Raw genomic sequence first — 230,686 nt, 5'->3', positions numbered from 1 at the left:
TATCATACAGGTAAAGAGAAAGCAATACTTGGAATCGTTGAAGTATTTAAAGAGTATTATCATGTTAATGATCCCAAGTTCGGATTAGTGAATGTAAAGTTTTTGAAACCTTTAAATAACCAAGTAACGTTAAATAATATAAAACAAAACCCACTTTTGAAAAATATGGCTATATTAAAACAACCACGTTTATCAATTGCCCCAGTTTCGGAAATTGAATGGAATGAAATAATAAGGATTAGTGATGTGTAATACCTGTCATTTCAGTTCCTAAATGATGTCATCTCAGCACGCAACGCACAGCTGTATGAATATTTGTCTCGAAGGCAGTGCATTAAACGTTATAGCCGATTTTGCATCAAACACAAAGGTGTCATTCCAGTGCTTGACACTGGAATCCAGCCTTAATGCAACCACATTAAAGCCATTGTGTTTTAATATAAGATTAGCTACTTTTATATTTACTAACTTGATGTCTAATCAAAATTCCTGGATCCCAGTGTCTAGGCACTGGGATGACATCCTTCTAGTGTACAATATTCGTACAGTTGTGTACATGACACAAGGGTCTATAACTCTTCTTTTTTGGATTCCAGTGTCAGCTATTTGCATGACACCCTTACTGATGTGTCACTCATGTTAGAAGTAAATATTCTTGACAAGAAATGGTGCAGCATTATAGAAAATCCTAAAAATTTTGTATTAGGTGTCATCAATGCTTCTCTAAAAGAATTAAAAATAGACCACTATAAACCAAATATATCAATAGCTCTGGCTGATGATGACTTGCTACATCAACTTAATTTAAAATTTAGAGAAATGGATAAGCCAACTAACGTACTATCATTTCCGTATGAACAATTGTCTAATGAGTGCGATTTAGGAGACATAGCAATTTCAATAGACACAATAAAAAGAGAATCGCATGAGTATTGTATACCCATTCTTGCTCACATTGCACACATGTTAGTGCATGGATTACTGCATTTACTTGGTTATGATCACCAAAAAAAAGATGAAGAAATTATAATGAAAAATCTAGAAAGAGAGATTTTAGCTTCGCTTGGCTACAATATGTGTGCGATTTAAAAGGAATTTAATAAAAATATAGTAGATGATAATAAAATATGTTATCTACAAAGGGTTTTAGCTATAAACAATAAAAGGTAAGTGATATGGTTCAGTTTTCTTTGCCAAAGAATTCTAAAATTAATCAAAAGGGCAAAATTTATCCTATTCCTGCTAGAGCAAAAAACATCAGAAGATTTCAAATTTACCGTTGGTCTGCTGATGACGAGAAAAACCCTAGAATAGACACATTTTTTATTGATATGGATAGTTGTGGCCCTATGGTACTTGATGTATTAATAAAAATAAAGGATGAAATAGATTCGACTTTAACTTTCAGACGTTCTTGTAGAGAAGGCATATGTGGATCTTGTGCCATGAATATTGACGGAACCAATACTCTTGCATGTACTAGATCTATACACGATATAAAAGGTGACGTAAAAATATATCCATTACCTCACATGTATGTGATAAAGGACCTAGTCTCGGACTTGAGCCAATTTTATGAGCAATACAAATCAATTAAACCTTGGTTACAAGCAGATAAGCCTGCCCTACCAAATAAAGAATACTCTCAATCTCCTAAAGATAGAAAAAAATTAGATGGCTTGTCCGACTGTATATTATGTGCTTGCTGTTCAACTGGTTGTCCAAGCTACTGGTGGAATAGTGAAAAATTTTTAGGACCAGCAATACTATTACAAGCCTACAGATGGATTGCTGACAGCCGTGATAATAAGACAGGTGAAAGACTTGATGTTTTAAACGACCCATTCAAGTTGTATCGTTGTCATACAATAATGAATTGCACAAAAACTTGTCCTAAAGGACTTAATCCAGCAAGAGCAATAGCGAAAGTAAAACAGCTCATGGTAGAGAGAGAAGGAGTTTAAGTATCATCTTTTGCATTCTTCGTAAGAGAACAGCAAACCTTCCGAAGCGTAGGGTATTGTTAATACCCTGAACGCTTTTCCGTTTGTGAAGTGCATCGTATCATCGTACGATTCAAATAATTTTTTGAACAACTCATGTCTTTGGTTACTAATAGTTTGAAAATCCTCTTTTTCTAAAAGCTTTTTAGATTCGAAGAGGTAAAGCATAACTTCGTGATAAGTTGGGTAAGATGCCAAAAATTTTGGGTCAAATTGAAAGGTTTTTATAAAAGCATTATTATAAAATTTTAGCTTTTGATTCTTACTATATATTACTATAGCAACCGGTAACCTCTCAAGCAAATTTTTCTGTGTAGCTAAATAACTATTTAATTCAGTATATAATTTCTCTGCATCACTAACATCTTTCCCATACATTACTATGCTACCAGAACCTTGTATTGGAATTTTAACAAAATCGAAAACCTTAGGTTCGTTCTTATAAGTTATGACATGTCTTCCTGGTTTTGTGCTATGAGCGCTACCGGTAATAGCAAATTTCTTAGAACCATCTACATATTTATCATAAAACAAGTTATAAAATTCCACCTTTCTACTCTTGTTATATCTTAGTATTGGAAATGGTAAAGAGTTGAAAACGTTTTTATAGCTCTCCACTTCCTGTGTAAGCTTACTATTTTCTAACTCAAGTCCGTTAGCCTTTATCTTACAGTCTGAGACATTCCTTATCCATAACAGCACACCTATCACATTGTTAGAATCATCTATTATGCTTCTACCGTAACATATGCAATAAACCTCACTATCCTTTGACTTTAAATCTAGAGTAAAAGACTTATTTATTTCCTTTGCCTCAACAAAATTTTTGATTAAGCTTTCTGATTGCTCAAAAAAATTCACAAACTCATTAAATGAGTAAAAAACAGTATTAAGCAAAATTAGTAAATTGGGAGAGAACTTTTCTATACGTTTTTTTGCATCCCAAATATAAAACCCATCATTCACAGTATCAATTAAATTATTTATGATAACATTTTGATGCTGTAAGTTCTTAATCTTATTACTAATTTTTAATTTAGAATAAGAGAGAAAGAATAATATTAGAATCAATATTAAAACCACTTCATACAAAAAAAACATAGCACTTTTAAAACAAATGTAAAAATTTGTAACCGCTCAGAATTATGCTGAAGAGGTATATAAGTAAAGATTGCCTAACATTTGAAAGCCCAATCTCTTATAAAGGTTCACAGAAGATTTCATACAATGTGCTACTATATATTTGCATTCAAGCTGTTTAGCTATCTTTATTCTTTCTAAAACCATTTGGGTACCTATTCCACGATTCCTGTAAATTGGTAAAACTCCATCACTATAAAAACCAGCTACGCTGTCTTGAACATAAAGACCGCATGTCCCAATAATTTCATTATTTAGTGTTACAAGAAAAAATCTTAATCTTGAGTTCTTATCATCATAATTTGATAATCCGCGAAAAAATGTGCTGACAATTCCAACGCCATGATAAAAAATTTTAGAAGTGTGTAGATCTAACTGTTCTAAGAGGTTGCTACCATTCACAGCATTTAACCTCAAGTTTGGAATAACATCAGCAGGTAAAAAGTAATTTTTCATATTAAGTAAAGCTTTTTTTGGTGTGCTAACGTGTTTTATTTCACACTTTTCTAAAATATCTCTTATTTTCATATGTGAATTTATTACCCATGTTGCTTCTATATCTCTTGTTCTGAGATAATCTAGAGTTTTTTGTATAGAAAGCTCGGTACATTGATCTCCACAGAACACAAAATTAAATAATGACTCCCTGGTACCATTTATTGTAAATATGATGTTATCAAATTCATCGTGTACTTCCCACTCAGATAAATTCGCTGTGTACAGTATATAATCCTTTAGATTTTGAACAATTAAGCTTGAATAATAAATTTTTTTATCCTGCATACACCAACAATAAACAATAAAAGGCTCCTATAAGAACACAGGCTAAAATTGCAGCTATAACGTCATCTAGCATAATACCTAAAGGACCTTTGGTATTTTTATCGATTAAATTTATAGGCCACGTTTTTATTATATCAAAAAACCTAAAAGAAAAAAAGCACAACAACAATGAAGAACAATTCATCTCTTGGCTTAACAATATCGAAACTAAAAGTATCGTCAGCAATTGACCAACCACTTCGTCAATTACTACCTCTTTTGGATCACATGAAGTCTTGTAATGTTTTATATAATTACCTGTAGACCATAATCCAATTAAGAATAAAAAAGAAATAATTGCTGCACCTAAAATTTTGTTGCTCAGGATTACAGGAACAAGCGGAAAAGAAGCCAAACTACCCACAGTACCTGGCATTTTTTTTACTGTTCCAGACAGCCACCACGTTGATATTAATTTATATAAAAATTTCACAATATATCCAAATACAAAATTAACTTATAAGAACAGAAATAGTATCCTCTATAGAGGCGCTTTCATACAATAATCTATAGACCGCTTCACATATAGGCATTTTTATCTTTAGCTTTCCTGCTAAATTAAATATGGACTCAGCAGTGCTAAAACCTTCAATCACTGACTTGCCTTCTGACAAAATCTGCTGAACATTAAAGCCATTGTCACTATTACCTATTTTAAACCCAAAAGATAAGTTTCTTGAATTCAAGGATGTGCATGTCATAATTAGGTCACCCAGACATGCTGGCCCAAGTAGTGTATTTATATCCACACTACCGTCACCAATTTTTGCTGAGTATAAAGCCTTAATTTCGCTCATACTTTTCGTAATCAATGCTGCATGAGCATTAAACCCAAGTTTACTACCTAGAACAATCCCACACGCTATAGCAAAAACGTTCTTTAACGCTGCACAAATCTGTACTCCTATAATGTCGTTACTAAACTCCAATTTAACATTTTCTTGTTGCAGCTCTGATACTAGCTTTGAACCTAATGTGTTATTTTGGCATGCAAGAACCATTGAATAGGGTAATTTTCTTGCAACTTCTACAGCAAAGCTAGGACCTGAAAAAATAGCAATAGGATTGTTAGGTAAAATTTCATTTACTATTTCACTAGGCAATTTTAATGTAGACTTTTCTATTCCCTTACAAGCTAAAATTATTGCTACATCTTTTTTCAGATTACAATTATGCAATTGCTGACATACCTTCCTCAGAGACTGAGTAGGAACAGCGAGGATTGTTACTGAAGCATTAATTGTGTCTTCAATAGCCAATTTTACTGACACATTATCAGAAATTCGACAACCGGGTAGCTTGTCACTTTCTCTTTTCCCGTTGATTGATTCAAATGTAGTTTCATTGTGAGTCCACAAAATCACATCTTTCTTACTACCTAATGAAATTGCGATTGCTGTACCCCATGCACCAGCACCTAAAATTGATATTGCCACACAATATTCCTGAAAATATTACTTATACTTTAAAATAGTAGGATAAGTAAATTAAAAATATAACACAGACATATAGAATAGTTAAATATTTATTAACCGAAGTATTCTTTTAATAATAGTAACTTTAATTCAATATTTACTAAAAATATTATTACTATCATGGTATGTCTATTATATTTTAGATCTATTTATATAACTTTGGAACAATATATTTACTATTAATTAATAAGTGTAATTTTGATCATTTGTTAATAAAAATTTGATTTATTACTTTCCTTAGTTATATATATTACTAAAATTATAAATTATTTATGGGGTGTAAAATATGCGTATATTATTAATTGAAGATGATCAAGTAAGTGCAAAGACTGTGGTTAACGCCTTAACTTCTGATGGACACTTCTGTGACGTTGTTACTTCTGCACAAGATTATAACAATAATATGGTTTCCTCAAACGGAGATTACTATGACCTAGTTATTTTAGATATACACTTACCTGGTGATATTGACGGATATGATATATTGTTAAGACTAAGAAGTGCAAAAATCAAAGTTCCTGTCTTAATACTTTCATGTATATCCGCTGTCAATCACAAAGCTAAAGGACTCGGGTATGGTGCCGATGATTACTTAACCAAGCCATTTCATAAAAGCGAGTTATTAGCTCGAATTAAGGCCATAGTGCGTCGTACTAAAGGCCATCCTGAATCGGTGATAAAGATTGGTAATATAAATATCAATTTTGATCACAGGGTTGTTGAGGTGAAAGGTAAAACGGTTCACCTTACTAATAAAGAGTATTCTATGATAGAATTGCTAGCACTGCGTAAAGGAACAGTACTAACAAAAGAAATGTTCTTAAATCATCTTTACAATGGCTTGGATGAACCTTCAGATAACAAGATAGTTGATGTTTTTATGTGCAAATTACGTAAGAAACTTGAAAGTGCAAATGATGGAAAAAGCCACATAGAAACCGTTTGGGGCAGAGGGTATGTTCTGAAAGAGTATATTGATGATGAAGAATATTCTAATGTTAATGTAGGCGAAAGTAGTGATGGCTATCAAGCAGAACAAGTGAAGGACAACGCATGAAATGCCTATACATTTAAATTGTAAAAGACAAGATTTAATCTGACAGAGAAGAATTAACTGACAGAAGAATTGACGTAGTCAAAACTAATATCAGGCTGTTGTTTAATGCTACTAATATTTTTCTGAAAAGCAATATGTTTACTGTCAAAAAACGTTTGCATAGGTGTTTTGCCATAGCAGTATTTGCCTGAGTGAGGCCTTGTCTCATTGTAAGAACGCAACCAATGATCAACATCGATCTGTAGATCCTCCAAAGAATAGTAGATTTTCTTTCTAAAGATAATATTGTAACACTCATCTTGCATAGTTCTATGGAATCTTTCACATATGCCATTAGTTTGTGGAGAGTTGGCTTTGGTTCTAGAATGATCGATATTTTCGATTCCTAAATATAGCTGATAAGCGTGATTTTCGGGCTTGCCACAATACTCCGTACCCCTATCAGTTAGAATGCGTAATAATGGAATTCTCTGCTCATCAAAAAATGGGATAACTCTATCGTTAAGAAGATCTGCAGCTGTAATAGCTGTTCTGTCCGTGTAAAGTTTAACCATTGCAACTCTGGAATAAGTATCAACAAAAGTTTGGGGAATGTTCAAAAAAGTGTGTCAAACCGAAAAAAAAGTAATAAATTGATATAAAAAAATGGAGGTGTGACAATGAGTCAGAAAGTAGTAAACAGAACTAACGGATTGGTAGATTATAAAGAGTTGGAAACAAATATCCTGTCGTCTATACGAGAAGGAAGACCGTTGACAGGAAGGGAGGGAGCATTAACACCATTTATAAAAAAGCTGCTGGAGGCAAGTTTGGAAGGTGAAATAGAAAACCACTTATTAGCTGAAAGTGAAGAGAATAATCGAAGAAATGGGAGAAATGGAAAGACTTTACGGACAAGTGCCGGTTCATTTGAACTTTTGACGCCAAGGGATAGAGAAGGAAGTTTTGAGCCGCAAATAGTCAAAAAAAGGCAAACAAGCTTACATCCAGAGCTTGAAACGAAGATTTTGAGCACATTTGCCAGTGGTATGAGCTATAGAGATATAGCGTCACACGTTGAGGAAATTTATGATCACAAAATATCGGCGGCAGAGATATCAAGTATTACCGACAAATTACTGCCTATAATCAATGAATGGCGTAGTCGTCCACTGCAATCAGTATACCCGATAGTATTTATGGATGGGATGTTCTTTAAGGTCAAAGAGGATGGACATTGCGTAAGTAAATGTATGTACAATATATTGGGCATAGACCAAAATGGCAGAAAAGAAGTCCTGGGCTTTTATTTGGCTGAAAGTGAAGGAGCTAACTTTTGGTTGGGAGTGCTAAATGACCTCAAAGAAAGAGGAGTAGAAGATATTCTGATTGCATGTGTAGATGGGCTAAAAAGCTTTCCTGCAGCTATAAATAGTGCGTTTCCTAAAGCAGAAGTACAGCTATGTATAGTGCATCAGATAAGAAATTCACTAAAATATGTATCCAGCAAAGATGTGAAAGTTTTCATGAATGATTTGAAAAAAATATATCGTGCTACAAGTAAAGAAATTGCTGAAAATTACTTACTTGAGCTGGAAGAAAAATGGGGAGAAAAGTATCCTTTAGTTATAAAATCGTGGCAGAACAATTGGGAAAATTTATCTGGTTATTTCAAGTATTCTAGCCCAGTTAGAAGGCTAATTTACACCACAAATCCAATTGAGGGGCTGCACAGACAGATCAGAAAATTCACTAAAACCAAGGGCTCATTTACCAGCACAAATGCCTTGTATAAACAGGTATATTGTGCTATAAAGAAGGTAGAGCAAAAATGGACTATGGCTCTGCCTAATTGGGCTTTAACTATGTCTCAACTTGATATTTTCTTTCCAGATAGATTGAAAATTGAGTTGAACTAAAAATGCGCTTTGACACACTTTTTTGAACATTCCCAAAGTTTGCTGATAAATGCGCCCTATGCCTTTGATATTGCCCACATAATAGGTATCTTGAGAACCCAAATAACCTGGATGTTGCGTCTCAATTTCACCATGAGCTTCCCTTTGTTCTTTCACTTTTTCTAAAGCTGCAAGTTGTTCTTCAGTTAAAATGATTCCGTCTTGAGCTACTTTTGCCTCCAGTGCTTTAAGTCTCTTTTTCAAAGTTTCAAGGTCATTTCTTAGCCATACAGATCTTACTCCTCCTTGGGAAATTATTATACCTCTTTTTCTCAGCTCATTTGCAGCTCTTTCTTGTCCATATGCAGGAAATTCTGTAGCTATGCCAATTATTGCTCTTTCTATATCTTCCGAAACTCTGTTTGCTAATAGCGGTTTTTTCTTACTTATTTCATGTAATGCTTCTTCTCCCCCATTTTCATATAACTCCTTGAATCGATAAAATGTATCTCTTGAGTATCCCATCACTTTGCACGCTTGAGACACATTTCCTAATTGTTTTGCTAGCTCTAGTAATCCTAGTTTTGGTTTTAGTATTTTTGTTTGTATTGTACTCATTTCTAACACTCCTTATTTTTATTATTCTTAACTTACTTTTTTAAAGTGTCATATCAAGTCCTGTTTAATACATTTAAATATAGCATGGCTTATATCGCACGTATCATGTGAACGCCTAGGTGAAATATAAGCCGAGTTCTGTTTATGTAGCTATTTATCTGGAGTAAATGTTACCATTTACCGCATGCGATTTACCCGAGTAGATATGAGGAAAACATAAAATCTACTTCTATTCAATCTTGCTCCTAGTGTTGGTTACTCGACTACCAATGTTGCCATTGCCATGGTGTGCTCTTACCACACCTTTTCACCCTTACCTAAGAATATTTTAGGCGGTAATTTTCTGTAGCCCTATAACTGGAGTTACCTCCGGCGGGCGTTACCCGTCACTATTTTTCCTTGGAGCCCGGACTTTCCTCTGCTATGTTTATCACACAACAGCAGCTACTTATTTCACCCAGGAATTATATTTTAACATGAAAATCACAAAAGCAAAAGACTATTTCCTAACAGTCTGCATATTAAAAACATTCAGACAAATAGCTAAAGGTGATATTCTGGCACATCATCGCTATCCCAAGATAAGCTTTTTTCACTTTTAGACTCCATTTCAGTTAGTCAAGAGCCGGGTCCACCGCTTGAAGACGATGAGCTACTTCTTGATCGACTACTACTTTCTACTGATATACTATTTAGCACTGTTTCAGATTGATATATAGTTCGCATTCTGTCACCAGTGGTAAAAATTTCTTCATCGCTACTTGAAGATGATCGCCTTCTATAACCCAAATCAGTTAGTTCTAACACAGGAGCAGCATTACGACCCTTAACATATCTATATGCTATGAATCCTATAATTCCAACAATACCTATTGCTCCAACCAAAGATCCCCCTATCATTCCTGCCCTATTAGACCCTATAGCAAGTTGAGTAGGCTGTGGTGAAGAAGTAGTTTGAGGAAGTAAAGTCGTGGTAAATATAGGAGTTGTTGACTCCTTTGTTTCAGCGCTCGGTATAGTGAACACGGTTTGCCCCAAGGTTGTTTGTCCATTAGTTGACATCGTAACTCGTTCAGTAGCTGTTGTTGCTCGCAGAGTAACAGTTGCTTTAGCTGCGGTTGTAGGTTTTACAGTACTTGTTTCAGTTTCCGAAGTTACTATCGGCGCACTAGTTGACGTTGTAGCAACCGTGGTCGCTTGTGAAGTAGTAGTTGTTTTTGCTATTGTTGTTGGCTTCACTGTTACTGTACTTGTTTGAATCGTTGATTCCGTTGAAGGTTTATTCATTGTAGAAGTCGACGCAACAGTCGCTGATGTGGGTTTTACAGTACTTGTCTCAGTCCCTGAAGTTACTATCGGCACACTAGTTGACGTTGTAGCAACCGTGGTCGCTTGTGAAGTAGTAGTTGTTTTTGCTACTGTCGTTGACTCCGTTGAAGGTTTACTTATTGTAGAAGTAGGTGCAACGGCTTCCGTTGTCAATTTAGTAGTCTTCACAGCGTCGGTTTCTGCTGTGCTAGTAATTGCAGCAGTCGGCGTTTTCTTAGAAGTCACAACCGTTTCTGTAATAGTTACAGGAGCTATAGTACTGCTAATAATACCAGGAATCAATCGACCGTTAATGATATCAACAAAATCACTGAGAGTTTTGATACTACTTGCCGGTATTATTGTTACCTTAGAAGGTTTTTCAAATCTCTGATGATTGAAAATTGCGATGTTTTCTTCACTTACTGCAGTTACAATAAAACTGTCTTGACCACTGTCTTTAACGTACAATTGCTCTATAGAATCTGCAAATTCGCAAACAGTAAAGTTCGATTTTGATCCATTTTTAACAAGACTTGTTAAATGTAACATTTGTTTATTGGGCAACCGGCCTCCTGCAAGAAAGGCAACTAGATCATCGCCTTTGATTCGCTTCACATACTGCAAAAAGCTTATTTCATATTCACTAGAAAAAGATGGCACTTTATTTATCTGACAATTTTTCTTACCAAGCAAACATTCATCTTTCTTTCCACTTTTTAGATCCTCAACCACTTTAGCCATATCAAATTTGAAAATATGTGTTTTTCTCACCTCTTGATCCCCAATAATTTTTCTGCTCACTTGCGAATAAAGCATCGTGTTTCCATTTAATGCCAATTGCCCCTGATTATCAAAATTGAACAATTTTCTTTCTGTAACACCTTTTTCTCCAGTCAATACCTTAAATTTTCCGCTCTCGCTTGACTTTAAGTATCAAGAAACTAAAGTTTGATCCTTTAAGTTATAGGCGATTACAATTACATCACCATTATCAACCTTTGCTGCTCTTGGTTGAAAGTAACTATTGCCCACATTTGCAAGACTACCATTATTAATATTCTTTTGTAATTTTCTTTTATCTAAATGTTCAACTGAAGGAGTATTAACTGATTGTTTAATTCCGTAAGTTTTAAAAGATAAGCCTTTAACGCATTTTTCTCCTTCTTCGCTAATTCCTTCTTCAGGAAAGATAACTCCAACTTTATCTATTTCAGCTGAATCTTCTATTAATGTGAGAGATAATTGATCTTTGAATTCATTTGCTACGCTGATATTTGTACTACATTCGTATGTTTTTGATTGATATAATGGACTAATAAGTAATTTTACTTTACTGCTCCCATTACCATTATCTTGATAGCTGAGTCCATAAGCGACTCCATCTCCTTCAATCAACCCTACGTTTGCTGGGTTAAAACCTATCGCTTCTTTAACTTCCGGTGTATTTGAGTTGATCCCGAGCAATTTTCTTAATATAGACATAATTTTATTTAAAATATTAATAAAATGCTATTATGATTACTCCTGTGTGTTAATGTCAATGAAAATTTTAACTAAAATTAAAAAATTAATATAATATTTTATACTAAAAGGTAAATATAAGCTTGAAGAGGGCTAAGAAGCTTTATGCTATTTCTCAAAAAACCAACAATTGCAATCATTGGTTCTACAGGTATAATCTGTTAAAGTTTACACGAGTCTCATGAATGATAGAAAAAGAAGAGCAGTTTAGTTTTACATCAGAAAACCTCAAGAAAGCAGGAAAGTTTATAGAGATGTATCCTAAAGGCAGAGAAGGTAGTGCTGTCATGCCTTTACTATATCTGGTTCAAGAGCAATGCGGATGGGTTTCTGAACCTGCTATGCGTTATGTTGCTGATATGCTGCATATTCCACATATTCGTGTATATGAAGTGGCAAATTTTTACACCATGTATAATTTAAAACCAGTAGGCAAATATCTAATACAAATTTGTAGAACAACTCCTTGCTGGTTGTGCAATAGTGAAGAAGTTTTAAATACCTTTAAAAAGAAACTTGGAATCAATATCGGTGAGACTACTAAAGATAATTTGTTCACTTTAAAAGAAGTTGAATGCCTAGGTGCATGCGTTAACGCTCCCGTTGTGCAGATCAATAATGACTTCTATGAAAATCTTACTCCTGAGAAAGTAGAAAACATCATAACAGAACTTTCAGGCAAATAGATGAAAGAAGAATTTGCATTTAAGATAATCAAACAATCAGGTTCTGCAAGAGTTGGAACAATTAAAACTCCAAATGGAAGCGTAGAAACCCCCGCTTTTATATTCTGCGCAACAAAAGCTGCAATTAAAGCTGCAGATATTGAAAGAATAAGTGAAGCTGGTACCCAAATCATACTTTCCAACACCTATCACCTAATGCTTCAACCAGGAGAGAATACTGTTGCAAAACTTGGTGGTTTGCACAAAATGATGGGATGGAATGGGCCAATGCTAACTGATTCAGGTGGATATCAGATATTTAGCTTAGGCCACGGATCAGTTTCAGAAGAGATAAAAGGAATAAGAAAAAAACAAAAAACTTTGATCAAAATTAATGAGGATGGGGCAATTTTCCGTTCTTACATTAATGGTAAAATTTATTGCTTAACTCCTGAAAAATCTGTACAAATTCAACAGAAATTAGGTGCAGATTTAATCCTAGTTTTAGATGAATGCACTCCATTTCACGTAAGCAAAGAATACACAGCAAAATCAATGCTCATGAGCCACAGATGGGCTGAACGTTCTTTAAATGAATTTGAAAAAAACAATAATGGCAAGCAGGCACTGTATGGAATTAGTCAAGGCGGAGTGTATCAAGATTTACGTAGAGAAAGTTGTGATTTTATCAACGATTTGCCATTTTTTGGTCAAGCAATAGGTGGATCACTTGGTCAAAGTAAAGAGCAGATGCATGATGTAGTTTCTTTCACTATGGACCACCTGAAAAAAGACAGGCCTACTCATTTGCTTGGTATTGGTGGAATTGTGGACATCTTTCGCGGAGTAGAGCTTGGAATTGACACGTTTGATTGCGTGCATCCAACCCGCTTAGCAAGGCATGGTGGCGCACTTGTTAAAGTAAAAAACAGAAATTCTATTTCTTCAAAGTGCAAAGAGCATATTAATTTGCGGAATCAACGATTTGAGCTGGACAACAACCCAATTGAAAGTGACTGTTTATGTTTTACCTGCAGAAAACATTCAAGAGCTTATATACACCATTTACTGAAAGCTAAAGAGCTCCTGGCTTACACGCTCGTTACCATTCACAATGTTTTCTTTATGAATAAGCTGATGGAATCGATAAGGCAGGCAATATTGGATGATAGGCTAGATCAGGAGAAAAATAATTGGATTAGTGAGATACCATTACACTGTGAATTATACACCTAGTTCATATTTTTTCTACGCTTATTTTATATTCCCTAAAACAGAAAAAGCCTTCCTACTCCTTCTTCCTTGACTAATCCATAGTTAGCGTCTTTTGCACATGTGCGTTGCATTTTTTAATCTTCTTTAAAAACTTGACAATACATGACAACACTGGTATGTTAGAAATATAGTTTTTGTGAGATATTTATGGTTAGCAATAAAGAAAAGCATCAAATAGCGTTTTGCATTTCAGCCGTTACATTTTTAGCTGGGTTATCATTAATCACAACTGCAATTGCAGTGGGTACCGTACCTGCTATAGCTGCTTGTCTAGTGATAGGAGGAATTTTGACTGTCTTGTCTGGTGTGCAAGCAGTAGAAAGCTATTTATTTTTACGAAACAGCGAGAAAACTTTGAATAAACTGATGAGTAATATACGCGATGAACCAGAAAGCAAACTTTTTATAGAAAGGATTTTGCAACCGTTCATTGAACTTTTTAGTAAGCCTAAGCAACATAATTAAAGTACACTAAGCTTTAAGCATAGAAACCACTTTATCGTAACTTGGCAATGATTCAATTTCTCCAATTGCAGCTAGAGTGGTTTTTTCATGCTGAGATAACAATTCTTCTGCTGCTTTTTTTACGTTAGCAGTGGTAACTGCACTAATTTTTTCTATTAATTCATTTTTACTGATGTACCTATTATAGTTACCGTAGTAGTGTCCCAATGTTTCAGCACGTGAGCTAACACTTTCGCGTGACATTAAAATTTGGGATTTTACTCGCTCTTTCACTCTATTTACTTCTTCTTCCTTCAGATCATCTGTAGACAACTTCTTCAACTCTGTCGTTATAGATTTTAAAAGCTTATCTAAGTTACTACTGTCTGTACCAGCAAAAATGGAAAACATTCCTGTATTAGTATAGCTGGAATTAAATGAATAAACAGAGTAAGCTAATCCCTGCTTTTCCCTTACTTCCTGGAATAAACGTGATGACATTCCGCTCCCTAATATAGAATCAAGCACTTGAAACGTGTGATATTTATCGTCATGGCGAGAAACACTAGGTAGACCAATTAGCAAGTGTACCTGATCTAATTTACGATGTTCTAAATACTCACCACCAGTACAGCTCGCATTTTGGCTTTTTTTCAGCTTTTTAGAATGAATCTTTGAGAGAAAATCTTTGGTTAATGCAACAACTTCTTCATGTTCAACATTTCCTGCAACGGCAAATAGCATATTCTCACCAAAGTAATGCTCATTTATGTAATTATCTAGATCTCCTCGAGTAAAAGATTTTACAGTATTTTGCGTGCCTAAGATTGACCTACCAAATGGTTGGTCTTTATAAGCTGCCTCAAAATATTTGTCGAAAATAATGTCACTTGGTGAATCATTAGTTTGAAAAATCTCTTGTATTACAACACCCTTCTCACGTTCCAATTCATCTTCTGGAAACGTAGAATTCATCAATATATCTATTAATATATCAATACCAGTTTTTATGTCTTTCTTGAGGACTTTTGCATAATAGGTGGTGCTTTCCCTACCGGTGCTAGCGTTGAAAACTCCACCTATGTCATCAAAAGCTTTTGCAATTTCAAAGGCAGTTCTTGTCTTCGTCCCTTTGAAAGCCATGTGTTCTAAAAAATGGGATATTCCATTTTGCTTTGCACTTTCTGCTCTACTGCCAACACCAACTCGTATGCTTAAAGCTACGGAATCAATATCACGCACCTGCTCAGTTATTATGCGCAGACCATTATCTAATTTTGTTACCCGGGGTATATTCATCTCATATATTCTTCTAAGTTCTCTTCTGCAAAATCCCAATTAATCAAATGATCAAGGAAAACTTTTATGTAGTCAATTCTACGGTTTTGACAATCTAAATAATAGGCGTGCTCCCACACATCCATAGTGAGTAGTGGCACTTGGCCATAAATTATTGGCAAATCTGCATTTGGAGTCTTGGTGATTTTGAGCTTTCCTAACCTACCTTTTTCGAGCACTAACCATACCCATCCACTGCCAAACTGGCTTACTCCATGACTCGAAAATTCTTCATAAAATTTATCAAAGCCACCGATATCGTCTTGAATTTTTTTTGCTAGAAGACTACCATCTTTAGGCTTACCACCACCATTTTTTTTCATTGAATTCCAATAAAAAGTGTGATTCCAAACTTGTGCTGCATTATTAAATATAGGCAAGTTGCCGCTATTACCATGCACTTTTGTTATTAATTCCTCAATTTTTACATGTTGATAATCCGTATTTTCAACTAGCTCGTTGAGTTTATTTAAATATCCTTTATGGTGCTTATCATAATGAAAATCTAAGGTTTTTGCAGATATATAAGGCTCCAAAGCTGTTTTATCGTATGGTAATTCAGGTAAAGTAAAACTCATAAAAACCTCTTTATTTCTAACCTACTTGGATGGTAGGGCAATATATGCTTTTGTGCAACATATAATTAATAGCTAAAACATTTAGGTATCTATTGCATTATTCTAAATTATACTACAATAACGATTATTATATAAGCCATAGAAATGGATTAAATGCAAAAGTTACTTGACACCCTTCGCCAACCCCCTTATCATGAAACTGAAGCTATTTATTTATCTTCTCTGTACAGATAAAATGACAAAAAAACTCAACGTATTTGGCGTCTCATGTTTAATTTTTTGCACTATGTGCACCTTATGTCTTCACAACATTTCTGGGTTTTTACCTATATAAGCTGAAACGCGCTTATAAGTCGTTTAAGACAGTATAGTACGCCGATTTGCAGGATTAGAGAGTGACAACTAGCTAACACGGGGTTTCTTTTGCCTTTTTTTCTGCTTAGTAAATTTCTTAAACATTCAAACTAAGGTGAGTTGCATTTAAAAGCAGCTAAATTGCAGCGTTTAAGACTTAAAAAACGCCAATACTGAAAACAGACAATGACTAGGGCTTCTTTTGCCTTTTTTTTCGTTTGGTAAATTTCTTAATATTTGTAGCTAACATGAACAAACATTTGAGAGTAACTTCTGCTAGTAGGGTGTCATCCCAGTGCTTGACACTGGGATCCAGCTTTCTTTATAAATTCACCAAAAGTGCTTCATTCTATAACGCAAAACCCATACTCACCAAACCCAATGCATTACTTGCAACTAAGTTTCCTGGATCCCAGTGTCAAGCACTGGGATGACATCATAGGGGCGCTGGCCTGACAATCGTCATTCCGCTACGTGTTAGCGGAATCTAGAGATACCGTGACGGTATGACAAGGGAGAACAGTTGTATTCCTGCACAATTTATTCTCATGACAAAAACGTCTTAACTTTCTCTCTACTTTTTCTGGGTAAGGTCAATTTTGTGAAAAAATGGATTGAATTATAGGCAGATTTGGCTATTATTTGTAATACATGGGTATTAGGTAAAATGTTTAAATTTGATCCTTTATTATTAGCTCGAATTCAGTTTGCCTTCACAATAGGCTTTCACATTATATTTCCTGCTTTCACGATCGGGCTTGCAAGTTTTCTAGCCTTTTTGGAATGGTGTTGGCTTAAGACTGGTGATACACGTTTCCGTGATGTTTATAAATTCTGGATCAAGATTTTTGCCGTTGCTTTTGGCATGGGAGTGGTATCTGGAGTTGTAATGTCATATCAACTTGGTACCAATTGGTCGATTTTTTCTGACCGCATAGCCAATGTTCTCGGCCCTCTATTTTCCTTTGAGGTTTTAACAGCCTTTTTTCTGGAGGCATCTTTTTTGAGTATTATGCTATTTGGATGGAATAGAGTAAGTTCTCGTATGCACTTTGCTTCTACTTGTATTGTTGCAGTGGGAACGCTTATTTCAGCTTTTTGGATTATTGCAGCCAACAGTTGGATGCAAACACCCGCTGGATTCACGATTGGTGAGGATGGTCTCCTATATCCAACCAATTGGTTAGAGATTATTTTTAATCCTTCTTTCCCTTATCGCTTTATTCATATGGTAACAGCAGCCTATCTTACAACAGCTTTTGTGGTTGGTGGTGTAGGAGCATTTTATCTTTGGAGAAAACGACATGCTCCTCAAGCAAGAATTATGCTTGGTATGGCAACCATTATGGTAGCTTTAGCTGCACCATTTCAGCTGTTCATGGGAGATAGGCATGGATTAAATACACTAAAGCATCAACCTGCTAAGATTGCTGCAATGGAAGGTATATGGGAAACCGAAAAAGGGGCTGGCTTACTTTTATTTGCTTATCCGGATCAGCAAAATGAAATTAATCACTACGAAATAAAAATTCCTAATCTTGCCAGCTTGATCTTAACACATGATTTTTTAGGAGAAGTAAAAGGATTAAAGGAATGGAAAAAAGAAGATAGACCGCCTGTAGTATGGGTATTTTGGTCCTTCCGTGTAATGGTTGGAATCGGAATTTTAATGATTATGATTGGATTAGTTAGTGTTATACAATACTTTCGTGGCAAGTTATTCCAAAGTTGTTTCTTGCATGGATGGTGGATGTTAATGATGCCGTCTGGGTTCATAGCATTACTTGCAGGTTGGTTTACTACTGAAATTGGCCGTCAACCTTACACTGTATATGGAATTATGCGCACAATTGAATCATTTTCACCTGTGATTACCGGTCCTCAGGTTGCATGGTCTTTGATTGCATTTATCGTTATGTATACCCTTATATTTGGAGCAGGCAGTTACTATATCCTGAAACTTATATACAAAGGAATTCCTGTCATTAAAGAAGAAGAGCAATTTTATAAACACGGTATTGGAGCTTCAGTGATTGATGCTGGTACATCTGGAAAGGACAACAATCATGTTTGATTTTTCTTCCTTAATTAATTTACCCCTAATCTGGGGATTACTAATTGCCATAGCTGTTTTACTGTATATTTTAATGGATGGGTTTGATTTAGGTATTGGTATTTTACTTCCTTTTGCACCGTCAGATAAATGCCGTGATCACATGATAAGCTCAATTGCACCATTTTGGGATGGAAACGAAACATGGTTGGTATTGGGTGGTGGAGGGTTGTTTGCTGCTTTTCCTCTTGCATATTCAATATTAATGCCTGCTTTTTATATTCCAATCATTATTATGCTGCTTGGCCTTATAGTGCGCGGAGTATCCTTTGAGTTTCGTTTTAAGGCAGAAGGAAAATACAGGCAATTATGGGATTATGCCTTTCATTTTGGGTCACTTGGTGCTGCATTTTGCCAAGGCATGATTTTAGGTGCATTTATACATGGTGTAGAAGTAAACGGACGCAACTTTTCTGGTGGCCAATTTGATTGGGCAAGTGCTTTTAGTGTAATGACAGGCATTGCTGTGATATTTGGATATGCACTTTTAGGTTCTACATGGCTCATAATGAAGACAGAAAATATAACACAAGAATGGGCACGCAAGGTTGCTTCTTATACGCTTGGTTTTGTAGGTATTTTCATGGGACTAGTGAGTGTAGTGACACCATTTTTAAATGAACGTATTAAAAACTTTTGGTTTAGCATGGCAAATTTTTATTATTTATTTTCTATTCCATTACTCACATCTTGGCTATTTTTCATGCTGTGGTTTGATCTTCAGAATACTAAACGGGAGTACCGTCCATTCTTTCTCAGTATTGCTATTTTTTTTATGGGATATTTAGGTTTAGGAATTAGTATCTACCCATGGATTATACCTTTTCAATATACCATTCTGGATGCAGCTGCTTCTGGGCCAAGTTTATCTTTAATGCTCATTGTTATAATACCGCTTTTACCAATCATTTTAACTTACACTGGTTATTGCTATTATGTCTTTCGTGGAAAATCAAATTATGAACACACATATTAAGGAGTTAGTGACCTTATGGTTAAAACGTTACCCTTAAATCAAGCAGTCGTTCAGGCAATGGCGTCAACTTAAGAGCCTTCATTAGCAAACCCTCCTATGGATTTTCTGAAAAGTTTTTGAGTATATTGTATTTTTAATTTGTAGAATAAGTTTTTTTCCTTTTTGCATGCTAACCAAAAAGGGTTCTGTCATCCTTCTTGTCATATAAGTAGCTTGACGCGGGCATTCAGTTTTCTTTATAATTTTCTTTGTGAAAGAACAAAAATGCTTATTTGTAACCATAGCTGGCTTACCAAATGCTGGGAAGTCTACATTAATTAACAGCATCATAGGCAAGAAAATTGCAATTGTCACCCCTAAAGTGCAAACAACAAGGACGCAAATAAGGGGTGTTGCAACATGCAACAACACACAAATTGTCTTTACTGACTCCCCAGGAATTTTCTCAGCAGAAACAAAACTTGAAAAAGCTTTAGTCAAATCTGCATGGTCGGCAGTTAAGGATAGTGACATCACTTTGTTGCTTGTTGATGTAAGCAATTATTTGAAAAATATCGAAAGAATTAAGACTATATTTATGCGGCTGCAGCGCACAAAAGGCAGATGCATTTTGGTTATCAATAAAACTGATTTGGTAAAAAGGCCTGAATTAAAGATGGCGCATGAGCATCTGAATTTGCTTTATAAATTTGAAAAGGTTTTTATGATATCAGCATTAAAGAATGATGGACTTTCTGATTTGATGAATTACTTGTCTGAAGTTGCATCGGTGAGCCCCTGGTTTTATGAAGAAGATCAAATAACCGATTCCTCGACAAATTTTTTATCAGCAGAAATTACGAGAGAAAAATTATTCTTGAACTTGCGTGAAGAATTGCCATACTCTACAGCTGTTATAACTGAACAATTTGAGGAAAAAAAAGATAAGAGTTTAGTCATCAAACAGATCATATTTGTGTTGAAAGATAGTCATAAAAAAATAGTGCTAGGAAAAGATGGCAGTAATATTAAAAAAATTAATATCGAAGCGCGTGCTGAACTAGAAAAATTATTTGAGTGCAAGGTACACCTCTTTTTATTTGTGAAAGTGCGACCTTGGATCGACCGTCCGGAGGAGTATATAGGCAATGCTTAATTCTTTATTGGTATTTGATATTGAAACTATACCAGATGTAAATTCCTGCAAAAATTTACTCAATATTAGTGATGATAGTAGTGTAGAAGAGAAGAGGGATGCATTAACAAAATATCATCTTGAAATAACAAACGGGCAAAACTCTTTTCTGCGTCAGCCTTTTCACCTTGTTGTAGTTATTAGTTTTTTACTTTGCAATATAAGCTACCAGAGTGGTTATGAGGTGTTCACACTGCAAGAAATAAGATCTGGAGGCACACTAAATTCCAGTGAAAAGGAGCTAGTGAAAGGATTTTTTAACTACATATCAGAGAAAAAGCCAAGATTAGTTTCGTTCAACGGACGCACTTTTGATATACCAGTGCTGAAGTATCGTGCTATGGTCCATTGCATTCAAGCAGAATATTTTCATAAAGCCGGCGATAAGTGGAATAGTTACAATCAGAGATATAGCAGTGATTGGCATTGTGATTTGCTTGAATCCCTCTCTGATTTTGGAGCTTCTGCGAGAGTAAAAATGAACGAAGTTTGTGCAGCATTTAATCTTCCTGGTAAGATTGGAGTTGATGGGTCACAAGTTATGGACTTATACGATAGCGGCAAGATACAAGAGATTCGAGATTATTGTGAAACAGATGTAATTAACACTTATTTGATTTACTTAAGGTTCATGCATCATCAGGGAAGGATTACTACTGAAAGCTACAACAAAAGTGCGGAAGAGCTGCTTTTAGAGTGCGAAAAAAAAGAATACCTAAAGAAATTTAAAGAAGAATGGGAAAGAACTTGTGGTGGAAAAATTTTACTTCCATAGAATAAATAGTCGAGTTATAATGCACTAACAAGCGAACCTCTGTACTAAATTTTGGTTAATATACACGTTGAGCATATTAAGAAAGTTGCTTTTAAGGTATTGCATTTTACTTTTATTTTCGTTATAAGGTTGCTTTAAGTTGAATTTTCAACATTTTTATACTATTTACATTTAAGATATGATTTCGAAATTTTTTGGGGGCACTTCATGAAAAAGTCTATGTATACTAGAACTGCTCTAGTTTCTTTATTAACTTTATGTTCTTTCAGCAGTTTTGCAGCTGACTTTCCTGATGAGAGCATGAAGGAAATAAAAAAGCAAGAGAGCACAAAAACTTCTGGAAAAACAGAAGTTATGAAAACATCAAATAAAAAACTGAAAGAAAAGATGGACAGAATATGTAATGCTGATCCAAGAAAAAAAGCTGAAGAGCTTAAGAAAAAGGAGGAGATGAGATTAGCAGCCGAGCAGAAGAAAAAAGAGGAGATCAGGCTAGCAAATGAGAAAAAAGCAAAGCTTATAGAGGATTCAAAAGCGAAAGCTCTAAACGCTAAGAATTCTAATATAGAAAAAGGTAAAGTTTCAAAAACTAAGCGTTCTAAAACTAAGAATGCTAAAGTTGAAGCTAAAGATGTAAAGAAGGATGTAAAAGTTGTTAACAAAAATACAGAGGAAAAAGGTAAGGCAAGTCCTGTTGTTTCAGTTGGTGGAGTTGATATTATCGATACCAATCAAGGGCAAAGTAATTTAAGAATAACTTTTGGTGGTGTTGTTGATGCTCAAGGTTATGGTAAAGCAGGGCCAAGTGGCGCAGATTATAAACGCTACGACGTTATGCCTGGCAAATCTATAAATTATTATGAGGATGCTACGGATAAGGTAAAAGGAGCAAATCCAGTGTTCCCTGAGGGAATAGGAAATATCGGTGACTATAGCGATAATATGGGTATGATTGCTGATGCGATATTGCACCTCAGAGCAGAAAATAAGAATGAAGATTTAGGTCTTCTTTATGGTGCTGACGTGCAGTTTCATGTTCCAGTGACCGAAGGTAAGGGAGCTTCACAGGGTGTTTATGCTGCAAAAGGCAGAAGTGCGCATGTGTTTGTTAACTCAAAATATGGTGATGTGAAGCTTGGTTATCAATTTGGTCCTGAGGCTCTGATGAGACTTGATGCAACAAGAATTGCAACTGTTGACGGAGCTGCAGATAGTGACTGGTTCAGAAAAGTGAACTTAGAAGGAAGCGCTGCAAGCTTTCCATTTTATGTAACACCACGTCTTTACACTGAAAGTTTTTCGAGTGAAAGTGAAAAATTCTCTTTCCGCATGGCAGGGAAATATAACAAAGGCGTTATGACTACACTGCCGTTTAGAGTTGCTTACTACTCACCAAATTATATGGGCGCAAGGTTTGGCATCAGTTATGCACCTCGTTATGATAGTAGCTTGTTTACTGTAAAAGAAACAATTCCTTTTGAGGAGGATAAAAATGGTACTAAGGTGCTAAAGCATAAAGAAGAGATAAAGCATGTCGGTCCAGACTATGAGCACATAGTAAGTGCTGGTGCATCATATGAATATGACTTTGATAAACATAACATAAAAGTTAAAACTTCTGCAGTTGGTGAGTATGGCTGGCCAAAACAATCAAATAAAGATAAGCATGTTTATGATGAATATGTAGAGTACAATGACCTGATGGGTGTTAATTTGGGTGTAAGCGCTGATTATAAGATTAATGAAGATCAAGGCGTAAAATTTGCTGCTTCTTTTGCATATTTGGGCAAATCTGGTCAACCGAAGGGTATTAAAAAATTAGTTGGTGATACCTATACGGAAATTGATAGTAAAGATCCTACTGATGGTAAAAGAGTGGAAGGACTGAAAGCTCAATTTGGTAAAGATAGTATAGATACCATGTATTGGACTGTAGGAGCTGGTTATCAACATGAGAATATCTACACAAGTTTGACGTACTTTGGTAGCAGAATGAATGATGGAGATATGCTTCATGATGGTGCACTTGGCGTTCAATATGATCTATCTCCTGCATGCAGTAAGAGCAAATTTGTTCCTTACGCAGCTCTTCATTATTTTATGACTAACGAGAAAGGTAATGATATTAAGCTGAAAGATAAGCCTAATGATGCTGTACCTTCTAACCAAGGAATTCTCCTTCTTACTGGTGTGAAGTTTTCTTTCTAACCAGCCAGTACACACCACAGTTTAATGTGGTGTGTATTTCCAGATGAAAATTTTATATTGAAAAAATTTCCAATATATGGTATAATAGCTTAAAGTAGAAGTAACAATATCATGGATATAACAGTAAATCTTGATGGAGAATTTGAGGAAATAGTACAGTCCCATTCCATGTTACAAAATCGTTCCGTACCACAACAAATCGAGCATTGGGCTAAAATTGGTCAAGTTGTTGAAGATAACCCGGAGCTAAGCTATAACATCATTAAAGAAATCCTTTCAGGTATTGAGGATGCTAAATTAGGCAATATTGAAGAGTATAAGCCTTTGTAGCCATATTCCATAAGTGCTCCTTTTCTATCGTCTCAGTGCCAATTTTTGTCATACCAGTATTTCTCTCCTTGTTATCCCAGCACCCCTTTCCTGTCATTCCAGTGCTTGACACTGGAATCCAGCTTTTGATCGAAAATGTTGTATAATGCACAATCAATTTTTCTGGATCCCAGTGTCTGGGCACTGGGATGACACCTTTGTCTTTGAGGCAAAACCGGCTATAACACTTAACATACTGCCTTTACAAACAAATGTTTGTACAGCTGTATGTCAAGCACTGGAATGACACCCTATGGTCACCGGAATGACGCTTTATGGCTACTTAGATGATGAGAAAAGAACACACTGCCCTTATTCTACTGGCCGTATAGCTACTTTCAAATTTAATCAATTAAGCAGGAGGCCCCTATGCAAACCACACTAAAAAATCATTTAGCTGGAGAATTACTTACCACCGCTACGTGCTGGAAATTAAAGCTCGCAGGTGGAGAAGTAATGGGATTCACTGACTATGATGAAGATTTAAATATTGATAATATACTCTATAAATCTTCAAGTGGATTTACAGCCAGTAGTATAATATTAAACAGCGATTTAAAAACTGATAATCTAGAAATTGAAGGGATATTAAATAGTGCTGATATTAAAGAAGAAGATGTTTTATCAGGAAAGTACGACTTTGCAAATATTGAAATATTTCTTGTGAATTATAAAGACTTGACCCAGGGAACAATGAATCTACATTCAGGAATTTTTGGTAAAGTGACATTAAGTAGTGGAAGATTTATTGTTGAAATTAGAGGGCTTTCAGCAAAGCTTGAGAGAAGCATAGCAGAATTATACTCTCCTGCATGCAGAGCACAATTTTGCGATGATAAATGTAAAGCCGATACTAAAAAATTTAGTAAAATAAGTACAATCACTAAAGTAATAGACGAAAGAAGATTTGAAGACACGAATTTAACTGAGAGTGATGAATATTATAAGCACGGAGTAGTAAAATTCTTTGGCTCAACAGCATTTGAAGGTGTAGTAAAAGAATATAAAAATAAAGTAGTTACATTGTTTACTGCGCCTCCATACCAAATTTTCGCTGGAGATAAATATTCAATACTTGCAGGTTGCGATAAAACATTTCCAACTTGCAGAAGCAAGTTTAACAATACTGTGAATTTTCGTGGTGAACCCTATATACCAGGTTTTTATATTGTTTAGCAGCACAATTTTCAATATCATGAATACATGGAAAGGTGGCTGAGTGGTCTAAAGCACACGCTTGGAAAGCGTGCACATATGAAAATATGTCGGGGGTTCAAATCCCCCCTTTTCCGTATGTTACTTCTCGAATAGTATAAAACCCTCGGTCGCGCACACAACTGCACGAACATTGTAATATGGTACAATGTTACAACTATGCGGTGGTAATTTACGATAAATTCATGTAGCCATTTCAAATTTAGCCATACCAATGTCAGTAAATTGATTAAGCAAATAACACTTGAGTAGCAGTTCCTTCCCACGATTAATTTCAGATTTGTTCCGAAAATTAAACCCGAATGTTTGTTTCAGTCGCGAGAAAAAACTTTCTACATAAGATCTTTTTCCGTAGTTTGTTTGCCTTTTCCACCTCTTCATTCCATCTTCGCTGTATGACTTTATTAGTCTAATTGCAGCATTTCTCTCTGCCATACTTTGGATGCTCTGCTGCATTGTTTTTTTGGAGGAATTTTTGTCTTTATGCCGCATTCATCACACAATTTATAGAGTTTATGTCTGTCATATGCTCTGTCTGCATATAGTGCTTTTATGGCATGCTGAAAATTAACTCCTTTAAGTAAATCGCAAGCTCCATAGTGATCAGACCGTTACTGTATTTTGCAGCTATGGCTTTTTTGCTGTTTATATTCAACATTACATGCAATTTTCTTGTCTGTTCATAGCCACGATATTTTCTGTCAGCGCTATTTTCCTTGCTGTGTGTTGTTATAAATGCTGATGCTTGTGCTATCTATGGCAATTTCGATATCTTCCATATTATTTTTATCAATTCTGCAATCATTGATCTTAATATTAAGTTTTTTTTGAAGTTTGCGAATAGCTGATAACTGCCAAATCTCTTCCTATTTGTTGCAAATATCCTTTTATAAACCCGACTGTTTGTCTTAAGCCAATTCTAAAAAGATTAACGATTATATGCACTAAAATCACAACTTTATCACTATAAATATAGTTGCCGCCCTGCATTTTTGGACTATTTTCATACCAATTTTCGATAGCTTTATCGATGTAACGAAAAATATTTCCTCTTTTTTCTAGAAATTTGTTATATTCATGGCAGTTACTAACTCTCATTTTTTGTGGCATATTTTTTCTTCAACAGTTAAATAGCTATTTATAATGAATTTTGTCAGTAGCCACCAGATTTTTTCAGTTGCTATGCAACAAAGCCATCCCAGTGCCAAGCACTGGGATGACAGGAAAAGAGGCTATTTGGATGACATCTTTCTTCTTGGTATAAATTACTTTTATATCTCAATGTTCATACAGCTATGCACGTTGCTGCATAGTGGATGAGGTGTACTACCTCTAAGAATATACATTATCTCACATAATAATATAATATTTCGTTCATAAATCAACGTTTTTAACATGCAGCAAGAACATTTCCGTTGTAATTAAGGTTCTTAAGATGTATATTAATGAATCTTGTTTTCAATAAATAATGAAAGTAATAATTGTCATGATAATGTTATTGTGTAGCAGTTACATAATGGCAAGCGAGAGAATAAGTCTAGTGGATAAAAAACTATCTCAAGGATATGTAGCTCCAGTGCTTACAGAAAATAGCGTTATTTTATCAGACAAGCACGGCGCTTTATATTCCTTTGATATTGATAACTCAAAGGCTATGAATTGGAAATTACACCTCTCACATAGGAAAAAAATTGGTAACATGAGCCTATCACATTATGAAAAAAATGTTTTCTTTATAGTGGATAACACTTTACACGCAATAGACGCAAAAACTGGCAAGATTGAGTGGGAAAAAGAATTGAGAGCTCCAGTAAGAGGAAAAGCAGCAGTAATAAATAATAAATTGGTAGTATTGACTATTGATAATTATCTGTACGTGTTTGATATAAAAGATGGCAGCTCCGTTTGGACTTATCAAAACGGTATCAATGAGGTTCGAGGTTTGTATTCCATATCACCAGCAATTTCTAACGATAAAATAATAGCGCCATTTTCAAATGGTGAGTTAATAGCTTTTAATGAAGACGGTAAAAAATTGTGGAGCCAAAAATTGGCTACAAACCTTTTGGATACACAGCTCACAGATGTAACTACTACACCGAGAGTGCTTGGCGATACTTTAATAGCTACAAATAATTCTTATATTTATGGTATTGACGTAAAATCAGGAAATATTTTATGGTCAAAGTCACTGCAAGTAAAAAGTGTATCAGACATTGAGTCATATTATAGTCCTCTTATTCCTACAGAGAAACAAAAAGAAGGCAGCAGAATTTTTATAGTTACTAAAGACGATAAAATAATTGGCCTGGATATAAAAAATGGAGAAACAGTCTGGACATCTGATTTAATAGAAAATATGCAACTATTTGCTCCAATTATGCATGCCCATACACTGTGGGTGACAAGCAATAAAGGTTCAATGTTTGCTTTTCCGGGATCTGAAAGTGCAGGAAAGGTAGTCAAAGTACCTGGCAATGTGTTTCACACTCCAGTGTTTACTCGCAATAAGATATATGTAACAACTGAGGGAAAAGGTGTTTATTCTTTAGAAAATAGGTTTGTTCTTTATGATTGATTATGACTTGATTGTTATAGGTGGTGGCCCAGGAGGCTATAAGTGTGCTATCGCTGCTGCAAAACTTGGATTGAAAGTTGCCTGCATAGATAAAAATAGCATTTTTGGTGGTACGTGCCTGCGGGTTGGGTGCATACCCTCCAAAGCATTGCTCCATTCTTCCTATCAGTATGCTCACACGAAAAATGATCTGTCGAAGTTTGGCATAAAAATTAAGGATGCAAGTTTCGATTTAAAAGAAATGCTAGGCTATAAGGACGCCAGAGTTCAGGAACTTGGAAAAGGTATAGAATATCTGTTTAACCTTCACAAAATCACTAAAATCAATGGGCTTGGGAAAATTACTTCTTTTGACCAAGGTAATCTTGAAGTTTCAGTTGAAGGTAAGGTGCTGAAGACAAAAAATATAGTAATTGCAACCGGTTCTGATGTTATTTCTTTGCTAGGAATTAATATCGATGAGAAAGACATTATTTCTTCCACCGGTGCACTATCTTTAACTGAAGTACCAAAAAAACTTGTCGTAATCGGAGCTGGGGCAATAGGGCTTGAAATGTCTTCTGTATGGAGGAGGCTAGGGTCTGAAGTCACTGTAGTAGAATTTTTTGACAGAATCGCTGCAGCAATGGATGGAGAATTAAGTAAGTCTCTACTTTCTAGCCTACAAAAACAAGGAGTAAAATTTTTACTCAGCACTAAAGTTGAGGAGATAAAACAAAATAGTAATTCTTTGAGTGTGAAAGTTTGCTCTGTAAAAGATAATCAAACAAACACTATAGAGGTGGATAAGGTGCTGGTTGCAGTAGGACGCAAACCATGCACTGAGGGTCTTGAAAAAATAGAAAAAGATAATCGTGGTTTCGTTCAAGTTAACAACAGATATGAAACTAATGTGAAAGGAATATTTGCTATTGGTGATGTGATTGGTGGAGCAATGCTTGCTCATAAAGCAGAGGAAGAAGGAGTGGCAGTTGCAGAGATAATAGCAGGACAGTCACCTCACGTTGATTATGAAATTATACCATCTGTCATTTATACTCACCCTGCGGTTTCTTCGATCGGTAAAGCCGAAGAGGAACTCAAAAATGCTGGCTATAAGTACAAAGTTGGTAAATGTCAATTTGCTGCAAACGGCAGAGCAAAAATCACTGATGATGCTGAAGGATTCGTGAAAGTGCTGACTTGTAGCAGAGCAGATACAATACTAGGTGTGCATATCATAGGAGCATACGCTGATACGCTAATCAACGAAGCAGCGGTTGCAATGGCATATGGTGCAGCAGCAGAGGATATATACAGAATTTGTCACTCTCATCCTGATATAAATGAAGCCTTTCGAGATGCGTGCATCGATGCTTTCTTTAAAAAATAATTGTGGACCTCGGTTCAATCATTGAAAAATGGTATGAGTGGCTGAGGTGCAACAGATCTTATTCACCAAACACTTTAGAGTCATACATGAGGGACTTGAAGGATCTTATAAGTTTCCTAAATACTCACATTGGTGGAGAAGTAAATGTTGGCACTCTGAAAAATTTAAGCATACCTGAGTTAAGAAGTTGGCTTACCTCTCGTTACGCAAGAGGTGTAAACGCAAGATCCAACACTCGAGCACTCTCAGTAATCAGAAATTTCTTCAAGTACATAAAAAACAACCACAATATAGACAATGAAGCTGTATTTTCCTTATCAAGGCCAATTCAGAGAAGAACTTTGCCCAAAGCACTTTCAATATCTAATATAAAAACTTTATTGAAAGAAATGAAACTATCCGACCTGGGCGAACCTTGGGTGATAAAAAGAGAAATTGCAATTATCGTCCTGCTATATGGTACAGGCTTAAGAATCAGTGAAGCGTTGAACCTTGGGGTTAGTGATATTAACAATGAAAGTTTAATAGTAACAGGTAAGGGAGATAAACAAAGGCAGGTATTCATTCTTCCGGTAGTAAAAAAATGTATACAGGAATATGTAAAAGCCTGTCCTTATCTTGGCATTAATGATGAAGCACAATATCTTTTTTTGGGAGTAAGAGGAAAAAAATTGGGAAGAACTTATGTGGCTAATCGTTTGCAGAAAATAAGGAGAATATTAAATCTGCCAGAAATTTTATCTCCACATGCATTTCGTCATAGTTTTGCTACTCATTTGCTTCAGGAAGATATTGATATAAGATCAATACAACAACTGCTTGGTCATTCGAGTCTTGAGACCACTCAAGTTTACACTCACCTCAATTATCAAGATGTTTTTAACATGTACAAAAATTTTCAGCAGAGTTTGGAGAAGAAGCCAAAACCTTAACTTCATTCTAGACTGATAACATTACCAAGCTGAGTGCTTCTAACGTCGCTAAGTGCTGTTTTTGTTTTGTATAAACAGTAGCATCCAATTGTAAAGAAGGCAAATGCAGTTACAGCAAGTGGAATACATATTTCCAAATTAGGTGTTGTTAAACATGCACCAACAACCAATGCTACAGACAACACAAAAGAAGCGACAGCATAGCCGTTTTGCTTTCTACTTTGAGCAATTTTTTTAGTAAGTTGAGTAAGTTGACTACTTAGATCATTAACCCCTGCTTGCTGACTTAATTTCTTTTGTTTTAGCTCCTTTTTTTTCTCTGTAAGTTGAGCTTCTTTTCTTTCAAATTCATCTCTAAAGTTTTCGAGCTGCTGCAACTCTCGAGCAATGAATTCGTCGTTTATTTCTGGTTGAACATTATGTGTATTTGCTACAGGTTGCTCTGCACTTACAGGAAATTTTTCATTTAGATAATTTGTAATAGATTCGATTGGATTATTAACACCCCTCAATGCAGCAGTAACAATTGCATGACTCATGAAGCAATTATCTTCTACTAATTTTTTTACATCATCTAAATCTTTTTTATTAATAGTAGCGGTTAATCGCTCTGTAATAGCTTGTTTAATTATTTGCTTCACCCATGGATTTTTCTCCATATCTTGTATTGGCTTTATTTGACTAAAATCTAGGTCTTTATGTTTTAAAAGTTTAGTCAATACTTCTTCGTTATCTTGTGTTATTCCTTGTAAACATGATTTGATAATTAAGCTAAGTGGTGTTTCTATTTCTCCATTTTGGTTTCTTTTCCAGCAATTAGGGTTAGGCTTATCATTGTAATTCAATAACATTTGTGTTACCCACATGCTTGAAGAAGCTAAAAAAGAAAAAGACTCTAAAAATGCTTTTCCTCCTTCGGCTTCCATTATTTCCATTGTAAGATGCGAAAAGTTCCTTTTTTGTATTCGCCCTACTTTTTCAATATATTCTTTAGGAGTATGAAAGAAACGCTCTTTATGAAAATCACGAAGATATTCTTCAGAGAGTTGTTGGTATTCGGGTTTAATAAGTAAATAACTATTTTTAACATATATATCTAAGTTGGGATGTCTAAGTAACATCCGTATAAAATTCCTATTTTCCATGCGAAAGGCTAGATGTAGAGCTGTATTGTGTTCTTTAGTTTCTTGAGCATTAATATTTAAACTTTGATGTTGTAAAAGCAACATCATCATTTTTAAGCATATAGGGCTGTCATCACCATTCATGATAAGAGTCATTAATGGTGTATATCCCTTGTCAAACGCATTAACATCCGCATCTCCTTCCAAAGCTTGTTTAAAAGCTTCTAGGTTTTCATCATCAATAGCTTTAAATAACTTTTGTGTCGGTGCATCTCGAGTTCTCTGATATCTGTAACCATTAGTATTTGTCCTATTCTCTCCATAAAGCATATTAAACCTACCTAATAATTTACTAACATAATTATGTAAAAGAAAAGGAAAATTGCAAGCAATTTATCTAAAATCCTAGAATTAACTACGACTCTAAAAACTTTTCTGCATCAAGTGCAGCCATGCATCCTGTTCCTGCTGCAACTACTGCCTGACGATATACCTTATCTTGAACATCACCTGCAGCAAACACTCCTGCCCTACTAGTTAAAGTTGTTCCAGGTTTTGTAATGATGTAACCCTGCTCATCCATTTCAACAAAGCCTTTAAAAATACCCGTATTTGGTGCGTGTCCGATTGCAATAAACACTCCATCCACTTTTAATTCTTGAGCTTCCGTTGATTTAACTATAATACCAGTAACTTTTTTCGGATTTTCTTCTCCAAGAATCTGCTCTACGGTATGGTTCCACATTACTTTTATTTTATCATTTTTAGAGAGCCTATCTTGCATTACTTTTTCCGCTCTTAATTTATCACGCCTGTGTATTAATATCACTTCTTTGGCAAATCGAGTTAAAAATATCGCCTCTTCAACAGCGGTATTTCCACCACCAATCACAGCTACAACTTTATTCCTAAAAAATGCGCCATCGCAAGTTGCACAAGCTGAAACTCCGTAACCTTGAAATTTCTTTTCACTCTCCAAACCAAGCCATTTTGCTTGCGCACCAGATGCAATTATAATTGCATCTGAATAGTAGTCATTGATATTACCAGAAGATCTAAACCTATACTCATTAGAATCCTCAAGTTGTTCAACGCTTTTTATCTCATCATCTATTATTTTTGCTCCAACCTTTTCTGCATGCAACCTCATTTGCTCCATTAGTTCTGGACCCTGTATTGAAACAAAACCAGGATAGTTTTCAACATCTGTAGTAATTGTAAGCTGACCACCAGGCTGCATTCCCGTTACTACAACTGGCTCTAAGTTTGCACGTGCTGCATATATAGCAGCAGCATAACCCGCTGCCCCGGATCCAATAATAAGAACTTTTGTACTAAATCTATAATTCTTCACTGTATGAGTTTAGATAATCAGCTACTCCTTCATCGCTTGCCTGCATTGCTGGCTTACCTTTCTTCCACCCTGCTGGACATACTTCACCATGCTCCTCATTATGTTTAATTGCATCAACGATTCTAACGAATTCATCGATATTACGCCCTAAAGGCAAATCATTTATCGATTGATGACGTACAATAAATTTATCATCAATAACGAAAGTTGCTCTCAGCGCAATTGAGTCATCATATAAGACCCCATAGTCTCTTGATATAGACTTTTTGATATCAGACACTAAAGTGTAGCTAATCTCTCCAATACCACCATCATTAACTGGAGTGTTTCGCCATTTATAATGTGAAAATTTTGAATCTACACTTATTCCTATCACTTCAACACCACGCTTTGCAAACTCATTTATTCTATTATTGAGGGATATCAATTCAGTTGGGCAAACAAAAGTAAAATCAAGTGGATAGAAAAAAAGGACAGCATACTTATTTTTTATGCGCTTACTCAGACAGAAATCATCAACAATTTCTCCGTCAGAGAGAACAGATGAAGCAGTAAAATCGATAGCAGATTTTGTTACAAGATTCATAATTAACCTATTCTTTTAAAATAACTTCAATTTTACATCTTGATAAACTTATATGCAAGTTTTCTTTGGTTTTAGTCCTATAAAAACTTCCTAAAATAGCTCTTCTTTTTTACCGATAAGATACAATCCAGGTTGGAATACTGAGTTGGTGAGTATAAAATTCTACGTCATGCCACCGCGAACCGTCATACCGCCACGAACCGTCATACCGCGATTCATTCGCGGTATCTCTAGATCCCGCTAACAAGTAGCGGGATGACGGTTGTTGTTTAGCTATAAATGTTAAAAAATTTACCAAACAAAAAAAAGGCAAAAGAAGCCCTAGTCATTGTCTATTTTCAGTATTGGCGTTTTTTAAGTCTTAAACGCTGCAATTTAGCTGCTTTTAAATGCAACTAACCTTAGCTATAAATGTTTAAGAAATTTACTAGGCAGAAAAAAAAGGCAAAGAAAACCCGTGGTAGCTAGTTATTACACTCTCTATTTTAAAATTTGACGTTGGGTGATGTCTTGAACGCTTTGTAAGCGCGTTTCAGCTTATATAGGTAAAAACCTAGAAATTTGATAAAGACATAAGGTACACATAGTGCAAAAAATTAAAAATAAGACGCCAAATACAAGTTTTCTTGTCGTTTTAATCTGCACAGATTGCGAAGTTAAATGAAATAGCTTTAGTTTCATGATAAGGGGGCTGGCGGAGTTTGTCAAGGAAGTTTTTCGTTTCTATAGCTACTTGAATAACGGCTACAATGTTCATACAGCTATGTACATAGCGCTGGAACCCAAAAAAAGAACCAAGTAGCCTTGGCTACTTGGATGACAAAAGGTAATACAAGAAATCTATTGGCTCTCGTATATCTTAGTGAAACTTAACAAGTTTATCTATAGTTTTAGTGATGATTCTTGGAGTATCCGGAGAAACTGCTGAGCTCAGCCTATTTAACCGCTCTATAGCGAACTCGCTATTCTCATTTGCTATGAAATCACATAAAATATTTTCTATATCCTTAGTAACACTTTCATGCTTTCTCAGAGGATGATTATGTGGATACCTACTGATGGTTTTGATACTGGAATACTCAACAAAAGCTTGATCCTTAAAAGCAAGTTGTCTCAATTTCTCTTTGAATTTTCCTTCTTCCTCTTTTGCTAAAAGGCGAGACTTTATCAGTGATTTTATAATCAAATTTATAGCTTGATGTATTTCAGAATGCACTATAACTTTAATGGTATTTTCTTCTACTATACAATCATAAATATTTTTTTCGCTCTGTAACGACTCTATTAATTTCTTGCTACTTTGTGAATTCAATTCCAAATTCTCTTCACTCATAGGAGTTATTATGAAGGTGTTCTTACTCACTCTGATGTTAAATTGTGGAAAGCCTTCAGAAAAGGAAAATGCTACATCCTTAAATTCAAGTGCGTGATTGTATGCAGCAAAAAGGGTGTGTGCTATAACACTGCTGGGCACCTTCATTCCATGTTTACTCAGGTGGTTCAATACATTTTCAACCTCATGATATGTAAAGTCTGTATCTTTTAGCAATTCAACAACTTCTATGCCGTTGTGTTGTTTATACTCTATTCTCACTTCTTCTGTAAAAAGTGTTTTAGCTGCTATATGTTTATCAAGCACTGTGAAAATCTTGATGAAATTCTCTAAATCTTGTTTGTTAACTAATTCGATACTAATTAAGTTTCTGCTAATAATTGAAATATTTTTTGTCATTTTTTCCCACTAAAAAAACTCACTGAATGAATTGTATTTTTAATTCATTAAGAATTGTTTAAAGTGAGCATACTAGTTTTCATTTACGTATTACACGACAAAACAAGATAAAAAGTTACATAAAATCATCATGTGGTATAACACACTCTCCACATTCATCATTGCTGTTTGTGTAGGTTGTGACATCAGTGTGATTGTCATTATTATTTAGCATATCATCCAACTTTCCTTCTTTTTCAAGATCCATCAATTTGTCACACCCCCCAATGTGCTTATCGTTGATAAAAATCTGTGGAACTGTTCTAACGTTATACTTTGATTTTATGTCGTTAAATAGATCTGAGTTTTTGAGCACATCAATTTCTTCATACTTCACACCTTTTTTATCTAGTAAATCCTTTGCCCTTATGCAGTATGGACAGCCCTTCTTTACATATATCACAACATTTTTCACAATTTATCTCCGTAGCTTACTAAAATATAGTTATTATATATAAGAAACATGTAAAAACATCAAATTGTATGAAAATTATTTATAATTGTGAGCAAGGGATAGAAAATAATATAGCACTAACCTTCGGAAATTTCGATGGCATTCATTTAGGACACGAGTTTGCAATTTCTACTCTAAAGAAGGTAGCACAAGAAAGAGGATTACCCTCTGCAGTTTTAACTTTTGAGCCTCACCCATCAACTGTTTTATTTGGTAGAAACAATTTTAGGTTAATAGACCAAGAACAAAAAAAGGAACTAATCAGCAGCTATGGTATAGATTACTTATATATTATTAATTTTAATAGAGGTTTTTCTGAGGTTAGCTGCGATGACTTTATCAGTGAGATTTTAATAGATAAATATGGCGCTAAACACATAATTGTCGGAGAAAATTGCACTTTTGGTCATAAACGATTGGGTAATATATTAACTCTAGAGAAATATTCTGAAATATATGGATACTCTTTGACTAAATTAGAGCCATTAACAATTGACGGCAAAATTTGCTCTTCTTCTTCAATAAGGGAGTATGTACAAAGGGGCGAAATAGAAATTGCTAATAAATTGCTCGGCAGGCCTTATCAAGTTTCTGGTGTTGTGACAAAAGGTGCATGTAGAGGTAGAGAAATAGGATTTCCAACCATAAATATTCCTATAGAAGATTGCATGATAAAACCTAAGTTTGGCACATATTACGCTAGAGTGACTTTTCCTGATAGTAATCCAAATTGGTTATATGGAGTAGTCAATATTGGTATGAGACCTACATTTAAGGATCTGAAAAAGCCTATAATAGAAATGCACATATTCGATTTTGATGAAGACGTATATAGTCATAAAGTCAATATACAACTTTTAAAATTCATAAGGTCAGAAAAAAAATTCCATAGTATTGAGGAGTTAACAAAACAGATAAATTATGATATACTTAAAGTTTATAGGTTAAAGGCAAATTTATGAAAAAGTTATGCTTAGTTGTTATATTAATTATAGTATTGATTGACCAAACGAGCAAATTGTACATAAACTCATTGATTGATGAAGGAGAATCAATTGAGATCGCTAGTTTTATAAAACTAGTTGAAGTTTGGAATTCAGGTATTAGTTTTGGAATGTGTAGCGCTTTACCACATGGCGGTTTCTTTTTTTCAGCATTTTCAATACTAATAATTGGTATACTTGCATATTTGATATACAAGTCTGACGATCACTCAACTTACCTTGGTTTTTCTCTGATGATTGGTGGAGCAATCGGAAACGTAGTTGATAGGATCTATTGGGGAGCTGTATATGATTTCATATATTTTCATATTGATGATTGGTATTGGCCAGCCTTTAATTTAGCAGATTTATCTATAGTTTGTGGAATGTTTACATTGTTATATAAGTGGTATATATACGATATGCTTATTTCTAAACAAAATGAGGAATAAAATAATTGTTTTTATATTAGGTCGAAATAATGCTTCATAAGTTTTTTAGTTTTCTTATACTACCTGTACTTTTTTTTACTTACCCAATTTCTTCGAATGCTTTAAACATAGAGCACAACATAAAATATACTAAACTCAGTAACGGACTAGATGTTTATGTTGTTCCTAATCATCGGATTCCAGCCGTTTTACATGCAGTAATATACAAAGTTGGGGGAATGGATGATCCAATCGGCAAAGCAGGATTAGCTCACTACTTTGAACATTTAATGTTTGAAACTACAGGGAAGTTCACAGATATAGAAGCCACTATGAGTAGCATTGGGGCTAAATTTAACGCGTTTACCACTAAAGAATATACCTGTTATTTTGAGTTGGTCCCCAAAAAAGATTTACCACTTGCAATGGAAGTTGAAGCAGATAGAATGGGCAGCTTTAATGTTACTCAAGACAAAATAGATAGAGAAAAAAACATTGTATTAGAAGAAAGAAAGATGAGATTTGATAATCATCCTCACGCTTTGTTATGGGAAGAAATGGATAGTGCATTTTACCGTACTGGCTATGGCAGGTCTGTTATCGGCTGGGAGAGCGATATCAAAACTTACAATCAGGATGACATAACGAGGTTTCATGATAACTATTATCACCCTGGTAATGCAATATTGCTGATTGTGGGTGATGTGGAGTTTGATGAAGTAGTGAAATTAGCAGAAGAAAAATATGGCGAAATTAAAGCTAAGCCTGTAATGAGACATTACCCAAATCAGGATCCAGTGCATAATGCAGGTTTATCGGTGATTTTAGAGAGCACTGAAGTAAAAGAACCAGTTTTATATTTTCGTTATCGTGTTCCTTTATTTGAGCATATAAATGAAGCTTCTGCTGCTCATTTAGCGGTTGACATTTTAGGTGGCGGCAAATCCAGCAAACTGTATAAAGATTTGGTTTTAGATAAAGATGTGGCAGTATCAGTATCTGCTTATTACAATAGTTTAACTTTTAGTGATGGCTACATTGATATTCAGGTCATTCCAAAAAGCGGGGTTAATTTAGGCACTGTTGAAAGAGAATTAGAAAATGCTATTAATAACTTCATGTCTAAAGGAATAACGGATGAAGAGTTGCAAAGCTCGAAATATAGATACAAAGCAGCACAGTTTGATAATCTATCTGACTTAACTCATATAGCAATTTTTTATGTGCCGCACCTAGCACTTGGCATTCCACTTGATGAAATAGATATTTCATATAGCAAGATTAATGATGTCAATCTAGAGGATGTAAATAATAAAATCCGTGCTATTTTTTCTGCTAATAAGTTAATTGGTCGTTTATTACCAAAAGGAGATGATAATGAGAATAAGTAAATTTGTACTTCTATTTTTTTTCTGCCTAAGCTTTAATTTACAAGCAAGTGGTAACCTAAATATAGAGGAGGTCACCACCCGTAAAGGATTTAAGTTTTTATTTGTAGAAAATCATGATTTGCCAAAAGTTTCACTAAATATATCATTCAAGGATGCAGGTTATGTGTATGAGAATGAGGAAAAACAGGGACTTACCTGGTTTACTTCTCTTATAATTCAAGAAGGGGCAGGAAAAAATGATGCCAAAGATTTTGCGAAAAAGCTTGAAGATAAAGGGATTAGTTTAAATTTTATTGCTGATTTAGAAGCATTTAGGGTTTCATTAAATACTTTGTCTGACAATCTAGAGGAAGCAATTTCATTACTGAGCGATACTATAATGCGTCCTAAAGTTGACCCTGAAGGGTTGAATAGAGTTTTCGAGAAAGCCAAAGTTGATTTTAATAATCTTGAAAAAAATCCTGGCTTTGTTGCTGTAGAAGAATTGAATACGTTGTTGTTTAAAAAACACCCTTACTCAAAAAGTATGTACGGTACTCTTGACACTAGAGTGAGCATTACTAGAGACGATCTTTTAACATACATAAAGCGTAATTTTGCTAAAGATAACATAGTTATCAGTGTTGCTGGTTGTGCAAAAAAAGAAGAAATTATTACGCTATTAGATAAATATTTATCTAAATTGCCGTCAAAAAGATCAAAAGTGAGAAAAATACCTGTGAAAAATGATTTTGGTTCTGCAGAAAGTAAGAATATTTTTATGGATATACCACAGAGTGTGATATTTTTTGCTCAAAAAGGTATAGCTTATGAAGATCCAGACTACTATAATGCTCAAGTCTTGATTAATGCGCTTGGTGGTATGGGGCTGAATTCAGTGCTGATGAAAGAACTAAGGCAAAATCTTGGAATTACTTATGGTATTAGTGCCTCTATGGCCAGTTATACGCATGGAAATATTATAGCTGGGGGTTTAAGTACTGATAGTTCTACTGCTGGCAAAGCTATATCAGCGGTAAAAGATACATTTAGCAGAATAAAAAAGGAGGGAATTGACGAACAATTGTTCAAGGATGCAAAAATTGGCTTGGTAAATAATCTTGTCCTTTTCCTGTCCAATAACATAAATACAGCAATGCTGCTCGATAATATGCAAATAAATGATCGTGATGTTAACCGTATAAATAATTATGCGAATGTCATTAATGACGTTAAATTAGAGGAAGTAAACGAACTGGCAAATTCTTTACTGGAACCAGAAAATTTATTTTTTGTTGAAGTTGGAAAAAACGCTCAAGGTCAATAATTAATACTTTCTGCTATTGACCTTACTGCTTCTACATAACACTTATGCTCCTCAGCTAGAATGCGTTCTGAGAGGCTTTGAATATCATCAGCTGGTAACACTGGCACAGCAGCTTGAGCAATTATGGCTCCAGCATCAACTTCAGGAGTGACATAATGTACAGTACAACCTGTAATTTTTACACCTGCTTTTAAAGCTTGCTCTTGAGCGTTTAGGCCTTTAAAAGATGGAAGTAAAGAGGGATGAATATTTATTACCTTGTTATGCCATTTACTCAGAAAATCAGCTTTGAGAATTCTCATAAACCCTGCAAGGCAAATTAAATCAACCTTATGTTGAACAAGTATTTCGTGAATTTTACCAGCATCAAGCGGTTTATCTTTAACAATAAACGCTGAGATTCCTGCTTGCTCTGCTATTTTCAGACCAGCAGCTTCGCTATTATTTGTGATAACACATGCAACTTCTGCGGGAAAATTCTGATCTTGACATGCTTCTATCAAGGCCTGCATATTCGATCCCCTACCTGAAATTAGTATTCCGAGTTTTATCTTTTTCATTATAGCACAGTTAGTTTAGAATTTAGTTAATACTAACAAAACAGCTCAAAAGGAAAACTTATTTTATAGCAAAGAAGGCAGACTAAACTCTTTATATAAGTGGACCTCTAATTTTGAACCTCACTGGACAACACAAAATAACGAATAGCCCCATGTACCCAGCTTAAACTAGCTTTAATGCTTAGATATTGTGCTGTTTTTGTATAATATACTACTATAAGTATATATTTTTGTAATCGCGTTATTATTTATTTAACAAAGTATTAGTATAATTTATTACACTGGATTAAATGGAGAAAGTTCAATGAGTAAATTACCGAACAATGCAAAAATAGGTAAATCTCAGGTTACTCAGTGGGAGGTAATAAAAAATTGTGAATATGCTGATAATTGCTTGTCAAAAATAGTAACTTTGTACGTTATTAGAATAACTCAGCTATCAGATTTTTATACGAGTGACGAACCTGAAATTAACACTGTTTTAGCAAGAATAAGCATGACAAGTGAAAATGTATTTTTAAACAAGGCTACTACTATTGAAGTTATGGAAGGTATTTTTCCGTATAAATTCAACAGCAAGAAGAGAAATAACATATTAAGGTTAGAAGATTTGTATAATTATTTATGTTCTATTGTTAACAATAGCCTTCCAAAAGAAATGCTTGAAAGTCTTGTAAGGGAATATAAGGATGCTGTTAACTTATTTAAAGCAATTACTTAACTGAACGTAGTATTTTTAAGATTTTATTTTCTATTTCAGAAATGCCGCTTTCAAGATCTTTATCTATCAAATACATGGTAGAGAAATATGTTTTCTGCTTACTTTCAACATTGATAGTTAAAGTTCCGGGAGTGATTGTGACTGAATTGGCAAATAACGCAATGCTTTCATCATTATGCCCTTTGCATTTTCTTAGGATAATGATTGGCTCAAGCTTAGATTTGAGTTGTAGCACCTTTTTTGTTACATAAACACTTGATAAAATGATTTGGTACATTAACCATGGTATATAACTTACTAACTTATAAAATGACAGTCTACTCGTACTATTTAAAATCTGGCTAAGAGCTCTTTCAGCGTTTATCAACCTTCTAAAGATAAACGATGTGAATATAGAGGAAAACACTCCACAAAAAATAAAAAACGGCTCAAAATAACCAGACAATACAGTCCATAGAACAAATAAAATTATAAATGACAGAGAAAAAAACTTGATTTCCTTCCTAAAGTTGAGGTTTTTCATAGTCTGTAATATAACTTAAATGACTCTTTAAGGAAAGATAATAACGAATATTTAGGTTCTTGACTTCTATGTTAAAAGATATAACAACTAAGTTATGTATTTTAAGTGAGGAAGTTATGGAATATGACAAATTTATGGAAATATTAAAAAAAATAAATAACCCTTCAGATTTGAGCAAGGACAATATAGTTGAAAAAATAAAAGCTAAGTTACAAGAAGAAGATCCAGATTTATGTCAAGAGTGGGAAAAGAGTAAACCTGACAACGATAGTAGATCTGGCATAAATTACATATTTACTATATCTTGTGGTCAAAATTCTAAGGAAGTCAAATTGTTACATCTTGCTTCTTATTGGAACTGTGCAAATGTAGCAAAAGCTCTGATTGAAAACGGGGCAGATATTAATGCAGAACATGATAATAAAATTACTCCTTTACATATTGCTGCTCACTATGGCCACGAAGATGTAGTAACCATTCTAACTGGAAAAGGAGCAATTGTTGATGCAAAAAATAGTGATGGGTGGACTCCTTTACATTTTGCTGTTGAAAAGAACCACGAAAATGTAGTAAACACTCTAATTGGAAAAGGAGCAAATGTTAATGCAGAAAATGATAAAGGATGGGCTTCTTTACATCTTGCTATTACAAATGGCCACAAAGAGATAGTACAAGTTCTATCAAAAGCAGAAGGAATCAACGTTGATGCAAAAAGTAGTGATGGGTGGACTCCTTTACATCTTGCTGCTGAAAAGAACCACAAAAAAGATGTAGTAAACACTCTAATTGGAAAAGGAGCAAATGTTAATGCAGAAGATAATTATGGATGTACTCCTTTACATTTTGCTGCTGAAGGGAACCACATAGAGGTAGTAAAAATTCTAGTTGAGAAAGCAGATGTTAATATAAAGGATGCTGATAGATGGACTCCTTTGCATGTTGCTGCTGAAAATGGCCACGAAGATGTAGTAAAAACTCTAATCGCAAAAGGAGCGAAGGTTAAGGCAAAAAATGGTGATAGACGTACTCCTTTACATCTTGCTGCTAAAAATGACCACGAAGGTATAGTAAAAGTTCTGCTAGAAGCTGGAGCAGACCCTTCATTAAAAGATGTTGATGGAAAAACGCCAAGAGACCTCACTAAAGATCAAGGTATAATTCAGCTTTTAGAGGAAGCGGAAAAAAAGCAAACGTTAAAAAATGAGAATAAAAAAACGCCAAAGGATCTTACTGAAAATAAAGATGCAATGCAGCTTCCAGAGAAAAAGGAAGAAAAACAGGTTGGAAAAAATGCAATTATGAAAGAAAAAGAACAGTCTGCAAAAAATGCAATTGTAAAAGGTGTTATTGTGTGTTTTGTAACTGCAGTGATAGTTGGTGTTGCACTTGCATTTGCTACTGCCCTATCTGTACCAGCAATAATTGGACTAGCTGCAGGATCTGCGCTCATAGTTGGTGCTGGTCAATATATAATGTCAAAGCCTAAAACTGAAATGAAAGAAGTAAAGGAACTTGTGCCTAGAGAGACAGAAAAAGCACTTACTTGATTTTTGTTATCCTGTTGCTATCAGACTAGCCTGGCACCTTATATTTATTGGGATAACTGTTTTATTATGAATTAAGTCAAAAACTCTGTAATATATTGAAGCTTAAAGATATCTTTAGATATGGAAGTTATTGCAGAAAATAGGAAAGCAAGGTTTGAATATTTCATCTTAGAAGAATTTGAAGCGGGTATGGTCTTATTAAGCAGTGAAGTTAAATCGCTAAGAGAAAGAAAAGTAAATATTTCCGACGCCTACGTTGTTGAAAAGAATAGCGAAGTATGGCTGCACAATATGCATATTGCAGAATATAAAGCTGCGAACCGAAAAAATCATAAACCAAAAAGGGAACGTAAATTACTCTTGCATAAAAAGGAGATAAATAAACTAATTGGTCAAATCAAGACTGCTGGGATAACTGTTGTGCCGCTTTCGGTCTATTTTAACGATAAAGGATTTGCAAAAACTAAAATTGCCATTGTAAAAGGAAAAAAACTCTACGATAAGAGAGCAACCATAAAACAGAGAGAGTGGGATCGTGAAAAAAGTAGATTGTCTAAGAATAATTTATAGCAAAATATGTCTTTAAATCCAGTAATTTTCAGCATCGGTCCTGTTTCTATATATTGGTATTCCTTAGCCTACGTTTTGGGTATAGTGTTTGCATATTGGTATTTACATAAGCTAGATGACCAAAAAATATTTACTAAGAATTTTTACGATTCGTTATTAACAGCCACTATTGTAGGTATTATCCTTGGAGGCAGACTTGGCTACGTATTGATATATGATCCAGTTCTTTATATAAGCAACCCTATCGAGATATTGAAGACCTGGGAAGGAGGGATGTCATTTCATGGTGGTGCTATAGGAGTTTTGCTTGCAGTAATAATTTCATGTAAAAGACATAACATTCCTATATTTTATGCACTGGACCTAGTTTCTTGCGGAGTTCCCATAGGTTTATTTTTAGGTCGCATAGGCAATTTTATAAACGGAGAGTTATTTGGCAGAGTAACAAATGTGCCGTGGGGTATGGTATTTCCAGAGAGTGGTGATAATTTGCTGCGTCATCCAAGCCAGCTTTATGAGGCACTTTTTGAAGGACTGCTACTTTTTGCAGTTGCAAATTCACTGTTTTTCTTAACTAGAATAAGACTGTATCACGGTGCGTTAACTGGTATTGCAGTTATGTGGTATGGAATAGCACGTTTTTTCGTTGAGTTTTTTCGCGAACCAGACTATCAAATTGGCTATTTGTGGCTTGATTTAACTATGGGGCAGTTGCTTTCTATACCTATGGTTTTGCTAGGAATGCTTGTATATCTAGGCGCATTAAATTTAAAATTTAATACGAAATCTGTCACATAGAGAAAAGGTGAGTTCAATAGAAAAATGTAGCCAGAAGCCCCACATTATGCACAATTGTACGAATTTTCTGCGTTGCAGTAGAATGAATCGGTGGGCTTTGTTGCATCGCTAGCTATGATGGATTAAAGATAAAAAAGGTGGAGAATATCAGTAGCTTATTATTCTGGTATTTACAACAAGAACGGTCAGTGAATACCTAAATTTGAGTAAAAGAAATTTCACTACCACTCACTAATCCGGCTAAAATTCAAGAATTTCAATGCTTTAGCTATTTTCAATAGAATTAAATTTATTAATATAAATAACAAATTACTATTCTTAAATTTGATCAGATTGATTGCAAAAAAACAAGATTTTCAATAAGTTGCTTATAATCCTAATTATAGTTAGCCTTTCATAAGTAGCGATGCAACAAAGCCATCCCAGTGTCAGCTACTTTCATGACACCATTTGCTGTGCAGTTTACCTTCAAAAATGAATGTTCGTACAGCTATAGAATGAATCGCGGTATGACGTAGCTTCGCTATAGGCAACGAAGGAAATATCAACTATACTTCTTTTTACCATTGTTTATATTTCCTATTCACATATATTAATATTTTACTCACTTAAAGTAAGCTAACTACCGTTATTAATATTTTTGTAATAAAAATTGTATATGGTGCATGTAATCAAATTAAGAGGAAGATTGTGGAAATTACGCCATCAATAAAAAAAGAATTGAAGCAAAGTACTCTATATATTTGCCTAGAAAAATGCAAAAGTGCATTTTGGTTTATCTTTTGGTTTAGTGCGGGAATCAATTTATTAATGTTATTCCTACCACTTTATACCTCTCAAGTGCTTGATCGGGTGATATCGAGCGAAAGTGTATCAACACTAACTATGCTGACAATTATCACTTTATCTGCATTTGCATGTTCTGCAATGCTTGAAACTTGTCGATATTTAGCCATGGCGAAAATAGGTGATTGGATTGATAAAACTGCAACACCAGACCTGATAGTAAGGTCAATTAGATTAACATCAGTGCAGAGCTCAACTTCAAGTGGTGAAGCAATACGAGATCTCGGAGTGATAAAAAATTTCATTACAGGAAATGGCATATTCTCACTGTTTGATACTCCATGGTCGTTAATTTACCTTGTTGTGATTTTCATGATACATACCTCCACGGGGTTTATAGCTATTACTGGAATCATCATATTAGTCTCTATGGCAATATGGAATGAACTTGCCACTAAACGAATATTACAAGAAACCAACGAAGAAACTATACGGAATATCAATGCTATAGATGTTGCAACAAGAAATGCAGAAGTGGTTGAAGCTATGGGCATGTCAGAATTCATAGTCTCTGATTGGTGTAAACGAAATGATCAGAACCGAGCAATGCAAATTAAAGCACAAAATCGCTCTAATGTAATTACTGGAATCACTAAATTTTTGCGCTCAACTCTGCAAATATCAGTGATTGGAACAGGTGCATTACTTGCAATCACAGCTCATAAGACTGCCGGTAGCATCATCGCTGCTTCAATTTTAATGGGTAGAGTATTAGCACCATTTGATGCTGCGGTTCATACTTGGAAGTTTTTAAATCAGGCTAGAATGTCATATGGAAGGCTACAAAGACTTATATTAACATCGCCAAAAAGAGAGCAAACGATGGCTCTACCAGAACCTGAAGGAAAATTGGAATTTGATAGAGTATTTTTTACTCCTTATGGAAGCAATAAGCCGACAGTAAAAGGAATATCATTTGTAATAGAACCAGGGGACGTAGTTGGTGTGATTGGTGCAAGTGCTTCTGGTAAATCCACTATCGCAAAATTAACTGTTGGTGTATGGAAGCCAATATCTGGTGTAGTCAGACTAGATGGCGCTGATGTATATACTTGGAATCGAGAAAATTTTGGTAATTATGTTGGCTACTTACCTCAGGATATTGAGTTATTTAACACTAGTGTCAAGGCTAATATTGCTCGCATGAGGCCAGATCCAAATCCTGAAGAAATAATCAAAGCAGCAAAAATTGCAGGGATACATGAACTAATACTAAGTTTACCAAATGGATATGATACAACAATAGGAGGTCCTGGAGGGGTAACGCTCTCTGGCGGCCAAAAACAGCTTCTTGGACTTGCCAGAGCTTTTTACGGTCACACAAAACTTTTAGTACTTGATGAACCAAACGCTAACTTAGATAGCAATGGAGAGGCATGCTTAATTAATGCAATTGGCATTGCAAGAAAACAAAATACTACTACTGTTATCATCACTCACAAGCTACCGTTATTGTCCGTAGTTGATAAGGTGATCCTCATGTCAGATGGTGTCATTTACGCTATGGGACCAAAAGATGAGATTTTGAGCAAATTAGTTGCTCCATCATCAAGTACCACAGAAGATGAGCGCTCTTCAGCAAATGGTTAGTTTACTTACAATAAATTCTGTATCTGAAATAACAACTGTTCCAGAAAAATATATATTTCTTTACCATTAGAAATAATATTACAAGAATAGTAAATAGATTAATAACTCTTATTAATTAAAGTCAATCGGCAGATATAGCTAAAGTGGCTTAAGTTTACCTACAATTTGAAAAACAACAAATTCGTCTTAATGAATTTTCTTAATTTGTTATCTAAATAACTTAATATTAGTGGTAATTTTATAAAAAAAATTATAATATAAATAATGTTGCTGCGAAAATTTATAACAATATTTCCCTCTAACGTTTAATGAATTTCAATAAATTGCCTTTTTAATTCTAGATAAGTATATGCTTTGTTAATATGTTTAGTTCAAAATCCAAAAGTAAGTTTATGCTTTCTATTGGAGAAGAAGGCATAATGTTACTATATTTTAAAAATAATACTTTAAATAAAAGGTATTTTGTTAAGGGCAAAAACGATAAAGCAGTTTCCGATTTAATTTCATGTCTTTCGTCAGATAAAAAAGCACCTTTATACCTGGTGCTTAATCATGCAGATCAAAATTACTCGCTACAGTTTATTACAAGGGCAAACAAGATTAGTGCCTATCTATCAGCAAAAACAAAGATGGAGCATTTTTCTCGTAATAATGACATAAGTTCAGTTTTTTTGGTTGAGAAGCCAAACAAATTCAATCAAAACTGGTGCTATCTTCTTGTTTCATCAAAAGCAAAGCATTTAGTAGAATATTGGTTGAATGTGTTTATTGAGATAGGCTCCAACTTTAAGGGAATATTAATATTTCCTATAGAAATAAGTAATATAACAAAAAAGATTCTACATAAAGATCCTAATAATTGGAAAATTATAGTTGCTGCAACTAAAACGGGAGGCTATAGACAAGTGGTTCTTAAAGAGAATAAAATGGTATTTACGCGTTTAACATCATTTACTAATGATAATTTACCAGGAATTATCGCTGGTGGAATATATCAGGAAGTGCAAGATACTATTCGATCCTTAACTAAGTTTGGGTTTGAAAAAAATAACCCTATCGACCTTTGTATCATAGTGTCAGAAGATATCAAAGCTAGTTTATCAGTCATAAATTTTTCAGAGAACAGTGTGAACATATTAACTCCATATGAGTTAGGCAAACTATTAGGAGCAGAACTAGCTATAAGTGAAAAAGATAACTTTTGCGATACCATAATTTTGTTTCATAGCTTTAAGAATAAATTAGCAGCTATTTTTAATACAAAGGAAACTAAAGAATTTTATCTATTCAATTACCTTTATTTAAACTCTCCTCGAATTTTTCTATACTTCGCCCTGGTTTTAGTTATAACAAACACCCTTTGTTTGCTAAATTTGTATTCAAATTTCAATGTCGCTGATAATTTATCAGCAAAGCAGAACACCTTAAATAACCAATTAACAAAACTTAGCCAAAGCTATAATGTAAAAAAAATAGATGAAATTTATGATTTTATTAATATCAATAATATTTTATCAAAAATAGAATACTCTCCTCTTACACAAGTTAAGTATGTAGAAAAGTTAAAAATACCAGGTATAGAGCTTCGATCATTTGAATGGAATTATAATGAGGCAAAAAGTTATATTACCACAACTTTAAAGTTTAATTTTCAATCCGGTAAAAATATTTCTCATCAATACGAGAAACTACGAAAAAATTTAAACGATAATTTTCGTACCTATGACATTAATATTTCTAGCTTACCTGCTGCTAAAGAGCAAAATCTATCTATTGATGTTGAAATAGGAGAGGCAATGTAGATTAATGACTATCTCTCAATTAAAAAGAAAAGCTACAATTCAGTTTATATCGTATTTGTTATTATCTGTTGGATTAATAGGGTTATTAACATATGTTGTTATCTATAACGAAAAGATTTATAATAAAAACCAAATTGCGATTGATAAAATACGTTCTATTAATTTACAGATTACTGGAATTCAAAAAAAGGAAGTTGTTCTAAATAAAAACCTAGATTTATGGAAAAAAATTTCTTCTTCAAATTTACACAGTAGCAGATACATTGCAAATTTAAATTTCGAGCTTAGCAAGTTATATAAAAAGTACTATATATTAGAACCTGAAATATCAATTTCTATACCCGAAGAAGTTGAGCTCCACAACAAAAGTGAACGCACAAAAGTAATAAAAAGTGAAGTGGTCCTAAATTTAAGCTCAATCAGCGATAAGCATATTTTTTTATTTCTACAGTCTATTCCAAATCTGCCCGGTTATGTTATGATCAAATCTCTTATTTTAAATAAGCAGAGAAATATTGATGCTGCAACTATGAATCAGATTTTGAATGGTAATATGATAGAGATAGTGAGAGCTAATATAGTCTTTGATTGGTATACTATATTAAGTAGATAAGGTGATGAACATAAAGCTGTTTTTTATTTTTACGCTACTCATTTCCAATGTTAATGCATATTGCAGTTGTGAAGATATCATAGAAAGCATAGAAATTTGTAAGGAGTATTCTTGCCGACAATATATTGGCAATGAAGATTTTATTGAGCATAAAATATTAGGATTAAATAGTGGAAATTTATGCGTATATATAGAAAAACAAGGTAATGATGAAATGGTTTGTCATCATTCTCAGTATGGAATGATGATAGAAAAAAGATATTTTGAAAGTATTCTTAAAGTTGGCAATCAAGAAATCGACGATTTTATTGATATAGCAAATTTGCGTGCAAAAGAGTGTTTCTTTATCAACAATCAAAAACTAAGCTATACAGATCGGGACGATATAATAAGAGAAGCAGTGGAAAGTGACTTTGACGTTTTGTCACAATATAGTAACGTAAAAAGCATTTTTTTTGATGAAGAGCCAGTTAATAGAATGGTCAATGAAATGGAAAAGTTCAATTTACGATCTTCAAGAGCTGTAAAAGAGGAGGTATCAGATAATTTCAACTGTAAGGTAGTGAGTTTAGACTCAATTTTATATCTTTCTCCCGATACATGGAAAATATGGGTAAATGGAAAACTGTTTATAAATACTAAGGATTTAAAAGTGCACTCAGTCACTGAAAATTATGTAACTTTTGTATGGACCGTAGATCAAAAAGCAATAAAAAAGCATGCGAATGATTCTCAAAATGTATATTTTGGATATGGGAGTATTATGTTTACGCTTTATCCAAAACAAAAATTTGACTTGGATGGCTTATCTATTAAATAACTTAAATATATATGCGCTTGTAGCTCAGTTGGATAGAGCGTTGCCCTCCGGAGGCAAAGGCCGTGGGTTCGAATCCCTCCAAGCGCACTTTTAATTAAATTTGACAATAGTACTTTCATATAAGATAATAAAGGGATTTATTTAGAACATAATTATGTCTGGTGGTACCATAAACAAAGTCATACTAGTTGGTAATTTAGGAAAAGATCCTGAAATTAGGACTACACAAAATGGAAAAGAAATGGCAAGTTTTTCAATAGCCACATCTGAAAGTTGGACTGACAAATTTTCCGGTATGCGCTCTGAAAAGACAGAGTGGCATAATATCGTAATTTTTAGTGAAGGATTAGTAAAAATCGTCAAAGATTTTGCACGTAAAGGCAGTAAAGTTTATGTTGAAGGTTCTTTGAGAACTAGAAAATGGACTGACCAAAACGGTAGTGAAAGATACACAACAGAGGTGGTTCTATATAATTTTAATAGCGCTCTTACTCTCTTGGATTCACGAAATAGTGCGCCAAATCCTGATTACAAGCCAAGTGAATACAAACAAGGTGAAACAGAACAAAAAGATAAACACGAAAGTTTTGACAACGATATAAAAGATGAACTACTCGACGATGAAATACCATTTTAACAATTTAAATTGAAATCTACATTTTTATGGACTGCTTGTGTTACTCCTTTTAATTGCAATGGGGATAGCATAGATTATAGCAGTTTGCAGCGTTTACTGACAATGCAAGTTAAAGCTGAAAATGGCGTAGTGTTGCTAGGTAGCACAGGTGAGAGCCTATCGCTTACTGATTCTGAAAAGCGTACATTAGTTGAATTCGTATGTAAGCTAAAATTAAATACGAAAATTATAATTGGCGTACCAGGAGTGAATCTATATCAGACTCTTGAATGGCTTGATTTTTGCAAGGGTATGCCTATCCATGGCTATCTAATGACAACTCCCATTTATGCAAAGCCCGGAATTATGGGGCAGACTTTATGGTTTGAAAAGCTACTTGAAAAAGCACATGTGCCGGCTATGTTTTACAATATTCCATCGAGAGCAGGAGTGAGTCTTCACGCTGAAACTGTACGCAACTTATCCAGTCACGAAAAATTTTGGGCTATCAAAGATTCAAGTGGCACTGTTGATACTTTAACTCAGTATAAGAAAGTTGCACCAAATATTGAGGTCTTTTGCGGAAATGATAATATGATATCTGATATGGCCGCTTATGGTGCGGCTGGCCTGGTTTCCGTTGCTGCCAATGTTTGGCCACGCATAGCGCATGAATACGTTAAGCAATGTCTGAACGACGAACTCTCTTCACTGTCATTCCAGCGCGTGACGCTGGAATCCAGAAGGAAACCTGTTCAAATGACAGGAAATGACATGAAAAGTTCAACAGATATCTGGCAACAGGCTTGCGAAGCGTTATTTACTGCCAGCAACCCAATACCTACTAAAGCACTTTTGCATGATATTGGTCTTATAGAACATCAAACTGTCCGCCTACCGCTCAGCACAGAAGACTTGCCGTCTGTTGATGAGATAAAAAAAGCAACCGAAATAATTCTAAATTTGGAGAAAGTTAATCATTGTTGTCATCCTATGGCTTGACCCACAACTGTACGAACACTGCAATATGGTACGATATCACATAGTAAACGACGTCATGAAGGTAGCTGACACTGGTTCCTTTATGACGGCAGTGCTTGACACTGGGATGGCTTTGTTGCATCGCACCTTATGCGATAGTAATTTACGATAAATTCATGTAGCCATTTCGAATTTAGCCATACCAATGTCAGTAAATTGATTGTATCTGTTCAGGCAATGGCGTCAACTTAAGGAAAAATATCAGCGATAGTGTATAAAATTTCTCTCTAAATTTTTTATCATTAAATTATCCAAAGAGTGCAATAAACAGCACTTTTGTTTCTGTTTTATTTCAACAAAGAAGTCTAAAATGTGTCCTTAAGTTGACGCCATTGTCTGTTCAGGGGAGTGGCTAATGTACAAATATTGAAGCAAAGTGCATGACACACAGATGTACGAACATTTGTTTGCAAAGGTAGTTTGTACAACAAATGGTGTCATTCCAGTGTCAAGCACTGGAATGACACCATCATAAAGTGAAATTAGATTCCAGTGTCAGCTACTTGCATGACACCATTTGTTGTAAACTCACTTTTACTCTATGGTCTTGCCGCTATCCTGAACGGATACATCCAAGTATCATTTGAACACTCCCAAACTTATCACTTTATGCCACTGGTCTTCATCTAAAATTTCTACACCTAATTCCACTGCCTTTTTATATTTGGATCCTGGTTTTTCTCCTGCAATTAGGTAGTCAGTTTTAGCAGAAAGATGTGAGCTGACCTTTGCTCCCAGAGTTTTGGCTCTTACTTTTGCCTCTCCTCTACTCATAGCAAGTAGCTTACCAGTAAACACTATAATTTTATTATTTAAAACAGAGTCACTAGAGTTGGAGCTCACAGGAAGAATTTGAAGACAAGCAGTAAGATCATTTAACATTTTGATGTTATGTTCCTTAGAAAAAAATGATTCCAAAGATTCAGCCCCTTTTTTTCCTATGCCGTCTATACCTACTAGCTCAGTATTATCTGATGACAGTTCAATCATCGAATTATACCAATTATCATAAGAAACATAGTAATCTGCAAGCAATTCTGCTGCAACTTGGCCAATAAATCTAATACCTAAAGAAAATATAAATCTATCTAGAGTTATTACCTTTCTGCTTTGTATAGCATTTAATAAATGAGCTATTGATTTCTTGCCCCAACCAGGCTGTTCTTCCAGATTAAATTCATCTAATCTTTCTTCTAAAGTAAAAATATCATGGATTTGTTTTATCAGACCAAGGTCGTAAAAAAACTCTATCTGCTTATCACCAAGGCCAACAATGTCAAATGCATCTTTCGACACAAAATGCTTTAGTTTTTCTATTATTTGAGCTTTACAGGCAAATTCCTCAGGACATCTTACTGCCGCCTCTCCCTCAACCTGACGTACTTTACTACCACATTCAGGGCATACTTCAGGAAATACAAATTCAGGTGTATTTGGAAGACGAGAATCTCTGCTTACTTCAATGATCTGGGGAATTACATCTCCTGCCCTTTTGATTGTTACAATATCTCCCTCTCTTATGTCTTTACGTTTTATCTCATCTTGGTTATGCAGACTTGCTCTACTAACTAGCACCCCACCAATATTGACTGGCGCTAAATCTGCAACTGGAGTTAAAACTCCTGTTCTACCCACCTGTATAAATATCTTATTTAACTTTGTTTTTGCATAAACCGCAGAAAACTTGTATGCAAGTGCTGAGCGCGGTGCTTTGTGAGTATTCCCTAGACGATTTTGTAGTACCAAATCATTTACTTTATAGACTATTCCATCAATATCATAATCCAAGTTATAGCGACAATTATAAATCTCGTTATAGAACTTCAGCATTCCATCCAAACTACTCGTTAAGGACTGATGCTCATTTACGCAAAAACCAAGTGCCTCAAGCTTATTTAGTATTTCACTTTGACTTTTCTCTGCTCCACCAATCAAAGAATAAGCAAAATATCTAAGTGGTCTACTTGCTGTAATGTTTGCATCCAATTGCTTCAGAGAACCAGCGGCTGCATTTCGAGGATTGGCAAATTCATCGTTTTCATTTAACTTTAAAAAGTCGCTGTTACTGATGTATATTTCACCTCTTACTTCTAGTCTTCCTTGCACACCTTGCAAAAACTTAGGAAAGCCTTTTATTGTTGCAACATTGTGAGTGACATCTTCTCCTACAAAACCGTCGCCTCGAGTTGCAGCTTTAACAAATCTTCCATCCTCATAAATTGCAGAAAACGACAACCCATCAATTTTTGGCTCACATAATATCTCTATTTTGTCCTCAATTAAAAACCTCTTTATTTTAGACAAAAATTTCTCTACACCTTGTTCATCATAAGCATTCTCAAGGGAAAGCATAGGTTCTTGATGTTCCACCTTAGAAAACCTCTCATCAGGTGAAGCACCAACACTATCTTGTGTTGCATAAGCTTCTGGAAGTTGTGCCTCTATTTTAGCTAACTTTTTCTTCAGTTCATCATATTCAGCATCACTTATTTCTGGCTTATTTTTTTGGTGATACAAAACATTATGATAATTTATTTGATCTTGCAGTTTTTCTCTCATCTTTTTTAAGTGAGTCATGATACCAATATAATGCTACATTAGCCTTTGTCGTCAAGTTGTGAATTTTCTTGAATTTATCATATGGTCTTAATCCATCAAATATCAAAGGTGCCACAATGCTATAGCCATACTTATTCTTCTCTTGCTCAATTGTATTAGCAGATCTCACTTGCTTTAGCCATATGTTTATATAAAATTAAAATAAATTAGAGTAAACAATATTGCTATTTAAATGCTAACAAGATTCGCTCCAAGCCCAACTGGCTATCTCCACGTAGGAAACGTACGAACTGCTTTGGTTTGTTGGATGTACACACGTAATCAAAATGGAAAATTTTTACTCCGTTTTGATGATACTGACCTTCAGCGTTCAGATGTCAAATATATAAATAATATCATAGAAGACCTAAAATGGATTGGCATAGATTGGGATGCAAGTTTCAAGCAATCAGAGCGCTTTGAGCGTTACAATGAGGTGTTTTTGCAGTTAATAAAAGAAGGGCATATTTATGCATGCTATGAAACAAGAGAAGAGTTAGACATTAAACGAAAATTGCAGTTAAAACAAGGACTTCCCCCGGTATATGACAGAAGCGCGTTACTTCTAACTGAGCAAGAGAAAATTCGTTATGAGCAAGAAGGACGAAGACCTCATTTTAGATTTAAATTGGATAGAAATGAAGTTGTAAAATGGAATGATGAAGTTAAAGGTGAAATAAATATTGCAACCAGTAGCGTCAGCGACCCTGTGGTAAAAAGAGAAGATGGAATTTACACATACATGTTACCTTCTGCTATCGATGATGTTGACTTTAATGTAACTCATATTGTACGCGGGGAAGATCATGTAACTAATACCGCAGTTCAGATCCAAATGATTAAAGCATTAAAAGCGAAAATCCCTACATTTGCTCACCTTTCTCTACTACATTTTGATGATAGCAAGATATCGAAACGGAAAGGCGGGCTGGATATCAAGTCCATAAGAGAAGATGAAATTGAACCAATGGCGCTAACTAGCTATTTAGTGAAGCTCGGAACATCTGATCCGATAGAAGCTTATGTTGACATACAGTCTTTAATTGACTCATTTGACATTAAAAAATTTAGCTCAGCATCTGTACAATTCAGCTTGAGTGAAATATATAAGCTAAATAGCAAAGTTCTGCAACAAATGCCATTTGAAATGGTGCAAGACCGTTTAAATCAAATTGGAGTGGACTCCTCAGAGTTTTGGTATTTTATAAGGAACAATATAGAAAGGTTTTCTGAGGTGGCCAAGTGGTGGAAAATATGCAAATCTGATATAGAGCCTGTGATTCTTGATAAGGAGCTTATAAAAATTGCGTTCAATGCATTGCCCCAAGGTGATTGTAATGAAAACACGTTGTCAGAATGGGTCAAAACTATTCGACAAACAGTGGATATAAAGGCAAAAAACCTATTTACGCAGTTGCGTTCAGCTTTAACAGGAACAGAAACAGGACCAGAGCTCGCTAAACTATTAATTTTTATCGGCAAAGAAAATATCATTGCAAGGTTAAAAGAAAAGTGAAAACTAAAGAATTATAGCTAATGCAATCCCTACGTCATACCGCGATTCATTCGCGGTATCCCTTAGCCGCTAACAAGCAGCGGGATGACGATTGTCAGGGTGTCACTCCAGCGCCCCTATGATGTCATCCGAGTAGCCGACACTGGTTTCCATCCAAGACGGTGTCATTCCAGTGCTTGACACTGGAATCCAGACTTTAATTGTTATACTTGTAAATAATCTGGTGAAAATAAACGTTCATCTCAAAATGCAGTATTTTTGTTGAAATAGCTCAACTGGATCCCAGTGTCTGGGCACTGGGATGACACCATAGGAGGCTACTTGGATGACAAAAAAAGGAGCACTGACCTCTCTTGGGCTCTTTTAACGCTAATTCTGGATTAAGGAAGAAAGTATAGGAAATAGAAGTCTTTTTGGATTTCACGGAATAAGAAATGAGAGTAGAAAAGATGTGAACCAAGAAATTAACAGGAGATCTATGGCGAGTATGTTCAATTTCAAGTATATTTTTGAGGTAGCCAAAAACCGTCTCAATGATGGACCTTTTTCTTAGCAAAATCTTTTCATTTAGTGAAATTAATGTGTTTTTCATCCCCTTTTTCACCTTGGTAACAAGTTTCAAACCGCGGTTAAACAACTCTTGAAAAAGCTCCTTTTTAATATAACCCTTGTCACCAAACAAAAGACCTGTTAATTTTTTTGTCAGATTTGGTACAGGTTTTCTGTCATCAACATTCCCTTTTGTTAGCGTCAGTGGCTGAATTTCTCCTTTATCATTGATAACTAGATGCAATTTGAAACCAAAAAACCAGCCATAAGTACTTTTGCTTAATTCTGCAATGTTAGCAAAAACTTTATTTTTGGAAATTCTTTTTGCATGGCAAACTGCAACAGAGGTTGTATCAATATATGAAATTCCAGTATTTTCTGACTGTCCACAAAGCCACTGTAATAACATTGCTAAATGCCAGAAAACTTTAGGTTTTAGTGCAACAAACCTGGTATATGAAAGCAACTTTGGAAACTCTGATTTGTAGAGCAATGTTAGGTAATGTAGATAGAAAGTTTTAAAATTTTTGCACGGAGATTGCTGATAGAGAAGGATTATTGTCATGATTTCTGAATGCGTAATTTTCGCTATTCTTGTGGGTTTTTTACCACTTGTCAGTAGTTTATCTGCAAAATTTTTCTCTATATCTCTGCAAAAATCATCGACCAAACAAAACAGTCTTGTTATATCTTCCATGGGTAACCTCATCTATTTTTTTATAATTGTTGAGTTTACCCTACTTTCCTGCCTTTTCTATTTTCCTTTAATCCAGAATTCGCGTTTATAGCAATTTAGTCGAAGCACGCTTGTCCCTCTGGGAGCAGACGGTTTTACCAACGCTAGAAAATATTATCTGTCACCTGAATTCTTGGCTGATACCAAGATTTGGTGAAGATCTGTGCTTGTCGTATGACAAAGATGCAATAGAAATTCTCATAGAAAAGAGACAAAAGTTGTGGAAATACGTAGAAAATGCAAGCTTTATGACACTCAATGAAAAAAGGGAAGCATTTGGCTTGCCACCGCTGCCGGGTGGGGATAAGCTGGATTAAAATTTTTATATACAATGTAAGTATAATAATAGACTTCTTGTATAACCATTGTTTATATGAAAAACCGGTAGCCCACTCTTTGGCAGCGTGTAACGCTGGAATCTCATTCCTTAATTTCACAATGTAAAAATTGCACCTATTTGCAAGCAATAATTTGTATCTGTTCAGGATAGCGGCAAGGTAGTATAACCATAGAGTAAAAGTGAGTTTACAACAAATGGTGTCATCCCAGTGCTTGACACTGGGATCCAGCCTTGCCGTAATCTCATCAAGAACGTTGTATAACACTTTTATGCTTACCAACTTAGTGCTCAATCAAAATTCCTAGATCCCAGTGTCAAGCACTGGGATGACAAGAAAGAAGCACTGGCTCTTGGATGGAAACCAGTGTCAGCTACTTTCATGACATCGTTTACTATGTCCATATTGCAATGTTCGTACAGTTGTATGTCACGCTACTTGGATGACAGGAGGTAATGCAAAAAGCCTATTGTTCCCTAAACCGTACACCTAAGTGAATTAACTATTTTTCTTGCCAACCAGAGCGATGAAGATTTGGTCTACATCAAAACTCATCTTAGGACGCCAAATAGGGCCATCCAAATGCATATCGATATAGATTGGATTACTATAATTTGGTGGTATGAAAAAGAACCTGAATATAGAATTTAAAGTGAAGTTAGATAAGGTTAAATTAGAAGAGATTGATCCTGATGCTTGATCAATCCCGAACTGTAAACTAGTTGAACATATACCACTCTTAATACTTGCTTTTCCGCTAATATTTTCAAAAAATGTCTTGCCATTATATATATCAACATAAGCAAGTGTGGAAATTTCAGATTTATTCTTACTGCTTAACAAATTAGTGATAAATGAATTAAAATCCACATTAGTAACTTCTATTCCTTGCGCTTGTAAGTTTACATCTCCTGATAAGTTACTAGCCCAATCATGAAAACTTTTTCCTTGAGTTTTGATTTCACCATTTAAGCTTACCTGACCATTTACATTGTCAATTCCTATAACCTTACCAATCTTTTTAGTGTCCAAATTTACAATAGAAAACCTTGTATTCATTGAGTCTGATCTTAAATAACCCTGAAAAAACACTTGCTCATGTTCTAATACGTAACTTATCTGCCTGATAGTGATAGTGTTGTTTCTCATTACCACATCCAAATTAAAATCTTTCAAAACATTCTGCTCGGTTTTAAATTCTGCAGTATTGATTTGCACATTTGCATCAAAGCCTTCTTTATCATCCAAAAAATCAAGCTGCTTTGTTGACCATTGAATTTGATCTATCTCATTTCTTGAATTTCTTTTCGTCTCTACTAAATTCGGTAATTTAAAGATATTTCCATTAAATTTACTGCCCGTAAGGTTAACATCTAATAAAGGTTTGGCGTATTTTTGATCTGCTAATATTTTTGCATTACCGGTAATATCGAAATCTTCTCCAGATAGTTTTATTTTATCTGCAACTAGCTTACCTTTTTCCATTTTTAGCAAAAAATCCAAATTTTTAATTTTCGTATCATTCAATGTAAGGTTATTAACACGGGCCTTTATATTTGCATCATACTGAAAATTTTTCAGCCATTGCATTTTAGGTAAACTGCTAAATAATGAATGATCATATTTATCTGCATCAAGATTATGCATGCTAAATTCACCATCGATCACACTGCGTTTTTTTGTGTGGCTTACTCTAATTGATCCTTGCAAGGATTCCTTATTATTTAGCAGTCTAATATCTGAGATAGATAATATTCTTGGTGCAAGGTGCAGTTTAGAACTTAGTGTAAATTGATTTTTCTGGTTTTCTTTCATCTTTATAGAAGGGAAAAAACATGAAATGAATGACTCAAAATCATTTCCTTCTACTAACAAATCACCGTTGAATTCAGATAGGACATTATTGTTTGAGATCTCTCCTGATAAGTAAGATATATTATTGATTCCAGGAAATTTAAGAAGCGTATTAACTTTTACTTTGCCATCAGTGGATTTTAGTACAGCACGGAAATTGTCCAATATTTTGTTTTGATATTGAATGTTAGAAGCTTCTATATTAAAATTTAAGCTCAAGTTCTTTGGCACAACTGCTCTAAAGCATTCCAGAAGGTCTTTTATATTTGTTGTTTTTTGTGAATTGTCTTGTATGGAATCTAAGTCAACTTTACTGAAGCTAATATTGAGATTAGTGTGATTGCCTTTTCTATCGTTTTGTATTGTACCACTGGCTTGCATGCTTTTGGAATCAATTTTTAAGTCAGTTGCCGTAAACTCACTTTCATTAAGACTTATATTGGATGATATCTTGATATTTTCGCTAGGAATAACACAAGAGAGAAAGCTAAGATTAATGATTTTTGCTAAATCACTCACAGAACAGGAACTGTTATTAATTGTTAATGTTAAATTACCCTGGAGTTCTTCTTGATTTCTATTACCTGTAAATAGCAAATTTACAAAATTTGATTCAACACTAATGTGTACATTCTTTTTTGTGATATCAAGCTTTCCTGAAAAATCGTAATTATTATCACCTACCTTTACTTTACCGGAGAATTGCCTATTTTTTTTTACAGCAACCTCCTTTATGTTAACAATATCAGCGAAATCACTCTTAAAACTTACTTGGCTGTCTTTTATTACTATATCGACTGTGTTACCACTGGCTTTTGTATTTATAATATTAAGTAAATTTTCTTTGTTGCTTTTCATACCAAACAATGTGATTGACTTTGGTTGCAACGAAAATAAAAACAACGATAGGAGTGACGGTTTTACCTCAATTTTTCTTACACTAATTAAATCTGACAACTTTTGCTCTTTATTTTCGTTGTATTGTATATATACATTATAGATAGTGAGCTTTGGGGTAATCAATGAAACTTTGATTTTTCCTCCAATATGCACTTTAGCATCATACGTCTTCTCCAACTCTTTTATAATATATCCCTTGTAGCCACTCCAATCCTTAAAAGTTGCAGCAACGTGCATAAGAATTAATAGCAGCGAGATTGATAATATAGCATATAAAGAAAGTCTCATAATTTACACATGCTTAAAGTTTCCCTTAAATATTAAATAGAGAATACCAAAATAAACAATAACACTCAAAGCTATTAAAGTCGCTAAATAAACGATACGAGCCAACATTTTATCAAAAAATAATCCTGCCAACAAAGAATTAAAAATATAAAGGGCTATTGACATGACTACCGTTGCTACAAAAATTTTCATGATATTTAACAATAACGCTTGGCTAACCTTATACATTTTATTTATTGTTAAATAACTAATTAATAGAATGGAGTTTATCCAAGTGGAAACGGAAGTAGCAATAGCAATCCCCGTGTGCTGATACTCGTTCATTAACAAAAGGTTTAGCACTACATTAATTCCAAGGCACATTAGCGAAAATATGGTTGGTATTTTCAGATTGCCTTTAGCAAAAAATGTGGGTAGCAATACTTTATTTATAATAAATGCAGGTAAAGAAAGAGAAAATGCTATTAACATGGGAGCAGTTTGCTGCACTGCATAATGATCAAACCGGCCGTAAGAAAAAAGCGTAAGTAAAATTATGTCGGGAATAATGATAAAGGCAGCAGTTGTTGGCATAATTAACATTAATCCTATGTTGAGAGCCTTGCTTTGTATTTTGACTATATTTTCAGTATTATTCACCTGTTTTGAAATTAAAGGAAGAAGCACTGTACCAATTGCAGTACCGATTATTCCCTGCGGTAGTTGATTTAGCCTATCGGCATAATATATATAGGACACCGCATTTGGTATAAAACTCGCCATGATTGTATCAATCCATAAGCTTATTTGAGTTACACAATTGTTGATAATTGCAGGTATCACACGCTTAAAAAATAACCTTACTTCATTGCTTAATTCAAGGCTAAAAGAAAAAGCTGCCTTTAATTTATATGCACTAAATAGCATCAGCAACAACTGAAAAACTCCTCCTATCAGCACAGCTATAGAAAGGTTGTGCGCTGAGGTTTTTACGTAAGGCACAAACAAACTGATGATTAAACAAAGATTCAAAACGATTGGTGCAATAGCTGTTGAAGCAAAATGCTGCTTTACCTGCAGCATTCCACCAATAAGTGATGCAATTGAAACAAAGATTATGTAGGGCATCATAATTCTTGATAAAGTAACAGTAAGGGTAAACTTACTTTGGTCAAATCCAGGAGCAAAAATTTGAATCATATAAGGGGAGAAAGTTTGCATGATAAGGCAAAAAATTACTAAGATGATAAACGTAATGGATATTACACTACTTGCAAAATTAAATGCCTTTTTATTATCATATGATTCTGTTGAGTATAACGGTATGAATGAGGTAGTGAACGCTCCTTCTGCAAAAAATGCTCGAAATAGATTGGCAAAGCGAAACGAAGAAAAAAATATGTCTGCAAGAGAGTTTGCACCAATAACCGTAGCAATTAATACATCTCTTATTAACCCTGAGATCCTTGAAATAGCCGTAAAAAAACTAAATGTGAAAATACTTTTAAACATACCACTACTTCATTAGTGTCAATACGATTAACTATAATAGTAAAAGTATCAATGAAAATATTTATTGGCTAAACTTAAAACCCTCTGCAAAAGGAGAGTTAAATAATCAATTGACTATTTGCGCTCTTATGTTAGAAATTTTATATCTTGGCGGGCGTAGCTCAGTTGGTAGAGCGTCAGTTTGTGGTACTGAATGTCGCCAGTTCGATCCTGGTCGCTCGCCCCACTAAAATTTTCTGCTTTACAGAAATATGAACAAATGGTAATATTTATTTATCAATAAGGAGGTTGTATGGATGAAGGAGATTTAATACTTTTAGGTGCAGTATCGGTAATAGGTGCACTTACAGGTCTGGGATTGAGTTTTACAGCTTTATCACCTTTGGTTATAGGTGGAATTATTGCCGCCATTCCTGTAATATTATTAACTGCATATTTTATATGCGATAGTGTAAAAGAAGGAAAATTCTCCAAAGAAGCTCTTTTCTTCTTTGCTTGTATATGCGTTGCAAGCGTTGCAATTGGAGTTGGCCTTGCTGCAGCCGCAACTGCTATTTTTCCTGGTGCAATGCTTGGTGCAGCTTTAGCAGGTGCAACAATAGGAGTAATAGCGCCGATAGCAGGGTTACTTGCAACCGCGGCTATAATATCTGCTGCTAAAAAAGTGAATGAGCACATTATATCACCTATAGTTGAGCACTTTTCTTCAAAAGAGAAGGGGTACAAACCAGTTTAAGCTAACCAAGTAAGCTTTTCTGTTATTCCAGTGTGCAGCACATAGCTGCACGAACATTTGTTTACAAAGTCAGTATGTTAAGTGTTATAGCCGGTTTTGCCTCAAACACAAAGGGGTGTCATCCCAGTGCCCAGACACTGGGATCCAGTTTTCTATGCAATCTCACCAAAAACGTCTATTTAGTATAAGATCAGCTACTTTTATGCTCACCAGCTCAGTGTGCTTACTTACAATCAAATTCCTGGATGCCAGTGTCAAGCACTGGCATGACATCATTTGTCGTGCGAATTACCTTAGCAAAAACGAATGTGCGTATAGTTGTATGTGCAGTACGGAGTAACAGGAGAGGTATCACTATAAAATTTGACATTAACCGCTAATAGTCGGAATATTAGTAGGGTAAGAATTACTCAAGAAGGCATGCATAAATATGATGTAGTAGTAGTAGGTGGTGGCCATGCAGGGTGCGAAGCGGCTGCTGCGGCAGCTCGCCTTGGTGCAAACACGCTGCTTATAACTCATAAAATTTCAACTATAGGAGAGATGTCCTGCAATCCAGCAATTGGAGGAGTTGCAAAGGGTGGTGTAGTTAGGGAAGTTGACGCTCTTGATGGAATAATGGGAAGAGCAATCGATCAAGCAAGCATACACTCAGTCATTTTAAATAGCAGCAGAGGTGCAGCGGTGTGGGGACCACGTGCACAGGCAGATCGAAAATTATACAAGCAAGCAATACAGGAAATCATTCTAAATTATAACAATTTGACAGTAAAAGAAGAGTCAGTTGACGATTTCCTTATAGAGAGTAATAACAATGGAGAATTGTGCATTAAAGCTGTAATAACAAGCTCAGGGGAGCATATACTGACAAGCAAAGTCGTTTTAACTACAGGAACTTTCCTGCAAGGTGTGATTCATATAGGAGAACAAACAACCCCTTCAGGAAGAATGGGAGATAAGCCTGCCGTAGAACTTGCAAATACGTTGAAGAAATATAATTTCAAATTAGGTAGACTGCGCACCGGAACTCCACCAAGGCTCGATCGTGGCACTATAAATTGGTCAATATTGCAAGAACAAGTGGGTGATAATCCACCTGTGCCGTTTTCTTACTTAACAGAAAAAATTAACCAACCTCAGGTATCATGCTTTATTACCCATACTAATGAAAACACGCATAAAATAATTAGAGAGAATCTGCACAGGTCAGCTTCTTCATATTTAGATGATATTGTTGCACCAAGATACTGCCCATCAATTGAAGTTAAAGTTAAAAAATTTGCAGAAAAAAGTAGTCATCAAATATTTCTAGAGCCAGAAGGGCTTGACGATAACACTATATACCCGAACGGAATTTCAAATTCATTGCCTATTGAAGTGCAGTGTGAAATGATAAAGAGTATCAAGGGACTTGAAAACGCAGAAATACTAAGGCCTGGATATGCAGTTGAGTATGACTATATTGATCCACGAGAACTAAGCCATACTCTTGAAACTAAGAAAATTAAAGGCCTATATTTTGCTGGCCAAATTAATGGCACCACTGGATATGAAGAAGCAGCAGGGCAAGGAATTATTGCCGGGATCAATGCAGCACTTTCTGCATCTGAAAAAAAAGAAAGCTTTGTTCTCCATCGTACAGATTCGTATATTGGCGTAATGATAGATGATTTGGTCACCAAAGGGGTGATTGAACCTTATAGATTATTTACCTCGCGTGCAGAATATAGGCTAGCTATCAGGTCAGACAATGCAGATAGAAGATTAACACAAAAAGGTTATGATATTTCCCTTGTTTCGCATGAGAGATACTCTGTTTTACAGAATAAACTTGAATCCATTAAGCAGCTTGAAGAGAAGTTAGGGAGTTTGACGATTACTCCTGAGCAGCTTAGGTCTTATGGTATCAAAATATCTTATGATGGGATAAGAAAAACGGCACTAGATTTACTTAGCTATCCAAACATCGACTGGAATAAATTACAAGAAATATGGCCGGAGTTAAGCAGCGTCACGCGCTGGAATGACAAAATGGGACACACCAAAGCGGATAATAGAGCTAAGAATGAAATATGCGAAGCGGTTGAAATTGAAGCAAAATACAAACCTTATCTAATAAGACAAGAAGCAGATATGAAGTTTTTACGAGAGGAAATTAACACTCAAATTCCAATTGATTTCAACTATTCACAAGTTAAAGGCCTGTCAAGTGAGGTAATAGAAAAGCTGCAGACGATAAAACCAGCGACGATTGGCATTGCAAAGCAAATACAAGGCATCACTCCCGCAGCAATAGTGAGCATATTAGTGTATTTGAGAAACAGGAAAACGAAAGTAGCTGCTAATTCTGTGTGAGGTATTCCATGTCAAAAATCGAAGAATTTCGTTCTTTTATGCACGAAATAAACATTAATGCATTTATGTTGCACACCAAAGACGAATATTTAAATGAGTATTCAGAGGAGCTAACAAAGCTGTGTGGCTTCACAGGAACAAATGGGCTGCTCATTGTTACAAAAAACAACAAGTGCCCATTTTTTACAGATGGACGCTATATCACACAAGCTCGCAATCAGCTCGATCAGGGCAATTTTCAAGTATATAATATACAAGAAGAGGATCCACGCGAATGGATAAAAGCAAACTTAACATCGACTGCCTCACTAGGTTATTATTTGCAATATTTTACCATAGAAGATATAAGAAAGTATGAGAATATCTGTAAATTAATACCCTGTTTAGCTGGAAAAAAAAGTGACTATCGAAAACAAGCAATGGTTTTACATTCTATTGAATATGCTGGTGAAAGTAGTAAGGACAAATGTGAAAAAATAGCTAGAAGCGTAGATAAAGAAGCTGAAGTAGTGCTTTTAACTGATCCAAATTCAATTTCATGGTTATTAAATTTAAGAAACGAAAATGCTAAATATACTCCATGTATATTGGGCCGTGCTATATTGTATAAAAGCGGTAATGTTGATTTGTTTATTCAAGATAAAGAACATTCAACTATAGAAGCAAATTTAGGCAATCATATAAATATTTTTGATATTAGTGAGCTAGAAAATTCGCTGCACAAGCTAAATTCAATAGTTATAGATCCAAACACAACTCCAATGAGTATCATGGCTGTAATACAAAATAAGCAGATAGTTGAAAGAGAGGATCCTTGTCTAATTTATAAAGCAGTAAAAAATCAAACTGAAATAACCGGAGCAATAAATGCGCACATCAGAGATGGAGTGGCAGTTACAAATTTTCTACATTGGCTTGAGAGTAATGTTGGTACAGAGCTTGAAGCTGAAGAAAAGATTTTAGAATACAGAAAAGAGCAGAATTTGTTTAAGCAACTAAGTTTTCCAACAATTTCAGCATTCAATGAAAATGGAGCAATAATTCACTATCGTGCAAGCAGTAAGACGAATAAGGTAATTCAGAAAGATGGACTATATTTGATTGACTCTGGTGGCCAATACCTTAATGGCACAACTGATGTGACCAGAACTGTAGCAATTGGCAATCCGACCAATGAGCAAATAACCCACTATACAATAGTGTTGAAAGCTCACATTGCTATAGCAAGTGTCATCTTTCCTCCTGGCACTACTGGTGGAGAATTGGATATATTAGCACGTACGCATTTATGGAAATTTGGAATGGACTATATGCATGGTACAGGGCATGGAGTAGGAAGTTACCTATCAGTACACGAAGGACCACAAGCAATATCAAAGGGAAATAAAGTGAAACTCACGCCAGGCATGATACTTTCCAACGAACCTGGTTATTACATTCCGGGAGAGTATGGAATAAGAATTGAAAATCTGATGTATGTTGATAAACATGAAAATGGTTTCTTGGGATTTAAACAACTAACCTCTATTCCATATGATAGAAGGCTAATAGATGTGCAAATGCTTACTAAAGATGAAATTGAATGGATAAATGACTATCATCGATTTGTCTATAAAAACTTAGAAAATAGCGTCAAAGATAAAGATAAGGAGTGGTTAAAGGAAGTATGCGACCCTTTATAAGCAAAGGAGCATTTTTTATTGTTTAAAGAGTATTAATGCAATTGTGATGAGTATTTTGTATTGTTTTTAATTTAAAAACAATATATAATAGAAAATCGATATTTTCAAGTAGGTGTAATTATGACAGGTAAAGTGCAAGAAGATGAATTTATGAAGCAGTATATGGATACTTGCAAAGAGCAAATAGAAAAATTAGCCAAGGATCCTGAATTGCTTAATCAGACTTTAAAACCATTTATGCAAATGTCTCAGCAGCTTATGGCTGGCGGTATGTTAGAAGGCGCTATGCCTAACATGATACCTGATTTGGGTGGTATGGATATCAACAAGATGATTGCTCAGATGAAGGAAATGATTGACTACATAAGAGGTAACTATAAGGAACTAATGAAAGAGCACAGCTCGCAGATTCAAGAGCTTGATGAATCCAGTAAGAAGCTAAGAGGCTTAGTTAAAAAATTGATAGAAAAGATCGAAAGTAAATAAATAATATCTAACGCGAGTCTCTTCTGTCATTCTATGTACAACTTTCTAGTTGGACGGTAAGTCGAGGTCAATTATTGATGTCACGAAAGTAGCTGACACTGGTTCCTTTATGACGGCAGTGCCCAGAGGTGTCATTCCAGCGCTCCTATGATGTCATCCCAGTGCTTGACACTGGGATCCAGGAGTTTTATTAAGTTGGTAAGCATAAAAGTAGCCGTTTTATGTTAAAATACAACGTTTTGATGATTATGAAAAAGCTGGATTCCAGTGTCAAGCACTGGAATCTGCCACGCAAATTGCCTGCAAATTGCAATGTTCATGCAGTTATGAGTTAGTGTACATAATTGCACATTGGTTTTACAAATTTGAAAATTAGTGTTAAATAAAGATATAAATGCAAAAAGAAAAGAGATGATTGAACTTAAAGGTCCAGAAATTTGTGCAGATGGAAATAAGAAAAATTTGATTATTTTTTTACATGGTTGGGGCTCAAGAGGTGATAATTTTGTTCACCTTGCTAAAGTTATGAGCAAGTTTTTACTGGGTTCATATTTTGTAGCACCCAATGCTCCGTTTGAAAGAGAAATAGGTGATGGTTATCAGTGGTTTAGTTTGGAAGATCGTAGTGAGGAAGCGCTATATAATGGAGTAAAAAATGCTACATCAATTGTAAATCATTTCATTGATACAAAATTAAAGGAGCTTAATTTAAAAGATACGCAACTTTCTTTAGTTGGATTTTCTCAAGGAGCAATGCTTGCAATACATACAGCTCTCACCCGCTCTCAATCCTGTGCATCAGTTGTTGCATACTCTGGTAGGTTTCTTTCACCTTCAAAAACTGCACCAGAGATCAAATCAAAACCTAACATATGTGTTATCCATGGTGATGCTGACGACGTAGTACCTTTTTCGTCCCTCGACTTAGCGGTTAAAGCTCTGAAAGAAACAGGGGTAAATGTTGAAGGGCACCCAATTCATGGATTAGGGCATATTATCAATGAAGAGGGAATAAAATTAGGAGTAGAATTTATCAAGAAGAACTTTAAAAATTAATTTTCATGCACTTGTTTTGCTTTGGTTATGGATATGTAGCTAAATTTTTATCGAAAAAACTACTGAACTTAGGTTGGAAAGTTAGTGGCACATCAAGAAGTAAAAATATACAAAATGTAATCCTCTGTAATTATGAGAAAGTTAGCCAAGATCTGCTTAAAAGCGCAACGCACGTTTTAATTTCTATTCCTCCAGATGGCGATGATGTTGTGGAGAGATACGGTAATTGCCTGCAAAATGTTAAATGGCTTGGTTATTTGTCTGCAACTAGCGTCTATGGTGATCACTCTGGTAATTGGGTGGATGAGGAATCTGAAACAAAACCTATAGAAATCAGAGGAGAAAAGCGCCTTAAATCTGAAAGGAAGTGGCTGAATAGCAAACTGCCTGTACATATTTTTCGTTTAGCTGGAATATACGGTCCTGGTAGGAACGTGTTAATTGACTTGCAGCTTGGCAAAGCAAGAAATGTGAAAAAGGAAGGGCATTTTTTTTCTCGTATTCACGTTGAAGATATATCGAATATTTTATTTTCTTCCATGCAAAACATAAAACCTGGTGAAATATACAATTGTGCAGACGATTTACCCACTACACAATCTGAAGTGGTAATATATGCGACCAAACTTCTCAATGTTAGCCCTCCAGAACCAATTGAGGCTTCTTCCCTACCAGATTATGCACAGAGTTTTTATTTAGGATCAAAAAAAGTAAGTAATGTTAAAATTAAAAAAGATCTTAATGTCTCTCTAATTTACCCTAACTACAAGGTGGGATTAGAAAGTTTGCATGTAAAAAAAACTGAAATCACATCAGAATGATAGATAGGCTTATTGTCACTGCCATTAAGTTAAGGAAAGAATGGTTAAAAACTGAACTAAAAAGTCAGAAATAATTAAGGATTTATGACAAATGCTGAAACAGAATAGAGTAAACTTTAAAGCAGATAAACTCTGAAGTGTAAATTACTTAAGAAATAGTTTGTTTAGAAGTCATTTTACAGGAGCTATGGCAATAAGCTACCCAGTTATTATCAGAAGATATGAATACTACCTCTAGTCAAAATATGTGTTTTCTAACCCTTTTTTGGTAATTGAACGAACGAAGATAAGGTACCTTATGACGATCAACTTTCCTTCCCTTTCTTACCGCCAAAGTGTTCATCAAAAATAGCTTTGATAATTGATCCATAATGCAGTCAGTATCTGATTCCGTAGCAAAAATGTCGAAAGCCAAGTTTTTGATCGCGTTAAATGAGACAGATTTGTTAATGCTCCTCTTAAGCTTATCATCGGTTAAGTCCATATTCAACGCTTCTTCTACATCTTCTGTCATAACACTTTCTAGGTTGCCAATAAAGATAGCTGACCAAAAATCCTGTTTAACAGACTCAACACTTTTTCCTGTAAAATTTTCTAGACTTAGTCTTCCTTTGAGTTTTGCAAAAAATGTCTCAACTCCCCAGCGTAAAAAATATAACTCCTTAAATCCTCCAGTTTGAAACTTTTGTTCATCCATTAATGATGTAGCTAACACTTCAATTTCACCAGATGGTAGTACCACTTTGAAGCGTTATTCCACTATTTTCTTGTTTTATCTTACGCTGAGCACATATGGTAACCTCAACACTAGATGGGCTTTTTTCTTCAAACATAGCATTCACTTCATTAAAAGATGATCTGGGACATCGAATGACATAAGCAATTTTTCTTTTTGTAAGGCTAGAAAGAAATTTATAAGATAAATATACAAATCAGTAAGTCATTAGGTGTATTAAACAGGACTTGATATGACACTTTAAAAAAGTAAGTTAAGAATAATAAAAATAAGGAGTGTTAGAAATGAGTACAATACAAACAAAAATACTAAAACCAAAACTAGGATTACTAGAGCTAGCAAAACAATTAGGAAATGTGTCTCAAGCGTGCAAAGTGATGGGATACTCAAGAGATACATTTTATCGATTCAAGGAGTTATATGAAAATGGGGGAGAAGAAGCATTACATGAAATAAGTAAGAAAAAACCGCTATTAGCAAACAGAGTTTCGGAAGATATAGAAAGAGCAATAATTGGCATAGCTACAGAATTTCCTGCATATGGACAAGAAAGAGCTGCAAATGAGCTGAGAAAAAGAGGTATAATAATTTCCCAAGGAGGAGTAAGATCTGTATGGCTAAGAAATGACCTTGAAACTTTGAAAAAGAGACTTAAAGCACTGGAGGCAAAAGTAGCTCAAGACGGAATCATTTTAACTGAAGAACAACTTGCAGCTTTAGAAAAAGTGAAAGAACAAAGGGAAGCTCATGGTGAAATTGAGACGCAACATCCAGGTTATTTGGGTTCTCAAGATACCTATTATGTGGGCAATATCAAAGGCATAGGGCGCATTTATCAGCAAACTTTTGTTGATACTTATTCCAGAGTTGCAATGGTTAAACTTTACACGGACAGAACAGCTATTACAGCTGCAGATCTTCTTAACGATAGAGTTATCCCATTTTTTGATGAGCAGAGAATTCCATTATTACGCATTCTAACTGATAGGGGTACGGAGTATTGTGGCAAGCCCGAAAATCACGCTTATCAGCTATATTTAGGAATCGAAAATATCGATCATTCTAGAACCAAAGCCAACTCTCCACAAACTAATGGCATATGTGAAAGATTCCATAGAACTATGCAAGATGAGTGTTACAATATTATCTTTAGAAAGAAAATCTACTATTCTTTGGAGGATCTACAGATCGATGTTGATCATTGGTTGCGTTCTTACAATGAGACAAGGCCTCACTCAGGCAAATACTGCTATGGCAAAACACCTATGCAAACGTTTTTTGACAGTAAACATATTGCTTTTCAGAAAAATATTAGTAGCATTAAACAACAGCCTGATATTAGTTTTGACTACGTCAATTCTTCTGTCAGTTAATTCTTCTCTGTCAGATTAAATCTTGTCTTTTACATTTTATAAAAATGCAAAAAAGTTCTTGCACTTATGATTTATTTATAATATATAGATTACATAATATTTTTATTGATGGAGGGTATTATGGATAAAAAGTCAAGCTCTAGTTCACAAGGAGATCCTCGTTTTAAAGTAGGCTCTGGTGAATATGATGCTGCTGCCTGGAGGAGAGATAATTATGGAAAAGGTGGAGGAGCAGATATGCACAAGGGTCATAGCAGATTTGATGAATATAGTGGTCCTCCTTATCCAAAGGTGAGTGATGCTAAAGTTGATAAGGCTGGGAGTAAAGGTAAAAGTAAAGAAAATTAATATTTTAGTAGGGGAGGAGTTATGACTATATATAATTTAGATTTGGTTAAGGGGCTGGTTAATGCATTTAACGTTAGTAATTACGGCTCTAAAGTCAACACTAATTTTGTTGTCGAAGGCGATAATATCGTCGTTAAGTTTAATTGTGATCAGGGCTCTGCAAAGAAGTACTTATCACGGATGGCAAGAGACTTAGAACCTGTCTTGAAAGGGAATAAAGAAAAGAGTATGATGAGGTAAGCAAAAAATAGGAGGGTAAATTGTATCCAAGTGATATAAGTGACAAGGAATGGGAAATTTTAGAGCCCTATGTTGCACAAGGAGCGATAGGACGACCAAGAAAACATAACATCAGAACAATTATTAATGCAATAAGGTATATAATGAGGGGTGGTTGCCAGTGGAGAATGCTACCAAAGGATTTTCCCCCATGGAAAACGGTGTATGACTATTTTATCAGGTGGCGTAATAATGGAAAATTGAAAAAAATACATGACATGCTAGTAAAAGAGGTAAGAAAAATGGTTGGTAAAAATGAAACACCTTCAGTAGGTATAATTGACAGTCAATCAGTGAAAACGACTCAAAAAGGGGATCAAGAGGATATGATGCCGGTAAAAAAATAAAGGGTAGAAAACGCCATATTATTGTAGATACACTAGGTCTTGTAATTACTGCAGAGGTACACAGCGCAAGCATTCAGGATCGTGATGGTGCTACCAATCTTTTTATTCAAGCTAAATGCAAAGCTCCAACATTACGTAAGTTTTTTGCTGATCAAGGATACAAAGGTAAATTACAAAATCGATGTTTGTTGGAAACTGGATGTTTGCTAACGATTACCAAGAAATTGGTTGATACAGGATTTCAGGTTATTCCTAAACGTTGGATTGTAGAACGAACCTTTGCTTGGCTTTCCAATTTTAGACGCATGAGCAAGGATTACGAGCATTCTCCTCTTACTTCAAAAAACAATATCTTATTTAATATGATTACTTCTATGCTTACTAAATTAGCTGCTTAACTCCTTTCAAGACAGGTTCTTAGTAAGAGAATATTTTTCTGATGAAGATGCAGCTAGTAATGTTTTTGATCTTGAATCTTTGCCATTTAATTTTGATAAAGGAGAGTGGACGTATAGTGGGGCAGTGACTAAGCTTACAGTTCCTATAGACTCTGGAGTAATCTTTAATCTCAAGGTGCACTTTGCTGAGGAATTCAAAATTGACGTGAAAAACCAAGTGATTAAGGCAATTGATGAAAAATGTCATCTTGGTAAAAAACGCATTGAAGAAGCTCTAAATAAAAGCTTTAAGCAGGTAAAAATGGATCCGTCATCTGGTTATATAAAATGTCTGTTGTTTTATGATACAAATGTGCAGAAGTATTTTGTAAGAGCACTTCAAGAACAAATGAAGAAGCATGGTTGTGATTATTTAGATTTCTATGATATTGATGATAATAAGATATCTTTTAAAGATGCTGAAAATATTGGTTTTGTGAAAAGTGTAACAGAACTTTCTAAAAAGATGGCAGGGTATAATTTTAACTTTCCAAGCAGTAGTGATTTAAAAATTAGAAGCTACAAAAATGCCATGAGTTGGCTAATCTTTTCCTTAACTCGACTACCAATTTGCGGGTATTACTATGATGAGTTTGTTGATAAAGGTAGAATAAGTAGTGGGGATAGATTTGCTTTTATACCTATGGTCAAGGAAGGTAATATTTCAAGGTACCTAACTTATATGGAAGCAGATAAAATTAATACTAAATTTTCTCATGATATTTTAACTGATGTTAAAGGTCAAACTGAAGCGACTAGCAAAGATGAATTCATACGATCAGGTGTTGATCGTATGTATGCTTTTTCCGATAGACAGATTGCTCTTTTAATTTCTGTAATCATAGAAAACTCTGTAATCAACAAAGATGGTCAAATAGAGATTGATCCTGGGCTTCGTTTTCGAGCATTGTCGCGATCACCATCGACTGAACTGTCAGATACGAAATGGGAGTCTCCCGTGCGAAGTCGTGGTGAAGGGTTAGAGAGGCCTCCCAGGCAATGGTCAGAAAGAGAGGAAGAAACAGGGAGGCTGTCTCAGTTGGTGCTGGAGGAAATAGATCCAAGTCAATCCACTTGTGATCAATCACAGCTATCTTTAGGTGCTGGTAAAGGTATGCTAACAGAGGCTAATATTCGGGATCAGAAAATGACCTGTAGATCATCATCGATTCCTTTTCCTATAGCATGGGATAATTCAATATCCTTAAATTTTGGGGTTTCTGAAGATCCTCCAAAAGATACGGAGAACATTTGTAATGAGGAACCTGAAAAACAGCAAGTTACTGATAAAAGTGATCGAAAAAGTAGTGATGAGTGTTCTGAAGCAAAGTCACAAGATAGTAAATCTCCGAAGAAACATAGGGGTGGTTGGTTTTGTAGTGCAAATTCTAATGGTGGAACTTTACTAGAAAAGATATCTGCAACTTTTAGGCGAAATAACAAAGGACGTAATTCGGTGTGTTCGATATCTTCAAGTGTAAGTGCTCCTGGGGGTCCTGTAACTGAAAAACTACCTTTGTCTAAACGACATGCCTCAGAAAGAAGAGCAAAAAGCTCAGGGGAGCTACACTTACCTGTAGAGCATAGAGCACAATTACCTGATAACTCTAGTTCTAAAAAAGTTGATAGAGATAGTGGTTTTTGTTCTATGGGTTCTCCTGCTGTGTCACATAAGGGAAGTGTCCCTTCAAAGGTTAAAGAGTGTAGTACGCAACGCGTAAAGGCACATTCTGTAGAGCATACGTGAGAAGCTTTGAGAAAATAAATTTAGGTTTTTAGATCAACTAAGTTTTTTAAATTTTTTGAATCTAGTCTTATTACAACTCTTATTTATAATTTTGTATTCTTGTTCAATTGAAAAATGTATTTTTGGCAATAAAAACCCTAGTTTATATAGAAAGGAATTTATGTCAAATAGCTACCACTACTTAGGTTTTATGGTTAATGAGTATGTGCTTTAAGTTTGTGTGGGCGCACATATTCATTAACCTACTTTCTATGCAGTTTTTTTTATTTCATATTAATTGCTTCCTTAAGTCTTGCATTTGCAATTACTATGATTTTTCCCATTAGAGCCGTTATAGCTACCATTTTCTTTTTACCTCTACCAATGAGATCAGAGTAAAAAGCACCAAGTGCAGATTTAGATCTTGCAGCAGCCATGGAAGCTGTAAAAAGCTTTTTACGGACACTACTTCTACCACCTGTTATACTTCTGTAACCAATAGATTTTCCACTTTCTTTTGGATGCGGGGCAACTCCAGCAAGACTTGCAACTTCTTTTTTGTTTAGGTAGCCAAGTTCTGGCATAAGGCATATAAAATCTTGAGATAACTTGATACCTATTCCCGGTACCGTTCTAAGTATTTTTTGGCGCTTTTGTAACTCTAGATTTTCATCAATGATTTTTTGTATGGCATTATTGATCTCATTTATCTGACCGTTAAAAAAGTCAATGGTTTTTTGGCAACTTTCCTTTATATGCTCGTTTTCAGGTGTTTTCAGTCTACATTTCTCTTGAACTCTCATTTGTGTAATGTCATCACGTCGTTGACAAAGTGCAACTAAGGCTGTTTGTTCTTTTGACATAGGTACAAATAGAGATAGAGTACTATAGCGTTCATATCCATATTGAGCAAGAGCTCTTGCATCTGATTGATCAGACTTTGCTAAAGTTCCATGAGATATGACAAAGCTTTTTACTTTGCGAGTATTAGCTCGATGTACAGCAACATTCTTATCAACAAGAAAATGTGCTAAGCCAAGCTCATATTTTCCAGTGTTTTCTAAAGTTACTAGAGAATTAGGTAGGATATCTGAAAATTTTTGAAACAACTGTTGCCAACCAGTAGCATCATTGTCAAACTTGATAGTGCTCCTTTGGTTGTGAGCTGCAGCAACATTTTTAAATTTTCCGATATCAATTCCAATGAAATTTTGATAAGATGTAATCATAATAAATAACCTCGATAGTTTAATTAATTTAAGATTGTAAACGGGTGCATACATATGTCCCATGCAACTATTCAAACGTATCGAGAGATAGGGCTAGTGTACCTTGATCTATACGGTTGTAATACCAATATCCACTCGGTCGCACATGCCCGTGATAACTCTATTTCTATAGTGGGTAGAGTTATCTTTCCCTCTTAATTTTATTTATATCATATTTTTAACTTACAATATCCACCCAAGTGTTTTATTAGGGTTGGAGCCAAAATCCCTGACCCTGAAAGCACTGGTGTTAGTTTTTCTCATCCATTGCAGATATTGCACCGTACTAAATGTTTAAAAAGTATTAATATAAAGATATCAATAAAATTATTTACATTTTTATAATATGCACATTACATCATGTGTTATTTAACCTTACAATAATTTTTTTATTCTTGCTGCTTCTTCAAATTCTAAATTTTCAGCATGCTTTATCATTTGCTTTCTCAAATCATCCTTATTAATATTTACTTTCGGTTCTGCTATTGCCCTCTCCTGTAAGGTGTTTGATATAGGTTTTATTATAGTCTTCGGGATAATATTGTGCAATATATTATGTTCTTCTTGTTTTTTTCTTCTTCTTTCGGTCTCTCTTAATGCACGGTCCAGAGAACCAGTGATTTTATCTGCATACAAAATTACTCTACCTTCAGCATTACGCGCAGCACGACCAATCGTTTGAATTAATGAAGTTTCCGATCGCAAAAATCCTTCTTTATCAGCATCCAAAATTGCAACCAACCCACACTCTGGAATATCAAGACCTTCCCTCAGCAAGTTAACACCTACTAAAACATCGATTTCTTTAGATCTTAATTTGTATATAATTTCTATTCTCTCCAGCGCACCAATATCAGAATGCAAATAACTCACTTTCATATTCAATTCACTCATATATTCAGCTAAATTTTCAGCCATTTTTTTCGTCAATGTAGTGATTAAAACACAAAATCCCTTCCCTATTGTCACTTGTGCCTCATGAATTACATCATCAATTTGACTCTCTATTGGTTTTACAATGCAGATTGGGTCCGTAAGCCCTGTTGGACGGATAACTTGCTCTATAAATACATTACTGGTCTTTGCCAACTCATACTTTCCGGGAGTGGCTGAAATGTAAATAGTCTGCGGCCTAACTCCCTCCCACTCTTCAAATTTTAATGGACGATTATCAAAAGCGGAAGGGAGCCTGAAGCCATAGTCGATCAATTTCTTTTTACGCGCCTCATTACCACTGTACATCGCACCAACCTGAGGAACGGTGACATGACTCTCATCAACAAATAAAATTACGTCTTTAGGTAAATATTCAAACAAAGTAGGTGGTGGATCCCCAGCTTCCATTCCATAGAGATAACGCGAATAATTTTCAATACCTTTACATATTCCTGTTGTTCTCATCATTTCGATATCAAAATTAGTGCGTTGCTCGAGGCGCTTTGCTTCAACAATCTTATTTTGCGAGTAGTAATAATCCAAGCGTTCATGCAGCTCTTTTTTGACTAGTTCAATTGCCTGCAACAAAGCCTCACGCGGGGTTATGTAATAGCTATTTGGAAAAATGGTGATTTTATTTACGCCTTTGGTAACATTGCCCGTTATAGCATCAACTTCAGAAATTTCTTCTATTTCATCGCCAAATAACGATAAACGCCAAGCTTTATTTTCATAATGGGAAGGAAATATATCAATAATATCGCCGCGCACTCTGAAATATCCTCTCTCAAACCTGGCATCAGAGCGCTTGTATTGAAGATCAGTTAAGTTGCTCAGGAAATCATTAATACGAATTTTATTTCCAACACTAAGCGGTATGATCATGCTGCGGTAGCTCTCAGGCGAACCAAGACCGTATATGCAGGAAACACTGGCAACTACGATCGTATCCCTGCGCTCCAAAAGGGAGCAGACGGTGGAATAACGCAGCATCTCAATTCTTTCGTTAATTGCAGAATCTTTTTCGATATAAGTATCAGTTTGTGGTAAATAGGCTTCAGGTTGATAATAATCATAATAAGAAATGAAGTATTCAACAGCATTATGGGGAAACAATCCTTTCATTTCCTCATAAAGCTGTGCTGCTAAAGTTTTATTGTGTGCCATAATTAATGCAGGCCTGTTTGTCCTTGCAATAACATTTGCCATAGTAAAAGTTTTCCCAGAACCAGTAACTCCAAGCAAAACCTGATCTCTTTTATTGCTATTTAGCCCTGCAATTAAGCTATCGATTGCCTGTGGTTGATCCCCAGCCGGTTGAAAATGTGTAGCGATTTGAAATTCCATAGACTTTACTTACTATCTTTGATTCATTGTATAGTAAACACTATATTGCTTTTAAGATAAGTTGTATAGCTATCGTAAAGCCATAAAACATTAACCAACAATGTCATGCAAGTAGCTGACACTGGAATCTTGTTTCAATGTTAAACAAGATTCCATAGAATTCAAGAAGACAATTCCTAAAAAATCCCTACATCCAAAAAAAGGCAAAATGCTGCTTGAATAAGCTAAATTTTTTTAGATGCAAAAACAATAAAACATAGTTGATCTAAAGTTATAGTACTCCTATGACAACGTTACAAAAATTAAGGAAATGGATAGCTCTGATCAATTGGAATAGTATTTTCAGGTACCGGTGGTCAATATGACATTTTTAAAATAAAGATTTAGAACCTGTTTAAAATCTTCTCAATAGAAGAGAAATGAAGGAAAGAACGACCATTTGTAGGCTAGTGTTAAGTTTTCGCTCGCAATTTTTCCACAATCGTCTGCATTTTTCTAACCAAGCGAAAGATCGCTCTACAACCCATCTTTGTGGCAATACAGCAAAGGAATGTAATTCACTTCGTTTTATTACTTCTACAGTTGCTCCAATAATCGTTTTTATTTGAGTTGCAAAATTTTCTCCTGTATAACCTGCATCGACCAGTATATTTTTAACTTCCGAGAGGTTTTCTTTTGCGCTTTCAACCATTCTCACAGCACTGCTAACCCCAGTTGTAAATTAGAAAAAATAGAAAAGGTAAGGAAATAGGGTAAACTCCGAGGTATTTGATATTCATTCCTAAAATAGGAGGTTACCAATGAAAGAGAAAGTAACAGAAATCTTTTGTATAGTCGATGATTTTTGCAATACAGTCGATGAAAATTTTGCAGAAAAACTTCTACCAAGTGGCAAAAAACCAACCAGGACGCCAGAGATTACGCATTCAGAGATTTTTACCATAATATTGCTATATCACCAATCCAAGTGCGACAATTTTAAAATTTTCTATGTGCATTATTTGAAATTATTATACGAATCAGCGTTTCCAAAATTGCCATCCTATAGTAGGTTTATCAGGCTAAAATCGCGGGTTTTATGGTATTTAGCGCTCTTAATGCAATGGTTTTGCGAACAGTCAAAAGTGACAGGGATTTCGTACATAGATGCAACATCTATCGCTGTTTGCCATCCAAAAAGGACCTCGAGAAACAAAGTTTTCAAAGGGTTGGCAAAGATTGGAAAGACTACTTATGGGTGGTTTTTCGGTACATCTAGTAATCAATGAAACTGGCGAAATTCAAGGGGTTACGGTGATAAAAGGCAACGTTGATACCTGTGCCAAATTTAACTAAGAAATTGACTGGATTATTGTTTGGAGATAAAGGATATATCAAAAAAGATCTTTTTCACGAATTATTCGATAGAGGGTTAAAGCTTGTAACCAGTATAAAAAAGGGTATGAAAAACTCATTAATGGCGCTAAATGAGAAGATTTTGTTAAGAAAAAGATCGATTATTGAGACAGTTTTTGGCTCTCTGAAAAACAAATTTGAGATTGAGCGTACTCGCCATAGATCACCGATAAATTTTTTGGTACACATTTTTTCTACGCTTGTTTCATATTCCATGCAGCCGAAAAAGCCCTGCATTTCTAAGCTTTACTTCGTTGGCTAATCCGCAACTGGGGTATATAGGGTTGACACCAAGGCAATATTCTTCTGGAGAAGTTGATCGGCATGGCAGCATATCAAAGATGGGACCAGCGGAATGTAGAAGTATGTTATATGAAGCTGCACAAACAATGCTTACAGTTACCAAGAGGACATTTAAATTAAAAAACTGGGGTTGCGAAGAAAAAAGGAATGAAAAAAGCAATTGTAGCAGTAGCAAGAAAATTAGCTGTAATTATGCATAGGATGTTGGTTGATAAAACAGAATTTTATTATCAATAAACATCAAAAGAGCATAGGACAATAATTTTATTGAAAATAAAGATAGCAATGCCGATGGAAGGGACAAGCAAGAACTTAGTTAGACTTCGTGGTAAATATGTTGCCGTCCACTTCCGCCTAACAGGTATAATGCGGCTTGACAAATTTATTGTCATCTCAGACCGCGGAGAGAACCATATGCTACTTTTAACTTATGTAAAATTACCAAGGATTATGGAGAAGATATGCTGTTTTGATTTGTGTGAAAATTATTGTTGACTTATGTGCAATTAGAGAACCTAAGTCACTTTAGCTATATATAAAAGGTTTAAGTGGTTGTATTGATGTATCTTTGTATTAAAAAACACCCAATAAGCAGAGTTGTAAGTGGAATAAACCACAAAATGTAAGTGCTAGATTTTATAGGCGGTACGATTATAATTGAATTGCCGTAAGAATTTTTTAACTCTGAGATTATCTCTTCATCTGTGTATCCATCATTGATTTTTTTACGAATTGCTTCTCGCATATCATACGCGATCTGAGATCCAGATTCAGACAATGATTCGCCAGAACATATTGGACACCTTATTATTTCAAATAAACTTGTTGCTCGTTTTTCCATGCTTTTATCTCTGAGTTTATTATCCAGAGTAAAAGCATTTACGCCTGAGTGGAATATCAATATGAAAAGTAAACTAACTACTGCTCTCATCCTTGGTTAATTGGGTTATGTTACTGAGCTGGTTCATAAAATCAGTGGTGGATAACTTTCCAATAAAGCTTGACCCTACATCATCATCGTACTTTATTGAAAATTGAATGCCATCATCAGTTGTTTTTTCTGATAAGAAAGATACTAATTTTTCAAACGCATCTGAAGTTTTTGAGTCACCAATCATAAACGAGATTAATTCTTTATAATTTGATATAGCCACGTTGATTTTGTCTTTAAATGAAGACGTAACCAAATTATAATTTTGCACTCCACCATCTGCAGCAAGAGAAAAATTATTACTTTGAATTAAAAATTTCTCTATGTTGAAATTAATTCTGGAAGCTGAGATGTGGTTTACAAATTCGTAATCAAATTTAGTGTCGATACTAAGGTAACTTTCAGGACTTACAGTATTTTTATACCGATAAGTATAAAAATCAAATCCTAGTTTAGTATTTCCACTTGGTTCTTTATCGAGGTGAAATTGAATGTAATTGCTTTTATCATTCACTTCAGTTATAACACTTTGCTGATTTTCTGAAACATCACATTTTAATCCATAATCTTCGTAACGAAGTGTATCTATATAGTCTATCACGCTGTTGAATCGCAATGAAGATGGTAAATCGTTTAGTCTAACAACAAAGTGGCTGCTATCGTTTGTGTGGCATTTTATATTCTTTTTCTCATCACCATGAACAGCAATGTTGACTTCATTGCTTGGTATGTAGATATATACTGATTTATCAAACAATCTATTTTTTATCAATAAAGCATCAGATGAGATGGTTAATTGCTCATTGGAAAATTTTGGGTTTGTCACACGGAAAATTAGGTTAGAAGGAAATCCACTAAAATCATGTGAAATATCAAACTTTTCGTCGTTAATGTACAGTATTGTTTCAGCTAAAAGATTTTTTACCTTACATGCAGAAAAATACCAAAAACCACTATACGCTACAGGAATAAATAAAAGTAAAGAGATGATAATATAGATAAAAATCTTACGCATGATTCCCCTGTTTATCCAATGATATATTTCTTGTACCCCTTGGTATGGTTACACACAAGCCGTCGATATCTTTTGTGATTTTTATTTGGCATCCAAGCCTCGACGTCTCTGTTAAGCCGAAAGCTAGGTCTAACATATCATTTTCCTCATCAGATATGGGGTTATGTGTTTCTACAGCATCATAAAATTCTGGATCAACAATCACGTGGCATGTAGAGCAAGCAAGAGAACCTTCACATGCACCTTCAAGCAGATCTGGATCACTTCTGTGGGCTAAATTGAGCAGAGTTTCTCCCTCTGCAGCTTCATAGCTTTTCTTACTCCCATCAGGTAAAATAAAAGTAACAGATGGCATATTATCCCTATTAAAATCCTTACTAATTTCTCTATATCCTACAGGTAATAACTAATATTTGCAAACTCTTTGCAATTCCAGTACCTATATTTCTTGTTATCCAAGTATCTCCTTTAGCATAGATCCCGCTAACAAGCAGCGGGATGACGGTTGTCAGGCTAGTGCCTTCTCCTGTCATCCAAGTAGCTGACACTGGTTCCTTTATGATGGCAGCGCCCCTATGATGTCATCCCAGTGCTTGACACTGGGATCCAGGAAAGTTTGCTTGTAAGCAAGCAAACTAGCACAGAAAGTGGTTACAACATTTTCAATGAGATTATATGGAAAACTGGATTCCAGTGTCAAGCACTGGAATGACATCATAGGAGCACTGGGATGACAAAAAAAGGAGCACTGACCATTTTCGGTCTCTTAAGTTGCTTTAGCTACAAACATTAAGAAATTTACCAAATGAAAAAAAAGGCAAAAGAAACCCTAGTCATTGTCTATTTTCAGTATTGGCGTTTTTTAAGTCTTAAACGCTGCAATTTAGCTGCTTTTAAATGCAACTAACCTTAGCTTTAATATTTAAGAAATTTACCAAGCAGGAAAAAAGGCAAAGAAACCCCGTAGTAGCTAGCATTCAAATTCTCCCTTGTCAATTTGACGTTTTTTGCTGTCTTAAACGCTTTGTAAGCGCGTTTCGGCTTATATAGGTAAAAACCTAAAAATTTTTAAAGACATGCGATGCACGTAGTGCGAAAAATTAAACATGAGACGCCAAATACTCTAAGTTTTTTGTCATTAACCTGCACAGATTGCGAAGATAAATAAATAGCTTCAGTTTCATGATAAGGGGACTGGCGGAGTTTGTCAAGGAAGTTTTTTGTTTCTATTGAATGACAGTTGTAACCTACGAAAGAAGTCTGTTGTAATTTGTACGATATCTTTATAAAATGGTTCGCATAAGTTATCTAGCAGTGCAACTAAACAAATACAAAAATCAAAACGTCGCGGTTTTTGGTCTTGGTAAAACTGGTTTATCCGCCATTAACGCTCTAATAAAGAGTGGTGCAAGAATATATGCATGGGATGATCATAAAGAGCAAATAACAAATGCAAAAATGATGTATAAAAAATGTAATTTTATTCATCCCAAGGAATACAATTGGCATGAGATCAGTGCATTGGTTTTAAGCCCTGGAGTGCCAACAGAGCTACATTGGATAGTAAAACTTGCAAGGAGATTTGATTGCAAAATAAAATCAGACATTGAGCTATTTCTTGAAGCTAAAACTACAAACCAGAAGGTAATAGGCGTCACAGGAACAAATGGTAAATCAACCACTACATCACTAATAGGGCACATATTAAAATCTGCAGGGAAAAAAGTAGCTATTGGTGGAAATTTAGGCGTTCCTGTTTTGGATCTAGAAAGAGATGCAGAAATTTATGTAATTGAACTCTCCTCTTTTCAATTGGAGTTGATGAATAAAATTAACGTGGACATTTCAGCACTGCTCAATATTACACCAGATCACATAGATAGGCATGGAAGTATGGAGAATTACATAGCAGCTAAATTAAAACTGATAAACGGTAGTGAGATTGCTGTGATAGGATGTGACAATGAGATTACCGCTGATATATTCAACAAATTCACTGGGAACAAAATTCCAATCTCAGTAACATATTCCCCGATGTCATTCCAGCGCGTGACGCTGGAATCCAGAAAAGAAAAACCATTGCCAACTACTCAGATGACAGAGGGTGGTGCAAGAGATCTAATATCATTGGCAGGTAACAATTTGCTTGATTATAGTGAACAGATTACTGGTATAGATCGAAATTATCTGGATCCCAGTGTCAGCTACTTGGATGACAAAAGGGGCACTGGGATCCAGAAGATCTCGTTAAAACTAGAGAATCATAGCTTATCAGTAAGCGACGTGAAAATAAACCTAATATCCAACGCAGAAAACATAGCAGCCGCATATGCCGTATGTAAGGTACTTGAAGTAGATAGCAACACTATTATCAATGGAATCAAGTCCTTTTCAGGACTGAGGCATAGGAATGAACCGCTCGGCAAAATAAGAAATGTGTTTTTCGTGAACGATAGCAAAGCAACTAATGCAAAGTCAAGCGAAAAGGCGATCTTATCTTATGAAAACATATATTGGATTGTTGGTGGAAAAAGTAAAGAGGGTGGAATAGAATCATTAAGCAAGCATTTCACAAGGATTAGAAAAGCTTTTCTTATTGGGGAATCAACCGAAGCTTTTGCAAATGTTATGGAGAATAAAGTAGATTATGTTAGATGTTGCAATCTAGAAGATGCATTCAGATTGGCTTTTGAAGAGGCCTTAAATAGCGCAGAAGAAGTAACAATATTACTTTCTCCCGCGTGTGCTTCTTTTGATCAATGGAAAAATTTCGAGGAACGCGGCGAAGCATTTTGTAGAATGTTTGAAAATCTCAGGTACAATCACACATGTTGTTTAGTATAATGCTACTGTGGAACAAAAGTTAATAATAGATAAGCTAATTAGGGTTATTCCATTTGAAGGGATAAGCGATGAAACCCTATTAAAGGTGTGCACTGACCTTAATCTAGCTAATAGCTTTTGCAAATTTCAGAATGGAATATATAGCGCTTTGGAGTACATAGCAGAGGACTTAAATAGCTCAATGGAAGCTGAACTAAAAAATTCTAATTTAGAAGATATGAAAGTGCGAGAGCGAGTAAAGTTAGCTATTCAAATACGCCTTTCAAACTACGCTAAGCTACCGAATTATAGAGAACTTTTAAAAAATGTTTTATTATTTTCTGTATCACCAAAAAATACATATTTTTCTAGTAAACTTTTATACAGAACTGTTAGTGCGATTTGGTATGGCATTTATGACCAATCAACAGATTTTAACTACTATACAAAAAGAGCAATATTAGCTGGAGTGTACTTAAGTACGATACTTTTTTTTATCAATGATTATTCAGAAGATTTTGTGGATACTTTATCGTTTCTTGATAACCGTATCAACAATGTCATGACATTTCAAAAATTCAAAACTCGCTTAAAAGGAATCATAGGAAATTTCTTATAAGCTATTGATTGTTGGTAGAAAAGTACTTGAGCACGATCCTGAAAAGGTTTGTGAAAATAAAAATATTCATGCTGATCATAAAGAACATTTAGTTTATCGTGAGGATAATAATGGTACAACAAAATACACCAGTTACGAAGAAAAAGAAAATAAATTTATTGAAGAAGCACATGAATATTTAATAGACTCTGAATTTAATAAAAATTTTGATCTAGGGCAGTACAGAATAAGTAATTTCTCCGGAAACTTGACGAAAATAGAACTGGAACTCATCAATGAAAAGTATATGCAAGTTCAAGTTAATAGAGAAAGAAAAATTATTCTCGCTATACCGTAGGTGCGTTCCAAGATTATACTAAAGTTTTTATTGCACTCAAAACCTTCGTTTTTCCTAATCTCTAGAATTATCAATGCATCATCACTTAACCAGCCTGAGTGAGCTAATCCATTCAACGTTGATTCAACTAAATTACTATTATAAGGTGGGTCTATAAAAACTATGTTGCACTTTGAAATAGGTTTTGGTAATCCGTTAGCACTGCAACAAATTAGCGTGACATTGTTCGTAATTCCAAAATCTTCTGCTGTTTTTTTAGGCAGTTGCAAATTGTAATAATCTGAATCCACCATGAATGCATGTTTAGCGCCCCGAGAAAGCGCTTCAAATGAAAAAGAGCCACTTCCGCAAAATAAATCAAGTACATTCAAGTTATAAATAGGTTTCCTTGAGGAAAGCATATTAAATATTGCTTCTCGGACAATACTCATAGTTGGCCGTGCAGCTAAATGCTTACCTGTAGTTATTTTTCTTCCGCGATATTTGCCTGCAATGATGCGTAGCATATTAAATAAGCTCCAAAATAATTAATTATTTATACTATATGATTAATGTCAATATGGCTTTAACAGTTTAATAGAGAGAAGCTATCGAGTCGCTTGTAAGAAAAACACAAACACAAGACTCATCAGTTATCTTTTTCTGATTTGCCTGCTGCATTAATTGCTTGACCAATCTCATCTTGTAAATCATCATGATCATTTTTTTCATCATGATTTAGCCCTTCAATTCTGCTTTCTAACTCTAACTTAATTATAGTATTGATTTTATCTATATTATCAAGAAAGCCTCTACATTCTTCTTCACTATACTCTTCACCAGATGCTTTTTTTTCAATAAATAGGTTTTTAAATCCTGCTAGATCAGAATTCTGATCGGTATTTAGTACAACATTTCTCTCTATGAAGCTAAGATCTGACAGCAGTAAGCTAACCTCTAACAGATCTTCACTTTTCACGCTTTTAAGGTCTTCAAGACTTTCTAAAATACTAAACACCTTAATCCTTTCTTGTACAATCTCTTTGTCTTCCTTATCAAATTCAGACAATAAACTATGATTATCTACAAATTTCTCACTCAAAGCTTTATTTAATTTAGTGAGGTCGATATTGTTGTCTGGTGTGTTGTCTAATAGTAGATCTACTCTCGCCCTACGCAGATTTAAAACGTCATCATAATTATTTAATTTTATATTGCCATCATCATCTTGCTGCAATTTATAATAATCAAGGCCTTTGAAATTTTTATTAGTCTTCATCTTCAATCCTCTTCTCATCTCCTTTTGCATCTGGTTTCCTCATTGGTTCCGGTAATTTCCTTTTACTGTCTTCTCGATTTCTTTTTTCCTCTCTTTCAGCACGTTTTTTTATAGCTTCCTGGGTATTCATTTCAAAAAGTGCCTTAACGTACTCTTCTGGATTTTTTGGTTCTTTAAATAAAGGCTTAAGATTATAAACTTCGTCTTTTCGATCTCTTTCTTCTTTTCTTCTAGCTCTTTCAGCACGTTTTTCTACAGCTTCTGGAGTGTTCATTTCAAAAAGTGGTGAGAGGTTGTAAACTTTATTTTGACTTCTTCTGCCTTCTCTTTCAGCACGTTTTTCCATACCTTCAAAAGCAGATCCAAAATCATCAATTTCATCTGGGCCTTTTGGTTCCGTGCCTAAATTTCGTGTCACTTCATTTGATTGATCAGGCTTATCTTCTTCTGTTAGCTGATCATGCTGTAGTTGATTAGGCTTGTCTTCTTGTTCTGTGCTTAGTTCTCGTACTACCTTATCTGGCTGACCTCCCCCTCGTAGTCGAAGAGGGTCGCCTTCTTCTAGTGGCTGATCATGGTTATCTCTTACTAGTTCCGTGCCTAACTCTCGTTCTACCTTATTTGATTGATCAGGATTGTCTTTTTCTGGTTCTCTCTTACGGCCGATAGTGTAATCATGAAGCTTCTCTAAGAAATCTCGCCTATATTCTTTTGCTCTATAGAGTAGGTTATGATCATAGCCATGCTTTCCTATAGAGTCAAGACCATGCTCCCAAGTAAATTTCATAGCATCTTCTATTGTATAGCCCAAATGTGATCCTACATATCCTTTGTAATATTCTAAATATTTACCGATCCTTCTATGCGTAATATCTTCCTTATCAACTCCAAATGCCCTGTAGATTTTTTCCTCAAGTTTATCAACGTCATTTTTAGGTGATGTTGCAAATTTTGTTGCTTCAATAGTAGCACCTACAAATTTACGTGGCACATCAATAGCGTATTTCAGCACTCCTCCAACTCTTGGTATCCTGCCTAATAAATTAGCTGTACCTCCAGCTAATCTATCCGGTAAATGAGTAGCCCAATTACCTAAAGATTCTAGTTTTCCACCAATTGCGTCTTGCCAATAATGCCGTTTTAATCCTTCCATTATGCCAACCAAAGGCGATGCTTCATACATTCTAGATATATTGTAAACGCTGAATCCACCACCAGCTATACTTGAGCCCATCTGTTGTACGAACTCGCGTAAGGAGAACATTAAAAATGAAAGCAAGAATAGTACAAAGATCTCTCCTGCATTGATTAAATAACCTCTCTGTATGTCTTGCACCCTTTGGTAATCGCTATTTTCTTGATAATTTTTGCAATCCTCACAATCTTTACATTTCTGACAGTATTCACTGTTGGGATCCTTATATAAATCATGAAGTTTCAGTATTCTACAACCTTGTTTTTCTACCGCACTCCGCACTAAAGATCTTATTTCATTAATTATTTCCCTATAACTATTGCATTTATTTATATCTTGACAGTAGCGTTTTATTATTTCACTAACATCACCTATCCTTTTCTCTATATTGTTGATCAGTAATATAATGTCAGCCCTCTCTGATGCATGGGATAAACTATTTGTTAAGCGTACTAGATCTTTTGCACTGCAGCCATTACTAACTACCATATCACTTTCTGCAATATAGTGGTCTGCTGGATTATCTTTAATTCCAGGCATTGGATTAAAGAAAGGATAATCTATATAACGAAACCCTTTTATATGTTCACCATTTTTATCTTTAGGGTAATCCGGTGGAAGCGGGATATATCCAGCGCCTCCAGTAAATTTTATTGTACCACCTTCTCTGCTTATCTTTTCTATACCTTCTATACTTTTATCTATGTTAAGAGAAGAAGCTTCTCCAAGAGTGTAAGGTACAAAAATTTGCCCTGGGGTCCAACCAAAGTACTGCTTATCAACGATACAAAAACCGCCAAACACCCATTTTGGAGCACATAACTTTACCTCGAACCATTTATTGTAGCATACAGTAAAACCTAGTTGTCTATAAAAGGTGTTCATTATCATTGAAGCCAACAATGACAAGAGAGTAAATATCATAATCGATTGTAAACAAAAACTGATGCAGAATTTTATCCAACCTTCAAATAGACTTTTCAGCGGTGAAAATAAAATAGAGATCAGGAACAGTGGCATGATAGCTATAAGAAAAGCTATACCCATAAAGCCAGAGAGAAATATTATGTAAGCATACAAGCACAACAAGAAGTATAGCACAATCCCTATGAAAATTGCCGGTATCATAAGAAGGCTTGCCCACATTTGGTAATGTAAAAACGCTGCAAACTTTTTCCAAACAGAATAAGCAAAAAATTTATTGAACATGTCCTCCATGAAGCTAAACAACTTAGCTTCATCTCCTTGAGCAATACTTCCGGTGTTCATGTTGGGAGCAAAGTTAGTAATTACACTTATCAATTGTTCAAGACCTTTAACGAATAAAACAAGAAAATGATCATAGAAAAATCTAAAACTTCCAGGAGATATAAGCACTATTACTAGAGTGATTTTCATCATTCTGATGAGCATATCATGCTTAGTTTCTCGTATCATGCCAAAAAGATAAAGAAGCGATGAAATCATTACAAATAGAACAAGCAAGGAAAGAACAAAATTGTGAAAGCTCGTACTTTTTTCAGCTATATTTTCGAACATAGCTTGTGCAACTGCAGGATCATTGCTATTAAAATGTTCTTTGCAATTTTCGTTAATCAATAATACACATTTTAGATAGTTATAAATGTAATCAAAAAACCCAAAATTACTTGGCTGCTGCACTCCACTTAAGAACTCAAAAGAGTAGCCACCTACATTATCTAAGTAATATCTATCTAATATTTTTACATATATTTTCCATCCCTTTTTTAACTTCAACTCATTACAATTTCTGTCCTTTAATTTAGTGTTATCTCTGTCTAAAGTAAAAAATCCATTGTCGCCCTCTGCTGTGGAGTTATAACCTAGATGTACAGTAGGATATTGAGGATCGCGCATTAACTTTAGATTTTCGTTAGGATCATCTTTCCCCGTTTGAAACAAAAGATAAGCACCATGACCATTGGTAAACCAACATGGAGCACCACGTGATACTGTATTTGCGCTATCATCTTCATTAATGCACTTGCAATTTACAGTGCAACTTGTATCAGACTTACTTGAAAATTTTTGTATTCTAGGTTTATAATCATTACAAACTAAGTGAAAATTAGGTAAACTATTATCACTTTGTTTACCTTCAAATTTAGTTGCATATTTTAACTGCTCCAAGCTTTGTAAGGTATAACTGCCTTTTTTAGATTCCTTCTTGTTATTATTACTCCAAGATGTCCATGCACCATTAACTCGCACTTTTAAACTATCTCCATTGGTTTCGAGTCCGGTATCCTCCCACTTCACCACTTGGTTATGGTGAAAACCATAATTAATTTCGCCAGTTTCAGGATCAATAACTTCTCCATCTCCTGGAATAAACGCATCGTGGTCGCTTGAAAAATGAGCGCTTACTGCAATAGGTTTAGGACCAAAATAGTCAGCAGATATGCACCTTGGAAAAGGCATATCATTCTTACTACAACCTGTGATCAGCATATAAGCTGCAAGAAGTAATACCCTAAACCAACATTTGCCTAAGCGTGATTGCATATCTAAACTTTTTCCAAATATAGAAATAAATTTCTAAAACTTTACTTAAAATATCTTTTTAATTAGTTACTCCATAACATCATTCATATCTTACTTCTCTCCATTTCCTTCCTTGTTTTTAGCTTTATCACTAGGATCACTTCTTATTGTTTCATCAGGATTTTTTTGCTGACCTGATTGTTTTAGTGCTTCAGGTTTAGAGCTCCCCCTCTCCTTTTTATCAGGACCTTCTTGCTTACCTGATTGTTCTGGTATTTCAGATTTAGGGCTCATGGAATTATCCTTCACGTCAACTTCCGTCCGATCTTTACCCACTTGTTGCCTAATGTTCTGTATAATACCTTGGGTCTTATCATCAAGGCCAACGGTGGACAGCATAGCTTGCGATGCGCTCTTAGCAACTTGACCAACACTGCCAGCAACCCCAAAACCAGAGCTGAATAGTACTTGTGCCATAGCTTCCGATATAGAAACAAAAGCTTCCATTGCACCGGCAATAATGAGGTATATAAACGCCTGGATTAGGTCTATAGGTAATGCTGCAAAGTGCCCACCAGCTCTTTCTCCGGTACTTAATGCAACATCAACATTAGTGCCAGGACTGTATCCAAGAGGCAGTATTGATTTCATCAGGCATAGATCATACGATAAGAAATTTACGCTAATTAAACATTGATAGCATGCAGAAAAATTTGTGAGATTGTATAGAACTGAATACATCAACTGATTTAAAAGAGATAAAGATGAAAATAAAATAACTGGTTGTACTGCAACGTGAGCCAGCGTTTTTATCCAGTTATCAAACAAGGGTTTAGTCTGTTGAAATAAAATAAACACGATAAACAAAGGTGTTAATGACAGTAAAAACGCTACTAGAACAGTAGATATTACATATTTAAACGTAGCGCTAATAATGCATTTTAAGAACATAAAAGTAGCGTAGAGTATTGCCAAAAATGCAATAAAGCCAAAAGGACCAGAGAGCATCAACGATAAAAACTTTAACCAAGTTTCTGCTGTGAATAATACTCCTGCTGTTAAGTCTAAGAATGCAAATTTTCTCCCCCCTTCCCCTATATAGCCAGAAAAGCTATCAACTAAATAAGTGCTACCATCTATAAAAAGTCTGGATAAAGTTGTACCAAAAAGTTCCCAACTTCTATCGCTAAAGGCAAAAGCTATAAATGCTATCTTGAACATCCTTACAATGAAATCAAATTTACTTAGCTGTATTGTTCCAAGCATATAGCCAATGACAGTAAATATAACGTATAGAGTAAGCAAAGCTCTTACTCCCTGAAGAAGACCTTTTATATATCCTTTGTATGAATCTTTAACGCTGTCACCAATTACTTCTTCTTTCATAAAATTAAATATATTGTTTATATTTGATGAAATAAAATCATTAATTTTTCTTTTGACAAATAAAGTTACACTATACTTATTGTTTTCATAATATTCGCCATTTTTATCTGTAATGTCATCTCTCTCTACGTTGCTTACATCAATACCAAAATATATCTTCTTAGATTCTTCGTTCTGAAAGTGTTCTCCGCTTATTACATCTAATATGGTGTACTCATCTTTTCCGTCTACTCTTTCTCTCACTCCTACCACTTTGAAATCATTAGTTCCCACACCATGCAAATCTTTAGGTGGGTTATCACCCAAATACACATACAGTTTTTCGCCATTAATATATTCACATGATCTAGTCACTTTAACATGGTACCCACCCCTATTAGCTTCATAGTGACCATAATCTGCGATAGCAAGCATCACGCTACTACCAGGTGTTACACTCTCTATTGGATAGTCATGATTTAACCTCAGAGAAAAATTTCCAAATTCATCTTTAATTTGTGAACACACATTATCCTCTTTTGCACCCTGTTTCTTTGGAAGACATTGAATACCTTTAGCGGTATTTTTATCATCAGGATCACCAATTTTTGCAACAAGAGCCTCAGCCCAAGATTTATCATCTTCAGTAAAACTACCTGCTTTAACATTCCCTTCCATTTTTTCTAGATAAGAATACATATCACATTTATTTCCTTTATCGTACTTCTTATACCTTATAGAGGAGACACAGTTCCGTTCTCCTGCTTGACCTAAACCATAATCCCATATACCCTTTTCGGTATAGCACACATTCTGATAGTAACAGTTAAGCTCATAAGAGCTGTATTTTTTTATCTCGTTAGGATCGCATTTTTTTTCTTTGCATAGTTGATCTAACCCTATTTTAGTAGAGCTGTACTTTTTCACCTCGTTAAAATCGCAGCTTTTTCCATCACATAATTCATTCAATCCTATTTTAGCGCGGCGTAAATCTAATAACGCACCATTCATCCATGGTTCGTCTTTAATATAACCTTTATTAAAATGCACCTTATTATCATATGGAGTGTACCCATTGCCAACCAGAACCTTATACTCTTGGTCACGTCCCCCCCTTTTATCTAGTGGCTTAAGCTCAATTTCATGTTGACCACCTTGAGCATCTCTATAAGAAAATTTACCCCCTTTACATATCTCTTTTGCAGTAGCTTTACTGCCATCACTGTCGTAATAATTGCTATCAAAAATAACTTCTCCTTTAAGAAGGTCTAATTTATCACAATCGATTGTTACCTTTCTGGGAACTAAGCTGAAGCTTAACTTATCACCAGGATTTACTTTAATTCCAGTGTCTACATAACGTCTATTGCTACCAAACCCTTTACCGCCACAAAGTTCTTCTTTATCCACCTTACTTTCATCAGCACCATAATTATTAGGCACATCGTTAATATTTTTAGCTTTACTATAATTTGGTTCTGAGCCATCAGCACAAAAGCTAGCAGGCACAAGTACTTTCCTTGGATTTTTGTCTTCTTTAAAAGGGCAAAAATTTACTGATCCACCGAGGGTGAATTTGATTTCCTCACCCTTACTAATTACCTGACCAGAATCAACCCAATGGATCTTATCGGCTTTATGAACTGGAACATCCACATTAACGCTGGTGTTTCTGCTCTGCAACCCAGGTTCGACACAATCCATGTTACAACCAGTGATTGCAAGACACAGTATCAACAATAGTGATCTTTTACTTATCATTGCTGTCTTCCTTGTGGTATCTGAGGCGTTGACCTTTGAGTCCCTTGTGGTATTTGAGGTCTTGACGTACCTGACTGTTGAGAAGCACCTCCTCTTTCTCTTCTTTGAACGCTTTGTTCATCTAACCCTACTGTTCCCATTAAGCTTTTTTGATACTGTCTTCCAGGTTCGTTTTGCACATAAACACCAAACAACGAGTCAGATATTGTCGAAGAAGCTTCAACTAAAGCTTTCATAGCGTGTCCCAAAATAACAAAAGCCATCATAGCGGTAATATTAGGTGTATATTTGGAAGCATAACCATAAAAAATACAAGGGTTAAAAATCTTTAGGTTAATACTAAGTATACACGTAGAGCAGACTTCAAAATCAAATACTGAATATATGATATAATCCATAACCTGACTTATCAGTGATATAAAAATTAAAAGGACCACTGGATGAATCGCAAATCTTGCTAAATTTTTAACCCAGTTTTGAAACATCTGCCTAGTATACGTAAATAAAAGACAAATAATAAAAATAGGTGCTAAAGAAAGTAATAACGCAACTATTGCTATAGATGTAATAAAAGAAAATAAGGCGTTGAAAATAGATAAGCTCACTGTGATTAAACCCCAGATCACCAAGCAAAAAGATACAAAACCCAAAGGACCAGAAAATATAAGAGATACTATTAACAATACTGAATGCGATGACAAGAACCTATTGAGCGGCAAATCAAGGAATTCAAAAACATTTGATGTCGTACCTCTAAAATTTGCTATTTCTATTAGTTGTTTTGGAGTGTTAATAAGCATAGAGAATGCATTGTTATAAAAAAAGTTCCAGCTATTATCCTGCAACAACTGGACGATGATTCCTATCTTTACGCATATAATTAAAAACTCATATATAGAAATATGAGTTAAACCAAAAAAGTAGTAAAGGGTATATAAGGTTATGTATAATACTAACAGCGATATTATCGTGGATCTAATGGTATTTGTTCTGCTTGATTTTATAAAACTTTCGTAAAGAGACTTTACAGGACTAGTATCAGAGTGAATTGCGTTAGAGTCTTTATAACTAGAGCCGAAAAATGCAGTTTTCACTTTCTCATCAAAAAAATTATATATTGCACTAAAAGTTCTTGTAGGTGGCTCTTTAGTTGTTAGGTTAATGCTAAACTGACCTTCATTTTTGTAATCGCAGCTATGGTCTCTTATTCCGTAATATATGGTGCCTTTTTTTTCTTTTAACTTCTCCTTTAAGCCTTCCATGTACTCAGTATCATGAACTTTGCTGATATCTACAGATATATCCGCTTGGTTTTCACCAGGCTTATGCTCAGGAAGTTTGTCAGAGACGCTTATATACAAGCTATTTTCTAGACTGTGGTTCTTTGTTACTCTTATATTGAAACCACCTTTGTCATTTTGATCGTAGCAGTACTTGTCATTTCTACTACATAAACTAAAAATTAATCTTGGTGTTCGATAGTTATCTCTTATCTTGTGATCACAATTAGTGCATAAACCACCTCCTGGAATGTGTTCAAAATTCTCATTATCCATGTAAGCACGTAATAGTGTAATGTCAGTTTTTACCTGTTTTCCCTTTAATACATTACTAATAATTTCAGCAATAACAGATTTACCACCAGGATTTAAAGCATTGAATATCTCACCTTCTATATTATTATATTCAATATACACGCAATCCTCTCCTCTACGACCAGAAGAAAATTTACATATACGTCTACAGAGTGAATTTAAAATGTGCGTATCTATCTTACTTGCACTGCTCTCTGAAAGCTTGCTGCAATCTATATTTTCTCCTTGTTTTATAGAGTTAATAATATTTTCAATCTCTTCTCTACTATTCTCTTTAACTAATTTTGATGGGTCTGAACTCCAATACTCTTTTCCATTCAACCACTGTGGATTACCTACGATATACTTATTAGGGCATATTGTGTATTGATATTCTCCATTCTGCCATATTGGCTGACATTCATTTTGATTCAAAACCCTTGCAAAATACTCCTCTTCTTGTTCGCTGCACTTTTCATCAATTTTCACATACCTGATTTTTGTCTCACTCTCTTTATCTTTACACACTTTACTTCCAATAACACTAAAGCTTATCGTATCACCAGCTTCAAGTGCAAATGGTAATGTAATGTCATTTCTCCCAGGCCCAATTGCAAAATCTGCATACTGCTTAGGACAAAAATTAACCTTACTAGGCACTATATCAATCTCTGTTACTCTTATTCTACCTGAGATATAGACACCAGAATCAACCCATTTCTGCTCTGTTGACACTATATCTAGTTTTTCACGCAAACCTGATAAATTCTCTGGCTTAATACAGTGATCCTCCCCGCATCCAGACAATAAAAAAAGCACCACAAAACTTATGCATAACTTACCCAAGTTTTGGTTACTTAAACGTTTAAGCATCTGTTACTTACCTTAACTAGCATCACCGCCACCTTAGTTAATCTTTTCGCTGGAACCTTTACCACTATCTCCACCTCCTCCACCAGTACCTCTTGCCTTCTTGACAGCCGCAGCAGCAGCTTGACCAACACCTCCAGCAGCGGCTTTGGCAGCAGATAAAGCTTTGCCCACCATTTGTCCAGGTGTACTATCAGAACCGAGTGCTGCTCTATAGTTACCAGCAAGTTCAGCAGCCATGTTAGGAAGAATGTTTAAAAAGTGGTAAAAGAGGAATAACACTAGACACAACTTTAATAACTCTCCGATGAGAGAGCTGCCAAATTCCATGTATGTAAAATAAAATAGACCAAGTATGTTGGTCTTTTTAAAGCTGTAATTTTGCATCATACATGCTAGAGTAGTTTCATTGTTATCACATTCACCATCTTTCAATTTAAACCATTGTTTTTTGCTACCACCCGAGGCTTTTATTTTCTCCTCATATTCCTTGTCCGACTCAAAGTTCAAATCTTTAAAATAGATTTTATCACATGCTATGAACATAAAGGACAAAAACGCAAAAAGGATAACCGGGTATAAGCTATAGGTGATCAACTCTTTCACCCAGCCGTCAAAATATCCTTTGGTGTGTTGGAATAAAACCATAGGAATGAAAAAAGGTGATAAAATGATGATTACACTTAAAGCAACTAGAGATAAAATAAACACATAGCACAGCCACAAAATAACCATCATCATCAAAATGGCCATAAATATACAAACAAGAGCTACTAAAATCTGTCCACCAGCGAAAATAATACCAATCACCGAACCTGCAACTAACAAGACAGGAGCAGCGCCAAGCAAGACCGCTAACGTTGCAACACCTCCAGTACCAATTTTGCCACCAATTCCATCTAAAGGGGCACCTAAATAAAATAAAATTCTACAATCAAGCCTATCCCAAGGTGCAAGATAACTGTAAGATACCCTCTTTCCTGCACGAGTATATTCATAATCTGTACCTGCTTTATAATTACATATGCCTTTACTTTCAGATGATGCTTTTAGCACTATCTCTGACAAACCATTTGAGAGACGAGTTAATTCTCCATAATAATGAGACATGGTACTGCCTGTTGTGAAGTAAATCACTAAAGCGAATTTTATGATCAACATGTACATTTCTTGAGGCCTCTGAACTCCACCAGACATGGCTTTTATAGAGAACAGTACTAAAGCTAAAACTAAAACAGCAGTTACAGTGTTCTTCAGCCTTTTCTGTGCTACAGATAAGAAACTGCCCTTGTTATGTCCATTTTTATCTTTAAGTGGACTGCCACTTGAATCAATACCTGCAACTAAATTATCTAACGATTCCTTAATGCATTGCACTATCATAGAAGTTACGGGAATAGGAGCTAATGATTTACTCCCTGCCTGATTGTAACAAGCTTCAGAGACATACGAGCTAAAACAGCCTTTATTGTCGTAACCTACAAAAATTTTTCCTTCTTTTTCCCTATTTCTTATATTAGTTTTATAGTCATCATTATTACCAATAGGAACTTTTTCCTCTCCTGTACCATCTTTATTTTTGAATATCATCACAGATTTTTCACACATAGGAGCAAGTGGGTCAGGTGGTAATTCCGTGCACCCCATATCAACCCCTTGCGGCCAAGGAGTCATTTCGATACCAAGCATGCTAACACTGGCTAACTCCACACATAATCTGCCCGTTTTTCTCACTGCTTTGAATGTAGCTCCATGTATGGGTTCGCTCTGTCCTGCTTTGAGAACTCTACATTCCAGACCACCATCAACCTTCGAGGACCATGACCCATCTACGTATCCAGTGTCTTTCTCCCTGACATCAAAGTCTATGTATCCAGGTTTTCCTCTGGAATTAAAGTCTACCTTATTAAAAAGATTACCAAAAGTTAAAGGGTTTCGATGACATACTTCTATATATTCACTGTATTGCACACCATTTTTTGGCCAGTAATAACTCTCTGTACTCTCCTGAACGTTAGAATTTAAGGCTTCTTTTTCTGCTCTTTTCCCGTCATAATCTTTTTTGTTCACGTCTTCCCGAGCTTTATTTTGCAAACAAGAAAAATATTCCTCTTCTGTTTGGTAATTTTCATTGGTGCAGCCACTATAACCTGTGTCTTCTAATTTAAAATTTTTGTATTTTCCATCATGATCACGTGCAACTGGGTGTTTAACAAAACTATGTTCACAAACAACAAGCCCTCCTATCGCTTTCCAGACTCCAACAATTGCAGCTATCATTCCAACAATAACAAGAGCGGTAAACAAACCAGCAGAAGAAACGATCAAAACAATGCCAGTAAATATTGCACCAACAGCAATAGCTATTCCAGCAAGTGCTGCAGCTGTTTTAAACGCTCCACAATCAGGATTAGAGGCACGACTAAAACTGCCAGTGGAATTAAACCTACTAACAAATTCTGTCTTGTCAGTACCACTTACTTCATCTGCAAGTACTGGATATGAGAGTAAAAAGTCTATATTTAGTAAAAATATTGCAATTAATAGCAATGACAGCTTAGTCTTAAACATTTTTTACCTTCTGATAAAATATAGGCAACCATACTTTTGGGTTGTCCCCAACTTCATTTAATATATCGTGTAACAATAGAACACTTTCTGCACGTCCAGATAATACGTTGATTATATCATCTAAGTCTTTTAAGTCTATTCTAGCTACCACAGCATTAACTCCTTGTTTCACCAAAAAGAATCTAGTACTTGGGTCTGTGTGCTTAATTAATATATACTCACGTTCAGTTAACATAAAAACATCCCGATAGACACTAGTAGCTTTCAGATTTGGTAAAAAAATCTGTGTCGCTGTTTGTTGTACAAGCGTATCGCTAATAGTACTTTTACTTGCATCCTCAACACTCTGAGTAGCAAAAATCACAAAAGCATTTAGTTTTCTCAGTACCTTCAACCAGTCTTTTATCTTGGGTGCAAAAACTGGATTATCTATTAACGCCCATGCCTCATCAAGAACGATAATAGATGGAGTGCCATCAAGAGATATACTAATCCTATGAAATAAATAAATCAAGACCGGTCCAAGAGCAACAGGATCTTTGAGCAAGCTAGCCATCTCAAAACCAAATACTCTTGCTCGTGAAAAATCTAGCAAATCTTCTTTATTGTCAAATATTGCAGCATGAGAACCATTATCATGCCACATAGATATTGCCCCAGCTAGAGTATCAGGACCTGCAAGCCCTAAAAACGGTACGAGGTTTCTCAAGAATCTGTCTTCTTTTCTTAATTTAAAATTTCCTTCAATTGCATCATTAATTCGTGCAATATCTTCTGAAGTAAATTTATCATTATACACCGAAATTAAAGACTTTATCCACTCCATTAAAAATGTTCTATTATCAGAGGTGTCATCAAGTTGTAAAGGATTAAAATTTATTTTAGTTCTTGGTTCTATTACAGTATAGATACCACCAAGTGCTCTTAAGAAAATCTCTGCACCGCGATCTTTATCAAAAAAGAATATCCTTGGAGAAAACTTCATCGCTTGGGCACACAAGAAATTCATTAAAACAGTTTTACCAGCACCAGTTGGACCAATTATCATAGTGTGTCCAACATCCCTTATATGAAAGTTGAAAAAAAATGGAGTACCAGATGTCGTGTCAAAAACTGTAACAGCATCTCCCCAGTGGTTATTGAATTTATTACCAGTAGGATAATTATGTTGAGATGCAAATCCAGCCAAATTAAGACTACTTATTGTAGCTTTTCTCACTATATAATCGAAATTACCAGGAATTTGCGCCCAAAATGCTGGTTCAAGGTTAACTCTCTCACGTATAGGGTAAACACCGCAATTAGAAAGCTCTGATTCTACCAACGACAGAGCGTTATCCAATGATTTAGGACTTTTTTCTATACATAAAATAGTCAGGTGATGTTGACCAAAGGCAATCTTACCACTCATTGCGTCATCAAGCGCTTGAGAAATTTCTGCTATTTGAGAAATAGCTTTATCTGCAGACTGTATCATTCGATTTTGCTGTATCTGCATTTTTCCAACCGCCATTTGCCTGTTTATAAATTGAAAAGATTGCGTAATTATAAACTCGTAAGGAAGTTGTAAAAACGAATCAAGCATTCCTGCAGAAGTATGATTTCCATATTCTTTGATACTAACTATTCCAGCATATTTACTCTCATTATGAGTCACAACCTGTATCATCTTACGGCCAAAGAATAACCTATGTACTGGTAAGTACCTTGATATTTCAGTTCTTAGCGGAAAAAGCGTATTTGTAACGAATCCACAATTTACGATTCTAGATAGAAACTCCATTATTTCGCAGAACAAACCATCTGGAGTTTCTTTTACTCCAAGAATTTTAGGCGAATAATTTCTAAGGCTTGTCACTACACGATTTGTCGTTTCCTCTAAATCTTCATACGTGGCACGTATATCACTTTCCCAAGCATGTTTTGAAGTTACATGTCCGAATTTTTTTAGTAGATGTGACAAAAATTCTACTCCTTTTGTGTCCGCTCTACGGATAATCGTAATGTATAGGTCATTAATAAATGATTGCCTTGTTGCGTGTTTTTCTCTCCATTTTAGATTTACGTGATTAGCGAAAAAATTCGACAAACCTTGATTTGCAAATTCATCAGAAAAAATATTTTTCTTACGTCTGATAGTATGAAAATACAAACTAAATGCCGGAGATGAAATGCTTCTTAGCATCTGGTTCCTGATATTATTTTGTATTACTAAATCCTCGTCATCGGCGGTTTCAAATGCAAAGCCACTTAATTTTATAACCTTAACCAACCAATTTTCTTTTGTCATCAAGGTTGTGCTATTCCAATAGCAAGAATAAGGAATAAATTCAGCAGCGTGAACTTCCCTGCTCAGAGTAGATTTATTCTTTGATTGAACAGCCCTAAACCTCAGCATCACACAACGTTAAGCAATATCATAAGAATTGGCTCCATGATAAAAACGATTTAAACATTTCGAGCACTTTCCTAATTTTACCATAAATAATTCAATAAACAACGGTTCTTTTGCAGAAGCTATATAACCAAGTCCATGTATACCTGGTAACATTAAGAGAATCACTCTCAAATCATTTGAATTAATGAAAATTAGCATGCAAATCAGGACGTTTAATATTGCAAACATATAACTCACACCAAAAAGCATTGCAGGTCTTGTAAGACCTTTGAATAATTGATCTGTTTGTATACTACCTGTGGACATATCTTCAACCTTCTAATAATAACTAATACTATATCATTATATTAAAAATCCATTGAAACTAGTAGCACTTTAAGTTAAGGTACATTATTTAACCAAGATAATGACAAGTTGGCCATTTCAAGAAGCAGAAAAAATATTGCAAGAGTTTCCTAATAAAAAAGAAATAATATTTGAAACTGGTTATGGACCCTCTGGTTTACCCCACATAGGAACCTTTGGAGAGGTTTTCCGCACTACAGTTATTGTAAATGCATTAAAAAAAATAGCTCCTGGTATAAAAACCAAAATCATTGCAGTTTCAGATGATATGGATGGTTTACGAAAAATACCAGATAACGTGCCAAATCAAGAGATGCTAAGAGAGCACTTAAATAAGCCACTCACTATAATCCCAGATCCATTTGGGACTCATGAAAGTTATGGTCATCATATGAATTCATTGTTGTGTAAATTTCTTGATTTGTTTGAATTTGAATACGAGTTCAGGAGTGCAACAGAGTGTTATAAATCTGGCGTTTACGATGAAAAACTTTTACTACTGCTGAAAAATTATGATAAAGTGATGGACGTAATGCTTCCATCATTTCGGGAAGAAAGACAGCAGACTTATAGTCCATTCTTGCCGATATGCCCAAAAACTTCCCAAGTTTTACAAGTTCCAGTAATTGAAACAAATACAGATAAAGGAACAATCACGTATGAAGACCCAAACGGGGAAAAAATAGAAGTTCCAGTGACAAAAGGAAAATGTAAACTGCAATGGAAACCTGATTGGGGAATGAGGTGGGCCGCATTTGGAGTAAATTATGAAGCTCACGGAAAAGATTTAACTCCATCTGCTGTGCTTTCAAGTCAAATATGTGAAATACTTGGAGAAAAGCCACCACTTCTGTTTTGCTACGAGCTTTTCCTTGATAAAGAAGGAAAGAAAATATCAAAATCAAAAGGAAATGGCATTTCAATTGAAGAGTGGTTAACTTACGCACCAACAGAGAGTTTAGCATTGTACATTTTTCAGAGTCCTAAAAAAGCTAAACGTTTATATTTTGATGTGATACCAAAATCAACTGATGAATATTTAGAATTTGTAAAGCGTTATCATGAGAACAAAGAAAAGGATATAAATAATCCTGCTTGGCACATTCACCAGGGCAATGTTCCCAGTATAGAAACTTCAGGCATAAATTTCTCACTACTTTTAAACCTAGCAGCAGCTTGTAATGCTGAAAACAAAGAGATCCTATGGGGTTTTATATCCTCTTATGCACCGAACGTTACACCAGAAAATAATAAAATGCTTGATAGACTTTCAGACTTTGCAGTAAAGTATTATCACGATTTTATCAAGCCAACAAAATCATATAAAACTCCAAATGAAAAAGAGAAAGAAGCGTTACTAGATTTGAAGGACACTTTACATTCTCTATCTATAACTGCTACTGCTGAAGAAATTCAATCTCAGGTATTTTCTATTGGAAAAAAATATGATTACACTAACTTACGTGACTGGTTTCAGCTATTATATGAAACGTTACTTGGCCAAAAAACCGGTCCAAGAATGGGATCTTTCATAAAGCTTTATGGAATGGATAATACGATTTCTCTCATAGAAAGCGCTATTAAATGTATACTTTAAAGTTTACCTTCTTTCATTTGAGCTCTTTAGTTTTAATAAGAATTCCTTGACACCCTCCGCCAGCCCTCTTATCATAAAGATGAAGCTATTTATTTATCTTCGCAATCTGCAGATTAAAACGACAAAGGGAACTTTGTATTTGGCGTAAATCATGCTTAATTTTTTGCACTATGTGCACCTCATGTCTTTATAAAACTTTTAGGTTTCTACCTATACAAGCAGAAACGCGCTTATAAAGCGTTCAAGACATCAAAAGACGTCAAATAGAACAAGGGAGAATTTGAATGCTAGCTACCCTAGGGTTTCTTTGCCTTTTTTTCCACTCAGTAAATTTCTTAACGTTTATAATTTAGGTTAGTCGCATTTAAAAGCGGCTGAATCGTAGCGTTTAGAATAAAAAACGCCAATATTTTGAAGTACATATAAATAACTAGTTAACCATGGGGCTTCTTTTGCCTTTTTTTTCGTTTGGTAAATTTCTTAATGTTTGTAGCTAAACGACAATCGTCATCCCGCTGCTTGTTAGCGGCTGAGATACCGCGAATGAATCGCGGTATGACGGTTCGCGGCGGCATAGTAATTCGTCATCCCGCTGCTTGTTAGCGGGATCTCTTGTTAGCGGCTAAGAGATCCCGCGAATGAATCGCGGTATGACGGTGTAGACGATGGTTAAGTATCCCGCTGCTTGTTAGCGCCGCGGCGGTATGACGGTTCGTGGTGGTATGACGTAGAGTGCTTAGAAGCTGTTATTTTGCTATAAATGGCTGTAATGGCATCATCTATTTTATTGCTATCACAGCCTGTTTGTGCAAGTTCAGCATTCCCACCACAGTTTTTTTCAACTGCTATTGATACTAGTTCTTTTGCACTAATTTTATTAGCTAAGTCTTTACTTACTTTAATAATCAAGACTGTTTTATCTTTTTCTGTTGCCGTGAAAGCTATTATCGTTTTTGGTTTTTGTTGCTGCAAAACAAACTCTCTTATTATATTCGCTGGAATATTGGTAAAAGCATGACTTACAAAATTTATTCCATTTATTTCAGTACTTTTTATGCTCTCTGCGCTTATAAGTTTTTTATATAAATTTTTTATTTTAGCTTCAGATTCTTTGCGCTCTTGATTTAAAATATTTAATCGGTTTATTATTTCACTTGCTGGTGCTTTTACGAATTCTGCAACTTTTTTTAAGTTAATTTCATTATCACGTACATAATCGATTGCTTCTTGACCAGTTAAAGCCTCAATTCTTCTCACTCCAAAAGCAACAGAACTTTCTGTTACTATCTTAAATAAACCGATTTCTCCAGTATGTTCAACGTGTGTGCCACCACACAGTTCCCTTGAATCTCCAATCTTCACTACTCTTACTTGGTTGCCATATTTTTCACCGAATAACGCCATAGCTCCTTCGTCTATTGCCTGATTCATGCTCTGAATTTTTGTAGACGTAGAAAGGTTTTCTCTGATTAGAGAGTTTACCATATCTTCTACTAAGAATAGCTGATCCTGAGTAACTTGAGTGTTATGACTAAAGTCAAATCGTAACTTATCCGGTGCAACTAGGGAACCTTTTTGAGTGACATGATCACCCAAGATTTTTCTCAATACAAAGTGCAAAAGGTGTGTAGCTGAATGATTTCTTCTTAAGGCTTGCCTTCTTTCCTTATCTATGCTTGCTGTAACTGTGTCACCTTTACACATTGAGCCAGATTTAACTATGCATCTGTGCAAATATAGGTCATTAACCTTATTGGTATTCTCGACTATAATAATACTTCTACCAGGTTTAATCAGACTGCCAGTATCTCCCACTTGTCCACCTGACTCGCCATAAAAAGGTGTTTTATCAAGTATAATGGTTATCTTTTCTCCCTCCTTTGCAGAATCAATTACTTCATTTTTAGAGGAAACTATAGCTAGTATTTTCGCATCACTTACTTCATTGAACTCATAACCAACAAATTTTGTTTTGCCAAATTTATTGATCAAATCAAACCATACTTGCTCAACAGATTTTTCACCAGATCCAGCCCATTTAGCACGTGCTCTCTCTTTTTGTTCTCCCATTGCATCATCAAAACCCTTCTGGTCAAAATTTATTTTTTTCTCTTTTAAAATATCAAGTGTAATATCCAAAGGAAATCCGTAGGTGTCATATAGCTTAAACGCTGATTCTCCAGGCAAAGTATCGCCCGATTTTAAATCTGTAGTGAATTTCTCCAGGAGATTGATACCTTTCATCAAAGTGTCTTTAAAGTTTTCTTCCTCTGATTTTAACGTCGTTTCTATTAAGCTTTTAGCTCTGACTAATTCAGCTCCCATATAAGCCGAACTCGTGCTATCTATCAACACTGGAAAAATACGATGGAGTAGGGAATCATTATATCCAAGCAGGTGGATATAACGCGCGGCTCTCCTAATTAATCTGCGTAATACGTAATTCCTGCCTTCATTCCCAGGAAGCACTCCTTCTGCGATGAGAAATGCAGCCGCGCGAAGATGATCTGCTATGATCTTATGCGCTATTTTATTTTCCGTTCTTCCACAGTACTCTTGTGATTTACTTATCAGAGCAGAAAATAGATCAATATCATAGTTATCATGGACGTTTTGCATAACAGCCGCTATTCTTTCAAGGCCCATTCCAGTATCGATGCATTTTTTTTGCAATTTGTGTAAATTACCTTCTTCATCTTTGTTAAATTCCATGAATACCAGATTCCAGATTTCAACAATTCTATCGCCCTCTTGTAAATTAGGACTCCCATGGTCATAAAAAATTTCAGAACATGGACCGCACGGACCAGTGCTTCCCATACTCCAAAAGTTATCATCCGTTGTAATTCTTATGATTTTATCACTTGAAAAGCCACTTATCTTACGCCAAATCTCGTACGCCTCATCATCAGTATGGTAGACGGTTATGGATAGTCTGTTTTTATCAAGAGATAACTCTTTAGTGATAAATTCCCACGCAAATTCTATCGCAGTTTCCTTAAAGTAATCACCGAAGCTAAAATTTCCGAGCATTTCAAAAAATGTGTGATGCCGAGTTGTATAGCCAACATTTTCCAGATCATTGTGTTTACCGCCTGCTCTTAGGCACTTTTGACTTGAGACAGCACGTTTCATTTCAGTTTTTTGAGCACCAGTAAAAATATTTTTAAACTGCACCATACCAGCATTTGTGAACATGAGCGTTGGGTCATGTTCTGGAATCAAAGGAGAAGAAGAAACCTGCTTGTGGCCATTACTTACGAAAAATTTTATAAATCTTTCTCTGATTTCGTTTAGCTTCATCGTTTTTATTGAGGTTATCTATAAATAATAAGTTGTAATGGAAATAAAATCAATACCACTCTCTAGATCTCAGAACTTCTAGTGACATGCACCTTGTGGTAAGAAAAAATCAATATATTCACGATAAATTTACCTCATATCTGTGTTTTATATGTGGAAATTGGAATGGAAATTTATGTAGGCAAAGAAAAAAGAATAGCAAATGTGGTGACTCAACACTGGAATGACATAAAAGGATCAGACAGAGATTGGCCAGAAAGGCATGAAATAGACACTGCAGAAATAATGGAATCATGGCAGCATTGTTTTGTCATTGAAGTCAAGGATCAAGGTTATATTTGTGAAAATGCAGGAGAAAAGGCTGTTGAATTCTATGGTTTTGAGAAAAAGACGCGCATTGATAATAAGTATGCAATTGATGCACCATTTTTGCGACTATATAAAATAGATGCAGTTATTGATAAACTTGATACTGTAATAGAGAGTAAATGCCCGATCAATGAAGAGGAAGAAAGTGAAAGTGTTAAAATGAGGCAAGTATTGTTGCCACTTGGGAATAAAGAAGGTATAACACACATATTGGGCGTAATTACTTTTAAACTCCTTTAATATACAATTTTAATTTGATTCTTTAATAAAATTATTTATACTAATGCTTAATTACTATTAAAGAACTCAATAGTAGTGCTTGTAAATTTATTTGGAATATGAAGAAAATAAAATTAAAAACCAAATCTTCTGTTAAAAAGCGCTTTCACCTTACAGCTAAGGGTAAAGTCATTTCTACTCAGTCAGGCAAAAGGCATGGCATGGTAAAGAGAAGTAAATCTAATATTCGTAATCAGCGTGGTACAACGATTCTTGGTAAATCTGACTCGCGTATAGTTAAGCTTTATATGCCTTATGGTATTTAATAAAATGGAGGTAAAATAAAATGGCTCGGGTAAAACGTGGAGTCACTACTCACGCTCGTCATAAAAAAATATTGAAACTAGCAAAGGGTTATAGAGGACGTGCAAAAAGCTGTTATAGAATTGCATTACAGAGAGTTGAAAAAGCACTGCAATATGCTTACAGAGACAGAAGAACTCGTAAACGTGATTTCCGTAGCTTATGGATAATACGTATTAATGCAGCAGCAAGAGAGCATGGGCTTACTTATGGTAGGTTTATGCATGGTCTTACACTTGCCGGCATTGATTTAAATAGAAAAATTCTTGCTGAGATGGCAGTTAATTATAAGGATGATTTTGCCAAATTAGTAGAAACTGTAAGTGGTAAATTAGCGGAGAATTCTTAAAGCAAAAACACCATGAGAATTATTTTCATGGGATCACCAGGATTTGCTGTTAATTCTCTGAGCTTGTTACTGAAATCAAAGAGCGAAGTGGTGGCAGTATACACCAAGGCTCCAAAACCTTCGGGGCGTGGACAGAAGCCAATGAAATCTCCAGTACATGTTATCGCTGAAGAAAGTAACATAGAGGTATGTACTCCTATCTCTCTAAAGTTCTCGGCAGAGCAAGAAAAATTTAGAAATTTCAAGCCAGACGTTGCGGTTGTTGCCGCGTATGGATTGATACTTCCAAGAGAAATTTTGAATATTCCAAAATATGGTTGTATTAATATTCATCCTTCATTACTACCAAGGTGGCGTGGTGCAGCCCCGATACAGCACACAATTTTAGCAGGAGATCAAGAAACCGGGGTTAGCATTATGCAATTGGATGAAGGATTAGATTCCGGCCCTATTTTAAAACAGGAAAAATTTCTTATCGAAAAGAACGATAATTACAAGACATTGCATGATAAATTATCTAAGCTAGGCAGTGATTTACTGCTGAAAGTGCTAAACGAAATTGAAAAACAGCTTCCCTTAAAACAGAACGATAACGATGCATGTTACGCTGACAAAGTGGAAGACTATAAAATTTATGCAAGTGATGCCTGTGAAGTTGCTTATAGAAAGGTTAAAGCGTTTTACCCAAAAGCGTTTATCGAGATAGAGAATAAACGTATCAGGATACTTGATGCTGACTTTGAAGCTTTCGCTTCAGAACAAGGTGAGATTGTTAACGATAATATGCACATAAGTTTAAAAGGTGGCATTTTAATTCCTAAAGTTGTACAAATGGAAGGAAGAAATCCTTGTAGTATTGAAGATTTTATTCGTGGTTTGAAATCAAGCATGGTAAAAAAATTTATAGAATAGACTGCTTTGAAGGAAAGGTTAGGAGGGCTAAAGCAACTTCTACAATTTGGTATTCCGCTGCTTGTTAGCGGAATCTACAACAAGATACCGCGTTTTGGTGTACGAACATTGCAATTTGCAGGTAATTTGAGTAGTAGATGGTGTCATTCCAGTGCTTGACACTGGAATCCAGTTTCTATTGTACAGCCACCTGGTGTGCTCATTTAAAGTGAAGTTTTCTGGATCCCAGTGTCTGGGCACTGGGATGACATCTTTCTTGGTCTCTTGTATCACAATGTTCGTACAGTTGTGGATACCGTGGCGGTATGACGTAGTAGCTATATATAGACAAATTCCTTTTTCTTAGATATAATTTTAAAAAACTTTCCATATAAAAATGAAAATAAAAAGAGCTTTAATATCAGTATACGATAAAACGAATATAATTGATCTTGCATCGTTTTTAATGCAGCAACAAATAGAAATTCTTTCAACGGGAAATACTTATAAAACGCTATCTAGTGCAGGAATAAAAACACAAGAGGTCTCAGATTACACAAAATTTCCAGAGATACTGGGTGGTAGAGTAAAAACTTTACACCCTAAAATTCATGGAGGAATACTTTGTGATCGAGAAAAGCACAAAACAGAAATGCAAGATCTAGGTGTTGAGCCAATAGACCTGCTTATAACTAACCTATACCCATTTTGGGAGACAGTAAGTAGCGGCTCAAATGAAGAGCAAATTATAGAACAAATTGATATCGGCGGAGTGGCGTTAATTAGAGCTGCAGCAAAAAACTTTCGTTTTACTTCAGTTATTTCTAGCATTCAAGACTACGAAGCACTAAAAGCTGAGATGATAAAAAATAACAATGAAACAACATTGGAATATAGAAAATATTTAGCAACCAAAGCATTTGCTCTCACTGCACACTACGATTCTAATATTCACAGTTGGTTTTTATCCCAGAGTAAAAATAATGAGTTGCCAGAGTTTTTCGCACTATATGGGCATAAAGCACAAGAATTAAGGTATGGTGAAAATCCCCATCAAAAAGCTGCATTTTATAGTAATCAATTTACAGAATATCCGTTGGAAAAACTACATGGAAAAGAGTTGAGTTATAATAATATAGTAGATATAGAATCCGCACTTAACATAACTTCTGAATTCGAAGAACCTGCAGCAGTGATAATAAAGCACAATAACCCATGTGGCGCTGCTGTTAGTAATAATGCTTTGGAGGCATATGAAAAGGCTCTATCATGTGATGAAGTAAGCAGTTTTGGTGGCATAGTTGCCTTAAATCGGGAGATAGATTTAAAGCTAGCAGAAAAATTAAACGAGATATTTTTGGAAGTAGTGATAGCACCATCGGTAAACAATGAGGCACTAAAAATTTTACAAAGAAAGAAAAATTTAAGAGTGATTATTCATAAATCTTTCCAACAAAATGTGAAATACCAAATTAAAAATGTTGTTGGTGGGTTTTTGGTGCAAGAAAATAATGATCACAAGATAAAAGCAGAACAAGTAACAGAATGCACTGCAACAGAAAAAGAAAAAAAAGATCTTATTTTTGCCTGGAAAATATGTAAACATGTGAAATCCAACGCAATAGTTATAGCAAAAGATGGTTGTGCTATTGGCATCGGCGCTGGGCAAACAAGCAGAATAGATAGTGTTAACATTGCAGTGAAAAAAGCAGGTGAAAAGTGTAAAGGTGCGGTGCTTGCTTCAGATGCATTTTTCCCATTCCCAGATAGCATAGTAGAAAGCACAAAACATGGAATTACAGCTATAATTCAGCCCGGTGGCTCGCTAAAAGATCAAGATGTGATAAAAGCTGCAAATGAAAATAAAATTGCTATGTTTTTCACTGGTATTCGTAGTTTCTTTCATTAGGCTTTGTGTCTTATCGTCATACCGCCGCGGTATCTCTAGATCCCGCTAACAAGTAGCGGGATGACGGTTGTCAGGGTGTCATGAAAGTAGCTGACACTGGTTTCCATCCAAGATGGTGCCATGAAAGTAGCCTCCCTCCCCTGTCATCCGAGTAGCTGACACTGGGATCCAGCCTTTCTGCAATCTCATCGAAAACGTTGTAACCACTTTCTATGCTAGTTCGCTTGTGAGCAACCTGGATCCCAGTGTCAAGCACTGGGATGACACCCTCCTAGTAGAAACGCTTTTGTAATTGCAACATTCGTGCAATCTTTAGCCATAAACATTAAGAAATTTACCAAACGAAAAAAAAGGCAAAAGAAGCCCTGGGGTTATTATCTGCTTTAAAATATTGGCGTTTTTTATGTTTTAAACGCTTGACAAGCAAGATTTAGCTGCTTTTAATTGCAACTAACCTATGCTGCAAATGTTTAAGAAATTTACTAAGCAGAAAAAAAGACAAAGAATCCCCGAGTTAGCTAGTCCTTTACTATCTCTGTCGAGTATTGGCATTTTTTGATGTCTTGTAACGCTTTATAAGCGCGTTCAGCTTATTTAGATAAAAATCTAGATGTAGATGAAGTTTTGTAAAGACATACAGTATCTATATACTGCAAAAAATTGAACATAAGACGCCGATACATTAAGTAATCCTTACCTTTTAATCTGCAGATTGGCGAAAGCAAATACAATAGCTTCAGTTTCATGATAAGAGGGCTGGCGGAGTTTGTCAAGTAAGTTTTTTCGTTTCTGTGACCAGTTGGACTTAAAGTCTATACAAAAAACGTTTACAACCAACGTTCAACATGGTAAATTAAAAGCGGTTTATTCCTCGGTAGCTCAGTGGTAGAGCAGTTGGCTGTTAACCAATTGGTCGCTGGTTCGAATCCGGCCCGGGGAGCTTTTCTCTGTGAAATTCTAGTATTGATTTTGTATGAACATTAAATCAGTCGTTTTATGTATACTAGATGGCTGGGGAAATGGAGTAGAAAGTAGTAAATACAATGCTATTAGCAACGCAAATCCACCCTGTTGGCAATATATTAGCTCTAATTATCCAAAATGCAGTTTATCCGCCTGTGGAACTGATGTGGGGTTACCTGGTGGTCAAATAGGTAACTCAGAAGTTGGCCATATGAATATTGGCAGTGGTAGAGTGGTAATACAAAGCCTTCAGCGCATTAATCAAGAGATTGGAACAATAGAAAACAATGTAAATCTACAAAGTTTTATTAATGATCTAAAAAGTAAGAACGGAGTATGCCATATAATGGGATTGGTGTCCGATGGTGGTGTTCATTCGCATCAAAAGCATATTTCAACTTTAGCAAATAAAATATCACAGCATGGAATAAAAGTGGTGATACATGCATTTTTAGATGGCAGAGACACATTGCCAAATTCAGGAAAAAAATGCATTCAAGAATTTACAAAGAGTATAAAGGGAAATGACACAAGAATTGCTACTGTTTCTGGGCGTTACTATGCTATGGACCGTGACAACAGGTGGAAGAGAACAATCGAAGCTTATGAGGCTATCGCATTTGCAAAGGCACCTTGTCATGATAATGCAGTATCGTTGATTGATGAAAATTATCAAAATAACATAACTGATGAGTTTATTAGGCCCGCAGTAATAGGTGACTATCAAGGTATAAAACCAGAAGATGGAGTGCTGTTGGCTAACTTTCGTGCTGATCGAATGATACAATTAGCAAGTATTTTGCTTGGCAAAACAGATTACGCTAAGGTAGCAAAATTCTCTTCAATTTTAAGTATGATGAAGTATAAAGAAGATCTCAAAATTCCTTATATTTTTCCTCCTACTTCTTTCGCTGATACTCTAGGACAAACAATAGAAGACAATAAATTACAACAATTACGTATCGCCGAAACCGAGAAATACGCTCATGTGACTTTCTTTTTCAATTGTGGAAAAGAAGAACCTTTCTCTGGTGAAGAAAGAATACTCATTCCCTCACCAAAAGTTCAAACTTATGATTTGCAGCCCGAAATGTCAGCCTTCGAGCTCACAGAAAAGCTTGTAGAAAAAATTCACTCCCAAGAATTCGCACTGATAGTTGTAAATTACGCTAACCCTGATATGGTAGGGCATACAGGTAATATAAAAGCAGCCGAGAAAGCTGTGCTAGCTGTAGATGATTGTCTTGCGAAAGTGCTGAGTGCTGTTAAAAAGTCAAGCAACACCGCATTAATTGTTACTGCAGACCACGGTAATGTGGAATGTATGTTCGATGAAGAAAATAATACACCTCATACAGCACACACTCTAAATAAAGTGCCATTTATTGTGTCTTGCGATAATCTAAAACTAAGAGACGGAAGGTTATCTGACATTGCCCCTACTATTTTACAGCTACTTGGAATTAAAAAACCAAATGAAATGACAGGCAGTTCGTTGATTGTATAATTTTTCGCATTACTCTCTAACTGGATATGCACAGCTGTTGTAGTTTGAGACACCGGAAAGGTGTCATTCCAGTGCTTGACACTGGAATCCAGATTAAAGATTAAGTTGTAATCTTATATTAAAAATAATATCTTTGATAGTGAAAGATTAGATTCCAGTGTCAAGCACTGGAATGACATCATAGGAGTTATCTGATATTGCCCCTACTATTTTACAGCTACTTGGAATTAAGAAACCGGATGAAATGACAGGCAGTTCGTTGATTTCTTGCATTACCCTCTGTCATTCCAGCTAGGCAGCGTTATGCAACGGAATGACATCAAATAGATGTGTTTTAACTTAATCCAACTTTTAAATTTTTCGCTGTTAGTACTAATGATTCATTAAAGAAGCTGTCAATATCACCAATACTATCTATATTTTTTGTACTGATAGATTGGTCAATTCTTTTGACCAAATTAGATAAAACTTTATTAGGGCCCATTTCAACAAATTTGTTAATGCCACGGCTTGACATATACAAAACCATTTCTCTCCATTTCACTCTGCTTACAACTTGCTTGGCGAGTAAAGTTTTTATAACTTTGGGATCACTCTCCTCTTTAGCTGTAACATTTGATATCAAAGGAACTATAGGACGGGTTATTTTAATACCCTTCAAAAACTCCAAAACTTTTTCATCAGCAGGTTTCATAAGAGATGAATGAAAAGGCCCACTAACCTGTAATTTAATTAGTTTCCTCACACTCGAGTTTTTGAATAAATCGGGTAACATTTCAAGAGCTTCTCTAGTGCCACTTATAACCACTTGTCCGCCACCGTTATCGTTTGCAATTTCACAAATTCCGTCAATTTGAACTGATTTCAATATATCTTCCACTTCATTTATCTCTGCTCCAAGCAACGCAACCATTCCGCCTTTACATTTCAGTGAAGCTTCATGCATTGCTTCGCTGCGAACTTTCAGCAGCTTGATTGCAGACTCAAGCGTTAACGCTCCTGCAGCACACAGCGCTGTATATTCGCCAACTGAATGCCCACAAACATATTTAACATTGTGATCAGTGAAAAGAGATTTGCCAAACACATGCTCCATAACACGTAGCATTGCAATTGATACTGCCATTATAGCTGGCTGAGCGTTTTCTGTAATGGTTAATTCTTCAATAGGACCGTTGAAGATTAAATGAGACAGCTTTCTATCCAATATGCTATCTACTTCATTAAATACTTGTCTTGCAACAGAAAACTCACTATATAAGCTCTTTCCCATTCCTACAAACTGAGAGCCCTGACCGGGGAAAGCAAAAATCATGATAGTTATTATTTATTCCTTATTAAATATACTACTTTATTTATTTTTTGTCAATATTTTAGAATAATGATTGACTTAGTGAATTAAGTTCACTAGAATGTTAACTGACTAAAAGTTTATAAACAACAATGAATTATCATAAAATTATTATAGTTATGACAGACGGTCAAGAGTTTGAAACTCGTTCCACTTATGGAAAGGAGGGAGATAGGGTAAAACTTGATAGAGATCCTCTTACTCACCCTGCATGGACTGGAAGTTTGACAAGCGGGTTAGCAAGTAAAACTAGCAAATTAGCTAAGTTTAACGATAAATATGGAAGCATTTTCTAATTTTCCTCCTCTTTAAGTTTTAGAGAGTTTACTGAAGCATGCATAAATACAAAAATATAGGCTATGTTGCTTCTCCATCACCAAAATCGCAGGAAGTATCTAAACTATTAAAGAAACTTAATTTTATCAATATAACAGAAGAAAATAAGTCCGAAATCGATCTATTGATAGTTGTTGGCGGTGATGGCTTTATGCTACGCACTTTGCACAATTACGTCATAGAAAATAAAAACATGCATGTGTATGGGATAAACACTGGCAATGTTGGGTTTTTGATGAATAAATGCTTTAGCTGCAGTGAAGATTTAATTGATCATATAGAGCATGCAACTTCAACTCAGTTAACTTTGCTAAAAATGGAAGCAACAGACACAAGTGGCAAGAGATATCATTACATAGCAGTAAACGAAGTATACGTTTTTAGAAAAGCGAACCAAATAGTAGAGATGAATATTACTATCAACGATAAGCTAAAAGTAGAGAAATTTAGAGGGGACGGAGTAATATTATCTACCCCCACAGGCAGCACTGCATACAACTTCTCTGCCGGTGGCCCAATCTTGCCGCTAAATTCAAATTTACTTGCACTCACTTCTATCAATAGCTATTACCCAAGGCATTGGAATGGAGCACTAATCTCAAATGATACGATCGTACAAATTGACATTAACGACACAAAAAACCGTCCAGCACTTGTAGTATCAGATTACAAAGAGTTTCATAATATATCGCAGATAAAAATACAAAAAGACCATGAGAACACAATCACTCTGCTTTTTGACAAAGATTACCCTCTGAATGAAAGGATCTTTGATAGACAATTTCTATACTAATAATGTATCTGTTCAGATGCATGGCTAATGTACAAATATTGAAACAAAAATTCCAGTGCCCCTGTGATGTCATTCCAGTGCTTGACACTGGAATCCAGCTTTTGATCGAAAATGTTGTATAGTACACAATCAAATTTTCTGGATCCCAGTGTCTGGGCACTGGGATGACACCCATGGAAGAGGACCTTTACTCTCCTCTCCTCATGCGAGCCCGCTGGTTAAAGAGTTAAAGAGGAACTTAAAAATTTACTATTAGACTTCTTACATAACCATATAACATTGGGAATAGAAACAAAAAACTTGCTTGACACCCTTCGCCAGCCCCCTTATCATAAAACTGAAGCTATTGTATTTGCTTTCGCCAATCTGCAGATTAAAAAGTAAGGATTACTTAATGTATCGGCGTCTTATGTTTAATTTTTTGCAGTACATAGATACTGTATGTCTTTACAAAACTTCATCTACATCTAGATTTTTATCTAAATAAGCTGAACGGGCTTATAAAGCGTTACAAGACATCAAAAAATGCCAATACTTGACAGAGATAGTAAAAGACTAGCTAACTCGGGGATTTTTTGTCTTTTTTTTCGTTTGGTAAATTTCTTAAACATTTATAGCTAACATGAACTGGGCAGCGCGTGACGCTGATTTACTTTATGACGGTGTCATCCCAGTGCTTGACACTGGGATCCAGCCTTTTTATAATCATCAAAACGTTGTATTTTAACATAAAACGGCTACTTTTATGCTTACCAACTTAATAAAATTCCTGGATCCCAGTGTCAAGCACTGGGATGACACCATTCTTTTTCCTGGATCCAAGTAGTCAGGGCACTGGGATGACAGGAGAAGGGGCTACTTTGATCCTGGAGGGTGCAATTATTGTGCATGAATTTAAATGGTACAACTTATGACAATTATCTTCGCACCACAACGCTTGTGAGACTCAACATTTACTCGCCTATTTGGCTAATTTTTATTACAATTACAACAAAATAATTTTAGCTTTGATGAAAACTGTATATGTATGTCAATTCTGTGGTCATAGCACTGGCAGGTGGGTAGGGAAGTGTATTGCATGTAACAATTGGGATACAATTGTTGAGGAAATAGCAGTAAAAACGGGCAAAAGAAGTATATCTGCACCAATTTTAATAAAGACGTTATCGGGTAGCGAAATTATCACTCCAAGTCGTTTTCTAACAGGAGTAGAAGAATTAGATAGAGTTTTTGGTGGGGGTATCGTTCAAGGTGCTAGCATTTTAATTGGTGGCGAACCTGGTATTGGAAAATCCACCCTTTTGCTTAGAATTGCAGCTAATGTTGTGCAACTTTCCTCTTTTGAATGTCTTTATGTATCCGGCGAGGAATCTTTAGAGCAGGTGAGTCTCAGAGCAAAGCGTCTTAAGATAAATGAACCTAAAATTAAGCTTTTGTCTACAGTGTCTTTAACTGATGTAGTAGCAACAATAAAGGAAAATAAAAGTATTAAATTCTTAGTAATTGACTCTATACAAACAATGTATGATAGCGGAATTACATCAGCACCAGGAACTGTAACTCAGGTCCGCACTTGCGCTCATGAATTAACCATTCTTGCGAAACAATATGGTATTTCTCTCTTAATAGTTGGTCATATAACTAAGGATGGACAAATAGCTGGACCTAAAACTTTGGAGCATATGGTGGATACGGTATTATATTTTGAAGGTGAAAATAGCAATCAATACCGCATTTTACGCACTATTAAAAATAGATTTGGCCCTGCAAATGAAATTGGTGTTTTTGAGATGTCTGAAGCAGGACTCGTGCCTGTTGATAACCCATCATCATTGTTTCTGATGGCTCATGACAGAGAAGTAGTTGGCAGCGCCGTATTTGCAGGAATTGAAGGTTCAAAACCAATTTTAATGGAAGTGCAAGCATTAATAGCAGGGACTAATATGGCAACCCCAAGAAGGGCAGTAGTTGGGTGGGATATTAATCGATTGGCTATGATCATCGCGGTGCTAAATGCTCGTTGCAAAATGTTTTTGCATGATAAAGAGGTATACCTAAACATTGCAGGGGGACTCAAAATACAGGAACCATCGGCTGATCTTGCTGTTGCTGCTTCCCTTATTTCAAGTGTAGTAAATTTACCGCTGCCAACTTCTTCAATAATCTGCGGTGAAGTTGCACTTTCAGGAGAAATTAGGAATGTCTCGCATGCTGATCTCAGACTAAAAGAAGCACAAAAGTTAGGATTCAAAAAAGCAATTATGCCTAAAAATGGTAATTACTCTTCTCATGATATTGAGATAATCAAGCTTGGTCACGTAAGGGAATTAAGAGAAGTCTTTAATTACAATTAAATAACGCTTCAGCAAATTCTTTGCTAGTAAACTCCCTCAAGTCCTCTATATTTTCGCCAATTCCTATAGCATGTAACTTTATCTTATAAGCTTCTGCAAGTCCAATTACCACTCCGCCCTTAGCAGTGCCATCTAACTTTGTTACGATTAGCCCGGTAACATTAACCATTTTGCTAAATGCTTCTAATTGGCTATAAGCATTTTGGCCGGTAGTTGCATCAAGAACTAAAATAACGTCATGAGGGGCAGTATCATCCAATTTCTTTATCGTTCTATATATTTTTGATAACTCCTCCATAAGGTTCACATTATTTTGCAGCCTTCCTGCTGTGTCAATTAGAACAACATCAACGTTATCCTTTATAGCTTGACTTACAGCTCTATATGCCACACTTGCAGAGTCGCTACCATACTCTCCAGTAACAATCAAGCAATCAGAACGTTCTGCCCAAATGTTTAATTGTTCACTAGCAGCAGCTCTAAATGTGTCGCATGCAACAAGCATAACGGATTTTCCCATTTCCTTATATTTATATGCGAGCTTACCTATAGTCGTGGTTTTACCATTACCGTTTACTCCGCATACCATTATTATATGTGGTTTTTTGTTCAAAATTAACGGTTGCACGACAGGGTTTAATATAGCTTCTATTTCGTTCACTAATTGCTGCGTGATAATATTATACTCAACTTCCTTGTCAAATTTGATGCTTGTGAGCCTGTCAATAATCAACTTGGAAGTTTTATGACCAATGTCCATGCTAATTAGCAATTCTTCTAGCTCATCTAAAAGCGACTGATCTAATTTTTTTTTGCCAGAAAAAATGCTTTTTACTCCGTCACTAAAGCGAGAAGAAGTTTTCAACAGGCCTTTATAAAGGTTACTAAACAAACTCAAGGGAATGCTCCTTTTTAAATTATAAACTTAATTACAATATAAAGAATGACACGCACTACGTGTATTTGTAAAGAAAAATGCACTCACAAAGTGATATTTTTACTCACAAAATATATGGGTTGCTAGTGTATTTTACTTTAGTTCTTAACCTAAATATGTTATAATGTAGAATAGCAGTTCACAGGTAGTTTTATGAGTTATAATGAGAAAATATTAGATCATTACGAAAATCCAAGGAATGTTGGCTCTCTGGATAAAAATGATCCAAATGTTGGTACTGGTTTAGTTGGTGCACCATCGTGCGGTGATGTAATGAAATTGCAGATAAAGGTCAATGACAAAGGTGTTATTAAAGATGCAAAATTTAAAACTTTTGGTTGTGGTTCTGCCATTGCTTCAAGTTCCTTGTTAACAGAGATGATAAAGGGAAGAACCATCAGTGACGTTACACAGATAAAGAATACTCAAATAGTGGAAGAGTTGTCTTTACCTCCAGTGAAGATACACTGCTCGGTGCTTGCTGAAGATGCTATAAAGGCTGCTATTCATGATTATCAAAGCAAACAAAGTAAAGGTGGACATTGAGAACTAAGGCATGAGTGAATATCAAGAAGTAGGCGGAGGTGAAACTGTAAAAAAGAATAAAAAACTTATCACTATAACTGCAAATGCAGTGGAGAGGATAAGGTATTTATTGGACCAAAAGAAGCATACTAACCTTGAGAAACCGGAAGAAGCGATAGGAATAAGAGTGCTAATTAAACAAAAAGGATGTTCTGGTTTAAAATATGATATTGAATATGCGTATGATACTCGTCCTTTAGAGTCGATAATTGAGGAAAACTGCAGTGATGACCAAAAAGTTAAAGTGTTGATCGATCCGAAATCCGTCATGTTTATTCTTGGCTCTGAAATGGATTATGTAGAAGAAAAATTTTCATCGGGTTTTGTTTTCAAAAATCCTAATGAGAAAGGAAAATGTGGTTGTGGAGAGAGTTTTCATGTCTAGCAACTATTTTACATTGTTTGAAATCGAACCAGCTTTCAATATCAGTTTTGATGAGTTAGAGAAAAAATATATCGAGCTAAGCAGGACTGATATAAACGAAGGACAATCTAAAAATATAATTAATATTAACAAAGCTTATCAGGTGCTAAAGTCACCACTAAAACGTGCTGAGCATTTGCTGGATTTTTTTGATGTGAAAAGCCAAAAGGATCACTTAAATTCTGAAATATTAAGTGAATCAATGGAAATAAGAGAATATTTGCTGGACTGCGGTGATCTACAATTTGCAAGCAGGATGATTGATGAAAAAATAAAAGGTTGCATTAAAAACCTAATTAACACTTTTGCTGTAAAGAATTTTGATGGAGCTGCTACACAAGTCTTAAGATTGAAATATTTATATAAGTCATTTGAGGAGGTGAAAAAGAATGCAACCAATTCAAATTTCTGAACCAAATTCAAGTGAAGTAGTTTTTGGTATAGATCTTGGTACTACCAATTCTTTGATTGCTATGGTAAATAAAGCCGGCAACGTGGAGATATTTAAAGATAAGCAGGGAAGAGAGCTACTGCCTTCTGCTCTTTCATATGAAAATAATACATTGAAAACTGGCTACGATGTCGGTCAAAATGCAATCTACTCAATAAAGCGTTTAATGGGTAAAAGTGTTGAAGAATTAAATAAAGAAGGCGTCAATTTTGAAATAGATCATGAAAGCGAAAAAGTTATTAGAATAAAATGCGCAGAGGAAAAGTATCTTACTCCTGTTGAGATTTCTGCTGAGATATTAAAAGCTTTATGTGAGAGGGTAAAAAAGTCTAAGGGGCTGGAAGTAAAAAAAGCAGTGATTACTGTGCCAGCTTACTTTGACGATTCAGCACGTAACGCAACCAAATATGCAGCAAGATTAGCCGGCATAGAAGTTCTTCGCCTCGTTAACGAGCCAACCGCTGCAGCGCTTTCTTACTCCATTGAAAAGAACAATAGCAGTGGAATATATGCAGTTTATGACCTTGGTGGTGGAACATTTGATATTTCGATATTGAAATTGCATCAAGGAGTGTTTCAAGTTCTTGCGGTTGGTGGTGACACCAACCTCGGCGGTGATGATTTTGATCATTTGCTTAACCTTATTGTGCTTGATAAGTATAGAGAAAAGGTAGGTTTAAACAAAGAATGCTCTAGTGTCATCACAGTCTGGGATCCAGAAAGTTTGATTACAAATGAACACACTAGAAAGTTATATAATAAGAACTGGATTCCAGTGTCAAGCACTGGAATGACAACACTTATTGAATCACGTATTGTAAAAGAATATCTGAGCGAAAACACCGTAGGTACTTTTGAATTCAACATTAACGGCAAGCCATTTAAATGTGAAATTACCAGAGAAGAATTTGAACAGGCAATAAGTCCTTTAGTTAATAGGACTATCAATATAGTTACTAGTACTATAAGCGACGTAGATCTTAAAATTGACGATATAAGAGGAGTAATTTTAGTTGGTGGTGCAACTAGAACACCATTGGTTCAAAATTCACTAGTTAAACTCTTTGGAAATAAAGCACTAAATGACGTGGATCCAGATAAAGCAGTTGCCATTGGGGCAGCTCTGCAGGCTCATGATTTAACTTCGAGCTCAAAAGATAGGAATATTCTCCTGGATGTTCTACCTTTATCACTTGGCATAGAAACTATGGGAGGCATAGTTGAAAAAATCATACCAAGAAATACACCACTACCAGTTTCAGAGATAAAAGAGTTTACAACTTATGTTGATGGGCAACCAGCAATGAAAATTCACGTTTGTCAGGGAGAACGTGAAATGATAGAGGATAACAAATCTCTAGCGCAGTTTGAACTAAAAGGTATACCGCCACTGCCTGCAGGTTCTGCAAGAATTGAAATAGAATTTACAGTTAATGTTGACGGAATCTTGACTGTTACTGCAAGAGAAAAAACTACTGGAATCGAGCAGACAGTTGAAGTAAATTCAAGTTTTGGCTTGAGTGAAGCTGATGTCCAAAATATGGTTAACCAGTCAATAAACAGCTTTGATGAAGATATGAAGGCTCGTTCCCTTGCAGGTGCTAAAATTAATGGAAATAAACTCATACACTTGGTTGAAAACAATAATAACCTTTCCACTGATCAAAAGTTGAAAAACCTATTACAAAATGCAAAAAACGCTTTACAAGGCAATGACTTGAATGAAATTAACAAAACTATCGCCGAGTTAGAAAATTCTTCTTTAGAGTTGTGTGAATTAACAAATAGGTAGAAAAAGCTTACACAACCTTGTGCAATACCCTATTTAACCTCAAGGCAACAGGTAACCTGAAATTCAATGGTAACCAATCGACCTTTCCTAATTTAAATGATAAACCAACTATGCTTACACGCCCAATGATATTTTCCATTGGTACAAAACCAACTTCAGGAAACCTACTATCCAAAGAATTATTTCTATTGTCTCCCATAACAAAAAATTGATCGTTAGGTACATAATAAACCGGAGTGTTATATGATAGCTTATTAGAAATGTTATCTATCAAAATCTCATGCTCCTTGCCATTTAAAAGCGTTTCTATATATCTTGGTATGTTACGATTTGACTCATAATCAAAAAAACTTTCAATTTGCCTTCGCTCTACTTTCTGATCATTCAGGTATAATTCTCCCTCTATCATTTGCACTTTGTCGCCTGGTGTTCCTATTACTCGCTTAACAAACCTGATACTGTCGTTTCTTGTGGGTTTGAAAACTACTATGTCGCCACGCTTTGGAGGGGTATAAAAAATCCTGCCGCTAAAAATGTTTGGAGAAAATGGAAAGGAGTGCTTACTGTAACCATATAAATATTTACTAGCAAAAATGTAATCCCCTTCAAGTAAGGTGCTTTTCATCGAACCAGAAGGTATATGAAATGGCTCGAATAAAAAACTACGTATTGATAGCGCAATCAACAGTAAAAAAAACAATGAAGATAAAAACCTTCCCGTTCTTATCACCCAGTTTTTGCTTAGTTCTTCCAACTTTTCCAACTTTGTTTTTCTTATAGATTAAGCTTATTATAATACATAAATTAAAAAATGGTAATATGAAATTTTACTTGTGAATGTTATTCCTCTATTCAAAACAATTTTGAAAAGGCGGTTCATTTCTTTCAACGGTGTCATCCAAGTAGCGTGACACATAACTGTACGAACATTGCAATTTGCAGGTGGCAGATGAAAGTAGCTGATGCACATCTGTACGAACATTTGCTTTTGTTAAGGTAATATGGTGTTATGAAAGTAGCTGACACTGGAATGGCTTTGTTGCATCGCTACTTATGAAAGGCTAACTATAGTTAGGATTATAAGCAACCTATTGAAAATCTTGTTTTTTTGCAATCAATCTGATCAAATTTAAGAATAGTAATTTGTTATTTATATTAATAAATTTAATTCTATTGAAAATAGCTAAAGCATTGAAATTCTTGAATTTTAGCCGGATTGGTAAATGGTAGTGAAATTTCTTTTACTCAAATTTAGGTATTCATTGACCGTTCTTGTTATAAATACCAGAATAATAAGCTACTGATATTCCCTATCTTTTTTATCTTTAATCCATCATAGCTAGCGATGCAACAAAGCCCACTGGAATCCAGGTTGTAACCGTTCACGGATTGTGAGAATGAATAAAGAACTAAGCAGTCGTAACTTTTGGAAGGGATTTTGGCCATTGAGACGTGATGTCAAAAATATCGACAACATTCTTTTCACGAACCTTTCCCCACATTCTGACCAGGTGAAAAAGCTGTTTTTACGATAGCCGTCTAATTTGCCGTTCTGCAAGGTTGTTGGTTGACTTCAGGCTTTCGTAAAAAATTCCACATCATATCCTCAGCCTTAACATCTTAGTGGCCATTCTCGTCATTTCATGAAAAAACCCTTCTTTCGCATTAGTTGTGTAGCATTTTTTAATATCTATAATAGTGCAGCACTGCCTTACGTATTGCCAATCCGAATTCTACTTGCTGTAAAATAACACAATCTGCTACATCACTGCTAATCTCAATCCCTCTGTTTATTGGCCCTGGGTGCATAACAATCGCATCTGGTTTTGCGTATGATAGCTTTTGTGAATCAAGTCCATACAAATAAAAATATTCTTTCTCTGAAGAACTATTATTCATGCGCTCTTTCTGCAATCTCAAAAGCATAATTACGTCAGCATCCTTTATACCTTCAATTAATGAATAATGGACTGAATCTACTTCAGGAAAATGCTTACAAATCAAAGTTGGTGGTGCGACCAAGTTTATCTCTGCTCCAAACATTTTTAGCAACCTTATATTTGACCTTGCAACTCTGCTGTGCAGAATATCTCCACATATCACAACTTTGAGGTCCTTTATTTGCTTTTTGTGATTGCTGATTACAAGATAGTCTGCAAGAGCTTGAGTTGGATGTTCACTACTTCCATCGCCTGCATTGATTAGCGAGCAGTTAACATACTTTGCCAGTGTATTAATGATACCACTACTTTTATGCCTGATTATTATGTAATCAGGATTCATTGCATTTAATGTTTTGATCATGTCTCTTAGATCTTCTCCCTTGTTAATAGAAGAAGATCTTATTGGCAAAGTTACAACATTTGCTCCAAGGCTTTTTGCTGCTATTTCAAAAGACGCAAGTGTACGCGTTGAATCTTCAAAGAATAAATTTATTACTGTCTTATTTTCCAAGATATGACTATTTGCAACTTCTTTTTTAAGGTACTGGTTGGCCAACTTAGTTATATTTTCTACATCATCGACTGTAAGGTCTGAGATGTTTAACAAATTCCTTCTCTTGTTCATAGTTTCCTTTTCAACTACTTGAACCTATTCTACTTTCTTATTACCTTTTTTCAATAGACTTCTTGTGCAGCAATTGTTTTGGTGAAAGAACGGAAAAAGATAGTAAAGTCAAAATTAAGTTAGAAGGAAGAAAAAGTTCAGCGAGTCAAGAGTAAGGTATATTAGCATAAATCTTTCATCCCAATGTTTAGTGGCGCTGGGGATTACTTCCACTTACACTCATCCGCTATCATAACAGCCTCAAAAAGATGCTTCTCAAGTTCACTTAGAGGCAAATCACTTTGTGAATAATTTCCCCAAGATTTTAGTATATCGGAAGTTTCAACGCCTTCAATAATAGGATATTCTTGGTTTTTTTTAGCGTATAACTCTTGAGCCTGCTTGCTTACTAAAAATTCCAATAAGACTATAGCATTTTCCCTGTTTTTTGCATTTTTTGTTACTGCTGCACCACTGATGTTTACCATTACACCGTGATCGTTGCGATTAGGAAAAAAAGCCCCTAGCTTGTCTGCAACATTCTTTTTATTTTCTGATGAAAGAATTCTCGCAAAGTAGTAGCTGTTTACTATTGCAACATCTCCCTCACCAGCTGCTACGGCGTAAATTTGATCAGTATCACCACCACTTGGTTTTCTTGCCATATTGCTCACAATTCCACTTACCCATTCTTTCGTCTTTTCAAAACCATTATTTGCAATCATAAAAGCAATTAACGATCTGTTATATGGACTTGTAGAAGAACGCACTAATATTTTTCCTTTCCATTTTTCATTTGCTAAATCTTCATAAGTACTTAAGTCCTTAGGGTCTACTGACTCTTTATTGTAAACCAATATCCTAGCTCTTTTTGTAAGACCAAACCAATAATCTTCGCTGTCTCTAAATCTTGCAGGTATAACACTTTTTAAAACCTCTGAATCTACTTGAGATAAAAGTCCTCTTTTTTTTGCTAGAATTAAGTTGATTGCATCAGCAGTCAAAAATAAGTCAGCTTCACCACCGTTTTCTATTCGTGAAAGTAGCTGAGAATAATCATCAATGATGTAACGTACTTTAATGCCTGTATTTTTCGTGAATTCATCAAACAAAGTACGTACTAATTCTTCTTTGCGCGATGAATAAACATTTACCACCTGTGAGTCATTAGTTCCGTCGTTTCTGTATAAATAAGTAATAACTATCAATATAATTGCTATTAAGGATGTGAATATAAAGGCTTTTTTCATATTGGATAAAAAATAACTTCTTTCAGTTAAAGTTACCAAGATGGTACAACTTTAGCAAGTGTAAAGTTCGTTAGATAAATCATAAAAACTTCCTTGACAAGCTTTGCCAGCCCCCTTATCATGAAACTGAAGGTATTCAGTTATCTTCATCTGTGCAGATTAAACAGCAAGAAAACAACGTAGTTGGCGTCTTATTTTTAATTTTTTGCACTATGTGCACCTTATGTCTTCACAATATTTCTAAGTTTTTACCTACACAAGCTGAAACGCGCTATTTTAAACATTAAAAAACGCCCACTTAAAAAATGGATAGTGAATAACTAGCTACCCTAGGGTTTCTTTTGCCTTTTTTTCTGTTTAGTAAATTGTATCCGTTCAGCGGAGTGGTAGAATAAGGTAGACAAAGTGATCTAAAAAGATAATCATAGAGCAAAAGTGAGGTAATGTGGTAAACCTTTTAGAACTCTGCAAAAATTTACAGCAAAAAATAGAAAAGTTGGAAGGGAGGATAGAAGAGTTAGAGGCAGAAAATAAGGCCTTGAGGATTGAGAACGCTGAGTTGAAAGAGAGGCTTGGTTTAAACTCGAAAAATTCATCTCTACCGAGCTCTAAAGAATTGTACAAAACAAAAAAGGACAAGCCAAAAAGCGAAAGGAATGTTGGCGATCAGGTTGGGCATAAAGGAAATTTTCATGCCACAATGGAAGCGGATAAAGTAGTAAAAATAGAGTTGCCTAATATTTGCGAATGCGGAGGAGAGCTTGTAATATGCGAAAAACCTTATGTTCACCAAAAGTTGATCTTCCGGAAATTAGGCCTTATGTAGTAATTGGAACATGGTCGTTGTCGGAGATGCAGAAAAAGAAAAAGTAGCAAGTTACCAGAAGGTGTTACGCCAGATACATTTGGTCCAAGGGTTAAGTCTATAATTGCAGCACTCAGCGGATTTTACAAAAACTCAAAGCGTGAAGTGGCTAGTATCATAAATGACATTTTTAATTTGAACATAAGTGTTGGCAGCATATCAAATCTTACTATTACCCACAAATATGAGGTTCGTGAGCAAGTCGCCATCCTTCTGCTAAATCAAAGAGACGTTTATATCCTTTCCAAAGAACATAAGGTCCTGGTTCTGGGTCATTTTTTCTTGCTAAATGGCCTCCAAGTTCATGAAACAGCTTCTTTTATGTTGGGAACTACACTTGGACATGGTTTTCTGTGTATTTTAACGTATAAAACTTTCCATTCCTCTTCAGCTAATAAGGTAGTACATGGTAATGTTGGGTTAGCTCTTGCAATTGATGTAATAAAGAAGATCCTCCAAGCAATAATACTCACAACTGTTAGATATCTCATTAGTCTTTCTGCTATTCCAAGCCTACATTCTTCAACTTTGAGACCGGATTTAAAATTTTATGTAATATCTCTATTTTCCATCTAAGGCAATACCAACTAATTTTTTCAACAGCTTCATCGAAAGTATTAACTGAAAGATTCGTTAATAGCATCCATTCTAGCGGTTTTTTTTAAGGGAAGGGGAGTTTTCTCAACAACATAAACTGCATAAAGTGGTAATTTAGGTAGTTCTTCCGTCTTATGCCTAATATTATTCTTAGATGGATTCATCATAAACTTTCCAAATCTAACTTCCAAACGTGCTGTTCTTTTTGGCTTATTATCTTTTACAGGAACTTCAACTTCTACCGTACCTGCACAATGAGAGGATTTAATAAATGCCCATAACTTCTGCTCACCTTTTTCAGGATATCGAGATTTTCTATTTACTGCTCTATCTCTGCATGCTCTAACTAGCACTGCCGAATTAAGATTATGTGCAAGCTCAAAAAAGTCATATATATCTGCTTCTCTATCGCATACAGTTATAGTCTCAGTTTGAGTTGGATCAATAATATTATTTGTTTTTCTTAAAGTTTCCAACCACTTTACGCTTTCTTTATCTTCAATGCGATCGCTCTTTTTTTTAAGGTTCTCAGTTTCTTCAGGTCTTGAATAAACTTTTTGATCTAGTATCCCTAGTACCAAACCTTCTATACTAACGGCAAGAGCTGTATGCATTATAATACCTTTTGCAGTATCATAACTGGACAAATTTGCTAATCCGCTTGTTTTTTTATGGTTATTATATACAATGTAACTGGTATCTTGAATGACAAGAACCCTCTTGTGAGCTTTTGTTCTCTCAACCGTCTTATTAATATGTGTAGCTAAAATATCACTTTCTTTTACATTCTCATTTTGAAAAAAACGGTATGCTGCTTTTGCTTCTGACCAACTTCCGCATGCCTCATTAATTGAGCTTTCAGGTAAACTTATCAAACTATCAGCAATCTTTACTAATCGGTCAGTTAATCTTTTATCTCCAAGTACAGCATCTCCAAATTCATTTTTAGCCCATTCATTACTCTCGTTTGCCATTTTTATACCCTCAATATTTGCAAACTTTAATATTGTAATATTTTACTTTTTAGTCCATTTATATTTGTGGGTAATAGTAAGATAAATAATAGTGCAAATTTTTCTATGATATGCGGTAGTGGTGTATATGTAAGATCAATTGCTCGTGATCTTGGAATTGCATTAAATTGTTTTGGACACATTACAAAATTAAGAAGAACTATGGTAGGTGACTTTAGAGAAAATGAATCAGTGACAATTGAGCAACTTACTAAAAAAAACACAACAACTTACTCTCCGATGTCATCCCAGTGCTTGACACTGGGATCCAGATATACAAATACTTACAAATCATGTAATGGACAAAAGATTCTAGGAGCATATGTCAAAAACAATGTTCGTGATGAAATAGGCTTGATCCCAGTGTCAAGCACTGGGATGACATCGGAGGGTGGGATGACAGAAGATGATGGAGTGACAGGGAGTAATACAAAAAGTTTCGTCATCCCCATTGAATCGGCTTTAAAATCGATGTTCAAAGTTGAAATTTCCCTAGAAGATGCGGGGCAAATCAGAAAAGGTCAGGAAGTTGTATTAAATAACTTGCGTAATTTAAAGAATTATGATATTTGTTGTACGATAGTGGGTAGTGTACCTATTGCAATCTGCAGTTTTATTTATGGTTGTGTGAAACCTATTCGTGTTTTTAATATTTAAAATGAGGTTTAGATGTCGATAACATCCGAAAAGAAAAAGAGTTTGATAAATATATATGCAATTAAAGAAGATGATACAGGCTCATCTTTTGTACAATGTGCAATTTTGACCGAGAGGATCAGTAACTTAACTGAGCATTTTAAAGTGCACAAGCATGACCATCACTCTAAGCGTGGTTTACTTATATTGATAGGTAGAAGACGCAAGCACTTAAATTATATAAAGCGTAAATTTGGTAATGAAGCCTATCAGAAATTAATAGAGAAGTTAGGCATTAGAAAATAATCGAGGAATTTAATATGTTTAAAATTATAAAAAAATCTATAGAGTGGGGTGGTCGTGCCTTATCTTTAGAAACAGGAAAAATAGCACGCCAAGCTCATGGTTCAGTAGTTGTAAATTACGGTGATACTTCTGTTTTAGTAACTGTTGTACGTAAAAAGAAGGAAGAAAGCGTTGATTTCCTACCTTTAAATGTGCAGTTTATCGCAAAAAGCTATGCCATGGGTAAGATCCCTGGCGGGTTTTTTAAAAGAGAAGGCAAGCCATCTGATAGAGAAACTTTAATCTCAAGAGTAATAGATAGAAGTATAAGACCACTATTCCCAGAAGGATTTCATGATGAAATTAGTGTGGTGTGCAATCTATTAACTTATGATACAGTCAATCCTCCTGAAGTGCCAGCATTGATTGGTGCTGTTGCAGCTCTTGCAATTTCTGGTGTTCCCTTTCACTTTACTATAGCTGGAGTGATGGTTGGTTGTGATGAAAATAATAACTATATACTCAACCCTTCTGTTCAAGAGATGAAAGCAAGCAGCTTGGATCTGTTTTTGTCTGGTGATGAAAATTCAATTTTAATGGTTGAATCAGAAGTGAAAGAGCTCTCTGAAGAAAATGTTTTTAATGCAATAAAATTTGGCCATGAACACCTTAAGCCTGTCATTAAGCTCATAAAAGAGTTTGCTGATACAATTGGCAATAAACCTAAGAGCTTTGCTCCTATTGATACATCAGATATAACACAAGAGCTCGAAAAATACGGTAAAGATTTTGAAAAAGCATATTCGCAAACAGTAAAACAAGAGCGAGTTCAAGCTTTAGAAGCGATCAGAGAGAATATATTGAATACTCTTAAAGAAACTGGAAAAGACGAAAAGTTAATTATGTATGCAGTAAAAAACTTTGAAAGATCTTTAGTACGTGAAATAATTAGGAAGAAAGGTGTAAGGATAGACGGTCGTAAGCATGATGAGATACGTCAGATAGAAGTTGAAGTTGATATTCTGTCCAAAACTCACGGTTCTGCACTATTTACAAGAGGCAATACTCAGGCACTGGTTGTTACTGCTCTTGGCACTACTCAAGATGAGCAAATTGTGGATGATATTGAAGGGGATAGACGTGAGCATTTCATGTTGCATTATAACTTTCCCTCATTTGCTGTTGGAGAAACTTCTGCTGCACGTGCACCAGGAAGAAGAGAAATCGGTCATGGCAAACTTGCTTGGAAAGCAATTCATCCTGTTTTACCCGATAGATCTGAATTTCCTTATACAATAAGAGTAGTGTCTGAAATTTTGGAGTCTGATGGTTCTTCTTCTATGGCAACAGTTTGTGGGACTTCTCTTGCTTTAATGGATACAGGTGTGCCAATAAAGGCCCCTGTTGCTGGAGTTGCTATGGGCCTTATTAAAGATAAAGACGAGTATGTGATACTTTCCGATATATTGGGTGATGAAGATTATCTTGGTGATATGGACTTTAAAGTAGCAGGAACTAGTGAAGGAGTTACGGCACTACAAATGGATATGAAAATTTCTGGTATAAGCTTTGAAATTGTTGAAAAATCTTTAGAACAGGCAAAAGCTGGAAGATTACATATTTTAGAAAAAATGAATGCAGTGATTTCAGAACACAGTGATGATGTCAAAGACCATGCACCAAGGATGTTATCATTTTACATAGATAAAGATAAAATTCCTGCTGCTATAGGTTCTAAGGGGAAAAATATACGCAGTGTGTGTGAAAGAAGTAATGCAAAAATTGAAATAGGAGATGATGGTAAAGTTTCTGTTTTTGCCACGAGTGGCACTGAAGCTGAGATTGCAAAGAGTATGATGATTGATTCAATAACAGAACTAGAACAAGGTTCTATAGTTGATGTCAAAGTTGTAAGAATAGAGAAGTCTATTGTAGAGCTTGAATTTCTTAATGGCAGAAAAGGAAAAATGCACATAAGTGAAGTAGCTAATGAACATATAGATTCTATAGAGAGCGTACTTAAACAAGATGATACTTTCAAAGCACTAGTAATTGACTTCGAAAAAGGTGGGTGTCCAAAGTTGTCAAGACGTCGGGTTGATCAAGAGACGGGAGAGTTTTTTGAAGGTGAGCTTTACAACGAGGAAAGGAAAGATGGTCCAAATGACAGGGATAATTATTACAATAATTCATTTAGTAGAAAACCTGGAGGAAGTCACCATAAGAGGCCTCCTCGTCCTCGTTCTGGTTTCAGCAACAGAAATAGGCCGAAATTTGGTAATAATGATTCATCATCAGGTTTTTATTAAGAGTAAACTTCTTGCGTTACCTCTCGTCATTCCAGTGCTTGACACTGGAATGACACCCTTTCTGGTGAAGGTTGTTCTCAAATCACAATGTTAGTACAATTGTGGTGTTAGCTATAGCTAACCTAAGGTATCCGTTCAGCGGAGTGGTAGAATAAGGTAGACAAAGTGATCTAAAAAGATAATCATAGAGCAAAAGTGAGGTAATGTGGTAAACCTTTTAGAACTCTGCAAAAATTTACAGCAAAAAATAGAAAAGTTGGAAGGGAGGATAGAAGAGTTAGAGGCAGAAAATAAGGCCTTGAGGATTGAGAACGCTGAGTTGAAAGAGAGGCTTGGTTTAAACTCGAAAAATTCATCTCTACCGAGCTCTAAAGAATTGTACAAAACAAAAAAGGACAAGCCAAAAAGCGAAAGGAATGTTGGCGATCAGGTTGGGCATAAAGGAAATTTTCATGCCACAATGGAAGCGGATAAAGTAGTAAAAATAGAGTTGCCTAATATTTGCGAATGCGGAGGAGAGCTTGTAATATGCGAAAAACCTTATGTTCACCAAAAAGTTGATCTTCCGGAAATTAGGCCTTATGTAGTAATTGGAACATGGTCGTTGTCGGAGATGCAGAAAAAGAAAAAGTAGCAAGTTACCAGAAGGTGTTACGCCAGATACATTTGGTCCAAGGGTTAAGTCTATAATTGCAGCACTCAGCGGATTTTACAAAAACTCAAAGCGTGAAGTGGCTAGTATCATAAATGACATTTTTAATTTGAACATAAGTGTTGGCAGCATATCAAATAGTGAACACAGAGTTGCATTAAAATGCGAAAAAACATATGAGCAAATCGAACAAGAAATAAGCAGAAGTGAGGTTTTGCATATCGATGAAACCAGTCACTATAACAAAGGAAAACTTGGCTGGTGTTGGATGTTTGCAAGCAATACGGCAAGTTTTGTAAAATTGACAGAATCAAGAGGAATGAAGGTTTTGCAAGACAGCACATTTTGCAATCGCAATAGTTTGATAGTAACTGATAGATCAACTAAGTTTTTTAAATTTTTTGAATCTAGTCTTATTACAACTCTTATTTATAATTTTGTATTCTTGTTCAATTGAAAAATGTATTTTTGGCAATAAAAACCCTAGTTTATATAGAAAGGAATTTATGTCAAATAGCTACCACTACTTAGGTTTTATGGTTAATGAGTATGTGCTTTAAGTTTGTGTGGGCGCACATATTCATTAACCTACTTTCTATGCAGTTTTTTTTATTTCATATTAATTGCTTCCTTAAGTCTTGCATTTGCAATTACTATGATTTTTCCCATTAGAGCCGTTATAGCTACCATTTTCTTTTTACCTCTACCAATGAGATCAGAGTAAAAAGCACCAAGTGCAGATTTAGATCTTGCAGCAGCCATGGAAGCTGTAAAAAGCTTTTTACGGACACTACTTCTACCACCTGTTATACTTCTGTAACCAATAGATTTTCCACTTTCTTTTGGATGCGGGGCAACTCCAGCAAGACTTGCAACTTCTTTTTTGTTTAGGTAGCCAAGTTCTGGCATAAGGCATATAAAATCTTGAGATAACTTGATACCTATTCCCGGTACCGTTCTAAGTATTTTTTGGCGCTTTTGTAACTCTAGATTTTCATCAATGATTTTTTGTATGGCATTATTGATCTCATTTATCTGACCGTTAAAAAAGTCAATGGTTTTTTGGCAACTTTCCTTTATATGCTCGTTTTCAGGTGTTTTCAGTCTACATTTCTCTTGAACTCTCATTTGTGTAATGTCATCACGTCGTTGACAAAGTGCAACTAAGGCTGTTTGTTCTTTTGACATAGGTACAAATAGAGATAGAGTACTATAGCGTTCATATCCATATTGAGCAAGAGCTCTTGCATCTGATTGATCAGACTTTGCTAAAGTTCCATGAGATATGACAAAGCTTTTTACTTTGCGAGTATTAGCTCGATGTACAGCAACATTCTTATCAACAAGAAAATGTGCTAAGCCAAGCTCATATTTTCCAGTGTTTTCTAAAGTTACTAGAGAATTAGGTAGGATATCTGAAAATTTTTGAAACAACTGTTGCCAACCAGTAGCATCATTGTCAAACTTGATAGTGCTCCTTTGGTTGTGAGCTGCAGCAACATTTTTAAATTTTCCGATATCAATTCCAATGAAATTTTGATAAGATGTAATCATAATAAATAACCTCGATAGTTTAATTAATTTAAGATTGTAAACGGGTGCATACATATGTCCCATGCAACTATTCAAACGTATCGAGAGATAGGGCTAGTGTACCTTGATCTATACGGTTGTAATACCAATATCCACTCGGTCGCACATGCCCGTGATAACTCTATTTCTATAGTGGGTAGAGTTATCTTTCCCTCTTAATTTTATTTATATCATATTTTTAACTTACAATATCTTCACACTTTTTTCTTCTTCTGTAGTTGGCGGATGAGTAAGAAAGTGAACCTTTGGTGCACCACTAATTATTGCCATCGGTGTTTGCTCTGCCCCTTCTCCCATAACTAAAACAGCAGATGTTGCCAGTGCATCAAGAAGATTGACTTGTGTTACTTGCAGTGGTTGATTATAAAATCTGGCTTGCCTATATAGGAATAAAGTGGTTCAAATCCACACCAACCAAGAGCAACGCCCGTAACCCCAAGGCGCATAGGTGTTATGTTACTATCTGTAATCAAAATACCAAGATGTTTTATGCAGTGTTTTGTCTTGAGATAGTTCCATATTGATAGAGCTGTTTTCTGAACATCCTTTGGGTATAAAATATACATTTCATTACCATTTGATTCATCAATACCAGCAGATGGAATTAAGATATTGTCTTTGATTGTTAAATAGATGCCGTAAGAATTATGGTCTACATCAACAATTGCATCAGCTTCTCTTTTGATTAGCTCTTCTTTAGAACAAGCAGTTTTGCAAACCACTTGTTTTTGACAAATAGAAATGATTTTTGATGTGATAGCAAGAACAACTTCCTCTCTTAGCAACTCTGAAACATAGCGATCAAGAACCTGTTCTAATACTTCTCCACATTCAATGCGGTGGGTATAAATTGCTTCAACATGCATATTAACGTGTCAGCTTGCATATAGTATAATCTTTTGTTTGAGCAAGAGCGGTTTTATACCATCCATCAAGAAGTGTTAAGTTGAAATATACATCACCTTTATAAAGTCTGTGAATTTCTGTTATGATAAACTCTGAAATTAGATCATACTCCAAAAAAAGGTGCGCTATTTGTGCTCCACCAATCATGAAGACTTTAGAACTACTTTGGATTGACAAAAACTCTTGCATAGAAGAAATAATAGTGCATTTTACTCCTCTGTTAAAACAAGAATTTAATTTGTTACGAGAAAAAACAACAGGGATACGATCCTTCAATATGTTTTGAGGCATAGTTTCAAATGTTTTTCTTCCCATAACAATAACTTGTTTGTCAGTCACCTGACGAAAATAATCTAACTCACTTGGATAATGCCAGGGCAATCCATTATTTATTCCAATTACCCCCTTGGGATCAACAGCCATAATTCCGATAACTAGCATCCCTGTAAAGCAGCTTGAGCTACAAAAAATCGCATGTGATCACGCACATTATGCACTCGAAGGAAATCAACCTTGTTGTGCAATGCAGATGATAAAGCAATTGTTTCTAAATCTCGGTTAAAGACAGGTTCTGTAGAAAAAGAAGAAATAAATGACTTTCTAGAATGACCAACCAGAACTTTGCAGCCAAAACTTTGCAATGCTTCTATATTGCGTAAAAGCCAGATATTCTGATATAGAGATTTGCTAAAACCAATACCAGGATCAATAATGATCGAGCTTTGATCAAAACCTAGAGCTAGTAATCTATTAATGTTCCTTTCTGCCCAATTACTTATGGTATCAATTGGATCAATGTCACTTGGGATAATGTTGTCACTATGTGGTGGTATGGAGAGTGAATGCATAATAACGATACTACATCCACTGCTAGCAATCGCTTTTAAGGTATTATCATCTAGATCTCCCTTCTGATCGTTTACCCAGGCAATGTTGTAGTGCTCCAAAACATTCAAAATAACATCTGGCCAGAAACTATCAATGCTGACTTTAATGTCACCAACTTTCATATATTGATTAAGGTCATCAAGCACTGGTTTTAAGCGTGCATATTCTGCTTTTGGAGTTTGTATTGAGGAGCCAGGTCTTGTTGATTGAGCACCAAGTTCAATTATGCTTGCACCATCTGATAACAGCCGCAGTGCCTGCTTGGTTGCTTGATCTGCATCATAATAAAGACCACCATCTGAAAATGAATCAGGAGTAATATTGACAATACCCACAAGCTCTGGCGAAAGCGTAAAACTCTTTAAAAAACAATCTTGAATATTAGGGATATCATAAGCAACAGTACCGAATGTTTTGTTGATTATTGGAGTATTATCCATAGGGCTCAGCATTGCCATCAAGTGAAGCAAAAATGGTCTGTTTATCAATTCTGGGTGAGGAATCTTAAGGTAGGATGTATCAAGTGTCAGGTTATCCCATAACAAAATATCCAAATCAATAATGCGAGGTGCCCATTTTTCATAGACCTGCGGGCGGCCAATGTCACACTCAATTTGTTTAAGGCCCTTTAACAGCTCTTCAGGAGAAGAAGAACAACTTCCATACACAACCATATTTAGAAATGGCTTGTCCCATTCAGATGGAGCATCATTTGGTAAAATAGCCTTAGTCTCCAGAATAATTGAAGATTTTAAATTTTTAAAATAGCGCTCCTTTAGTAACTGAGCAGCCTTTTGTAAATGGGAAAAGCGATTCCCCATATTTGAGCCAATAGAAATATAGATCATTAGTTATCTTCCTGTTCTTGCAGTGCATTACAATAGGTAAAAAAGACGCCTCCATGCGCATTAGGAACGGGTGGTGCAACTTTGTGAGTAGTCACTCTTATGGAAGAAATAGTATGTTTTTTCTGCACCAAAAGATTATTAATGGCTCTGTATATATCATGGGTTAAGTGCTCGATTAAATTGAATTGCTTGCTCTGAACAAGAGATTGAATATTTTGTACTATCTCTAGATAGCAGACGGTATCTTCAAGCCGGTCAGTCATAAGCCCTAAAGGAGGAGATTTAAAAATAAAATCAACATCAATACTAACTAATTGGGAATGATACTTCTCTTCTGCACTATAGCCTAAATGAACCCAAAGCCGTAAGTCAGATATAAGAAGATTACATGCAGACATTGCATTCCAACATCACTGAGTTTAAGATACTTACAACTACTAACACACGCTAGCATTCATCATTCCATCAAGAAAACCCCACAAGAGCTTTGCTCCCTTTTGAGCACCCTTCATAACTTTATCTTGCTCTTTTTCATCTAGGTCTTCAATAAGATTTGCACACTCCTCAGAATGCCATTCATCAGCATGCATATGGACCGTAAAAAATTGAAGAGAACGCTCATCACTTATTGAATAGTGTTTTTTTAAACCTTCAATTTTAGACTTAGAAACCTCTGGAGTTTGACGTTCATAAGCGTACAAGGCTCCAAGACCTGCTGCAAAACCTGATCGTACAATATCAAAGTAACCGTCAACTAATTCTTGTGTCTCCTTAACTTGTGCATCTTCAAGAAGATCAGACCGTGTTACTCCAAGTCCTTCAGCAAAACGCTTCCATAACTCTGGATGATTTTCATCACCTTGTTCTTCTTCTATCAAATTACCAAGCAAAACCTGTCGCATTTTTAGATCTGGGCACAAAAAATGTATACCACTGATATAACGAGGAAACGCAGCAACATGGTGATAATATTCTTTAGCATAGGTTTGTAAAGCTTGCAAGCTTAAGCTTCCTGTATTCCATGATTGGTAGAATGGATGATTTAGTAAGTGCAATTCATCTAACTTGTTATTTAGAGACTTAGTAAATTTCATTATTTCCTCCATTATATCAACATATAGTTCATATACTACAGCTTTCTCATTGTTACGATCATGCTAAGATCAATACAATGGTGGGATTGGTAGGACTCGAACCTACGACCAATTCGTTATGAGCGAACTGCTCTAACCGACTGAGCTACAATCCCTTTTATCAATATTTATAATACACACAAAAGCAAATTTGTCTATTAGCTTATTTCACTATCAACCCAACTTAGCAAATCATTTGTTGCACCAATTTTGCGTGCAATTTCCTTACCATCTTGAAATATAATCAAAGTAGGTATAGATTGAACCCCATACTTACTTGGCACTTCAGTTTCTCCATCTATATCGAATTTGCAGATCTTAATCTTGCCTTTTCTGTCTTTAGCCAATTGTTCGATACGTGGCATTAGACTCTTACATGGCCCACACCATTCTGCCCAAAAATCTACCAGCACGAACCCTTTATAGTCAGTGACTTCAGATTTGAAATTTTGATCATTTACCGATGTTATATCATCACTCATAAAATACCTAAATTTTTGTAAAATATAGCGCACCAATTAGCAACTAATCAACTAAATTCTTCTGAAAAATTGCCCTAAAGTGTCTTGCACAAACAAAAAACTTCTCACAAATGGTTATATCTGATGATTAAAGATATCCACGTTTTCCCAACCCATTAAGTCTAACTCAATGCGAGTAGGAAGAAATTCAAAGCACTTTTGGGCCAATTCTTTTCTATTTTCACGTTCCAGCATTAAGTCTAGCTTTTCCTTTATCCTATGGAGATACAAAACATCAGATGCAGCATAACTTTTTTGTTTGTCTGTTAAATTTTCATTTCCCCAATCAGAAGATTGCTGCTGCTTATTTAGTTTGGTATCAAGCAGCTCTAAGCATAACTCTTTTAAGCTATGATTATCTGTGTAAGTGCGAACTAAACGTGAAGCTATTTTTGTGCAATAGCACGGAAGTGCCCAAGTTTCCAAGTAATGACGTATTATGCTTACATCAAATCGCGCGAAGTGAAATATTTTAGTTATATTTTTATCCTCTAATATTTTTCTCAAATTTGGCGCTGTATAATCGTTCTTGAGTTGAACTAAGTGAGCGTTGCCATCATTAAAAGAGAGCTGCACAAGGCATAATCTATCTCTGCTATGAAGTAGCCCCATTGCCTCGGTATCAAGAGCTATAGACCTTACATCATCTGGTATTGAACTAGCTGGCAAGTCGTCTTTATATAAAAATATTCCCATAAAGCTTTGTGGAATAATTAAAAACTTATGATAATCAAAAATAAGCCTTAAGTATACGAAAAGATCATAGAAGGAACCACGCAAGTTTATGGGCTCTCACACTTTTCGTGTACACGGGGGTTTACAAATCGCTGTATATGCCTATAATTAAGTAAATTTAGGTTAATTTAATTGCGGGAGTAGCTCAGTTGGTAGAGCGCAACCTTGCCAAGGTTGAGGTCGAGGGTTCGAACCCCTTCTCCCGCTCTTTGCTTTCAAAATCATTTCGTCAAAAATCCCTTGACAAACTCCGCCAGCCCCCTTATCATGAAAGTGAAGCTATTGTATTTGCTTTCGCCAATCTGCAGATTAAAAGGTAAGGATTACTTAATGTATCGGCGTCTTATGTTTAATTTTTTGCAGTATATAGATACTGTATGTCTTTACAAAACTTCATCTACATCTAGATTTTTATCTAAATAAGCTGAACGCGCTTATAAAGCGTTACAAGACATCAAAAAATGCCAATACTCGACAGAGATAGTAAAAGACTAGCTAACTCGGGGATTCTTTGTCTTTTTTTCTGCTTAGTAAATTTCTTAAACGTTTGCAGCGTAAGTTAGTTGCAATTAAAAGCAGCTGAATTTCGCTTGTCAAGCGTTTAAAACATAAAAAACGCCAATATTTTAAAGCGGATAATAACCCCAGGGCTTCTTTTGCCTTTTTTTTCGTTTGGTAAATTTCTTAATGTTTATGGCTAAACGACAACCGTCATCCCGCTACGTGTTAGTGGGATCTCTTGTTAGCAGCTGAGATACCGCGAATGAATCGCGGTATGACGTAGGACTGCTGTCATTCCAGCGCGTGACGCTGGAATCCAGTTCTTATTACCTGGTGTAAAGTTAAGTTTCCTGGATCCCAGTGTCTGGGCACTGGGATGACAAGAAAGAGGCTACTTGGATAACAGAAGAAGGAGGCTACTTGGACAACACCCTGACAACCATCATCCCGCTACGTGTTAGCGGGATCTGGAAATACCGCGGCGGTATGACGTAGGACTGCTGTCATTCCAGTCTGGAATCCAAAAAAGGATGATGTCATCCCAGTGCTTGACACTGGGATCCAGCTTCTATGCAACCTCATCAAAAACATTCATTTAGTATAAACTTTCCATGCTAGTTTGCTTGCTTACAAGCAAACTTTCCTGGATCCCAGTGTCAAGCACTGGGATGACACCCTTTTGGATAGAAACCAGTGTCAGGTACTCGGATGACACCATTTACAACCACTCTCCTACCCTTTCTAGCTGTTTATAGCTGTTAAATCTCAGGAATTTATCAAAATATGGAGAGGCAATAAAGGGTGTGGAATTACTTAAATAGTTAGATAAAAAACCAGGCAGATCATTTTTTAATTCTTGCATTTTGTATCTATAATTTTGTATAGAAATAACTTTTATTTTATCATAATCAAGTTTCCAATAAGCAAGTTCTGAGACTTCTCTTTTTGTTATATGTTCTACCGCTAAGGCTTGTAAAATTAATTGCGGAAAAAACCCCGACATCACTTCTTCATTGGAAGGTGGTGAACCAAGTTTATAGTCTATAATTGCTACTTGCCCACTTGATAGATACTCAACTCTATCACATCTTGCTGTCAGTGAAATTTCTTGTGGCTTATTTGTCATCCAAGCAGTTTCATACTGATCACAAGAACCAGTGTCACGCGCTGGAATATGAAATATCGGACAGGAAAAGTTCTTTTCCAACTCAACATAATTGCTTCGAGTTTCATCAAATTCGACAAAAGATTGAATTATCTTTTGTAGTCTTACCCACCACATATTTGAAAAATTAAACTGACTAGTCGAAAATGCTTCTCGTGCAATGCTCATTGGAGATTTTTTGTTGCGTAAATATCTTGCAAGAATGTTGTGTACCATAGTGCCAAATTCCAATATCGATGGCTTAAAATTCAAGTCTCTTAATTGTTTAAGACCCAGTATATATTCAACGTAAAATGAATAAGGATTACGAATTAGCTTTTCTATTGCACTGCAAGACATCACCTGCATTTTTTCTTTTCTAACTTCGGTTTGAGGTTTTGGCATAGGCTGAGTACATGGAACAATACATTCAGGCGTATTTAATATCCTTAGCCAATCACGATACGGCTGCTTCCCCTCCTTGAGCAGAATTTCCAAACGCTGCAATAGAATTGGCTTTCTATGGCTTAGCGATCTTGTAATATAAACCTTACTTGCACAAAACAAATTGTGTAAAGTATAAAAAAAATACCCCTGCTCTTCTTGCGCAGAAGGAAGATTAAATTTTTCTCTCGTAAGTGCATTCAAAAGCGGACTTTGAAAGCTTGGCGCTTCATTAAATCCAGCAAGTATTACAACTTTGTTGTGATATAAGCTGAATTTATTCAAGTCACTTGCTACAGAGAAAAACTCTTTCTCTAAAAATAAGGTCAGAATTTGGCTATATAACTCTAAGGAGCATTTAATTCCTACACCCTCACATGCATTTGAGAAATTACAGGTAAAATTACCTATTTCACTATTTAGCTCTGAAAAATTTATACCAGATAATATATTAATACACTGCAAATGAGTTGCTACCACATCGAAAATAGAGCAATTTATAGAACGAAGTAAAGGATTAAATACAACCTCTAACTTACTGATAATAAGTAATATATCTTCTTTGTATTTTAGCTTTTTATGGGCATTGATAGCATTTATAATATCGCTCAGGCCATTTGTACTAAAGTTGCGTAATATCTCTATTTCAAATTCAGATAAAATCCGAGTGTACTCTTCTTGAGTGTAACCAAAAGTCACTAGCCTATGTTTAAGGAGCGAAAGTAATGACACACTGCTCCAATTTGAGGTCAAAACTTCGATACTATAAAGCAGAAGCGTTATATAAGGGTAATTTTCCGGTATGGCACTGTGTTGCCTTGATAAACATGCTATACGAGCTGCAAGTAATTTATCAAAGACGACCAAAGAAATGTTTTCATAACCTTCATTTTCTATAATTAATGATGTCACTTGTGCTTCTTCCTCTCTGGAATCACAAGTGATGACTTCAATATTGCCAACATGTCCACTACTAACTTTGCTTAGATCGGCAGTTGTATCAAAGACGTAATCTAGATATTCCTCAGGACTTCCTGTTATCCCAGCCCTTTCTTCTGTCATCCCAGTGCTTGACACTGGGATCCAGTTTTCATTATACAGCCACCTGGTGCGCTCATTTAAAGTTAAGTTTTCTGGATCCCAGTGTCTGGGCACTGGGATAACACCAGAACACGCTTCTGGCAGAAAACTAACATCCCTTCTATCCACTTTTAAATAATCGAGTAGATCTTTCAGGCAATATTGATAGTGTTTTTTATCAAGCAATTTCCAGTCTTTCTCTTTAATTTTCAAATTCAGGTTAGGCAAAATTATTTTTCCAAATGGCAGATCATATATAGCCTTAATTAACGACTTATCCTTTCCAATTCCAACAAAGATTATATATTGGTCTTTTTGTAAAGAGGTTATCATACTGTTTATGTAATCACTCTTATGTTCTAATATATCTACTACTCCTAAATCTTTTAAAATTTTATTCCATGTTTCAATAAGTAAATTTATGAAACTTTCTATTTTTTTTGAATGTTCATCGAACTCTGCCATTTGGGTATACTGAATTTTATCAAGCAATGATGGCAGGCTATAAGCTAAATCAATTGGAAAATTATCATTATTTTTTCTATTCCACTCCAATATGAATTGAATGAGTAGCAGCGTCCTTTTTGTTGGCTTGATAACTTTGACTCTATCAAGATTTAATATTAAATCCTCCTCATCGATGTTCTCTAGCGAAACTATCTCTGGCAAAATTATGCATTTTTTAGCGTTATAATTCTTGAATGCACTCAGCAGCGCTATCACATCCCTCTTGCAAGGAAGTATGATCTTTACTTCAGGGATTTTTTCTCTTTCATATTCAGAAAATATATGCTGAACCAGCACATCGAAAAGGGATTCATCCACATTAACGGTAAAAACTCTTCCCACTAACAGTAACAATTAATACAATACTTTTATTGTATAGAAATTATTCAAAATATAAACGTGCTTGTATGCTATTATATATTAAAATCTTTTATAACATTACATGATAAACATCAGAATAGAAGTTTTAAATAAATGTGAGCAAGTTGGCTGCAGATGGTTAGTCAACGTTTACTCGATTTATATACACAAAGAATTACCACCAAAATTATATGAAGAAATTTGTGAGCTATTTTATAATAAAGTCATACAAGACTGCCGTTACTATTCCTACAATGAAAATCTTGAAGAAGTTCAGTATGATTTCATAGAACCACGAGCAAAGTGGGGCTTGGAAATAAGCTTTTTACCTGGCATGACCGATAATGTAGGCAACACAGCGAAACAAATTGTTAGAGAATATTTAATAAACAAGGACTACATTGATGAAAATGTTTATATCAAAACAAGAAGTTCAAAATTGATTCTAAGTCAAGCAACTGAAGATGATATAAAACAAGAATTCAACCCTATCACTGAGTATTGCACGCTTATCTGTAAAGAAAATAATAACTATAGCTGGAAATATTATGGTAAATTGAATACCCCACCTGGTGTCATCCCAGTGCCCAGACACTGGGATCCAGAAAATTTCAAGCAATTGTATAATGAAAACTGGATTCCAGTGTCAAGCACTGGAATGACAGAGGGGGAAACAGGAATGACAGAAGGGAGAGCTGGAGATACCCACTCCGGTGTCATTCCAGCGCGTGACCAGGAAAAAAAAGAATGGATCCCAGTGTCAAGCACTGGGATGACAGAAAAAAAGGCTGAGATGACAGAAGAGAGCACTGGAATGACACCAGATGGTAAGTCCGTTGACCTCAATGTAAGTGACCAAGAACTTGAGAAAATCAGCAGAGATGGAATCGATGGTAATGGCACTTTAGGGCTCTCGCTGGCAGCAATGAAAGCTATAAAGGATTACTTTAAAAAACTTAATAGAAATCCATATGATATTGAACTTGAGTCCCTAGCACAAACTTGGTCTGAACATTGCAAGCACAACATTTTCTCCTCTCCCATTGATGAAATAAAAGATGGCCTATACGCACATTATATTAAGCGTGCAACGCGTGAGATAAATTCTGACATATGCGTGTCAGTTTTCTCCGACAATGCCGGAGGAATAATTTTTAATGACGATTACTTAATCGTAGATAAAGTTGAAACTCACAATAGCCCTTCAGCGCTTGATCCGTTTGGTGGAGCAATGACTGGGGTACTTGGAGTAAATCGTGATATAGTTGGTTTCGGTAAAGGCGCAGAGCCTATAATGAATACCTATTACTTTTGCTTTGCCAAAGAAGCAAAAGGCAAATTTTATAGGGATAAAGAGCGCACTGATGAGATCTTACCGCCAAAATATATAATGAAAGAAGTGATTCACGGTGTTAATGTTGCTGGCAACTGTTCTGGTATTCCAACACAACTTGGATCGGTATATTTTGACGATAGATTTTGTGGCAAGCCGTTAGTCTTTGTTGGCAGTGTCGGAATTATTCCGCGCAGTATAAATAATGTACCTTCACACATCAAAGGGCCTAAAAACGGCGATAAAATCGTAATTATTGGTGGAAGAGTTGGAAGAGATGGAATTCACGGTGCAACGTTTTCTTCAGAGGCTTTGTCAGGAAACAGCCCTTCAACGATTGTGCAAATTGGCGACCCCATAACACAAAAAAAACTATCCAATGCCGTCATAAAAGCAAGAGAGCTTGGTCTTTATAATGCAATAACGGATAATGGAGCAGGCGGTCTATCATCGTCCATTGGTGAAATGGGAAAAGACGGATTTGAAGTTGATTTGAGCAAGGTTCTCCTTAAAAACGATGGTATGGCTCCGTGGGAAATATGGATATCAGAATCACAAGAGAGAATGACCTTAGCAGTGCCAGAAGAAAATCTCCCTATGTTTAAACAAATCATGAAAAAACATGATGTGGAGGTTTGTATGATTGGAGAATTCAATGATAGCAAGAGGGCTAAGGTTCAACTCTCTTCTTCTCCACCAATAATGGACATCGAAACTGAATTTCTGCATGATGGTAATCCCAAAGTGCATTTACAGACAAAGCCGTGGACTGGAGAATGGATCCCAGTGTCAGCTACTTGCATGACATCAAGCCAAGAAACTGAACTAAAAGAAATGCTGAGCAGACCAAACATTTGCAGCAAAGAGTTCATAGTGGTGCAATATGATCATGAGGTTCAAGGGTCGTCAGTGCTGAAACCACTGCAGGGCAAGGGAAGAGTGTGCAGTGAAGCTATTGTTTCAAGACCAATCCTTTCTTCAAATAAAGGTGTTGTAAAATCGCAAGGATTTGGCTCAAGTTATGGAGAAATTGACACTTATCACATGGCAGCATGTGCGATTGACACTGCCATACGCAACTACGTAGCTGCAGGAGGAAATATAAATCATCTAGCGTTGCTTGACAATTTTTGTTGGTGTGATGCTTATAATCCAGAAAGGTTGTGGCAACTAAAGAGAGCTGCAGAGGCTTGTTACGACTTTGCAACTGCATTTAAAACACCATTCATATCCGGAAAAGACAGTATGTTCAATGACTTCAAGGGATATGATGAAAATGGCGAGAAAGTGATAATCTCTGCACCACCTTCATTACTCATCTCAGCAATTGGAATTATAGAAAATATTGAAAATGCGGTATCGCTTGATGTGAAAATGCCGGGAGACTTGATATATGTACTTGGAGAAACACTTGATGAACTTGGTAGATCTGAATATCAGTTATATAGTGGAATAGGTAATAACAACGTACCAAAAGTTGATGCAAAGAGCGCTAGGAAGTTGTATGAGCGTTACAACCAGGCAATAAAAGATGGCATAATTGCCTCTGCAATTGCACCAAACTTAGGCGGATTAATTATTGCTCTGGCAAAATCACTAATTGCAGGAGACCTTGGTGCTGAAATCGATCTTTCACTAGTGCCAATAGGAGAAACACAAAATACAGACATAATAAACAAGATAATAATGTTTTCTGAATCGCAAAGTAGAATCTTGGTTACTATTGCACCACAAAGCCAGAAGAGGTTTGAAGAATTGTTTAAAGGTGTAGTTTTTTCATGCATTGGTAAAGTAACAGAGAAAAAGGTGCTAAACATAAAGGATGTTTTAAAAGTAGATCTGAAAGATGTGGCATGCTAATATAAAATATTTTTCTTATTATGCTAAATAACTCTTTTACTATATGTAATGTTTATTTAGAATGAATGTATGTTATTAATTTTGGGTAGGTAATTATGTCTATTTTATCGATACTCCTGTTTATCAGTCTTTCTTTACTCAACACTTCAAATAAATTGATGATATGTGCTGCCTTATTTGTGGGAGCTGCTTTAGTTGTAAATTCAATAGTTGAATTTTATGGCAAAAGTAAAGCTACGTACAGTTTAATAGTGTGTACAGTGCTATGTTGTGTTTTTAAATTGCAAAGTTTTAGTTTGATGATATTGATTTCATATACTGCAATTTTAGTCTCTCTTCTCTCAAGCATAATTATTTTTGAAAAATTGAAGTCCAAGTTGAATTTTCATATGGCAAATTTCATTACTTTAATTATAGCATCAGTGGTTGATAGTGCCGTTGTATGTGTTGGATTACTATACAAATTTTCTGCAGGTAAATGCTTATCAATATATATTAGAGATTTAATTTTTAAGTTTTCTTATGCGTCAGTATTGAGCATCTGCTTGTTTGTAGGAATGTATTTATTTTGCTTGGCGAACAAAAAGATACTGTCTTTACTGTCAATAAATTATTTAGCTAAAAAGGATAAAAAACAACAAAAAACTTAATTTAGCCTTCTATACATCAATGTAACTGTGTATAAGTACTTTGAGTTTGTGTAGGCGTACTTATACACAGTTACACTAGCTATTCACCAGGCAGTTTTGTTTAAAGTCAAAGTAAAATGATACAATGTAATCTACTATAGTACCAACACTTTAGGCATGGTGCTCTATACTAAGTGCTCAAAAGTGTTGAGTATAACTGTTAACATTATTTTACCAAATCACCATTGAATGGTTGATTCTTTTTAAGAATACCAAAAAATATATGCATTAGTTTTCTCATTAACGCAACAATTATAACCATTGAACATTTTCTTTTATTTGCTAAACGCTGGCAAAATTTTTGAAAGTGAGGATTACGGTTTTTGACTACTATAGCTGGCATATAAAGAGCCTTGCGGATACGCTCGGATCCTATTTTACATATTCTACTTTTTTTACTGACAGATGAACCTGATTGGTAATATTCAGGATTTAGACCGGCAAAGGCTGTAAATTGTCTAGCATTATCAAAATTATCAACAGATGGCATTTCTGCAACGATAGCAACAGCAGTAAGATGTCCTATACCTTTTACAGTCTTGATGTTTTCTATCATATTTTTTAGGTGTGAATGGTTATTAACATGCTCACAAATCTCTTTTTCTATAGCAGAAATTTCTGTTTCTATTGTAGCAACTACTTCAAGTATGGCTTGCTTACAACGGTAATCCATATTTTTATTTTCCAAGCGATTCATCTGTTGTAACTTGTCGTCTTTAAGTGCTTGCAAACAACGATAGAGATCTCTTAAACGCTTGATTTCAGTAGGAGCAGGTTTCCAAAGATTAGGTTTATTAGCAATACAAAACCTAGCAATCATGGCAGCATCTGACTTATCTGTTTTGTTTCTGAGTAGCTCACTTTTGCCAAAAGCCTTGATTTGAGCAGGGTTTACCACACTTACATTATGTCCAAGGTCATACATAAAAATAATTATATCTTCACTGTAACAACCAGTCGCTTCTAGGCAGAGATGAATAAGGACTGCTCCGTGATTATTACACCAAGCTACAAGCTTTTCAAAACCTTCCTTGTTATTGCGAAAAACTTTATGTCGCTCTTTACTGCCTATCAATAAACAAACATCAAATTTTTTTTTAGCAATATCTACACCTAAAATAACATTTGCTTGCATAAACCAGCCTCCAAAACTATAAATAAAGTTGAGAGTTAGACTAACCTTGTGATACGGGATATAATTCCAAAGATACTGTTCTGTCTTTTAACTCTATATGGGAAGGGAGCAAAATCTTTTTGTCAGCCTTTTTGGCATAAGTAATTTATCGGCTTCACCTTCCCTGCAAGACATTTTAGCTACAATGCCCTACTCCTTGAAGATACAAGTATTTTAAGATTTCCACATAACCTGTTTTCTGATATAGCTAAATTGACTTTGGGTCCTGGGGGTGTATTTGGTGCGTAACAACAGTTTAGAATTTATAGGTAGCCTAAACCCACAACTGTACAAACATTATGATTTGAGCCTATCAGGGAGGTGTCATTCCAGTCTGGAATCCAGAAATTTTGCTTATAACTGAGCTGATGAGCTAAAGGTAGTTGTCTTACGCTAAAACAAACGTTTTTAATTAAGTTGCATAGAACCAGTGTCTGGGCACTTGGATGACACCCCACTGGTGGGAATTGCTCCTAAACTACAACGTTCGTACAGCTATGTGCTTGACACTGGGATGACATCATAGGGGCCACTGGCCTACTTAACCGTCATACCGTCGCGGTATCTCAGCCGCTAACAAGTAGCGGAATGACGATTTATCAAACGCTGCCTAATTTTCCGTAACAGTTGAAAAAATCAATAGAAAATCAATATATCACTATAAATTCACGTATTTTGAGGCTATAATGATTAATACGCTATATGGTATAATATGGACGATTTTATCAGAGTTAAGGGCGCAAGGGAACATAATCTGCAAGGTGTAGACGTCAATATACCGAAAAATAAGCTGGTTGTTATAACTGGGCTTAGTGGTTCTGGCAAGTCTAGCCTTGCTTTTGATACAATTTATGCGGAAGGCCAACGCCGGTACGTTGAAAGCCTATCAGCTTACGCACGTCAATTTCTCAACATTCAGGATAAACCAGATGTTGAGTCGATTACAGGTCTTTCTCCTGCAATATCTATCAACCAGAAATCTATCTCAAAAAATCCAAGGTCAACCGTTGGAACTGTTACCGAAATTTACGATTACTTGCGCTTAGTATATGCACGAATAGGAGTTCCTTATTCACCTGCAACTGGATTACCAATAACAAAACAAACGGTGTCTCAAATTGTAGATACTATAATTGCGTTACCTTTAGAAACTAAGATATATATACTTGCCCCTGTTGTGCGTGGTAGAAAGGGAGAACATCTTAAAGAGATATTGGAAATTAAAAGACAAGGTTACGTAAGGTTCAAAATAGATGGTGAAGTGTACAATGTAGATGACTTGCCTAAACTCGATAAGAACAAGAAACACGACGTTTTTGTGGTTGCAGATAGAATATCAATATTGGGCGATATAGGAAATCGACTGCCAAGTAGTATAGAATCCGCACTAAAACTTGGTAATGGTCTAATGTATGTAGAAATAGTAAACCTACCTGACAACCATAATTCCGAGTATAAAAATGGTCAAATTCTGACTTTTTCAGAGAATTTTGCATGCCCCGAGTCTGGTTTCACTCTTGAGGAAATAGAACCAAGATTATTTTCTTTTAACAGCCCTTACGGTGCATGTGGTTCGTGTAATGGGCTTGGTAAAAAACTAAGTGTTGATATAAAGCTAATAGTACCGGATGAAACTCTTTCAATATCTGAGGGTGCTTTAAAGCCAGTGGGATCAATGTTCCGTCAAGTGCACACAGGTTATGGATTTCTAAAAAGTGCAATTCTATCACTGGCTGAAAACTACAAATTTAACCTTGATATTCCGTGGAAGAACATAGATCAAGAAGTAAAAGATATGATACTCTTTGGCTTCGGTAAATTTCAAGGTTTGGTCAGTATCTTAGAAAACCAGATGGATTATGATGAAACGCTTGTTGAGCGATATTGCTCTGTTACTCACTGCAGAGAATGCACTGGCTATAGATTGAGAAAAGAAGCGCTTACAGTAAAAATTGATAGCAAACATATAGGTGAAATATCAGGGCTTAGTATCGATGAATCCCTTAAGTGGTTTGAAAATTTGTCAGACAAGCTCACAGAACAACAGAAGCAAATCTCAAATAAAATACTAAGTGAAATAATCAAGAGGCTAACATTTTTAAAGAATGTAGGGTTGAATTACCTAACGCTTGATCGAGAATCTAGCACTCTCTCTGGCGGCGAGAGTCAGAGGATCAGACTTGCTTCGCAAATTGGCTCAGGATTAACGGGGGTTTTATATGTTCTTGATGAACCCTCGATTGGCCTTCATCAATGTGATAATGATCGGTTAATTGCCACACTAAAAAACTTAAGAGACATGGGTAACACTGTAATCGTTGTTGAGCATGATGAAGATACAATAATGGCTGCTGATTATGCGATTGATATTGGTCCTGGAGCTGGCGTAAATGGTGGAAAAGTTGTTGCAGAAGGAACACCAGACCAGGTGCAAAGAAATTCAGGGAGCATAACAGGGCAATATTTGAGTGGAGAGAAAAAAATTTTAATTCCAAGGAGAAGAAAGCAAGCAACTCAGTTCATAAAAGTAATAAATGCATGTGAAAATAACTTAAAAAATGTAAACGTTAAATTTCCTATAGGGAATCTTATTTGTGTTACTGGAATATCAGGAGGAGGAAAATCAAGTTTAGTCATAGAAACGTTATATAAATATTCAGCACATAAGATACATCATTCGTCTGCAAGGTATGGCCAATGCGATAAGATAGAAGGTCTTGAATACGTAGATAAAATTATAGAAGTTGATCAGTCGCCAATTGGTAGAACTCCGGCGTCAAATCCAGCAACATATGTTGGTATGTTCACTCATATAAGAAATTGGTTTGCTGGTCTTCCAGAGTCAAAAGCAAGGGGATATAATATAGGCCGATTTTCATTTAATACCAGAGGGGGAAGGTGTGAGGCTTGTAAGGGTGATGGGCACTTAAAGATAGAGATGCATTTTCTACCGGACGTTTATGTGAAGTGTGAGCAATGTAAAGGGCGAAGGTATAATCGGGAAACATTGGAAGTTACTTATAAAGAAAAATCAATCTCTGATGTGCTTGATATGACGATAGATCAAGCTTGTGGTTTTTTTGAAAACCTTCCAATGGTAAAAGAAAAGTTGGTTTCTTTGCAGGAAGTGGGACTTGGCTATATAAAACTCGGACAGTCGTCAACAACGTTGTCTGGGGGTGAAGCACAACGAATAAAGCTGTCCAAAGAACTATCAAAACGATTTACCGGAAGAACATTGTATATTCTTGATGAACCAACAACTGGATTACACTTTGAAGATATAAATAACTTACTAAAAATACTCCATAGATTAGTCGATCTGGGAAACACTGTTATAGTTATCGAGCACAATTTGCACGTTATAAAAACTGCAGATTATATAATAGACATCGGACCAGAGGGCGGAATAAAAGGCGGAGAAGTGATTGCTACTGGAACTCCAGAAGAAGTGGTAAAAATTCCAGAAAGTGTTACAGGCAGGTATCTTAAAACATATTTATTATAAACTATTTCTTAATCATTATTGACTATGTTGCATATTTATGATTTGGAGAGGGTAATGTAAGTATATCGATACTTTAGAAGGTACGTTGAATATGGAGTTGTACCTGCTAAGAGAGCAAAAAATTACACACTAGTTCTAGAAGATAGTTTCTATAAATCTGTGCATTATGTTGATAATGTATTAGGACCTGTAAAAGATGTAATTTGTGGAGTTGAGAGTAAAGACGATTATAACAAGTATTATAAAAACAATGATAATTGTGAATACGTGGGTTACAGAGCAGAGAAAGTGTATTCATTCTGTGCACTGAGTGCTATTTTAGCAGCCAGCATAATATTGCAGCCTTTATTTTTGTTAGTGGCATATTCGTCATACTTACCAATTAAGTTGTTGTCAAAAACAACAGGGAACTATTGTTTAAAAGCAAGTACACAATCATTAGTTGATCATTCAAATGCATTTTTAAGTGCTGGGCAAGAGTGTGCTAGTGCAGTAGCTAGAGTATTTAACAAGATTGTAAATTATGCTTGCGCTGCTATCGTTTGGGCTGACGCGTCAATCATAACGCCACTTATGTGGGCTTGTGACAAAGCGCAAAGTAAGTTGAGTGAAATACAGGAGCCAGAAAAACATCAATTCTTATCTAAGGATAATTCAAAGACTACTTCAGTCAATGGTATACCACAAACTGAGTTATAAGTTCTGCTTTTCAGCAGCATGAACTATATTGAAATGGAATAAAAAGTGAAAGAGTGTAAGCTTAAGTTACTTTAGCTATACTATATAAATTATTTTATAATATATTTAATGAGTTGTGAACCTTCTCTTACTAAAAAAAGCTACAAATCTCATATTTCCAAGCGTATGCGTAAGTTGCGAATGTATCATTGATGAAAATCTTAATCTGTGTAGTGAATGCAACAAAAAAATCAATTTTCTAACTAAGCATTACTGCAATGTTTGTGGCGTAGTAATCTCAGACAATATTTATACGTGTGGCAAGTGCATCATCAATCCTCCACCGTTTAAAGTATTAAGATCAGTTTTTGCTTATGATCAACATAGTAGAAACATGATTATAAATTTCAAATTTTTTGATAATTTGAATTACGTAAAAATCTATGCAAAGTGAATACACCAAGCTAATCAGGATACATTTCAGAACGCAGAGATCATAATTCCTATACCGTTACATAAAATGCGCTTGTTTAAACGTAAATATAATCAAGCAGCACTGCTTGCAAAAGAATTGAGTAAGTTGTCCAATTTATCCTATACGCCATTTGCAATAAAACGCCTTCGCCATACTGCGCCTCAAGCTGGTCTTTCACTTAAACAGCGTGAAAAAAACTTAAAGAAGGCTTTTAAAACAAGCAACAAGAAAATTATCAAAAATAAAATCGTGATATTAGTTGATGATGTGGTAACAACCGGAGCAACTGTAAGATCTTGCTCTCAGGAAATTTTAAACTCCGGTGCAAAAGAAGTGAGAGTGCTATCACTTGCAAGAACGGTAAATGATTGGACCTCTTGCATAAAAAATTAGCAGTCAGTGTCATCCAAGTAGCTTGACTACTTGGATCTATTTTTTTCTAGATTCCAACGCCAGCGTCACGCACATAGCTGTACGAACATTGTTTGCCAAGGAGGGTGTCATCCCAGTGCTTGACACTGGGATGACATCACTTTTGCTTCAATATTCGCACATTAGCGGAGGTAAGCCCATTGCGAAAATCAGCAGGTTAAAACGTGATTTTTAATAACTTCAACATCACTAAATTCAAAAGTTTGGTTGCCTATAATTTGAAATTTCTCATTTCCCTTTCCTGCAACTAGCAGAATCATACCCTCGTTATAGGCAATATCTACGCCTTTCTCTATAGCTTCTCTCCTACCTCCTATCTCCAGTGCATCAGGGCAATGTAGCAAAATATCGTGGCGAATTTTTGCCGGATCTTCATCACGCGGATTATCATCTGTAATTATTACTTTATCTGCATACATTTGTGCTATTTTGCCCATTTCTGAACGTTTCGTCTGATCGCGATTTCCACCACAACCAAAAACTAGAATTATTTTTTTATTGAAGTGCCATTTTAAAGATAATAGGGCTTGTTTAAGCGCACTTGGAGTGTGCGCGTAATCCACAAATGCAAAAGGTTCTACTTTCTCCATTCTTCCCAGTGGAGAAACGAGTTTGTCTATAGATATTTCTCTGTAATTTAATCCAGATATACCAATTGCACATAGCAGGTTATATGCCTGAAACTGCCCCAAAATTTGGAAAAACGTCTCATGAATTTCATCACCAATTTTAATTGTCAGGTATTGACCATCAGGAGTTGGTATCTGCTTTAATAAAGTAATGTTAGAGCCTGTTTTTCCATAGGTGATAACTTTGTTGCTGCGTTTTTCAGCTATTTTAAGCAATGCATGGTACTCATTTATATCCGCATTTAAAATTACTGTTTTTCCTTCTGGTAATACCTCGTAAAACAGCCTTTTTTTAGTTTCTAAATATTCACCAAGATTTTTATGGTAATCTAAATGATCTTGCGAGAAATTAGTAAAAGCTGCAGCACTCAACTTTAATCCATGGATTCTGTATTGATCAATCCCATGACTTGATGATTCCAACACTAAGTGTTCTACACTTATACCACGCAATGTTGCGTAAAGGTCTTCTGCACCTGGAGTGGTAAGGCTGTTGCTATTACCTTTTCTGCCATTATTGATGCATGTTCCAAGTGTTCCAATAGACGCAGCATTATAGCCAGAGTTTTGCCAGATCTGGCGGCAAAATTCTACTACTGAAGTTTTACCATTTGTACCAGTTACAGCAGCAACATATTTGGGCTGTTTGAATTGATAAAACCTGCTGACTATTTCGCTGTATATTTCTTGAGGGTTTGGGTGGTCAAGCACTGCAAAACTCGGAGTATTTGTCATGCAAGTAGCTGACACTGGAATCCAGTTTTTATTATGCAATTGCTTAGTGTGTTCATTTGCAATTAAATTTTCTGGATCCAAGTAGTCAAGCACTGGGATGACATCTTTTTTGGTTCCTTGTATGACAACGTCTACACAGTCGTGTGCGTGATACTGGGATTCAGTAGGAAAAATCTGGATACATGCTGGTTTTCTAGATTCCAGCGTCACGCGCTGGAATGACACCGCAGACACACAAACAAAAAGATAACCTTCCTTTACTCTATTGGGATTACATGTAACGCCCTTGATTTCAATATCAAAGTTAACATCAATAATGTTATGCAGTAACTCTCTCAGTTTCATGTTTTACTCTGCCAGTTTTAGTGTTCAAACATGGCAACCTTGCTAGTGCAGCATTTAAATCAGAGATTAAATCTTCAGGATCTTCCAGTCCACAAAATATCCGTATAAAACTTCCACCATAATCTGAATTCATTACAGATCTTGACATAGATCTACGATCTACTGGTAATATCAAACTGTCGCACCCTCCCCAAGAAGCACCGATACCAAAAATTTTCATATGATCAACCATGCAGCTTAGTTCTTCACATGAATATTCTCTACCCAATACTATACTGAATACGCCGCTTGCTCCTTTAAAGTAACTTTTCCATAATTCGTGTTGAGGATGGGAGGGAAGTGCTGGATACAAAACTTTTTTGATTTTTGAATGTTTTTCTAGCCACTTTGCCACTTCCATTGCTGTATTTTGGTGCCTTTTCATACGTGTGTACAATGTTCTAAGTCCCCTATGTGCAAGGTAGCAGTCGTGCGATTGAATGGTTACTCCATAATTTTTATAGCTCTCATAAAGCAATTTAAAAATTTCACCTTCAGCAATAATAGCCCCCATCAATAAGTCTGAGTGACCGGCTAGATACTTTGTCACCGCATATAGTGCAACATCAATTCCATAATCAAGCGGCTTAAATAACAAAGGAGTGGCCCATGAATTGTCGCAAACGGTTACGATTCCACGTTCTTTAGCAACTTTTACTATATGCTCTATATTCGAAATCTCAAACGTTACAGAACCAGGAGTCTCGATCATTATCAATGAAGTATTACTCTGAATTAAGTCAGTTATATCCTGTGTTGGATCATAAAAAGTTACTTCTATTCCCCTTTTTGGTAGCTCATTTTCGGCAAATCTCTTGAGTCGGTAATAACTGTTATCCTGAATTAAAACATGAGAACCTGCTTTAGTGAAAGTCAAAATAGCAAAAGTAAGTGCAAATAGTCCGGAAGGGTAGATTAACGCTTGTCCACTCCCTTCAATTTCAGCAAGTGCATTTGAAAGATAATGGACAGTGGGAGTACCAACATTACTATAGCTGTAATCTCTTGCAACACCATCGTTGATTACATCGTATATACTTTCTCCATTTGCTGCATTTAAGTAGCCCTTGTAAGTAGGGAATAATATGGTAGAAGAATGATAAACTGGCGGGTTCATAGAACCTTTATAGTCATTAAATTTTCTTCCTGCTTTAACTAATAAAGACTCTTCCTTCACATTTTTATTATTTATTTTTTAAATTGTACTCATCTTGCGTATACAAGTGAAGAGAAATTGCATGTATTAGCTCTATCTCACCCTTCAATAACTCATAAATCAACTTGTGTCTTTTTAGAACGCTCATTCCAATGAAGCCGTCAGATATTAATATTAATTTAATGTGCGAAGGTAATGTTGAAGATGAAGCAAAGTAATGATCAGCATGCTTTGCTGATTCATCGATAATGTTGATATCAATTACATCTATCGAATCGCGTATCTTTTCTTCTATTGTTTTAATAATATCCATAATGGTTTCTTTAAGCAACAATATGCTCCTCTTGTCATCCCAGTATCAGCTACTTGGATGACAATCGCAATTACTTATTCTCTTCTTTATTATCTATGTCTTGATAATCAGAATCTACTACTTTTTCCTCTTTATCATTTGGATTTCCTTCTGATGAAAAGCCATTTTCAGCACTATTTTGTTGAGATGCTTGATACATAGCTTCTCCAAGTTTCATAGATAATTGAGAAAGATTAGTAACTTTCTGCTGTATTGAATCAGCGTCATCAATATTATCAGATTTACTAGCCTCTTTCAGTTCATTCAGTGCACTTTCAATAGCAGATTTATCTTCAGGTGAGACTTTATCACCATACTCTGTCAGAGACTTTTCTGTAGAATGGACTAAGCTATCCGCTTGATTCTTCACTTCAATAAACTTTTTGCGCTTTTCATCTTCTTGCGCTTTTTCTTCAGCTTCTTTTACCATGCGATTTATTTCATCATCAGATAGACCACCTGAAGATTGAATGCGTATTTTTTGCTCTTTTCCAGTAGCTTTATCTTTTGCAGAAACGTGCGCTATTCCATTTGCATCTATATCAAATGTTACTTCAATTTGTGGCCTTCCGCGCGGAGCAGGGGGTATTCCTTCCAAACTAAACTGGCCAAGTAGTTTATTATCAACTGCCAGTTTTCTTTCACCCTGATGCACCTTGATTGTAACAGCTGTTTGGTTGTCTTCTGCAGTTGAAAATACTTGAGATTTTTTAGTAGGAATTGTAGTATTACGCTCAATAAGTGGAGTGAATACTCCTCCTAGAGTTTCAATACCAAGAGAAAGTGGAGTCACATCAAGTAGTAACACATCTCTTACATCACCTTGAATGATCCCCGCCTGTATTGCAGCTCCAATTGCTACAACTTCATCAGGGTTAACTCCTCTATGTGGATCTTTGCCAAATAATTCTTTAACTTTTTCTATAACTTTTGGCATACGAGTCATGCCACCAACGAGAACCACTTCGCCAATTTGACTAGCAGACAAACCAGCATCCTCAAGAGCTTTTTTACAAGGAGCTATAGTTCTTTCGATTAAATCATTCACTAAACTTTCAAGTTTTGCTCTCGTTAATTTCATATTTAAGTGTTTTGGGCCACTTGCATCAGCTGTAATAAACGGTAGATTTATTTCCGTTTCCATTGCGCTTGATAATTCAATTTTTGCTTTTTCAGCAGCTTCTTTGATTCTTTGCATAGCCATTGGATCATTTCTCAAATCAATACCATTACTTTTCTTGAATTCATCTAGTAAATAACTCACTACTCCATTATCAAAGTCTTCACCTCCAAGATGGGTATCACCGTTTGTCGCTTTCACTTCGAAAACTCCATCGCCTATTTCAAGTATTGAAACGTCAAATGTACCACCACCAAGGTCATATACTACTATTGTGTGCCCATGTTTCTTATCAAGACCATAAGCAAGTGCTGCAGCAGTCGGTTCATTTACTATTCTGAGTACATTTAATCCGGCAATTTTTCCTGCATCTTTTGTTGCTTGACGTTGAGAGTCGTTGAAGTATGCTGGCACTGTTATCACAGCATCTTTTACTTCCTCCCCAAGATAAGCTTCTGCTGCCTCTTTCATGTTTTGTAGTATAAATGCACCAATTTGACTAGGAGAATATTCTTTATTATCAGTTGTTTTAACCCATGCATCACCACTTTTTGCTGCAAACACTTTATACGGCACGTTTAGATTTTTGATTTCAGAATCACCATATTGACGGCCTATTAATCTCTTAGTAGCAAAAAAGGTATTACTTGCATTGGTGGTTGCTTGTCTTTTTGCAGGAGCGCCAATCAACCTTTCTCCTGACGAAGTAAATGCAACTATAGATGGGGTAGTTCTTGCCCCTTCTTTATTTTCTATTACCTTTGTATCCTTGCCCTGCATTATTGCAACACAAGAATTTGTTGTTCCAAGATCTATGCCTATTGCTCTTCCCATAATGAGTACCCCATTGTAAATATTATCTGATATAAGAATATATAAGTATAGGACTCATTAATTACAAGCCCAACTTAGGATTTCTAGTTAGTCATTAGAACTTAAAAGGCGCGAAAGCCACTTAGTCAGCCAAAAATTGCCTCGTAGTTTATTTGAATTATCAGCTTCTTCATTGCTGCTATCCCCAATTTGGTATCCAGAGTTCTGTAATGGCTTATAACCGTTTAAATTAACATCATCTCCTTGTTTTAAAACAAATGTGTTTACATCTAAACTGTTATCAATACTGACGTTCAATGTAATATTAAACTCTTTTTCGATTGTAGAAACTGTATTGCGTTTGTTATTAAAAATGTGCGCTATAACTGCACTGTGCGCTACTAAATCAAAAGACTTATTTCGATTCTTGTTAGCAATATGTTGTAAATCCCTTAGTATTGATGAAACAATTACTTCGTTTGATTTTATTCTTCCAGTACCTTTGCAGTGTAAACATTCTGTAGTATTAATTTCTTGTATGTTTGGTTTAATTCTTTGTCTTGAAAATACCATTAAACCAAAGTCATTTATGTAGCTAAATTGAACTTTAGCTTTATCGTCTTTAAACGCTTGCTTTATAGCAGACTCAACAGCTCTGCAATACTGATATTTCAACATGTCAATAAAATCGACTACTATTAATCCTGATAGGCCTCTAAGATTCACCTGTCTTGATATTTCAGGTACTGCTTCCATATTGGTTCTATAAGCTGTTTCTTCTATGCTATCTTCTCCTGTCATCTTTCCTGAATTTACGTCTATTGAAACAAACGCCTCAGTTAAAGTGATTATCAAAGACCCACCAGATGGCAACTCTACTCTATTGCTATATAACTCAGAAATTTGATCTTCGATCCCGTAGTAAGTAAAGATCGGAACATAACCTCTATACAATCTATAGCGCAACTTACTACCTTTTAGTGCATTATTAGCATATTGCTTAACTGCTTCAAAAGCTTCCTTTCCAGACACTATAACTTCTATACCATCGCTACAAAAATCACGAACAGATCTCATAATTACATCTGCTTCGTTGTAAATTAATGATGGAGCATTTACAGAGAAGGCATTTTTTTGAATGCTCTGCCATAATGAGGATAAGTAATTGTAATCTTGCTCAATTTCTTTCTTACTTTTTCCTGAACCAACAGTTCTTACTATTAAACCTGATCTTTTTGGCAAGTTTATTAAATTTAGTATATCCTTTAACTGCTTTCTGACATTAGCATCTTCAATTCTGCGAGACACTCCTCTTTTACTCATGGAATTTGGCATGAAAACACAGTATCTACCCACTAAAGTTATGTATGTTGTAAATGAAGCTCCTTTATTGCCTCGTTCCTCTTTAGTTAGCTGAACCAATACTTTTTGATTTACTGAAATAACATCTTGTAATTTGTATTTTTTATATAAAGGTACCTCTCTTACAAAACCACTACCTGATTCGTTGACATTCTTACTAGCTGCAGAATCTGAAGAGACATTTGCTATGGTATCGTTCCCTTTTTCTGTATAATCGTCATTTGAGTAGCTCTCAAAGATAGTTTCCTTTTCTTTTTCTGGAATATTGAAGTAATCTAGAGATATCTCGGAAAAAGACAAAAAACCTTGCTTATTTTTTCCATATTCGATAAATACGGCTTGCAAAGAAGGCTCTATACGCTTTATATAAGCAACGTATATATTACCTCTTAATTGTTTTTTTTCCTTGAATTCTTGTTCAAATTCTACAACCTTATTATTAACTGACAAGGCAACTCTTACCTCATTAGAACAGGTGGAATTTTCTATCAATAATAACCTTTTACCACTATTTGCCACTTATTTACCGTTTGCTTTTCATTCTGAAGTTAACTTCATGCTACTTAATGCACTGTTGATTGTCAAGAATTTTACGATCTGCATTATTCGGTTGACTTTTAGTGTTTTGCGTAATAAACTCGCATAGAATTTATTATATCATTATAAGTATGGCGAAAAAAAATGCTTCTTTGCTCGTTAAGTTAGTTAGCACTGCAATCAAGACAACAAAAACTGGTGAAGAAAAATCAACAGGTTATTTTTATGTAAAAAAGCGTAATCCAAAAAAGCTCACCAAAAAACTGGAGTTTAGGAAGTATGACCCAGTAGTCAGAAGGCATATGTTATTTAAAGAAGAAAAACTAAAGTAATTTTTTTATAAGGGATTTTATTATTATGCAAAATTTACAATTAAGTTATCCTATAATAGTAGAGTTGGGAGATGTAAAAGATACAAAACTGAAATTAATAAAGATCATTGCACAATTAATAAGTAAGAAGTATACAACACAGAAAAAAGCAGCAAACGCTCTAAAGATTGATCAACCTAAAGTATCTCAAATCAATAGGTCAAAAATCGAAGGGTTCTCCTTAGAATACTTGCTTAACTTATTGATTGTATTGGGCCAAGACATAAACGTAAGAATAAAGCATAATTCTAAACCTGCATAATATGGTATCCGTTCAGCGGAGTGGCAAAATAAGGTAGACAAGATAAATCAATCCCGGTGTCAAGCACTGGGATGACAAGGTATAAACCTTATCGTCATGCCGCCGCGAACCGTCATACCGCGATTCATTCGCGGTATCTCTAGATCCCGCTAACAAGTAGCGGGATGACGGTTATCAGGCCAGCACCCCTACAATGTCATCCCAGTGCTTGACACTGGGATCCAGGAAGTTTATTAAGTTAGCAAGCATAAAAGTAGCCGTTTTATGTTAAAATACAACGTTTTGATAATTATGAAAAAGCTGGATTCCAGTGTCAAGCACTGGAATGACACCATTTGTTGTAAACTCACTTCTTCTTGATTTGCAGAACAATAAAACAGTAAGCTAAAAGGGAACTTATTACTCAACAAAACAAGACTTAAAATTTTGTGCAATGCTATTGATTATAGCTAGATATGCATCTTTTCCAGGCTCTATGTCTGATCTAATAGGATCAAGAACTACCATTTTTGCGTCATTAGAAAGGGCGTTAGGCTTTATGCTATCTTCCTGTGAATGAGCAAATATACATTTAACGTTTTCTTCCTTCATTATCTTTTTTAGCTTCATTAAACTCTTCATACCTATGTAAGAATCCTCTTCTATAGAAAGAATAGCGCTTGGGTGATTTAGACCGAAATATTTTTCAAAATATTGATAAGCATCATGAGTAACGATGTATTTTTGATTTTTAAAATCATTCAATTCTTTCATGATTTCTTTTACTTCTTGGTCTATTTTTTTTATAGCTTTTGTTGCATTAGAACTGTATCGATGGGAATTTTCTTTGTCTATGTTAGACAATGTTGCACTTATAGAAAGTATCATGCTCTTTGCATTTTCGGGACTCAGCCACATGTGTAAATCTTTTTCATCTTGAATGTGAGTGATTTTTCTAGAAAATGAATGTGGCCGAGCAGGAAGTAGGTTGATTGCCTTTGACAATTGCACTAGTTCTTTATTATTTTTGGCGAAAGTTTGAACAAACGTCTCTAAGTTATCGTCAACATAAAATATAACGTCACTTGATTCTAAATTACTCGCATCAGATGGCTTTAATATATAATTATGCGCAGATGTTGCATAGCCAAGCAATTCCGATTCTAAAATCCCTTCTGTAACAGAAGCTACAAGTGAGTGGATAGGTTTGATTGTAGCTACAATTTTTAAATTGGATGAAAAGGCAATATTATAGTATAATGTAAGTGAAAGTAATAGAAAAAAAGCCAGTAAATGTCTCATATAAATGTTGAGAAGAAGTTAAATTTTGTCAATAAATTGAATAATGTCAATAATCGTGTTCTAAAAATAGAAAATCTTGCTCTCACGTATGATGGTAAAAGAATCCTTGACAATATTAATATGTTCATGGAAAGAGGAGACATAATTACAATACTTGGTCCAAATGGTGGAGGTAAAACCTCTTTAGTGAAAGCAATTTCTGGTATAAATAAAAATTATACTGGAAATATTGTGTTAGCTGAGAACACAAAAATTAGCTACATGCCGCAAAATTTTAGTGTTAGTAATTTGATGCCAATAACAGTTGAATATTTCCTTTTAAATAGCTCCTTGAAAAGATTAAAGAAAAATCAATCCATTATTACAGAAACGATAGAGTTGGCTGGTATCGGTAACATTTTGAAAAATCAAGTATTAGAAATTTCTGCAGGGCAAACACAATTATTACTGCTTGCACGTTGTTTAATTGCAGAGCCTGACTTGATCATTCTAGATGAGCCAGTTAGTGCAATGGATATTAACGCACGGGCTAAGTTCTATGATATTATAAGCAAAATAGCAAAAAACCGATTAGTGTCGATTCTTATGACTTCTCATGATCTTAACTCTGCTCTACCATGCTCAGATTACATAATTTGTATAAATAATACTGTCTACTGCCAAGGTAAGCCTGATGAGATTATGAAGAATAAAACCCTAAATGAAATATTTAGCAGTTACGCAGCGAAATGATTCAAAATATTTTGCGTCTTCTGCACATAACTACGGTGCTGACGCGTTACAATATATTACCTTATTTACTTCCACCATCAAAGAAATCAATAAATAAAATACAAGGTCACAAGCTAAAGTGTGCTCTTGAAAAATTAGGTCCGGTATTCATTAAGTTTGGGCAGTCTATCTCATCACGTACTGATGTTTTAAATGAGGATATAACAAATAACTTGTTATTGATATGTGATAGATTGCCATCGTTTTCACATAAAATAGCAGTTAAAACTATAGAAAGTGAGTTTAATTGTAAATTGAGCGACATTTTTTCAAGCTTTTCTGAAAAACCAATTGCAGCAGCATCGATTTCTCAGGTGCATAGAGCGGTTACAACTGAAGGTAAAGAAGTTGCTGTAAAGGTTTTAAGGCCAAATATTGAGAAAACATTCTCAAGGGATATAAAGATGCTTTCTTGGCTTGCGGAAATTGCAGAAAAATTTAGCGAACAATCAAAAAGGCTGAGGCCAATTGAATTAGTCAAAACTTTTGCTGAAATTTGCCGATTAGAGTTAGATCTACGTTTTGAAGCTGCTCACTCTTCGGAACTAAAGGAAAACACAAAAAATGACAGAGGTTTTTACGTACCTGAAGTAGATTGGAATAGAACTTCGAAAAAGGTTTTAACATTAGAATGGATAGAAGCAACGCCAATATACGAAGTTGAAAAACTGAATAATCGTAAGCAAATAGCTATCAATCTTATAGAATCGTTTTGCAATCAAGTATACAGGGATTGTTTTTTTCATGCTGATATGCATCCTGGAAATCTAATGGTTGAGAGTAATAACAATATTATTGCCCTGGATTGTGGAATCATGGGTAGAATAGATCGTGAGACATGCTATTACGTTATAGAGATACTCAAAGGCTTTTTAAATCGGGATTATGATCACGTTGCAAAAATGCACTTTAAAGCTGGTTACGTTTCATCACAGCATAGAAATTTTGTCACAGCTTGCAGGGCAATAGGTGAACCCATTATTGGGCAGCCTATACAGAAGATTTCATTTGCTAGTTTACTTGCTCAGCTATTAAAAATAACTGGTGATTTTGATATGAAAGTTCAAACACAATTGTTATTGCTGCAGAAAACTATGATTTTACTGGAAGGGACATGTAGAAAGATCTACCCAGAAATCAATATGTGGAAAGTAGTTGAAGCGTGGATAAGCAGTCAACATGAAAGTAAAATAGGGTATAGGGAAAAAATTAGAAGTTCTTATCCTGTAAAAACAATCCAAGGGATATTTAGCCTTATAGAAAAATTAAACCTAATAGCTGATAAAAAATTAGAAAACATCCAAATTAAAAATAAATCAAATGGAAAAGTCTATTTTTTATTGTGGTTTGTAATTATAATTCTAATCGTTAAACTTTTAATTTCTTAAACTATGGGAAAAAACTGCGTCAAATCCAATTTTTATTCAACTTAATTTTTAATCTGCAGGAGCCGAGTTGAGAATGTCCAATTTTCCACTTTCTTTATGTATCTGTTCAGCAGAGTGGCAAAATAAGGTAGACGAGAAAAGACAACTATAGGAACAAATGGGTGTCATGCCAGTGCGTGACACTGGCCTCTTGTTTCAATGTTAAACAAAATACCATAGAATTCAAAAAGACAATTCCTAGAAAATTTCTACATCCAAAAAAGGCATAAGTTATGTTAATGCTGTTTGAATGAGATGATATAAAGATAAGCCAAATTTTTACAAAGAAAACATTTCAAGCAGCAAGACACCTTTGATTGAAAGAGAGCACCAAATTTATGGGGTGAGTAACTGCGCTATTTCAACTATAGTATTTTCTAAAACGAATGATAAACGTCTAAAATGGTATTACCAACTAAAAGGTGTAAGTCTGTACATTGATGCATTAGAGGTCTGAGGCGACTTTTGATGGTGTGCCAACAATGCTCTATCGGATTTAGATCAGGTGAATATGTTGGAAGATAAAGCAAATGACAGCCAAAAGACTCTATTAATGACTTTGTTTTGGGAGTTTTATGGAATGTAGCATTATCCATAACTATGGTTGTATCACGCTGTAATTGTGGAAGTAATCTTCGCTCTAACCATACATTAAATGTATTAAACAGGACTTGATATGACACTTTAAAAAAGTAAGTTAAGAATAATAAAAATAAGGAGTGTTAGAAATGAGTACAATACAAACAAAAATACTAAAACCAAAACTAGGATTACTAGAGCTAGCAAAACAATTAGGAAATGTGTCTCAAGCGTGCAAAGTGATGGGATACTCAAGAGATACATTTTATCGATTCAAGGAGTTATATGAAAATGGGGGAGAAGAAGCATTACATGAAATAAGTAAGAAAAAACCGCTATTAGCAAACAGAGTTTCGGAAGATATAGAAAGAGCAATAATTGGCATAGCTACAGAATTTCCTGCATATGGACAAGAAAGAGCTGCAAATGAGCTGAGAAAAAGAGGTATAATAATTTCCCAAGGAGGAGTAAGATCTGTATGGCTAAGAAATGACCTTGAAACTTTGAAAAAGAGACTTAAAGCACTGGAGGCAAAAGTAGCTCAAGACGGAATCATTTTAACTGAAGAACAACTTGCAGCTTTAGAAAAAGTGAAAGAACAAAGGGAAGCTCATGGTGAAATTGAGACGCAACATCCAGGTTATTTGGGTTCTCAAGATACCTATTATGTGGGCAATATCAAAGGCATAGGGCGCATTTATCAGCAAACTTTTGTTGATACTTATTCCAGAGTTGCAATGGTTAAACTTTACACGGACAGAACAGCTATTACAGCTGCAGATCTTCTTAACGATAGAGTTATCCCATTTTTTGATGAGCAGAGAATTCCATTATTACGCATTCTAACTGATAGGGGTACGGAGTATTGTGGCAAGCCCGAAAATCACGCTTATCAGCTATATTTAGGAATCGAAAATATCGATCATTCTAGAACCAAAGCCAACTCTCCACAAACTAATGGCATATGTGAAAGATTCCATAGAACTATGCAAGATGAGTGTTACAATATTATCTTTAGAAAGAAAATCTACTATTCTTTGGAGGATCTACAGATCGATGTTGATCATTGGTTGCGTTCTTACAATGAGACAAGGCCTCACTCAGGCAAATACTGCTATGGCAAAACACCTATGCAAACGTTTTTTGACAGTAAACATATTGCTTTTCAGAAAAATATTAGTAGCATTAAACAACAGCCTGATATTAGTTTTGACTACGTCAATTCTTCTGTCAGTTAATTCTTCTCTGTCAGATTAAATCTTGTCTTTTACATTTCGCAGACTATTTACTAAAGCTTTCAACTGGTCACCTTCTAATTCTTTGGAAAGTATCGTCAAGTGGTGCTCAGCTAAGTCTTTTGCAAGCACTGTAAATTGCTCGTCATTTAAAGTTTTAATAAGTGCTTTGAACTGATCCACTTTTAAGTGAGGTAAAATTTCTTTTACTTGCTCTGGATTTAAGTCTCTAATTAGAGCTTCAAGCTGAGCATCATTTAAAATAGGAACAATTATTTGTAACTTTTCTGGATTTAGTTCCTGAGCAAGAGTTTGTAATTGGTGATTGGTTAGATGATCCACCAAAGCTTTAAGTTGTTCATCTGTTAAGTTCTCTGCTAAAGCCTGCAACTGGTTTGAACTCAGTTCAGGAATTATTTTTTGTAGCTGTCCATCCGTTAAATTCTGTGCAAGAACCTGCAGTTGATTTGAATTCAGTTCAGGAATTATTTTTTGTAGTTGCTCGTTACTAAGAGTATTGGCAAGAGTTTTTAGTTGGTCGTCTGTTAGGCCCTGAATAAAAACTTTGATAAACGTGCTTGATAGCAACAGTAGCACATCTCTTATATGTCTCTCACCGTAGTATAACATAATGTCTTGTAATACCTTATTGTCAGGTGAATCGATTATATTTCCTGCCTCGTCTGAAAAATAATATTTATTGTTGCCAGTATCTGAATCTTCCCATGTTACATATTTGTATTCCAATTTTTTTGATTTAATAGAACTGCCACAAATAGTTTTGAAAGGCTGCACAAGTTCTCTTGTATATGATAACTTAGCCAACTCATTACCGTAATATACAAATGTATGGTTACTTTTTAAATAATCTAAGTTAGAATCACTTTTATAATCTTTAGCTACCAGATTTCCTTCATTTTCTTCCTCCAAACATATGTAACTGTCTATGCAATAACTGCTGCAAAGTTTTATAGGTAATAAGCCTAGTACTACATCGTTTTTATCATCCAGCGATACAAGCTCAACTTTTTTAATAGACATTGTAGGATTATAACCTTCAGGCCACCTTATCACTTTAGTCGGGGTTTTTCTAAACACCTCTTTTCCAGGCACCATCTTAAAAACATGCTTTTTTCCACTCATAAATATGACCTAATAAATTTAATTATAGTTATTCTAACATTTATTGATTAATTTATTGTTAAGTTAGTATATATCAGAATTATAATAACAAACATTGCTTGCATAAAGAAAAGTTACAGAAAGAGGGATTTTTTAGGGAACCAGTATAAAATACTCATGGGCTAAAATAAGCTGACTTTATGATATGCTAGAACCTATATTGGTGGAGGCAAGCGGGATCGAACCGCTGACCTTCTGCGTGCAAAACAGATGCTCTACCAGCTGAGCTATGCCCCCAATTCTTGCTTAAAGCATAAATCACTCAGGCTGAAATGCAAGAAATATTTATCTGTTATAGCTAAACTGACTTAGATTTACCGACAATTTGAAAAATCGTCATTCCGCTACTAGTTAGCGCCGCGGCGGTATGATGTGTTAGCTATAGGCTATTGCTAAATAGTGCACAAATTCTGCAGGGTATATACAGTTTTCTATTTTTCTTGTCTCCTTAGCGTTATACTTCACACCATCCAAATAAATCTGTGAATTGAAAATTAACAAGAAGTTTTCCTTTAAAAATTTTTTAACTAAATTATCACTAACGCAGTATATTATATAATTTATTTAACCACACATGAAAATTTTAGTTTGATTAAAACGGATAAAAACTGTATTGATGTTTAGTATAGCTGAAAAATGAAATGATCCCGTAGCTCAGCCGGTAGAGCAACTGACTTTTAATCAGTGGGTCACGCGTTCGAATCGCGTCGGGATCACTCACAAATTTTGAAAAACATGCTAAAAGAACAAGACAAAATATTCACCAACCTAAATGGTAAAGAAACTCCACTACTTGAGGGTGCAAAAAAACGTGGTAGCTGGCAAAAAACAAAAGAATTACTGGATTTAGGATCAGAAAAAATCATTGATGAAGTAAAGAAATCTGGTTTGAGAGGTCGAGGGGGTGCAGGATTTTCCACCGGCCTTAAGTGGAGCTTTATGCCCAAAAATCTCCCAAAAGCATATTTAGTAGTCAATGCAGATGAGTCAGAACCTGGTACATGTAAAGATAGAGATATATTGCGATATGAGCCACATAAGTTACTTGAGGGAATTCTCCTGGCCAGCAGAGCGATCAGCGCATCAGCTGCATATATTTATATCAGGGGTGAATTTTATAATGAATATTTAGTTCTAAAAAAAGCACTTGAGGAAGCCTATAAAGAAAACTTAATTGGAAAAAATGCCTGCAAATCAGGTTATGATCTTGATGTGTTTATCCATAGGGGTGCAGGAGCTTACATATGTGGAGAAGAAACAGCTCAACTTGAATCAATTGAAGGAAAAAAGGGCTTTCCTCGCATGAAGCCTCCATTTCCTGCAGGTGTTGGACTTTTTGGCTGCCCAACCACAATAAACAACGTTGAAACTATAGCCATGGTTCCAGATATTCTAAATCGCGGAGGAGAATGGTTTGCATCTCTTGGTAAACCAAATAATACTGGTACCAAGGTCTTTTGTATTTCAGGGCACATAAACAACCCGTGTAATGTTGAAGAAGAGCTCGGAATTCCACTACGTGAATTAATTGAAAAATACGCAGGTGGAGTGCGAGGAGGTTGGGATAATTTACTTGCTGTAATACCTGGTGGGTCTTCAGTGCCATTAATTCCAAAATCTATATGCGATACTATTGAAATGGATTTTGATTCATTAAGAACTGCACAATCAGGGCTTGGTACTGCTGCTGTAATAGTGATGGATAAATCAACTGATATAATAGCTGCAATAGAGAGGTTATCACACTTTTATATGCATGAGTCCTGTGGACAATGCACACCATGCCGTGAAGGTACTGGATGGATGTGGAGGATTATGAAGAGGATGGTGGCAGGAGATATTAAACCTGATGAAATAGATAAGCTGCTTGACCTTACAACTCAAATAGAAGGACATACAATTTGCGCGCTTGGCGATGCTGCAGCTTGGCCGATTCAAGGATTAATAAGACATTTTCGCCATGTTATCAAAGAGAGAGCGATAATTTAACTTTACTTATACTTCTTAAGCCGTTTTGCTACTTAGCAACCAGAGCTAAAAAATATTGATTCCCTTCTCTTTTAGGTGCCAATTCTACCTTTGCGATATCTTCAGTGTCTCGAATTAGCCGTTCTAATTTTTCCAGTCCAACTTCAGTGTTTATAAGCTCTCTCCCTCTAAATCTCATTGTGACTTTAATTTTATGTCCGTGGGCAAGTAAGTCTCTTGCTTGACGCAATTTTGTTCCGTAATCGTGATCACCAATATTGGGACCCAGTTTAATTTCTTTTATAGTTAATGTTTTTTGTTTCTTTTTTGCTTCACTTGCTTTCTTTTTTATATCATACTTTTGTTTGCTATAATCCAGAATTTTACATACTGGAGGGGTTGAATCAGGTGCAATTTCTACCAAGTCTAAACCAACACCCTGTGCAAGCTCCAAAGCTCGTTCTATTAGCACGATTCCGACCATTTCACCACTATGATCAACTAAACGTACCTCCTTAGCTGTGATGAATCCATTAATTCTGTTTTTATTGTTCTTTTTAACTTGCAAACTTTAACTCCCTTAATTCAAATTAATACTTTTTAACAACAATTCAATAGCCTTCTCCAAAGAAAAAGACTCCTGTCTTTCCGATCCTAAATTTCTCACTGACACAGTTTTACTTGTAACTTCATTTTTGCCTACAATCCACAATATAAGAACCTTGTTTAGACTATGCAAACGTATCTTATAACTAATTTTTTCATTGGTCAAATCAGTCTTGACTCTCACACCTTGTTCTTTTAAGACATTGCTGATTTCTGTGGCGTAACCGTCAGCCTCATTTGTAATGGTTAGAATAGCAAGTTGCGTTGGAGCAAGCCAAACTGGAAATTTTCCTGCGTAATTTTCTATCAAAATTCCAATAAAACGCTCAAAAGTCCCAAGAATTGCCCTATGTAACATGACAGGGTGATGCTTGTGTCCATCTGCCCCTATATAAAAAGCTCCCAGACGTTCTGGTAAAATGAAATCAACTTGTAATGTTCCACATTGCCAGCTTCTGCCTATTGCATCTTTTAAAACAAACTCTAGCTTTGGACCATAAAATGCACCTTCACCAGGATTAAGTTTATAACTCAAGCCCGCTTCTTTAACGGCTTCAAGCAGCGCTTTTTCAGCTCTATCCCATACTTCATCATTACCTGCTCTAATATCTGGACGGTCTGAAAATTTCACAGAAATTTCATTAAATCCAAGCTCTGAATATACTTCTTTTAAAAGGTCACAAAACTTTATAGTCTCAGAATTCACTTGTTCTTCCATACAAAAAATGTGTGCATCGTCTTGCGTAAAACCACGCACTCGCATCAGTCCGTGCAATGAGCCTGAGCTTTCATTTCTATGGCATGTGCCAAACTCTGCCATACGTATTGGTAAATCACGGTAGCTCCTGGTGTGAGAATTAAAAATCTGCACATGACAAGGACAATTCATGGGTTTTATTGCTAACTTTTTATTCTCAGATTCGTCAACAATAAACATATTTTCACGAAACTTATCCCAATGTCCAGATCTTTCCCACAGCTCTTTACTTACTAAAATAGGAGTTTTTACCTCAAAATAGCCATTATTTATTAGCTTCTTTCTGATGTAAGACTCAAGAACATTATATAGAATATATCCTTGTTCATGCCAAAAAACCTGCCCAACAGCTTCCTCTTGAATGTGAAATAAATCCATATCCTTAGCAATTTTGCGGTGATCACGTTTTTCTTCTTCTTTGAGGCACTCAAGGTAAGCGTTTAATTCATCCTTATTTCTCCATGCTGTACCATATATTCGCTGCAACATTGGGCCCTTTGCATCACCTCGCCAGTATGCACCCGCTACTTTCATAAGTTTAAACGCTTTAACTCTGCCGGTTGATGGTGAGTGCGGACCACGACATAGGTCAATAAAATCACCTTGCCTATAAACAGTTAGGTTTTCACCCTCTGGTATGGATGAGATAATATCAACCTTATATTTTTCGCCTATACCACTAAAGAAATCAATTGCCTGCTTGCGAGTCCAAACTTCTCGAACAAATCTGTGGTTACTTTTTATAATCTCTTTCATTTTCTTTTCTATTGCGGTAAGATCGTCCGTAGTGAAGGTACGATCTGTAGCAAAATCATAGTAAAAACTATCCTGAATTGTTGGGCCGATAGTAATCTGAGTATTAGGAAATAGCTCTTTTACTGCCTGTGCCATTATATGAGCAGCATCGTGCCTTATTATATCCAAACCCGCTTCGTCACTAAGTTTTATCACTTTTATCTCTGCATCAGCTTCAATTTCACGTGAGAGGTCATATAGCTCACCATTTACTTTCAATGCAACTACTTCTTTCAAAGCATCCGGTTGTAATATATCAAAGCCAGTGACTTTACCACTGTATTCTTTTACTTTTTGTTCGGTTGAAAAAGTAATCCTAACCATAAATAAACCTATACGGACATGTAGCTTGAAGGCGGTTTGCTTCTTCCAACGGTGTCATCCCAGTGTCACGCACATAGCCATACGAACATTCATTTTCGAAGCTAAATTGCATAGCAAATGGTGTCATTCCAGTGCTTGACACTGGAATCCAGCTTTTTTGTAATTTCATTGAAAATGTTGTATAGTGTGCTTGTTCACAATCAATTTTACTGGATCCCAGTGTCAAGCACTGGGATGACACCTTTGTGTTTGAGGCAAAACAGGCTATAACATTTAACATACTGCCCTCGCAAACAAATGTTCGTACAGTTGTGTATCAGCTACTGGGATGACACCACCCCTAGTGGGCACTGCCCCTAAATCATAATGGATAACAGGGTTATAAGCTCTGAACATTAATAATAAGGCCTATTCTTTTTTAACCTGAGTGCAATTGCGTCTTCCCAAACTTCACCATTACGCAATAACTTTTCTTTATTGTACATTAGCTCCTCTCTTGTTTCAGTAGCAAATTCAAAGTTAGGACCTTCAACAATTGCATCAACTGGACATGCCTCTTGGCAAAGTCCGCAGTATATGCATTTTGTCATATCAATATCATAGCGCGTGGTGCGGCGACTACCGTCTTCTCTTTCCTCTGCTTCAATAACTATTGCTTGAGCAGGGCAGATAACTTCACATAATTTACAAGCTATGCATCGTTCTTCACCGTTTGGATACCTACGCAACGCATGCTCACCACGAAACCTTGGACTTAAAGGGCCCTTCTCCATAGGATACCTCAAAGTAACCTTTGGCTTAAACATATATTTTAATGTAATAACAAACCCTTTAATTAACTCTACAAAAGACCAGTACCAAGCTAATTTCTTGAGCATAAAATATTTAAAACTTGTGTCAGTCATTATAAATCATATTATCAGTTTTCAAAATAAATATTTTCACCTGGATGATCTTTACAGTTTTTTTATATAATATATTCATTAATATGATAGTGTTATATTACTATAAATTGACAAGATAAATAAAATTTAGATGTTTTCAAATTAGGTATTTTGGTTCCTTAAGTATAACATTGCTAAGTAGTTTATATAAATAATGACAAACACAAATGAAACTATTTTCGCTTTGTCGACCGTATTTGGTAAGTCAGGAGTTGCAGTAATCAGAATTTCAGGCAATTACGCGCTTAAAGCTTTAAATCATTTTCATATTAAGAAAGAAATTAAACCAAGATTTGCTACTTTAGTTGATCTATATGATGATTCCAGTCAATTGATAGATAATGGAATAATCATCTATTTCCCTGCTCCAAACAGTTTCACTGGCGAGAACGTTATAGAGTTACAAGTGCATGGAAGCAAGGCAGTTATAAAAATCATCTTGGAGGAATTATCAAAAGTTTTCGTTATGGCCAAGCCTGGAGAATTCTCACTTAGGGCTTTTCTAAATGGTAAATTTGACTTAACGCAAATAGAAGGGATTGCAGACTTAATTGATGCTGAGACGAAAATGCAAGCTAAACAAGCGATTAAGCAGATATCAGGAGAATTGGAGAGACTATACAGCAATTGGAGGCAAAGATTAATAACGATACAATCCAAAATCGAAGCATATATAGACTTTCCAGAGGACATTTGGGCAGAAAAAAGTGAATTGGAAAAAATTAATAATGAAGTGCAATCTCTCGTGCAGTTGATACAAGAGCATTTAAATGATAATAGACGGGGCGAAAGGTTGCGTGAGGGTTTACATATTGTAATAACTGGTGAACCAAATGTCGGTAAATCAACTCTGTTTAATTTCTTAGCCAAGCGTGATATTGCTATTGTTTCTGAATATGCAGGCACAACAAGAGATATACTTGAAGCTCATATTGACATTGGCGGATACCCAATCATTCTCTCTGATACTGCTGGAATTCGTGAGAGTTCAGATCCAATAGAATCAGAAGGTATAAGTCGAGCGAAAAAAAGGTCTTTTGAAGCTGATTTAAGAATAGAACTATTTCCTTTTGAACAACGACACGATGTCAACTATCAAGCCGCAGGCAATATACCATCTGTCGTTGACACACAACTATGCAAATATTGTAATCAACAAACGGTGTCATCCCAGTGCGTGACACTGGGATCCAGATATAAAAATACTTGCAAATTATGCAATAGACAATGGATTCTAGAAACATGTGCTGAAAACAATGTTCATGATGAGATAAGCTGGATTCCAGTGTCAGCTACTTGCATGACATCAGACCAAAATGACACCATTTATGTTCTGAGCAAAGCTGACGATGCAATTAATGACAGAAATATACTGATTGGCGGTGTAGATTTTCTACCTATTTCTATTTTAAAGGGAATAGGCACAAACAAGTTGATCTCCCTCATAAAAGAGAAGGCAGAGGAAAAATTTGGGCATGATAGAGACACTCCTGTGATTACTCGGCAAAGACATAGGAATCACATGAAGAAAGCACTGGAACATTTACAACGTTTTAATATCGATAATCCAATTGAGTTGATATCTGAAGATTTGAGGCTTGCTGCATTTGAACTTGGTGCGGTGATTGGAATTATTGATGTTGAGGAAATATTGAGTAGTGTGTTTAGCAACTTTTGCGTGGGCAAGTAAAGCTTTTATAGATTGCTTAAAATCAAATGTTGTGATAGAAAAGAAATGGACGGATGGCCGAGCGGTTTAAGGCACCAGTCTTGAAAACTGACGTACGTGATGAGCGTACCATGGGTTCGAATCCCATTCCGTCCGCACGCTACTTTTAGCATCCCACTATGTTAGCTGATTTTTAGAGCTTATTTGGACTATGTGGTTCGTAACGCTGGAAATCTTATCTAATCTAGCCACATTTTTAAAAATACATCCCTTTGTAAATTGACCTTATTAGCGAAGAAAGCTAATATCTATAAATAGATTACCATCTGAATATGAAAACCGATATAGTAATAATAGGTTCAGGGCCTGTTGGAATATTCACTGCTTTTCAAGCGGGAATGCTTGATATGAAATGTCATATAATAGATGTTTTGGATCAAGCAGGAGGACAATGCACTGCTCTTTACCCAGAAAAGCCAATATACGATATACCTGGTTATCCTGTAATTACTGCCCAAAAATTAATTGAACGACTAACGGAGCAAGCTTCACCATTTGAGCCCGTTTACCATTTAAGTCAAAAAGTGGAAAAGATTTCGAATAACTGCGATCAAAGCTTTATTATCATAACTAATACAGGCAAAGAGGTAAAATGTAAGGCTGTTATTGTTGCTGCAGGTAACGGAATGTTTGAACCTAACCGTCCACCCTTAAGTGGTATATTAGAATATGAAAATAAATCTGTATTTTATAGTGTAAATAAAATTTCTGATTTTCAGGACAAAACTATAGTCATTGCAGGGGGGGGTGATTCTGCGGCTGATTGGACCGTAGAACTTTCTAAAGTTGCAAAGAAAATTTATGTGATACATAGGAGAAAGGAATTTCGCTGCACTCCTGAAACTAGAAATAAATTAGAATCACTTGAAAATGATGGAAAGATAGAACTGGTAGTGCCATATCAATTACACGAACTAGCAGGAGGTAATGGGCAGTTGAGCGCAGTGATAGTAAAAAACATTGCCTCTAAGGAAGAAAAAGAAATATCCGCTGATTTTTTGCTGCCATTTTTTGGATTGTCAATGAATCTTGGTCCAATAAACAATTGGGGTATAGAGTTAGAACATAGCCGCATAGTTGTTGATCCGACTACCTTAAAAACCAGTAGAGATAGGATATATGCAATCGGAGATATAGCTACTTATTCAGGCAAACTAAAGTTAATATTAAGTGGTTTTGCTGAGAGTGCCATGGCTTGTTATGACATATACAAAGTAATCCACAACTCTCCAGTCAATTTTCAATATTCAACTTCAAAGGGAATCCATGGAAAAGAAAAACTTGCTTGACACCCTTCGCCGGCCCCCTTATCATGAAACTGAAGCTATTTATTTATCTTCGCAATCTCTGCAGTGGATTAATGACAAAAAAACTTAATGTATTTGGCGTAAATCATGCTTAATTTTTTGCACTATGTGCACCTCATGTCTTTATAAAACTTTTAGGTTTCTACCTATACAAGCCGAAACGCGCTTATAAAGCGTTTAAGACAGTAAAAGACGTCAAATAGACAAGGGAGAATTTGAATACTAGCTACCCTAGGGTTTCTTTGCCTTTTTTTCCACTTAGTAAATTTCTTAACGTTTATAATTTAGATTAGTTGCGGCTTAAAAGCAGCTGAATCGCGGTTATTAAGCGTTTAGAATAAAAAAACGCCATACTTGAAAGTATAATGTAAGTAATTAGCCAACCACGGGGCTTCTTTTGCCTTTTTTTCTGTTTAGTAAATTTCTTAATGTTTATGGCTAGCATGAAGCTAAGTACGAACTTTGTTAAACACAACAAATGGTGTTATCCCAGTGCTCCTTTTTTTGTCATCCCAGTGCTTGACACTGGGATCTAGTTTTCCATATAATCTCATCGAAAATGTTGTAACCACTTTCTGTGCTAGTTTGCTTGCTTACAAGCAAACTTTCCTGGATCCCAGTGTCAAGCACTGGGATGACAGGGGAGGGAGGCTACTTGGATGACACCATTTTTTTCCTGGATCCAAGTAGTCAGGGCACTGAGATGACAGGAGAAAGAGGCACTGGAATGACAAAGAGGGTACTTGGATGACAGGAGGTAATGCAGGAAGTCTAATAGTGCAGCAACACGGAACCCCAGGTCAGGCCTGCACCTATTGAAATCAGCAGTACCAGATTTCCTGATTTTATTTTTGATTCTTGTATTGCATAGTCTAAGGCCAGTGGAATTGATGCCGCTGAGGTGTTTGCATGCTTATCAACGGTATTAATCACTTTCTCTATAGGAAAATCTAATTTCTTTACTACTGCTTCAATAATACGAATGTTTGCTTGATGGGGAATTAACCAGTCAATATCAGTGATTTTCAAATTATTGCATTTCAGAGTTTCCTCTACTGAGGCTGTTAACTTATCCACTGCATGTTTAAACACTTCTCTTCCATTCATGCATATTTTTCCAGAATCACCAGTTGAGGATATCCCTCCGTTCGTACATAGTATGTCCACATTGCCATCAGAATATAGGCTAGTTGAAATTATACCTTTTGTAACCCCCTTCTCTGCCACCCAAGTATCAGCATCATTTGTTGGAATGACGTTAAAATGACATGCTGATTTCATTATTACTGCACCAGCACCATCACCAAAGAGTACACAAGTTGACCTATCTTCCCAGTCAACAATCCTAGACATTATTTCAGCACCAATAACGAGCGCATATTTAATTCTATTGTTAGATTTTATGAGCGAATCAGCAGCTGTAACTGCATATATAAAACCAGAGCATGCTGCTTGTACATCAAAAGAAAATGCATTTTTACATTTTAACTTACTTTGTACAATCGTTGCACAGCTAGGCAAAGTTTTATCAGGTGTTGTTGTTGCAACTACAATTAAATCAATTTCATCCACTGAAATTTTAGCTTTTTCTATAGCACTTTTTGCTGCATTTACAGCTAGATCTGACGTTAATGCTCCTTCATCTGCTATATGCCTTTGAACTATTCCTGTTCTCTGCCTTATCCATTCATCGCTTGTCTCAACCATCGATGCAATTTCGTTGTTACTCAGCATTTTTCTTGGTAGGTAAGATCCAGTGCTTAATATGAAACTCTTATTCAATATGACTTACCCCGTTAATTATCTTTTGATTTAAATTTTCACTAATTGCATTTACTGCAAATTTTATGGCATGGGCAAAAGAAATAGCATCAGAATTTCCATGACTTTTAATGATGATACCATTCAGCCCTAAAAACATAGCTCCACTTCTAATTTTGGGGTTAAAACGCGTTAATGCTTTATTTAGTTTGGATTTTAACAATATACCAACAAGCATTTTCACTATCCACGAGTTGAATACTTCCTGCTTTATTAGATTGATAAAGGTACTAGCGGTTGCCTCAGCCGTTTTGAGCATTACATTGCCAACAAAACCATCAGCAACAATCACATCTATATTACCCTCTAAAAATTCACTTGCCTCTATATATCCTTTGAAATTAATGCCAGAAGCGTTTTTAAGCAACTCAAAAGCGCCGCGCACTGAGTCATTACCTTTAACTTCTTCTGTACCGATATTTAGCAAAGCAACTTCTGGATTGTCAATTTTTAATGCTATTTTTGCAAATATACTACCCATTAACGCAAATTGAAATAATGAGTCGGCATTACAATCAACATTTGCACCAAGGTCAAGCAAAGCGAAGCTTTTTGTCTTAGTTGGACAGATAGAGGCAATAGCAGGACGATAAATATTTGGTAATGTTCCTAAAATAAATCTGGAAATTGCCATCAACGCTCCGGTGTTGCCTGAAGATACCACTCCGAAAGCTTTACCTTCTTTCACTGCAACAATTGCAGCTTTCATACTTGAGTCTTTACGATGTCTCAGCGCAAAAGATGGCTTATCATTTGCAAGAACATTGTCAGAACAATGAGTAAACTCAGAATTGTTACTTACTTTTTTGTATTTTGAAAGCAAAGGAGATACTTCTTCCTTATCTCCATAAATATGAAAAAAAACTTTAATGCCTGGGTCAACAAGATTATCCAAAAAAAAACCAGCACCCTGAATTACGGAAAGAGGCGCAAAATCGCCCCCCATAGCGTCAAGTGCAATAACTATATTATTATTGACCGTAGATAACATATCATAATAGTCATTCTGCCTGTTGCTTAATGAAAACTCGTTTTCCTTTGTAACTGCCATCGACTGCTACATTGTGAGGCAACATGAATTCCCCAGTTGTTGAACATACCACAACATTCTTAGGCTCAATAGCATGATGAGAACGATGCATATTACGCCTTGACTTTGACTTTTTTCTTTTTGGAACTGCCAAAACTTCCTCCATTCTACTACAAAATTCAATTCATTAGTAACATGTTTTTTACAGGAAGTAAACAGGGATAGTAAAATAAGTAAGGTTTGCTTACGTAATTGAGTTCTATAGCTAAAGTGGCTTAGGTTTACCTACAATTTGAAAAACCGTCATTCCGCTACTAGTTAGCGGAATCTATACCGCGAATGAATCGCGGTATGACGTAGGGAAACCTTTCTTGGGTTAAGCTATAAATTAAAACATCAAGTATATTGAACTTAAAACATATCTCAGCTATACTTTGCGATAAAGTTAATAAAAATTTTAATAAAATCAGTAAGACTAACCTCTAGCTAAAATGAATACAAAGTGAGCTTTTTTGATATAAATAGTGTTAGAATAATTGGTAGGTACTTTATCAATTTTTTGTTAAGGCTTGGTAGTGCATTCATATTTTTTATTCAATCTCTATACCACTGCTTCGTGCCACCATATTATTTTAGCAACGTAGCAAGACAAATTATAGAGATAGGCTTTTTCTCTCTGCCAATTGTTGGGCTCACTGGAGTTTTTATAGGAGCAGCGATAGTTTTACAAAGTAGCTTGAGTGACCCATTAATTAACCAAGAACAGATAATACCCAAACTTGTTACGATCACTATCATTAAAGAGTTAGGACCAGTTTTGATCAGCTTAATAATGGTAGGAAAGGTTGGATCATCAGCTGCAGCAGAAATTGGTACGATGCGCATCACCGAGCAAATAGATGCCCTTACAACTTTGAACATCAACCCTTTCAAATATTTAATTGCACCAAGGATTTTAGCGTCAATCATAGTATTTCCCATACTTACAGTATGTGCAGATCTAATAGGAATATTTGGAGGATATGTCACTGCAGTCTTCGAATTTAACCACAATCTAAATATATACATTAAATACACAGCTCAGTTCTTTAATACGTACGATTTTGTAACTGGGCTAGCTAAAGCAACTGCTTTTGGCGCCATAATTTCTGTCTCAAGTTGCTATTACGGTTACCATTGCAAAGAAGGTGCACGAGGAGTAGGTGTTGCTACAACATCAACTGTTGTTTTATCGTCCATACTGATCATTTTAGCAAACTACATGATTACTTTGATACATGCGTAACTCCATAATATCAATATCGAACTTAAGCTTATCTTTTGATGACAGGACAGTACTAAAAGATCTAAATCTTGATATATCAAAAGGGGAATCATTAGTCATACTTGGTGGCTCAGGAAGCGGCAAATCTGTATTAACAAAAACAATCATTGGCTTGCTGACACCAGACTCAGGGTCTATTAAAATAAATAGTAAAAGCAAAAATAAATTTGGGGTTTTATTTCAAAATTCCGCTTTATTTGACTATGTTACAGTGTGGGAAAATATATCTTTTAATTATAAAAAACGCTTTAATATCAGCAAAAAAGAGGCAAAACAGCTAGCAATTGAAAAGCTAAATGATGTTGGATTGGAAGAAAATATAGCAGATATGTTTCCAATAGAGTTGTCAGGTGGAATGAAAAAAAGAGTAGCACTTGCAAGGGCGATTGCACACAACCCAGAAATCATCATATTGGATGAACCAACTTCAGGATTGGACCCAATTATGTCAGATATAGTAAACGAGATAATAATAAAATTGTCTGGAGATCTTAACCCTACAATTATCACGATTACACATGATATTCATAGCGCATTTAAAATAGCTGATAAAATAGCAGTACTATATGAAGGGGAGATCATTTCCCATGGAACTGTTCAGGAAATACAAAATACTAATAACGAATATATAAAAAAATTCATTCATTATATATAGCTAAAGATATATACACTATTGCTAACAGTCATATTTTTAAGTTTTAACTTTGTAAAAGGTAGTGGACATTGGAATTCAGATTTTTTTCGAACTGGATCCTATATAAGATAACAGAAATTGTTTGTATTAGCTATATTCAAAAGCTCTATTGATATTTTGCAATATTTGTGATAAAATAATAGCTTAAGGTTGAGAGTAAAAATTTATGAGTGAAGGTCCAAACATTGCAGAATGGCAAGCGCAGCAACAACACCAAGAAGCCGCTGGTGAGAAAAGTGGTTTTGGTCTTGGTCATAGTGACTCTGTTTCAACAGTCGTGGATGGAATGAAATGGTTGTTCAACTTTCATGAAGGAGCAATTGCTGCTTATAGTAACGTATTTGAAGGCTTGGTGAGTGGCAGTAGTCTAGTAACATTGTTTGGAAAGTCAGGTAATATGTTTGGCATAAAACTTCTTGAAGGCCTTGCAGAATATTTTTCAGGTGGAGGTGGGGAAGATATGCCATCAGAAGGAATGGATATGGCTCATGGTGATGATGGACATCACTCAGATGATTACCCTCATGCCAATAACGAGATAGCTCATAATGCTGATGGTTTGCAAGACATGCATGATGCAGGTGATCACCATGGTCAATCTTTTTCACCTGGTCCTTCACCATCTGTTGGCGATGACCACGGGCATGAACTTGGTTAAACGCTTAAAAACTATTGAATAGTTGGGAGAAAGTCTCGCAAGAAAAGTTGCTATTGTTATGAGTTTGTCTTAGTGAAAAAGGTTTCAGTTTTAGGATCAACAGGAAGTGTTGGAAAAAAGACTGTAGATTTGCTCTCAAAGAGAAGAGAAGAATACCAAGTGGAAGCACTAAGTGCCCATTCGAACTTTGCTCTACTGGCACACCAAGCAAAACTGCTAAATGCAAAATATGTTGCTATCTCCGATGAAAGGCTTTACAAAGATTTGAAAGAAAGTCTACTTGGTACAGATGTAAAAATAGCAATTGGTGCTACAAATATTGCTGCTATACCTGTTGATCTCTCAGTTGTTGCAATAGTTGGCATTGCAGGCCTTGGGCCAGTTATGGAGGTTATAGAAAGCGGTACCAAAGTCATTGCATTGGCAAACAAAGAAAGCATTGTTTGTGGTGGAAAGTTATTACTCAAAAAAGCTAAAGAAAAAAACGTACAAATAATCCCTATTGACTCTGAGCACAATGCAATTTTTCAAATTTTGCAAAATGACGACAAATGCGTGGAAAAGATCATACTTACTGCTTCTGGTGGACCGTTCTTAAATTATAGCCTTGAGCAATTAAAAAATGTTATGGTAGATAAGGCGCTTAGTCACCCCACTTGGAATATGGGAAAGAAAATCTCAGTTGATAGCGCAACAATGATGAATAAGGCACTAGAGATAATAGAAGCACATAACTTGTTCAACATCAGCCCGGATAAAATTGAAGCAATAGTGCATCCTGAGTCAATAGTACATGGAATTGTAACTCATAAGGATGGGTTCAACTTTGCTGTGCTTGCAGAAACTGATATGGCAATTCCTATTTCATATGCTCTATCTTGGCCGGAAAGATCAGCTTTAAATTATAAACTAGATTTAACAGAGCAAGGAAAATTGACCTTTCAAGAACCAGACCATAAACGTTTTCCTGCGCTAAAGCTTAGCATGGCAGTGTTAAACTCTTCTGCTCCACAAACAAACAGTATTGTGCTCAATACTGCAAATGAAATAGCTGTTAATGAATTTTTGAAGTCACGAATCGGCTTTTTAGAAATAGTAGAGGTAGTGGAATCAACAATTGAAAATTTTGATAGTTATACTGATATTAATTCACTATCTGATATAATAAATATTGATTGTGAAAGTCGTATTATTGCTAATAAAATTGTTGAAAGTAAAGTTGTTGCGTATAGCTAGAGTAATTTCAAAGTGCATTTGCAATTGGAACGGATACATTTAATGAGAGTCCCATTTCACGGTGTTCAAATCTACTCCTTCTTGTACCATCTCCCAAAGTGGGCTCATTTCTCTCAATCGGCCAACATTTTTAGTAATAAGATCTGCTGCGTACAAAACTTCTTCTTTGGTTGTAAATCGGCCTAGGCCAAATCTAATTGATGAATGCTCAAGGTCATGGCCATTATTTAGCGACCGTATGACATAGGAAGGCTCAAGAGACGCAGACGTGCACGCAGAACCAGAACTTACTGCTAAATCCTTGATTGCCATGATGAGAGACTCACCCTCAACATAGGGAAAGCTCAAGTTTAGATTGCCAGGAATCCTATTTTCATAGTCACCATTTAAAACGATATCAGGAAACGCTTCTTTTATCTTATTATACAAAATATTCCTTAATTCTTCCACTCTAGTTGTTTCTTTTTTCATTTCTTCTTTAGCAATACGTGCCGCTTCACCAAAACCAACTGCAAGAGGTGTTGGAACTGTGCCAGAGCGCATGCCTCTTTCCTGTCCACCACCACTAATTAGTGGTATCAGCCTAACACGAGGATTCTTTCTACGGACATATAATGCGCCTATTCCCATAGGTCCATAAATTTTGTGGCTAGAGAGACTCATAAGATCAATGCACATCTCATTAACATCAATTGGAACTTTTCCAAAGCTTTGAGCTGCATCTGTATGGAAAAATATATTATACTTTCTACATATTGCACCAATTTCTTTGACAGGCTGAATTACTCCGATTTCATTATTTACCATCATCACTGAAACCAGGATTGTTTGATCAGTAATTGCTTCCTCAAGCTTTGATAAATCTATAATTCCGTTTTGCTTAACAGGCAAATATGTAACTTTAAAGCCTTCATTTTCCAGATGCCGACAAGAATCCAGAACACACTTATGCTCCGTGCAGACAGTGATTATATGATTTCCTTTATTTTTATAAAAGTGAGCAACGCCCTTGATTGCTGTATTATTTGACTCAGTTGCACCTGAGGTAAAGATAATTTCTTTGCTATCTGCGTTCACCAGATCAGCGATGTGTTTCCTTGCTTTTTCCACTGCTTCTTCAGCAGTCCAACCAAATGAATGGCTGCGAGAGTGTGCATTGCTGAACTCACCAAAGTAAGGTATCATCACCTCTAAAACACGGGGATCCACTTTAGTAGTAGATTGATAATCAAGAAATATTGGTAATTTTATTTTAGTATCATGTATTTTTTTACTTTCAACATTCATAAAGCTACCACGGAGACAAAATTTACAATTATTTTATAGCATTAAAACTTAATTTTTTCAAGATATAATCTTGCATCAAGTACAAAAGTGTCATCCAAGTAGCTGACACATAACTGTACGAACATTTATTTGCGAAAGCAGTGTGTTAAATGTTATAGCCAGTTTTGCCTCAAACACAAAGGCAGTGCCCAGACACTGGGATGACACCCTACTGGTGGCAATTGCTTCCAAATCACAATGTTTGTACAGCTGTGCGCCGTGCGCTGGAATCCGTTTTAGCCCTTATCTATATCTCAGTTCCACCAACAGTTATTGCGTCGACTTTGAGTGTCGGCTTACCAATTCCAACGGGCACATTTTGTCCATCTTTCGAGCATGTGCCAACACCAGGATCTAACTTTAAGTCATTACCAACCATAGATACTTTTTTCAACACTGTTGGACCGTCACCAATTAGTGTTGCTCCTTTTACTGGCTGTGTAATTTTGCCATTTTCTATTAGGTAAGCTTCCGAAGATGAAAAAACAAATTTTCCTGACGTTATATCAATCTGCCCACCACCGAAATTTACTGCATATAGACCTTTCTTTACGCTAGATATTATTTCCTTCGGTGTATACTTTCCGGGCAACATATAGGTGTTTGTCATGCGCGGCATAATAACTTCTTTATAACTTTCTCTTCTACCATTACCAGTTGGGCTTACACCCATGAGTTTAGCGTTCATATGATCCTGCATGTATCCTTTTAGGATCCCATCCTCTATCAATATATTATAACTGGGTGGAGTGCCTTCATCGTCTACGCTGATAGAGCCGCGCAAATTGGGCAGAGTTCCGTCATCAACTACTGTAATGTCACTAGCTGCTACTTGTTTACCCACAGAATTTGAAAATGCTGAGACTTTTTTGCGATTGAAGTCGCCCTCAAGTCCATGACCCACGGCTTCGTGTAACAATATTCCTGGCCAGCCTGGACCTAAAACGACTGTCATTTCTCCGGCTGGAGTTGGAATTGCTTCAAGATTTACCAGTGCTTGTTCTAACGCTTGGTTTGCAACTTCTTTCCACTTTTTCTCAGAAATAAACTTACTATAAGAGTCCCTTCCACCATGCCCTGCAGAACCTCTTTCGGTACGGCCATCTTTTTCTACAATGACTAGCACATTAAAACGTACCAGAGGCCTGATATCGCTTAATCTGTGATCACCCTTTATTATTTGTACAACTTGCCATTCTCCACTTAGAGTTATTTTTACTTGCTTCACGCAGTTATTTTTGGACCTTACATACTCATTAACCTCATTGAGTAGCTTAATCTTTGAATTCAGATCCATTTCATTTATAGGGTTAATCCTCGAATATAGGCTTTTTGTCTCTTCGTTTAAATTTATTGAATTTGTCTTGTTTAAAGACACTGAGCTTTTTACCATAGAAGCAGCATTACTAATTTCTTTTTCGCTGATCTCAGAAGAACAAACGAAAGATGTACTATCTTCACAAAAAGACCTTAAACCAAATCCCCTTCTAGTATTCAAGTCCATGTGTTTTAATATGTTATCCTCAAAAACCAGGGACTCCGACTGGCAAAATTCTAGAAACAGCTCACCACCATCGCTATTGCTCAAAGCGTTATTGACTATTTTATATACATTATTAATATTAACATTGTTTTGAGCAAAAAATATTTGATCTAGATTTGGCATTACCTTTGAACTAAAAATTGTTTAAGTATATTATTTAACTTTAACATAGTAAACTATAAAAAGCCCGGGTGGCGGAATTGGTAGACGCGCTAGCTTCAGGTGCTAGTAACTTTTTAAGTTGTGGAAGTTCAAGTCTTCTCTCGGGCACTCTTAGCTTCCATATTGCTTGTTGAATTAATTAATGCTATAATATAACGTATTAGGTAATATTTATGCTATGTATGGTGAAAAAGATAAGTTAGCCTACAGAAAGAAGGTACGAACTTACTCGAAACGCTTAGTTACTACACTATCTACTATCTCTTTCATTGGATACATAGCGGCATTGGTCTTGAGTATTCTTGTCTTAAGTCTGTATTTTAGTATTGCTGGCACTATATTCAGCGCACTTTCGTTTGCTTTAAATATATGGTCACTAAATGATCATTTCCTACAGAAGCAACTTGGTGTAGCAGGACAAAAAAAATTAACAAAGATCTGTCTTGATCTTACATCTAACGTTTCGTTTTTAATAGGAGGAATTGCATCTATATTGCCTCTCGAATCTCCTATCATTCCTTTTGTTTCTACTGCCTTTTTTATTCTAGGCTGTGCCTTTATGGCAGCTAATATCGTTCGAACTGTGATTAGCGAACCACAGGCAGAAAAACCTACTGATGACCACTCCCTAGCTGCAGGAGCAGCTTAAGTATTAACTTATTTAACTTATACAGGAATATTAGTTATATCATTCCACTGAAGGAAGCCATTCAAAAGAGTTCAACGTAATTAGCGTCAAAAAAGTGTAAGCAGAAATTGTGGGCTTATTGGGGTAGGAGCGCTTAGTACTCCTACTTCCACATCAATTACTTGAATAATTGCTCAAGCTATCAAAATAAAAGTTTTTATTCAGTAATTTGTGTATAAAGGGTACTATTTTACTAGTAGTGAAATAAATCAGAATGAAGTCTATTTTATTAACGAGGCCTTTATTGGACTCGTTCAATACAAGAAATATATTGAGAAAGTATGGATACAAAGTTTTTATAGAACCAGTATTCACAATAAAGTACTTAAATCCTGATATATCTGCGTACGAATTTGACGTTGTGATATCTACAAGTAAAAACAGTGTAAAGGCTTTTAGTCAAATATGCAAAGAGGATGACTTTCCGATTATTACAGTTGGTAATTCAACCATGCAGGCTGCAAAAAATTTGGGATTTTCTGATATAATCTCAGCAGACAGCAACGTTGATGGTCTGATATCATTCATAAAAGCTCATTATTCAAATGCAATAAAGTTCTTATATATAAGGGGACAAGAAGTATCATGTGATCTAAAAAAGAGATTATCTGAAGAAGATTTTAACGTAAGAGAAGTTGTACTCTATAAAACAATTATTAAAAGGAGTCTAACTAATAGGTGTAAAAATTTGCTGTTGGATGGTAAAATTGATGGTGTTGCTTTTTTTTCCTCACAGACAGCAAGGGTATTTTGTTCATTAGTTCTAAAAAGTGGGCTATCTCATGCGATGGATAATACAGTTGCATATACTATGAGTAAGAACATTGCTGATAGTTTAAAGTTAATCAAGTGGAAAAAAATTATAACATCGAGGTTGCCTACTGGGGAGAGTTTAGTTGATATAATTAATAAGGATTGCTGATGCTAAAGATTGCAACTTGGAATGTAAACTCCATACGTAAAAGAATTAACCAACTTTGTAGTTTTATAGTTGATAGTCAGATAGATATAATTTTGCTGCAAGAGATAAAATGTACGGAAGAGCAATTTCCTTATGCAGAGATAGAAAAGTTAGGATATGAATATGCTATCTATGGACAAGTTGCAAGAAATGGCGTTTGTGTTTTATCTAAATATCCGATACTGGAGAAGTTTAAAATTGACATTGTAGAAGGTTATCAAGAAGCGCGTTATATAGAGTGCATAATAAAGCACAATAATCAGAAGGTAAGGGTAGGAAGTGTATACGTTCCAAATGGTCAAAGCCCGGACTCTCACGCATTTGAATATAAACTCAAGTTTTTTGATAACCTATATGAAAGAATGAGCACTTTGTTGAAGAATGAAGAGTTAACTATTATAGCTGGCGATTATAATGTTGCATTGGATGAAATTGATGTTTTTGATTCAAATTTATTGAATGGCCAAGTGTGCTTTCATATAAAAGAACGTGAGAAGTTAAGAGCAATCTTGAATCTTGGGTTTAAAGACGCATTTAGAATATCCCACCCCAATTTGCAACAATTCACTTGGTGGCATTATCAAGGCAATTCACTTAGAAACAATCAAGGAATGCGAATAGATTATATGCTATTATCGCCACAAGCTGTAGATAAATTGGAAACATGTTACATAGATGATAGATTGCGTAAGCTAGAAAATCCGTCTGATCATACTCCTGTTGTATGCGTTATAGCAGATCTCTTACACAACTCACTTTTTGGCAAACCTGAGTAGTCTTACCTTTGCTGCCCTGTTTGCTGATCTAAAGTAACTTGTTCAAACACAGGCTTAGGTTGTTGTTCACTCTTTTCGTTTCCTTGGGAATTTTGTTCAGAAACAGAGGTGCCTTTCTCAACTCCTGTAACTGGGGTTTTTAAAATATCATCAATGCCCTCGAGAATTTTTCCATTCAATTTTGCTCTCTTTTCTGTATCATCTTTATCTTGTGAGCTAGGGTCATACAAAGTACCTTTTTTGTTATTTGAAAAAAGAACTTCTATTCCTCCTTTTATGACGAATATTGCACCAATAGCAGCAACAACTACCGCAAGTGTAGTAGGACCAAAAATTGATATTGAAGCAATGGAAAAAAGAATAGGAAGAAAGATCTTACGTAAGAACGTTGTTACCATCTCTTCATCACTGAGTGGTGGTTCATCCTCTTCTTTTTTAACACCTAAAACTTTCCCGAGACCTGGTATTTTTTCTAATAATTCTCTCCCAGGTATTTTACGTTTAACAGAATCAACAACCCAATCCCAAGCTTCTGTACCGCGTATATCAGCTACACACTTGGTTATTATTTGCTGTATTTTACCATCATTTAATTTCTCTTCTCTAGCTAAGCCTTGCTCTCTAATTTCTTTAAACACAGAAAGTAAAAGCTGAGAAAAATTTTCTTCACTTAGTAACTTTATATCTTCTTGATTAATATTCTTGAATATACCTTCATGATTTTTTGATATAAAAGTAAAAATTTTCTTTTCATTTCCATTCTGTAATTGCTCTAATCGTTCATCTAATGACTTCAGATCACTCTGTAATTCTTGATTTGAAGGTTCTTCTTTCAATTTCTGTTTCTTCTTTTCTATTTCCTGTTTCGTTTGCTCTTCTAGTTTTTCTGGATTTTTAAAAATATCTAAGAAAGCACGATAGATTAACTGATGTTCCTCTTTTTCAAATTTAAAAACTTTCTCATCTTTGTTAGTTACCTGAGTAGGTAACTTTGGAGATTTTGAACTTTTTACTTGTGGGCCTGTCATGGCTGACCTATTTACATTTGCTATGTTTTATTCTAACATATTTTTCGTATTAGTTCAAATGATTTATACTCTTAGAATCCACGATGTTTAAGTCATAATTAAGAGCCCAGTTGTCGCCAACTTTTATTTCTACTTCAAGTGGTATAGAAATTTCTACTACACCTTCCATTATATTTTTCACAAGTTTTGCTGTTTCTCGCACTCTGCTCTCTTCCACTTCAACAAGCAATTCGTCATGAACCTGGAGGATTATTTTACCTACTTTCAATTGGTCAAAAAGCTGAATCGTCGCACGTTTTATTATATCAGCAGCGGTGCCTTGCAGTGGTGCATTTATTGCTGCCCTTTCTGCAAATTGTCTTATATAAGGAATTGTATTGTTTATGTCTCTTACAAAGCATCTCCTGCCAAACAAAGTTTCTACATAACCATGCAATCTTGCGATAGACACTGCTTTTTCCATATAGGCCTTTATTTCTGGGTAACAGGAAAAATAGTAATTAATGTATTCAGCAGCTTCCGCAATGGTAATTCCAAGCCGCTTTGCAAGACCAAATGGGCTAATGCCATATATAATTCCAAAATTGATGGACTTTGCTTTGCGTCTTAATTGTTCATCTATTTCTTGCACTCCAAAAACTTGCCTTGCGGTGATCTCATGAATATCTTGTCCGTTTGCAAAAGCTTCTTTAAATGCTGCAACGTTTGCAACGTGTGCCAGGAGTCTTAATTCTATTTGCGAATAGTCAGCAGAGATTATCTTGCACCCTTTTGGCGCAATAAATGCTTGTCTGATAAGATTTCCCTCTTCGCTTCTGATAGGAATGTTCTGTAAATTAGGATTGCTGGAGCTCAGCCTTCCAGTTGTAGTTGCAGTCGTTGAAAAGTTTGTGTGTATCCTACCATCAATGGAATCAACTTGTTTTATTAGTGCATCAGTGTAGGTGCCTTTTAATTTACTTAAATGTCGCCAATTTAAGATTTTACTTGCGATTTCTACCCCTTCTTCTTCGAGTGCCTCTAGAACTTCATAATTGGTGCTATACGATCCAAATTTTTTTGACTTTTTCTTTTTATTAAGCCCCATTTTATTAAATAAAACATCACTTAATTGTTTTGGCGACGCAATATTAAATCTTTCCTCTGCTAAGTTATATATCTCATCTTCAAGCACGGCAATTACCTGCTGAAATTTATCGGACAGCTCCTGTAGTTTTTGAATATTTAGCAATATTCCATTTTTCTCCATATCAAATATTACTTTCATAAGTGGCTTATCGAAGCGCTCGTAAATTGTGAACAATTTTTCCTGAAATAACCTTTGCTTTAGCTTTTCATGAATTGCTATTAAAGTTTTTGCCGAGAAAATTTCTGCATTTTCACTCAAATTATGCGCAACTATGTTTGGAATACTGTGATCGTGTTTTCCTGTATCCAAGCTATACGACATTATCATCAAATCATCAACTGAATCTAGCATCTTCTCTACTGTAGGGAAGATTTTCCTGATTTCTTTAATGTTATGTATTATTTTAAGCGCCCCATTTGAGAGTAAAGTTGAGTTAATTATAATGAGTGCATCTTGTATGCTGTCTTGCTCTATATAAAAAATATTACTTTCGCTATAAGATAGACTTAATACATTGTTTTCAAGGTGGTAATGAATTGCAATTTTGCCTTCATATCTACAATGCTCCAAAAATTTCTCTAACTCTTCACTACTATATTCTATTTTCTCTTTTGTGCTAGACCCATTATAGGAAAAAAGCTTTTCCATTTTACCTATTAAAGAATTGAATTCATACTTCTTTAAAAAGGATAATAGTTTTTCCATATTTGGAGAATGGACTTCATATTTTGCAATATCATGTTGAAGGTCTACTTTTTCGCATAGTGATAAAAGTTCTCTTGAAATTAGTGCTTTTTCCTTATGTTCGGTAAGAATATTACGAACCCTCGTTTGCTCGATGTTATCAATGTTCTCTATAATATTATTCAATGAATCAAATTCATCTAATAATTTAGTGGCAGTTTTTGGACCTATTCCCGGAACGCCTGGAATGTTATCGGATGCATCACCAGTTAGAGAAAATAAATCAAGAAGCTTGTGTGAGTTTACACCAAATTTTTCTACTATTTGTTTTTCATCTATATATATATTTTTAATGGGGTCGAATATTAAAATATTGTGGTTCAAGAGTTGAAACAAATCTTTATCTGATGAAACGACTACCACTTTAAAGTCTTGGTGGTTGGCATATTTTGCAGCTAGTGTTGCGATTATGTCATCTGCTTCATAACCTTCAATTTCTTCATAGCTGAGGTTAAAAGCTTCTACCGCTTCCCTCAGTATGGTGAACTGTGGAGTTAGATCCTCAGGAGGCGTTACTCTGTTCGCTTTGTACTCAGGATATAAATTGTACCTAAAATTCTTTTTCCCTGCATCAAGTGCTATAGTTAAGTAGTCCGAATGGGCAATGTACTTAAGAACCATATTCAGAAAGCCATATACACCACCTATTGGCATTCCTGTTGTGGTAATTAAGTGAGGTAGTACATAGTAAGCTCTGAAAAGAAAACCATAGCCATCGATGATTGTGAAAGTTTTTTCTTTCATTGTAGATATTTATGCGTGCTTTTGATGGTCCACTATTTAGCTGAGAAAATCAAGTTTTTGTTTTTCTGCTTTTGAGCGTTGTAAGAGATTTTACCGAAAATAGCATTCATGATGGGGATGTACACATATGTAATATCAAAACCTAGTAGAAGAAATTTGTAAAAGACAAGATTTAATCTGACAGAGAAGAATTAACTGACAGAAGAATTGACGTAGTCAAAACTAATATCAGGCTGTTGTTTAATGCTACTAATATTTTTCTGAAAAGCAATATGTTTACTGTCAAAAAACGTTTGCATAGGTGTTTTGCCATAGCAGTATTTGCCTGAGTGAGGCCTTGTCTCATTGTAAGAACGCAACCAATGATCAACATCGATCTGTAGATCCTCCAAAGAATAGTAGATTTTCTTTCTAAAGATAATATTGTAACACTCATCTTGCATAGTTCTATGGAATCTTTCACATATGCCATTAGTTTGTGGAGAGTTGGCTTTGGTTCTAGAATGATCGATATTTTCGATTCCTAAATATAGCTGATAAGCGTGATTTTCGGGCTTGCCACAATACTCCGTACCCCTATCAGTTAGAATGCGTAATAATGGAATTCTCTGCTCATCAAAAAATGGGATAACTCTATCGTTAAGAAGATCTGCAGCTGTAATAGCTGTTCTGTCCGTGTAAAGTTTAACCATTGCAACTCTGGAATAAGTATCAACAAAAGTTTGCTGATAAATGCGCCCTATGCCTTTGATATTGCCCACATAATAGGTATCTTGAGAACCCAAATAACCTGGATGTTGCGTCTCAATTTCACCATGAGCTTCCCTTTGTTCTTTCACTTTTTCTAAAGCTGCAAGTTGTTCTTCAGTTAAAATGATTCCGTCTTGAGCTACTTTTGCCTCCAGTGCTTTAAGTCTCTTTTTCAAAGTTTCAAGGTCATTTCTTAGCCATACAGATCTTACTCCTCCTTGGGAAATTATTATACCTCTTTTTCTCAGCTCATTTGCAGCTCTTTCTTGTCCATATGCAGGAAATTCTGTAGCTATGCCAATTATTGCTCTTTCTATATCTTCCGAAACTCTGTTTGCTAATAGCGGTTTTTTCTTACTTATTTCATGTAATGCTTCTTCTCCCCCATTTTCATATAACTCCTTGAATCGATAAAATGTATCTCTTGAGTATCCCATCACTTTGCACGCTTGAGACACATTTCCTAATTGTTTTGCTAGCTCTAGTAATCCTAGTTTTGGTTTTAGTATTTTTGTTTGTATTGTACTCATTTCTAACACTCCTTATTTTTATTATTCTTAACTTACTTTTTTAAAGTGTCATATCAAGTCCTGTTTAATACAGCTCAGGATTTAACTGATTCTAATAGGATTCAGATTATCATTAAGTCTTTAGCTAATAACCCAGAAAAACTTCAAGCTTTTGCTCGCAATATGTCTAATGAGCAGTTTAAAGAACTTTTGGATAACGTAGGCGCAGAAGAGCTTAAAGACATCATTCACAAACTGCCTTATGAGAAAGTGACAGCTGTGATCGGTGATCTCAGCAATCAAGATCAGTCTAAAGCTATTATTGATGCATTAAAAGGGAAACTTAACGAGCAGAGTAAACAGAACAAGGAAATGATTGAGATGCTCAAGCAAATCAAGGACGATATGCCAGGCATTGCAGAAGCTCCAGATTTTACAATAGTAGAAAACAATAACGATTCAATGCTACTTGTATGGTAGCAATTTATGAAAATCAATTTTTTTATAGGAGGTAACTTATTATGAGTAAAAACAATGTAGAATTATATTTTGGTGACGAGCCTTAAGACCAAAGTAAATTACTAAAACTTGAGAGCCCGGTTTTTACAAAACCAGATTTTGTAAAACCAAGTATAGATTCAGTAAAAATTCAGAATAAAGAAAAAGGTGCTAAGGAGTTAGATTTTGATATAAATCAGCCACTGGAAAAAATACCTATAGCGGAAATGAAGCAAACAGCCGCAGCTATAACATACCTTAAAAAGGTTTACGATGGCTTGATAGACAGTATTAATGAGTATAACACAAGTTTAAGCAGTAACATTACAACTGGCATAGTGGAGCCACTGTCAACAACTATATCAAATATAGGGAACAATACAACTGAAATAAAAAGTCAACTTCAAACTCTTCGAGATGAGCTTCAGGAATTTCGTGATGATCAGCCAGGCATTGCAGAAGCTTCCATATTCCCTCATGCTACTGGCGAAAAGAACGGGTTGCTTTAATAAAAAAGGTAATAGCTTGCTAGCTGTTACTCTTTCCACATACCACTTCAATGTAGCTGAATTGATTTTAAAATTATAATTTTTTATAGGAGTTAGCATGAATAATAGTAAACAAGAAAGCAAAAACGAACTTAAAGTAATAAGCAAAATAGAAGTTAACACCAAACCTAAAGGTTATGATGAAACAGTTGCGCGAAATCCAGCGCAGCTTGGTTATGTCCACAAAGCTTTAGATAAATTAATCGCAGAGCTGAACACGAAATTCGTTCCTGAATTGGATGATGTATTGCATAACAATAGCAACTCTATCAGTCAATTAAATGACATGCTAACAGAAGAAAGGAGTAAGCTTGACGAGCAGAGTAAACAGAACAAGGAAATGATTGAGATGCTCAAGCAAATCAAGGACGATATGCCAGAAATCGGACAGGCTCCAGACTTCACAATAGTAGACATTAATAATGACTCACTGTTATTTGTATAGTAGTGATTTATAAAGATAAGTAGTTTTTTTATAGGAGGTAACATTATGAATAAAAATATAAAATTATATTCTAGTGAAGAAGTTGTATCAAATAATGCATTGCAACTTCAGAAGCCGAAGTTTGATAAACCAAGCTTTGAAAAGCCAATAATAAAGAAGATTGTCAGTGGTAAAACAAAGGAAGAATTTGATATAACCAAAGATATGACACAAGAAGAGATTGATAAGATGCCATAAATTACATTGACCATAAAGCACCTTAAAAATTTTTATGATGGCTTGATAAACAGCATTAATAAGTATGACGAAAATATGGATAGTGCAATTCAAAGTGGTATAATAACACAATTATCATCAACCATAGATAGTATAGACAGCAAGACAAGTAGTATAGATAGTGAACTTGCAGATCTTAGGAATTCGATTCCAGATATTGGAGAAGCTCCTCCATTACTCCATATTACTGGTGAAGAGAACGGATTGCTTTAATAAAAAAGGTAATAGCCTGATATCAGGCTGTTACCTTCTCCATATGCTATTTTAATATAGCTGAGTTAGGAAATCTATTTTAAAACTTTCGGCATATAGTTCTCATCATGTTTTGCAAACACTGTATCTGCAAGAAAAGTACTATTATCAAACATTTTACCTTGTACAACAACACCACTTTTTTCTGAAAACATTGGAGGAAGTATTCCCTGGTATTTCACTACAACGCTTTTGTTAAAATCTGTCATTTGAAAAACTACTTCGCTTTCGCTTCGTATCACGCTATTTTCAACAACCATTCCACCAACACGGATTGGCTTTTGATTATTTGGTAAAACTATTGCCTCACTTACTGTATAGAAAAATGAGATATTTTCTTTGAGCGTTGTTAAAATAAAAAAAACTGCACAACTTAAAAAGCAGAAAATTCCTGAAGTTATAAGTAATCGCTTATGTTTCTTCTTCATTATTATCTTTCAGGCTTTCTAGAATTTTTTTACTTTTAATATAGCAAGAAATGGTAAGGATCAGTTCTCCGGTAATCAATGTAAGACTAATAAGGTAAGCAAAAATCACATACGTGTTCATAATATATCGTTAATAAATAACTCACCTGCATCAAAATAAATTAAGCTTCCATCCTTTTGCTGCAACACCAATTTACCACTTTTATCTATATCAGCAAAAATTCCTTCATACAATTTGTCAGCTAACTTTACACTGATTTGCTCATTCATTTTGAATGCTTTTTTTAACCACATTTCTCTTATAGCATAAAACCCATCAAATAGCCATTGCTTTCTTAGCTTATTAAAATTTATTATTAATTTTTTTAGTAGATCTATGTTAGACACAGACTCACCGTAATTGCTAATGCACGTTGTTCCTGGAAGTGGTGCATGATTGACATTAATTCCAATTCCTATAATGAGCCAATTCGAATTGGATCTTTTTTCAAGCAATATTCCACTTATTTTCTTGCCATCGATTAGAATGTCATTTGGCCATTTATACTGGAGATTTAGACCATTTATAAATGACAGTATAGTATTTCTAACGGCAAGAGCAGTAACAAAAGTCAATTCTGTTAATTTGCTAACTTGATTCATTAAACCTCTTTCTGTCATCCCAGTATTTTCCCCAGTGCTTGACACATAACTATGCGAACATTGCAATTTGCAGGTGGTATGTGGTGTCATTCCAGTGCGTGACACTGGAATCCAGTTCTTATTACACAGTTGCCTGATGTGCCCATTTGTAATTAAGTTTTCTGGATCCCAGTGTCTGGGCACTGGGATGACATTATCCTTGGTGGGAATACCACAACGTTTGTACAGTTGTGTGCTTGACCATTCTTCTTTTTTTCTAGATTCCAGCGTCACGCGCTGGAATGACACCGAAAGCTGGCTTTCATTCAGATAATCGTTAAAGAGGTTTATCACCAAACTCGCATAAAAATTACCCTCTGGAGAAATCCAGTTTTTTCCAGTGCGTCCTCTACCCTCTGTTTGTTTGTCGGCAATAATAACGGTTTCATTTGATATTCCTCTCCCAATTAAATCCAACGCTTCTGTATTAGTGCTTGAAACTTCTTTGTAATGATGAATATAAAAACCCTCAGGGATCACCTTGTCAGCCCTTTAGTTCAATGAGTGAGTAAAGATCTTCTACATACAAGAAAAGAACGAGGTTGATCAGTGAAGCCACTGAAGTGATAATGAATAGACCCTTAGAATAAGCAACCTTATTACCACTAGCTTTATCAAAATACATAACTTTCATGATATTTAAATAATAGTAGCATGATATCACACTCGCTATTACAAGGATCAAAGACAGGCTGATAAAGCCAGAATTTATTAAACTTTTGAATATAAAAAATTTAGCGATAAAACCTGCAAGTGGAGGTATTCCCGACATCGAGAGTAACAGCACAGAAAAATGAAATGCTACAATTGGGCGTTTCTTCCCTATACCAGATAAATTTGCAATATCACAATCGTCATCGTCAATTTGTACGAGATATGAGAATAGCCCTATGCTTGTGATGATATATATCACCAAATACATTAAGGCACTATCTGTTCCTGCTTGTGTAAAAATAGAAAGTGAAGCAAATATAAAACCAATGTGACCAATTGAACTGTAAGCAAGCAGCCTTTTTAAGTTTTGCTGATGCAAGGCCCCAAAAGCTGAGATAAGCACAGACAATGCTGAAACGTATAAGAAAATAGGCTGAACATAACTTTTTACATTTACTAACTCTTCATTCATCAATCGAATTAAAAATGTTACAAGTGCAGCTTTTGGAGCTGTAGAAAAAAACGCAGTTACTATGGTAGGTGCACCTTGATAGACATCTGGAGCCCACATATGAAAAGGAACAATAGCAAGCTTGAAACACAAACCAATTAGGACAAAGACTAACCCAAAAACTATTCCATAAGTTATCTGATGGTTTTGCAAGAATGAACTGAGCTCAGAGAAATTGACTTGTCCTGTATATCCATAAAGCAGCGACATTCCATATAGCATAATGCAGGAAGATAGTGCACTAAGTGTAAAATATTTCACTCCTGCTTCACATGAATAAGCTGAATCTTTATTAAAGCTCGCAAGAACATACAAAGATATACTCATCAACTCAAAAGCTAAATAGAAAGAAATCAAGCTATTTGCTGAAACCAAAGTTATCATGCCAAATAGCGCAAAAAGAATCAGTATTGAAAATTCATATTTATAGTCATATTTTGATAAACTCAGCAGCAAAAGTATTAAAATTCCTGTGGTAAGAATCAATCCTTGAGCTAATCTGATGTATAAATTGAGTTTTAACAACGAATTAAAGAGAAAAATTTCATTGTTTTCTGCCGAAATAATTAAAATAATCAAAGTTATCACTGTGCAGCCAAGTGCTAATAAGTTGATAGTTCGGCGGTTAAATATAATCCCAAGCAGCAGCAACACTAACGAGGAGATAATAGAGAACGTTTCCGGCAATATCTGTATATAATTCATAGCGCATTATATTTGACTAACAAATTTGCCATACATGGCTTCAAATAATTCAGTGCAAGGGTTGGGTAAAATCCAAGCAAAATAACAAACACTGCAAGCAGAATTAAGACAGAAAATTCTATGCTATCCAAAAGGTTATTTAATAATTTAGAATAGCTAACCCCCCATATTATTTGCTTACATAAATTCAGCATATAAACTGCGCTTAAAATAGTGCCAAGTGCGATAAATCCTGTAAAAAACCCTATGCTCTTAAACATCCCAACCATAGCCAAAAACTCACCTGCGAACCCAGATGTTCCAGGTAGCCCTATTGAAGCCATTGAAAATAAAATGAACATAAAACCAAATTTTGGCATTGTGTTTACTATGCCAAAATATTTTGCAATTTCCAAAGTCCCAGTTCGAGTATATAGCATTCCAACACATAAAAATAAAGCAGCAGAAATAAGGCCATGACTAATCATTTGAAATATACTACCCAGTACTCCTTCCTCACAAAATGAAAAGAGGCCAGCGGTAACGATCCCCATATGTGCTATTGAAGAATAAGCTATTAACTTCTTTATATCATCTTGAGCAAACGCAACTAGCGAAGCATATATCACCGCAATAATGCTCAGCACAACAACGAAATTTGAAAAATACAAACTTGCCTGAGGAAGCATTGGAATAGAAAACCTTAAAAATCCATATCCCCCCATTTTAATAAGCAAGCCAGCTAAAATCACAGATCCAGAAGTTGGTGATTGCACATGTGCATCAGGAAGCCAAGTGTGAAATGGAAACATCGGTACTTTTATTGCAAAAGAAATAAAAAATGCAATCCACAGCAATGACTGCACTTCAAGATCAAGGTTTGGCACTAATGTAGCTAATTTTTGTATATTAAACGTCCCAAAAGTGCTATAGATGTACACCAATCCAAGTAGAAATAATAATGAGCCAGTTAATGTATAAAGAAACAACTTAAACGTTGCATATACCCTGTGTTTTCCTCCCCAAATGCCAATAATAAAGAACATTGGTATTAAAACAGCTTCAAAAAACACATAAAAGCTTATAGCATTCAGTGAAACGAAAAAACCGACTACAACACTCTCAAGCAGTAGAAATAATGCCATATATAGCCTAAGGGTTGTATAACTCATTTTGCAGTTGTAGAGTATACAAATTACAAACAAGAAAGTTGTAAGCAGAAGGAAAAGCAACGATATACCATCTATCCCTATTCCAACATTTCTAATTGGGTAGCTGACAAACTGAAAGTCCGCATCGTTATAATCAAATTCTATACAAGCTACAATGCTAAGCAAAAATGGAAGTACAGCAAAAAATAGAGCAAGGAATCTTAAGTGTATAGATTGATGATTAATCCTGATTAAGGATAAAATCAACGCTCCTACCAGTGGAAGCAAGAATATACTAAGTAACAACACCTTCTATTTAATTCCAATAATATATAAAGCACCGATTGTTAGAGTAACAAACATAATAAATGCATAATCAAATATATAACCAGTTTGCAACTTTACAGAACTTTTTGAACATTCATTAACCAACCTTACAACACCATTTGGCCCAAATGAATCAATAGCCTTAACATCAAACTTCCATAGAAGCTTAGATATAAACCTTATCGGTGCAATGATAACAAACTCATACACCTCATCAAAGTACCATTTATTCTGCAAAAACTTAAGTAAAAATTTACTCTTAATTTGTCTAATTACTTGATATTGGTAAATTAGGTACGCAAGTGCTATTCCACTTAGGCTTGCTAAGGTTGGCAGTAGTTTTATAAAGAAATTATGAACTCCATGCTCATCAATCATCACTAAACTTGATTTCCAAAACGCATTACTAGTTATGTTCAAAATATTTGCTCCCCATACTCCAGAAAATACCGATCCAAAAGCAAGTATCAGTAATGGTATAAGCATAATCTTCGGTGCTTCATGTATATTAATTTCACTTTGTTTTTGGCTGTGGAACACAAGAAGCAATAACCTCCAAGAGTAAAACGCTGTGAAGAATGCAACAACTAAGCTTATTACAAAAGCAAAGCTATCCGTGCTATAAGCATGTTCAATTATCAAGTCTTTTGAATAAAAACCTGCAAATGGAAATATTCCAGAAAGCGCAAGAGACCCAATCCACATGAGAGTGTAAGTGCAAGGGATTTTCTTCCAGCAATTTCCCATTTTCTGAATGTTTTGCTCATGATGCATTGCATGAATTACATTGCCAGCACCAAGAAATAGTAGAGCTTTAAAAAAAGCGTGGGTCATTAAATGAAAAATAGCAACATTGTAAGCAGAAAGCCCACATGCCATGAACATATAACCAAGTTGACTGCAGGTTGAATAAGCAATTATCTTCTTTATATCATTCTGAGTAATCGCAACAGTAGCTGCAAAAAAAGCAGTGAGCGCACCAACAATAACTATTAGTTCTCGTGCCACATTTGATAACTCAAACAATGGAGAACATTTTGCTATTAAAAATATACCTGCTGTTACCATCGTTGCTGCGTGAATGAGTGCAGAAACAGGGGTTGGCCCTTCCATTGCATCTGGCAACCAAACATGTAAACCAAGCTGTGCAGATTTACCCATACAGCCAATAAAAAGTAATATGCATATTATATGAATTACTTTGAATTCACAGCAGAATGCCCTAATGTTCTGCGCGCCAAGAAGATCAGATGTGTCAAAAACTTCAGTAAATTTCAAAGAGTGAAATGTATAATAAATAAGAAAGATTCCAATTAATAGTGCAAAGTCTCCTACCCTATTTACAACAAATGCTTTAATTGCTGCATTATTTGCAGAATATTTTTGGAACCAAAATCCTATGAGTAAATAAGAACACAGGCCAACCCCTTCCCAGCCAAAAAAAAGCTGCACGAAATTATCGCTTACAACCAGCACAATCATGCAAAACGTAAATAGCGATAGGTAAGAAAAAAACCTCGACTTCCCATGCTCCATATAGCCGATAGAATAGAGATGCACTACCAGCGAAACGGTGGTAATAACAATAAGCATTAAGGATGAGAGAGCATCCACACTAATTGCCCAATTTACTTTTAATACACTTAATGAAAATAGAGGAAATAAAACTAAATGATAGTTTTCAGAGAAGGTGAGAAAAACATACCAAGATAAAACTGCAGATATTCCAATCCCTGCCGTTGTAATTAACTGACCAAAAACATCCTTTCTAAAAAGTGCTGCAAATAGTGAACCAAAAAGTGGCAAAAATACTATTAATTTCAGTATATCCATCATTCTTTCATTAAATTTGCTTGTTCAACGTCTATATTGCCACGGCTTCTATAATATACAACCAATATTGCAAGCCCAACTCCTGACTCTGCTGCCGCAACAGTCAACACAAACATCACAAAAATTTGCCCAACTATATCATTCATAAAGGCAGAAAAAGCAACTAAATTGATATTAATTGCAAGCAATAATATTTCTATTGATAACAGTATGTTGATTATGCTCTTACGGTTAATGAAAATACCGCACACTCCAATAGTGAACAAAATAGCAGCAACTATCAGAAAATGATTTAATCCTATTTCCATTCCACTCCTTTTCCAAATTTAGCCTTAACCAATTTTACAGATGAAGATTGCGTCAATTGCCTTAAAACATTCTGTCTTTTAATTCCTTTTTTCTTGTCTTGCAAAGTAAGAGCAATTGCACCAACAATTGCAACAAGCAGCAGAATACCAGAAAGATGAAAAGCATACATATAGTCAGTGTAGAGCAAATTACCGATAGCTTTCACGTTATTGGTATTATAGTTTATAACATTGCTTATATTTGGTGCTGAGCTGCGAATAACAAAACTGATGACTAGAAAAAACACAACACATAATATAGCACCAAGAGTGAAATGCTTTGCAAAACCCTGGCGCAACCTTATGTAATCAATATCGAGCATCATAACCACAAAAAGGAATAACACTGCAACTGCACCGATGTATACTATCAGCACCATCATAGCAATGAATTCAGCTCCAAGGAGAATAAAAAGCACTGCAGAGTTAACGAAGGTGAAAATTAAAAATAATACTGCATGCACAGGATCTCTTACGCTAATTACACAAACAGCAGATAAAATGCTAAGAATTGCGAAAAAATAAAAGAAAAAAGGCATTGATACTTTAACTGCAACAATAGTTACTAATTTAAAGTGACTATCGTGGTAAAGTCAATATTATATTAAACGTTTGAAAACATTATACTACAAAGCTCCAGCTCCATTTTAAATTATTATACAGAGCGCTTTCTAAGTGCTTAATCAATACACTAAACCCTTAATTTATCCTTGACTATTTTAATTTATCAATATATAATATGTGTATGTTAGTAATTAATGGCGGCTTAAAATGTACAACATATTTGGTTATTTTCAAAGTAATAACACTTGTAATACACAAAGTGGTAAATTAAATAGAGAAAGTTATCAGTACACTACAAGAGATTATGTGACAATTTACTTTAATAACACACCAGCCAGTTTAGGTAGATCATTGAGAGAATTTAAAGAAAAAGCGTATGGACTTGTGTATGATATCGGAACTTGGTTGAAAGAAACATATGAAAATCTCACTGAACGACCTGCAACGCATAATCACTATACCCCAAGAGAAAAACCCCTTGTTGAAGTTGAAGAAATAGAAATGAAGGAACTAAATTGTACATATAAGCCATTCCAAACTTCACCTATCCACCCAACAAGCAGAAGTTCTGGTGCCAATGACTTAAATCAAGTTGTTGTTACTCAGCATACACTTGAAACTACCCCAACAAGATAGATCTACGTTTAAATATGTAGTACTTGAGTGAAGCATTCTTTAACTGCTCTATTCAATAAAACCTTTACAATACTTTGATCATAGGTTTAACTTTACGAAGTTATAATCTATAGGGCTACGATGAACGATTATCTCTCACTGCTAAATCCAGAACAACAATCAGCTGTAACTAACATAGATGGACCAGTTTTGATACTGGCAGGAGCCGGGACGGGAAAAACAAGAACGATTACTTCAAGAATAGCACACATAATTAGAAACGGTCACGCTTATTCTGATGAGATATTAGCAGTTACATTTACAAATAAAGCAGCAAATGAGATGGTATCAAGGGTACTTGAGCTAACGGGCACAAACATACCATGGCTTGGCACTTTCCATGCAATTGCAGCAAAAATTTTGCGCCTGCACGCAGAAATAGTGGGCTTAAACCCCAATTTTACAATCATTGGTGTGGATGACCAATTACAGGTAATAAAAAATATTATCAATGAAATAAATCCTGATTACCTATCAGAAAAATGTAAGACCATTATGAATATTATTCAGCAATGGAAAGAGAAGTGCTTATTGCCATCTGAAGTGGAAGATATTCAATCATTTAGGCCAGTATATGTAACTGCACTCAAGGTCTATCACCAGTATCAGGAAAGGTTGAAATTCCTTAATTCTGTCGATTTTGGTGACTTATTGCTATATAACATACAGCTCTTTAATCAAAAGACCGAAGTTCTGTCCTACTACCAAAACAAGTTTAAATATGTCATGGTAGATGAATATCAAGATACAAATGCGATACAATATCTTTGGCTAAAATACCTTGCAAAAGAGCACTCAAATATTTGCTGTGTAGGAGATGATGACCAGTCGATATATAGTTGGCGTGGTGCAGAAGTTGAAAATATTTTGAAGTTTTCTGATGATTTTAAAAATGCAAAAACCGTTAAACTAGAGTGTAACTACAGGTCAACATCCCACATACTTGCAACTGCGTCATATGTTATCAATCACAATAAGACTCGCTTAGAAAAAAAATTGTGGACAACAAACATTGAAGGGGAAAAGGTAAATCTAATAAAATTATGGGATGGGAAAGCTGAAGCAAGGTTCATAAGCGAACAGATATTAAAGCTCAATAAATACAGATTTAGTGACATTGCAGTGCTGGTAAGGGCCACTTTTCAAACTAGAGTTCTGGAAGAGTATTTTATAAAATATTCAATTCCCTACAAGATTATAAGTGGCGTAAAATTCTACGAACGTCAGGAAGTCAGGGATATAATTGCATATTTAAGACTCGTTACAAACAATAACGATGACTTAGCTTTCGAAAGGATAGTAAATCGGCCAAAAAGAAGCATAGGAGCTACAACTCTAAAGAAAATATACACGACTGCTCAGGATAACAAAATTTCTTTTTTTGAGGCAGCAAAAATATTAGTTAATAGTAATCAGGTAACCGAAAGAATTAAACTCTCACTCAACGATTTTTTAAATAAAATTAAAGCTTGGGAAGAAATAGTAAGCGTAAAACCACTGCATGAATTCGTTAAAATCGTAGCAAACCAATCAGGATATATTGAAATGCTTGAAAATGAGGAGGTAACAGGCTTAGCACGAATAGAAAATGTTAAAGAGCTCATCTCATCTTTAAAAAATTTCGATAATGCCACAACTTTCTTGGAGCATATAAGTCTGGTGATGGAAGTGGATAATATGAATAACGATGACACCGTATATGTTATGACTCTTCATGCAGCCAAAGGACTTGAATTCCCGTGCGTGTTTCTACCTGGTTGGGAAGAGGGATTATTTCCTCATCAAAGATCTTTTGATGACAAAAGTGGTAAAGCTTTAGAAGAAGAAAGGAGACTCGCATATGTTGGCATAACCAGAGCCAAAGAAAGGTTAATCATTTCATGTGCAGATAGGAGGGAAATTAACAACCAGTGGCAACCGATGCGCACTTCTCGGTTCATTAAAGAATTGCCAAGAGAAAATGTTGAGGTAATTAAAAGCAACATTGCCTACTGTTGAAGCTATAATTGCAGATAAACATATCTTACAAATCTGAATTACTTCAACTATATGTTTCTCCTGGCAAAAATTCTGTAACCGTTCACACTTAATTCTTCAATCTCATACCAATTTCTATTACATAACAAACAAATAGACAATAGAAGTGAGAAGGTTATACTAAGAAAGTATAATGATGGAGTTTTGCAATGGCATTGGTATCAGGTTGCAATTTTAGCTTACATTGTGCCAATCTTTCTTCGATTGCTGCTCGCATAAATTCTGCCTGTCTTTTAGTTCTGCAGTGCACTATCGCATCATCCACATATCTTTCAAATGGTACTGTTGGGTGATTTTGTTTCATCCATATATCAAATGCATGGTGCATAAATATGTTTGAAATGATTGGGCTTATTGAACCTCCTTGCGGAACTCCTTTTTTCCCTAACTACCTTACTGCCATCTGCTTGCTGAATAGGGGATTTCATCCACCTTTCAACATACAGTATGACCCATTTGCAGTCTGTGTGCTTCTTGATAGCCTGCAGTGCTAAATTGTGGTCCAGATTGTCGAAAAATCCTGTAACATCAACAGCTTTCTTGGTAATCGTATCCTGTCTCCAATAAACAGCGGTTTTGCTATGTATCCTTGATCAGCAAAAAACTTACGTAAAGTTGGAGCCTTGTATTTAGTTTGAGTGAAAAGATTTAGAGCACCATCACGATCTTGAACACTTGCACTATGAACATCAGCCGCAATAATTAGGCCCACTGTATCTACAACAATATGACGTTTTCTACCCTTTATTTTTTTTCCAGCATCATATCCTCTGGATCCCCTTTTTGAGTGGTTTTTACTGATTGACTGTCAATTATTCCTACTGAAGGTGTTTCATTTTTACCAAACATTTTTCTTACCTCTTTTACTAGCATATTATGTATTTTTTCCAATTTGCCATTACTACGTCACCTGAGAAAATAGTCATACACCGTCTTCCATGGAGGAAAATCTTTCGGCAGCATTCTCAATTGACAACCACATCTCATTATATACCTTATTGCATTAATAATTGTTCTGATATTGTGCTTTCTTGGCCTCCCTATCTTTCCTTGTGCAACATGTGGCTCCAAAATTTCCCATTCCTTATCACTTGGATACAATTTTCCCTCCTATTTTTTACTTACACTATCATATTTTTTTCCTCATTCCTTTTCAAGACATACTCTTAGACAACTGGACGTCAAGCCTATCCTAGTGCTGCATATCAAGCTCATACTCATTATGTAAATCTTTGACTAAAGCTACAGCGCATTCTTTTTGAACAATTATACTGATTTTGATTTCAGAGGTTGTGATAGCAAGTATTTCTATCTTTTTTTCGCTTAAAACCTTGAGTGTGCGGTGCATCACTTCAGTGTTAGACATAACACCAATACCAATTATTGAAATTTTAGCTACATTATCGTTTATAGCATAATTTTCATTCTTATTCAGTAACTTTTCCATTAAATCAATATCAAATTTGGAGATAACAAAACTTGACCCATGTATCATATCAATTTTAACGTTTGCTCCTGCTATATCTCTTAAAGTACGCAAGTTATTTGCAAGGTTAGTGAAAGTTACAAGAGCTTCATTAGTGCTATAAGTTATTCCAGTAATTAAGTATCTCTCTAGTACATCCCTTTTGTGTAGTACTGTGGTGCCTTCTACTTCCTTAAAAGTGGATAGCACTTGCACTTTAATGTTATGTTTCATTGCAAGTTGTACTGAACGATTATGCAGTATTTTAGCACCAGATGACGACATTTCCAACATTTCATCGTAAGAGATAAATTTGAGCTTGCGTGCCTTTGGAACAATTTTCGGGTCTGCTGTATATATTCCATCAATATCAGTAAAAATTTCGCAAGCTCTAACACCAAAGGCTATCGCGAAGGCAACTGCTGATATATCAGAGCCTCCTCTTCCAAAAGTAGTGATTCTATCATCATTTATACCCTGAAAACCAGCGATGATCGCAGCAGTATAACCCTCAGCAAAAGATCTTTTCACACGGTCAATCTTTATTGTTTTTATTTTAGACTCAGAATAAAAATCATCAGTTACAATTGGTAACTGCCAGGCAAGCCATGATTTAGCATTAACTCCGATCGATTGGAGAGTGATAGCTAATAGACCGCAAGAGATTTGCTCTCCTGCTGAAAGCATAACGTCATACTCTGATAACTCTTGTCTGCAACTTAAATTTGAGATTTGTCTAGCCTGAAAAGCCATTTGGTCAGTAAATCCTGCAACAGCAGATACAACAACGATTACATTACAACCTTTCTCAATATCGTTTTTTATCAAATTTGCAACTCGGTTTAAATCAGTTAGCGAAGTCCCACCAAATTTTTTTATGATTATTTTGTCCATAGTTACAATATAACTCTCTTCTGAAGAAAAATATAGTTTTTGTAGAGATATAGCTAAACCAAATTAGGTTTACTGAAACAAATTTTATGATTGTATTGAACAATTTAAGTTGTCATTCCAGCGCGTGACGCTGGAATCCAGATTTTTTAGACTGGATCCTATGGTCAAGTCCACAACTGTACGAACATTGTGATTTGAGAATAATCTCCGCCAGGAAGGGTGTCATCCCAGTGCTTTGGCACTGAGATCCAGAAAACTTAATTTTAAATAAGTACACCAGATAGCTGTATAATAAGAACTGGATTCCAGTGTCACGCACTGGAATGACATCATTTATTATGCAACATCGTGTCACATTGCAACGTTCGTACAGTTATGGGTCAAGCCATAGGATGGCAAAAGAGTAAACTTTATCTGTGTGAGCTATAGCAGCTTGCAAGCCATTCAGAAAAGGGAAGATAAAACTATAAAAAACCATAGGCGCCAGATGGTTTTTAGCTAAAGTCAAGTGTCTGGAATTTTAGGCATAGAATCCCCCATATGAACAAGATTCAGAAAAAATGCAACGTACATTGGGCAGAGATTAAGCATGCGTGTGCACCCACATACACTGAAGAAGATACGCCACATTTTTAACTGAAATTTAAATGAAAAGTCTGCAGACGGAGACAAATTTTGAGCTCGAGAAATATCTCTAATTGTCATTATAATGAGACTTTGAATATGCGGAAGTAATTTTTTTAGTTAAAATAAAAAAGTTTCTGCTATAGCACTACTAAACAGCAGGAGACCTTGCATGACCTCCAAAAAATGCTTTTACTCTTTCAAGATAAGTAGGTGGTTCTGCAGGGATTTCTATATTATACATTGAATAATACACTGCTTCCTTTATACTATCATCTGTAACTAATTCCCTTAATTTTTGCTTTATGGCACCTCTTTGAATACTTTTTCCATACTCTTCGTAAAATTTTATGTAAAGCTCTTTAAAGACAAATTCTCTTATTTCTATTATTGATTGGTTAATGTTGCTCTTCACCTCATCGCTTATATTATTTTTATCCGCATAATCTTCGGAGTAAAAATCTTCAAACTTGTCTACCAAAATTTTTAATTTTTTATAATTGCAATATTCTTTTAAAAATCTTTCAGTAATTTTAGGCGTTAATACGTTCACTGTTCCATTTATTTGAACCGAGAAATTATTTTGTACTTCAAGACAACTAAGCGAATAAATAATACGATCGAACATTCCCAGAGTACATAAACCAAGTCCATCCTTTAAATTCATTAGTAATAGTGAATTCACATCTGATTTTTGATTCTCAGCAGCAGTTGAAACTAAGTTTGCAGCTTGTGTGAGAGTTAGGCCAGTTTTTGATTCTCGCCAATTTGCTATATCAGAATTATTAAAGTTAAGATAATTCTGCAATTGATTTCTTTGTTCAACTGTTAACTCATCTGAGTTGTTTATATAATCTTCAAACTTTTTATTGAGTACATTTGGTTGAGCTCCAAATTTCTGTTTTAACTCTTGAGCGCATTGGAGAATACTATGTTCAAAACTACTCGTGTGAACACTCTGACTACTAACGTGAATTCTGGATTAAAGGAGAATAGAAAAGGCAAGAAAACAGGGTAAACTCAGCAGTTATAAAAAAATAGATGAGGTTACCCATGGAAGATATAACAAAACTGTTTTGTTTGGTCGATGATTTTTGCAGAGATATAGAGAAAAATTTTGCAGATAAACTACTGCCAAATGGTAAAAAACCCACAAGAACAACGGAAATTGAGCACTCCGAAATCATGACAATAATCCTGCTATATCAACAATCTCCGTGTAAAAATTTCAAAACTTTCTATCTACATTACCTAACGTTGCTCTACAAATCAGAGTTTCCAAAGTTACCTTCATATACCAGGTTTGTTGCTCTAAAGCCTAGGGTTTTGTGGCATTTAGCAATGTTGTTGCATTGGCTTTGTGGACAGTCAGAAAACACTGGAATTTCATATATAGACACAACTCCCATTGCAGTTTGTCATGCAAAAAGAATATCCAAAAACAAAGTTTTTGCTGGAATTGCAAAATTAAGCAAGAGCACTTACGGCTGGTTTTTTGGTTTCAAATTACATATGGTAATCAATGAAAATGGTGAAATTTATGCACTTACGCTCACAAAAGGCAATGTTGATGATAGGATACCTGTGCCAAATCTGACGGAAAAATTAATCGGCCTTTTGTTTGGTGACAAAGGTTATATTGCAAAAGAGCTTTTTCAGAAGCTGTTTGACCGAGGTTTGAAACTTGTTACCAACGTGAAAAAAGGTATGAAAAATACATTGATTTCGCTAAATGAGAAGATTTTACTGAGAAAAAGGTCTATCATTGAGACTGTTTTTGGTTACCTAAAAAATAGACTAGAAATTGAACACACTCGCCATAGATCCCCTGTTAATTTTTTGGTTCATATCTTTTCTACTCTCATTTCCTATTCCATCAAATCCAAAAAGCCTTCTATTTCCTATTCTTTCTTCCTTCCTTAATCCAGAATTCGCGTTTATACATGACCTAAACGTGTTATCGAAGCTTAGTTATTTTTAATTGATTCAATAATTAGGTCAAGTTAAAATTCATAGTAGTCGATAAAAATTTGTATTGGAGTAGGCGTTATGGGTAGAAAAAATAAGCAAAGGGAAAATCTCACACCATTACCTTTGGCAAACAAGGTACAACCTGGTCCTCGAAGATCAGGTGGTGTTTGTGAATCTGATCAGATGAAAGGGAAAGGGAAAGGGAAAGATAAGAGTAAGAACAGGAATTTGGAACCGGAATTTGGTATACCTAATACGGGTAGTCTTCATGAATTAGTTGGTACACCTGATAGTACTCGTAGTTTTTGTATTTCAATTGGCACACCTGATGAAGTAAGGATGGATGAGCTTCAGTGGGATAATTACCATCTAGGCTCTACTAATGTAAATCAAGATCTAAAGTTGGGTCAGAAAAATCAAAAAGAGATCTCAACAACTTTCTCCCAGATTAATGAGAGTACTGGCTTGAACATAGTGCAAGAGACATCGGCACCATTAGAGAGTAAAAAAGGTGCTACAATAAATGTACAGTTAGATGGACAAAACAACAATAAAATTTTAGTAGTACCAGATGAGTGGGTAAAAGATTACAAAGAGAACAGTAACAGTCCATTAGGTAGTAATAAAACACCATTATCAGAAGATAAAAGTGATACTTCTAGTAGTATTCAAGAAACCACGTTTGCTAGAGAAAATCATAATGCTACAATAACGCTAAGTAAAGAAGATTTAAACCTGAGTATCAGTAACAATTTTGATATTAATAACTTTAATTCCCTCCACCAGAACAAGAAAAGTGGTAATAATTCAGATACCGAATTTATTGATAGTGATGGTTCAGGTCAGAAAAAAGTTAATAATGGAGCTGAAATATTTTTAGTATCAAAAGAAAATGCATCAAGTCCTATTTTAAGCAAAGAAAGTTTTGTTACTGCTGAAAATGAAAGTGAAACATATAAAAGTTCTGATGATAGTATTTTAACAGATTCAGATAGTATTTATACTCACGATGATCAGCAAGATTTTTCATTACGAAATGAACAGAGTAGTAGAAAAGAAGTTTCAAAAGACACTTTAGTGAAATTGGATGAAGAAAATAAAAGTATTGAAATAACTAACACAGATAACTTAGAAGCATCGAAGCACAATGAAGATGATAGTAATCAATTATTAAATAGCAGTGAACCACCGATTTCAGCGAGTAGCACTCCTGGCAATTCACCAAAAGAGGTAAGTAGGGAGAGTATAGATAGTAAATCATCAAGAATTCTTCAAAAAATCTGTTTTAGTGCTATAGATACAAGTGAAGGTAAAGAATTAGTCTACAAAACTTCAAGCTATAATCAATCGCAGAAAAATTCTAAAGGAAAGAAGGTCTCTTTATGTCTTACAGCATTGTCATGTGCTGTTTTTTTTGGATCACTGACTTCTTCATTTTTAGGAAAGCCTCTTATCTCTGATCAGAAAGGTAATCTCATATTATTGGCAATTTTGGGTGCCGCTTTTGTCATTTTAGGTTCTATTACCCTAGTTCTATATTGTTGTCCTCAAGCTAAAGAAAACAAGCCACTTGATACATTAGATCAAGTTAGCATAGATGATGCTAAAATCAAGATATTGTCATCATAAATTTGTGTAACCATTCACCGAAATACAAGGGATTTATAAAGTTAGGATAAGAGTACAGTTTGTAAAAGGATAACAGGATATGAAGGTATAATTTAGCAAAAATTAGAGACATTATATAGAATTTAAAATGCGAACTTGGAGCTTGTTAATCTTATCGTTTCTAATATTAAGTAATAGTTTTGTATATGCCAATAGAACAGTAATATCTTCGTGTGATGAAATACCTTCAGGTTATAGGGGCAAAATTTTTAAAATTAAGACTGATTATCCTGCTGAACCAAGTAATAAAGAAAGGCAGTGGGAATACATATCGTTTAAAGATGAACCACAGGAATACGCCTATACAATTTTAAAGTATATATATGATGGGAATATCGATTGTGATTTTGATTTACATTGTAATAAGATTGCTAATTGGTATCATGCACCATGGATGCATTATGGAGTAAATGGTAGAGAATTTGTTAATGGTTTAACGAGAGAAAGATCCTTTAAGCCAGGTGAATTACATAATGATCAAAAATCCATGATACAAAATTGGGCAATTTCTATTATTAATGAGCAAGGAGCATATACATATGGACAGGTATGGAAAGATATAAACAATCCTGATATTACCAAAGGGAAATTCTTAGATGGTACAGTAAGCACAAAATTAGTATTTACAGAAGCAACGGATGAGAATATTCCAACTCTTAAAAACAGTATTACTTGGACTGGTTACATAAATCATTCTGAGAAAGGAACTCCAAAAGTATTTAAGGAACTGAGGTTATTTCAAATTGATTTTTTAGTTAAAGATAAGAGGTCAGAAGAAACAGGATGGGTTGCAGGTACGTTTATTTATGATTATAAGATGAACAATAAGAATCCATGGTTTAATATGAAATTATTAGGAGTTGCATGGGGTAATGATTCTAATTATTTTACATCAGATTACATAATTGGGAAAAGGTTATTGGAGTGTTGGATAAATCCTGATGTGATAAAAGGTTCTTTAGGATATTTAGGTAGGCTTAATGGTCCAATAGATAATAAAAAATCTTCGTGTTTGTCATGTCATAGTACAGCACAGTATCCCGAAAAATCTACATCAGTACCATCCAAACAAGCAACAGAAGCAGAAATAAAGTACTGGTTTAGAAATTTAAAGGAAGAATCATTTGATGAAGGAGCATTTAATTTTGATTATTCCAAGCAGTTAAGCCATGGGATTAGAAACTACTATAGTGCTAAAGAAGAGAATGATTCAATTGGATGTAACAATTTTAATTATAAAGATGCCGCTAAAATAAGTTGAGAAGAAATGCCTGACTTTAGAGTCACGAAAGATTTGTTTATTTACTCTTTCCAAAATCGCAAAAAAGTACATATATTCGTGAGAACAAGCCGCGTAAAAATAGGTTTGTAAAAATAAAAGCACAAAATTGTTGCAACAAAGTTAGGCAAATTGGTTCGTATATAAACGTGGTAGAAGTAGGCTATTATAGCTAATCTTGTTGTATAGCAAAGTTACTATAAATAAAAGTTTGCACAGGTTACGCGGTAGACCAATCGATTCCAAGAAAACTTCTTCTCACGGGTTGCGATCCTAGTTGCCGGAAATGGTTGAGTTGCTTGATTTTTTAATATCACTTATTAATAAATTAGTAACAATGCATTAAGGAGTGCTATTGCAAAAATGTTTTGGTGACTGTATAATTTAAAAGATAGGTTGTTAATATTGGGTGAAGTGTATGTACAATTCACAAAATTTAAAAGATCAAAACTGTGATCAGCTAGAGTTTGGTTCCGAATCCAACCAAATCACTAGAGTTCCTATTTCAATTTTCACACAGATAAGAGGAAGAAAAAAAGAAGAACACAAAATGCTCCTAGAGAAATTAAGAAAAGAATTCCCTGATGGCTTCAAGATAGGAGCTGCTGCAGGTAGGGGAGATTGCTTTTTTGATTCTGTTGCACAAAGGTTGAATGAACTAAAAAATAAGGGTCAAGTTACAAGTAGTAAAAATTTCAATGCAAAGTTATTGCGAGAGGATTGTGCAAACTATGCTAAACAATATGAATTTGATGTAAGTAGCTGGGTTTATAGAGGAGTAATGAATGATAATCAATCGAAGCATAGCAGTAATCAGTACCTCCATTTCAGTGACTACCTAGAAAAGATTAAAGCCATGTCTCAAGAATTAGGTTCTTTTGACCCTATCTGGGGAAGGCCAGAAATTGAAGGCAGGATGATTGCTAATAAGTACGATGTAGAGCTTTATTTCTATGGAATCAGTGAAGCAATTAGTGGTGAGGATATTCAAAAGATTATAGTCACTAAAATAACATCAAATGATGGTGATCCAGAAGTTTTTATGGAAGGGGAGGATCTTGATAAGTTAAAGATAAATTGTAATGAGAAATTTGTTGGAATAGTGAATTACAGAAACCATTTTGTACCGCTGCTTAACAACATCGAAAAAGATATTGAGAAAAATGAAGAAGTTCCTAAAGAAGAAGTTTATGGTATGGAATGCATGATTCAGGAGAATATCCCTAAGCAAGACATGTCTCAGATTACAACATTCCACAGTAGGGATTCTAACAGTAGAGAGTTAGATTCTAATCACAAAAGGACTACTGTAGTAGAGCCAGAAACAGATACTAATCAAACTGCCACAGAAATCAACAAACAAAAAACTGGATGGAAAGAAAGTAAGAAGCTTTTTTACACTTCATTAAAGAATGATGCTATTGGAATTATGATTACAGGATTATTAATTGCTGCTACCATAGTGGTTCCATCTATAGTTGGTGCGGTAATTTTTGGTGCTGTTGCTGCTTTATGTGCAGTGACTACCGTGTTGCATATAAAAAATTCTACATTGCCAAGTTACAGAAAAATAGAAGAACCAGAAGTTGAAGCTCATGGCCAAAGGGAATTGTTTCCTAGCTCAAGAAATTAAAAAACAGTCTAAAAATAAAATACCATAACATACATAGAAATTGCTTGAACTACTAATTTGACCTGATAACATATTGGAAATTGAACATAGTTGGGTTTTTACGTAATAATTAGTAAGGAGTGGTATGCTTGAGGTGGAACATCCAATAGATTACTTAAAAAAAGAAAAAACTGGTTCAGAAACATTGGAAGGAGCACAACATGTAAAGCAGATAGCTTCGCAACGGAATACTCTCCGCTTCAAACGTTCAGATGATAATCCAAAGTTACCAGAAAATTTTAAGGTAGAACAGGCAATTGGTGGTGGAGATTGTTTCTTTGATTCAGTTGCGAAAGGTCTTAAACAACTGAAGCCCGATATGGAATTCACAGTAGAATCTTTATGTAAAGTTTGTAAGGATCTTGCTGTAGGTAATCAACAGTTAAAGAGTAAAATTATTAAGGATGCTAAGAATCGTCATGATCCAACAACAATTGCTCCTGATAATAGTGTTAGCGATGATGAACTTTGGGATGCTTATTTAGCTAGCATTGAATATGCTAGTGAAGATATAAAGAAAATGAAAGTTGATAACCCAAGTTTATATCAATCATTAACTAGCTCAAAGTATGGAAGCGCACTAAAGGTGCCTATATGGGGAAGACCTGATATTGAAGGTGTATTAATTTGTAAAGAATATAATATAAAATTACACGTTGTTGAAAAACATATTGTAGAAGGGCAAGAGGTTTGGCTACATCAAATCATAGATAGCGAAGGTTCTAGGTCTGTAGATGATATAAGTTATAATGAGGAAAACACTATACACCTAATAAATAGGGGTAATGCACATTTCCAGCCAATATTGAGTATACAAAGGATCCAGCACAAACAACAATCTCCTGATCCTTCTGACTACGATGATGAGATAACACCTGAAGAGGAGTTGATTAATACTGTAAGGAGTACTAACTCAGAAGAAGAAAAGCTAATAAAGATCGAAAGACTTTTTGAAAAAGAACCGAAACCAAATATCAATTTTCAAGGCAAAGATAATGATACACCTTTGCATATTGTTGTTCGCAAAAAGGAATTAAAAGTTATTGAATGGCTTGTGAAGAATGGGGCAAGAATTGATATCAACAATAATAGAAATAGAAGCCCAATGGATATTGCTAAACGTCATGGTGGGCAAGATATTGTGCGAATATTGGAATCAAGTGTTCAATCAAGTCAACAAGTTCCTATTGAAGAGCAACCATCAATTCAGCAACAACTTCAACAAAAAAGAACTAGAGCTGATTCTGAAGAAGATAAATCAGAAGATAGTAATAAAAGGCCAAGAACTTCTTTTCAAGCAGTAGAACGGGAACCTAGAGGAGCAAAAAGGACACAGAATGGTCAAGAAGCACCAAGCAAAAAAGTAAAACCTTCGTCTCAAGAATATACTAAATCTGGATTAGTACATACCTTACATGGTGATATTTATCAGTTAAAGTTATTAATGCTGTTTGTGAAAAGAGGATTAGGTAGAGGGTATCTTTTTAAATTAGCAACGGAAATGGATACAGCAGAAAAGTTTGATGATTTGGTTTTTCAATATGAAAAGAATAACGCAGATGGAATAGAAGAAAAGGTAGGGAGGTTTTTGCAAGCTAAGCATAAACAAGATGAGAGTAAAACGATCTCTGTTAATGATCTGCTTACACAAACAAAAACAAAAGGAGAATTTAGTCTACAAAAATACTTTATTTCTTACCGTAAAATCAAACAAAATCGAGAGTTTGAGAGTAATCAATCAGCAGATAAAACTAGTAAAGATTTTGTTATTTGTACAAATATTGGTTTTAAATTTGGTGATAAAAAATGTGATCTAAAGCTAAGTGAAGACATCTTTGATAAGAAAATAGATGAAAATGATATCTTAAACACTGAACTTTATCGATTTAAGGACAATTTTACCGGAAAGGAGCAGATAGTTTTAGTATTAAAAAACGCTCCTGATTTAGTTAAGTTAGCAAAAAAGCTTGCTGAGTGTGTGTTAGATGATAAATTTATAAGCGATGATAGGTCTAACAATGATCCAGAAGGCAATCTTTTTAAATCATATCAAAGTGCGTTGATAGACAAAGTTATTGATAAAGAAAGTCACAAACTAAGTGTTGATTTTGTGAAAGGACAGCAACTGTCTTTAGAGACTAAAAATCTTCGAGTTGCTTTTGAAAAAGTATTTAATGATCGGAGAAAGTCTTTTAATTTAGATGATAATCCTACTATCTCTAATTTAGAAGGCTTTACTAAGGAATTTGCTAAGCTAATATTAGAAAATCAAAGTGTTAAAGCTGTTAAAGTTAAGAAAGGAAAGCGTGTTATAAAGGACGATTTTGATAAGTTAGCTGGGTATGTATTAATAAAAAAAGATGGCAAGATAAAGTTTAGCACAGCATTTTTAAATAATGATGAATTGCCAGGTAATTTAAATATTTTTAGAAAAGGTTTACGAAATGAGCTTACGGATCTTAACCTTGATCAATACTGGTTTGAAACTTATAAAGACTTCAAAACTTGTGAGGAAACATATGTAGATAAGGATAATTTTTGGGAAAAAATAAAAGAAAAAGAATTAAAGTTGTTTAAGGATTTTGGAAAGCTAGATACCAATCTCCAATCTACAGAAAAATTTGTAGAAAAATTTGTTTCTTTGCTAGAAGAAAGTGAATCCAAAGAAAATCGAGTTGTAAAAATACGAAGAGAAAACAAGATTATTAGCGAAAATATCGATAAATTAGCTCAACATGTACTGATTGAGGAAAACGAAGGAATAAAATTTAATCAAAGGATTTTCGATGGTGGATATGATAACAGTAAATTGCCAAGTAATTTAAATAATTTTGTCGAGCAATTAAGAAAAAAGCTTAGTTTTGATTTTAACGTACTTAAAGAGTATAAATTTTATATCAGTAACTTTCCTAAAGTTAACTTGCCAAGTGATAGTATCAATAAAATAGAAGAGGACATAAAAGATTTTTTAAAGCACTTAAAATTTGCAGTTAATCAGCCTAATGAAGTTGAGCTTGGCGAAATTATTAAAGATGAGCTGGGTAAAGAATTTAACAGCATTGATAGGAAAAATGTTTATAGTAGGTTCTTAGAGAAAATGCTGGATTGGATGAAAGACAAAGAAGGAAAGTTTTTCACACATGAGGAAGGAAAAGCTTTTTTTGAAGAAATAAAGAAAGAAATTTTTGGGTCAATCTGGTTTGATGTGAAAGATCCAGTGAGATTATTTACTGGAAGAGAGAAGGAATTAAATAATCTACATAAAGCAGTACAGCGTAATTCCAAAGGTACTGTTATCTCACAAATGACTTCCATTAGTGGTTTGGGAGGAATAGGCAAAAGTGAACTGGCTAGGAAATATGCTACAAAATACAGTTGGAAATATGACGGTAATGTTATATGGATTAACGCTGAAAATTTTAAGAGTATGGAAAGTTCTTTTTGGAAGTTAGCAAAAGATAATAGATTAGGTGTTCCAATAAAAGATAGAGATGAGGAAGACAAGACTACAGAGTCTATAGTTAAAGAAATATACCAATTCTTTGCAAAGAGGAAAAGTTTGTTTATTTTTGATAATGCAGAAAAAAATAATGACTTGAATAAATTTTTACCACTTCATAATTTACCACCTGATGCTAACAAGCCTTACATTTTAATTACTTCTCGTGATAGAGAGTGGGAAGATGGAATAGAAACGGTTGAAGTAGATAAATTAGAGCTGGAAGATGCAATAGAGTTTGTCAAGAAAGGGCTAGATATATCTGAAGAGGATGACTCACAAAACCAAGAGATAAAAAGTTTAGTAGAAGAGAAACTACAGTGTTTCCCTTTAGCTATACAACAAGCAATCGCATATATTAAAGACCAGAGAGTAACGGGAGAATTTACAATCGCTAATTACTTAGAAAAATATGAAGAAAAAAGAAAAGAGCTGCTTGAATCTGATTTATTTAAAGGAATTGACAATGATTATGAGCGAACAACTTTTACAACTTGGCAAATTACAATTGATAAAATAGCTAGTAATGAACAATATGGGAAATTGGCTTTAGAAATTCTGAATACTATAGCTTACTTTGCACCTGAAAATATCAATAGAGAAATATTTTTAAATTTAGCAGAAGGTAATGAAGAGCAGTTGAAATCAGCTGTGCGCTTACTTGTGAAATACTCAATGGTAAATGGTGAGCAAAAGCAAAGTGTGTTAAATATCCACAGATTAGTACAAGAAGTAACAAGGTTGCAGTTAAAAGAAGAGAGAAAAGAAAAGGAAGTTTTAAGGGAAGCTTTAAAATTAATAGAACATATAAATGATAGCAGTCACGTTGTATCTGTATGGAGCTATGTAAGTCAATATAATCAGTTAATTAATGATTTTATTGATTCTAGTTATTCTACTTACTTTACTTACAGTAAAAATACTATTAGTAAAAGTAGTATCTTACATTTAATAGCTAAAAATGGTGATGCAAAAACTATTGAAAATATATTAACAAGAATAGATCCAAAGAAATTAAGCATAATTATTAATGATAGGGACCAATTTAACAGGACTCCTCTGCACGTTGCTGCTGCAAGGGATGATCTAGGTATAGTCGAACATTTGGTAAAGAACGGTGCTGATGTTAATGCTATTGACAATAGTGGCTGGACTCCTATTCAAATGCCAGCTGCCTCTAATCAATTAGAGATAGTAGAATGTCTAGTTAAAAATAATGCTAATGTTAATATTCCGGACAGTTATGGAATAACTCCTCTTGATAGAGCTGTTGAAAAGAGTAGTTTTAAAGTAGTAAAATATCTAGCTGAAAATGGTGCTAATATCAATATTCCCGACAAAGATAAAAGAACTCCTCTTGATAGAGCTGTTGAAAAGAGTAGTCCAGAGATAGTAGAATATCTAGCGAAGAGAAGAGGTATTAATATTGATGCCCCGCACAAGGGCTGCACTCTTCTTCAAAGGGCTGCTGATCTGGATAGGTGGGATATAGTAAAATTTCTATTAGAAAAAAGAGATAATCCGAAGGTTAAGTGGAGCGATGACCCGAATCTTCCTCAAAAAGCTGCTCGTGCTGAAAAGTGGGGTATAGTGAAGTTTCTACTTGGAATGGGCGCTGGTATTGATGATACAGACAGCGAGGGTAAGACTCTTCTATACATTGCTGCTGAAAAGGATAATTTAAAATTAGTAAAAAAACTAATCGAAAAAGGCGCTGATGTTAATAGTCAAAAAGGGAAGGATGGGCCTCTGCACATTGCTGCTGCAAAAGGTCATTTAGATGTGGTAAAAACTCTAGCAGACGCAAAATCTCTAGGTAAAGGAAAGGAAGTAGGTATTAATGCTAAGGGCAGCAAAGGTAGGACTCCTGTTTACAGAGCTGTTGAAGGTGGCCACATAGAAATAGTAAAATATCTTGTAGGTAAAAAAGGTGCTCGATTTAAGAAGCGGGGTGACGATGGTTCTCCATTGCTTCTTGCTGCTAAGAAAGGTAAGCTGGAGATAGTAAAATTTTTTTTAAGAGAAACATTCACTAAGAAGAGCAAAGGAGGTTATCTGGACAAAAAAGGTAAGTGGCAGAAAACAGCTGGTAAGTTTGCAAGAGTAGGAAATAGTGATGTGAGTGAATGGGCTGAATCAATTGCAAGGCTCAATGAAGAAAGTTACTCAGAGATATTAACAGTTATTAAGGAAATTAAAGAAAAATTACAAGAAGAAAATAGCGTGAACTTAAGTGAATTTGAAAAATTAGAACGTAAGCTTAACTCTCGATCATGCTTACCAAGTACAAGTGTATTTAGTAGAAGAAGAAGAGAAGTGAGTGCTGAAAAGTGTTTATTCACCTGGGAAGATGTAGATGAATTCAATTTAGAAAAAGACGAGAACAGAGATTTTGGTAAAATTAAGGTAGATAGTGCAAAGTTTCTTGATTATATCAAAGACCTACCAGAAGAAAAGCTTAGTCAATTAATTGGGTTAGTAGACCAAGTTGAAATTACAGGTAAATCTCAGAGTTTAATTAATAAGCTAATCTGTAACCAAAAAACCATGAATTATCTGAGTAGGGTAGAAAAAATCTCAGGTATGACCATGCACGGAATGATGGCTAAGAATATATTAGCTGACTTTTTAAACGATAATTATCAAGGGGTAGCAGTTAACGTGGGTTTTATTTCCGGTGGCCAAGGATTTGCTAAAGTTGCTGAAGCTGCATCTCTTAAGGGACTAGAATTAGCCTCGGGAGGAAAGTTTTTACTTAGTAGATCTTTAAAAGCAGCATCACCTTTTCTTGCTCGTGGAACTTCAGCCTTTATTGTCTATGATTTAATAAATCAGGTAAAAGAATATAAAAATGGCACTGAAGAAGCACTGATTGGCACAGTAGGAGATGGTATTTACTTAGGCGTTGATGCTGCAGAGATTGGCATAGAAGTTGCTGAAGGTTTTGAATTATTAGAAGGAGTTTCATCTGTTACTGGACCTATTGGGGCAACGATTGGAGCTGTAGTGTTTGTTGGCACCGATATTTATATGGCAGTGAGAAGAGTTGATAAAATTGATGAATTTATTCACTTAACTGGGAGTGAAAAGTTTATTGAAGGATTGCGTGCATTTATAGGTATGGAACCTCGGCAATACATAGAAGAGTTAATGGAAGAAAAGCAGCTTAATAATCAGCTGGTTAATCAAGGACTTGAGTATTTACAGCAGCATAGTGATATTAAAAGGTATATTTTTCCAACTGGAAAACAAGTTACAGATTCTTGCTTACAAGTACCATATGATGCAATCGAATGTATTAGGCGTGGTGGATTGGACGGCAAGTGGTGCTTTGCCACACAAACAGTAACAAAATATTATCAAGAATGTGCAACCAAGTTTCAAGTAGATTTGAATAATGAAGTACTACTTGATAGCAAAATACCTGATATAAAATGGAGCAGAGCAAGACCAGATGACCCAAATGGTGGAGAGTTATTTTGTTTACCACAAGGAGATTATGAACCTGCTCCAAGTTATGGGTCCTATTTTTGTGAAAGTGCAATGGGGGTAAATGATTTAAATAGAAATAAAACTGGAAATTATACTCTTATTAATTTAGGAGAAGGTGATGATCATGCGAAAGGATTTGCAAATAGTCCTAATATCTTTGTAGTAAATGATGGATTCAAAAAATATTACGGTGGTAATAAAGATGATATATTCATTTTACAGGGAAGTGCTATAAAAGGGTACTTATCTGGAGAAGCTGGAATTAATACTTTGGATCTTACATCATTTGCTCGAGAAGAAGAGAGTATGAATGTGAGATTAGATATAGGTAGGGTTGAAGATTACGATCAGAATAATTCTCTTGGAATAAGTAGAATAAATAGATTCTTAGGTAGAAAAGATAAAGCAGATAAAGTATTTATTACATGCAATAGTGATACTAGTAATATTAAGTTTATAGATGGGCAAGATGGTAGTGAAAGGTTTAAAGATCAAATAGAAATATACGATGAAAATTGTGGCTATGAAATGCAGATAGTGATAAGGCCTAATACTGTTATACATAATCGAGCATTAGAGGGAAACTTTCATTATACTGTACCATATGGGCTTGGTAGTGCTAAAGTTGATTTTATTTATTCTTCTGAAGATTTGAATGTAAATAATACTTTTACATTTGAATATGAACCAGTTGAGATAAAAAATATTAATGTAAGAAATATCAATGTACTAAATAAGACTTCACATGTAATTACATTCAATTTTGCACCAATGTCGAATAAAGAATTTAATATAACAATTTCTGGTGCATTCAATCCTTCTTATAGATTAGGCAGCGGTAGTGAAATAAAAGTAGGAAATAAAGGTAACCTATATATGCTGCAGAATACTAATGAAGCTGTTGATGAAATTATAAAGGCTTACTTACCTGTAGCAAATCGACTCAGTAAGATGTCATTCCTTATACAATCACTAGCAAATAATGAAACGGTGGTGATAGGAAGTGGTAATTATGAGGTAATACACAACAATCCACTACATAAAAGTCATCTGGTTGGCAATGGTGGTGAAAACATATATGTGATTGATTCTACAGATAAGAAAATTGATAGACTTCCTGAAGTAGTGATTTACGATCTTGATGTAGAAAGTTCAGTAGATACAATTGACTTGAGAAATTTAGTGCAACAAGCAAAAGGTAAGTTATCGAATAAAGAAAGTTTTGAATTAAAAATTATAAAATTAGCAAATGATTTATTATTAAAAGGAGAAATAACTGAATTAAAGAAAAGAGAAGAATCATTGGCAAGTGGAATGAAAAAGTATGAGTATTTTACTGTAAGGCTAAAAGATGGGGTGAATTTGTATAACAAGACTCATGTAATTGTGAATAATGTTCCAATGGGAATAGACTTTGATAACAATGAGTGGAGTTTAAAACCATTACCTTTAGTGTTTGAAAGAGATAAAGAAATTATTATCGTAACCAGTCAAGATATAGAGGCAAACACTGAACTAATAACAGCAAAAAGAGCAGGAAACTATAAGTTTGTGCGTGAAAATGGTAATGATCTAGTAATAACTAATGCTTTTGACTATAATGTTGCTAAGAATGATCTATGCACAATAGTACTGAGTAAGTTTTATGAAACACCTAAAATGGCAACACTATCTATCAAGTTTGCTGATAAGGAAATAAACCTAAAAGATCATCAGGAGAAAATAAGTACTGCAAGGGATATAAATGTTGTAAAAAAAGAATATAAGGATCAAGTCTATAGTGATGTTTTCCATTACACAGGAAGTAAAGTAAGTCCGGAAGTGATGTTATCTGATCAACCTATGGGTCACAAGCATAGACACGAACATAGTAGACAGCAAACACGTCATCGTCGTCACCATCATAATAAGCAGGATTTATCACATGCAGTCGGAGAATTAAGTAATCAAGGTAATATAGCAGTAAGTAGTAGTACAAGGCTATCTTCACGTATAAATGATTTGTTTGGCTGGATAAAAAGCTCTATAGGTGGATTATTTAATTCTAAAGCTACTTCAGCTGAGGAAAGGCCGAAGACTACAAGTTCAATTTCACAAGTTGATGCAAAAATAGATGTGAATAGTACAATAATGTTACTTGATTTATTGATGAGAAAAGTTACAGGACAAAAATATATTTCTACGGTAGAGCAGCCGGTACCTTTGTTAGAAGCAAGAGGTTATGCGTTAAATATTACAGAGAGATTTGAGAAAGTAGTAGAGCAAGCTGCAAAGGGTAGCAAAATATCAATGCACCGGTCAAATATTGATTTTATGGAAATGGAGAAAGAGATTACTGGAAAAGTTATAGGTGGTAAATTTAATGAGATTGCAGGGGTTTTAAGTTCATATGTAGAGAAAGCATGCCCTGGTAGAGAAGCAGGATGTCCTGGTAAGTTAAGTTCGAAGAAATTTGACAAGTTTATAGCGCAATTTAATAAGGGGCTGGATGTTGTACTAAACCAATCAATACAACAGATATTACACAATGGAGAGGGAATGTTCAAAAAAGTGTGTCAAACCGAAAAAAAAGTAATAAATTGATATAAAAAAATGGAGGTGTGACAATGAGTCAGAAAGTAGTAAACAGAACTAACGGATTGGTAGATTATAAAGAGTTGGAAACAAATATCCTGTCGTCTATACGAGAAGGAAGACCGTTGACAGGAAGGGAGGGAGCATTAACACCATTTATAAAAAAGCTGCTGGAGGCAAGTTTGGAAGGTGAAATAGAAAACCACTTATTAGCTGAAAGTGAAGAGAATAATCGAAGAAATGGGAGAAATGGAAAGACTTTACGGACAAGTGCCGGTTCATTTGAACTTTTGACGCCAAGGGATAGAGAAGGAAGTTTTGAGCCGCAAATAGTCAAAAAAAGGCAAACAAGCTTACATCCAGAGCTTGAAACGAAGATTTTGAGCACATTTGCCAGTGGTATGAGCTATAGAGATATAGCGTCACACGTTGAGGAAATTTATGATCACAAAATATCGGCGGCAGAGATATCAAGTATTACCGACAAATTACTGCCTATAATCAATGAATGGCGTAGTCGTCCACTGCAATCAGTATACCCGATAGTATTTATGGATGGGATGTTCTTTAAGGTCAAAGAGGATGGACATTGCGTAAGTAAATGTATGTACAATATATTGGGCATAGACCAAAATGGCAGAAAAGAAGTCCTGGGCTTTTATTTGGCTGAAAGTGAAGGAGCTAACTTTTGGTTGGGAGTGCTAAATGACCTCAAAGAAAGAGGAGTAGAAGATATTCTGATTGCATGTGTAGATGGGCTAAAAAGCTTTCCTGCAGCTATAAATAGTGCGTTTCCTAAAGCAGAAGTACAGCTATGTATAGTGCATCAGATAAGAAATTCACTAAAATATGTATCCAGCAAAGATGTGAAAGTTTTCATGAATGATTTGAAAAAAATATATCGTGCTACAAGTAAAGAAATTGCTGAAAATTACTTACTTGAGCTGGAAGAAAAATGGGGAGAAAAGTATCCTTTAGTTATAAAATCGTGGCAGAACAATTGGGAAAATTTATCTGGTTATTTCAAGTATTCTAGCCCAGTTAGAAGGCTAATTTACACCACAAATCCAATTGAGGGGCTACACAGACAGATCAGAAAATTCACTAAAACCAAGGGCTCATTTACCAGCACAAATGCCTTGTATAAACAGGTATATTGTGCTATAAAGAAGGTAGAGCAAAAATGGACTATGGCTCTGCCTAATTGGGCTTTAACTATGTCTCAACTTGATATTTTCTTTCCAGATAGATTGAAAATTGAGTTGAACTAAAAATGCGCTTTGACACACTTTTTTGAACATTCCCAATGGAGATGGTACATTAGAAGTTGGTGGTGCAAAAAAACAGCAAATGAGTTTAGAGCCTCAAAGTTATTTAAGTAATGCTTCTATTCAAAGCCATTTGACTCAGGATAAGGCCAAGATAGTTTAATTTCTTAACTTTTGAATTTCATCTACCGAAAGGCCGGTAATTTGAGCTATAACATCTATAGAAACACCGGCTTTAAGTGAATTTTTTGCAACTTCAATTTTACCTTCAATTTTACCTTTTTCATGACCGACTTGTATGCCTTCTAGTCTACCTTTTTGAGTAGCATCATCGAGTTTTTGAGCGAGGACAGCCTGTTCATCAAGAATACGTTTTATTTCCTGTTCATAGGCAATAAATTCTTTTTCTGACCAGTTGAATCTATTTAGCTCTTCATAGGCCTTTTTAATTATTAGATCACTACCTATTATTTTTTCCAGCTCTTCTTCACTAGTCTCATCTGCATATTTAAAGAAGTAGATCCATTTCTCGACTATACTTGAAAGCTGATCCTCTTTGGTTTTTGGAAATTTTGGCAATTCAATAAATATGAAGTAAAAATCTTTTAGATCGTGTTCATTAGTATCTTCATCGCGAATAGTATGCTTTGATTTATACTCAGATTTATTAGGAAACAGTACACAATCTGCTATAGCAATGAAGATAATTTCCTTAAGGTCTTGGTATTGATCGCCTTTATCAGCTTGTCTTGAATAGGCTTTAGCAGCATAGTATTGGGCACGTTTTTCAAAGCCTTTAGTTTTAGCGACCTGCATTTCGACGATCACTTGCACCCCATTTTCATCTCTGCAGAGAACATCAACAATACTTTGCTTTTTAGCGGCGATATCAGGGTCTTGAATAGTACTTAAAAACTCTATATCCTTTATTTCATTTTTACCAGTGAAGCCAAGAATATCATTGAGGAAGTGAATAAGGATACCTTTATTTTTTTCAGTACCAAAGATACGCCGAAATGCGACATCATTCTTCGGATCGAGAAACTTAGAAAGAGCCATAGCAAGGGTACCTAAAAAACATTAATAATAATACACAATTCTGAAGAAATATTCAACTTTTTTATATTGAAATCTTGTTTTTTTAAGCTTCGAGAAAAAATGACCTTCAGAGGTGGGCTTAGAATCGCATTCTCTGCTTTAGACGTCCTTTTGTATATCTTTTATCAACCCTTCTGTAAAGTACCTAAAAACCCCAGCTCATGAGTTTAGTGTTCATACCTATTTTAAGTGTGAAGTTCTCATTTTAGCTTGTCACGGCATAGGCATTTAATATACTAGTTTTTAACAGGCATCTGAGAGTATGTGAAAAAGAGTAACCCTGCAAGATACAAAATAGGACAAAAGGTAAGAAGCTGGAGGTTAAGAAGAAAATGTACCGTAAAAGATCTAGTAGACAAAACAGATATAAAATATTATACGCTGCTAAAATATGAACAAGGGGTACAAGGTATTCCAACTGAAGACTTAAAAAGACTAGCGGATGCATTATCAATTAAGGCTGGAGGTCTATTTTCTAGACAAAAAGTACTAAGAGAAAACTGTTGTTTTGATAAAGCCAAGGAACAAGCAATATACAATCTCATGGCACAAACAAGAGAACGCAAGGCAATTTATGCATTGACCCAATCTATTCGAGCTGAAGAGGAAAGTGATGTCAAAGCAGGATTTGCTAATGATATAATCTCCCGAGCAACAGGCTTATCAGCTGATGAATATGAAAATAAAGAAGAAAAAAGTTCTAAGCATTGAAGCAAAAGACAAGAGATGAAAAAGTGGAGAATAATACAAGGGTATACGCAAGAGGAATTAGCGAAGGAGCTTGGTATAGGAGGTCCACAGATACATTACTATGAACAAGGGAGCACCATGTTCGGTGAGAGGTTATGGGAAATAGCAAGAAAATTATCAGTGAATGCTGAAGATCTGGTAACGGAAGAAGAATGCTATGAAGATAAGGATGGTGAAGGAGAAAAAGAGCTATTAAGTTGGGCGAGAGAGTCTAAAAAAATCAGCAATCAAAAATCACGAGATGAACTAGGCATATGGATAGAGTTTTTATTCCAAAGGAGACAAATTTATGAGGAAAAAATTAGGGAATGTTCAAAAAAGTGTGTCAAACCGAAAAAAAAGTAATAAATTGATATAAAAAAATGGAGGTGTGACAATGAGTCAGAAAGTAGTAAACAGAACTAACGGATTGGTAGATTATAAAGAGTTGGAAACAAATATCCTGTCGTCTATACGAGAAGGAAGACCGTTGACAGGAAGGGAGGGAGCATTAACACCATTTATAAAAAAGCTGCTGGAAGCAAGTTTGGAAGGTGAAATAGAAAACCACTTATTAGCTGAAAGTGAAGAGAATAATCGAAGAAATGGGAGAAATGGAAAGACTTTACGGACAAGTGCCGGTTCATTTGAACTTTTGACGCCAAGGGATAGAGAAGGAAGTTTTGAGCCGCAAATAGTCAAAAAAAGGCAAACAAGCTTACATCCAGAGCTTGAAACGAAGATTTTGAGCACATTTGCCAGTGGTATGAGCTATAGAGATATAGCGTCACACGTTGAGGAAATTTATGATCACAAAATATCGGCGGCAGAGATATCAAGTATTACCGACAAATTACTGCCTATAATCAATGAATGGCGTAGTCGTCCACTGCAATCAGTATACCCGATAGTATTTATGGATGGGATGTTCTTTAAGGTCAAAGAGGATGGACATTGCGTAAGTAAATGTATGTACAATATATTGGGCATAGACCAAAATGGCAGAAAAGAAGTCCTGGGCTTTTATTTGGCTGAAAGTGAAGGAGCTAACTTTTGGTTGGGAGTGCTAAATGACCTCAAAGAAAGAGGAGTAGAAGATATTCTGATTGCATGTGTAGATGGGCTAAAAAGCTTTCCTGCAGCTATAAATAGTGCGTTTCCTAAAGCAGAAGTACAGCTATGTATAGTGCATCAGATAAGAAATTCACTAAAATATGTATCCAGCAAAGATGTGAAAGTTTTCATGAATGATTTGAAAAAAATATATCGTGCTACAAGTAAAGAAATTGCTGAAAATTACTTACTTGAGCTGGAAGAAAAATGGGGAGAAAAGTATCCTTTAGTTATAAAATCGTGGCAGAACAATTGGGAAAATTTATCTGGTTATTTCAAGTATTCTAGCCCAGTTAGAAGGCTAATTTACACCACAAATCCAATTGAGGGGCTGCACAGACAGATCAGAAAATTCACTAAAACCAAGGGCTCATTTACCAGCACAAATGCCTTGTATAAACAGGTATATTGTGCTATAAAGAAGGTAGAGCAAAAATGGACTATGGCTCTGCCTAATTGGGCTTTAACTATGTCTCAACTTGATATTTTCTTTCCAGATAGATTGAAAATTGAGTTGAACTAAAAATGCGCTTTGACACACTTTTTTGAACATTCCCAAAGTTTCAAGGTCATTTCTTAGCCATACAGATCTTACTCCTCCTTGGGAAATTATTATACCTCTTTTTCTCAGCTCATTTGCAGCTCTTTCTTGTCCATATGCAGGAAATTCTGTAGCTATGCCAATTATTGCTCTTTCTATATCTTCCGAAACTCTGTTTGCTAATAGCGGTTTTTTCTTACTTATTTCATGTAATGCTTCTTCTCCCCCATTTTCATATAACTCCTTGAATCGATAAAATGTATCTCTTGAGTATCCCATCACTTTGCACGCTTGAGACACATTTCCTAATTGTTTTGCTAGCTCTAGTAATCCTAGTTTTGGTTTTAGTATTTTTGTTTGTATTGTACTCATTTCTAACACTCCTTATTTTTATTATTCTTAACTTACTTTTTTAAAGTGTCATATCAAGTCCTGTTTAATACACCTTATATCATCTCTAGTAACCTGCTTTTTTACAATTTCTAGTAGCTCTTCTAACGCTATGCCAGTTGTGGATAATTGTGTTGATAAGATTGAAATTTGTACTTTCCCTGGTATAGGTGATTCTACTAATGCATCTTTTACTCTACTATCTGCTGACAGTGCATGATACCTATAATACTCCTTGCTCCCACATGTGCTCCAGCCTTTTATTTTTGCTTTTACCTTCTTTCTAAATCTTTCATCCTCTTCTTCTTTCTGCCTCTCCACTCCGTAAAACTCAGCCAAATTATCAAGATCTTCTCCTACTGCAAATTTCAGTAAATTACTCTCTACTGCTTCATTTATTCTTTCTCTGAGCAAAAGTTCTCTCCATGCTGCTACCTCCATAATCTTTACCGCTGGATCACTTTCAACTAATGCTGAAAAGGTTTCATCTCTACGGACCAATTCTTCCTTCATTCTCGAAAAGATTTCTTCATAACTCAGCTTTTCAATAATATTAGGTGTCTGCATTTCTAAACAACTATTCCTCTAATATCTATGAATTTGGGAATGTTCAAAAAAGTGTGTCAAAGCGCATTTTTAGTTCAACTCAATTTTCAATCTATCTGGAAAGAAAATATCAAGTTGAGACATAGTTAAAGCCCAATTAGGCAGAGCCATAGTCCATTTTTGCTCTACCTTCTTTATAGCACAATATACCTGTTTATACAAGGCATTTGTGCTGGTAAATGAGCCCTTGGTTTTAGTGAATTTTCTGATCTGTCTGTGTAGCCCCTCAATTGGATTTGTGGTGTAAATTAGCCTTCTAACTGGGCTAGAATACTTGAAATAACCAGATAAATTTTCCCAATTGTTCTGCCACGATTTTATAACTAAAGGATACTTTTCTCCCCATTTTTCTTCCAGCTCAAGTAAGTAATTTTCAGCAATTTCTTTACTTGTAGCACGATATATTTTTTTCAAATCATTCATGAAAACTTTCACATCTTTGCTGGATACATATTTTAGTGAATTTCTTATCTGATGCACTATACATAGCTGTACTTCTGCTTTAGGAAACGCACTATTTATAGCTGCAGGAAAGCTTTTTAGCCCATCTACACATGCAATCAGAATATCTTCTACTCCTCTTTCTTTGAGGTCATTTAGCAGTCCCAACCAAAAGTTAGCTCCTTCACTTTCAGCCAAATAAAAGCCCAGGACTTCTTTTCTGCCATTTTGGTCTATGCCCAATATATTGTACATACATTTACTTACGCAATGTCCATCCTCTTTGACCTTAAAGAACATCCCATCCATAAATACTATCGGGTATACTGATTGCAGTGGACGACTACGCCATTCATTGATTATAGGCAGTAATTTGTCGGTAATACTTGATATCTCTGCCGCCGATATTTTGTGATCATAAATTTCCTCAACGTGTGACGCTATATCTCTATAGCTCATACCACTGGCAAATGTGCTCAAAATCTTCGTTTCAAGCTCTGGATGTAAGCTTGTTTGCCTTTTTTTGACTATTTGCGGCTCAAAACTTCCTTCTCTATCCCTTGGCGTCAAAAGTTCAAATGAACCGGCACTTGTCCGTAAAGTCTTTCCATTTCTCCCATTTCTTCGATTATTCTCTTCACTTTCAGCTAATAAGTGGTTTTCTATTTCACCTTCCAAACTTGCCTCCAGCAGCTTTTTTATAAATGGTGTTAATGCTCCCTCCCTTCCTGTCAACGGTCTTCCTTCTCGTATAGACGACAGGATATTTGTTTCCAACTCTTTATAATCTACCAATCCGTTAGTTCTGTTTACTACTTTCTGACTCATTGTCACACCTCCATTTTTTTATATCAATTTATTACTTTTTTTTCGGTTTGACACACTTTTTTGAACATTCCCATGAATTTGCCTTCTGGAAGATAAATACCTTGAAGTACAAGAATCACTTTTCCTTCTTTTACTTCTGTAATTTTTACTTTTTCTAACTTAAATCTCTTCTCAAATTTCCCCAGTGCTTCTGCTGTTGCTGCATAGATCTCCAAAGTAAAATCTCTACTAATTGGTTTATCCACTAATTCAAATAATCTTGACCCATAATCTCTCCTCATTATTCTACTGTTAATAGGAGTGGTCAGTATAT

At 35.2% G+C, this 230,686-nt stretch carries 182 protein-coding genes, 10 tRNA genes, 1 other RNA gene and 22 pseudogenes (2 of these 215 cut by a window edge); 117 read left to right on the top strand and 98 right to left on the bottom strand.

The window, feature by feature from the left end; genetic code table 11:
• The 3 genes from OPR49_RS06605 to OPR49_RS06595 form a co-directional block, all read left to right on the top strand.
• Positions 1 to 252, top strand: the 3' portion of a protein-coding gene (locus tag OPR49_RS06605; RefSeq protein ID WP_265027013.1) for an EVE domain-containing protein. The gene continues 147 nt to the left of window position 1, outside the view; only the last 252 of its 399 coding nucleotides appear in the window; its start codon lies beyond the left edge, outside the window; it ends in the stop codon at positions 250 to 252.
• Positions 253 to 636: 384 nt separating this feature from the next.
• Complete coding sequence (ybeY, locus tag OPR49_RS06600) at positions 637 to 1,089, top strand: rRNA maturation RNase YbeY (protein WP_264374001.1); 453 nt, start codon at positions 637 to 639, stop codon at positions 1,087 to 1,089.
• An 86-nt stretch (positions 1,090 to 1,175) separates the two neighbouring features.
• Positions 1,176 to 1,964 carry a succinate dehydrogenase iron-sulfur subunit gene (locus OPR49_RS06595; RefSeq protein ID WP_265027012.1) on the top strand — a complete coding sequence of 263 codons (789 nt, stop codon included), beginning with the start codon at positions 1,176 to 1,178 and terminating at the stop codon, positions 1,962 to 1,964.
• A 3-nt stretch (positions 1,965 to 1,967) separates the two neighbouring features.
• Here the strand turns inward: OPR49_RS06595 and OPR49_RS06590 are convergent, their stop codons facing one another.
• From OPR49_RS06590 to OPR49_RS06575, 4 genes are read right to left on the bottom strand one after another with little or no spacing between them, the layout of a single operon-like run.
• Positions 1,968 to 3,104 (bottom strand): hypothetical protein, encoded by a 1,137-nt coding sequence (locus OPR49_RS06590; protein ID WP_010962793.1) that lies wholly within the window; start codon positions 3,102 to 3,104, stop codon positions 1,968 to 1,970.
• A gap of 42 nt (positions 3,105 to 3,146) precedes the next feature.
• Positions 3,147 to 3,926: a GNAT family N-acetyltransferase gene (locus OPR49_RS06585; protein ID WP_006280097.1), complete on the bottom strand. Its 780-nt coding sequence runs from the start codon at positions 3,924 to 3,926 to the stop codon at positions 3,147 to 3,149.
• Positions 3,916 to 4,398, bottom strand: a complete 483-nt coding sequence (locus OPR49_RS06580; protein WP_006279290.1) for a phosphatidylglycerophosphatase A family protein — start codon at positions 4,396 to 4,398, stop codon at positions 3,916 to 3,918. Before OPR49_RS06580 ends, OPR49_RS06585 begins: the two co-directional genes overlap by 11 nt.
• A gap of 19 nt (positions 4,399 to 4,417) precedes the next feature.
• On the bottom strand, positions 4,418 to 5,401 hold the full coding sequence (locus OPR49_RS06575) for an NAD(P)H-dependent glycerol-3-phosphate dehydrogenase (RefSeq protein WP_264337982.1): 984 nt from the start codon (positions 5,399 to 5,401) through the stop codon (positions 4,418 to 4,420).
• Positions 5,402 to 5,726: 325 nt separating this feature from the next.
• Here OPR49_RS06575 and OPR49_RS06570 point away from each other — a divergent pair, with 325 nt between their 5' ends.
• A complete protein-coding gene (locus OPR49_RS06570; RefSeq protein ID WP_265027011.1) occupies positions 5,727 to 6,497 on the top strand; it encodes a response regulator transcription factor in 771 nt (256 codons plus the stop codon).
• A 53-nt stretch (positions 6,498 to 6,550) separates the two neighbouring features.
• On the opposite strand, the pseudogene OPR49_RS06565 reads toward OPR49_RS06570, so the two are convergent.
• Positions 6,551 to 7,084: pseudogene (locus OPR49_RS06565) on the bottom strand (integrase core domain-containing protein); the annotation flags it as partial.
• 72 nt (positions 7,085 to 7,156) lie between these two features.
• Here OPR49_RS06565 and OPR49_RS06560 point away from each other — a divergent pair.
• Positions 7,157 to 8,395: an IS256 family transposase gene (locus OPR49_RS06560; protein WP_265026724.1), complete on the top strand. Its 1,239-nt coding sequence runs from the start codon at positions 7,157 to 7,159 to the stop codon at positions 8,393 to 8,395.
• 36 nt (positions 8,396 to 8,431) lie between these two features.
• Here OPR49_RS06560 and OPR49_RS06555 read toward each other — a convergent pair.
• The 4 genes and pseudogenes from OPR49_RS06555 to OPR49_RS06540 form a co-directional block, all read right to left on the bottom strand.
• Positions 8,432 to 8,992 (bottom strand): annotated as a pseudogene (locus OPR49_RS06555) (IS481-like element ISWpi2 family transposase); the annotation flags it as partial.
• 112 nt (positions 8,993 to 9,104) lie between these two features.
• Positions 9,105 to 9,452, bottom strand: an RNA gene (rnpB, locus tag OPR49_RS06550) — RNase P RNA component class A.
• A 158-nt stretch (positions 9,453 to 9,610) separates the two neighbouring features.
• Positions 9,611 to 11,200 (bottom strand): hypothetical protein, encoded by a 1,590-nt coding sequence (locus OPR49_RS06545; protein ID WP_265027010.1) that lies wholly within the window; start codon positions 11,198 to 11,200, stop codon positions 9,611 to 9,613.
• Between the two features lie 36 nt (positions 11,201 to 11,236).
• Entirely contained in the window at positions 11,237 to 11,785 is a 549-nt protein-coding gene (locus tag OPR49_RS06540; protein WP_265027009.1) for a hypothetical protein, read from the bottom strand.
• 224 nt (positions 11,786 to 12,009) lie between these two features.
• On the opposite strand from OPR49_RS06540, the gene nuoE reads away from it, so the two are divergent.
• From nuoE to OPR49_RS06525, 3 genes are all read left to right on the top strand, one after another.
• Positions 12,010 to 12,510 carry an NADH-quinone oxidoreductase subunit NuoE gene (gene nuoE, locus OPR49_RS06535; protein WP_164224454.1) on the top strand — a complete coding sequence of 167 codons (501 nt, stop codon included), beginning with the start codon at positions 12,010 to 12,012 and terminating at the stop codon, positions 12,508 to 12,510.
• On the top strand, positions 12,511 to 13,725 hold the full coding sequence (tgt, locus tag OPR49_RS06530) for a tRNA guanosine(34) transglycosylase Tgt (RefSeq protein WP_265027007.1): 1,215 nt from the start codon (positions 12,511 to 12,513) through the stop codon (positions 13,723 to 13,725).
• A gap of 186 nt (positions 13,726 to 13,911) precedes the next feature.
• Positions 13,912 to 14,229, top strand: coding sequence for a WD_0736 family protein (locus OPR49_RS06525; protein ID WP_265027006.1), 318 nt, complete (start codon positions 13,912 to 13,914; stop codon positions 14,227 to 14,229).
• A gap of 6 nt (positions 14,230 to 14,235) precedes the next feature.
• Here OPR49_RS06525 and OPR49_RS06520 read toward each other — a convergent pair whose 3' ends face one another.
• Positions 14,236 to 15,507, bottom strand: coding sequence for a M16 family metallopeptidase (locus OPR49_RS06520; RefSeq protein ID WP_010962800.1), 1,272 nt, complete (start codon positions 15,505 to 15,507; stop codon positions 14,236 to 14,238).
• Positions 15,504 to 16,124 carry a superoxide dismutase gene (locus OPR49_RS06515; RefSeq protein ID WP_010082437.1) on the bottom strand — a complete coding sequence of 207 codons (621 nt, stop codon included), beginning with the start codon at positions 16,122 to 16,124 and terminating at the stop codon, positions 15,504 to 15,506. Before OPR49_RS06515 ends, OPR49_RS06520 begins: the two co-directional genes overlap by 4 nt.
• A gap of 602 nt (positions 16,125 to 16,726) precedes the next feature.
• Here OPR49_RS06515 and OPR49_RS07730 point away from each other — a divergent pair.
• From OPR49_RS07730 to OPR49_RS06465, 9 genes are all read left to right on the top strand, one after another.
• Positions 16,727 to 16,912, top strand: a complete 186-nt coding sequence (locus OPR49_RS07730; protein ID WP_265027005.1) for a hypothetical protein — start codon at positions 16,727 to 16,729, stop codon at positions 16,910 to 16,912.
• Between the two features lie 233 nt (positions 16,913 to 17,145).
• Positions 17,146 to 18,552, top strand: a complete 1,407-nt coding sequence (locus OPR49_RS06505; RefSeq protein WP_265027548.1) for a cytochrome ubiquinol oxidase subunit I — start codon at positions 17,146 to 17,148, stop codon at positions 18,550 to 18,552.
• Positions 18,545 to 19,567, top strand: a complete 1,023-nt coding sequence (gene cydB, locus OPR49_RS06500) for a cytochrome d ubiquinol oxidase subunit II (RefSeq protein ID WP_265027004.1) — start codon at positions 18,545 to 18,547, stop codon at positions 19,565 to 19,567. Before OPR49_RS06505 ends, cydB begins: the two co-directional genes overlap by 8 nt.
• A gap of 250 nt (positions 19,568 to 19,817) precedes the next feature.
• A complete protein-coding gene (era, locus tag OPR49_RS06495) occupies positions 19,818 to 20,702 on the top strand; it encodes a GTPase Era (RefSeq protein WP_010082484.1) in 885 nt (294 codons plus the stop codon).
• A complete protein-coding gene (locus OPR49_RS06490; protein ID WP_265027003.1) occupies positions 20,695 to 21,516 on the top strand; it encodes a 3'-5' exonuclease in 822 nt (273 codons plus the stop codon). The genes era and OPR49_RS06490 overlap by 8 nt, the downstream gene beginning before the upstream one ends.
• Positions 21,517 to 21,723: 207 nt before the next feature.
• The gene (locus OPR49_RS06485; RefSeq protein WP_265027002.1) at positions 21,724 to 23,724 is read left to right on the top strand and encodes a WD0745 family porin; all 2,001 of its coding nucleotides are present in this window, start codon (positions 21,724 to 21,726) and stop codon (positions 23,722 to 23,724) included.
• A gap of 111 nt (positions 23,725 to 23,835) precedes the next feature.
• Entirely contained in the window at positions 23,836 to 24,054 is a 219-nt protein-coding gene (locus tag OPR49_RS06480; RefSeq protein ID WP_065094882.1) for a TA system antitoxin ParD family protein, read from the top strand.
• 408 nt (positions 24,055 to 24,462) lie between these two features.
• On the top strand, positions 24,463 to 25,269 hold the full coding sequence (locus OPR49_RS06470; RefSeq protein ID WP_182319462.1) for a DUF2163 domain-containing protein: 807 nt from the start codon (positions 24,463 to 24,465) through the stop codon (positions 25,267 to 25,269).
• Positions 25,270 to 25,298: 29 nt separating this feature from the next.
• Positions 25,299 to 25,385, top strand: a tRNA-Ser gene (locus OPR49_RS06465).
• Between the two features lie 106 nt (positions 25,386 to 25,491).
• Here OPR49_RS06465 and OPR49_RS07795 read toward each other — a convergent pair.
• A pseudogene (locus tag OPR49_RS07795) lies at positions 25,492 to 26,418 on the bottom strand (IS5 family transposase).
• Positions 26,419 to 26,776: 358 nt separating this feature from the next.
• Between OPR49_RS07795 and OPR49_RS06450 the strand changes: the two are divergent.
• The 3 genes from OPR49_RS06450 to OPR49_RS06440 are packed head-to-tail and all read left to right on the top strand — an operon-like array spanning position 26,777 to position 30,190.
• A complete protein-coding gene (locus tag OPR49_RS06450) occupies positions 26,777 to 27,886 on the top strand; it encodes an outer membrane protein assembly factor BamB family protein (protein WP_265027000.1) in 1,110 nt (369 codons plus the stop codon).
• Positions 27,879 to 29,258 carry a dihydrolipoyl dehydrogenase gene (gene lpdA / locus OPR49_RS06445; protein WP_265026999.1) on the top strand — a complete coding sequence of 460 codons (1,380 nt, stop codon included), beginning with the start codon at positions 27,879 to 27,881 and terminating at the stop codon, positions 29,256 to 29,258. The genes OPR49_RS06450 and lpdA overlap by 8 nt, the downstream gene beginning before the upstream one ends.
• Positions 29,259 to 29,260: 2 nt before the next feature.
• The gene (locus OPR49_RS06440; protein ID WP_265026998.1) at positions 29,261 to 30,190 is read left to right on the top strand and encodes a tyrosine recombinase XerC; all 930 of its coding nucleotides are present in this window, start codon (positions 29,261 to 29,263) and stop codon (positions 30,188 to 30,190) included.
• 2 nt (positions 30,191 to 30,192) lie between these two features.
• Here OPR49_RS06440 and OPR49_RS06435 read toward each other — a convergent pair whose 3' ends face one another.
• The 5 genes from OPR49_RS06435 to grxC all read right to left on the bottom strand — a co-directional run bounded on the left by OPR49_RS06435 (position 30,193) and on the right by grxC (position 35,440).
• Positions 30,193 to 31,644, bottom strand: coding sequence for an ankyrin repeat domain-containing protein (locus tag OPR49_RS06435; RefSeq protein ID WP_265026997.1), 1,452 nt, complete (start codon positions 31,642 to 31,644; stop codon positions 30,193 to 30,195).
• An 85-nt stretch (positions 31,645 to 31,729) separates the two neighbouring features.
• Positions 31,730 to 32,668, bottom strand: coding sequence for a thioredoxin-disulfide reductase (gene trxB, locus OPR49_RS06430; RefSeq protein WP_265026996.1), 939 nt, complete (start codon positions 32,666 to 32,668; stop codon positions 31,730 to 31,732).
• Positions 32,655 to 33,254, bottom strand: coding sequence for a peroxiredoxin (locus tag OPR49_RS06425; RefSeq protein WP_012673206.1), 600 nt, complete (start codon positions 33,252 to 33,254; stop codon positions 32,655 to 32,657). Before OPR49_RS06425 ends, trxB begins: the two co-directional genes overlap by 14 nt.
• An 859-nt stretch (positions 33,255 to 34,113) precedes the next feature.
• Positions 34,114 to 34,986, bottom strand: coding sequence for a hypothetical protein (locus tag OPR49_RS06420; protein ID WP_265026995.1), 873 nt, complete (start codon positions 34,984 to 34,986; stop codon positions 34,114 to 34,116).
• Between the two features lie 115 nt (positions 34,987 to 35,101).
• Positions 35,102 to 35,440 carry a glutaredoxin 3 gene (gene grxC / locus OPR49_RS06415; protein WP_007550037.1) on the bottom strand — a complete coding sequence of 113 codons (339 nt, stop codon included), beginning with the start codon at positions 35,438 to 35,440 and terminating at the stop codon, positions 35,102 to 35,104.
• A 68-nt stretch (positions 35,441 to 35,508) separates the two neighbouring features.
• Between grxC and ribF the strand changes: the two genes are divergently transcribed.
• Genes ribF through OPR49_RS06395 form a run of 4 tightly spaced genes read left to right on the top strand, consistent with a single transcriptional unit; the run spans position 35,509 to position 39,590 of the window.
• Entirely contained in the window at positions 35,509 to 36,441 is a 933-nt protein-coding gene (gene ribF / locus OPR49_RS06410; RefSeq protein WP_010082493.1) for a riboflavin biosynthesis protein RibF, read from the top strand.
• Entirely contained in the window at positions 36,438 to 36,914 is a 477-nt protein-coding gene (lspA, locus tag OPR49_RS06405) for a signal peptidase II (protein WP_265026994.1), read from the top strand. The genes ribF and lspA overlap by 4 nt, the downstream gene beginning before the upstream one ends.
• 29 nt (positions 36,915 to 36,943) lie before the next feature.
• Positions 36,944 to 38,284: a M16 family metallopeptidase gene (locus OPR49_RS06400; protein WP_265026993.1), complete on the top strand. Its 1,341-nt coding sequence runs from the start codon at positions 36,944 to 36,946 to the stop codon at positions 38,282 to 38,284.
• Positions 38,271 to 39,590 carry a M16 family metallopeptidase gene (locus OPR49_RS06395; protein WP_265026992.1) on the top strand — a complete coding sequence of 440 codons (1,320 nt, stop codon included), beginning with the start codon at positions 38,271 to 38,273 and terminating at the stop codon, positions 39,588 to 39,590. The genes OPR49_RS06400 and OPR49_RS06395 overlap by 14 nt, the downstream gene beginning before the upstream one ends.
• On the opposite strand, the gene purN is transcribed toward OPR49_RS06395, so the two are convergent.
• Positions 39,584 to 40,150, bottom strand: coding sequence for a phosphoribosylglycinamide formyltransferase (purN, locus tag OPR49_RS06390; protein ID WP_265026991.1), 567 nt, complete (start codon positions 40,148 to 40,150; stop codon positions 39,584 to 39,586). The two genes, OPR49_RS06395 and purN, sit on opposite strands and share 7 nt — an antisense overlap.
• Before the next feature lie 304 nt (positions 40,151 to 40,454).
• On the opposite strand from purN, the gene OPR49_RS06385 reads away from it, so the two are divergent.
• Positions 40,455 to 40,871: a hypothetical protein gene (locus OPR49_RS06385; RefSeq protein WP_265026990.1), complete on the top strand. Its 417-nt coding sequence runs from the start codon at positions 40,455 to 40,457 to the stop codon at positions 40,869 to 40,871.
• On the opposite strand, the gene OPR49_RS06380 is transcribed toward OPR49_RS06385, so the two are convergent.
• Positions 40,864 to 41,394, bottom strand: coding sequence for a Na+/H+ antiporter subunit E (locus tag OPR49_RS06380; protein WP_010962821.1), 531 nt, complete (start codon positions 41,392 to 41,394; stop codon positions 40,864 to 40,866). The two genes, OPR49_RS06385 and OPR49_RS06380, sit on opposite strands and share 8 nt — an antisense overlap.
• Before the next feature lie 68 nt (positions 41,395 to 41,462).
• Between OPR49_RS06380 and OPR49_RS06375 the strand changes: the two genes are divergently transcribed.
• The 10 genes from OPR49_RS06375 (at position 41,463) to dapA (ending at position 51,598) form a co-directional block, all read left to right on the top strand.
• Complete coding sequence (locus OPR49_RS06375) at positions 41,463 to 42,941, top strand: ankyrin repeat domain-containing protein (protein ID WP_265027546.1); 1,479 nt, start codon at positions 41,463 to 41,465, stop codon at positions 42,939 to 42,941.
• A 120-nt stretch (positions 42,942 to 43,061) separates the two neighbouring features.
• The gene (smpB, locus tag OPR49_RS06370; protein ID WP_007548863.1) at positions 43,062 to 43,511 is read left to right on the top strand and encodes an SsrA-binding protein SmpB; all 450 of its coding nucleotides are present in this window, start codon (positions 43,062 to 43,064) and stop codon (positions 43,509 to 43,511) included.
• Between the two features lie 6 nt (positions 43,512 to 43,517).
• On the top strand, positions 43,518 to 44,309 hold the full coding sequence (gene lgt / locus OPR49_RS06365) for a prolipoprotein diacylglyceryl transferase (RefSeq protein ID WP_265026989.1): 792 nt from the start codon (positions 43,518 to 43,520) through the stop codon (positions 44,307 to 44,309).
• A 690-nt stretch (positions 44,310 to 44,999) separates the two neighbouring features.
• The gene (locus tag OPR49_RS06360) at positions 45,000 to 46,745 is read left to right on the top strand and encodes a type I secretion system permease/ATPase (protein ID WP_264338961.1); all 1,746 of its coding nucleotides are present in this window, start codon (positions 45,000 to 45,002) and stop codon (positions 46,743 to 46,745) included.
• Between the two features lie 362 nt (positions 46,746 to 47,107).
• Positions 47,108 to 48,547, top strand: a complete 1,440-nt coding sequence (locus tag OPR49_RS06355; protein ID WP_265026988.1) for a hypothetical protein — start codon at positions 47,108 to 47,110, stop codon at positions 48,545 to 48,547.
• Between the two features lie 4 nt (positions 48,548 to 48,551).
• Complete coding sequence (locus OPR49_RS06350; RefSeq protein WP_065094800.1) at positions 48,552 to 49,160, top strand: hypothetical protein; 609 nt, start codon at positions 48,552 to 48,554, stop codon at positions 49,158 to 49,160.
• Positions 49,161 to 49,164: 4 nt separating this feature from the next.
• Positions 49,165 to 49,980 (top strand): hypothetical protein, encoded by an 816-nt coding sequence (locus tag OPR49_RS06345; RefSeq protein WP_065094808.1) that lies wholly within the window; start codon positions 49,165 to 49,167, stop codon positions 49,978 to 49,980.
• A gap of 13 nt (positions 49,981 to 49,993) precedes the next feature.
• Positions 49,994 to 50,067 (top strand) — tRNA-Arg (locus OPR49_RS06340).
• Positions 50,068 to 50,134: 67 nt separating this feature from the next.
• Positions 50,135 to 50,617, top strand: coding sequence for a single-stranded DNA-binding protein (gene ssb / locus OPR49_RS06335; protein WP_265026987.1), 483 nt, complete (start codon positions 50,135 to 50,137; stop codon positions 50,615 to 50,617).
• 9 nt (positions 50,618 to 50,626) lie between these two features.
• Complete coding sequence (dapA, locus tag OPR49_RS06330; RefSeq protein ID WP_265026986.1) at positions 50,627 to 51,598, top strand: 4-hydroxy-tetrahydrodipicolinate synthase; 972 nt, start codon at positions 50,627 to 50,629, stop codon at positions 51,596 to 51,598.
• A gap of 618 nt (positions 51,599 to 52,216) precedes the next feature.
• Here the strand turns inward: dapA and ligA are convergent.
• Positions 52,217 to 54,214, bottom strand: a complete 1,998-nt coding sequence (ligA, locus tag OPR49_RS06325) for an NAD-dependent DNA ligase LigA (RefSeq protein WP_265026985.1) — start codon at positions 54,212 to 54,214, stop codon at positions 52,217 to 52,219.
• A gap of 214 nt (positions 54,215 to 54,428) precedes the next feature.
• On the opposite strand from ligA, the gene gltX reads away from it, so the two are divergent.
• Positions 54,429 to 55,751: a glutamate--tRNA ligase gene (gltX, locus tag OPR49_RS06320; RefSeq protein ID WP_265026984.1), complete on the top strand. Its 1,323-nt coding sequence runs from the start codon at positions 54,429 to 54,431 to the stop codon at positions 55,749 to 55,751.
• Between the two features lie 382 nt (positions 55,752 to 56,133).
• On the opposite strand, the pseudogene OPR49_RS06315 reads toward gltX, so the two are convergent.
• A pseudogene (locus OPR49_RS06315) lies at positions 56,134 to 56,997 on the bottom strand (IS982 family transposase); the annotation flags it as partial.
• A gap of 86 nt (positions 56,998 to 57,083) precedes the next feature.
• Between OPR49_RS06315 and OPR49_RS06310 the strand changes: the two are divergent.
• A pseudogene (locus OPR49_RS06310) lies at positions 57,084 to 57,353 on the top strand (phage portal protein); the annotation flags it as partial.
• Positions 57,354 to 57,872: 519 nt separating this feature from the next.
• Here the strand turns inward: OPR49_RS06310 and OPR49_RS06305 are convergent.
• A complete protein-coding gene (locus OPR49_RS06305) occupies positions 57,873 to 60,416 on the bottom strand; it encodes an AsmA-like C-terminal region-containing protein (protein ID WP_265026983.1) in 2,544 nt (847 codons plus the stop codon).
• Positions 60,417 to 60,419: 3 nt separating this feature from the next.
• Entirely contained in the window at positions 60,420 to 61,907 is a 1,488-nt protein-coding gene (gene murJ, locus OPR49_RS06300; RefSeq protein WP_265026982.1) for a murein biosynthesis integral membrane protein MurJ, read from the bottom strand.
• A gap of 150 nt (positions 61,908 to 62,057) precedes the next feature.
• Between murJ and OPR49_RS06295 the strand changes: the two genes are divergently transcribed.
• The 7 genes from OPR49_RS06295 to OPR49_RS06265 all read left to right on the top strand — a co-directional run bounded on the left by OPR49_RS06295 (position 62,058) and on the right by OPR49_RS06265 (position 69,043).
• Positions 62,058 to 62,133 (top strand) — tRNA-His (locus OPR49_RS06295).
• A 66-nt stretch (positions 62,134 to 62,199) separates the two neighbouring features.
• On the top strand, positions 62,200 to 62,643 hold the full coding sequence (locus tag OPR49_RS06290) for a hypothetical protein (protein ID WP_265026981.1): 444 nt from the start codon (positions 62,200 to 62,202) through the stop codon (positions 62,641 to 62,643).
• 420 nt (positions 62,644 to 63,063) lie between these two features.
• Positions 63,064 to 64,998 (top strand): tRNA uridine-5-carboxymethylaminomethyl(34) synthesis enzyme MnmG, encoded by a 1,935-nt coding sequence (gene mnmG, locus OPR49_RS06285; protein WP_265027545.1) that lies wholly within the window; start codon positions 63,064 to 63,066, stop codon positions 64,996 to 64,998.
• Between the two features lie 8 nt (positions 64,999 to 65,006).
• Positions 65,007 to 66,680, top strand: a complete 1,674-nt coding sequence (locus OPR49_RS06280) for an aminopeptidase P family protein (RefSeq protein ID WP_265026980.1) — start codon at positions 65,007 to 65,009, stop codon at positions 66,678 to 66,680.
• A gap of 120 nt (positions 66,681 to 66,800) precedes the next feature.
• Positions 66,801 to 67,166: a hypothetical protein gene (locus OPR49_RS06275; RefSeq protein WP_265026979.1), complete on the top strand. Its 366-nt coding sequence runs from the start codon at positions 66,801 to 66,803 to the stop codon at positions 67,164 to 67,166.
• 411 nt (positions 67,167 to 67,577) lie between these two features.
• Positions 67,578 to 68,222 (top strand): alpha/beta hydrolase, encoded by a 645-nt coding sequence (locus OPR49_RS06270; RefSeq protein ID WP_320157615.1) that lies wholly within the window; start codon positions 67,578 to 67,580, stop codon positions 68,220 to 68,222.
• Between the two features lie 5 nt (positions 68,223 to 68,227).
• Complete coding sequence (locus OPR49_RS06265; RefSeq protein WP_265026977.1) at positions 68,228 to 69,043, top strand: SDR family oxidoreductase; 816 nt, start codon at positions 68,228 to 68,230, stop codon at positions 69,041 to 69,043.
• Between the two features lie 238 nt (positions 69,044 to 69,281).
• On the opposite strand, the pseudogene OPR49_RS06260 reads toward OPR49_RS06265, so the two are convergent.
• A pseudogene (locus OPR49_RS06260) lies at positions 69,282 to 69,788 on the bottom strand (transposase); the annotation flags it as partial.
• Between the two features lie 51 nt (positions 69,789 to 69,839).
• Positions 69,840 to 69,969: pseudogene (locus OPR49_RS07700) on the bottom strand (IS4-like element ISWpi18 family transposase); the annotation flags it as partial.
• 94 nt (positions 69,970 to 70,063) lie between these two features.
• On the opposite strand from OPR49_RS07700, the gene OPR49_RS06255 reads away from it, so the two are divergent.
• From OPR49_RS06255 to OPR49_RS06235, 5 genes are all read left to right on the top strand, one after another.
• Positions 70,064 to 71,152 (top strand): IS481 family transposase, encoded by a 1,089-nt coding sequence (locus OPR49_RS06255; RefSeq protein WP_265027486.1) that lies wholly within the window; start codon positions 70,064 to 70,066, stop codon positions 71,150 to 71,152.
• Between the two features lie 120 nt (positions 71,153 to 71,272).
• Positions 71,273 to 71,500, top strand: coding sequence for a hypothetical protein (locus OPR49_RS06250; RefSeq protein WP_265026976.1), 228 nt, complete (start codon positions 71,273 to 71,275; stop codon positions 71,498 to 71,500).
• A 21-nt stretch (positions 71,501 to 71,521) separates the two neighbouring features.
• Positions 71,522 to 71,740: a hypothetical protein gene (locus OPR49_RS06245; RefSeq protein WP_265026975.1), complete on the top strand. Its 219-nt coding sequence runs from the start codon at positions 71,522 to 71,524 to the stop codon at positions 71,738 to 71,740.
• Positions 71,741 to 71,760: 20 nt separating this feature from the next.
• A protein-coding gene (locus OPR49_RS06240; RefSeq protein WP_156518237.1) for an IS5 family transposase occupies positions 71,761 to 72,524 on the top strand; the annotation gives its coding sequence in 2 pieces (ribosomal slippage) (positions 71,761 to 72,115 and positions 72,115 to 72,524; 765 coding nt in all).
• Positions 72,525 to 72,648: 124 nt separating this feature from the next.
• Positions 72,649 to 74,310 carry a hypothetical protein gene (locus OPR49_RS06235; protein WP_265026974.1) on the top strand — a complete coding sequence of 554 codons (1,662 nt, stop codon included), beginning with the start codon at positions 72,649 to 72,651 and terminating at the stop codon, positions 74,308 to 74,310.
• Positions 74,311 to 74,573: 263 nt separating this feature from the next.
• Here OPR49_RS06235 and OPR49_RS06230 read toward each other — a convergent pair whose 3' ends face one another.
• The 3 genes and pseudogenes from OPR49_RS06230 to OPR49_RS06220 all read right to left on the bottom strand — a co-directional run.
• A complete protein-coding gene (locus tag OPR49_RS06230; RefSeq protein WP_265026757.1) occupies positions 74,574 to 75,518 on the bottom strand; it encodes an IS110 family RNA-guided transposase in 945 nt (314 codons plus the stop codon).
• A gap of 414 nt (positions 75,519 to 75,932) precedes the next feature.
• Positions 75,933 to 77,840, bottom strand: coding sequence for an excinuclease ABC subunit UvrB (gene uvrB, locus OPR49_RS06225; RefSeq protein WP_265026973.1), 1,908 nt, complete (start codon positions 77,838 to 77,840; stop codon positions 75,933 to 75,935).
• 394 nt (positions 77,841 to 78,234) lie between these two features.
• Positions 78,235 to 78,507: pseudogene (locus OPR49_RS06220) on the bottom strand (transposase); the annotation flags it as partial.
• Between the two features lie 133 nt (positions 78,508 to 78,640).
• Between OPR49_RS06220 and OPR49_RS06215 the strand changes: the two are divergent.
• Positions 78,641 to 79,497, top strand: a pseudogene (locus OPR49_RS06215) (IS982 family transposase).
• Complete coding sequence (locus OPR49_RS07695) at positions 79,436 to 79,738, top strand: transposase (RefSeq protein WP_406833419.1); 303 nt, start codon at positions 79,436 to 79,438, stop codon at positions 79,736 to 79,738. Before OPR49_RS06215 ends, OPR49_RS07695 begins: the two are co-directional and overlap by 62 nt.
• 344 nt (positions 79,739 to 80,082) lie before the next feature.
• Here OPR49_RS07695 and OPR49_RS06210 read toward each other — a convergent pair whose 3' ends face one another.
• From OPR49_RS06210 to OPR49_RS06200, 3 genes are read right to left on the bottom strand one after another with little or no spacing between them, the layout of a single operon-like run.
• Complete coding sequence (locus tag OPR49_RS06210; protein ID WP_015589263.1) at positions 80,083 to 80,469, bottom strand: cytochrome c-type biogenesis protein; 387 nt, start codon at positions 80,467 to 80,469, stop codon at positions 80,083 to 80,085.
• A complete protein-coding gene (locus OPR49_RS06205) occupies positions 80,453 to 81,484 on the bottom strand; it encodes a hypothetical protein (RefSeq protein ID WP_265026971.1) in 1,032 nt (343 codons plus the stop codon). The genes OPR49_RS06210 and OPR49_RS06205 overlap by 17 nt, the downstream gene beginning before the upstream one ends.
• Positions 81,477 to 81,839 carry a ferredoxin family 2Fe-2S iron-sulfur cluster binding protein gene (locus OPR49_RS06200; protein WP_182365771.1) on the bottom strand — a complete coding sequence of 121 codons (363 nt, stop codon included), beginning with the start codon at positions 81,837 to 81,839 and terminating at the stop codon, positions 81,477 to 81,479. The genes OPR49_RS06205 and OPR49_RS06200 overlap by 8 nt, the downstream gene beginning before the upstream one ends.
• A gap of 935 nt (positions 81,840 to 82,774) precedes the next feature.
• Here OPR49_RS06200 and OPR49_RS06195 point away from each other — a divergent pair.
• The 3 genes and pseudogenes from OPR49_RS06195 to OPR49_RS06185 form a co-directional block, all read left to right on the top strand.
• Positions 82,775 to 84,328 (top strand): Mur ligase family protein, encoded by a 1,554-nt coding sequence (locus tag OPR49_RS06195; RefSeq protein WP_265026970.1) that lies wholly within the window; start codon positions 82,775 to 82,777, stop codon positions 84,326 to 84,328.
• 7 nt (positions 84,329 to 84,335) lie between these two features.
• Entirely contained in the window at positions 84,336 to 84,926 is a 591-nt protein-coding gene (locus OPR49_RS06190) for a COQ9 family protein (protein WP_265026968.1), read from the top strand.
• Positions 84,927 to 84,948: 22 nt separating this feature from the next.
• Positions 84,949 to 85,263, top strand: a pseudogene (locus OPR49_RS06185) (hypothetical protein); the annotation flags it as partial.
• Here the strand turns inward: OPR49_RS06185 and rsmD are convergent.
• The 8 genes from rsmD to OPR49_RS06145 all read right to left on the bottom strand — a co-directional run bounded on the left by rsmD (position 85,221) and on the right by OPR49_RS06145 (position 101,066).
• Positions 85,221 to 85,769: a 16S rRNA (guanine(966)-N(2))-methyltransferase RsmD gene (gene rsmD / locus OPR49_RS06180; protein ID WP_265026967.1), complete on the bottom strand. Its 549-nt coding sequence runs from the start codon at positions 85,767 to 85,769 to the stop codon at positions 85,221 to 85,223. The pseudogene OPR49_RS06185 and the gene rsmD overlap by 43 nt on opposite strands.
• 122 nt (positions 85,770 to 85,891) lie before the next feature.
• Positions 85,892 to 86,521, bottom strand: coding sequence for a WD_0853 family protein (locus OPR49_RS06175; RefSeq protein WP_265027544.1), 630 nt, complete (start codon positions 86,519 to 86,521; stop codon positions 85,892 to 85,894).
• Positions 86,511 to 90,242 (bottom strand): TrbL/VirB6 family protein, encoded by a 3,732-nt coding sequence (locus tag OPR49_RS06170; RefSeq protein ID WP_265026966.1) that lies wholly within the window; start codon positions 90,240 to 90,242, stop codon positions 86,511 to 86,513. Before OPR49_RS06170 ends, OPR49_RS06175 begins: the two co-directional genes overlap by 11 nt.
• A gap of 90 nt (positions 90,243 to 90,332) precedes the next feature.
• On the bottom strand, positions 90,333 to 93,347 hold the full coding sequence (locus tag OPR49_RS06165; protein ID WP_265026965.1) for a TrbL/VirB6 family protein: 3,015 nt from the start codon (positions 93,345 to 93,347) through the stop codon (positions 90,333 to 90,335).
• Positions 93,344 to 95,794, bottom strand: a complete 2,451-nt coding sequence (locus OPR49_RS06160) for a TrbL/VirB6 family protein (protein ID WP_265026964.1) — start codon at positions 95,792 to 95,794, stop codon at positions 93,344 to 93,346. Before OPR49_RS06160 ends, OPR49_RS06165 begins: the two co-directional genes overlap by 4 nt.
• Before the next feature lie 33 nt (positions 95,795 to 95,827).
• Positions 95,828 to 98,362 (bottom strand): TrbL/VirB6 family protein, encoded by a 2,535-nt coding sequence (locus OPR49_RS06155; protein ID WP_265026963.1) that lies wholly within the window; start codon positions 98,360 to 98,362, stop codon positions 95,828 to 95,830.
• Positions 98,355 to 100,760 (bottom strand): VirB4 family type IV secretion/conjugal transfer ATPase, encoded by a 2,406-nt coding sequence (locus tag OPR49_RS06150; protein ID WP_265027543.1) that lies wholly within the window; start codon positions 100,758 to 100,760, stop codon positions 98,355 to 98,357. Before OPR49_RS06150 ends, OPR49_RS06155 begins: the two co-directional genes overlap by 8 nt.
• A 9-nt stretch (positions 100,761 to 100,769) precedes the next feature.
• Positions 100,770 to 101,066, bottom strand: coding sequence for a type IV secretion system protein VirB3 (locus OPR49_RS06145; RefSeq protein WP_007548615.1), 297 nt, complete (start codon positions 101,064 to 101,066; stop codon positions 100,770 to 100,772).
• Between the two features lie 100 nt (positions 101,067 to 101,166).
• On the opposite strand from OPR49_RS06145, the gene OPR49_RS06140 reads away from it, so the two are divergent.
• Positions 101,167 to 102,702: a lysine--tRNA ligase gene (locus OPR49_RS06140; RefSeq protein ID WP_265026962.1), complete on the top strand. Its 1,536-nt coding sequence runs from the start codon at positions 101,167 to 101,169 to the stop codon at positions 102,700 to 102,702.
• A gap of 669 nt (positions 102,703 to 103,371) precedes the next feature.
• Here the strand turns inward: OPR49_RS06140 and alaS are convergent.
• Positions 103,372 to 106,005 carry an alanine--tRNA ligase gene (alaS, locus tag OPR49_RS06135; protein WP_265026960.1) on the bottom strand — a complete coding sequence of 878 codons (2,634 nt, stop codon included), beginning with the start codon at positions 106,003 to 106,005 and terminating at the stop codon, positions 103,372 to 103,374.
• Positions 106,006 to 106,170: 165 nt separating this feature from the next.
• On the opposite strand from alaS, the gene OPR49_RS06130 reads away from it, so the two are divergent.
• From OPR49_RS06130 to fmt, 4 genes are all read left to right on the top strand, one after another.
• Positions 106,171 to 106,614 carry a PAS domain-containing protein gene (locus OPR49_RS06130; protein WP_010962890.1) on the top strand — a complete coding sequence of 148 codons (444 nt, stop codon included), beginning with the start codon at positions 106,171 to 106,173 and terminating at the stop codon, positions 106,612 to 106,614.
• 98 nt (positions 106,615 to 106,712) lie between these two features.
• Positions 106,713 to 106,919 (top strand): 50S ribosomal protein L35, encoded by a 207-nt coding sequence (gene rpmI / locus OPR49_RS06125; RefSeq protein WP_015589253.1) that lies wholly within the window; start codon positions 106,713 to 106,715, stop codon positions 106,917 to 106,919.
• Positions 106,920 to 106,939: 20 nt separating this feature from the next.
• Complete coding sequence (gene rplT / locus OPR49_RS06120; protein WP_006279340.1) at positions 106,940 to 107,305, top strand: 50S ribosomal protein L20; 366 nt, start codon at positions 106,940 to 106,942, stop codon at positions 107,303 to 107,305.
• Positions 107,306 to 107,317: 12 nt separating this feature from the next.
• A complete protein-coding gene (fmt, locus tag OPR49_RS06115; protein ID WP_265026959.1) occupies positions 107,318 to 108,217 on the top strand; it encodes a methionyl-tRNA formyltransferase in 900 nt (299 codons plus the stop codon).
• A gap of 87 nt (positions 108,218 to 108,304) precedes the next feature.
• Here fmt and OPR49_RS07685 read toward each other — a convergent pair.
• Positions 108,305 to 108,460: pseudogene (locus OPR49_RS07685) on the bottom strand (WPE palindromic element domain-containing protein); the annotation flags it as partial.
• Between the two features lie 133 nt (positions 108,461 to 108,593).
• Here OPR49_RS07685 and purH point away from each other — a divergent pair.
• From purH to gpmI, 3 genes are all read left to right on the top strand, one after another.
• Positions 108,594 to 110,105: a bifunctional phosphoribosylaminoimidazolecarboxamide formyltransferase/IMP cyclohydrolase gene (gene purH, locus OPR49_RS06105; protein ID WP_265026958.1), complete on the top strand. Its 1,512-nt coding sequence runs from the start codon at positions 108,594 to 108,596 to the stop codon at positions 110,103 to 110,105.
• An 868-nt stretch (positions 110,106 to 110,973) separates the two neighbouring features.
• Positions 110,974 to 111,045 (top strand) — tRNA-Asn (locus OPR49_RS06100).
• Between the two features lie 33 nt (positions 111,046 to 111,078).
• On the top strand, positions 111,079 to 112,575 hold the full coding sequence (gene gpmI / locus OPR49_RS06095; RefSeq protein ID WP_265026957.1) for a 2,3-bisphosphoglycerate-independent phosphoglycerate mutase: 1,497 nt from the start codon (positions 111,079 to 111,081) through the stop codon (positions 112,573 to 112,575).
• Between the two features lie 147 nt (positions 112,576 to 112,722).
• Here gpmI and OPR49_RS06090 read toward each other — a convergent pair whose 3' ends face one another.
• Together OPR49_RS06090 and fabD are read right to left on the bottom strand one after the other, a co-directional pair.
• Complete coding sequence (locus OPR49_RS06090; RefSeq protein WP_265026956.1) at positions 112,723 to 112,848, bottom strand: hypothetical protein; 126 nt, start codon at positions 112,846 to 112,848, stop codon at positions 112,723 to 112,725.
• A 61-nt stretch (positions 112,849 to 112,909) separates the two neighbouring features.
• Positions 112,910 to 113,890, bottom strand: coding sequence for an ACP S-malonyltransferase (gene fabD, locus OPR49_RS06085; protein ID WP_265026955.1), 981 nt, complete (start codon positions 113,888 to 113,890; stop codon positions 112,910 to 112,912).
• Positions 113,891 to 114,018: 128 nt separating this feature from the next.
• Here fabD and rpmE point away from each other — a divergent pair, with 128 nt between their 5' ends.
• The 3 genes from rpmE (at position 114,019) to radA (ending at position 117,409) form a co-directional block, all read left to right on the top strand.
• The gene (gene rpmE, locus OPR49_RS06080) at positions 114,019 to 114,222 is read left to right on the top strand and encodes a 50S ribosomal protein L31 (protein WP_007548602.1); all 204 of its coding nucleotides are present in this window, start codon (positions 114,019 to 114,021) and stop codon (positions 114,220 to 114,222) included.
• A 38-nt stretch (positions 114,223 to 114,260) separates the two neighbouring features.
• Positions 114,261 to 115,055, top strand: coding sequence for an NAD kinase (locus OPR49_RS06075; RefSeq protein ID WP_070356930.1), 795 nt, complete (start codon positions 114,261 to 114,263; stop codon positions 115,053 to 115,055).
• A gap of 1,010 nt (positions 115,056 to 116,065) precedes the next feature.
• Positions 116,066 to 117,409, top strand: coding sequence for a DNA repair protein RadA (gene radA, locus OPR49_RS06065; protein ID WP_265027542.1), 1,344 nt, complete (start codon positions 116,066 to 116,068; stop codon positions 117,407 to 117,409).
• Here radA and ftsY read toward each other — a convergent pair.
• Positions 117,396 to 118,307, bottom strand: a complete 912-nt coding sequence (ftsY, locus tag OPR49_RS06060) for a signal recognition particle-docking protein FtsY (RefSeq protein WP_265026954.1) — start codon at positions 118,305 to 118,307, stop codon at positions 117,396 to 117,398. The genes radA and ftsY overlap by 14 nt on opposite strands.
• 192 nt (positions 118,308 to 118,499) lie before the next feature.
• On the opposite strand from ftsY, the gene iscU reads away from it, so the two are divergent.
• The 4 genes from iscU to OPR49_RS06040 are packed head-to-tail and all read left to right on the top strand — an operon-like array spanning position 118,500 to position 121,598.
• Entirely contained in the window at positions 118,500 to 118,892 is a 393-nt protein-coding gene (gene iscU / locus OPR49_RS06055; protein WP_265026953.1) for a Fe-S cluster assembly scaffold IscU, read from the top strand.
• A gap of 10 nt (positions 118,893 to 118,902) precedes the next feature.
• Entirely contained in the window at positions 118,903 to 119,316 is a 414-nt protein-coding gene (locus OPR49_RS06050) for a HesB/IscA family protein (protein WP_096617535.1), read from the top strand.
• A complete protein-coding gene (locus OPR49_RS06045; RefSeq protein ID WP_265026952.1) occupies positions 119,309 to 119,767 on the top strand; it encodes an iron-sulfur cluster co-chaperone HscB C-terminal domain-containing protein in 459 nt (152 codons plus the stop codon). Before OPR49_RS06050 ends, OPR49_RS06045 begins: the two co-directional genes overlap by 8 nt.
• Positions 119,745 to 121,598: an Hsp70 family protein gene (locus tag OPR49_RS06040; RefSeq protein WP_265026951.1), complete on the top strand. Its 1,854-nt coding sequence runs from the start codon at positions 119,745 to 119,747 to the stop codon at positions 121,596 to 121,598. Before OPR49_RS06045 ends, OPR49_RS06040 begins: the two co-directional genes overlap by 23 nt.
• A gap of 7 nt (positions 121,599 to 121,605) precedes the next feature.
• Here the strand turns inward: OPR49_RS06040 and lepB are convergent, their stop codons facing one another.
• The 3 genes from lepB to OPR49_RS06025 form a co-directional block, all read right to left on the bottom strand.
• A complete protein-coding gene (lepB, locus tag OPR49_RS06035; protein WP_265026950.1) occupies positions 121,606 to 122,352 on the bottom strand; it encodes a signal peptidase I in 747 nt (248 codons plus the stop codon).
• A gap of 929 nt (positions 122,353 to 123,281) precedes the next feature.
• Complete coding sequence (locus tag OPR49_RS06030; RefSeq protein WP_265026949.1) at positions 123,282 to 124,166, bottom strand: aspartate carbamoyltransferase catalytic subunit; 885 nt, start codon at positions 124,164 to 124,166, stop codon at positions 123,282 to 123,284.
• A gap of 203 nt (positions 124,167 to 124,369) precedes the next feature.
• Positions 124,370 to 125,395, bottom strand: a complete 1,026-nt coding sequence (locus OPR49_RS06025; protein WP_265027540.1) for an extracellular solute-binding protein — start codon at positions 125,393 to 125,395, stop codon at positions 124,370 to 124,372.
• Between the two features lie 445 nt (positions 125,396 to 125,840).
• On the opposite strand from OPR49_RS06025, the pseudogene OPR49_RS06020 reads away from it, so the two are divergent.
• Positions 125,841 to 126,425: pseudogene (locus tag OPR49_RS06020) on the top strand (DUF6444 domain-containing protein); the annotation flags it as partial.
• A 7-nt stretch (positions 126,426 to 126,432) separates the two neighbouring features.
• Here the strand turns inward: OPR49_RS06020 and OPR49_RS06015 are convergent.
• A pseudogene (locus OPR49_RS06015) lies at positions 126,433 to 127,831 on the bottom strand (IS4 family transposase).
• Between the two features lie 81 nt (positions 127,832 to 127,912).
• Between OPR49_RS06015 and OPR49_RS06010 the strand changes: the two are divergent.
• From OPR49_RS06010 to OPR49_RS05995, 4 genes and pseudogenes are all read left to right on the top strand, one after another.
• A pseudogene (locus tag OPR49_RS06010) lies at positions 127,913 to 128,527 on the top strand (tRNA pseudouridine(55) synthase TruB); the annotation flags it as partial.
• Positions 128,528 to 128,539: 12 nt separating this feature from the next.
• Entirely contained in the window at positions 128,540 to 128,812 is a 273-nt protein-coding gene (gene rpsO, locus OPR49_RS06005; protein ID WP_265026947.1) for a 30S ribosomal protein S15, read from the top strand.
• Between the two features lie 14 nt (positions 128,813 to 128,826).
• Positions 128,827 to 131,100, top strand: coding sequence for a polyribonucleotide nucleotidyltransferase (gene pnp, locus OPR49_RS06000; protein ID WP_265026946.1), 2,274 nt, complete (start codon positions 128,827 to 128,829; stop codon positions 131,098 to 131,100).
• 205 nt (positions 131,101 to 131,305) lie between these two features.
• Positions 131,306 to 132,164 (top strand): annotated as a pseudogene (locus tag OPR49_RS05995) (IS66 family transposase); the annotation flags it as partial.
• A gap of 197 nt (positions 132,165 to 132,361) precedes the next feature.
• Here the strand turns inward: OPR49_RS05995 and OPR49_RS05990 are convergent.
• The 9 genes and pseudogenes from OPR49_RS05990 to OPR49_RS05950 all read right to left on the bottom strand — a co-directional run bounded on the left by OPR49_RS05990 (position 132,362) and on the right by OPR49_RS05950 (position 138,337).
• Positions 132,362 to 133,306 (bottom strand): IS110 family RNA-guided transposase, encoded by a 945-nt coding sequence (locus OPR49_RS05990; RefSeq protein WP_265026757.1) that lies wholly within the window; start codon positions 133,304 to 133,306, stop codon positions 132,362 to 132,364.
• Between the two features lie 351 nt (positions 133,307 to 133,657).
• Positions 133,658 to 134,211, bottom strand: a pseudogene (locus tag OPR49_RS05985) (coenzyme F420-0:L-glutamate ligase); the annotation flags it as partial.
• A 1-nt stretch (position 134,212) separates the two neighbouring features.
• Positions 134,213 to 134,692 (bottom strand): dihydrofolate reductase, encoded by a 480-nt coding sequence (locus tag OPR49_RS05980; protein ID WP_265026945.1) that lies wholly within the window; start codon positions 134,690 to 134,692, stop codon positions 134,213 to 134,215.
• A complete protein-coding gene (folP, locus tag OPR49_RS05975) occupies positions 134,686 to 135,987 on the bottom strand; it encodes a dihydropteroate synthase (RefSeq protein ID WP_265026944.1) in 1,302 nt (433 codons plus the stop codon). Before folP ends, OPR49_RS05980 begins: the two co-directional genes overlap by 7 nt.
• Positions 135,987 to 136,385: a dihydroneopterin aldolase gene (locus OPR49_RS05970; RefSeq protein ID WP_064125106.1), complete on the bottom strand. Its 399-nt coding sequence runs from the start codon at positions 136,383 to 136,385 to the stop codon at positions 135,987 to 135,989. The genes folP and OPR49_RS05970 overlap by 1 nt, the downstream gene beginning before the upstream one ends.
• A 39-nt stretch (positions 136,386 to 136,424) precedes the next feature.
• Positions 136,425 to 137,081 carry a CADD family putative folate metabolism protein gene (locus OPR49_RS05965; protein ID WP_265026943.1) on the bottom strand — a complete coding sequence of 219 codons (657 nt, stop codon included), beginning with the start codon at positions 137,079 to 137,081 and terminating at the stop codon, positions 136,425 to 136,427.
• 78 nt (positions 137,082 to 137,159) lie between these two features.
• A tRNA-Ile gene (locus OPR49_RS05960) sits at positions 137,160 to 137,236 on the bottom strand.
• 42 nt (positions 137,237 to 137,278) lie between these two features.
• A complete protein-coding gene (gene trxA / locus OPR49_RS05955; RefSeq protein ID WP_182320954.1) occupies positions 137,279 to 137,602 on the bottom strand; it encodes a thioredoxin in 324 nt (107 codons plus the stop codon).
• Between the two features lie 114 nt (positions 137,603 to 137,716).
• Entirely contained in the window at positions 137,717 to 138,337 is a 621-nt protein-coding gene (locus tag OPR49_RS05950; protein ID WP_265026942.1) for a ribonuclease D, read from the bottom strand.
• Between the two features lie 173 nt (positions 138,338 to 138,510).
• Here OPR49_RS05950 and OPR49_RS05945 point away from each other — a divergent pair.
• Positions 138,511 to 138,583, top strand: a tRNA-Gly gene (locus OPR49_RS05945).
• A 1,012-nt stretch (positions 138,584 to 139,595) separates the two neighbouring features.
• Here OPR49_RS05945 and OPR49_RS05940 read toward each other — a convergent pair.
• Complete coding sequence (locus tag OPR49_RS05940) at positions 139,596 to 142,394, bottom strand: WPE palindromic element domain-containing protein (RefSeq protein WP_265027539.1); 2,799 nt, start codon at positions 142,392 to 142,394, stop codon at positions 139,596 to 139,598.
• A 100-nt stretch (positions 142,395 to 142,494) separates the two neighbouring features.
• Here OPR49_RS05940 and OPR49_RS05935 point away from each other — a divergent pair, with 100 nt between their 5' ends.
• Both OPR49_RS05935 and OPR49_RS05930 read left to right on the top strand, forming a co-directional pair.
• On the top strand, positions 142,495 to 145,605 hold the full coding sequence (locus OPR49_RS05935) for an AIR synthase-related protein (RefSeq protein WP_265026941.1): 3,111 nt from the start codon (positions 142,495 to 142,497) through the stop codon (positions 145,603 to 145,605).
• 95 nt (positions 145,606 to 145,700) lie between these two features.
• Positions 145,701 to 146,255 (top strand): hypothetical protein, encoded by a 555-nt coding sequence (locus tag OPR49_RS05930; RefSeq protein ID WP_265026940.1) that lies wholly within the window; start codon positions 145,701 to 145,703, stop codon positions 146,253 to 146,255.
• 205 nt (positions 146,256 to 146,460) lie between these two features.
• Here OPR49_RS05930 and OPR49_RS05925 read toward each other — a convergent pair whose 3' ends face one another.
• Positions 146,461 to 147,429 (bottom strand): transposase, encoded by a 969-nt coding sequence (locus tag OPR49_RS05925; protein WP_265026710.1) that lies wholly within the window; start codon positions 147,427 to 147,429, stop codon positions 146,461 to 146,463.
• Positions 147,430 to 148,180: 751 nt separating this feature from the next.
• Here OPR49_RS05925 and uvrA point away from each other — a divergent pair.
• From uvrA to OPR49_RS05910, 3 genes and pseudogenes are all read left to right on the top strand, one after another.
• Entirely contained in the window at positions 148,181 to 150,976 is a 2,796-nt protein-coding gene (uvrA, locus tag OPR49_RS05920; protein WP_265026939.1) for an excinuclease ABC subunit UvrA, read from the top strand.
• A 159-nt stretch (positions 150,977 to 151,135) separates the two neighbouring features.
• Positions 151,136 to 151,675, top strand: a complete 540-nt coding sequence (locus tag OPR49_RS05915; RefSeq protein WP_265026938.1) for a hypothetical protein — start codon at positions 151,136 to 151,138, stop codon at positions 151,673 to 151,675.
• 115 nt (positions 151,676 to 151,790) lie between these two features.
• Positions 151,791 to 152,522 (top strand): annotated as a pseudogene (locus OPR49_RS05910) (ComF family protein).
• Positions 152,523 to 152,710: 188 nt separating this feature from the next.
• Here the strand turns inward: OPR49_RS05910 and murE are convergent.
• The 5 genes from murE to OPR49_RS05885 form a co-directional block, all read right to left on the bottom strand.
• Positions 152,711 to 154,270, bottom strand: coding sequence for a UDP-N-acetylmuramoyl-L-alanyl-D-glutamate--2,6-diaminopimelate ligase (gene murE, locus OPR49_RS05905; RefSeq protein ID WP_265026937.1), 1,560 nt, complete (start codon positions 154,268 to 154,270; stop codon positions 152,711 to 152,713).
• Positions 154,245 to 155,486, bottom strand: coding sequence for a cystathionine beta-lyase (metC, locus tag OPR49_RS05900; RefSeq protein WP_265026936.1), 1,242 nt, complete (start codon positions 155,484 to 155,486; stop codon positions 154,245 to 154,247). The genes murE and metC overlap by 26 nt, the downstream gene beginning before the upstream one ends.
• A 7-nt stretch (positions 155,487 to 155,493) precedes the next feature.
• Positions 155,494 to 155,778 carry a BolA family protein gene (locus OPR49_RS05895; protein ID WP_077188332.1) on the bottom strand — a complete coding sequence of 95 codons (285 nt, stop codon included), beginning with the start codon at positions 155,776 to 155,778 and terminating at the stop codon, positions 155,494 to 155,496.
• A 70-nt stretch (positions 155,779 to 155,848) separates the two neighbouring features.
• On the bottom strand, positions 155,849 to 157,771 hold the full coding sequence (dnaK, locus tag OPR49_RS05890; protein WP_265026935.1) for a molecular chaperone DnaK: 1,923 nt from the start codon (positions 157,769 to 157,771) through the stop codon (positions 155,849 to 155,851).
• Between the two features lie 87 nt (positions 157,772 to 157,858).
• Positions 157,859 to 159,631, bottom strand: coding sequence for an Rne/Rng family ribonuclease (locus OPR49_RS05885; RefSeq protein WP_265026934.1), 1,773 nt, complete (start codon positions 159,629 to 159,631; stop codon positions 157,859 to 157,861).
• Between the two features lie 149 nt (positions 159,632 to 159,780).
• On the opposite strand from OPR49_RS05885, the gene rpmG reads away from it, so the two are divergent.
• Complete coding sequence (gene rpmG, locus OPR49_RS05880; RefSeq protein ID WP_265026933.1) at positions 159,781 to 159,981, top strand: 50S ribosomal protein L33; 201 nt, start codon at positions 159,781 to 159,783, stop codon at positions 159,979 to 159,981.
• 25 nt (positions 159,982 to 160,006) lie between these two features.
• Positions 160,007 to 160,282, top strand: a complete 276-nt coding sequence (locus OPR49_RS05875; protein WP_213863160.1) for a helix-turn-helix domain-containing protein — start codon at positions 160,007 to 160,009, stop codon at positions 160,280 to 160,282.
• Between the two features lie 399 nt (positions 160,283 to 160,681).
• On the opposite strand, the gene OPR49_RS05870 is transcribed toward OPR49_RS05875, so the two are convergent.
• Entirely contained in the window at positions 160,682 to 161,563 is an 882-nt protein-coding gene (locus tag OPR49_RS05870) for a zinc ABC transporter substrate-binding protein (RefSeq protein ID WP_265026932.1), read from the bottom strand.
• Between OPR49_RS05870 and OPR49_RS05865 the strand changes: the two genes are divergently transcribed.
• Positions 161,555 to 162,295 carry a metal ABC transporter ATP-binding protein gene (locus tag OPR49_RS05865; RefSeq protein ID WP_265026931.1) on the top strand — a complete coding sequence of 247 codons (741 nt, stop codon included), beginning with the start codon at positions 161,555 to 161,557 and terminating at the stop codon, positions 162,293 to 162,295. The genes OPR49_RS05870 and OPR49_RS05865 overlap by 9 nt on opposite strands.
• The gene (gene ubiB / locus OPR49_RS05860) at positions 162,292 to 163,722 is read left to right on the top strand and encodes a 2-polyprenylphenol 6-hydroxylase (protein WP_265026930.1); all 1,431 of its coding nucleotides are present in this window, start codon (positions 162,292 to 162,294) and stop codon (positions 163,720 to 163,722) included. Before OPR49_RS05865 ends, ubiB begins: the two co-directional genes overlap by 4 nt.
• 416 nt (positions 163,723 to 164,138) lie before the next feature.
• Here the strand turns inward: ubiB and OPR49_RS07680 are convergent, their stop codons facing one another.
• Positions 164,139 to 164,444 (bottom strand): transposase, encoded by a 306-nt coding sequence (locus OPR49_RS07680; protein WP_406833418.1) that lies wholly within the window; start codon positions 164,442 to 164,444, stop codon positions 164,139 to 164,141.
• Positions 164,445 to 164,489: 45 nt separating this feature from the next.
• On the opposite strand from OPR49_RS07680, the gene OPR49_RS05855 reads away from it, so the two are divergent.
• A complete protein-coding gene (locus OPR49_RS05855; RefSeq protein ID WP_265027486.1) occupies positions 164,490 to 165,578 on the top strand; it encodes an IS481 family transposase in 1,089 nt (362 codons plus the stop codon).
• Positions 165,579 to 165,614: 36 nt separating this feature from the next.
• Here the strand turns inward: OPR49_RS05855 and OPR49_RS05850 are convergent.
• Positions 165,615 to 166,718 (bottom strand): annotated as a pseudogene (locus tag OPR49_RS05850) (magnesium transporter MgtE N-terminal domain-containing protein); the annotation flags it as partial.
• 200 nt (positions 166,719 to 166,918) lie between these two features.
• Positions 166,919 to 166,994, bottom strand: a tRNA-Ala gene (locus OPR49_RS05845).
• A 406-nt stretch (positions 166,995 to 167,400) separates the two neighbouring features.
• On the opposite strand from OPR49_RS05845, the gene OPR49_RS05840 reads away from it, so the two are divergent.
• Positions 167,401 to 167,473 (top strand) — tRNA-Lys (locus tag OPR49_RS05840).
• Between the two features lie 19 nt (positions 167,474 to 167,492).
• A complete protein-coding gene (nuoF, locus tag OPR49_RS05835; protein WP_265027538.1) occupies positions 167,493 to 168,746 on the top strand; it encodes an NADH-quinone oxidoreductase subunit NuoF in 1,254 nt (417 codons plus the stop codon).
• Between the two features lie 28 nt (positions 168,747 to 168,774).
• Here nuoF and infC read toward each other — a convergent pair whose 3' ends face one another.
• The 4 genes from infC to nuoI form a co-directional block, all read right to left on the bottom strand.
• A complete protein-coding gene (infC, locus tag OPR49_RS05830) occupies positions 168,775 to 169,293 on the bottom strand; it encodes a translation initiation factor IF-3 (RefSeq protein WP_065094376.1) in 519 nt (172 codons plus the stop codon).
• A gap of 12 nt (positions 169,294 to 169,305) precedes the next feature.
• Entirely contained in the window at positions 169,306 to 171,207 is a 1,902-nt protein-coding gene (gene thrS, locus OPR49_RS05825) for a threonine--tRNA ligase (RefSeq protein WP_265026928.1), read from the bottom strand.
• The gene (locus OPR49_RS05820; RefSeq protein WP_265026927.1) at positions 171,200 to 171,487 is read right to left on the bottom strand and encodes a hypothetical protein; all 288 of its coding nucleotides are present in this window, start codon (positions 171,485 to 171,487) and stop codon (positions 171,200 to 171,202) included. Before OPR49_RS05820 ends, thrS begins: the two co-directional genes overlap by 8 nt.
• 115 nt (positions 171,488 to 171,602) lie before the next feature.
• The gene (gene nuoI, locus OPR49_RS05815; protein ID WP_038199316.1) at positions 171,603 to 172,085 is read right to left on the bottom strand and encodes an NADH-quinone oxidoreductase subunit NuoI; all 483 of its coding nucleotides are present in this window, start codon (positions 172,083 to 172,085) and stop codon (positions 171,603 to 171,605) included.
• A 220-nt stretch (positions 172,086 to 172,305) separates the two neighbouring features.
• On the opposite strand from nuoI, the gene mnmE reads away from it, so the two are divergent.
• From mnmE to OPR49_RS05795, 4 genes are all read left to right on the top strand, one after another.
• Positions 172,306 to 173,841: a tRNA uridine-5-carboxymethylaminomethyl(34) synthesis GTPase MnmE gene (gene mnmE, locus OPR49_RS05810; protein ID WP_265026926.1), complete on the top strand. Its 1,536-nt coding sequence runs from the start codon at positions 172,306 to 172,308 to the stop codon at positions 173,839 to 173,841.
• Between the two features lie 47 nt (positions 173,842 to 173,888).
• Positions 173,889 to 173,976 (top strand) — tRNA-Ser (locus OPR49_RS05805).
• Positions 173,977 to 174,152: 176 nt separating this feature from the next.
• Positions 174,153 to 175,169, top strand: a complete 1,017-nt coding sequence (locus tag OPR49_RS05800) for an NAD(P)/FAD-dependent oxidoreductase (RefSeq protein ID WP_265026925.1) — start codon at positions 174,153 to 174,155, stop codon at positions 175,167 to 175,169.
• Positions 175,170 to 175,776: 607 nt separating this feature from the next.
• Entirely contained in the window at positions 175,777 to 175,938 is a 162-nt protein-coding gene (locus OPR49_RS05795) for a hypothetical protein (RefSeq protein WP_265026924.1), read from the top strand.
• Positions 175,939 to 175,958: 20 nt separating this feature from the next.
• Here the strand turns inward: OPR49_RS05795 and OPR49_RS05790 are convergent, their stop codons facing one another.
• The 3 genes from OPR49_RS05790 to rpmF are packed head-to-tail and all read right to left on the bottom strand — an operon-like array spanning position 175,959 to position 178,192.
• The gene (locus OPR49_RS05790; RefSeq protein ID WP_265026923.1) at positions 175,959 to 176,969 is read right to left on the bottom strand and encodes a beta-ketoacyl-ACP synthase III; all 1,011 of its coding nucleotides are present in this window, start codon (positions 176,967 to 176,969) and stop codon (positions 175,959 to 175,961) included.
• Positions 176,962 to 177,999, bottom strand: coding sequence for a phosphate acyltransferase PlsX (gene plsX, locus OPR49_RS05785; protein WP_265027537.1), 1,038 nt, complete (start codon positions 177,997 to 177,999; stop codon positions 176,962 to 176,964). Before plsX ends, OPR49_RS05790 begins: the two co-directional genes overlap by 8 nt.
• Positions 178,000 to 178,009: 10 nt before the next feature.
• Positions 178,010 to 178,192: a 50S ribosomal protein L32 gene (gene rpmF, locus OPR49_RS05780; protein ID WP_010962967.1), complete on the bottom strand. Its 183-nt coding sequence runs from the start codon at positions 178,190 to 178,192 to the stop codon at positions 178,010 to 178,012.
• A 348-nt stretch (positions 178,193 to 178,540) separates the two neighbouring features.
• On the opposite strand from rpmF, the gene OPR49_RS05775 reads away from it, so the two are divergent.
• The 4 genes from OPR49_RS05775 (at position 178,541) to dxr (ending at position 181,950) form a co-directional block, all read left to right on the top strand.
• Positions 178,541 to 179,323 (top strand): MlaE family ABC transporter permease, encoded by a 783-nt coding sequence (locus tag OPR49_RS05775; RefSeq protein WP_265026922.1) that lies wholly within the window; start codon positions 178,541 to 178,543, stop codon positions 179,321 to 179,323.
• A complete protein-coding gene (locus tag OPR49_RS05770) occupies positions 179,316 to 180,017 on the top strand; it encodes an ABC transporter ATP-binding protein (RefSeq protein WP_265026921.1) in 702 nt (233 codons plus the stop codon). The genes OPR49_RS05775 and OPR49_RS05770 overlap by 8 nt, the downstream gene beginning before the upstream one ends.
• A gap of 205 nt (positions 180,018 to 180,222) precedes the next feature.
• Positions 180,223 to 180,714 (top strand): hypothetical protein, encoded by a 492-nt coding sequence (locus tag OPR49_RS05765; RefSeq protein ID WP_265026920.1) that lies wholly within the window; start codon positions 180,223 to 180,225, stop codon positions 180,712 to 180,714.
• 72 nt (positions 180,715 to 180,786) lie between these two features.
• Positions 180,787 to 181,950 (top strand): 1-deoxy-D-xylulose-5-phosphate reductoisomerase, encoded by a 1,164-nt coding sequence (dxr, locus tag OPR49_RS05760; protein WP_265026919.1) that lies wholly within the window; start codon positions 180,787 to 180,789, stop codon positions 181,948 to 181,950.
• A 39-nt stretch (positions 181,951 to 181,989) separates the two neighbouring features.
• On the opposite strand, the gene OPR49_RS05755 is transcribed toward dxr, so the two are convergent.
• Both OPR49_RS05755 and tldD read right to left on the bottom strand, forming a co-directional pair.
• Positions 181,990 to 183,237, bottom strand: a complete 1,248-nt coding sequence (locus OPR49_RS05755) for an IscS subfamily cysteine desulfurase (RefSeq protein ID WP_265026918.1) — start codon at positions 183,235 to 183,237, stop codon at positions 181,990 to 181,992.
• 286 nt (positions 183,238 to 183,523) lie between these two features.
• Positions 183,524 to 184,942 (bottom strand): metalloprotease TldD, encoded by a 1,419-nt coding sequence (gene tldD / locus OPR49_RS05750; RefSeq protein WP_265026917.1) that lies wholly within the window; start codon positions 184,940 to 184,942, stop codon positions 183,524 to 183,526.
• Between the two features lie 62 nt (positions 184,943 to 185,004).
• Between tldD and OPR49_RS05745 the strand changes: the two genes are divergently transcribed.
• The 4 genes from OPR49_RS05745 to OPR49_RS05730 all read left to right on the top strand — a co-directional run bounded on the left by OPR49_RS05745 (position 185,005) and on the right by OPR49_RS05730 (position 187,406).
• Positions 185,005 to 185,089, top strand: a tRNA-Leu gene (locus OPR49_RS05745).
• Between the two features lie 70 nt (positions 185,090 to 185,159).
• Positions 185,160 to 185,630, top strand: coding sequence for a hypothetical protein (locus OPR49_RS05740; RefSeq protein ID WP_265026916.1), 471 nt, complete (start codon positions 185,160 to 185,162; stop codon positions 185,628 to 185,630).
• Positions 185,631 to 185,883: 253 nt separating this feature from the next.
• Positions 185,884 to 186,591: a uroporphyrinogen-III synthase gene (locus tag OPR49_RS05735; RefSeq protein WP_265026915.1), complete on the top strand. Its 708-nt coding sequence runs from the start codon at positions 185,884 to 185,886 to the stop codon at positions 186,589 to 186,591.
• Positions 186,591 to 187,406, top strand: coding sequence for an exodeoxyribonuclease III (locus OPR49_RS05730; RefSeq protein WP_265026914.1), 816 nt, complete (start codon positions 186,591 to 186,593; stop codon positions 187,404 to 187,406). The genes OPR49_RS05735 and OPR49_RS05730 overlap by 1 nt, the downstream gene beginning before the upstream one ends.
• Positions 187,407 to 187,408: 2 nt before the next feature.
• Here the strand turns inward: OPR49_RS05730 and OPR49_RS05725 are convergent, their stop codons facing one another.
• From OPR49_RS05725 to OPR49_RS05715, 3 genes are all read right to left on the bottom strand, one after another.
• Positions 187,409 to 188,434 (bottom strand): hypothetical protein, encoded by a 1,026-nt coding sequence (locus tag OPR49_RS05725; protein WP_265026913.1) that lies wholly within the window; start codon positions 188,432 to 188,434, stop codon positions 187,409 to 187,411.
• Positions 188,435 to 188,483: 49 nt separating this feature from the next.
• Positions 188,484 to 191,051 (bottom strand): DNA polymerase I, encoded by a 2,568-nt coding sequence (gene polA, locus OPR49_RS05720; RefSeq protein WP_265026912.1) that lies wholly within the window; start codon positions 191,049 to 191,051, stop codon positions 188,484 to 188,486.
• Positions 191,052 to 191,242: 191 nt separating this feature from the next.
• A complete protein-coding gene (locus OPR49_RS05715) occupies positions 191,243 to 192,331 on the bottom strand; it encodes an IS481 family transposase (protein WP_265027486.1) in 1,089 nt (362 codons plus the stop codon).
• A 66-nt stretch (positions 192,332 to 192,397) separates the two neighbouring features.
• Between OPR49_RS05715 and OPR49_RS05710 the strand changes: the two are divergent.
• From OPR49_RS05710 to OPR49_RS05690, 5 genes and pseudogenes are all read left to right on the top strand, one after another.
• Positions 192,398 to 192,790: pseudogene (locus OPR49_RS05710) on the top strand (MgtE intracellular N domain protein); the annotation flags it as partial.
• A gap of 245 nt (positions 192,791 to 193,035) precedes the next feature.
• Positions 193,036 to 193,317: a hypothetical protein gene (locus OPR49_RS05705; RefSeq protein ID WP_265026911.1), complete on the top strand. Its 282-nt coding sequence runs from the start codon at positions 193,036 to 193,038 to the stop codon at positions 193,315 to 193,317.
• A gap of 97 nt (positions 193,318 to 193,414) precedes the next feature.
• Entirely contained in the window at positions 193,415 to 193,801 is a 387-nt protein-coding gene (locus OPR49_RS05700; RefSeq protein WP_265026910.1) for a hypothetical protein, read from the top strand.
• A 45-nt stretch (positions 193,802 to 193,846) separates the two neighbouring features.
• The gene (locus tag OPR49_RS05695) at positions 193,847 to 194,038 is read left to right on the top strand and encodes a hypothetical protein (protein ID WP_265026909.1); all 192 of its coding nucleotides are present in this window, start codon (positions 193,847 to 193,849) and stop codon (positions 194,036 to 194,038) included.
• A gap of 75 nt (positions 194,039 to 194,113) precedes the next feature.
• Positions 194,114 to 194,290, top strand: a complete 177-nt coding sequence (locus tag OPR49_RS05690) for a hypothetical protein (RefSeq protein ID WP_265026908.1) — start codon at positions 194,114 to 194,116, stop codon at positions 194,288 to 194,290.
• Between the two features lie 74 nt (positions 194,291 to 194,364).
• On the opposite strand, the gene ccmE is transcribed toward OPR49_RS05690, so the two are convergent.
• Genes ccmE through OPR49_RS05655 form a run of 8 tightly spaced genes read right to left on the bottom strand, consistent with a single transcriptional unit; the run spans position 194,365 to position 201,484 of the window.
• On the bottom strand, positions 194,365 to 194,757 hold the full coding sequence (gene ccmE, locus OPR49_RS05685) for a cytochrome c maturation protein CcmE (protein ID WP_264702474.1): 393 nt from the start codon (positions 194,755 to 194,757) through the stop codon (positions 194,365 to 194,367).
• On the bottom strand, positions 194,741 to 194,878 hold the full coding sequence (locus tag OPR49_RS07790; protein WP_006012903.1) for a CcmD-like small membrane protein: 138 nt from the start codon (positions 194,876 to 194,878) through the stop codon (positions 194,741 to 194,743). The genes ccmE and OPR49_RS07790 overlap by 17 nt, the downstream gene beginning before the upstream one ends.
• Positions 194,875 to 195,918, bottom strand: a complete 1,044-nt coding sequence (locus tag OPR49_RS05680) for a biotin--[acetyl-CoA-carboxylase] ligase (protein ID WP_265026907.1) — start codon at positions 195,916 to 195,918, stop codon at positions 194,875 to 194,877. The genes OPR49_RS07790 and OPR49_RS05680 overlap by 4 nt, the downstream gene beginning before the upstream one ends.
• A gap of 4 nt (positions 195,919 to 195,922) precedes the next feature.
• Entirely contained in the window at positions 195,923 to 197,308 is a 1,386-nt protein-coding gene (locus tag OPR49_RS05675) for an NADH-quinone oxidoreductase subunit N (RefSeq protein ID WP_265026906.1), read from the bottom strand.
• The gene (locus tag OPR49_RS05670) at positions 197,305 to 198,747 is read right to left on the bottom strand and encodes a complex I subunit 4 family protein (protein ID WP_265026905.1); all 1,443 of its coding nucleotides are present in this window, start codon (positions 198,745 to 198,747) and stop codon (positions 197,305 to 197,307) included. The genes OPR49_RS05675 and OPR49_RS05670 overlap by 4 nt, the downstream gene beginning before the upstream one ends.
• Positions 198,748 to 198,750: 3 nt before the next feature.
• Positions 198,751 to 200,601, bottom strand: a complete 1,851-nt coding sequence (nuoL, locus tag OPR49_RS05665) for an NADH-quinone oxidoreductase subunit L (protein ID WP_265026904.1) — start codon at positions 200,599 to 200,601, stop codon at positions 198,751 to 198,753.
• Complete coding sequence (nuoK, locus tag OPR49_RS05660; RefSeq protein ID WP_019236815.1) at positions 200,598 to 200,906, bottom strand: NADH-quinone oxidoreductase subunit NuoK; 309 nt, start codon at positions 200,904 to 200,906, stop codon at positions 200,598 to 200,600. Before nuoK ends, nuoL begins: the two co-directional genes overlap by 4 nt.
• Positions 200,897 to 201,484 carry an NADH-quinone oxidoreductase subunit J gene (locus OPR49_RS05655; protein ID WP_265026903.1) on the bottom strand — a complete coding sequence of 196 codons (588 nt, stop codon included), beginning with the start codon at positions 201,482 to 201,484 and terminating at the stop codon, positions 200,897 to 200,899. Before OPR49_RS05655 ends, nuoK begins: the two co-directional genes overlap by 10 nt.
• Positions 201,485 to 201,716: 232 nt before the next feature.
• Between OPR49_RS05655 and OPR49_RS05650 the strand changes: the two genes are divergently transcribed.
• Both OPR49_RS05650 and OPR49_RS05645 read left to right on the top strand, forming a co-directional pair.
• Positions 201,717 to 202,145: a WD_0964 family protein gene (locus OPR49_RS05650; RefSeq protein ID WP_265026902.1), complete on the top strand. Its 429-nt coding sequence runs from the start codon at positions 201,717 to 201,719 to the stop codon at positions 202,143 to 202,145.
• A gap of 120 nt (positions 202,146 to 202,265) precedes the next feature.
• Positions 202,266 to 204,182, top strand: coding sequence for an ATP-dependent helicase (locus tag OPR49_RS05645; RefSeq protein WP_264338041.1), 1,917 nt, complete (start codon positions 202,266 to 202,268; stop codon positions 204,180 to 204,182).
• Positions 204,183 to 204,336: 154 nt separating this feature from the next.
• On the opposite strand, the gene OPR49_RS05640 is transcribed toward OPR49_RS05645, so the two are convergent.
• The 4 genes from OPR49_RS05640 to OPR49_RS05630 all read right to left on the bottom strand — a co-directional run bounded on the left by OPR49_RS05640 (position 204,337) and on the right by OPR49_RS05630 (position 206,580).
• Positions 204,337 to 204,549 carry a hypothetical protein gene (locus OPR49_RS05640; protein WP_265026901.1) on the bottom strand — a complete coding sequence of 71 codons (213 nt, stop codon included), beginning with the start codon at positions 204,547 to 204,549 and terminating at the stop codon, positions 204,337 to 204,339.
• A gap of 162 nt (positions 204,550 to 204,711) precedes the next feature.
• A complete protein-coding gene (locus OPR49_RS07665; RefSeq protein WP_406833436.1) occupies positions 204,712 to 204,948 on the bottom strand; it encodes a hypothetical protein in 237 nt (78 codons plus the stop codon).
• A 179-nt stretch (positions 204,949 to 205,127) separates the two neighbouring features.
• Positions 205,128 to 205,322 carry a transposase gene (locus tag OPR49_RS05635; RefSeq protein ID WP_265026900.1) on the bottom strand — a complete coding sequence of 65 codons (195 nt, stop codon included), beginning with the start codon at positions 205,320 to 205,322 and terminating at the stop codon, positions 205,128 to 205,130.
• Between the two features lie 91 nt (positions 205,323 to 205,413).
• The gene (locus OPR49_RS05630) at positions 205,414 to 206,580 is read right to left on the bottom strand and encodes an aspartate kinase (RefSeq protein WP_265026899.1); all 1,167 of its coding nucleotides are present in this window, start codon (positions 206,578 to 206,580) and stop codon (positions 205,414 to 205,416) included.
• A gap of 245 nt (positions 206,581 to 206,825) precedes the next feature.
• Between OPR49_RS05630 and OPR49_RS07785 the strand changes: the two are divergent.
• Positions 206,826 to 206,954, top strand: a pseudogene (locus OPR49_RS07785) (WPE palindromic element domain-containing protein); the annotation flags it as partial.
• Positions 206,955 to 207,355: 401 nt separating this feature from the next.
• On the opposite strand, the gene OPR49_RS05625 reads toward OPR49_RS07785, so the two are convergent.
• Positions 207,356 to 208,012 (bottom strand): hypothetical protein, encoded by a 657-nt coding sequence (locus tag OPR49_RS05625; RefSeq protein ID WP_265026898.1) that lies wholly within the window; start codon positions 208,010 to 208,012, stop codon positions 207,356 to 207,358.
• 245 nt (positions 208,013 to 208,257) lie between these two features.
• Here OPR49_RS05625 and OPR49_RS05620 point away from each other — a divergent pair, with 245 nt between their 5' ends.
• The 7 genes from OPR49_RS05620 to OPR49_RS05590 all read left to right on the top strand — a co-directional run bounded on the left by OPR49_RS05620 (position 208,258) and on the right by OPR49_RS05590 (position 224,790).
• Positions 208,258 to 209,127 carry an IS982 family transposase gene (locus OPR49_RS05620; protein WP_458694421.1) on the top strand — a complete coding sequence of 290 codons (870 nt, stop codon included), beginning with the start codon at positions 208,258 to 208,260 and terminating at the stop codon, positions 209,125 to 209,127.
• A gap of 126 nt (positions 209,128 to 209,253) precedes the next feature.
• Positions 209,254 to 210,804 carry a hypothetical protein gene (locus tag OPR49_RS05615; RefSeq protein WP_265026897.1) on the top strand — a complete coding sequence of 517 codons (1,551 nt, stop codon included), beginning with the start codon at positions 209,254 to 209,256 and terminating at the stop codon, positions 210,802 to 210,804.
• Between the two features lie 127 nt (positions 210,805 to 210,931).
• On the top strand, positions 210,932 to 212,104 hold the full coding sequence (locus OPR49_RS05610) for a hypothetical protein (protein WP_265026896.1): 1,173 nt from the start codon (positions 210,932 to 210,934) through the stop codon (positions 212,102 to 212,104).
• Between the two features lie 436 nt (positions 212,105 to 212,540).
• On the top strand, positions 212,541 to 213,755 hold the full coding sequence (locus OPR49_RS05605) for an OTU domain-containing protein (protein ID WP_265026895.1): 1,215 nt from the start codon (positions 212,541 to 212,543) through the stop codon (positions 213,753 to 213,755).
• A 124-nt stretch (positions 213,756 to 213,879) separates the two neighbouring features.
• Positions 213,880 to 223,368 carry an ankyrin repeat domain-containing protein gene (locus OPR49_RS05600; protein ID WP_265026894.1) on the top strand — a complete coding sequence of 3,163 codons (9,489 nt, stop codon included), beginning with the start codon at positions 213,880 to 213,882 and terminating at the stop codon, positions 223,366 to 223,368.
• A gap of 23 nt (positions 223,369 to 223,391) precedes the next feature.
• The gene (locus tag OPR49_RS05595) at positions 223,392 to 224,630 is read left to right on the top strand and encodes an IS256 family transposase (protein ID WP_265026724.1); all 1,239 of its coding nucleotides are present in this window, start codon (positions 223,392 to 223,394) and stop codon (positions 224,628 to 224,630) included.
• A 22-nt stretch (positions 224,631 to 224,652) separates the two neighbouring features.
• Positions 224,653 to 224,790, top strand: a complete 138-nt coding sequence (locus OPR49_RS05590; protein ID WP_265026893.1) for a hypothetical protein — start codon at positions 224,653 to 224,655, stop codon at positions 224,788 to 224,790.
• Here OPR49_RS05590 and OPR49_RS05585 read toward each other — a convergent pair.
• The gene (locus OPR49_RS05585; protein ID WP_265026892.1) at positions 224,787 to 225,686 is read right to left on the bottom strand and encodes an Rpn family recombination-promoting nuclease/putative transposase; all 900 of its coding nucleotides are present in this window, start codon (positions 225,684 to 225,686) and stop codon (positions 224,787 to 224,789) included. The two genes, OPR49_RS05590 and OPR49_RS05585, sit on opposite strands and share 4 nt — an antisense overlap.
• Before the next feature lie 303 nt (positions 225,687 to 225,989).
• Between OPR49_RS05585 and OPR49_RS05580 the strand changes: the two genes are divergently transcribed.
• Genes OPR49_RS05580 through OPR49_RS05570 form a run of 3 tightly spaced genes read left to right on the top strand, consistent with a single transcriptional unit; the run spans position 225,990 to position 228,090 of the window.
• Positions 225,990 to 226,436 (top strand): helix-turn-helix domain-containing protein, encoded by a 447-nt coding sequence (locus OPR49_RS05580; protein ID WP_265026891.1) that lies wholly within the window; start codon positions 225,990 to 225,992, stop codon positions 226,434 to 226,436.
• Between the two features lie 15 nt (positions 226,437 to 226,451).
• A complete protein-coding gene (locus OPR49_RS05575; RefSeq protein WP_265026890.1) occupies positions 226,452 to 226,820 on the top strand; it encodes a helix-turn-helix domain-containing protein in 369 nt (122 codons plus the stop codon).
• 31 nt (positions 226,821 to 226,851) lie between these two features.
• Positions 226,852 to 228,090: an IS256 family transposase gene (locus OPR49_RS05570; protein ID WP_265026724.1), complete on the top strand. Its 1,239-nt coding sequence runs from the start codon at positions 226,852 to 226,854 to the stop codon at positions 228,088 to 228,090.
• Between the two features lie 18 nt (positions 228,091 to 228,108).
• On the opposite strand, the pseudogene OPR49_RS05565 reads toward OPR49_RS05570, so the two are convergent.
• From OPR49_RS05565 to OPR49_RS05550, 4 genes and pseudogenes are all read right to left on the bottom strand, one after another.
• Positions 228,109 to 228,480 (bottom strand): annotated as a pseudogene (locus OPR49_RS05565) (helix-turn-helix domain-containing protein); the annotation flags it as partial.
• 66 nt (positions 228,481 to 228,546) lie between these two features.
• Positions 228,547 to 229,065, bottom strand: a pseudogene (locus OPR49_RS05560) (baseplate J/gp47 family protein); the annotation flags it as partial.
• A gap of 69 nt (positions 229,066 to 229,134) precedes the next feature.
• A complete protein-coding gene (locus OPR49_RS05555; protein WP_265026889.1) occupies positions 229,135 to 230,373 on the bottom strand; it encodes an IS256 family transposase in 1,239 nt (412 codons plus the stop codon).
• Between the two features lie 23 nt (positions 230,374 to 230,396).
• A protein-coding gene (locus tag OPR49_RS05550) for a GPW/gp25 family protein (protein WP_265026888.1) crosses the window boundary here: on the bottom strand, positions 230,397 to 230,686 show its 3' portion. It continues 70 nt past the right edge of the window; only the last 290 of its 360 coding nucleotides appear in the window; the start codon falls outside the window, past its right edge; its stop codon occupies positions 230,397 to 230,399.

Source organism: Wolbachia endosymbiont (group A) of Bombylius major (genome assembly GCF_947251895.1).
Classification (GTDB): Bacteria; Pseudomonadota; Alphaproteobacteria; order Rickettsiales; family Anaplasmataceae; genus Wolbachia; species Wolbachia pipientis.
Note: the sequence above shows the minus strand (reverse complement) of the source record. Positions and strands in the feature narration are given on the sequence as shown.

Excerpts from the sequence above, each read along its gene's own strand:
- ybeY (WP_264374001.1), top strand. The coding sequence starts at position 637 with ATGTTAGAAGTAAATATTCTTGACAAGAAATGGTGCAGCATTATAGAA.
- OPR49_RS06595 (WP_265027012.1), top strand. The coding sequence starts at position 1,176 with ATGGTTCAGTTTTCTTTGCCAAAGAATTCTAAAATTAATCAAAAGGGC.
- OPR49_RS06590 (WP_010962793.1), bottom strand. The coding sequence starts at position 3,104 with ATGTTTTTTTTGTATGAAGTGGTTTTAATATTGATTCTAATATTATTC.
- OPR49_RS06585 (WP_006280097.1), bottom strand. The coding sequence starts at position 3,926 with ATGCAGGATAAAAAAATTTATTATTCAAGCTTAATTGTTCAAAATCTA.
- OPR49_RS06570 (WP_265027011.1), top strand. The coding sequence starts at position 5,727 with ATGCGTATATTATTAATTGAAGATGATCAAGTAAGTGCAAAGACTGTG.
- OPR49_RS06560 (WP_265026724.1), top strand. The coding sequence starts at position 7,157 with ATGAGTCAGAAAGTAGTAAACAGAACTAACGGATTGGTAGATTATAAA.
- OPR49_RS06540 (WP_265027009.1), bottom strand. The coding sequence starts at position 11,785 with ATGTCTATATTAAGAAAATTGCTCGGGATCAACTCAAATACACCGGAA.
- nuoE (WP_164224454.1), top strand. The coding sequence starts at position 12,010 with ATGATAGAAAAAGAAGAGCAGTTTAGTTTTACATCAGAAAACCTCAAG.
- tgt (WP_265027007.1), top strand. The coding sequence starts at position 12,511 with ATGAAAGAAGAATTTGCATTTAAGATAATCAAACAATCAGGTTCTGCA.
- OPR49_RS06525 (WP_265027006.1), top strand. The coding sequence starts at position 13,912 with ATGGTTAGCAATAAAGAAAAGCATCAAATAGCGTTTTGCATTTCAGCC.
- OPR49_RS06520 (WP_010962800.1), bottom strand. The coding sequence starts at position 15,507 with ATGAATATACCCCGGGTAACAAAATTAGATAATGGTCTGCGCATAATA.
- OPR49_RS06515 (WP_010082437.1), bottom strand. The coding sequence starts at position 16,124 with ATGAGTTTTACTTTACCTGAATTACCATACGATAAAACAGCTTTGGAG.
- OPR49_RS07730 (WP_265027005.1), top strand. The coding sequence starts at position 16,727 with ATGAACAAACATTTGAGAGTAACTTCTGCTAGTAGGGTGTCATCCCAG.
- OPR49_RS06505 (WP_265027548.1), top strand. The coding sequence starts at position 17,146 with ATGTTTAAATTTGATCCTTTATTATTAGCTCGAATTCAGTTTGCCTTC.
- cydB (WP_265027004.1), top strand. The coding sequence starts at position 18,545 with ATGTTTGATTTTTCTTCCTTAATTAATTTACCCCTAATCTGGGGATTA.
- OPR49_RS06490 (WP_265027003.1), top strand. The coding sequence starts at position 20,695 with ATGCTTAATTCTTTATTGGTATTTGATATTGAAACTATACCAGATGTA.
- OPR49_RS06485 (WP_265027002.1), top strand. The coding sequence starts at position 21,724 with ATGAAAAAGTCTATGTATACTAGAACTGCTCTAGTTTCTTTATTAACT.
- OPR49_RS06480 (WP_065094882.1), top strand. The coding sequence starts at position 23,836 with ATGGATATAACAGTAAATCTTGATGGAGAATTTGAGGAAATAGTACAG.
- OPR49_RS06470 (WP_182319462.1), top strand. The coding sequence starts at position 24,463 with ATGCAAACCACACTAAAAAATCATTTAGCTGGAGAATTACTTACCACC.
- OPR49_RS06450 (WP_265027000.1), top strand. The coding sequence starts at position 26,777 with ATGAAAGTAATAATTGTCATGATAATGTTATTGTGTAGCAGTTACATA.
- lpdA (WP_265026999.1), top strand. The coding sequence starts at position 27,879 with ATGATTGATTATGACTTGATTGTTATAGGTGGTGGCCCAGGAGGCTAT.
- OPR49_RS06435 (WP_265026997.1), bottom strand. The coding sequence starts at position 31,644 with ATGCTTTATGGAGAGAATAGGACAAATACTAATGGTTACAGATATCAG.
- OPR49_RS06425 (WP_012673206.1), bottom strand. The coding sequence starts at position 33,254 with ATGAATCTTGTAACAAAATCTGCTATCGATTTTACTGCTTCATCTGTT.
- OPR49_RS06420 (WP_265026995.1), bottom strand. The coding sequence starts at position 34,986 with ATGACAAAAAATATTTCAATTATTAGCAGAAACTTAATTAGTATCGAA.
- ribF (WP_010082493.1), top strand. The coding sequence starts at position 35,509 with ATGAAAATTATTTATAATTGTGAGCAAGGGATAGAAAATAATATAGCA.
- lspA (WP_265026994.1), top strand. The coding sequence starts at position 36,438 with ATGAAAAAGTTATGCTTAGTTGTTATATTAATTATAGTATTGATTGAC.
- OPR49_RS06400 (WP_265026993.1), top strand. The coding sequence starts at position 36,944 with ATGCTTCATAAGTTTTTTAGTTTTCTTATACTACCTGTACTTTTTTTT.
- OPR49_RS06395 (WP_265026992.1), top strand. The coding sequence starts at position 38,271 with ATGAGAATAAGTAAATTTGTACTTCTATTTTTTTTCTGCCTAAGCTTT.
- purN (WP_265026991.1), bottom strand. The coding sequence starts at position 40,150 with ATGAAAAAGATAAAACTCGGAATACTAATTTCAGGTAGGGGATCGAAT.
- OPR49_RS06385 (WP_265026990.1), top strand. The coding sequence starts at position 40,455 with ATGAGTAAATTACCGAACAATGCAAAAATAGGTAAATCTCAGGTTACT.
- OPR49_RS06380 (WP_010962821.1), bottom strand. The coding sequence starts at position 41,394 with ATGAAAAACCTCAACTTTAGGAAGGAAATCAAGTTTTTTTCTCTGTCA.
- OPR49_RS06375 (WP_265027546.1), top strand. The coding sequence starts at position 41,463 with ATGTTAAAAGATATAACAACTAAGTTATGTATTTTAAGTGAGGAAGTT.
- smpB (WP_007548863.1), top strand. The coding sequence starts at position 43,062 with ATGGAAGTTATTGCAGAAAATAGGAAAGCAAGGTTTGAATATTTCATC.
- lgt (WP_265026989.1), top strand. The coding sequence starts at position 43,518 with ATGTCTTTAAATCCAGTAATTTTCAGCATCGGTCCTGTTTCTATATAT.
- OPR49_RS06355 (WP_265026988.1), top strand. The coding sequence starts at position 47,108 with ATGTTTAGTTCAAAATCCAAAAGTAAGTTTATGCTTTCTATTGGAGAA.
- OPR49_RS06350 (WP_065094800.1), top strand. The coding sequence starts at position 48,552 with ATGACTATCTCTCAATTAAAAAGAAAAGCTACAATTCAGTTTATATCG.
- OPR49_RS06345 (WP_065094808.1), top strand. The coding sequence starts at position 49,165 with ATGAACATAAAGCTGTTTTTTATTTTTACGCTACTCATTTCCAATGTT.
- ssb (WP_265026987.1), top strand. The coding sequence starts at position 50,135 with ATGTCTGGTGGTACCATAAACAAAGTCATACTAGTTGGTAATTTAGGA.
- ligA (WP_265026985.1), bottom strand. The coding sequence starts at position 54,214 with ATGACTCACTTAAAAAAGATGAGAGAAAAACTGCAAGATCAAATAAAT.
- gltX (WP_265026984.1), top strand. The coding sequence starts at position 54,429 with ATGCTAACAAGATTCGCTCCAAGCCCAACTGGCTATCTCCACGTAGGA.
- OPR49_RS06305 (WP_265026983.1), bottom strand. The coding sequence starts at position 60,416 with ATGAGACTTTCTTTATATGCTATATTATCAATCTCGCTGCTATTAATT.
- murJ (WP_265026982.1), bottom strand. The coding sequence starts at position 61,907 with ATGTTTAAAAGTATTTTCACATTTAGTTTTTTTACGGCTATTTCAAGG.
- OPR49_RS06290 (WP_265026981.1), top strand. The coding sequence starts at position 62,200 with ATGGATGAAGGAGATTTAATACTTTTAGGTGCAGTATCGGTAATAGGT.
- mnmG (WP_265027545.1), top strand. The coding sequence starts at position 63,064 with ATGCATAAATATGATGTAGTAGTAGTAGGTGGTGGCCATGCAGGGTGC.
- OPR49_RS06280 (WP_265026980.1), top strand. The coding sequence starts at position 65,007 with ATGTCAAAAATCGAAGAATTTCGTTCTTTTATGCACGAAATAAACATT.
- OPR49_RS06275 (WP_265026979.1), top strand. The coding sequence starts at position 66,801 with ATGACAGGTAAAGTGCAAGAAGATGAATTTATGAAGCAGTATATGGAT.
- OPR49_RS06270 (WP_320157615.1), top strand. The coding sequence starts at position 67,578 with ATGATTGAACTTAAAGGTCCAGAAATTTGTGCAGATGGAAATAAGAAA.
- OPR49_RS06265 (WP_265026977.1), top strand. The coding sequence starts at position 68,228 with ATGCACTTGTTTTGCTTTGGTTATGGATATGTAGCTAAATTTTTATCG.
- OPR49_RS06255 (WP_265027486.1), top strand. The coding sequence starts at position 70,064 with ATGAGTACAATACAAACAAAAATACTAAAACCAAAACTAGGATTACTA.
- OPR49_RS06250 (WP_265026976.1), top strand. The coding sequence starts at position 71,273 with ATGGATAAAAAGTCAAGCTCTAGTTCACAAGGAGATCCTCGTTTTAAA.
- OPR49_RS06245 (WP_265026975.1), top strand. The coding sequence starts at position 71,522 with ATGACTATATATAATTTAGATTTGGTTAAGGGGCTGGTTAATGCATTT.
- OPR49_RS06230 (WP_265026757.1), bottom strand. The coding sequence starts at position 75,518 with ATGATTACATCTTATCAAAATTTCATTGGAATTGATATCGGAAAATTT.
- uvrB (WP_265026973.1), bottom strand. The coding sequence starts at position 77,840 with ATGGAATTTCAAATCGCTACACATTTTCAACCGGCTGGGGATCAACCA.
- OPR49_RS06210 (WP_015589263.1), bottom strand. The coding sequence starts at position 80,469 with ATGAGAGCAGTAGTTAGTTTACTTTTCATATTGATATTCCACTCAGGC.
- OPR49_RS06205 (WP_265026971.1), bottom strand. The coding sequence starts at position 81,484 with ATGCGTAAGATTTTTATCTATATTATCATCTCTTTACTTTTATTTATT.
- OPR49_RS06200 (WP_182365771.1), bottom strand. The coding sequence starts at position 81,839 with ATGCCATCTGTTACTTTTATTTTACCTGATGGGAGTAAGAAAAGCTAT.
- OPR49_RS06195 (WP_265026970.1), top strand. The coding sequence starts at position 82,775 with ATGGTTCGCATAAGTTATCTAGCAGTGCAACTAAACAAATACAAAAAT.
- rsmD (WP_265026967.1), bottom strand. The coding sequence starts at position 85,769 with ATGCTACGCATCATTGCAGGCAAATATCGCGGAAGAAAAATAACTACA.
- OPR49_RS06175 (WP_265027544.1), bottom strand. The coding sequence starts at position 86,521 with ATGAAGACTAATAAAAATTTCAAAGGCCTTGATTATTATAAATTGCAG.
- OPR49_RS06170 (WP_265026966.1), bottom strand. The coding sequence starts at position 90,242 with ATGCAATCACGCTTAGGCAAATGTTGGTTTAGGGTATTACTTCTTGCA.
- OPR49_RS06165 (WP_265026965.1), bottom strand. The coding sequence starts at position 93,347 with ATGATAAGTAAAAGATCACTATTGTTGATACTGTGTCTTGCAATCACT.
- OPR49_RS06160 (WP_265026964.1), bottom strand. The coding sequence starts at position 95,794 with ATGCTTAAACGTTTAAGTAACCAAAACTTGGGTAAGTTATGCATAAGT.
- OPR49_RS06155 (WP_265026963.1), bottom strand. The coding sequence starts at position 98,362 with ATGTTTAAGACTAAGCTGTCATTGCTATTAATTGCAATATTTTTACTA.
- OPR49_RS06150 (WP_265027543.1), bottom strand. The coding sequence starts at position 100,760 with ATGCTGAGGTTTAGGGCTGTTCAATCAAAGAATAAATCTACTCTGAGC.
- OPR49_RS06145 (WP_007548615.1), bottom strand. The coding sequence starts at position 101,066 with ATGTCCACAGGTAGTATACAAACAGATCAATTATTCAAAGGTCTTACA.
- OPR49_RS06140 (WP_265026962.1), top strand. The coding sequence starts at position 101,167 with ATGACAAGTTGGCCATTTCAAGAAGCAGAAAAAATATTGCAAGAGTTT.
- alaS (WP_265026960.1), bottom strand. The coding sequence starts at position 106,005 with ATGAAGCTAAACGAAATCAGAGAAAGATTTATAAAATTTTTCGTAAGT.
- OPR49_RS06130 (WP_010962890.1), top strand. The coding sequence starts at position 106,171 with ATGGAAATTTATGTAGGCAAAGAAAAAAGAATAGCAAATGTGGTGACT.
- rpmI (WP_015589253.1), top strand. The coding sequence starts at position 106,713 with ATGAAGAAAATAAAATTAAAAACCAAATCTTCTGTTAAAAAGCGCTTT.
- rplT (WP_006279340.1), top strand. The coding sequence starts at position 106,940 with ATGGCTCGGGTAAAACGTGGAGTCACTACTCACGCTCGTCATAAAAAA.
- fmt (WP_265026959.1), top strand. The coding sequence starts at position 107,318 with ATGAGAATTATTTTCATGGGATCACCAGGATTTGCTGTTAATTCTCTG.
- purH (WP_265026958.1), top strand. The coding sequence starts at position 108,594 with ATGAAAATAAAAAGAGCTTTAATATCAGTATACGATAAAACGAATATA.
- gpmI (WP_265026957.1), top strand. The coding sequence starts at position 111,079 with ATGAACATTAAATCAGTCGTTTTATGTATACTAGATGGCTGGGGAAAT.
- OPR49_RS06090 (WP_265026956.1), bottom strand. The coding sequence starts at position 112,848 with ATGCAAGAAATCAACGAACTGCCTGTCATTTCATCCGGTTTCTTAATT.
- fabD (WP_265026955.1), bottom strand. The coding sequence starts at position 113,890 with ATGATTTTTGCTTTCCCCGGTCAGGGCTCTCAGTTTGTAGGAATGGGA.
- rpmE (WP_007548602.1), top strand. The coding sequence starts at position 114,019 with ATGAATTATCATAAAATTATTATAGTTATGACAGACGGTCAAGAGTTT.
- OPR49_RS06075 (WP_070356930.1), top strand. The coding sequence starts at position 114,261 with ATGCATAAATACAAAAATATAGGCTATGTTGCTTCTCCATCACCAAAA.
- radA (WP_265027542.1), top strand. The coding sequence starts at position 116,066 with ATGAAAACTGTATATGTATGTCAATTCTGTGGTCATAGCACTGGCAGG.
- iscU (WP_265026953.1), top strand. The coding sequence starts at position 118,500 with ATGAGTTATAATGAGAAAATATTAGATCATTACGAAAATCCAAGGAAT.
- OPR49_RS06050 (WP_096617535.1), top strand. The coding sequence starts at position 118,903 with ATGAGTGAATATCAAGAAGTAGGCGGAGGTGAAACTGTAAAAAAGAAT.
- OPR49_RS06045 (WP_265026952.1), top strand. The coding sequence starts at position 119,309 with ATGTCTAGCAACTATTTTACATTGTTTGAAATCGAACCAGCTTTCAAT.
- OPR49_RS06040 (WP_265026951.1), top strand. The coding sequence starts at position 119,745 with ATGCAACCAATTCAAATTTCTGAACCAAATTCAAGTGAAGTAGTTTTT.
- OPR49_RS06030 (WP_265026949.1), bottom strand. The coding sequence starts at position 124,166 with ATGAACAAGAGAAGGAATTTGTTAAACATCTCAGACCTTACAGTCGAT.
- OPR49_RS06025 (WP_265027540.1), bottom strand. The coding sequence starts at position 125,395 with ATGAAAAAAGCCTTTATATTCACATCCTTAATAGCAATTATATTGATA.
- rpsO (WP_265026947.1), top strand. The coding sequence starts at position 128,540 with ATGTCGATAACATCCGAAAAGAAAAAGAGTTTGATAAATATATATGCA.
- pnp (WP_265026946.1), top strand. The coding sequence starts at position 128,827 with ATGTTTAAAATTATAAAAAAATCTATAGAGTGGGGTGGTCGTGCCTTA.
- OPR49_RS05990 (WP_265026757.1), bottom strand. The coding sequence starts at position 133,306 with ATGATTACATCTTATCAAAATTTCATTGGAATTGATATCGGAAAATTT.
- OPR49_RS05980 (WP_265026945.1), bottom strand. The coding sequence starts at position 134,692 with ATGCTAGTTATCGGAATTATGGCTGTTGATCCCAAGGGGGTAATTGGA.
- folP (WP_265026944.1), bottom strand. The coding sequence starts at position 135,987 with ATGATCTATATTTCTATTGGCTCAAATATGGGGAATCGCTTTTCCCAT.
- OPR49_RS05970 (WP_064125106.1), bottom strand. The coding sequence starts at position 136,385 with ATGTCTGCATGTAATCTTCTTATATCTGACTTACGGCTTTGGGTTCAT.
- OPR49_RS05965 (WP_265026943.1), bottom strand. The coding sequence starts at position 137,081 with ATGAAATTTACTAAGTCTCTAAATAACAAGTTAGATGAATTGCACTTA.
- trxA (WP_182320954.1), bottom strand. The coding sequence starts at position 137,602 with ATGAGTGATGATATAACATCGGTAAATGATCAAAATTTCAAATCTGAA.
- OPR49_RS05950 (WP_265026942.1), bottom strand. The coding sequence starts at position 138,337 with ATGGGAATATTTTTATATAAAGACGACTTGCCAGCTAGTTCAATACCA.
- OPR49_RS05935 (WP_265026941.1), top strand. The coding sequence starts at position 142,495 with ATGATAAACATCAGAATAGAAGTTTTAAATAAATGTGAGCAAGTTGGC.
- OPR49_RS05930 (WP_265026940.1), top strand. The coding sequence starts at position 145,701 with ATGTCTATTTTATCGATACTCCTGTTTATCAGTCTTTCTTTACTCAAC.
- OPR49_RS05925 (WP_265026710.1), bottom strand. The coding sequence starts at position 147,429 with ATGCAAGCAAATGTTATTTTAGGTGTAGATATTGCTAAAAAAAAATTT.
- uvrA (WP_265026939.1), top strand. The coding sequence starts at position 148,181 with ATGGACGATTTTATCAGAGTTAAGGGCGCAAGGGAACATAATCTGCAA.
- murE (WP_265026937.1), bottom strand. The coding sequence starts at position 154,270 with ATGAAACTGAGAGAGTTACTGCATAACATTATTGATGTTAACTTTGAT.
- OPR49_RS05895 (WP_077188332.1), bottom strand. The coding sequence starts at position 155,778 with ATGGATATTATTAAAACAATAGAAGAAAAGATACGCGATTCGATAGAT.
- dnaK (WP_265026935.1), bottom strand. The coding sequence starts at position 157,771 with ATGGGAAGAGCAATAGGCATAGATCTTGGAACAACAAATTCTTGTGTT.
- rpmG (WP_265026933.1), top strand. The coding sequence starts at position 159,781 with ATGGCGAAAAAAAATGCTTCTTTGCTCGTTAAGTTAGTTAGCACTGCA.
- OPR49_RS05875 (WP_213863160.1), top strand. The coding sequence starts at position 160,007 with ATGCAAAATTTACAATTAAGTTATCCTATAATAGTAGAGTTGGGAGAT.
- OPR49_RS05865 (WP_265026931.1), top strand. The coding sequence starts at position 161,555 with ATGTCTCATATAAATGTTGAGAAGAAGTTAAATTTTGTCAATAAATTG.
- OPR49_RS05870 (WP_265026932.1), bottom strand. The coding sequence starts at position 161,563 with ATGAGACATTTACTGGCTTTTTTTCTATTACTTTCACTTACATTATAC.
- ubiB (WP_265026930.1), top strand. The coding sequence starts at position 162,292 with ATGATTCAAAATATTTTGCGTCTTCTGCACATAACTACGGTGCTGACG.
- OPR49_RS05855 (WP_265027486.1), top strand. The coding sequence starts at position 164,490 with ATGAGTACAATACAAACAAAAATACTAAAACCAAAACTAGGATTACTA.
- nuoF (WP_265027538.1), top strand. The coding sequence starts at position 167,493 with ATGCTAAAAGAACAAGACAAAATATTCACCAACCTAAATGGTAAAGAA.
- thrS (WP_265026928.1), bottom strand. The coding sequence starts at position 171,207 with ATGGTTAGGATTACTTTTTCAACCGAACAAAAAGTAAAAGAATACAGT.
- OPR49_RS05820 (WP_265026927.1), bottom strand. The coding sequence starts at position 171,487 with ATGTTAAATGTTATAGCCTGTTTTGCCTCAAACACAAAGGTGTCATCC.
- nuoI (WP_038199316.1), bottom strand. The coding sequence starts at position 172,085 with ATGCTCAAGAAATTAGCTTGGTACTGGTCTTTTGTAGAGTTAATTAAA.
- mnmE (WP_265026926.1), top strand. The coding sequence starts at position 172,306 with ATGACAAACACAAATGAAACTATTTTCGCTTTGTCGACCGTATTTGGT.
- OPR49_RS05800 (WP_265026925.1), top strand. The coding sequence starts at position 174,153 with ATGAAAACCGATATAGTAATAATAGGTTCAGGGCCTGTTGGAATATTC.
- plsX (WP_265027537.1), bottom strand. The coding sequence starts at position 177,999 with ATGTTATCTACGGTCAATAATAATATAGTTATTGCACTTGACGCTATG.
- OPR49_RS05770 (WP_265026921.1), top strand. The coding sequence starts at position 179,316 with ATGCGTAACTCCATAATATCAATATCGAACTTAAGCTTATCTTTTGAT.
- OPR49_RS05765 (WP_265026920.1), top strand. The coding sequence starts at position 180,223 with ATGAGTGAAGGTCCAAACATTGCAGAATGGCAAGCGCAGCAACAACAC.
- OPR49_RS05755 (WP_265026918.1), bottom strand. The coding sequence starts at position 183,237 with ATGAATGTTGAAAGTAAAAAAATACATGATACTAAAATAAAATTACCA.
- tldD (WP_265026917.1), bottom strand. The coding sequence starts at position 184,942 with ATGCCAAATCTAGATCAAATATTTTTTGCTCAAAACAATGTTAATATT.
- OPR49_RS05740 (WP_265026916.1), top strand. The coding sequence starts at position 185,160 with ATGTATGGTGAAAAAGATAAGTTAGCCTACAGAAAGAAGGTACGAACT.
- OPR49_RS05735 (WP_265026915.1), top strand. The coding sequence starts at position 185,884 with ATGAAGTCTATTTTATTAACGAGGCCTTTATTGGACTCGTTCAATACA.
- OPR49_RS05730 (WP_265026914.1), top strand. The coding sequence starts at position 186,591 with ATGCTAAAGATTGCAACTTGGAATGTAAACTCCATACGTAAAAGAATT.
- OPR49_RS05725 (WP_265026913.1), bottom strand. The coding sequence starts at position 188,434 with ATGACAGGCCCACAAGTAAAAAGTTCAAAATCTCCAAAGTTACCTACT.
- polA (WP_265026912.1), bottom strand. The coding sequence starts at position 191,051 with ATGAAAGAAAAAACTTTCACAATCATCGATGGCTATGGTTTTCTTTTC.
- OPR49_RS05715 (WP_265027486.1), bottom strand. The coding sequence starts at position 192,331 with ATGAGTACAATACAAACAAAAATACTAAAACCAAAACTAGGATTACTA.
- OPR49_RS05705 (WP_265026911.1), top strand. The coding sequence starts at position 193,036 with ATGAAGCAAACAGCCGCAGCTATAACATACCTTAAAAAGGTTTACGAT.
- OPR49_RS05700 (WP_265026910.1), top strand. The coding sequence starts at position 193,415 with ATGAATAATAGTAAACAAGAAAGCAAAAACGAACTTAAAGTAATAAGC.
- OPR49_RS05695 (WP_265026909.1), top strand. The coding sequence starts at position 193,847 with ATGAATAAAAATATAAAATTATATTCTAGTGAAGAAGTTGTATCAAAT.
- OPR49_RS05690 (WP_265026908.1), top strand. The coding sequence starts at position 194,114 with ATGGATAGTGCAATTCAAAGTGGTATAATAACACAATTATCATCAACC.
- ccmE (WP_264702474.1), bottom strand. The coding sequence starts at position 194,757 with ATGAAGAAGAAACATAAGCGATTACTTATAACTTCAGGAATTTTCTGC.
- OPR49_RS07790 (WP_006012903.1), bottom strand. The coding sequence starts at position 194,878 with ATGAACACGTATGTGATTTTTGCTTACCTTATTAGTCTTACATTGATT.
- OPR49_RS05675 (WP_265026906.1), bottom strand. The coding sequence starts at position 197,308 with ATGAATTATATACAGATATTGCCGGAAACGTTCTCTATTATCTCCTCG.
- nuoL (WP_265026904.1), bottom strand. The coding sequence starts at position 200,601 with ATGATGGATATACTGAAATTAATAGTATTTTTGCCACTTTTTGGTTCA.
- nuoK (WP_019236815.1), bottom strand. The coding sequence starts at position 200,906 with ATGGAAATAGGATTAAATCATTTTCTGATAGTTGCTGCTATTTTGTTC.
- OPR49_RS05655 (WP_265026903.1), bottom strand. The coding sequence starts at position 201,484 with ATGCCTTTTTTCTTTTATTTTTTCGCAATTCTTAGCATTTTATCTGCT.
- OPR49_RS05650 (WP_265026902.1), top strand. The coding sequence starts at position 201,717 with ATGTACAACATATTTGGTTATTTTCAAAGTAATAACACTTGTAATACA.
- OPR49_RS05645 (WP_264338041.1), top strand. The coding sequence starts at position 202,266 with ATGAACGATTATCTCTCACTGCTAAATCCAGAACAACAATCAGCTGTA.
- OPR49_RS05640 (WP_265026901.1), bottom strand. The coding sequence starts at position 204,549 with ATGCACCATGCATTTGATATATGGATGAAACAAAATCACCCAACAGTA.
- OPR49_RS05630 (WP_265026899.1), bottom strand. The coding sequence starts at position 206,580 with ATGGACAAAATAATCATAAAAAAATTTGGTGGGACTTCGCTAACTGAT.
- OPR49_RS05620 (WP_458694421.1), top strand. The coding sequence starts at position 208,258 with ATGGAAGATATAACAAAACTGTTTTGTTTGGTCGATGATTTTTGCAGA.
- OPR49_RS05615 (WP_265026897.1), top strand. The coding sequence starts at position 209,254 with ATGGGTAGAAAAAATAAGCAAAGGGAAAATCTCACACCATTACCTTTG.
- OPR49_RS05610 (WP_265026896.1), top strand. The coding sequence starts at position 210,932 with ATGCGAACTTGGAGCTTGTTAATCTTATCGTTTCTAATATTAAGTAAT.
- OPR49_RS05605 (WP_265026895.1), top strand. The coding sequence starts at position 212,541 with ATGTACAATTCACAAAATTTAAAAGATCAAAACTGTGATCAGCTAGAG.
- OPR49_RS05600 (WP_265026894.1), top strand. The coding sequence starts at position 213,880 with ATGCTTGAGGTGGAACATCCAATAGATTACTTAAAAAAAGAAAAAACT.
- OPR49_RS05595 (WP_265026724.1), top strand. The coding sequence starts at position 223,392 with ATGAGTCAGAAAGTAGTAAACAGAACTAACGGATTGGTAGATTATAAA.
- OPR49_RS05585 (WP_265026892.1), bottom strand. The coding sequence starts at position 225,686 with ATGGCTCTTTCTAAGTTTCTCGATCCGAAGAATGATGTCGCATTTCGG.
- OPR49_RS05575 (WP_265026890.1), top strand. The coding sequence starts at position 226,452 with ATGAAAAAGTGGAGAATAATACAAGGGTATACGCAAGAGGAATTAGCG.
- OPR49_RS05570 (WP_265026724.1), top strand. The coding sequence starts at position 226,852 with ATGAGTCAGAAAGTAGTAAACAGAACTAACGGATTGGTAGATTATAAA.
- OPR49_RS05555 (WP_265026889.1), bottom strand. The coding sequence starts at position 230,373 with ATGAGTCAGAAAGTAGTAAACAGAACTAACGGATTGGTAGATTATAAA.